Consider the following 230,686-nt stretch of genomic DNA (forward strand, 5'->3'; position numbering starts at 1 on the left):
AAACTCCAGAATCTAATGTAGGATCACCTGTATCAGCAATTGCCATTTTAAATCTATATGTATTGCCCGGTAGTAACCCAGACAGTACTCCTGTTAATTGTTGTGTTATACCATTATATTCTGTAAATATTGTAAAAGGTCCAGGATTAGTATTACAGGCAGCAGCCGATGTGTCATGCCCATTATTAATATAAAAAGCAGAGTTTGTCAAATCTTCTGTAGTGGCATCGTCATTACATCCTACGAATCCTGCATTTATCGTATTTACCGCAACAGGACTTGTAGTTCCCGGCACTAAAGCTATATTCTGAGTACCAGTTATTCCGGGACCAGAAACAAAAAATCCAAAAATATCATTGAATACACTTCCCACATAATCTGGATATTCATCAGATCCAAATTGATACACTACTTTTAAATCTGTAAATCCAGGTTCTAAAACTACATCAAATGAAAAGACAACCACGTCATGTACCGCAGTTGCATCTATTGCAGTAATATCCGGATCGCTATAAACACCACCAGGAGCAAGTGGTAGCGCATCAATACTAGCTTGCACTCCAGAATTACTAGGCCATGCCGCATTACCATTACTCCCGAATGCCTGAGTAGCACTACCTGTAGACATTAAGACTCCTCCATCTAAAGAAAGGTTAGCTCCTGCTGTACCATTAGAAAATGTTGCTAATTGTGAAGATCTATCTCCATTTTCAAGAGTAGCATTAGATAATCCTACTCCATCACCGTCTAATACACTTAACATAGCCGCATCGGTAGGGTTACCTGCAAAGGTTGCCTGAGAATAGGAAAAATTACTTATAATCAAAAAAAGACCTAATACTAGTACGGTTCTTTTTTGATTCATCTGTTTGGTCTGAAAAAAAGTAAAAATTTTCATAGGCTATTTATGATAAATTGGTTGTGTTATTGTTTTGGAACGATTCAAAGTAATTGGTATAGTTATTTTTAGAAATATCGAACATATTTATATCTATCAATATCATATAATTTTGACGAAATAAAGATGCAGTTACCAAGGGTAATATGTAGCATATGGATAAAAAGGAATTTGTTCCTTTTTTATACTCTAATAACCGGGTAAAACTCATCATACTTTTCTGTTTGGGGTATTTGATAATGAAATAAAAAACTATAAAAATTCAACTATTATATCTAGCGAAAGTTAACATATATTTTTGTTAAAACAATAAAAAATAACGTCAAAAAGATTTATTTTACCGATGAAACGCTATTTTCTTTCGATAAATGGTCACCCCCTCTACTAACAAAATATTTTGATTTTTTTGATATTTTCATATAAACACCTCTCTTTATGGAAGTTAGATTTCAACAAAAGCCTATGAGCATATTTATTGCTAAAACTGGTAGTAATTTCCTCAATTTTTCTCTGTGTGTTATGATAGTTTTTATGCTCTATAAGTACCGAAGAAATTTCTAAAAAAGAATATGCTATAAACGAATATGTTCCCAGTAAAATGGTAATTATTCCTGTTAAAAATAATGCTCTGTAATTTGGTGAGTTATCAACTTGCTTTTGAATGTAGTTCGTATAGATATTCTGAATAAAAGAAGATATATCTTTTGATATAAAAAAAAGGAACCTCATAATGGTGGTTTAGTTTAAAATTATCGTTATTCAAATCCTTACAATTACTGGCTCGCCAAAAGTTTTATAATTGCTGGATTGTTTTTTATATGTATTTACTTTTGTTTATTCGTTATCTATTTTGATATTTTTTAGTGTGAAACGCTATTTACTTACTCATTAAAAATTTATGTGTATTTAATTTGGAAAGAAAAACAATAGAATGTGATTATACAATTTTAACAATAGTGTCATTAAGCGTTAAAAAAGAAAATGCATCAATAAGATTATACAAGGAAATATATTTATCAAATGTAATTTTTTTATATACGCAACAATAATTTAAAAAATGATGACTTATACCATGTTTTTCTCAACATCATAAATTTATATATAAATCCTTAATTATAAATACATTAAAAACTCAAAATAAATATGGTTTTACCATATCTACAATCATATAATTGGTGATTGCGTAAGAAAAAGATTAGGTATGTAAGAAACTATAGTAGATGTCATTTCATTTACTCTTTGTATCTACTGAAACAAAATATTTCTATACAGTAAATTATAATGGTAAATAGATAGTACGATGCAATTTGATATGCAATGTAATTTTGGTTAAAAGAAGCGAGGTGTTAGCATTCTATTGTATTTTTTGAAAAGTTCGAATCTGAGAAAGACCTCATAACTGCCATCATTAAATTGACTCTGACCTAACTCGGTGGTTTCTCGATCATAAGCAAAACCAATCATTAATGCATCTGAGATCTGAAACCCTATAGTACCACTTAATGCAGCACTCCATCGATAAGCGGCTCCCAGTGTTAAACGATCATACAATAAAAAATTAGCCGAAATATCTACCTGTAATGGAGCGCCAAACACTAATTTACTCAAAACTGCTGGCTTAAACTTAACATCATCACTCAAATCAAAAACATGACCTGCTATTAAATAATAATTAATACGCTCCTCTGCCAAAAAACTAACAGCATCACTACTACTTGTCGTAGTACTCTCATCAAAATGATCTGTCTCTAATAAATTAGGAGCACTTAAACCTACATAAAACTTATTGGTATGATAATAAACTCCAACTCCAACATTAGGACTAAACTTATTGTCTATATTACTCTCAAACAATGCATCATTAGTATTGAATTGTGATAGTTTTTGAAAATCAACATTCAGTAAATGACCACCGGCTTTTATACCTAAACTTAACTTTCCAGTCTCTGAAGTAGGAATCGTATACGAAAAATCAATATCGAAATACGTCTCATCGGTAGGACCAATCTGATCATTAACTATAGATAGACCCAAACCAACACGCTCATTCCCCCCAATAGGAGTGTTAAAGGTAAGTGTCTGGGTTCGGGGTGCTCCATCTAAACCAACCCATTGACTACGATGAAGACCCATAATACTTAGTACTCCTCGACTACCTGCATAGGCAGGGTTTACACTTATAGTGTTATACATATACTGAGTGTACTGAGCATCTTGTTGTGCATAACTGGCAAAAAACGTAATGCTCAAAAACGCTGTCACAACTATTATCTTTATTTTTTTCATCCGCTTTAGTAGAACTATTTTAATTTACCCCCACGAGTAGGTATATTAATACTCGTGGAATCTAAATTTTGATTGATTATCTGTTAATATATAAATATCCAGCTCTAGACTTTTGGACTCCACTAGCATTTTCATATTCCAGGACATAATAATATGTTCCAACAGGTAATTCTTCTTTTCCATTTATAGTTTGTCTTCCACTAGAAATTCCTTTGAAAAACCTCACACCTGGTTGCTCATACCCATCCTGTTCAAACACCTTAACGCCCCAACGATTATATATTTGTAACGTGTTTTTAGGAAAATCACTTAGTCCCATGATCCTAAACTCATCATTAACACCATCTCCATTTGGAGACATTCCTGTATATATAATGATCTCTTCTTCTTCAATTACAAATACAGTCTCGTCTTCAAAATCACCATCATTATCTAAATCAATATTGGTATCATTTAATGGGTCATCAGATATATCAGATACATCCAAACCATCTGGATTCTGTCCAGTCACAGTAGCCTGATTAGACACACTACCAGAACGTATATCTTCTTCTGTTAGAATATAAGTTGCCGTAAAACTATCCGTATCTGTTTCTCCTGCAGCTAAATCAATCGGGCCGCCTACTACTTCAACCCCTGGCAATGGGTCATTAAGAATAATATTAGTAATATCTACATTACCTCTGTTTTCTATAGTAAAGGTATATCGTATTTCATCTCCTGCATTAGGTAGATCATCTCCATTTGCATCTACATATGAGGCCGTCTTAGTTAATGCCAGATTAGAAATATCATTTGCAACTGCTACCGTAATAACTACTATAGCATCATCACATACCACAGGGGTAGTAACGCTACACAAGGTATAATTTATAGTATATTCTCCTGGTGTTGTATTTGGCAATACTGTTATTATTCCTGTTATAGGATCCAAGCTAACACCATCTCCAGAATCAGAATCTGTAACTGCCGTTATAACAACATTTGTTCCTAATGTAGCTGGATTACAATCTAACAGATCGTTAGCATCTACAACATTAACAGAACTACCTCCTATACTTCCATTAATAACTACAATATCATTATTAGCAATTGTTACGGTCGGTACAGTTATATCAAAAGTACAAGTGTCACTATTTCCAGAAACGTCACTAAATGTATAAGTCACTGTAGTTGTTCCTACCGGAAATGCATCACCAGGGTTATGTGTACTACTAACAATTAATGGATCTGTACAATTATCGGTCGCAGTAGGTGGTGCCCAGCTAACAACAGCATTACACGTATTAGCAATTGCTGTCTGAACTATATCTGATGGGCAACTGGTAACTACCGGATCTATATTATCTATTACAGTTACAGTTTGTGTACAGGTAGCCGTATTTCCAGAACTATCCGTTACTGTCCAGGTTATGGTCGTATCTCCTAATGGGAAGGTCGCCGGTGCATCACTAACTGTACTAACAACCGAACAATTATCTGAAGTCGTTGGGGTAACAAGAGCAACTCCTGTCGCTACACAACTTGCCGCATCTACATTGACACTCACATCTGCTGGGCACACTATCGTTGGATTGATATTATCGGTTACCGTTACCGTTTGAGTACAGGTAGCTGTATTACCAGAACCATCGGTTACTGTCCAGGTCACTGTCGTATTTCCTAATGGGAAAACTCCCGGTGCATCGTTGGTTACACTGGCTACTGTACAGTTATCTGAAGTGGTAGGTGTACCTAAAGAAACACTACTTGCAGTACATAGACCTGCGTCTACATTAACGCTCACCACATCTGCAGGACATACTATTGTAGGATCGGTAGTATCATCAACAATAACAGTTTGTGTCTGTTGAACTACATTACCATTACCGTCATCATAAGTCCAGGTCACCGTAAAGGTTCCTTGTGTTGTATATGTTAAAGGATCTGTAGTTGTTCCATTTATTGTTACAACTCCTCCACATCCATCTGTAGCTGTTGGGATAGTAGTTATTGTTGCGCTACACTCCCCTACTACATCAGGTAATGGATTAATATCAGGAACCGGAATTCCTGTGTCTTGTACTATTACCGTTTGTGTTTGTTGGCTTGTATTGCCATTTCCATCATCATAAGTCCAGGTCACCGTATATGTTCCAATTACTGTATAATTTGTAGGGTCAGTAGTGGTTGCGGTTATTATTCCTCCACAATTATCTGTCGCTGTTGGAGCTATTGTTGTGGCGCTACACTCACCTATTACATCAGGTAATGGAATAACATTAGCTACCGGAGCTTCATTATCTGTTACCGTTACGGTCTGTGTACACGTTGTTGTATTACCAGAACTATCCGTTACTGTCCAGATGACTGTCGTATCTCCTAATGGGAAAACTCCCGGTGCATCATTAGTTACACTAGCTACAGCACAATTATCTGTAGTAGTAGGTGTACCTAAAGCAACACTACTCGCTGTACATAAACCTGCATCTACATTAACATTTACCGTGGCTGGACAACTGATTGTTGGATCAATATTGTCGGTTACTGTTACGGTTTGGGTACAGGTCGCCGTATTTCCAGAACTATCCGTGACTGTCCAGGTCACTGTGGTATCTCCTATCGGGAAAACTCCCGGTGCATCATTAGTTACACTAGCTACTGCACAATTATCTGAAGTAGTCGGTGTACCTAAAGCAACACTACTCGCAGTACATAAACCAGCGTCTACATTAACGTTTACGGTGGCTGGACATGCAATTACCGGATCAATATTATCAGTTACCGTTACGGTCTGTGTACAGGTCGCTGTATTACCAGAACTATCCGTTACTGTCCAGGTTACTGTGGTATCTCCTAATGGGAAAACTCCTGGTGCATCATTAGTCGCACTAGCTACTGCACAATTATCTGAAGTAGTAGGTGTACCTAAAGCAACACTACTTGCGGTACATAAACCTGCATCTACATTAACATTTACCGTGGCTGGACAACTGATCGTTGGATCAATATTGTCGGTTACTGTTACGGTTTGTGTACAGGTCGCTGTGTTTCCAGAACTATCCGTTACTGTCCAGGTCACTGTCGTATCTCCTATCGGGAAAACTCCCGGTGCATCGTTGGTTGTACTAGCTACTGCACAATTATCTGAAGTAGTCGGTGTACCTAAAGCAACACCACTCGCTGTACATAATCCAGCATCTACATTGACATTTACCGTTGCTGGACAACTGATTGTTGGGTCAATGTTATCGGTTACTGTTACCGTTTGTGTACAGGTCGCTGTATTTCCAGAACTATCCGTTACTGTCCAGGTCACTGTGGTATCTCCTATCGGGAAAACTCCCGGTGCGTCATTGGTTACACTAGCTACTGCACAATTATCTGAAGAGGTAGGTGTACCTAAAGCAACACTACTCGCTGTACATAAACCTGCATCTACATTAACGTTTACGGTGGCTGGACATGCAATTACCGGATCGATATTATCGGTTACCGTTACGGTCTGTGTACAGGTAGCTGTATTTCCTGAACTGTCCGTGACTGTCCAGGTCACTGTGGTATCTCCTAGTGGGAAAACTCCCGGTGCATCATTGGTTACACTAGCTACTGCACAATTATCTGAAGAGGTCGGTGTACCTAAAGCAACACTACTCGCAGTACATAAGCCTGCATCTACATTGACATTTACTGTCGCTGGACATGCAATTACCGGATCGATATTATCGGTTACCGTTACGGTCTGTGTACAGGTAGCTGTATTTCCAGAACTGTCGGTGACTGTCCAGGTGACTGTCGTATCTCCTATCGGGAAAACTCCCGGTGCATCGTTAGTTACACTGGCTATCGTGCAATTATCTGAAGTAGTAGGTGTACCTAAAGCAACACCACTCGCGGTACATAATCCAGCATCTACATTAACGTTTACGGTGGCTGGACAACTGATTGTTGGATCGATATTATCTGTTACCGTTACGGTCTGTGTACACGTTGTTGTATTACCAGAACTATCCGTTACTGTCCAGGTCACTGTGGTATCTCCTATCGGGAAAACTCCCGGTGCGTCATTGGTTACACTAGCTACTGCACAATTATCTGAAGAGGTAGGTGTACCTAAAGCAACACTACTCGCAGTACATAGACCAGCATCTACATTGACATTTACTGTCGCTGGACAACTGATTGTTGGATCGATATTATCGGTTACCGTTACGGTCTGTGTACAGGTAGCTGTATTTCCTGAACTGTCCGTGACTGTCCAGGTCACTGTGGTATCTCCTAGTGGGAAAACTCCCGGTGCATCATTGGTTACACTAGCTACTGCACAATTATCTGAAGAGGTCGGTGTACCTAAAGCAACACTACTCGCAGTACATAAGCCTGCATCTACATTGACATTTACTGTCGCTGGACATGCAATTACCGGATCGATATTATCGGTTACCGTTACGGTCTGTGTACAGGTAGCTGTATTTCCAGAACTGTCGGTGACTGTCCAGGTGACTGTCGTATCTCCTATCGGGAAAACTCCCGGTGCATCGTTAGTTACACTGGCTATCGTGCAATTATCTGAAGTAGTAGGTGTACCTAAAGCAACACCACTCGCGGTACATAATCCAGCATCAACATTGACATTTACTGTGGCTGGACAACTGATTGTTGGATCAATATTGTCTATTACCGTTACGGTTTGCATACAGGTCGCTGTATTTCCAGAACTATCCGTTACTGTCCAGGTCACTGTTGTATCTCCTACCGGAAAAGTGCCCGGAGAATCATTAGTAGTACTTACTACTGTACAATTATCAGAAATTGTTGGGGTAACTAAAGTAACTCCTGTTGCGATACAGCTTCCAGGGTTTACATTTACACTTACATCTGCTGCACATATTATCGTTGGATCAATATTATCTATTACCGTTACTATTTGAGTACAGGTCGCTGTGTTTCCAGAACTATCCGTGACTGTCCAGGTGACTGTCGTATCTCCTAGTGGGAAAACTCCCGGTGCATCGTTGGTTGTACTGGCTACTGCACAATTATCTGAAGTAGTAGGTGTACCTAAAGCAACACTACTCGCTGTACATAAACCTGCATCTACATTGACATTTACTGTCGCTGGACAACTGATTGTTGGATCAATGTTATCGGTTACTGTTACCGTTTGTGTACAGGTCGCTGTATTTCCAGAACTATCTGTTACTGTCCAGGTCACTGTGGTATCTCCTAATGGGAAGGTTGCTGGTGCATCGTTGGTTGTACTGGCTACTGCACAATTATCTGAAGTAGTAGGTGTACCTAAAGCAACACTGCTCGCTGTACATAATCCAGCATCTACATTGACATTTACTGTGGCTGGACAACTGATTGTTGGATCGATATTATCGGTTACTGTTACCGTTTGTGTACAGGTAGCTGTATTTCCAGAACTATCCGTGACTGTCCAGGTCACTGTTGTATCTCCTATCGGGAAAACTCCCGGTGCATCGTTGGTTGTACTGGCTACTGCGCAATTATCTGAAGTAGTAGGTGTACCTAAAGCAACACTGCTCGCTGTACATAAACCTGCATCTACATTAACGCTTACCGTTGCTGGACAACTGATTGTTGGATCGATATTATCGGTTACTGTTACCGTTTGTGTACAGGTAGCTGTATTTCCTGAACTATCCGTTACTGTCCAGGTGACTGTGGTATCTCCTATCGGGAAAACTCCCGGTGCATCGTTGGTTGTACTGGCTACTGCGCAATTATCTGAAGTAGTCGGTGTACCTAAAGCAACACTGCTCGCAGTACATAAACCTGCATCTACATTGACATTTACCGTTGCTGGACAACTGATCGTTGGATCAATGTTATCGGTTACCGTTACCGTTTGTGTACAGGTAGCTGTATTTCCAGAACTATCCGTTACTGTCCAGGTTACTGTGGTATCTCCTAGTGGGAAAACTCCCGGTGCATCATTAGTCGCACTAGCTACTGCACAATTATCTGAAGTAGTCGGTGTACCTAAAGCAACACTACTCGCAGTACATAAGCCAGCGTCTACATTAACGTTTACCGTTGCTGGACAACTGATTGTTGGATCGATATTATCGGTTACCGTTACGGTCTGTGTACAGGTCGCTGTATTACCAGAACTGTCCGTTACGGTCCAGGTGACTGTTGTATCTCCTATCGGGAAAACTCCCGGTGCATCGTTGGTTGTACTGGCTACTGCACAATTATCTGAAGTAGTAGGTGTACCTAAAGCAACACTACTCGCAGTACATAAGCCTGCATCTACATTGACATTTACTGTCGCTGGGCAACTGATTGTTGGATCGATATTGTCGGTTACTGTTACCGTTTGTGTACAGGTCGCTGTATTTCCAGAACTATCCGTTACGGTCCAGGTCACTGTGGTATCTCCTAGTGGGAAAACTCCTGGTGCATCGTTGGTTGTACTGGCTACTGTACAATTATCTGAAGTAGTAGGTGTACCCAAAGCAACACTACTTGCAGTACATAATCCAGCATCTACATTGACATTTACCGTTGCTGGACAACTGATTGTTGGATCGATATTGTCGGTTACTGTTACGGTTTGAGTACAGGTCGCTGTGTTTCCAGAACTATCCGTTACTGTCCAGGTGACTGTCGTATCTCCTATCGGGAAAACTCCCGGTGCATCATTGGTTGTACTGGCTACTGCACAATTATCTGAAGTAGTAGGTGTACCTAAAGCAACACTACTCGCTGTACATAAGCCAGCATCTACATTGACATTTACTGTGGATGGACAACTGATTGTTGGATCAATGTTATCGGTTACGGTTACCGTTTGGTTACAAATGGCTGTATTACCTGAACTATCTGTTACCGTCCAGGTGACTGTTGTATCCCCTATCGGGAAAACTCCCGGTGCATCGTTAGTTACACTGGCTACTGCACAATTATCTGAAGTAGTAGGTGTACCTAAAGCAACACTACTCGCTGTACATAAACCTGCATCTACATTTACATTTACTGTGGATGGACAACTGATTGTTGGATCAATGTTATCGGTTACGGTTACCGTTTGTGTACAGGTCGCTGTATTTCCAGAACTATCCGTTACTGTCCAGGTCACTGTGGTATCTCCTAGTGGGAAAACTCCCGGTGCATCATTAGTTGTACTAGCTACTGCACAATTATCTGAAGTAGTAGGTGTACCTAAAGCAACACTGCTCGCAGTACATAAGCCTGCATCTACATTGACATTTACCGTGGCTGGGCAACTGATCGTTGGATCAATGTTATCGGTTACTGTTACCGTTTGTGTACAAGTTGCTGTGTTTCCAGAACTATCCGTGACTGTCCAGGTGACTGTCGTATCTCCTAGTGGGAAAACTCCTGGTGCATCATTGGTTGTACTAGCTACTGCACAATTATCTGAAGTAGTCGGTGTACCCAAAGCAACACTGCTCGCAGTACATAAACCTGCATCTACATTGACATTTACCGTTGCTGGACAACTGATCGTTGGATCAATGTTATCGGTTACCGTTACGGTTTGTGTACAGGTCGCTGTATTTCCAGAACTATCCGTTACTGTCCAGGTTACTATGGTATCTCCTAGTGGGAAAACTCCCGGTGCATCGTTGGTTGTACTAGCTACTGCACAATTATCTGAAGTAGTAGGTGTACCTAAAGCAACACTGCTCGCAGTACATAAGCCAGCATCTACATTTACATTTACCGTTGCTGGGCAACTGATTGTTGGATCGATATTGTCGGTTACTGTTACCGTTTGTGTACAGGTAGCTGTATTTCCAGAACTGTCGGTGACTGTCCAGGTGACTGTTGTATCTCCTATCGGGAAAACTCCTGGTGCATCATTGGTTGTACTGGCTACAGCACAATTATCTCCTGTAGTTGGCGTACCTAAAGCAACACTACTCGCAGTACATAAGCCTGCATCTACATTGACATTTACTGTGGCAGGACAACTGATTGTTGGATCAATATTGTCGGTTACGGTTACGGTTTGTGTACAGGTAGCTGTATTCCCAGAACTGTCCGTTACTGTCCAGGTGACTGTCGTATCTCCTATCGGGAAAACTCCTGGTGCATCATTGGTTGTACTGGCTACTGCACAATTATCTCCTGTAGTTGGGGTTCCTAAAGTAACACCACTCGCAGTACATAAGCCTGCATCTACATTGACATTTACCGTGGCTGGACAACTGATCGTTGGATCAATATTGTCGGTTACCGTTACCGTTTGAGTACAGGTAGCTGTGTTTCCAGAACTATCCGTGACTGTCCAGGTGACTGTTGTATCTCCTAATGGGAAAACTCCCGGTGCATCATTGGTTGTACTGGCTACTGCACAATTATCTCCTGTAGTTGGGGTTCCTAAAGTAACACCACTCGCAGTACATAAGCCTGCATCTACATTGACATTTACCGTGGCTGGACAACTGATCGTTGGATCAATATTGTCGGTTACCGTTACCGTTTGAGTACAGGTAGCTGTGTTTCCAGAACTATCCGTGACTGTCCAGGTGACTGTTGTATCTCCTAATGGGAAAACTCCCGGTGCATCATTGGTTGTACTCGCTACTGCACAATTATCTCCTGTAGTCGGAGTGCCTAAAGTAACACTACTCGCAGTACATAGACCGGCATCAACATTTACGTTTACGGTTGCTGGACAACTGATTGTTGGATCAATGTTATCGGTTACTGTTACCGTTTGTGTACAGGTAGCTGTATTTCCAGAACTATCCGTGACTGTCCAGGTCACTGTGGTATCTCCTAGTGGGAAAACTCCTGGTGCATCATTGGTTGTACTGGCTACTGCACAATTATCTGAAGTAGTAGGTGTACCCAAAGCAACACTGCTCGCTGTACATAATCCAGCATCTACATTGACATTTACTGTCGCTGGGCAACTGATTGTTGGATCGATATTATCGGTTACCGTTACGGTCTGTGTACAGGTTGCTGTATTACCAGAACTATCCGTTACTGTCCAGGTGACTGTCGTATCTCCTAGTGGGAAAACTCCTGGTGCATCATTGGTTGTACTGGCTACTGCACAATTATCTCCTGTAGTTGGGGTTCCTAAAGTAACACCACTCGCAGTACATAAGCCAGCATCTACATTGACATTTACTGTGGCTGGACAACTGATCGTTGGATCAATATTATCCGTTACCGTTACCGTTTGAGTACAGGTAGCTGTGTTTCCAGAACTATCCGTGACTGTCCAGGTGACTGTTGTATCTCCTAATGGGAAAACTCCCGGTGCATCATTGGTTGTACTCGCTACTGCACAATTATCTCCTGTAGTCGGAGTGCCTAAAGTAACACTACTCGCAGTACATAGACCGGCATCAACATTTACGTTTACGGTTGCTGGACAACTGATTGTTGGATCAATGTTATCGGTTACTGTTACCGTTTGTGTACAGGTAGCTGTATTTCCAGAACTATCCGTTACTGTCCAGGTCACTGTGGTATCTCCTAGTGGGAAAACTCCCGGTGCATCGTTAGTTACACTGGCTACTGCACAATTATCTGAAGTAGTAGGTGTACCTAAAGCAACACTGCTCGCAGTACATAAACCAGCGTCTACATTAACGTTTACGGTGGCTGGACAACTGATTGTTGGATCGATATTATCGGTTACCGTTACGGTCTGTGTACAGGTCGCTGTATTTCCAGAACTATCCGTGACTGTCCAGGTCACTGTGGTATCTCCTATCGGGAAAACTCCCGGTGCATCATTGGTTGTACTGGCTACTGCACAATTATCTGAAGTAGTAGGTGTACCTAAAGCAACACTGCTCGCTGTACATAAACCAGCATCAACATTTACGTTTACGGTTGCTGGACAACTGATTGTTGGATCGATATTGTCTGTTACTGTTACCGTTTGTGTACAGGTAGCTGTATTTCCAGAACTATCCGTTACGGTCCAGGTGACTGTCGTATCTCCTAGTGGGAAAACTCCCGGTGCATCGTTGGTTGTACTGGCTACTGCACAATTATCTGAAGTAGTAGGTGTACCCAAAGCAACACTGCTCGCTGTACATAATCCAGCATCTACATTGACATTTACTGTCGCTGGGCAACTGATTGTTGGATCGATATTATCGGTTACCGTTACGGTCTGTGTACAGGTTGCTGTATTACCAGAACTATCCGTGACTGTCCAGGTCACTGTGGTATCTCCTAGTGGGAAAACTCCTGGTGCATCATTAGTCGCACTAGCTACTGCACAATTATCTGAAGTAGTAGGTGTACCCAAAGCAACACTACTCGCAGTACATAAACCAGCGTCTACATTAACGTTTACGGTGGCTGGACAACTGATCGTTGGATCAATGTTATCGGTTACCGTTACGGTTTGAGTACAGGTCGCTGTATTTCCAGAACTATCCGTTACTGTCCAGGTGACTGTCGTATCTCCTATCGGGAAAACTCCCGGTGCATCATTAGTCGCACTAGCTACAGCACAATTATCTGAAGTAGTAGGTGTACCCAAAGCAACACTACTCGCAGTACATAAGCCAGCATCTACATTGACATTTACCGTTGCTGGACAACTGATCGTTGGATCAATGTTATCGGTTACTGTTACCGTTTGTGTACAGGTCGCTGTATTTCCAGAACTATCCGTTACTGTCCAGGTGACTGTGGTATCTCCTAGTGGGAAAACTCCCGGTGCATCATTGGTTGTACTGGCTACTGCACAATTATCTGAAGTAGTCGGTGTACCCAAAGCAACACTGCTCGCAGTACATAAGCCTGCATCTACATTGACATTTACCGTGGCTGGACAACTGATCGTTGGATCAATATTGTCGGTTACGGTTACGGTTTGTGTACAGGTAGCTGTATTCCCAGAACTGTCCGTTACTGTCCAGGTGACTGTCGTATCTCCTATCGGGAAAACTCCTGGTGCATCATTGGTTGTACTGGCTACTGCACAATTATCTCCTGTAGTTGGGGTTCCTAAAGTAACACCACTCGCAGTACATAAGCCTGCATCTACATTGACATTTACGGTTGCTGGACAACTGATCGTTGGATCAATGTTATCGCTTACTGTTACCGTTTGTGTACAGGTAGCTGTATTACCAGAACTGTCCGTTACGGTCCAGGTCACTGTCGTATCTCCTATCGGGAAAACTCCCGGTGCATCATTAGTCACACTGGCTACTGCACAGTTATCCCCTGTAGTTGGAGTGCCTAAAGCAACACTACTCGCTGTACATAATCCTGCATCTACATTGACATTTACCGTGGCTGGACAACTGATTGTTGGGTCAATATTGTCGGTTACTGTTACCGTTTGTGTACAGGTCGCTGTATTACCAGAACTATCCGTTACTGTCCAGGTCACTGTCGTATCTCCTATCGGGAAAACTCCCGGTGCATCATTGGTTGTACTAGCTACTGCACAATTATCTGAAGTAGTAGGTGTACCCAAAGCAACACTGCTCGCAGTACATAAGCCTGCATCTACATTGACATTTACTGTCGCTGGGCAACTGATCGTTGGATCAATATTATCCGTTACCGTTACCGTTTGAGTACAGGTCGCTGTATTACCAGAACTGTCCGTTACAGTCCAGGTGACTGTCGTATCTCCTAATGGGAAAACTCCCGGTGCATCATTGGTTGTACTGGCAACTGCACAATTATCTGAAGTAGTAGGTGTACCTAAAGCAACACTACTTGCAGTACATAAACCTGCATCTACATTGATATTTACTGTCGCTGGGCAACTGATCGTTGGATCAATATTATCCGTTACCGTTACCGTTTGAGTACAGGTAGCTGTGTTTCCAGAACTATCCGTTACTGTCCAGGTTACTGTTGTATCTCCTATCGGGAAAACTCCTGGTGCATCATTGGTTGTACTGGCTACAGCACAATTATCTCCTGTAGTTGGCGTACCTAAAGCAACACTACTCGCAGTACATAAGCCTGCATCTACATTGACATTTACTGTGGCAGGACAACTGATTGTTGGATCAATATTGTCGGTTACGGTTACGGTTTGTGTACAGGTAGCTGTATTACCAGAACTGTCCGTTACTGTCCAGGTGACTGTCGTATCTCCTATCGGGAAAACTCCTGGTGCATCATTGGTTGTACTGGCTACTGCACAATTATCTCCTGTAGTTGGGGTTCCTAAAGTAACACCACTCGCAGTACATAAGCCTGCATCTACATTGACATTTACGGTTGCTGGACAACTGATCGTTGGATCAATATTATCCGTTACCGTTACCGTTTGAGTACAGGTAGCTGTGTTTCCAGAACTATCCGTGACTGTCCAGGTGACTGTGGTATCTCCTATCGGGAAAACTCCCGGTGCATCATTGGTTGTACTGGCTACTGCACAATTATCTGAAGTAGTAGGTGTACCTAAAGCAACACTGCTCGCAGTACATAAACCAGCATCAACATTTACGTTTACGGTTGCTGGACAACTGATCGTTGGATCAATGTTATCGGTTACGGTTACCGTTTGGTTACAAATGGCTGTATTACCTGAACTATCTGTTACCGTCCAGGTGACTGTTGTATCTCCTATCGGGAAAACTCCCGGTGCATCGTTAGTTACACTAGTTACTGCACAATTATCTGAAGTAGTTGGTGTACCTAAAGTAACACCACTGGCTGTACATAGACCAGCATCTACATTGACATTTACTGTGGCAGGACATGCAATTATCGGATCTATATTATCTGTTACTGTTACGGTTTGTGTACAGGTAGCTGTGTTTCCAGAACTATCTGTTACTGTCCAGGTTACTGTTGTATCTCCTAATGGGAAAGCTCCTGGTGCATCGTTGGTTGTACTGGCTACAGCACAATTATCTGAAGTAGTTGGCGTACCTAAAGTAACACCACTCGCAGTACATAGACCGGCATCAACATTAACATTTACGGTTGCTGGACAACTGATTGTTGGATCAATATTGTCGGTTACCGTTACCGTTTGTGTACAGGTAGCTGTGTTTCCTGAACTATCCGTGACTGTCCAGGTGACTGTAGTATCTCCTATCGGGAAAACTCCCGGTGCATCATTGGTTGTACTCGCTACTGCACAATTATCTCCTGTAGTCGGAGTGCCTAAAGTAACACTACTCGCAGTACATAGACCGGCATCAACATTGACATTTACTGTGGCAGGACAACTGATTGTTGGATTAGTAGTATCTTCAACAGTAAGAGTTACAGTAATTGAAGTTTCAGGAGTACATACATATGTTGAACTTGAAACAACAACTCGATATTGATTACCATTATGTGCAACAAGTGCATTGGTAATTGTTAGTGTAGCAGTAGTTGTAGTACTATGAATTCCTGTATCTGTTAAATCATCCCAGGTACTACCATTAAACAATTGCCACTGATACGTATCTGCATTAGATGTCGCAACAGTGAAGGTAGTGTTTCCGCCTGGACATATGGCCGAATCTGATGGTTGTGTAGTAATTGATGGGGCAACTCCCGCTGTGGTTACATTAGCATTAGTACCTGTATATCCATCGGTTCCCGAGGTGACTACTCCATTTCCATCTACTGTAAGACCAGCTCCAAAAGTACCGTTACCCAAATATCCGTTATTATCACCATCGGTAAATCCGGCTTCAATAACATCATTACACCCATCGGCATCACTATCTAATTCTAAAAAATTATAATTATTATCTGTATCACTATCAGCAACTGTATAGTTTATGGTTCCACTGCTTTCACTTCCAGGTGCCTGAACCGCATCTGGTACTCCATCTGAACTTAAAGCGCCAGATACAACACCGTTTACATGTGCTTGATTATGACCCGCTTCTACAGCATCATAGATCCCATCATTATCACTATCTAAATCCAGACGATCCACAATGTTATCACCATCAGTATCTCTGTCGAAACATAATACAAAAGAATTTGCCTTAAAAGCTAACCAGGAATCAAAAAGATTATCTCCATTATCTGCTACTCCGATTTTGATCGTATTATTTCCTGCATTTAACACTGCAGAAAAAGTTATTGTATGTGTAAAACCATCTGCTTCAATATTTATGGCTGTAGGAACCGTTTCATTATCTGTATATGATCCGCTATCTACTGTATTATTTACCGTATCGATACTTAGTTGTGCTCCAGAAGGTGTTAATGCTAAATTAGTTCCGTTTATAAATATTTTAGGAGCATCGTTTAATCCTGTATTTACATAATCATTATATTCTTCCGAAGCAAAAACAAACTGACCCGAGATCACTGTTTCTGCTGGGATATTAACTACTATTTCAAGACTGGCAACATCAAATTCTGTACTACCTCCACCAAAATCGGCATCTTTTCCTCCTCCAGCGGCACCTGTACCATTAATTCCATCACCTAATGCATTAGGGGTTGAGAATTGATTAGATAAATTATCATCTAATTCAAGAACGTTACCCGAAGAAAAAATAATTCCCCGATCAAATCCAAGGAATGCATTTAAAGCTCCTCCACTACTTGTTATTTGATCACCATCATTGAATGTTCCTATTTGTGTTACAGCTCCACTACCTTCATTAACAGTAGCAGATACCAAAGTAAGATCAGAATCAGGGGCAAATAATAAATTTGCCAGAGTAGTGGCATTGTTTTCTGCAGTAATCTCAAAAGTAGTATTGGCATCATCCAGCAATTCTACTCCAAATGACCCTCCACCCAAATCACATTCATCTCTATCCAGGATTCCATCATTATCATCATCTAAATCTATAGAATCCATTATACCGTCTCCATCTGAGTTTACGGTTAAAAGCGCAGGTCCGGCGGGATCGATAATTTGTCCATCTGAAACGGTATCATCACCAAATACTCCATCTGTAAGATTATAAGAAGCCGTAGCTATTGTTCTTGCTCCTATAGTTGTTGTATTCAATGTAGTTGTAAAATCCTGATAAATATCTGATGCTCCTCCAGGAGTATTTGGTCCATATTTTCGGTATGTAAATCCTGCTAAAGAATTAGTGATATGCCAATAGTAAGTAACTGTTACATCGTCTCCCGGAGTTATACAGTCTAAAGTAAAATCTACCAATCCATAGGGATAATGATATGTTGCATCATTGGCCGCCAATTCTGATTCTAATACGGTACTGATACTAGAGATCTGAAAACAAATCCCTGTGGTTTCTATTGTTACATATCCTGTACCATCTGCTATGGGTATAGTAGCTACATTTCCTTGTGAAGAATCTGGTATTCCATCCCCGTTTCCATCGCCTCCATTAGGCCCTGCATCTTCTACTGTTCCTGTAACTCCATCACCATCCTCACAACCTGTAGTTATTGCATTATTTGTTACAGCAGCTACTGCTCCTGTGGTATATGCTGCTGCGACGACTAGACCATCATGATTCACAGTATTTGCAGTCACGGTAAGTGGTTCTGTAGCCGTATTCCATGGGTTATAGACTCCTCCATTTGCGCCATCTGCATTCCAGTTATTATATGCTTCATTGGCATCACTACAACCATCTGCATCACTATCAAGAGATTCAAAATCAAAGTCTCCAGCTGCATCTGTGTTTGCTATTGTATAATTAAGTATTCCAGACTCTGCAACCGTTTCTATAGTATCAAAAAGCCCATTATTTCCTGATCCCGTATCTGCTCCATTGATTCTTCCGTTACTGGTAGCAAACCCATGACCGGCTTCTATGGCATCATAGATACCATCATTATCACTATCTAAATCATAAAAATCAGGGACTCCATCTCCATCTGTATCAAAAGCAGTTTCGACGGCTCCATCTACATTTCCTGTTCCTCCATCGGCATCATCATCATCAAGATAAGCAAAGATATTATCTGTATCTCCATCTGCATATGGATCAGACGGAGCTTCATTCAAATTAGGAATTCCGTCATTATCTACATCCAGATCCCAGGGATCTAAAACAAGATCTCCATCAAGATCAAAAGCAGAAGATGCTGTAGGGCAGGCAAATCCATCATTACTGGTGGTAGCTATTGTATTGTTTAAAAGGGTTACAGAAGGTGTTGCAGTGGTATAATCATTAACCAGGTACATCCCTCCAAGATTATAAGATACATATAAGCGATCTTCTGCATCAGTAAATGCAGCTCCAAAATTAGTTGCTGTAGGAGTGCCCAGACCTGAAACTTCTGTTTTAACTAATGTAGTAAGATCCCAACTAATTAATAGGTCTGTATTACTTACACCATATAATTTGTCGTTGATAAAAACTACATCATTGGTATTTTTATTTGTTCCTCCTGTAAAGTTAACTGTAACTACTGCAGGTGAGCCACCGACTGGTAAGGTCGATAGATTTTCGATTCTGTCGTAATGCCCATTTCTATTAATCCATAGGTTATCACTGGCATCAACATCTCCAGATATACCACCACCACTCATGTTAGTTAGTGCTCCCAAATCCTGAAAAGCCCCATCCGCTCCTATACGAAGTAAGTGATTATGGATAGGACTCGAGCCTCCCCCTTTACCAATAGCATACACATAATCATCAATTCTATTATATCCTGTTGCGTTGTATAATTGACTCACTGCAATGGGATCAGAATATTCTCCTGTTATGGCATCGTAACTTTTTAACTCTCCAGAGATAATTTGAAAAAAGTTTTGAGGGCAACTAAATGGAGTTAGCGAGCATGCTGCTGACACTACTCCACCATTAATATAATCTGCATTAGGAGTGGTATATCCATCTACTGCACTAGTCACTACTCCGTCTTCATTAACGGTTACGACAAGAGGTCCCAAAATACCATCACTACTTTCATCTGTAAAACCAGCTTCTCGAACATCACTACACGTATCTCCATCACTATTTGTAGATTGAAAATTAGGATTTCCTGCCGCATCTGTATCTGCTATTGTATAATTAATTATACCAGAATCTACTATAGTTTCCAGACCGTCGAAAAGCCCATTTGTACCTGCTCCTGTATCCTGACCGGTTATTCTTCCATTGGTATGTGGCAAACCATGTCCTGCTTCAACCACATCATAAATCCCGTCATTATCACTATCAAGATCAAAAAAATCGGGAACTCCATCTCCATCGGTATCAAAAGCAGTTTCGATAGCCCCATCTACATTACCTGTTGCTCCATCGGCATCATCATCATCTAAATATGCAAAAATCAAGTCTCCATCTCCATCGGCAAAAGGATCAGATGGAGATTCGTCTGTATTTGTTAGACCATCCCCATCTACGTCTAAATCTAAAGGATCTAAAATATCATCACCATCCTGATCTATCGGTGAAGGTGCCGAGGGGCATGAAAACCCATCATTACTGGTTGTAGCAGCTGTAGAGTTTAAAAATGATGATGTTGGTGTTCCTGTTGTATAATCATTGATTAAATACAACCCTCCATCATTATACGATACGTACAAGCGATCTTCATTATCTGTAAATGCAGCTCCAAAACCAAGAGTTGTGGTTGGAGTACTTAAACCTCCTACTACCGTTTTGATCGATGTATCGAGATCCCATATAATAAGTTCTGCACTTTTATTAACTCCATATAATTTTCTATTGATATGCACAACATCATTAACATCACCCGCTGGTCCTGTAAAATTAACGGTTACTACTGCGGGAGATCCTCCTACAGGAAGGGTTGACAGGTTTTCGATTCTATCATAATGGTCTCCCCTATTAATCCATAAATTATCACTATCATCAACATCTCCAGATATACCACCAGACCCCTTATTGGTCAAGGCCCCAAGATCCGCTATGGATCCATCTGCATCAATACGAATTAAATGATCATTTATGGTACCGGCTTTTCCTATAGCATATACAAAATCATCAACCGGATTATATCCTGTAGCATTATAGAGGTCATTCGTGCTAATTGGTGCCGAATATTCGCCTGTAACTGCATTATAGCTTTTTAATTCGCCACTAATGACCTGATAAAATGTAGAAGGACAGCTAAACTGTCCATACCCCAAAGAACCAATAAGCATAAAGGTTATACCACATGCTATAGAGAAATTGTTCTTCTTTTTATTTTTTCTTACTATACAAAAACGTAACAATCTATTTATCAAGATGAATATGAGTTGTATTAGAAACAAGAATCGTGTATTGATTTTCATAAGCTATTTATGATAAAATTGTTTTATTATTATTCTGAAGGGACTCATACGAATCCATAGCTACTATGTTTTTAGAAATACATAGCAGCGTAATACCGCCAACTAATGTGTAGTCTTGCTGAATTGATCTTAAATATTTCTGAAAAGAAGTATGAGTAGTACTTACCACACTATTTTTTGAGTCATGGATGGTATTATATGTTTTACTTTTATATAAATATGGATATACATGAGTATGTATACTATCTTTAAAAGCGGTACTATTTTCTATAGGTAGCTCGGTGCGATTATTACTTTTTAATAAAAGGACAGAGGAAGACTCTAAAAATGAATATGCAATAAAAGAGTATAATACTAATAGAAGCGTAATTACTCCCATCAAAATTATGATGTTATAGTTAGATAGCGTATCTATTTTTCGAACATAATTCGTGTAGATACCAGAAAAACTATCTTTTATATAAGAAGACCTTTGTACATCTTTTGATGCAAAAAAATGAAACCTCATAATGGTTAATTTAGTATTAAATTGATCGTTATTCAGATCCCTGGGATTGCTGGCTCGCCAAAAGGTTTACAATTCCGGGATTGTTATTTTTCTATGCTATATTCTCATTATTATTTATGTACATTATCAAACAAAAATTATCTTTTCCTTCTACATTAAACACCAAAGCATTGTTTGGTAACAGATTCTGAAAATCACATGTTTTGTATTTTCAAAATGGTATTATATCTTTTGCATATGAAAAAATCAGATGAGGAAAACATCATCACACATTTTACGAAGGAAATAAAAGTAGTGCAGTCCATAAGCAATTTATTATATCGATTAAAGTTCACTAACTATAATATCTACGGGCAAATAAATACTATACTATATCACAGCAATATTGCCGTAATTTTCTATGCTAAATAGCTATAAAAAAATAACACATTTGGGACATCAAGGGGTAAGAAATAAAATGTCTAGTGTAATTTTTTCTATAAGCAATATCTATTTTAAGTAATGTGTTTACGTTATGCTTTTATTAACATTATAAATGTATACATAAAACTTTGATTATGAGTATCTTAAAACACCAAAATAATTACGGTTTTACCATAAAAACAGGTTGAAATCATCAATTTTCGGGATAAAAGACATGAATTTGAGAGAATCCTACGAATACGTAATACAATTTCTAAAAAAGTAACCCGCACCTATTTAAGGTCATTTGGTTAAGAAATTAAGTAGTACTAGTATCAAATTAAGTCTATCAGAATGTAAACACGATTTGCGTTCTATTTTGATTTTGACAAGGTTCAATATTGCAACGATTTTCTTTATATCAAAAAAACAAAAGAGGTTACCATTTTGATAACCTCTTTTTAATTTGCATTCGTACCTTACTGAACATCTGATCTAATACCATTTGCACTTTAAACCTACTGGAATAAAATGTTCTTTTTTCATCTCAGTTTCAGAATAAAAATAAACCGTAGTCCTGCTATGCTTGATTTTTCTTCTTTACTGAAACAAAAAAATCTTAATTTTCTTTGCCAGTAAATTCAAAATACAAATGATATACTATAATTTACATTACATCTTGATCAATCGTTTTTGAATTATAGTATCACCAACACTTATTTTTATAAAATACTGTCCCGTAGATAAATCTTGAGTAGGCACTTTAATTCTTTCTTGATTTGTATATGATTTCAAGAAAATTGACTGTCCTAAATTATTAAGTATCTCGACTTCTGTATTTTGATCACTATTTTCTTTTGAAGTGATATATATCTGGTTTCCAAATGGATTTGGATATATCGAAAACATATCATCTTTAGATATCGTTTCTTCTGTTACTGCTTCTTGCTCTTCGGCTTGTGCCTCTGGTTGCACTTCTGCTTCTGTAGGTACATCATTAACAATTGGTGCGCTGGTCATAGAAGCAGTTGGAGTACTACAACCATTAATCACTACATCATCAATATACACCCAATCTGAATTACCAGATGCATCTGCTCTAAATCGAAGTTGAGTTGTTGCCGTAAAAGGCCCCGGGATTACTACCTGATCATTATAACGTTGATCATTTACAAATTCATCAGATTGATTCCATTCTTCTACAGTAGTAAAGTTTGCTCCACCATCTGTTGATATCTGAAGCCAGAAATCTTCATTACTATTATCCATACTTCTACAGTAATACGAGAAATTAATCGTTAACTCTTCATAACTTGTCATATCAAAATTAGAAGTCGTCATCACCGATGTAGATGTGTTATCTCGTAATCGTATACAATAGGTTCCCGAATTTGCATACGCTGCATCGCTAGAACTTCTTCTTGCATCAGATCCACCACCGGACCATACGCCCCACCCGGATTCGAAATCTTCTGAGTTAATAACCGCATATGTACATTGTGATGGGTTAGGATCTGGGAGACATCCAGATGTGATCACCTGTGCCGCAGAGAGTGCAAAATCATACACAACAACTGCATCCATTTTCCCGGTATAAAAATTATCTACAGTTTCTCCAAAACTATCTTTTTTCTGTACACCACCAATTCCTCCTGATCCTATATGTGTAGGAACAGAACCTGGCGCTGCACTACTTGAAGCAGCAGAAACACCATCAATATATAAACTATGACTGGTACTTCCGCCATTATACACTACAGCAACATGGTGCCAATCTCCATCATTTGGAAAAGCTACACTATGACTATCAGAAACCGTAGCGCTATTTCTTACTATAGACTCCAGGTTTGAACCGTTTAATCTCAATACAACTCCGCTAACTCCTCCTCCTTCTTCAAAAAGATTCTGGATACCAGACAGTGCAGTTGGTTTTATCCACATGGCAACACTTCTTTGCGACATCGATGCAATCAAAAACGGACCAGGGTTCTCACTGTACTGTATTTTTGTAGCTCCATCAAATACAGCAGATCGATCTCCTTCTTTAAAATCTACAGCATCGTAAGTTAACGTTCCTATAGTCGAAAGAGGATCATTATTATTTGCAGAAGCATCATTTGCATCTACCCCAACATCAAAATTCCAAAGTGCTAAATATGTATCTGGTTCAACACAACTCACAACTGGTGGGTTGATCTGGATAATTTCTGGTAACGGAACCGTAAGTCCACTACTTCTATAGGTAGGCAAAGGAGCAGATATATTAATCAGATAGTTACGAAGATCGGTACTTAGATCATTTGCGATAGTTAAGGTTGCATTATCAGGGCTTCCTGATAATAAGTTAGTCGCTTCGCCAATATCGGTTATAAGATTATACATTTCATAAGAAGCTGTTTCAAAATTATGAATCAACTTGTAGTCTCCTTTTCGTATAATAGATACAGGTCTTTGATCACGTTTAGAATCAATTAGGTATCCAGGAAAATGCCAGTAGATTGCATCTCTATTTAGGTTAGGATTCGTACCGGTTAACATAGACCATTGGCTTACACCATCGATATCATATCCTGTTGGTAATGTTCCTCCTGCGGCTTCTACAAGTGTTGGATACAGGTCAAAAGCAACAATAGGCGTATTATTAATTGTACCTGTATTTGCCAATAAACCTTCTGACCATGCTATAGTAATTGATCGTACTCCGCCTTCATAATGCTCGCCTTTCATTCCTCGTAAAGGACCATTATCTTCTGTTCCGATAGCACCACCATTATCAGAAATAAAATATACCAATGTATTTTCTGATAACATATGACCAGGATTTCTTGGATCTGCCGTTGTTTTTAGGTAATCGATAAGTCTGCTAATGGTTTGATCCATTCCTTCGGCGATTGCTGCCTGGCTTACATTAGTATGCCCCATCTGGCTGGGGTTTGTATTATTTTTAGCCACGTACTTGGCATATAAATCTGGCCTTGCATTTGCCTGCCCCCAAGGGCCATGTATTGCATAATTACTAAAATGCATAAAAAACGGAGATGTATTATTTGCATTCATAAAATCGATTGCGGCATCCGCCATCGCATCTGTTACATGTTTTGCTGTTCCTTCTAGAGAGTTATCTCCTGCTAGTGCCATAGATTCACTTAGTGTATATGGATCGGCATATGGATCTAGCTCTGGGCCTATCCTGCTATGAAAAGTCCAAACACCCCCAGATTGCGAAGCAAAATAGCTTCCCGGAGCACCATCAGAACCGCCTCCATAGTTAAAATCAAACCCTTGATCGGTAGGTCCATTGCTCATGCTTCCTCCCGAGTGATATTTTCCAAAATGAGCTGTTGTATATCCACTTGCTTTTATGGTCTCGGCTATTGTAATCGCACTGGCAGGAATTTCATCTTCTCCGTTAGATAATCCCTGGCTAGGGCCTACTAATAAGGTAGAACTTCCTCCTCTATTTAAACCATTTACCGCAAATACGTTATTATCGGGTCTTGATGCATATTGCCCGCTTAAAATTGCTGCCCTGGTTGGTGCACAATTTGCCCCGTTTACATAGGCCTGCGGAAATGCAATACCTTGAGTCGCCAACGTTTCTAAAGTTGGTGTCTCATAAAAATCACTGGGGTTATTAATGTTAGTTGCCCCCGTACTCACTTGTGACCACCCCATATCATCGGCTATAATAACTACGATATTTGGAGATTGAGAATAAATCGAACTACTAACGCCAATACAGAGTAGCAGTACTAAGAATTTGGTTGTTGTTTTCATAGATTAATGGTTTAAAATTTACAATCGTAATGATTGGATAGATTAGTTATTTATGTATTCGTTTTTTAATTGAAATCTTTATGACTTCTTACTATCTTGTTGTTAAACTGATCTTTGGGAGGATTCTATATTTAGAAAGGAAAATCATGATCAGGTCTGGGAAACCACCAACTCAAAAAATAAGAATTCTGAGTTCTTTTTTAGAAAACATCATGAGATGTATTGCTTCTAAATTGTAATTAGTATTTCTATTCCAGACACTGCTTTTGTTGGCTCGCCAAAGTTTTACAGTTGCAGTGTTGTTTTATATTTTGTTGTTTAACACTATATAATAATAACAAACTGGTTCATATGCTAATACTGCATATACACTCTTATATTCCTTAAGAGGTGCTATAATTGGTCATATCCATTGTTTTTAGATCTGAAAAAGAATCAGATCCTATACACATGGTATAGATGTTATATACGAGGTAAAAAGATGACTTAAAAAGCATTTGCATCACCCTTACTAAGAAAAAAGTAAATGTAGTCATAAGTAGAATAATTTAATTAATATCTAAAAATTAGCTCATTAACTTAACCATGCGATTGGGTACATGATTAGTAGTATTTACATTATGACAATGGTAATTTGATGATATCGTATACTTAAAAAAGACGTATCTAATAGTTGGGGTAGGCACTACTGTCTTTAATAACTAAACTATTTTACATCCAGGTTTCTGTTAAGTTTTTTTTAACATTATAAATGTATGTATAAAACTTTGATTAAGAGCAATTTAAACCCTCAAAATAATTGTGGTAAAACCGTATATCATATATTTATATGCCTGAATACAAGTAAAATCCAAAAAAATAAAAGAGGTAGATATTTATAAATAGTTATTTTTATTTAATGTGGATTCCGGATCAAGTCCGGAATGACAGAGTGAATTTGTACGAAACGTAATGAGATGCCAGCCAAACACGAATAATCCTTAATAATCAAAAAAGGTCTCGATAGCTTTGTATCGAAAACAAGCATTTCAATGCTAAAAACCTATTCTCGATACAAATTTTACTCATTCTAATCGTAAAATTCACTCGAATTGACAGTTTTTATACCCCCTGAAATATTAATCGACCGGACCCTGAAAAATACCTTATAAAAAAAAGGCTTAATTCTAAGTAAAAACAAAGAATTAAGCCTTTTCTATATCGTATTTGTTCTTTATATAAATCCTCTTTTTCTAGCTTCTTCTAATAACATTTGATCATCTGCTTTGGCAATAGAAAACATTTCTTTGATCTGGTTCTTTCTTTTCTCGATTGCACTTAATGATAAGCTTACATAATTAGGTAAATTCTTGGTCTTAACACCACGAGATAAATGATATAAGATCTTTAGGTTTTTCTCATCTAAAGAAAATTTATTTGTCATCATTTTTCTAAAATGATCATTTACTGTAGCGCTATAATACGCTTTACCTTTTAAGATATTATTAAATGCTAATAATAATTCGCTAGAAGTAAGATCACTCTTGATTAAGAATCCTGCCGGATTAATATTCTTAAGGATATTATGTATTCTATGATCTTCTCTATGCATGGTTAAGATAATGATCTTTGATTTTGGCAACAGCTCTTTTGCATGCTTTGCCAAATCCTCACCAGAGGTAATCGATCCATCTGAAGAAGGAGGTAATTTAATATCAACAAAAAGCATATCATAAGGAACCGTCTCTGAAGATTTTACGATACTGGCATATGCATCATCACAATTAGAGGCGATGTCAATCTTAATTTGATATTCTTTTTGATTTTCTCCTAATAAGGTATTCTTATACCCTTCGATAATCATAGGATGATCATCAATCATAAGAACTTTTAGCTTTTTCTTCATCTTAAAATTTGTTGTTTTTTAGGTTTTAAAATTTTCACCCCTTGCTATTTAAACTTAATAATACGTAAAATAGTATGAGCATAGATTATTTAGTACACTTCTTCAACTATGGCTTCTATGGGTACGCGTACCGATACTGTAGTACCAGAGCCTTCGTTGCTTAGAAATTGAACTTCTCCATTCATCTGACTAACTCTTGATGTAATGTTTTTTAAACCAATTCCTTTTTTAACCTTATTTGCTTTAAATCCTATTCCATCATCTAAAATAGTAAGATTTATGGTACTATCCACATATTCGAAATTAATTTTTATATGATCTGCATGAGCATGTTTAAAGATATTCTGCATAGACTCTTGTAAAATCCTAAAAAAGTTTACCTTTTTCTGGTCGTCTATACCCTCCCAATCGATATCCTCGTCATTATTAAACTCAAACTCTATATTATGTACTTCGCACAGGTCCTTGATCAGGTTTTCTACGGCATCGATATAGGCCACATCAGACGGTAAAGTCTCTGCACCAAGATCATGAGAGATTAATCGTATTTCTTTTTCTATGGCTTTAAGCTCGTCTATATATTTATTTCTGGTTTCTGTAAAACCATCGTTGGCACGCTGGTTGATCCCATCGAGACTTAGTCGTACCCCAAACAACCTACCCAGTACCCCATCGTGCAACTCCTCGGACATACGTTGCTGCTCTAGCTGTCTACCTTCTTCTAGTTTGATTTGTTGATTAAGTAGTAATCGATAAATCTCTTCGTTAGATTCTTGCTGGGTTTGCGCAAATAGCAGTTCTTTATTGCTCTGTTGCTGTCTAAAGATAATATACCCCAATAAAAATAAGGCGGTTAGCCCTAATATGGCAATGATTAAGATTTGATTTTCTCTACTAATCTGCTGGTTTTCTTCTACAATCTCATCGGTTTCAAATTGAATACGGGCAAATTTATCTCTAAACAAACGTTCTTCTTTTATCAAACTATCGTTAAGCTTTATATATGTATTTGCGTAATTTAACCCTTCTTTACTATCCGAAACTTCTGACAGTACCTTATATGCTTTAAGCAACTCTTCATTATTTTGTAATTCCAAAGATATATTTCTAGACTGATCGGCATACATTTTGGCAATACTATCCTCAGCAATTGATTGATAATATTCTGCCAGATGTAAGGTATTGGTAGCAATACCAAATTTATCATCAATACTATCTCTAATTTTTAATGACTTGTAGAAAAGATCGGGAATATCTTCTGCATCCTTAGATAAAAATTTAACATATCCTAAATTATCAAGTAATAGAGAATGTCGTTTAGGATTTTTATTTAAAAATTCTATGTAAGACAACCCCTTATGATAATATTCTTTTGCCTTATCATATTTTTGTTGAGATTTATATACCGTACCTATATTATTAAAGGATAATACTGTTTGTAGTACCTCTTTATTTGTTCCTTTAGCATATTCAATTGCTTTTAAATGGTATTCTACTGACTCCTGATATCGTTCCAAATATTTTGCTAGTATCCCTAAATTGGTATAACATAAAGGTAGGTATTGGAAATTTTCAGATAACTCAAACTTTTTAATAGCCTTAATAGTTGTAGCTTCACTCTCATTATAATCTTTAGTTCGTTGTTGTATTCTAGCGATATCAATTAATGCTTTTCCATGATCAAACGCATAATCTTTAGATTTATATTTTTGATGATCTAACGAAGAATAAATTTTATCTGCTTCGTGAAAATTCTTGAAAGCAACATCCAATTTAGAACTTCTATAATAAAGCCCTACAAAAAAATAGGATCTAGCCAAATTTAAAGAATCTCCTATCAAAACAGATAATTTTAAAGCTTTTTCATTCATCTCCTTATAACTATCATAATCTTTAAGATTATAATATTGAATCGAAATTTCTTGAATCTTTTTTATTTTAAATGAGTTATCCTCTAGAGTAGAATAAATGGTATATGCTTTTTCTAAATTCTGTTTACGTTCTTCAATAGGCATTTTCTTGTCCTTTGCCTTTTTTATATAACTATCTACAAGATCAGATTTCAATTTATTACTTTCGACAGTTTTATCAGGTTGGTTACAGCTAACACACAAGATTAAACAGCAAAGAGAAATCGATTTTAGAAAAAATCGTAACATTCTATGAATCATTTTATTTCAATTTAACAAAATCTAATAAAGAAAAAAAGTAAAAAAACAAAAAACAAGCCTTAATTAAGATTAAGACTTGTTTTATCATAATATTTATTTTAGTATATCATTCATTACCAGGAGATGTCTCATCTGCTCCATCTTCACCAAAAGTATCAACTTCTTCAAAGCCAACTTCATCATTTAGAGTATCTGTTTCACATGACATAAACATTGTAGTTAGGAATAATATAGCGAATATAGTTTTTATAGTTTTCATAATGTTAGTTTTTGGTTATCAGATATATATTATAATATTTCTTTATTTTTTATCCTTGTAATTCTGGACTTGTTTCATCCGCTCCATCTTCTCCAATTGTTTCAACATCTTCAATTCCAACTTCATCATTTACGGCATCAGCTTCACAAGCGATAAACATAGTACTTAAGAATAGTATAGCGAATATAGTTTTTACAGTTTTCATAATGTTAGTTTTTTTAGTTTAAATTTACTTTTCAAAAGACATATAGTCTTTAACGGGGTATGTTTGTTTTTATTTAATTTGGGTTGTCGTTGCGCATACGACGTTTATTTTTTAGAGTACTCTTTTTATATACATTTTTAATGATGTGTATCTCTAATTGTACACTACAAATGTAGCTCGATATCCCCCTCGCGCCTAATATATTAAGGTGTGTTTAGTAACTGGTGCCCTATGAGATGTACATGAACCGATTATACGGGTAAATGAACCTATTTTTAATTTCACACTTTTTTGTAGGAAACGCAGTACTAACAGTTTTGTAATACAAATACTGGCTTTATCGCATAAAAAAACCGATAAATCCTACAATTTATCGGTTGAGATATATACGAATCCAATCTATTTTATGAACTCATCTTGAGTAGTGGTTTTAAGCCGAAAAGTTTGGCTTTTGTGCCGTAATGAAGTTATTATTTTTTCAGCATAGCCTTAGCTACGTTGAAAAAAAATAGCAAAATTAGAGTGCAAAATGTGAATTTTGTAGGCAAAAGCATTACTCAAGATGAGTTCTATATATAGATCAAACTTTTCTTTGCTAAGGAATCTTTAATTTCTTCTACATTGTTTTTATACGACTTAGAGAAGGGGATTAAATCATCTGTATTTTTGATGGCGCATTTTGCTTTTCCGAAATGTATTCTCGATACATAATCGGTATTAATAATATAACTGTTATGTATACGCACAAAATGATCTGGCAACAGGTTCTGAAAATGTTTTAAGGTCTTAAAAGCTTCTACCTTAGTACCATTACTCATTATAAAATCTGTGGTATTATTATCTGCTTTTAGGTATAATATCTCATCTACATCTACAAATCGATAGTCTCCATAAGACTTAAAACATAGGGTATTATCACCACTCTGGCCAAAGTCTTTTTCGAACCTCATTAAGGTTCTGTTTATCTGCCCTTTGCTAAAGGGTTTAAGGATATAATCCATAATTCTGTTACGTATGCCTTCTATAGCATAATCTGATGTTTTGGTGATTACAATAAACTCTGGTAACCGCGACATATACTTAGAAAGCTCGGTCATTAAAGAATACTTTGTTGTTACGGTATCTATTCCTGGCACTTCTGGCTCTAAAAAAACAAGTCTGGGTCTTCTCTCTAAAATTAAATCCAATGCATCCTGCTCGTCTTTTGCTATTCCTGTACAGATATAATCTGGCTGCTCTTCTAGAGAGATTTGGATAGAATCTGCAATTTTCTGATCATTATCAATGATTACATAAGGATATTTCATAGGGTATGAGTTAAAAAATTTGTGTTGGTTAATATATGCTGAATTATTCTACTTACAAGATAGGGTATTTACACTTTTTTTGTATACGGTAAAACCGTAATAAAATTACGGAAGCCCTTTGGTGTCAAGGGGTTACATAATGTTCTTTATCGATATATAAACGCTTTTTATCGGATAAAATTGTAAATAAACTAAATGAAGGAATTTAACAATACACTTATGGATTTGTTAAAAAAAGCCAAAAACTACGTTTAGTAGTCAAAAAATTGCGATAAAACACCTTCGATTTGTGCTTTTTTTAAGAATACATCATCTAAATCTGTCTATTATTAACTTCTGCTTATGATTTTAACACAAGGTTTTGGGATATAAAAAGGCATTAATTAGAGTGTAGCACTAAAGCTCGGCAATCGAATTAACGTATTATTTTAATCCTTTTGATTTTAAGCATAAAATTAGCAGCTTTGATTGGTCCTTCTGTTCATTTTAGTTCACAAGGTTTTTATTTGATAATATTGAGTTCATGAATCTACGATTTCTTTGCTTGCCCGGCAGCAAACAGAACCAAAAGAAAAGGCAACCAACCACATCATCTCGCCCACAACTTACGCTATGTCGTAAGGTATTTTTCAGTTACACTGAAAACCAGATTAGTTTTGCTAAAATCTTTCCAAGGTTTTATAGATGTTGCAAACCCAAAACAAATCTTATACTAGTGAAAAAGTTTTCAAAGCCCTGCTTTGGAACGTAAATACATTTCTCAGATAAATTTTTATTTAGGATTTCGAATTGATAGCTTTTCTTATATTAGATTTACATTACAATAAAATCATATATCAAATAAATCTATGCAAAATATAGTCGTACTTACGGGAGCAGGAATTAGCGCAGAAAGCGGGATCAATACGTTTAGAGATGCCAATGGTTTATGGGAAGGACATGATGTTATGGAGGTAGCTTCTCCGCAAGGGTGGAGAAACAATCCAGAATTGGTTCTCGATTTTTATAATAAAAGACGTAGCCAACTACATACAGTAACTCCTAACAAAGCGCATCTTGATCTGGTAGCTTTGGAAAAGAAATTTAACGTTTCTATCATTACTCAAAATGTAGATGACCTGCATGAAAGAGCAGGAAGTAATAATGTGATACATCTGCATGGCGAATTACTAAAAGTGCGAAGTCAGTTCGATGAGCAATTGGTACTCGACTGGAAACACGACCTGGTTCTCGGGGATCATTGCGAGCATAATTCGCAACTACGACCTCATATCGTATGGTTTGGCGAAGCAGTACCTATGATGGATCGAGCTATAAATATTACAGAACGGGCAGATATTCTTATGATTATTGGTACCTCTATGCAGGTATACCCTGCTGCCGGACTACTACAATATGCCAAGTATAAAACTCCTGTTTATTTTATCGATCCCAATCCGGCAATTTCCCCTACAGAGCATCTTACCATACTAGCAGAGAAAGCTACTACGGGAGTGACTAAAGTGGTGAATGAGTTGTTAGGGTGATCATTAATTAAGGTATTATATATGGAAACAAGCAGACCTCACAGGTTTTAAAAACCTGTGAGGTCTTGTTTTGTAGGTCTGAGTCCTTCGACAAACTCATGACAGGCCTATCGAAGACCAATAAAGCCGCTGTTTTTAATGCACTTCGACAGGCTTAGTGTGACATAGAGATAGTATTTCCTCCTAATTTAGGACACTGAGAATTCGGGTTAAATACTATCTACAACGGTAGAATCTGATACTTTTACAGGCAACGAATCTGTTACTTTTTTCTGTGGATCTTCTTCACCTTTGGTTATTGCTTTACTGGTTTCTTTTGCCCAATTGATTAGTTTTTCTGCATCATTAGCTGGTAATTTACCATGCATCCAGGTATAGGATTCTAAAGGCATTTCTTTCTTCTCTATCATTTCTATAAACTCTTCTAGCTTATGATCCTTTTGCTTATCGGTGTACGACTCCCAGTCAGAGACATTAAAATGCTCTTTTCCTTCTTTTATATGATAGGCCATCCAATGCGAAATGGGACTAACCTCCATATACCAGGGGTATCGTGTAACATTACTATGACAATCATAACATTGATTCTGCAAAATTGTTTTAACCTCTGCAGGAACCATGGTAGCTGCTTCGAACGTAGCAATACTATCGTAGCTTGCCTCGTTTTTAGTCGGTCGTAAAAACTGTGATATCAAAAAAATCAATACGAGTAGAAAAAGAATTCTTTTTATCATTTTAGTATACTTTAAGAAGACACTTACCAAAAACAAGTTCTCCATATGGATTCAACGTCAATAAGATGATAATTGTCTGTTATAGAAGACATAACGGTTTTAACAAGTAATTATTATTAATTCGGGTTTACTGAAGATTAATCACCCTCATCACCCCAGGCTAGATTAGGGTTTCAATTTTAGAGTATTTAACTTACAGAATGCTGATCGCATTTGGAATCCATATTTTTATGTATTGAACTCATTTAAACTTTTTCGATTTGCTAAAAAATTAAATAGGTTCGTTTATTTTTGAAGTTGAAAAACCTGTACTTTTATCCTGAAGACATACCCTTATTTATGACATCGCTTGAAGACGTATTAAGTACCGTAGATCATTCTCGTGAAAAAAGGAAGCTTTTTGCTAATATGATCCTTGAGAATCCAGAACTGCTTCCTGATTTGCTAAATATCTGTGCCCGGGTAGATGATGAAATCTCGTGCAAAGCTTCCTGGGGTCTCGAATTTTTATGCAAACACGATCTTACTGCTATTCTCCCTTATCTTGATACGGTTATTAGTATTGTACCTAATGTATATCAACATCCTGCTGTACGACCTATGGCAAAAATATTCGAATATCTAAGTATTGCCTATTACCAAAAAAAGAACCCTAAAGTAAGAGCTGCCTTAACTACCACACATCGCGAAAAAATAACAGAACTATGCTTCGACTGGATCATTACAGATCAAAAAGTAGCTCCAAAAGCATATTCTATGACATCTTTATATCTGCTGGGCACAGAATTCGATTGGGTACACCCCGAACTTAAAATTACACTAGAGAATAATTACAATACCGGCAGTGCAGCTTATAAAGCACGTTCTCGAATGGTATTGAAAAAAATTGGGTAGTGGTTGATAGTTGATAGTTGATAGTTGATAGTTGATAGTTGATAGTTGAAAAATATTTAAAGATTTGAAAAAAACCAATACCTAATACTCAATACTCAATACTCAATACCCAATACCCAATACCTAATACCTAATACCTAATACCTAATATCTGAAACTTTTAAAATTCGTTGCCTGTACTTCGCAATTCGCAATTAATTAAATTATCTTTGCAGCTTCAAAAAAAGAAAATTATGTCATTATTCCCTTTGCAAGCAATCTCACCTATAGATGGGCGTTACGCATCAAAGACCAAATCTCTTAGTGCATTTTTTAGTGAAGAAGCCTTAATCAAATATCGTGTACTCGTAGAAATTGAATATTTTATCGCTTTATGCGAGCTACCACTACCACAATTACAAGGTATTGATACTTCGTTATTTGATAAGCTAAGAGAAATCTATACTAATTTTTCTAGCGAGGATGCCTCGGCAATAAAAGACATAGAAAAAGTAACGAATCATGATGTAAAAGCTGTAGAGTATTTTATCAAAGAGAAATTTGATGCTCTTGGGTTACAAGAATATAAAGAGTTTATTCATTTTGGATTAACCTCTCAGGATATTAATAATACTGCGGTACCGTTAAGTATTAAAGAAGCTATTAGTAGTGTTTATATCCCAGAGTACAATGCATTACTAACAAAGCTAAAATCTTTGGTAGAAGAATGGTCTGCCGTACCTATGCTTGCACGTACTCATGGACAACCTGCCTCTCCTACCCGATTAGGAAAAGAGTTTCAGGTATATGTTACCAGAATCGAAGCACAGTTTGATTTACTAAAGGATATACCAAGTGCTGCAAAATTTGGTGGTGCTACAGGAAATTACAACGCACATAAAGTAGCTTACCCCAATATCGACTGGAAAGCTTTTGGGACTCATTTTGTACAAGAAAAACTGGGGCTTCATCATTCTTTTCCCACTACTCAGATTGAGCACTATGATCATATGGCTGCACTGTTTGATGGTTTAAAACGTATTAATACGATTATACTGGACCTGGATCGTGATGTATGGACTTATGTATCTATGGATTATTTTAAGCAAAAAATAAAAAAAGGAGAAGTTGGTTCTTCGGCTATGCCGCATAAAGTAAATCCTATTGATTTTGAAAATAGTGAAGGTAACCTGGGCATTGCAAATGCCATATTCGAACACCTTGCTGCAAAACTACCTGTAAGTCGATTACAACGTGACCTTACCGATAGTACAGTACTTAGAAATGTTGGTGTACCCTTTGGGCATACGCTAATTGCTTTTCAGGCTACACTGAAAGGGCTAAATAAGCTTTTATTGAATGAAGGTAAATTCGCAGAAGATCTTGAGAATAACTGGGCTGTTGTTGCAGAAGCTATACAAACCATACTAAGGCGAGAAGGATATCCTAATCCTTATGAAGCTTTAAAAGGTCTTACTCGTACTAACGAAAAGATAAATCAAAATTCTATTGCTGATTTTATTGAAACCCTCGATGTTTCTGAATCTATAAAATCAGAGTTAAAACAAATTACTCCTTCTAACTATACAGGGATATAAACAATAGATTTTAAACCATAAAAAAAGAGGCTGTTAAAAAACAGCCTCTTTTTTTTATATCATTACTACTGATTAATCATCAATATCTATAGTTTGCGCTATTTCTTTAAAGGCATTAAGGTTGATTTTACCTTTTTCTACAGATTTCATAAGCATAGCCATTTTTTCGGGTCTCATATTATCTCCCAATACACGTACTAATGCTAATCCTTTTTCATTATTCTTGGCAAAAACGATAACCTCATCGATATCATCTTCTTCTCCTTGATATTTAAGTACTGCTTTGGTTCCGTCTGATCCAAATCGCATTAAGGTTTCATACTTATCTGTATCTAATATCTTTTTTATCGCTGCACTCTCTTCTTCATATTTACCTTGATTACTCTCGGTAAGTTGCAAAGCCAAAAAGTTAACTTTTTTGATACTTTCTAAAGCTTCTCTCTCATCTTTATTAAGTTCTACCGTTTCTTTATCCAAAAGGCTAGTCGGTACATCGACTGCTATAAAATCAGCATCACCATGATGATCTACAAAATACTTTTGTAGTGAGGGTTCGCTACTACAACTCATCATTAGTGATATACTTACAATGCCTAAAATTTTATACACATTTTTCATTTCTCTTATTTTTTTTCACCTGCCTAAGCTGGTGGGTTGGTTGATTATTTTTGATTGATGTTTTTAGACCAGATTTCTTCTAACCATGAGGTTAGAAGAAATCTGGATCTTTTTTATCCTAATACTTGATTAGTTTCCTTTCTTTTTCACGTGCTTTAATTCTTCTCCACCAGGTACATTAAGGTGATCTGCAATCTTAGAGACTTGTTTTAAATCAATATCTCCTGTTATCGTAAGTACTACAGTATTGGGTCCATCTCCATCTTCTTTTACGCCATCAAGAAACATAAACAATTCACTTACATGATCATCGTCTTTTCCTGGTTTAGAATAAAATTTTACATTTTTCCCATCACTTTTTACTCTCATTAATTCATCAAGAGAAGAGCTTTTAAGGTAGTTACTTACATCTGCTCTCATCTTTTGTCCTACTGCTGCATTTTCTGTAGCAAAGACCTTGATGTTTTTGATGTTTTCTACAAGATTCATATACTCTTGTACTTCGGTATCATTACTTTCTAATTTTATTTGGCTTAGTAGCTTAAACATTTTACTGGTTACTACTACAGAAGATACTCCTTTCATATCTTCATATTTATCAAAATTACTTTGTGCGTTAGACACATATGGTAATATTGCAAAGGCTAAAATAATTGCTAACTTTTTCATAATATTTAAAATTTAATCCCCTTACTACACCCTGTTTTACCAACAGTATTTTTCAGGTAGTCGTTTGTTTTTATTTTGTTAATTTTTCGGTAGTGCTTTCAAACTCGTTCAGGTACACTAATTCCTGTTTGCCCTCATTCATTAATTGCGAAACCATATTGAGGATTTTTTTGGTTTCCTGTAAAGCTATTTCTGGATCTTCATAAGTTCCGAGAGTTTCGTCTGGGTTTGGTGGTGTATTTGTTAAAAATATCCCTGCGATCAAAGCTATTGATGCTGCAATACCCATCCAGGCGTATCTGGATTTTCTACTACTGGTATTTAATTTTAGATCCTTGGTAGCCGTTATGGTACTCTCTTGAGAAAAATATTGAAATAGATTTTTGTATCTCTCTAAATGCGACGGCACAGTTTCTCTGGTAAAGTAAACCTTTAATTCTTTTTCTTCAGAAATGGTCGTTTCTCCTTCGAAATACTTCTCTAGTAATTTTTCTATGTTAGACAACTCCATAATTGTGTTTTTTTAATAATTCTTCTCTAATTTTTTTTCTTCCTCTTGATAATGCAACTCTAACTGCCGTTTCATTAAGTCCTAGCATATCAGCTATTTCTGCATTATTATATTGTTCTATATCTCTAAGCTGGATAATCATTCGTTGTTGTTCTGGCAGACCATCCATAATCTTACCTACCCAATCTAAACTATCTCTAGCTTCTACTTGTCGTTGTAATGAAGGTCTCTCGTCCTTATAATTACTATGTACAATTTTTAGGTTCCCTGTTTCTTTAGCCTTAAGCTTATCATAACAATAATTCTTAGTCATTGTCATCGCAAAAGCTTCTACATTTTTATACTCAGCCATTTTACTTTTATTCTTCCATAGCTTCAGTAATACTTCTTGTGTAGCATCTTCTGCTTCTTCATTACTTACAAGCAAACGTTTAGCTAACCTAAAAAGCTTATCTTTAAATCCGTTTGTAAGCGTTATAAATGCTCCTTCTTTCATTTTGGTTGGTGGTTTTCATAAAACTTTGTCAGCTTTATATTAGGGAGACGACTATCTAAGTAATTTGTTACAATCTTTTTTAAAATTATAATAAAGTAGTTACATTTATCACCTTATAATAAGAAGTATAGGTCATTATGAAATAAGTATAACTTTCATTTTTATTCTTCACGGAATGATTATTGATGGATTTCATTAAGACAAATAAAAACAATAAATATAAAATAGATGAAGTACATAAAGTATTTTGCACTATTGTTTTTCGTTGGCAACCTGCTTACTGCATGTTTTGATGATAACGATGATGTACCCCGTATTTCTGGAGCTACAGAAATAAATGATTTTATATGGAAAGGATTAAACCTTTATTACTTATATAAAGCAGATGTCCCGGATTTGGCAAATAATCGTTTTCCATCGAATCAGGAATACACACAGTTTTTAGAAGGATTTTCTACTCCCGAAGCAATTTTCGCGGAATTAAAATCTAAGCAAACTGTATTAGTAAACGGAGAACAGGTAGAAGTTGACCAGTTTAGTTGGATTGTAGATGACTATGTTGCTTTAGAGCAAGCTTTTGATGGGATTACAAAGAATAATGGTATGGAATATGGCCTTGTACGTTATCCAAACGACCAATCTCTTGTGTTTGGATATGTACGTTATGTGTTACCAGGAACAGATGCTGAAGCCAAAGGAATAAAGAGAGGAGATATCTTTAATACGGTTAATGGCACCCAGATGAATGACCAAAACTTTAGACAATTACTATCCCCCGATAGTTATACTATAGGACTGGCTACTTTTGATGGTACTAATGTTACTGCTACAGGAACTTCTGTTTCTCTTACCAAAGTTCAATATACCGAGAATCCTGTTTTTATATCAAAGACAATTGATGTAGGTGGTAGCCCTGTGGGATATCTTATGTATAATTCTTTTACTGGCGATTTTGATCCCCAGCTTAATGCAGCTTTTGCAAAATTTGTATCCGATAATGTAAGTGATTTAATATTAGATCTAAGATATAACGGCGGTGGATCTGTTACCACTGCAATTGATTTATCGAGTATGATTACAGGGCAGTTTAATGGTCAGATTTTTTCGACAGAAGAATGGAACTCTGATCGACAGGCACAATTTGGGAGTACCAACCTTTTTGATAATCAAATTAGAACAGGCGAAGCTATTAACAGTCTTAATTTGAGCAGAGTTTATGTTTTAACAACCAGAAGCTCTGCTTCGGCTAGTGAACTGGTAATTAACGGGCTTGATCCGCATATAAATGTGATTCAGGTAGGAACTACTACAAGAGGAAAATTTCAAGCCTCAATAACATTGTATGATTCTAATAATTTTGGAAGAGACGGAGCTAATGCAGGACATACATATGCTATGCAACCTTTAGTTCTTAAATCTAGTAATTCTGTTGGTTTTACCGATTATCACGGCGGTTTTTCTCCAGAAATAGAAATCGAAGAAGATTATTCTAATCTTAATGTCTTAGGTGACGAAAACGAGCCTCTTTTTAAAGCTGCAATAGATAATATTTTAGGTACAAAAAGTGCTAAAAATTATAATTTGCTACAACTAGAAAGCGTAGGAAGTAGTAAAATGTTTTCTCCCACTTATCAACGAATGTATAAATAAAAATACTTAACGAAAAATTTAAAAACAAAAATGCGTACAGTACAATTTAAAATATTATTTCTTTCCTTATTTATTGTTTTTTCTTGCTCTAATGATGATGATAACCCGCAAGATCAAGGAACACCCCCTGAAGTATTAACCAATTCTGATCAAAATATCGATGAATTTATATGGAAAGGCATGAATACTGCTTATTTGTATAAAGCCAACGTAAGTGACCTGGCAAATGACAGGTTTAATACAAATCAAGATTTTTTTCAATTTTTAAGTAAATTCAACTCTCCAGAAACATTGTTTGATGGATTAAAATCTACCAATCCAGAAGATCGATTCAGTTTTATTGTTGATGACTATATTGCCTTAGAACAAGCTTTTAATGGTGTTTCTAAAAGCAATGGAATCGACTTTGGCTTAAGCTTGGTTTCTCAAGATTCTGATGATGTTATAGGTTTTATACGTTATATATTACCAGGAACGGATGCAGAGGCTAAAGGACTAAAACGTGGAGATCTTTTTAATGCAGTTAACGGTGTTAAATTAACTAGAAATACTGATTTTAATACCGTTTTTGGTCAAGATTCGTATAGCATCAGTTTAATTAATATTAATAATGGAAATATTGTCGAAACAGGTCAAAATGTTTCATTAACTAAGGTTCAATATACCGAAAACCCAATTTTTATTGCTAAAACTATAGAATATCAAGGTCAAAAGATTGGCTATTTAATGTATAATAGTTTTGTTGGTAGTTTTGATGCAAAACTAAATGAAGCTTTTGGGACATTTAAAGCCGATGGAATTAATGATTTAATTCTGGATTTAAGATACAATGGTGGTGGATCGGTAAGAACTGCAATAGATATGTCGAGTATGATCACAGGGCAATTTAACGGAGAAATCTTTTCAAAAGAAATATGGAATGATGAATTGCAAAATCAGTTTTCTTCTGGTGCTGAAGGAGAAGAAGCATTAATCAACAGATTTGGAAATACAATTCGTACAGGTGAACAAATTAATTCTTTAGGAGCTACCAAATTATATGTTCTTACTACCAACAGGACTGCTTCTGCCAGTGAGTTAGTTATTAACGGGTTAGAACCTTATATCGATGTAGTCCAAATTGGAGAATTAACTACAGGAAAATTTCAAGCTTCTGTTACACTTTATGACTCTCAAGGTTTTGGAAGAGAAGGCGCCAATTCAACTCATACATACGCTATACAGCCTTTAGTATTAAAATCTGCTAATAAAAATGGAGTGACTGATTTTATAAATGGATTGACACCTGATCTTATGTTTAAAGAAAATATATCAAGTATGGGTGTTCTAGGAGAAATTGATGAACCTTTCTTAAAAACAGCTTTGGATTTTATAGTTAGTGGTGCGACTTTAACTGCAACAAGTAAAAATGGATTTACAAATGATATAATTGATTGGGAGGCTAAAGCTTTATTGCCAAATTACCAAAGAATGTATAAAGACAATTTTACTTTTTCTCCCATAAATAGATAAATATGTACCATATAATGCTAAACCATCTCTAAAAAAATAAAAACTCCTAAACTATTCGTTTAGGAGTTTTTTGATTAGACCCGGGAGATAATTTTAAAATTCTAGAGTAATTCCAATTCTGGCATTTCTACCTTTGGTACTAAATCCTAAAATCTCCTGATAATCTTCATTGGTAATATTATGCATCGCTGCATAAACATTTAGATTTTTTAGTAATCGATGACTAATGTAAAAATCTAAAATCCCATAACCATCAAGAGAAACTTGTGTTGGGGCAAAAGTAACCGGGTCTGTATTAGCAAAATCATTATCTATACGCTTAGTATTGTATTGATAGTTTAACGAAGTATATGTCTTTTCTCCTAGTTGGTAACCTATACTGGCATTAATCATATGTTTAGGAATTCTAATATTATCATCTAATTTATCAATATTAGTATATGTATAATTCCCTTTTACTGATAGTTTATCTTCTAACATCAATGTAGACACCTCTACTTCTACTCCATCTACCTTAATATCGTCTGGCGAATTAAAGTTCACAAAAGTAGTTGGATTAAAGGTGATGAAATTTTCTGATTTACGATTAAAATATACTACACTCACTGTAGCTTTCTTCTTATGAGATAATTCAACTCCCCCTTCTATAGTTGTACTCTCTTCTGGTTTAAGATCTGGATTTCCGGTAAGAAATGCTGTATCATACAATTGAAATAACGACGGTGTAATATATGCTGTACTATACGATGCTAATCCTTTGATATAATTATCTCCAAATGTATGAGTATATGATGGGTTTATATTGTAGACAACATGATTATCATAGGTGCTATGAATATTATATCTCGCTCCCACATTTAGATTAAAACCAAAATCTGAAGCGTATACTACATTAATATATGGATCTATTATATCAAACTCTGCATCGGTATCACTAATTGTTTCTTCTAGATTTGTTGTGCCAAAAGGAATATTTAGTAGGCTAAATTTACTATACGAACCATTAGCTCCAATAACTGTATGTAGCGTATTGTTAAAGGTATATTTATTATATGCATCAAAAGTATGTACATTACCTTCGTATTTTGAAGGAAAGCTAGACCTGGTAAGATCTCTTTCTAAAGAAGCAAAACTGTTTGTAAATGTAAAACTCCCCTTAGGATATTTAATTTCCCAAAAAGACCCTGCTCTTAATTGTTGGCTTTCAAACCGGTTGTCTCCATCGATTCCTGCAGCAGCATCGAAATCATTTTTATATTGATCCAAATTTCCAAAAAAATGAAACCTGAAGTTATCATTCCATCGGTATCCTAACTTGGCATATACATTAAATTTAGAAAACGCATCACTTTCTGCTCCTTCGACCTCTGCTGCCGATAATCCATCACTAAACTGGTTTCCTATACTTGCCAAATAGCTTACCTTTCCTAAGGTTCCGTTAATCGAAGCCAAGTTTACAAATTCATTAATATCATAATCCTGATCTTCCTGAGATTGATTAGTCCCTATACTGGATTGAAAACTAGCAGCGATTTTTTTCTTACTCTCAGATTTTGTAATAATATTAATTACTGCAGCCGCAGCTCCCGAGCCATATAGCGTACTCGATGCTCCTTTAAGAATTTCAATTTCCTGTACCTGATTCACCGATAATAATCGTAAATCAAAATCTCCAGAAGAAGTAGAAGGATCGCTAACGGTTACTCCATCAATTCTAATCACTACCTGGCGGTTACGCCCTCCTCGTACATAAACCCCAAGATCTTGTCCTGCCACACTGCTATTACCATTAATAAATAAGCCAGTTGCTCTTGTAAGTACCGTAGCTACCGATTGTCCCTGGCTACGTTCTAGTTCTGCAGCGGTAATTTTAGTAATTACTTTACCACTTTGTTCTCGTTTTAAACTAAACTTAGAGTCAGAAATAACCACCTCGTCTAGCTCGTTAACCACTTCATCTATTTGGATCTCCTGTCCAAATACAAAAGAAGATCCCAACATTAAAAATGCGGTTCCAAAAAATACTTTTTTGTTCATTACTTAAACACTTAATTTTTACAATTACCGGAAAAAAGTATGTAGTTTACCCATACCCAAACCTTTGTCCCGAAAGTTTGATTACATCGAATAAAGGCAGGTCTCCTGGCTCGCGTCTTGTTGTTTACCTTCCCGATCGCCATAACGAGCAGTGGTTATAAAGAATTAACAACAAGCATCCATTTTAATGTGGACACAGCATACAGTTGCGGGAACAGCTCAGGGATATTGATTTACGATGCTAGATGTTAGAAATACGATTAAAAATTAAAAATCGCTATTCATTTATCTATCTTCATTTTTTATTGTACCTGATTCCCTTTTAATCCTCAACTCCCTTGATTAAGGAGTATCAGAACCAAAATTCTGCGCGAATGTATTATATTTTACCGAATTTCGGATTACTTTAACAAATAAATAATGTATTCAATTACCTTTGCTTTCTCTAAAACCAATTCAATGTTATATTACATTACAGGAGGAGAACGTTCTGGTAAAAGTGGATATGCACAACGTTTGGCATTACAATTATCTGATACTCCTTATTATCTAGCCACTTCACGCGTTTGGGATGATGATCATCGCAAACGTATAGATAGGCATATTGCAGATCGTGACGAACGTTGGACTTCTATAGAAGAAGAAAAAGAAATTTCTAAAGTTGTAAAAAAGGATAGCATCGTTGTAATCGATTGTGTAACTTTGTGGCTTACCAACTACTATATGGATACAAAAAATGATGTCCAGCTCTCTCTGTCGCAAGCAAAAGCAGAATTTGCTAAACTATTAGATATAAATGCGACTATAATTATCATTTCTAATGAAATCGGAATGGGAGTTCATGCTACTACTGAAGTGGGCAGAAAATTTACAGAACTACAGGGTTGGATGAATCAACATATAGCCAGTCATGCCGATAAAGCAATATTAATGATTTCTGGTATTCCTGTAGAAATCAAAGAATCTAATTAACCAAAATACGCATGGAATTTACTATAAAACCTATCTTTAATAATAGCCTTGAAGCTACTCTTCAAAACAAAATTAATACTAAAACAAAACCTGTCGGAGCATTAGGAGTACTTGAAACAGTCGCCTTACAAATAGGTATGATTCAAAACACAGATCAACCGAGTTTAAACCAATCCACAATTCTCGTTTTTGCGGGTGATCACGGTATTGCCCAAAAAAGAGAAGTCAACCTTTACCCTCAGGAAGTGACTGCACAAATGGTTTATAACTTTATAAATGAAGGAGCGGCTATAAATGTTTTTTGTAAACAACACCAAATTGCGCTTAAAATAGTAGATGCCGGGGTTAATCATGATTTTGAAAATACTTCTGGCATTATTCATGCAAAAATTGATTATGGTACTCAAAATTATCAGGAAAAACCTGCTATGACGATAACGCAATGTACAGAAGCTATACAAAAAGGTGCCGATTTGGTTACAGATACATTTAATAATGGTTGCAATACTATAGGTTTTGGCGAAATGGGAATCGGAAACACCTCTGCTGCTTCATTATTAATGTCATATTTCACAGAGATTCCGATAGCAGAATGTGTGGGTTCTGGTACAGGACTGGATACTTCGGCTATCAAAATCAAACAAAAAATTTTATCTGAAGTATACCAAAAACATACCCCTTCTTCTCCTCTTGATGCCTTAACAATTTTTGGAGGATTCGAAATTGCCATGATCACAGGTGCAATTTTAAAAGCAGCAGAACTCAAAATGACTGTTATCATCGATGGGTTTATCGTTACTTCTGCTGTATTGGTTGCACATGCTATGCATCAAAACGTATTAGATTATTGCATATTTGCACATACATCTGAAGAGCAAGGACATCAAAAAATGTATGAGTTCTTAGATAAAAAACCATTGATCAACCTTGGTATGCGCTTAGGGGAAGGAACAGGAGTTGCTGTTGCATATCCTATTATAGAATCTGCAGTTGCTTTTCTTAATACTATGGCTAGTTTTGAAAGTGCTGGAGTTTCTGGTAATAACTAACTGTTCTAAAATACCCAAATTAAAAATATGAAAACATATGAAAAGAGGTGTGTTATCTGTTATTATTGCATGCATAGGTTTTTATTTCATGTATAAAATTAATCTATCGGGACATCATGTATTTTTAGAAATAAAAGAGAATACAGAAATTGCTCCTACAACACAAGTTCTTAGTAAACTATATAAAATCACTACTCTATGCATAGGGTTATTAAGTCTATATTTAGGGGTTATTTCTGCTCTCAAAAAAAATAAAATAGGAGTTTTAGGTATCGTATTTTCAATAGTTCTCATTATTTTGGCATGTATACCATTTTCTAAATATCTACAGAAGAATTCTGCTATTAACACCGATTTCCATGCTAAAAAAGTTGCCGTCCTTACAAAAATGATAAAAGAAACATACTATTTATGAAAAAGGAAATTCACATCTTTTTTACTGCATTGATGTTTTTTACCCGTATTCCTTGCCCAAAATGGGTAAATCATGATCCCGAATATTTACATCTTAGCTCCAAGTACTTTCCTCTAGTGGGGATCATTGTCGGAAGTATTGGTGCTATTGTTTTTTATGGAGCTTCTTTTATTTTTTCGGTAGAAATTTCAGTAATTCTATCTATGTTTTCTACCATTTATGCTACAGGTGCATTTCATGAAGATGGATTTGCAGATGTATGCGACGGATTTGGTGGTGGGTGGACCAAAGATAAGATCCTTTTGATCATGAAAGATTCTCGTTTAGGTACATATGGTACTATTGGGTTATTGTTAATGCTAAGCATAAAATTTGCAGCATTAAGAGAAGTAGAAATGTATTACATCCCATTTTTATTAATTTCTGGACATGCCCTAAGTCGTTTTATAGCCACCACCTTAATCTTTACGCATCCTTATGTAAGAGATACAGAAAACAGTAAGGCAAAACCAGCAGCAAAAAGCATGAGTATACATTCATTATTAGTAAGTGGTATATTTGGTATTGCTCCTTTATTTTTCTTCAAAAATCCCATGATATTTCTTACCTTAATCCCCATGTACCTGTCAAAAATGTTCTTAGCAGCCAAATTCAAAAAATGGATTGGCGGTCAAACAGGAGATTGTGCAGGTGCCGTACAACAACTGAGCGAAATTGTTTTTTATCTTACTAGCATAGCACTATGGAAATATATCTGGTAAGACATACCACCCCAAATATCGAAAAAGGAATTTGCTACGGACAAAGCGATATAGGAATTACAAATACCTTTACTGCCGAAGTAGAAAAAATACATCAATCTATTCCTGTTCATGAAATTACAACTATATATAGTAGTCCATTACAGCGGTGTAAACTATTAGCCCAAACATTCAAAAAAGAAATCATCTACGATCATCGACTTAAAGAATTAAATTTTGGAGATTGGGAGTTACAGCCCTGGGATGCTATACATAGTTCTGAAATAGATCCCTGGATGAACGATTTTGTAAATGTGCAAGTCCCAAATGGAGAGTCATATATCAAACTACAAGAACGTATTTTGGATTTTTATACCTCTCTGGATCATATTTCTGAAGAAAAAATTGCAATAATAACGCATGCTGGGCCTATGAGAGCATTGCTTGCCAAGCTACAACAAATAGAGCTTAAAGACTCTTTTAGTATCAAGATTGCATACGGAGAAGTATTTAGTATCTAATCTTATAAAATTTTAGTAGAAAAAATAATGTGCTCTTAATTTAATATGCTGTAACAGATTTTCTATTACAGCATACGGGTTTAAAATCATTTCGGGATTAAACTTATTCTGATTTACTATTTTTACAAAAAAATGATGCTCATGCGTACTATATTTATCATTTCTTTACTATTCTTATTAAGTGCTTCTTGTAAGAAAACACCAAAAGATACAACTCCACTCACTGTGATGTATCTGGCTCCTCAAAATATTGAACACGCCTCGGGATTTACTATTAAAAACCAGGAAAATTATAAAGAAATTAAGGTTTCAACACCCTGGCCAGATGCAAAAGAAGAGCTTACCTATATTTTACACCCAAAAGGAACAGAAAAACCATTTAAATCTCCAAATGCAATATTTATTGAAGTACCTGTAGAAAGAGTCGTTGTGACTTCTACTACAGATATTCCGATGTTGGAGTATATGAATCTTGAAGAGAAGTTAGTAGGATTTCCCCATACAGATTATATCTCTTCTGAGAAAACACGAGCTTTGATTAACAATGGTGCGATTAAAGAACTTGGTGAGGAATGGAATCTAAATACAGAAGTTGTTCTTGAGCTTTCCCCCGAATTAGTTGTTGGGTTTTCTTCTTCTGGAGATACAAAAGCTTATGACCTAATACAAAAAACCGGAATTCCTGTGGTAATTAATGGTTCCTGGTTAGAAGAACACCCCCTAGGTAGGGCAGAATGGATAAAATTTATGGCAGCTTTCTTTGGTAAAGAAAAAATGGCAGAAGATATCTTTCAAAATATAAAAAAAGAATACAACCAAGCAACTACTTTAGCCAAAAACACAACTTCTTCTCCAACAGTATTATCGGGTAATATGTTTAAGGATGTATGGCATGTTCCCGGCGGAAACAGCTTTGTCGCCAAATTTTTAAAAGATGCAAATACTACATATTTATGGGAAGACGTAAAAAAAAGTGGAAGCGTGGCATTAAGTTTTGAAAGCGTACTTGAAAAGGCCCAAAAGGCAGAACTATGGATAGGATCAGGAAACTCTAAATCACTCGATGAGCTAAAAGCAAAGAATCATCGGTATACTTTATTCGATGCCTTTAAAAATAAAGCCGTATATTCTTCAACTTTAAAGATGGGTTCTAAAGGAGGATTAATATATTATGAATTAGGACCTATGCGGCCCGACTTAATTTTAAAAGATATCATTAAAATTGCTCATCCAGAATTATTAATCGATTATGAACCCTTTTTTTTTGAAAAACTAAATTAATTGACCCCAACCAAATCATATAAACGTGTTTTTATAAGTATTATCATACTTCTGTTCATTTGCTTTATAACTAACATAAGCTTAGGCTCAGTATTTATTCCATGGTTAGATACGCTAAGCAGCCTGGTAGGCGGAACAGTAGAAAAAGAAGCCTGGAGGCATATCATTGTTGATTATCGATTACCAAAAGCAATTACTGCCATAATTGTAGGCAGTGGGCTTGGGATTTCTGGATTATTAATGCAAACCTTATTTAGAAATCCATTAGCAGGCCCCTTTGTACTCGGCATAAGCTCTGGAGCAAGTCTGGGAGTAGCACTACTCATATTAGGAAGTGCATTTACCGGAGTCGCTGTTTCTACTTTTTTAATTTCAAAATGGGGATTAGTTATTGCAGCCAGCTTGGGTAGTATATTAGTATTGTTTGCCGTAATGCTTGTTTCAATTAAAGTAAGAGATACAATGGCAATACTTATTATCGGACTTATGTTTGGAAGTATTACAGCTGCTATAGTGAGTGTACTGGCCTACTTTGCTCCTGCCGATCAATTACAACGATATATTTTCTGGGGATTTGGAAGTTTAGGCAATCTATCCTGGCATGATGTACTTATATTTTCTGGTATATCATTATTAGGAATGTTATTATCCATCCTTGCCATAAAACCTCTAAACACGCTACTCCTGGGAGAAAACTATGCTCGTAGCCTTGGGCTAAATATCAAGACAAGTCGTTTTCTGATTATTGTTGCTACAGGGTTATTAGCCGGTAGCGTTACCGTTTTTGCCGGACCGATTGCCTTTATTGGTCTAGCTGTCCCTCATCTTACAAGACAACTATTTCATACCTCAGATCATAAAACATTAATTCCTGCTGTAATATTATTAGGCAGTATCATTATGCTGGTATGTGATAGTATTGCACAGTTACCATCTAGCGAATATACACTTCCTATTAATGCTATTACTTCATTAATTGGTGCTCCTGTAGTCATCTGGTTATTAGTTCGAAAACGAAAAATGTTGTTTTAGACCTCTCCTTATATTTATCCTACAGCAATACCACTAAAATATTTATTGCAGTATTGGTATTTCAATAGTAATAATAGTCCCTCTTTTAAGACGAGAATCGACATGCATTACACCCGATAATTTTTGTATTCGACTTTCTATATTTGTTAAACCAATACCTAAAGATGTAACAGAGGTATCAAACCCTTTACCATTGTCTTCAAAAATAACATGAATAAGGTTATCTATAAGATCGATTTGAATTTCAACTTTACGGGCATTAGCATGTTTTATGGTATTTGTAATAAGTTCCTGAAAAACAGAGAATAGTTCATTATGAAATGAATGATCTATTTCATTAATTTTATTTTCTGAATAGGTTGAAATATGAATACTTAATTTACTGGCATTTCCAATATTCTGCATGTACTCTTTTAGCAACAGTATAAAGTTATTATGTCTAAATTTTTTAGGAATAAGGTCATGAGAAAGTGTCCTAACTTGCTTATAGGTATCATCAATCTGTTGATAGATGGCGTCCATTTTCTTTAAGTTTTCTTTGGCCAAACCAAACTGAAGCTTTATTGCTGCCAGATTTCCTCCTATCCTGTCATGAAGCTCTTGAGCAATACGGTTTCTTTCTTTATCCTGAATACTAATCGAGGTTTTAATTAATTTTAACTCCTGGTCTCTTATTAAGGCTTCTATCTTTTGTTCTCCTATTTCTTTTTCTTTTTTATGCAATAAGCTCTGACTTTTTAACTTTTGATAATATAGAAAAAGTAAACCCGCCAGAGGTATCAAAATTACAACAAATGCATATGTAAGAGTTTGTTTCTGAAACTGTTGTCTTTCTATTTCTAAAACTTTAAGTTCTTGATTCTTTTTTAAAATTGTTATTTCCTTTTCTTTCTTTAATGTCTCATATTCTATTTCCAGTTTAGCTACTTCCTTATCTTTTTGTAGTTTTTTTATAGAATCTTGTATTTGAATCTTTTTCTCTGTATTCTCTAAAGCTTCTTTATAGTTTTTTTCTTCTAGAGCTATATTTTTCAAGCTTTGGTATACATATAATTGTTGCTTAAGATATCCTGATTCTTTGGATATTTTCAATACCTCATTATATCCTTTCTTAGCATTTTTAAAATCCTTCTTCTCTCGATAAATTTCGCATATATTAAGTATATTATTCAGGATAATTAAAGGATAATTATATTCTCTTGCAATAGGTAACGATTTATTAAAATAAATAAAAGCTTTATCATCTTCATACATATTTAAATACACTACGCCAATATTCAATAAAACAACCGCTATATTTCTATTATCACCTGTTGTCTCATGACGCTTCAGTGCTTTTTTATGATAAAATAATGCTTTTTCATAGTTTCCTAACTCCATATAGCACAAAGCAACACCTTCACAATAGTCCGGGTTTTCTTTATCTACAACAGTAGATGTTAAAAGTTCTAAAGATTTTGTGTAATCCCCGTTAAGTTTATAATTCATTGCCAAACTTATAACCAACTTGTCCTTAGTGTCAGAATCTTTAGTTTTCTGAACAATATCAATACCTTTTAAAGCCCATTTTTTACTTTCCTCGATCAGATTTTTATCTTTGGAAGCATGCGAAAGAAGTAAGTGAAGCCTAGATGAAAAATCTAGAGATACAGAATCTTGTTTATTTCCTATTAATCCAATAGCTTTTTTAGAGTAAACCAATGATGAGTCAGTAGCATATTTATAATAATGATAGGTCGATAAAACAAAATATGCCAAAATCGTATTATGTTCACTTTTAGTTCTTTTTAATACATCATGACTTATCCTAAAAGCTTTTTCCCGATCCTGATTTTCTGCCTTCATAAAACTTCTAGCATGTTCAAGCAGCATACTATCCTTTTTGGCAATCTTTATATCACCTTCTTCATTTGTCTGGGCTTTTGCAATACTGCATATAATCAACAAAATAAATACGAGTGTAGGTTTTGAAAATATTGTCATATGGTATAGTAACTATTTTTATGGAACTTTAACTATTTTCTTGTCAAAAAGATCAATAGCATCTTTAAAAATAAGGAATTAACTTTTATTGCCATATCTATTTCTATAGGAAGAGAATTTTAGTACTCTAAAAAATGATGTTATTTACAATTACAAACAAGAATATATATCCTATTCTTCTGTCTAAATATATTTGCACAGATATTATGTTCTACTAGTAGTTTACTCGAATCCATATACTCTGGTTTCGAACAATTAAAAATCAAGTATTAATTTAAAGTCCTATCTTTAAAGTAAAAGTATACAGTAATGAAATCATCTGAATATCTAGAAGGAATACAAAAACAGTTTTCCTATTATAAATCTCTGGGAGAAAAAACAATAGATCAGATTCCTGAAGAGAAGCTTTTTTGGCAATATAACAGCGAGAGTAATAGTATAGCAATTATTGTAAAACATCTTTGGGGTAATATGAAATCCAGATGGACAGATTTTTTAACTACCGATGGGGAAAAAGAATGGAGGCAACGTGATGCAGAATTTGAAAATGATATTGCATCTAAGGAAGATCTTCTAACCAAATGGAACGATGGATGGCAATGCCTTTTTGAAGCATTAGAAAGTATTGATCAAGATAATTTTAACCAGCCTATCTATATTCGTAATATTGAGCATAGCATTACCGAGGCAATCAATAGACAATTGGCACATTATTCATATCATATAGGACAAATCGTATGTATAGGAAAAATGATTGTCGGTAAAGAATGGCACAGTTTATCTATCCCGAAAGGAAAATCTACAGCTTATAACCAAAAACGCTTCGCTACACCCAAGCATAAAGCACATTATACAGATAAGCTTATGAAAGATGGTACCAATTAATTGTCCTGAGTTCATAAAATAGTCAATAACTCTCTTTGGTTTGTTAATAACTATGGTTTTCTCAATACCAAATCCCAAATAGATTACGATTATATTTGCGTAAAACTGTACGTAATTAGTCACACATATATATATGAAATTAAGTCATGCCAACTACATTGATTCTTACATACCTCACCGTAGATAAGTTAAAGTGATTATTGGCAAATTTCATACTGATCTGTATCAGCATAAATCTGACAACTAAAATATAATAAAGAAAAAACAGATGAAATTTATAGTATCCAGTTCTTACTTACTTAAGCAACTACAGGTATTAGGAGGGGTAATTAGTAATAGCAATACGTTACCAATTTTAGACAACTTTTTGTTCGAATTAGACAATAATGCACTAACTGTTTCTGCCTCTGATTTAGAGACCACTATGTCTGCAAAATTAGAAGTAGAATCTTCTGATCAGGGAACTATTGCAGTACCAGCTAAATTATTGCTAGAGACGCTTAAAACTTTTCCCGAGCAACCTTTAACTTTTGTCGCCGCAGATAATAATACAATAGAGATAAGTTCTAATCATGGTAAGTATGCTCTGGCCTATGCCAACGGTGAAGAATTTCCTAAAGCAGTAGAATTAGAAGATCCTAGTGCTACCAATTTACTAGGAGATATCTTAGCCACTGCAGTAAGTAAAACCATTTTTGCAACGGGTAATGATGATTTAAGACCAGTAATGAGTGGTGTGTTTTTTCAATTCTCTACAGAAGGCTTAACTTTTGTTGCTACCGACGCTCATAAACTGGTTAAGTATACTCGAGAAGACATTAAAGCCTCTCAAGCCGCAGAGTTTATTATGCCTAAAAAACCGTTGAACTTACTCAAAGGAATTTTGGCAGGTAGTGATAGTGAAGTATTAATCGAATACAATGAATCTAATGCCAAATTCTCTTTTGATGAAACACAATTAATATGTAGATTAATTGATGGAAAGTATCCTAATTATGAAGCGGTAATACCAAAAGAGAACCCTAATAAATTAACGATAGCTCGCACACAATTTTTAAATTCTGTACGTAGAGTTTCTATTTTCTCTAATAAAACAACTCATCAGATTAGATTAAAGATTGCAGGAGCAGAATTAAATATATCTGCAGAAGATATCGATTACTCTAACAAAGCAGAAGAACGTTTAACATGTGATTATCAAGGTGATGATATGCAGATCGGTTTTAACTCTCGCTTTTTAAGTGAAATGCTAAATAACCTTAACGCAGATGAAGTACAACTAGAAATGTCATTACCTAATAGAGCAGGAATCCTTACTCCAATCGATGGATTAGACGAAGGAGAACATGTAACCATGCTAGTAATGCCAGTAATGTTGAATAACTAAGGTCATAAATAATTATTTGTATCTAAAATTCCAACCATATTGATGTGGTTGGAATTTTGTTTTTAAAGAATAGTAAACAATTGTAACCTTCTTAATTAAAAATAATGAAATCTTCTATTCTGGAAACGACATTTAAGCTTCCTTTTGAAGCAGTGTACAACGCTATTAAGAAAAATATTTTATCAAATGGTTTTTTACTTCTTCATGAAATAAATACTCAGGAAATTGTTGCGAAACATGATTTAAAGATTCGCCCCTTAAAACAATTATTGTTTTTTCATCCTAGATACATCGAGACAATTCTAAATGAGGATGCTCTAGCAATTAATGAAATTCCTATTAAAATAGTCGTTTATGAAAAAGAAAACGGAAATATTAGCGTTAGTTTTCCTAACCCCAAAATTAACCTGGGTGATTATAATTGTGATGAAGAAATGGCTTCAGAACTTCTAGAAAAAACAAATACTATATTAGATATCTAAACAAAATATCATCCTAATTTACATAATAGGTTGTATTAATTATCTTTGATCTATAATTAAACCATCAATCTTCGCTTGTATTAAACCATATACAAAACGATTAATTACAGGTTAAAAACATGAAACAAATTTTAAGCATACTACTTATAATTATAACTGCTTTGAGTTGCAAAAATTCAAATTCGATAGAAAACCATAAAATGAGATTTTTGGTAGATCAAATTCCGGATACTATTCCTATAGCATTTAAACAAGATTTGATTCCTAACGATAAAATAATACATAGAGGTGTCTTTTCGTCAAATTTTGAAGAATATTATTATACCATTTCTGATAAAAACTTCGAACAATTTACTATTTATAGCATTCAAAAAATAAATGGAAAATGGTCTATCCCCAAAAAAGCATTTTTTAACAGTGATTATAATGATCACGGAATGAGTTTTTCTTCTGATGGAAAATCGCTTTATTTTAGTTCTACCAGGCCTGTTAATATCGAGGGAGTTACATCTACATGGCATATCTGGAAATCAGAAAAGAAAGATAATGTATGGAGTACTCCAGAATATGTAGATATCCCAAACCTGAGAGATAAGTTAGTATCTCACCCTTCTGTTACCAACTCGGGAACGCTTTATTTTCATGTAAGCAATACAGATTATAGTGAAATGGACATCTATTCATCTAAACCTGTAAATGGTAAATTTCAAAATGCTCAAAAACTTATAGTTCCTCAATATGCAAAAGTTAGAAAATGCACTCCTTATATTTCTCCTAAAGAAGATTATATCATCTTTGCCTCTATTGGAAATCAGCTAGATTTAATTATAAGTTTTATGGATAAGAATGGTAAATGGACACACACAAAGAAACTACCAGAAAAAATTAATAACCTTGGACAAGGAAACCCTTACATAACGCCAGATCATAAATTTCTATTTTTTGCAACTGGTGATCATATAGAGAAAAATTGGTCTGTAAAGTGGGTAAATATTGCATCCGAATTGAAGAAAAACCAAAACTAATATCTGTTTCTATTACAAAAAGTCATTTAAAAAATCCTTGGTATTTCATATCTTACTCATGTACATATTTTTTGTATTTCAATATTCATAAAAAATGATTTTCGAAAAAGAGATTCTTAAAAAAATAGACTTTATTACAGAAAACGAACTTCGGGAAGAGATCCTTAAACATTGTGAAATCTTATCTTTTAAAAAAGGAGATGTAATTGTTAGAGAGGGACAATATGTTAAGATATTACCGATTGTAATCTCTGGTCTTATCCGAGTATTTCAGACAAAAGAAGATAGAGAAATCTTGCTTTATTATGTCGAGCCCAGCCAAACCTGTATGATGTCATTATCGGCATGTTTTTTTAATAATCAAAGTCCCTCGCAGGCTATAGCAATGGCTCAAACCGATATTCTTGCTATACCATCAAGGTTTATTACCCAATGGCAAAAGCAATATAATTCATGGAACAATTTTGTGATTAAAACGTTTAGAAAAAGATACGATGAGCTTCTGGATACTTTTGAGAGTGTCGCCTTTGATCATATTGACAAAAGAGCTATTGCGTATTTAACACGTAGAAAATCACAACAGGAAAGCTCTAGAATTAAAATTTCTCATCAACAATTAGCTAATGAGCTGGGTACAACAAGAGTAGTTATTTCCCGCATACTAAAACAATTTGAATTAGATGGAAAATTAATTTTGCATAGAGCCGAGATAGAATTGTTATAATTTTTTTGACACTGTGTATCTTTTGATACCGTTTTATCCCTTATTACTTACTGACCTTTGAAGTATTCATTTATAAAAAATAAAATATGAGTGCTACAAGTTTTTTAATAGAAATGGAACAAGAGTTTGTTTCAACAAAAAACCTTCTGGATATACTTCCCGAAGATCGATTACATTATAAACCTCATGAAAAAGCAATGCCACTTGGTCAACTTGCTTTTCATGTCGCAACTATTCCTGGTAGAAATTTGAGGTTTGCCCAGGATGGTCAGGTAGAAACAGAAGTTATCGTCGAACATCCTATTCCTGCCAATAAAACAGAAATTCTAAATGCTTTTGAAGAGAGTATGACCTCTGTACGGGCATTACTTAAAGAAGAAAACACCTCTTGGTTAAAAAACGATTGGAAACTTCTAAAATCACAAAACCCAATAGCAGAAATGCCTACCTATGTTTTTATAAGAACTTTTGTTCTTAATCACTGGTATCACCATAGAGGAGAATTAACCACATATCTAAGGATACTAAACAAAAAATTACCTTCGATTTATGGCCCAACAGCAGATGTAAATCCATTTGCTTAGCTCTGAAATTAAAATGAATCTGGGAGATGTCGATATCGCCTCATCTCCCATTTTTAAGCAAATACGCATTAATAAAGATGAAACGTATTATAAACATCCACTTACTCATCAAAATACCTCGAAAAATCAGATTCTGCTGCAATATATCCAAAAGAGTTTCGTGATTTACCTTTCAGGATTTCTTGTAAATGTACTTTTGCCTTCTCTTTGTTCCCATTATAAAAAAACCAATTGGCAATCCCATACCGAGTTGCATCATCCTGAGGTGCATCTTTTCCCGTTTGTAATGAATCAATCGGAATTATCTTTTTATAGAATCTACATAGATGATAATAACTGGTATTCTCAATAATGGTCATATCATTTGTTATCAAATCTAATAACTCTTTTGCTCTGTCTTCGTTTCCTATTCTTCTCTGGATCATATATAACCAGTTTGTACTCGAGACTGTATTATCATCATTAGATTTTAAATTTCTACAATTAAGGTAAGCATGATACGCTTTTTTCATATCATTCTTTAAGTAATATGCTAATCCCAGGTGGTACCATATGTTTCCGTGCAGGCTGCTTACGGGGATATTCATGGCATTAGGTAATCCATCGGGTTCAATAGTATTTTCCTTTCCTTTTATTAGTGTTGTTGCAAACTCTAAATCATGTATTGCTTTATCAAATTCTCTTATAGAAATATAACGATGCCCTCTATGCCTGTATAATCGAGCTTCATTAGGATGCTTTTTAATTCCATTAGAGTAAATTTCTATAGCTTCTTTATACTTCCCTAAATATGCAGTTCTTCTTCCATACCAAATGATATTATCAATATTAGTTGAATCTGCAAGAAAATCCTGTTTTGCTTTCTCATATTGATTGTTCATCTTTTGCGAAAGTGTTGTAACAGGATCTTTTTTATCTACTGCCTCTACAGCAGGCTTTTCTTCTTTTTTTATAACTTCGGGTGTTTTTTCATTTTTACAAGAAAAACACAACACCAATACAAATGAAGAAACCAGGATTAACTTATGAGTATGCATAGCCTAAATGATTTAATTTGAATCGAATATAAGAAAACTTGTTAAGGTTATTTAAAATAAAAATAGCTATTCTAATCTTTTATATACATTTACAATTATCGGTAACATCTAATTCTTCTACGCATATGATTATAACTCGATGTATTATTACAACTACTCTGCTTTTTCTTACCTTCTCCTCTACTGCGCAATCGCTACATGACAGTGAATTGGATAGACTTTCACTCACCTATGCCAGAGATTCTTTTAATGAATTGATAGAGCTTTTGAGTTTACCCAATGATGCTCACTATCCAAAGGATATAGCAAAAAATATAGAGTGGTGTGAAAAAGCATTTAAAGACCGTGGATTTACATCCAAACGCCTTATAACAGAGAAAATTCCTTTACTACTCGCCAGTAGACAACATAAGGATGCAAAAAAAACGGTGTTAGTCTACCTTCAAATAGATGGGCAACCTGTTGATACGACCAAATGGTTTCAGGAAAACCCATATAAAGCTGTACTAAAAGAACAAGATAATGCTGGAAAATGGAATACCATCCCATTACATAAATTAACTGGTAAGATTAATCCCGATTGGAGAATTTTTGCCAGATCAACATCTGATGCCAAAGGCCCTGTTGTTATGTTTCTAAAAGCGATGGATATTATTAATAAATTTAAGCATGAGCCTAATTATAACATTAAAGTCATTATGGATTTTGAGGAAGAAATTAGCTCTCCCAGATTACCCAAAGCCGTATTAGATTATAAAGAAGAATTGGCCTCGGATATGCTTGTTATTTTTGATGGTCCAAGGCATATTTCTAATCAACCCACATTAGTATATGGAGCAAGAGGAATAACAACATTATCTCTCGAGGTTTTTGGCCCCAAAGCACCACAACATAGTGGTCATTATGGTAATTATGTTCCCAATCCGGCATTACGTCTTGCTCAACTATTAGGTTCGATGATGCAAGAAGACGGAAGAGTCGCAATACCTGGTTGGTATGATGGAATCGAAATATCTGAGGAAACAAAAAAAATCCTAAACCAGGTACCTGATGATGAGAAAATAATTAGAAAAAAGCTTGGAATAGCTTCAATAGATAACATTGCAAATACATATCAAGAATCTATACAATACCCTTCTTTAGGGATTCTTGGACTACAATCGGGTTGGGTAGGTAATAAAACAAGGACAATAATCCCCTCTAGTGCTATCGCCGAAATGAATATCAGACTTGTTAAAGAAACCAATGCACAGCATATGGTTGATATGGTAAGACAACATATTTTGGATCAGGGATATCATATTGTAGATAGCACCCCTACTGAAGATGAGCGGATGAAATATTCAAAAATTATTCGTTTTAATTATCAAATTGCCTATGATGCTTTTAGAACCGATTTTGATACTGAAATAGGGAAATGGTTAAGAAAGGCAATGACAAGAGCTTTTGGCAAACCTCCCATACAAATTCGTACCGGCGGAGGCTCTATTCCCATTTCACCATTTGTAAATACTTTAAATATTCCCGCTGTCATTGTTCCTACTGTAAACAAGGATAACAACCAACATAGCCCTAATGAAAATATTAGGCTTGGCAATTATATTGAAGGTATTAAAACAATTACAGCAATATTAACACAAAAACTGTAACACTACATTAACCAAATACTTGTATATGATTAGTATTCCTGCCATAGATAATTATTCCTTATCAGGAAAGATATACCCATGTGAGGGGATCATCGATAAAAACAAAGTATTGATTATTAATTCTGCCACAGCTGTAGATAAAAAATTATATCATCACTATGCTGCATACATGGCAAAAAATGGATATCAGGTAATTACCTATGATTATAGAGGAATTGCAGGTTCCAGACCTAAAAAACTTAGTGGTTTTAAAGCTTCTTTTACAGATTGGGGGCAAAAAGATTTTTCTGGAGTAATCGATTATGCAAAAAAAAAGTTTCCAAATCACAAAATAGTAACCCTTGGTCATAGCATTGGAGGAACAATTATTGGGATGACCGAAAAGAGTAATCAAATTAGTGGAATTATCAATATTGGAGCACAGACAGCATATTATAAAGATTGGTCTAAGAACCAGAGAACCAAAATCTATGTTTTATGGCATATTGTCTTTCCTATGATTACAAATCTATTTGGCTATTTCCCCGGAAAAAAATTGGGACTACTAGAAGACGTTCCTAAAGGTGTAATCGAACAATGGAACAACCGAAGACGACATGCCGATATGAAAAAACAAATGGAAGCTATTGGTATTACTTTTTATTATGATACCTGCGCATCAAAACTTCTTACGCTAGGCGTAGAAGATGATCCTATCGGGACAAGACCTGCCATTACCAGAATACATGATCTGTTTGAAAAATCTGAGAAAGAAATTAAAATGATACAACTACATGAAATTCCGGTAGATAAAATAGGGCATTTTGGTTTTTTTAGCAGAAAATTTAAACATACGCTCTGGGCAAAAACTTTAATCTGGTTTGATGCTATATAATTCATTTCATTACAAGTGATCTTTCATATTAACCACACTTTTAGCGACTTCTACTTTAGTATTACTTATAAAAAAGTAAATAACTATGACAAATCGCATTTTTTATAACTTAAAAAGTCAATACATTTAAAACTATTGCTAATTACTGAATCCTATCAACACCTATCATATACTAATTTATGATGATGTAAAAGGTTTCATATATACTTATTATAATCATAATATGCAATAGTATGGGAGAGCACAATGTTCATAGTAATGTAGATCAAAAAAAACGAGCCAAATATATAGGGCATCTACTCGATGATATAAAAGCTTTAGAAATGATGCTGGAGCAAGATTTGATCGAGAAAGATATAGTTCGAATTGGTGCAGAACAAGAATTTTGTTTGGTAAACAGTAACTGGAGGCCTGCAGAAAATGCAGAAGAGATTCTAAAAGTGATTAATGATCCTCACTTCACTACAGAATTAGCAAAATATAATTTAGAGATTAATCTGGATCCTACAGAACTTAAAGAAGATTGTTTTTCTAAAATAGAGAACGAATTAAATCAACTTATCTTTAAAGCTAAAGCAGTCGCCAGTCAATTAGACACCAAAATATTGCTTACCGGTATTTTACCAACAATAAGGAAGCGTCATCTCGAACTGGAGTATATGACTCCCAACCCCAGATATTCGGCTTTAAATGATATTTTGAAAACACAAAGAGGAACAGATTTTGAACTTCATATAAGAGGTATAGATGAATTAAATATTCATCATAAATCTGTACTTTTTGAAGCTTGCAATACTAGTTTTCAGATGCATCTTCAAATACCTCCGCAAGATTTTGTTTCCAGTTACAATTGGGCTCAGGCTATATCTGCTCCTGTACTGGGAATATGTACCAACTCGCCTCTATTGTTTGGAAGAGAATTATGGAGCGAAACCCGAATTGCATTATTTCGTCAGAGTATGGATATCAGAAGTTCTTCTTACGCCTTAAAAGATAGAAGAGCCCGGGTGAGTTTTAGTAATCAGTGGGCATCGGGGTCTGTAGCAGAAATTTTCAAAAATGATGTTGCACAACATAAGGTGGTTTTGTCTCGTGATATAGTAGCCAATTCTGTTTCAGAACTTAAAAAAGGAAGCATTCCAAAATTGCAAGCTCTTTCCTTACACAATGGTACTGTGTATAGATGGAATCGTCCTTGTTATGGTGTTGGTGGTGGAAAAGCTCATGTTAGAATCGAAAATCGTTATATCCCTTCTGGCCCTACTACCCTGGATGAAATCGCAAACTTTGCTTTTTGGGCCGGATTAATGATAGGGCGTCCTTCAAAATATGATAACATGCCCGATCACATGGATTTCAGAGATGCAAAAGGAAATTTCGTAAAAGCTGCACGAACAGGAAAAGATACGATCATAAACTGGATGGGATCTTCTATTTCTATTCAAAATCTAATACTAAAAGAATTGTTACCCATAGCTCACCAGGGTTTAAAAATAGCTGAGATTAATACTGATGACAGGGAACGATTTTTACGAATTATAGAAAATCGTGCCAAAGGTATTACTGCTGCAGAATGGAATATTAAAAACTATCGCTTTCTTCAAAAAAACATGAAAAAAGATGATGCACTAAGGGCGCTTACTAAAACTCTATACCAGAATCAAGAAAGTGGATATCCAGTTCATGAATGGCCCGTACTTAATACAAAAACATTACCCAAAATGCATAAAACCCCATCATTAGTGGGGCATATTATGTCTACAAAGCTATTTACAGTAGACGCGTATGATTTGGCTAATCTGGCGATACGTATTATGAAATGGAAGAATATTCATCATGTTCCTGTAGAAAGTAAACCAGGTAAACTATGTGGGTTGTTGACCTGGAACCATGTAAAAGATAATCAAAATGAAGATAATAATAATTGTGTTGTAGCAGACATTATGGTTAAAGAAGTAATAACCATTCAGCCCAAAACAACAATATCAAAAGCGATACAGATAATGAAAAAACATGAGATTGGTTGTCTTCCTGTAGTACAAAAAAAAGACCTTGTAGGAATTATTACAATAAATGATGTAATGGTATTTGACGATGGTAAAAGTTTATAGTAAGGCTCTGGATCAGTCGATAGAGATCGAACGTATAATAAGTTGTATCAAAGGTTCGAAACCGGGGCCTACTCTCATTTTTATTGGGGGTATTCATGGTAATGAACCCGCCGGAATATTTGCCCTTTATGATGTATTTAATCATATAAAAAACAGTCAAATCCCCGTAAAAGGAACTATGTATGCCATAAGCGGTAATCTCCCGGCATTAGCCAAAGGTAAACGGTATGAGAAAGAAGATTTAAATCGAGTTTGGAAACACGATAGAATTAATAATTTATCCAAAGACATTAAAGATACAAATGTCAATCTTGACATAGAGCAGCAGTACGAAATTTATCACATCATCAAAGATATTCTTGATAAAGAAAGTGGGCCATTTTATTTTATGGACCTTCATACTACTTCGAGTAAAACAATGCCTTTTTTAACCGTTAATGATAGCTTGTTAAATAGAAAATATACAATGCAATATCCTACCCCTATGATACTAGGTATAGAAGAATATCTAGATGGTCCCTTATTAAGTTATATCAATGAATTAGGCTATGTATCTTTTGGTTTTGAAGGAGGACAGCATGATGATCCTGAAGCCATTAAAAATCATATTTCTTTTATCTACCTTACTATGGTTTTTGCCGGGAGTGTTACAAAAAAAGATGTTGAGTATGATTATCATTATAACTTTCTACTTAAAGGATCAGAAGCTCCAACAGAAATCTATGAAATCTATTGGCGCTACCAAATCAAAGAGAACGAAGTCTTCAAAATGAAGCCTGGATTTGTCAATTTTCAACAGATACAGAAAGGAGAACAACTTGCTCATAGTAATGGAAAAATAATAACAGCTTCAAAAAACGGAAGGATATTTATGCCTCTATATCAACATCAAGGTAATGATGGTTTTTTTACCATCCATAGTGTGCATCCGATATTTTTAAGACTTTCTACCATCCTTCGCAAAGTACATTTTGATAATATAATTACTATTCTTCCCGGTGTTCATTGGGTTTCAAATAAAAAAAATGAACTTACGGTTAATCTTAAGATTGCTCGCTTCTTCACAAAACAGTTTTTTCACCTTTTGGGATATCGAAGTAAACAAGTAGACAAAACACACTTAAGTCTAAAAAATAGAGAGAGTGCTTCAAAAGAGAGAGAATATCGCTATACTTCATGGAGTAAAAGCAAAAACTGGTTGATAAACACTCTTAACCAATAGTAATTGAAAAGGTAAACAAGGCCATAGATAAAAATCTTTTACTTCCAAAGTAAGCTTCCAGATAATAAAAAAAGAGGGCAAACGATAATGTTTACCCTCTTTATATCTACTATGAAAATATGCAGACACCAGTAGGAAGGCAATTACCAGGTATACAAAAACTTAATCCCGGAACGCGACAATCTTGTCCTGTAGAGCAACACCACCCTTGTCTTGTACTTGATCCTGTAATACCTTGTTGTTGTTCTTTACTAAGTTTTGTAACTCCTGTTACATTAAGAATTTTTTTCATCGTGTAAATATTTTTAAATTAATACAGACCTAAATTAATGTAAATCAACAACATACACCCATTAAGATCAAGCAAATAAACTAAGGTTTTCGGCGTATTTGAGCGATTTATAGTCTATTTGCAGTCTATTCAAAAACCGTATAAATATAGTGCTGTGAACATTAGAGTTTAGAACCTAAAAAAATCGAGAAAATTGGTATTTGTTATGTTTAAGTAGTATAAAGACAAAAGTAATTGAGTAAAACTCCTAAGCAATGCTAATCAAATTTAAGTCGAATACCCTTTTCTTTTACTATCATGAAATTAATATATTAAGATAAAAAAATATCAAAAAATTAAACATTTTAACTTTACTTTTGAATCGCAATTTTACAAACAAAACAATAATGAACATCACTCTAGAACAAGCAGAAAAAATCATTACCGCTGCAAAAGAAAAAGCAATAGCTATACATACACAAATGAATATCGCAATAGTAGATTCTGGCGCAAACCTTATTGCCTTTGCTCGTATGGATCAGGCCTGGATAGGTTCTATTGATATTTCAATTAAAAAAGCCAGAACGGCTTGTCTTTTTGGTAAAAACACTGGTGTTATCGGGGAACTTTCACAACCTGGGGGGCCTTTATATAATATAGAACATTCTAATGGTGGGCTAATTACTTTTCCGGGGGGTATTCCTATTAAAAACAATTTGGGAGCTATAATAGGAGCTATTGGAGTAAGTGGCAGCAGTGTAGAAAACGATCATGCTGTAGCCGAAGCTGGTTCTACAGCACTAGGCATATATGCTTAAGGGCAAATCGATTGCAAGGCATTAAATAACCAGATTTTACGTACAGAAATACATGAAGAGATTATTAAGTTATCTATGGCCATTCACCAAAGAGGTTTCCTCACAAATTAATGGAACACTAGAACTCACATGGATGAATGGTAAAAAAGTACTGGATAGCCAGAATGCAAATTACTCCTACGGATCGCTACAAAAATTACTTAGTTACGGACTTTCACTACTAGATATTTCTGCAAATAGCGAAATTCTTTTACTAGGACTTGGTGGGGGGAGTATAATAGAACCTCTTAGAAATACATTTGATCATCAAGGAAAAATTACCGCTGTAGAAATTGATGAAGTTGTTATCGAAATTGCTAAAAATGAATTTAATATAACCAATAATCACAATCTCGAAATCATTTGCGAAGATGCTTTTTTCTATGTTGAGCGTTGTGCATCACAATTTGAAATTATAATCATCGATATTTTTATCGATAATCAAGTTCCCAAGCAGTTTTATGAAAATCAATTCTGGAAAAACCTTATTCCCTTATTAAAACCTGAAGGACAAATCGTGTTTAATGCTGGAATTAATTTGAAGGAAAACATCAAAATCGAATCTCTTAAATCCATAGTTAAACCCGATATCGAATTTTCGCAACACAATCAAGTTCAAGGAACCAATACATTATTAATCGGGAAGAAAAAATCAAGAGATAAAGGTTAAAAACTACAATATACTTTTTACGAATTCGATACATTCTTAATCTGAAATGGTGTAGATCTTAGAAATATTCTGTTTTCCTACTCTTAAAATACGATAGTAATATTTTCCCAGAAAACAGGGTACTCTCGTATAGCACTTATGTATTACATTTATAACAAATTATATGCTATATAAAACAAATGCTGTGAAGACAAATGCACATCTCTTATTAACTATTTTGATTTGTTGCCTATCATGTAACACTAATAAAGGCACAAAAGAGAGTAATAGTCAACCAAAAATGACCAAACCGATGGTTACAACTCATAGTCAGGATGACAAAATTAATACTATAAAAGCAACAGTTTTATCGGTTGAAGAGACTTTGATCATGCCCGATGATTACCTCACGACAGTTTTGACCGTTAAAACAAACACTAATGATACCTTGGCATTTATAGATATGGATGGTTTTGAAAAATTAGTTAATAAAGAAGTTACCATTATCTATCGGTTAAAATCAAATCAGAAAAAATTAATAGTTTGTTTTGATTGCATGTCATATTCCAAACCAATTAAGTTAGCCAATATCACATCAATTGTACCCAAGATCGAATTTAAACTATTAAAGTTAAAAGAATATCAGGAAGATGAATATATCACTACTGCCTCATCGTTTATCATGCTTACTAAAGATGATAAAATTGAACGTTTTTATACCAATATATTTGATCTAATTGAAGATAGTACAAAGATGAAAAGTGCATTTTTTAATTATGGCATTGTAACAGAATATACTCCCGAACTACTCAATCGTGATGAATTACGATTATTGTTAGAATAGATACTTCCTCTTCTAAAACATATTATCATTTTTTTAACACCTTCTAAAAAACCCTTTAGAATCAATAGCTAACACGCTAATTCTACTAATTAATTAGTTGAACTACTAATAAATTAGTTGCAAAACTAAAAGATTAGTAGTAGGTTTGCTTTATAAAATTGATACTATGCAAAAATTAGCCAAAAGAGAAGAACAGATTATGCAAAGTCTGTGGAAATTGGAAAAAGCATTTATAAAAGAGATCATAGAAGAACTTTCTGATCCTAAACCACATTATAATACTACTGCTACGATTGTAAAAATTTTAGAAGAAAAAGGGTTTATCAGTCATGTGGCCTACGGAAACAGTTTTCAGTATTATCCTCTAGTATCAAAAGATGAGTATCAAAAAGAAGTATTAGGTGAGGTAGTGCACAATTATTTTGACAATTCTCCTTTGGCTTTGGTTAAATTCTTTGCTAAGGAAGAAAAGATAAATACCGACGAATTAGAAGAAATAATTCAACTGATAAAAAACAAGAAATAATGGACTATATCATACATAGCTCGGCATTAATAGGATTATCTTATATTATTTATAGATTTTTTCTTTCCAAAGAGACCTTTTACCATTTAAACAGGTGGGTATTGATATCATTAGTTATACTTTCATTTACTTTACCTTTTATTACGGTTCCTGAAAATTTATCATTTAGAAGTGCTCTATTTCAAGAAGTAGAAGTACAACCTTCAAATTCTGTTGTCGCAGATTATAAAATACCAGAAACAGCCACAAAAATTGAAAATATATCAACCACCGATACTTCTGACATCAATACTACTTCGGTTAGTAAATCTTTAGATTGGGGATCAATTCTGCTATACATTTATCTGTTAGGTATATTAGTATTTGGTATTCATTTTTTCATCCAATTAGGAGTTCTATTATATCGAATTTCTAAATATCCAACCATAGAAGTTGATGATTATAAAATTGTAGAAACCGATAAAAAACATGCCCCCTACTCGTTCTGGAATAGAATATTTATGAATCCCAGTCAATATAATCCTGATACGTATTTACAAATCTTAAAACACGAACAAGTACATATCAAAGGTAGACATAGTGTCGATATGTTATTAGTTGAGTTATTGGTGATGATGCAGTGGTTTAATCCTTTTGCCTGGTTATATCGCAGAGCCATCGATAACAATCTAGAATATCTAACCGACAATAACATGCTTAATATAGGTGAAGACAGAGAAATCTATCAAATGAATCTCTTAAAAGTCTCCACCCCAAATATGCCAACAGGTTTGGCGACAAGTTACAATCAATCATTTCTCAAAAAACGAATACTCATGATGAATTCCAAAAAATCAACATCAAAATCAGGGTGGAAATACCTAATCATTATTCCTCTACTCGCCATCACCGTGTTTTCTTTTAATCCGGTAAAGCCAAATGAAATACTAGTAAATTATGATAAGGAATCTATGGATCCGACTGTAGATTTTAGAAAAGAATCTATATCATCTAGTGCTCAGAACAACTTTACCAAAGGAGTATGGGATGCTGAAGTTGGAGGAGGTAAATTATGCATTATGTACCGAAGTGCTGAGCCTCTTAAACGAAATTTCTGGTCTATGACAAGATGTTATGACCCAATCTATTTTAAAGATTTCCCTACTGGAGATCGACAACAATTTAAAATTACCAAAGATGCAGGAACTATAACTTATGTGGGTCGGTTTAACAACAAAATAGGTGATGGAAGATATGAATTCACTCCTAATGAATCATTTATTAAATCACTCAAAGCTTATGGTTTACATGTAGATAACAAAGATTTGGTACATTGTTTCCTTACTGGTTTTGACAACAATTACCTTAGTTATTTAAAACGTGAAAATCTAAAAATAGATCAAGATGATTTTGAAGATATTATTCATAAATCACTTCCGCTTGATAAACTAAAAATGTATAGAAAAGAACTTGCACGATTAGGCTATGAGAATTATACAATGGAAGAAGTGAGTAAGCTTAATTTGTTCGATGTTGATGTTGCCTATATTTCATTCATCAATACATTAAATGATAATAAAACATCTTTAAAAAAGATTACAAAAGCTAAAATCCATAATGTATCTTCTGAATTTGTTACATCATATCGAAATAATGGTTATGGCAACCTGTCTCTTGATGATTACATGAAATTAAAGATTCACGATGTGACTCCAGATTTTATTGAGTCCTTTAAAAAGGCCGGGCATACTAATATCACTGTTCGAGAAGCTAAAAACCTTAAAATTCATAACGTTACTCCGGTTTACATAAATAATTTTAAGAAAGCTGGATATCCCAATATTACTTTACAGGAGGCAAAGAAACTCAAAATTCATGGGGTAACTCCAGAACTTATAAAGGCTTATAAAAAAGCTGGGCAAAAAAATATTTCGTTACAAGAAGCTATAAAATTAAAGATTCATGATATCACACCGGGCCAGGTAAAAACAGCTAAAGGTTTTTCTTCTTCTAAAAGCAAAAGAGATCAAAATACCTTATCGAGTTCTACCAATAGTCGTGGTGCCTCACAAGATGATCAACAAACACCAAATGATTTTATTAGACAATTTAAACAACTTGGTTATGACAATGTACCTATTGATGATATCATCAAATTAAAAATACACAATGTAACGCCAGAATTTATCAAAATGTTCAATAAGGCCGGTTACAATAGCATTTCTTTGGATGATGTAGTTGCTTTAAAAATTCATAATGTGACACCTGATTTTATTGATTCGTTTAAAAAATCTGGATATAAAAACATCTCATTAGACGAGGCAAAATCATTAAAAATACACAACGTATCTCCTAATACTGCTTCAGAATATTTAAAAATAGGGTATTCTAATCTTTCTATAAGCAAGTTAATATCTCTAAAGATTCATAATGTATCTCCAGAGTATATTAAGGAGTTTAAAAAGACGCAATTCGGCGACCTTCCACTAGATGATATCATGTCATTTAAAATTCATAGGGTTACTCCAGAATTTGTACAATCTTTTAAAGATATAGGGTTCAAAAATATAACAGCTGATCAAGCAAAGAGCCTTAAAATTCATAATGTTACACCAGAGTTTATAAAATCCTTAAAAGAACAGGACAAAGATATTTCGCTAGAACAAGCCATCAGAATCAAAATTCATTTTTAAATATTTAAAGTAAGCTAGCCAAAATTCAATCAATCAAAAAACGGGAATGGTTATTAATTCCATTCCCTTTTACCAATAATCTGATAATCACTCTGTAGCGTTAAATCATTTTAAGAGTTTTCAATTATTATTAAAGCAATACAAATAAAAATGGATAGGATTTACTGGGTAGTACTGATAAGCTTCTTGAGCATGTATATGGTTACAGGAAGAGCGCAGGAGTCCATAGTTTATCAACCTGAACAAATGCAGGCCGACTTAGAAAAATTTAAAACGGCACTCATCAAAATTCACCCTGGAACTTATACGCATCAAAACCACGAAGAGTTTAATCAAATGATGAACGATTTGATGTTGCAAACTTCAAAACCAATGGAAGCCAAGATATTTTATAAAATTGTTCTTCGATTGATCGCGAATATACATGATGGACACACACAAGCATATACATTCGGCAAACTCGGAAGTATTATCAATAGTCAAAAAAGACTCCCCTTTCAAGTATATATTAAGGATGAACGTATTTTTATAATGAAAAACCTTAGTTCTCTAGAAATTCCCGAAGGGTCTGAAATCCTATCTATTGATAATAACTTGAGTAATGAGATTATTATTGACATTTTAGCGCATTATTCTTCTGATGGTGAAAGTCAAAGTGGTATGCAACATTGGTTAGGAGGACCATACAGATCGTTTTATAGACTCTATCCCGAGATATTTGGGGAACAACCTACGTACAACCTTGTGTATAGAGACTATAAAACCAAGAAAATCATAAAAACAAAAATTGAGGCAATTCCAAAAGAGGTTTATGAAACTAGAGAATCTAAGAAATATCTGCCCGAAACAGTGCATGAAAAAGCATTTAACTTTGAGATAAATAAGGAAGAAAGTTATGCTTATCTGAAAATAAGCCGATTTATAAAAGATGGTTTTGATGAACCCGAGAACACTTATCCTGATTTTTACAAACAATGTTTCAAAAAAATTTCTGATAAAAATATTAAGAACTTAATAATCGATTTAAGAAATAATGGAGGTGGAAAAGCTAGTAATGCAGCTTACTTGCTTCAATATTTTATTGACCAACCCATCACTCCGGCAAAAGAGATAGTGACTTTGGTAGATGATAAGTACTTTTTGGAAATAACTGGCAACTCATCTAATTTGGATGAATCTTTTGGATTAAAACGAAAAAAAGATGGCACTTTCAAGGTAACAAAACATGAATCACTACGTGATTTGATGAATTATGATCCAATTGAAGAGTATCGTTATAATGGAAGGCTGATTGTTCTTATCAATGGCGGTACCACTTCAGCTGCTGGTATTGCTGCAGGTTTACTAAAGGAATATACAAATGCAGACTTCGTTGGAACAGAAACCTATGGATATGCAGGTATTAGCAACGGTGTGCGTCAAATTTCTATCAAAGGTAATCATACCGAAACAGCAATCTATTTACCTTTACTACATGCAAAGTATACTATAGATGAACATATCCAGAAAAGAAGCGTAGTCCCAGATTATAATGTATCAAACGCTATACAAGATATTCTAGAGGATAATGATGCTGTTCTGGAATTTGCATTGAAAAAACTATTGCCGTCAACGTATAAAAATTATTAAAACGGTTTTTAGTTACTTCTTTCTTAACATCTAAAATTGAATCTTTAAATACATACAATACACTAATCAAAATTCAATCAATCAAAAAACGGGAATGGCTCTATGATCATTACCCATGCTAAAACATTTGACAAAGGATGAACTTATTTGAAGATAAAACTAAGCCAAAAAAATATACTGTCTGGCAGCAAAGTATATAAACAATTGCTGATTTTTCATCTAAATTAATTACCTGTTTACTAAGGCTCATTTCCTGTAGAAAATTTGCACCTCCTACTAATTTTAAAAATTTTTATACTAACCGTTAACAACAATTAATAAAAACAGATTATGAAAAAATATTTATTATTATTCCTTCTTTCTTTTTCTATTTGCTCATTTGGACAGCCTAAAGAAAGCCAAGCAATAGACAACCTCTTTTCGGAATGGAATAAACCTGATGTTCCAGGGGGTGCCATAGGAATTATTAAAAATGGTAAGCTGATTTATTCAAATGGATATGGAATTGGTGACTTAGAACACAACATAGAAATAACCCCTTCATCTGTTTTTTATATTGGTTCTATTTCTAAGCAGTTTGTAACATTCAGTATTTTACTTCTCGAAGAACAAGGGAAATTAAACTTAGATGATAGAATTCAAAAATACCTTCCTGATTTTCCAGAATACGATACTCCTTTGACTATTCGACATTTTATACATCATACGAGTGGTGTTAGAGATTATTTTACCCTTATGTATTTAAAAGGCAAAAACTATCTTGACGATACAAATGTAGATGAGATCTATGGACTTATAAAAAAACAGGAAGAGTTAAATTTTTTGTCAGGAGAAAAACATTTATACAGCAATTCTTGCTATTTCATGTTAGCGATGATTGTAGAAAAAGTAGCTGGTCAATCCCTAAAAATATTTGCACATGAGAATATTTTCCAGCCCCTAGGAATGAAAAATACACTTTTTTACGATGATAATACTGACCTGATTAAAAATCGTGTTTTCAGTTATAATAAAAAAAATAATGGAGAGGGATTTAATAATTTAATTATGAGATTTGACCTTGTTGGTTCTGGTGGAGTATATTCAAACATAGAAGACTTGTTTTTATGGGATCAGAATTTTTATAATAATAAACTTGGAAAAGGAGGACAAGAAATTATTGAAAGAATGCATGAAGAAGGACTTTTAAATAATGGAAAAAGTAGTGGATATGCTTTTGCATTGAATAACGGAATTTATAAGGGATTAAAAACTGTGGGTCATGGCGGGGCTCTTGCTGGTTATCAAGCACAATTAATACGATTTCCTAAACAGAAGTTTTCTGTAATTATATTAGCCAACAGAGATGACGCAAGCCCAACGCGTAAATCCTTTCAAATCACTGATATGTTTCTTAAAGAAAATTTCATAAGTGATGAAGTTGAAAACCAAGGTAAAAAAGTCAATAATAAGCAAGGATTTGTTCATTTAAAAACTAGCGATCTTGAAAAGTTCTCTGGACATTATTGGAACGATGAAGGTTCGTATACTAGAAAGCTTTATGTAAACAATGACACTCTAAGATATTATAGGTCTGAAACCAATGAAAGTGACTTAATCCCTATCAGTAAGCATGAGTTCAAAATGATTAATGTTGGATCTGATGTACTGGTGAAATTTGACAAAAATGAACAAGGAAATTACACTATGTTTTTTAGTGTAAATGGAGGAAAGCCGATAATTTCAAAAGAGTATCACCCCAAAAATTATACTAACGAGGAATTAATTGATTTTGTAGGTACTTATTATAGCAAAGAATTAGATATTAATTACACATTAAAAATAAAAAATAAATTGTTAGTGCTTTATATAAATGAAATCGAAATTTCACCTCTCCATTCGATTATGGTGAACCTTTTCTCTAATGAAGAATATGGAGTTTTTCATTTTAAGACAGACGGTTATGGTAAAGTTTCAGGCTTTAGATTGAACACCGGAAGAGTAACAAATTTGAAATTTCAAAAGAAATAATATGCGGTAACATTGGTAATCGTTGCACAAGTCTATAATTTGTTATAAAAACAACTCGTTTTAAGCCTCTAGTAAGAGGCTTTTTTTATTTCTTTTCGTATTACGATAAGATTTTTATATTGAAGCAAAAGAGGTCATGAAAACCAAATTCTATAGCTTTAAAAGCTATTACAGATGCTGCTCCACCATTAACAAGAGTGTAAATATAACCGTATCTGAATACTAAAAGATTAATTTATACATTATTCAGGCAGGTTATATTTACACACTCTATATGATAATTATCATAGAACCATCTTAATTGAAGTTATGAAGGTATTTAAATAATAAATACCCTATAGGTTAGATGGTTAATTCCCATAAGCCCATGTGATAGCCGTTCTATCATCTCTCGACCATCCAGGTGTTGAACTAAATCTCCAATTACATGTATATATTGAACTTTTCATGACAGAACCACAATTATTACTTTGATGATAAGCTACACCATTAGTACCAGGTATATGACCTCCATAAGTCTGATCAGAATGGTGATAACCAAGATTATGTCCTAATTCATGTATTAACAAAGCCATTGTAGATTCATCACCTGGGTGGGGTTTAGCTGTATTGACTCTCATCCAAGCGCCAACATTCCCTCTGCCATCAGGTAACAGAGCTCTTGCCCATGCCCCTTCATTGGAGTTATACCAAGACCCTACCAAAATATCTGCACTCGATCTATTATAAGTTCTACTTATATTAATATTACGACTAGAAACACTCCAATGCCAAGCAGCCCAGGAGAGTGCGTACTCTAAATTTCTTGGATAGTTATTTTCAACATAATATCTAACATCTCTAGAGTTACTATAGTATACTCCAACTCCACCAAAAAACCATCTGTTTTTTTCCTGAACGCTTCCTTCTTTAGGTGGATTTGCATCTTTATTACTTTTTAATGCAAAAGGAATCATCATGTCACCATGCATGAAAGCTTCATCCTTAAAATTTGGTTTAAGATCCTCTTTAGAAAACCCTTTTTCAATCAAATAGTCCAAAGTTGCTGTAGCTTCTTTAGACAATGGTCGTTCTTGATTCAAATCTTCCTGATCTAAACCATCATTTTGACAACTAATACATAACAAAATAGTGGTCAAAAAAATACTGAGTTTGAATTTGTGTGTTAACATAATTATATAGTTTAAAATTACCACTGAAAATTATACAATTATTTAACTTTAAAATTGCATTATATTACCCTATAGCAATACAAAACTTGCAAATATTTCATTTTTTATGTTAAAAATATTAATTTACAGAAACACTAATCAATACTCACTAAACAACAAAATAAAGAATACCCTGTACTTTTTATACTCTAGGTAAATCTCCCTCCCCTTTAAGCGGTAGATTAGAACTTCCCATTAAATAGGTGTCAATATGATATGCAGCTTGTCTACCTTCTGCAATTGCCCAAACAATTAAAGATTGTCCTCTACGAGTATCACCTGCGGCAAAAACTCCTTTTACATTGGTCGCATAATTTTGCTCACTCGCTTTAATATTAGTTCTTGCATCCATATCAATTCCTAATTGCTCTGCAATGGTAGGCTCTGACCCCGTAAACCCTAAAGCCAGCAACACTAATTCACATTTCCATTCTTTCTCTGTACCCAGAATTTCTTTTAGTGTAAAACGACCATTTTCTTTTACCCATTCTACTTCGGTGGTGATTAAGCCCTTTAGATTTCCGTTTTTATCCCCCAAAAACTCTTTGGTAGAGATACTCCAATTACGAGCTACTCCTTCTTGATGAGATGAGCTTGTACGCAAACGCATTGGCCAGAATGGCCAGGGTTGATGCGCAGGGCGTTCTATGGTTCCTTTGCCCATAATCTCAAAATTAGTTACAGAAGTTGCTCCCTGACGCACAGAAGTACCAATACAATCTGATCCTGTATCTCCTCCTCCAATTACGATCACATCTTTTTCTGTAGCCAGAATTTCTTCTCCCAAATCTTCTACTCCATCTACTCTTCTATTATTCTGAGGTAAAAAATCCATTGCTTGCACTACCCCATTAAGGTTACTCCCTTTAACTGGTAAATCGCGACGAACTGTAGCTCCTGTACACAATACTACAGCATCAAAATCGGCTTTTAACTCATCTGCTTTGATCTCTTTTCCGATATGTGTATTTGTTTTAAAAACAATACCTTCTTTTTCTAAAATAGCGACACGACGATCAATCACATATTTTTCCATCTTAAAATCAGGAATACCATAGCGCAATAGCCCACCTACTTTTTCATCTCTTTCAAAAACGGTCACCAAATGCCCTACACGGTTTAATTGTTGTGCAGTTGCTAATCCAGCGGGACCAGATCCAATCACAGCTACAGTCTTGCCTGTTCTTTCATTTGGAGGATTAGGTTTGATCCAATCATTTTTAAAAGCTTGTTCTACGATATTTTTTTCTATATTCTCTATAGCTACCGGGTTTTCATTTATACCTAACACACAAGCTTCTTCGCATGGTGCAGGACATAACCTTCCTGTAAACTCGGGGAAATTATTGGTTGAATGCAGAATTTCTGCTGCTTTTTTCCATCTACCACGATACACAGCATCATTAAAGTCAGGAATTAGATTACCCAACGGGCATCCGCTATGACAAAATGGTATCCCACAATCCATACAACGTGCTCCTTGATTTTTGAGTTTTCTCTCAGGCATTTCGACGGTAAATTCTTTATACCCTTTGATACGATCTTTTACCGGTTCGCATTGTTCTATCTCTCTTTCAAATTCTAAAAATCCAGTTATCTTTCCCATGTTCAATATCGTTTTATACTTGTGCTAGTTTTTCTTCTTTTAATCGCTGTAATGCTTGTTTGTATTCTTCAGGGAAGATTTTGATAAACTTTGGTAATTCACTCCCCCAATTTTCCAAAATTCTTTGCGCCAAAGGACTTAAGGTAGTATTGTAATGATTCTCGATTAGTGTTTTTAACTCTTCAATATCTTTTTTCTCTACCACTGGATCCAGGTTTAGCGCCTCTTTATTGCAATGTGTTTCAAATGTCTTTTTCTCATCATAGATATACGCTATTCCGCCAGACATCCCAGCCCCAAAATTTCTACCTACTTCTCCAAGAATTACTGCAATCCCCCCGGTCATATACTCACATCCATGATCGCCAATACCTTCAACTACAGCTTTTGCTCCAGAGTTACGCACACAAAATCGTTCTCCTGCTTTACCATTGATATACACTTCTCCCGCTGTTGCCCCATATAGAGTTACATTACCTGTAATCACATTATTTTCGGGAATTATAGTAGCTTCTTCGGGTACTTTAATAATGAGTTTTGCTCCCGAAAGTCCTTTTCCGAGATAATCATTAGTATTTCCATTAACCACCATAGTCAATCCTTTGGTTGCAAACGCTCCAAAGCTTTGTCCAGCTGCTCCTTTAAAGTTTAATTTCAAGGTATTATCAGGTAATCCTTGTGCGCCATATATTTTTGATATTTCATTACTTAAGATAGCGCCTACTGCTCGATCGGTATTACAAATATCAAAATCTAAAGCTGTTTTTTCTTTACGGAAGAGTGCTGGGTGTGCTTGTTCTATGATTTCAAAATCTATAGATTTCTCCAAACCATGATCCTGACTTTCGGTATTATAGATATCTACTCCAGAAGGTGTTTCTACTTGATGAAGAATTGGTGTAAGATCTACGCCGGCAGCTTTATAATGATCAATCGCTTTTTTATGATTCAACTTACTCACTTGCCCTATCATTTCGTTGATAGTACGAAACCCTAGTTGTGCCATAATCTCTCGTAACTCCTGAGCTACGAAATACATATAGTTTACGACATGTTCTGGTTTTCCTTTAAATTTTTTACGTAGTTCTGGGTTTTGTGTAGCAATACCAACGGGACAGGTATTTAAGTGACATACACGCATCATTACACATCCTGATGCTACCAAAGGTGCTGTTGCAAAACCAAATTCTTCTGCTCCCAAAAGGCATGCTATCGCAACATCCCGACCAGTTTTTAACTGTCCGTCACACTCTAGCACAATACGACTACGCAGGTTATTACCCACCAATGTTTGCTGTGCTTCTGCAATACCGAGTTCCCATGGGAGTCCTGCATGTTTTAACGATGTTAATGGTGATGCTCCGGTACCTCCATCAAATCCAGAAACTAGTACCACATCTGCTTTTGCTTTGGCTACTCCTGCTGCGATAGTACCTACACCAACCTCGGACACCAATTTCACGTTTATTCTGGCATTTCTATTTGCAGATTTCAGATCATAAATTAACTGCGATAAATCTTCAATAGAATAAATATCATGATGTGGTGGTGGTGAAATTAATCCTACATAAGGTGTAGAATTACGGGTTTTAGCTATTTCGGGATTTACTTTTGGTCCAGGTAATTGCCCTCCTTCTCCCGGTTTGGCCCCCTGAGCCATTTTAATTTGAATCTCGGCAGCATTCGTTAAATAGTTTGATGATACTCCAAACCGGCCAGAAGCTACTTGCTTAATTGCACTGTTTTTCCAATCACCATTTACATCTTTATAGAAGCGAAGTGGATTTTCTCCTCCTTCTCCAGAGTTACTTTTCCCTCCGATACGATTCATTGCTACAGCAAGGTTTTCATGCGCCTCTTTACTTATAGACCCATACGACATGGCTCCCGTTTTAAAACGTTTTACGATCTCTGTCCAAGGTTCTACCTCATCTATTGAAATTGGATCATAATTAGAAAACTCCAGCATTCCTCTAATGGTCATCAGTGCTTTTGATTGTTCGTTGATTAATTTGGCATATTCTGCATATGTTTCAGAATCATTATCTCGAACTGATTTTTGTAGTTTCGCTACTGATAAAGGATTAAACTGATGTTTTTCTCCATTACGCCTCCATCGGTACTGCCCTCCTATCTCTAAGCTTAAATTGGCAGCTACTTCTTGCCCTACATAGGCTTTTTTATGGCGTTTAGAGATTTCTTTTTCGATTTCATATAACCCTATTCCTTCTATACGTGTGGCGGTATTTGGGAAGTATTGATCAACGACTTTGGTATTAATACCTATGCATTCGAACAGTTGAGAACTTCTATAAGAGTTTAGGGTAGAAATCCCAATTTTATTCATCACTTTCAACACTCCCTTACCTACTGCTTTATTATAATTAAATATAGCGTCTTCAAAAGTGAGTCCCGAAATGTTATCTTCTTTAATTTCTTCTCCTATAATCTCATTTACCATATATGGATTAATGGCACTAGCCCCATACCCAAACAACAAAGCAAAGTGGTGTACTTCTCTTGGTTCTGCAGATTCAATAATAGTGCTGACTTTGGATCGTTTTCCTAGTTTTTGTAGTCCACTATTAACATAGGAGCATGCTAATAACGCAGGAATTGGCGCTCTGTGTTTAGTCACATTTCTATCAGAAAGTATAATAATATTCGTTCCTTCGTCTATAGCTTCTGATACATTTTTGAGCAGTATCGCTAATGCATCTTCAAGACCATTTAATCCTCTATTAATGTTATACAACATCGACACCGAAGTAGATTTAAAACCTTTACCTCTGTAGGTTTTGATCTTATCCAGATCTTCTTTTGATATTACGGGGTTTTGGATTTTTAGTTTATTACAATGCTTCTCATTAATATCAAATATATTATGATCAGACCCAAGAGTTAAACTGATATCGGTAATCAATTCTTCGCGAATACCATCTAATGGTGGATTTGTCACCTGTGCGAATAATTGTTTAAAATAGTTGTAGATCAATTGCGGGCGTTCAGAAAGTATTGCAATTGGTGTATCAGATCCCATAGAACCAATGGGTTCTTTACCTAATTGCCCCATAGGAGAAATAATAGTGTCTATATCTTCTTGAGTATATCCAAATATTTCTTTTCGTTTGGCAACAGTTTCTTCACCTAAAAACAAAGGGCAATCATTATAAGGTATATCTTTTAAATGTACCAGGTTATCATCCAACCATTCTCGATAGGGATGCTTTGCTGCGATTTCTTCTTTAATTTCTTCATCATTTACAATTCTACCTTCATCCATATTAACCAAGAACATTTTTCCTGGTTCCAGTCTACCGTGATATTCGATATTATTTGGTTTAATATCCACTACTCCCGTTTCTGAAGACATGATTACATAACCGTCTTTGGTTACACTATAACGAGAGGGTCTTAATCCATTTCTATCTAACACCGCTCCTATATAATTACCATCTGTAAAAGGAATTGAAGCAGGGCCATCCCATGGTTCCATAGAACAAGAGTTATATTCATAAAATGCTTTCTTAGCCTCAGACATTTCAGGATTTTTCTCCCAGGCTTCTGGCACCATCATCATCATGACCTCTGGCAATGATCTCCCTGTCATTAATAACAACTCTACAACCATATCCATAGAAGCCGAATCTGATTTACCTTTTAATACCACTGGAAGTATTTTTTTGATATCCTCCCCAAACCAATCGCTCTCTAATAACTCTTCTCTAGATCGCATTCTGGTTACATTCCCTCTTAGGGTATTAATCTCGCCATTATGACACATATATCGAAAAGGTTGTGCAAGATCCCAGGTTGGGAATGTATTGGTCGAGAAGCGTTGATGTACCAAAGCCAATCGGGTTACTACTTTTGGATTCAATAAATCTTTATAGTACAACTTAATATCTTCTGGCATCAATAAGCCTTTAAATATTAAAGTTTTTGTCGATAAACTAGGTAAATAGAAAAACTTGCTTTCTGATAATTTAGATTCATATATAGTATGCTCTGTTACTTTCCGTGCTATAAATAGTTTTAGATTAAAGTCAAAATAACTTTGATTTTCATTTTCTTTACCAATAAATATTTGTTTTATAAATGGCTCTGTCGTCGCTGCAATCTCACCAATATGAATATGATCCACAGGAACATCTCTCCAACCCAATAAAGTAAGCCCTTGATCAATAATATTTTGTTCGAAGGTATCTATGCAAAACTGTCTTTGATTTTCTTTCTTAGGTAAGAAAACATTACTTACTGCATATTCTCCGGCAGCTGGTAATTTGAAATCACAATGCTCGGTAAAAAAATCATGTGGTATATCAATTAGAATCCCCGCTCCATCTCCTGTCTTTCCATCTGCACTTACAGCGCCTCGATGCTCTAGTTTTTCAAGAATCTCTAATGCTTTATGAATAATGTCGTTTGATTTCTTCCCTTCTAAGCTACAAATGAATCCTGCACCACATGCGTCATGCTCAAATTCTGGTAGATACATTCCTTGTTTCTTCATCATATTTTCTGATCTAAAAGTGTTTCAAGCAGATGAAATTAACAAATCATTAAGTATAGAGAAAGAAAAAAACTGCTTTCGCAATCACTTTTCTGAGCTACATAAAAAAAGACCTTCCAGAATAAAATAATCACAAAATAAGAGCTTCTAATTATGAATTTGACAATGCGTTTTTTGACAAAAAACTTAAATAAATCAAGAATTAGAAACAAATCACAGACAACTGATTATCAACTAATTTTAACGAAAACGTTTTCGATATTATTTCGAATATTTCAAGTATTAAATTATTATTTTTTTACTTAAAAAATATTTAACCCTAATTTTAATAGGGTTAAAAAACACAAAACAATAAAAATACACAAAACAACCCTATTTATTCAGTAGTATATATTAAAAAAATATATTTTTGAATGTAATTTAATATTAATTTTAACTTTTATTCTTTATGAAGAAAATAGAAGCAATTATCAGGAGATCAAAATACCGGGTTGTAAAAGAGGCCTTACACAATAAAGGTGTTATGTTTTTCTCGTATTGGGATGTAACCGGAGTTGGGCATGAACAAAAAGGAAGTGTCTATAGAGGAATTTCTTATAGTACTACAGATATTCAAAGAAGGTATTTATCTATTGTTGTAAATGATGATTTTGAAGAAGTTGCAATCTCTGCAATTCTCGAGGCTGCGAAAACCGGAGAAGTTGGTGACGGAAAAATCTTTGTTTCAGATATCAAAGAAGCGTATAGAATTCGTACTTCAGAAAAAGGTGCTGAAACATTAAACTGATATTTCTCACTACTCGCAAAAATTAACCAATCAAAAACTAAAAACAATTTTAATAGTAATTAAACTATGGAACTTTTAACCACAAATAATGTATGGATGATGGTGTGCACAGCACTTGTATTTTTCATGCACTTAGGATTCTCTTTTTTAGAAATAGGATTAACTCGTCAAAAAAACACAATTAACATATTATTCAAAAATGTATTTATCATCTGTATAGGTTTATTATTATACTACATCGGTGGTTTCAATCTTATGTATCCGGGATTCGAGGATGGGGACATCGGTTTTTTAAAATTTGGAGGGTTTGGCATCACTGCTCCCGAGAATGGAATGACTCCAGAATATGCCAGTGGAGGGTATACCTGGTGGACAGATTTTTTATTTCAGGGAATGTTTGCCGCTACCGCCGCTACTATAGTTTCTGGTGCGGTAGCAGAGCGTATTAAGTTAGGAGCATTTATGATATTTACTATACTATATGTAGGTTTAGTATACCCTATAGTAGGTTCCTGGCAATGGGGAAGCGGGTTTTTATCTACTTTTAAAATTGGTGAAACTGAAGGGTTTTATGACTTTGCTGGCTCTACACTTGTACACTCTGTTGGTGGATGGGCTGCTATGGTAGCGATTACCTTATTAGGTGCAAGAATAGGCAAATACAGTTCTGAAGGAAAACCACAAGCTATCCCCGGGCACAATATACCTATAGCCGCAGCTGGCGTACTTATTCTTTGGTTAGGATGGTTTGGTTTTAATGGTGGATCTGTACTCTCTGCAGACCCTGCTAGTACCTCATTGGTATTAGTAACTACCTGTCTTGCAGCAGCAGCAGGTGGCGTTGGGGCATTTGTACTTTCTACCGTCTTATATAAAAATTATGATCTTACTATGTTCCTAAATGGTATTCTAGGGGGATTGGTAGGGATAACAGCCGGGGCTGATCTCATGTCCCCAAACGAAGCTGTAATTATTGGTTTGTGTGCAGGTATAATCATTGTACTTGGCGTAGCACTGGTAGATACATTTAAACTAGACGACCCTGTAGGAGCAATAGCCGTTCATTTAATCTGTGGCATCTGGGGGACTATAGCTGTAGGTATTTTTGGGGCAAAAGCTGGATTTGATCAGTTCCTGGTTCAGGGGCTTGGCGTCCTTATTGTAGGGGCTTTTTGTTCAACAACCGCTTTTATAATCATATTCATACTTAAAAAAACTATAGGAATCCGAGTTTCGGAAAAAGAAGAAATTGACGGATTAGACAATCACGAACATGGCATGGATGCCTATCCTGATTTTAGAATTAACCAACATTAAAAAACAATAAAGATCCAAACTGTTTTTTTATTAATGAGCTTTCTTATAGTATTTAGGAAGCTCATTTTTTTTTAATCTTTCTTTAAAGAAAAGGACAAGATCTTTTGAAACAAATCACTTCGTTTATATGGCTTAGTAATAATCCCATTCATCCCTGATTGATGAATCTTTGTAATCACCCTTTCTAAATCAACGGCTGTTAATGCCATAATAGTAACATCTTTATTAAACTCTCTTATTTTTTGAGTCGTTTCAAATCCATCCTGTTCTGGCATATGAATATCCATAAAAATCACATCGTAGTCATTTTTTTGTGTTAATAGTGTAGCATCAAAACCATTATCGACTGTTGTACATATCGCTCCTGCACTTTCTAAAGTTTTTTTTGTAATCATTAGATTAATCGTATTATCATCTACGACCAACATGTTATAACCATCTAGTACGTTAGCATAATCTTTATCATTTACCATTGGTATCTTTGTATTCTTTAGGTTTCGTTCCATTTCAATCTCAAAAGAAAACGAAGTCCCCTTACCTTCTTCAGATTCTACAACTATAGAAGATTTATACAAATCTTCTATAAACCTTTTTACGATATACAACCCTAACCCAGAGCCTCCTTTGTGTTTATCTATATGATGTATCCCCTTAAATCCGTCAAACACATCTGATATCAATTCTTTTTTAATTCCAATCCCATCATCTTTTACTGTAAAACGAAGTCTAGTCATATTTTCGAAACTTGCAATTTGTACAAGTTCTATCCAGATATTTCCGTCTGTAGTAAATTTAATGGCATTAGAAATAAGGTTGATAAAAATCTGAGAAAGCTTTAAACGGTCATCCAGAACATTTGTTTCTACATCATCTGCTATATTGACATGTAATTTTGTATTACTCTTACGTAATTGATATGAAAACGAATTACAAATATTCATTAGCATTTCATCTAAGGAAAAAGCATCTTTATTTAACCTCACATTTCCCAGGCGAAATTTAGAATATTCTAAAGCATTATTTACCAATCCTGATAAATGATTATTCGAAAATTTTAATGTACTTAAAAATTCTTTCCTTTGTTTTTGATTCTTTGTATTTTCTATGATTTCTACCAATCCTTGTATCGTATAAATGGGCGTTCTTAATTCATGGCTCATTATAGAAAAAAATTGATTGCGTTCTTCATCAACAGTTAATAACTCGGCATTTTTACCTTTCAACTCTTCATTAATTCTATGCTTATGATTGTTAGACCTGTATACATAGACACTAAAAATAATTGCTAACAACAACAAAAACCCTGTCAAAAAACTGATCTGAAAATAACTTTTTTGAATCTGAATATTTTTCTCATTGATAACAGAAAGTTGTTCGATATCTTTTTTATTCTTGGCTATTTCATAAATAAAAATATCAGCGTTAGAAGCACGTCTTTTCAGTTTTTTAATATAAGATTCCTGATATTTATTTGATAACGCCTGGTAATAAGATACCGAGTCCATGTTTTTATCATACTCATAAAAATAGCGTGCTTTGTATTGTTGTATCAACCTTAAATACTCATCCCGTTCTCTTTGTACAAAAAAGAGAGAATCTCTTTCTGTTTCATTTAGCAACCGATACGATTTCTGATAATCTACACCCTTTTCCATTAATGCCATTGCGAAATATATCTTTAGCTCGTTTCTTACAACATCATTAATGACATGTATACTTTCCTTTGACATCTTTGTAAAATCATAATCATCAAGATCGGATAGTACCTTTCTGGAAATGGAAATCACCTGCTTAAAGTTACTTCTATTCATTTCGCTTATGATATAATCAAGGTGATGGAAAAATATAATACCATTGTCACTCTCCTCATTATAATCAAGATACTTCTGATATAGACTATCTAACTCTTTATACCTATTTGTTTCTCTAAACAATCTTAATATAAATACTTTGATCTTTGATTCATAAGAATTACCTGGTATCCTTTTTGAAATTTCCTTAGCTTTAAATATGTAATTTGCTGCTGCATTCGGTTTTCCCGAAGTCATAAAAATCAGTCCGTAGTTATAATTATAGGACAACAAAAACTCATCATCAGGTTCTGATTTCTTATGATTAAAAATTGTATCTAAAAAAATTCTGGCCTCGACAATGCTATCATTCCTTATCAAACGATAAATAGTATTGTCAATTTCTAAAGTTGATTTTTCAATCTTTTCTTTTTTTTGAGCAACACTACAAATACTCCAAAAAATTAACAGAATAACTACATTTATTTTAAAAATTTTCACACACATACCCCATATTATCAAAAAAACCACTACAACAATATAAAACAATATCTTCTTATTTCTATATTATTTTACGGTTTTCCAGTACAAAAACAACATTTTTTTTATCATTCACCCTCAAGAGTTTACGCTATTCTGTTACTTTTAAGGGTATTACCATTGCTGAAGAGTAAAAAAAATCATAAAAAAAAGCCTGAATAAATATTCAGGCAATCTATTGATACAATTACTAAGTACGGTATTCTAATTACTTCATATTAGCAATTATTTAATGATTTGCATAGATAATGGATATGAAGGTTCTTCTCCATTATTTGCTTTTATAGCATTAATGATAGGAAATATAAAACATAATAGTGCAATAAGAGCTAACCCTAATAATCCCAGTCCAAATAATAATATTAAAGGAACACATACGATTGCATAAATAAACATACTTATCTGAAAATTCATAATTGATTTTCCATGCTCATCCATAGCCGAAACTCTTTCTCTCTGGGTTAACCATAATATTAAGGGTACTATAAATCCTCCAAATCCTGTGATAAGGTCTAATAATTGTGATAAATGGGTAATAACTAGTAATGATCTGTCCTGTTTCATGATTTATACGTTTTTGGTTGATGATTGATGAAATTGCTAAAAATATTAGCATTTTGTACTTATATGACGATAAAAATAGCAATTTGTTACAGTATATGTACAAAATATGTATTGTACCTATTACTAAAATAAAGAGGTTTTCATGAAGAAAAACCTAGATATTAGCAGTTTAAAATCTTGTGTCTATATTTTTTTCTTTTAAAATAGCGTAATTTATTACTATTTTAGAAAACTTTTAATTCACCTAAAATTTTATCTCAATGCGATTATTTATATTGATATTCATAATATCTTTCTTCCAATCTTATGGTCAACTTATTATTGAAGAAGTTGCTCCACCAAAGGAAAAGGGAAAAGAAATTAAAAGCATTACAATTAATCTTATAGCATCAAAAAAAATACCCACAGATATTAATCAATATCAAATAATAAGAGTTAGTGGGTATGAGCATTTAAGTGATGTTGATTTTAAACTTCTTCTACATGATTCTCTTGAGAGCTTAACTATTTTGGGGTTTGGAGTTAAAGCTACAACGAACTCTCTTCCTCCTGCTATAGGTCAAGCTACTAACCTTAAACGGTTAAAAATCAGAGGTAGAAAATTTAAAAAAATACCTAAAGAAATTGAAAATCTTAAAAAGCTAGAATCGTTACATATCGATAGTTCTCGTTTCCTTGAAACTCTACCTAAAGAAATTTGTCAATTAAAAAGTTTAAAATCTTTGTATGTAGGTTCTTTTGCTTTAAAAAGTATTCCTGAGGAAATCGGAAATTTATCAAATCTGGAATCACTTATACTAGATCCTGTTTCGCTAACAAATGATTTAATAGCCTTACCAGAAAGTATCAAGAACTTAAAAAAACTTAAAAAACTCAAAGTTTACTCTGGTGAATTGAATTCGATTCCTGAAGGATTATCTGAATTAACAGCTCTTGTTGATTTAAATTTATATGGTAAATTCAGTAAGCTTCCCACTAATTTATCTAATTTGACAAACCTTAAAACCCTCCGTATTCGCAGTCCACAATTGATAGGTGTATTTCCCGGAATAGATAAACTCAAAAAGCTAAAAAAACTTGATTTTTCCTTATCGGGTATGAAAAATAACCAATTGGACATTTCTGGTATGTCGAACTTGTCATCTATACTTATTTATCTTTACACAGATGAATCCATTAGTTTTAAAGCTAATACATCTGAAAAACTTACTAAACTATTTATCTCTGGCAATAAGTTAAAATCTATAGAAGGTTTAGATAACTTGGCAAATATCACTCATTTATCTATAGAGTACACTAGCATAAAAGATGTTCCTGCTTCAATATTTAAACTTAAAAACCTGAAATATCTCAGGATTTCCAACTCTCAAATTAAAGTATTTCCTAAAAATCTGGAGAACAATAAAGAGTTAAAAGAAATTGACCTTAATACTAACAAAATTTCTGGTAAAATCCCTTTGACTCTTTTAAAATTACCAAATTTAAAAACAGTTATAATTAATCGTGGAAATGAAGAAATATCTAATCTGAAAGAAATAAAGGAAAAGGCAAAGTTTAAGATTTATTAAAAAATTATGTAGAAACTTAAGTTCAATAAGTTTTATAACCATCATAGCCAGTTCTATTTTTTTCACAATAATTTGCTTAAATATAGCATTAACAATGTATATGATTGAAAAAATGGAAATTTGTTACAATAACACATTAACACCATATATTTTAACTAAAAAAACACCTCGACACAAAGCCGAGGTGTTTACTAATTACTAAATTTAATGTCTTCTATGTAAGATGTTAATTCACGATTAGTTTCTTGGTAGCAGATTCCCCGGTACTACTATCAAATTTAATTAGATAAATCCCTCTACCCAATGATAGGTTTCGGGCCGAAATTGTATTGATACCTGGTTGTATACTTATTCGAGCTTTTTTACTCCCCAGAATCGTATAAATGGTTGCAGTTACATTTCCTTTTATATATTGACTTAAATGTAATGAAAAAACATCTTTTGCAGGGTTTGGCCTGATACTTAATCCTGCAAGATCACCTTCATTCTCATCTCCAAGAATTGGTGAAACTGATTCTAACTGAGCTATTAAACTTTCTGAAGTTGCTGATCGCCCACAAGAACCTTCGTATATTTTCACATTACTAAAAATAGAGGTATTACCACTACCTGCATCATTATCATTTATAAAAACCAGTCTATCCATACTACCAGTATAGAAATTCCCTACCGGAATGACATACTTTTTTGTACCGCTAGAATAATCATCAAAGTTAGTTACTCCATAATTTTGAGTACCATGAACTTTAAAATACCTGGTAGAGGTTAGTGTATTATCATTTTCAAAACCAACTCCGTGAATTTCTCCTTCAGAAGTACTGCTAAAATCAAATTCTATTACTGTATTAGCAGTTACTGTATAATTCATGGCAATATATTTCCATGTATTATTTTGTAAAGAAAGTGCAGCTCCCCCGTTTTGGATTGAGGAATTACCTGCAGTATCCTGATTAGAGAATGCTGTGATTGTAAAATCATTAAAATCTAAAGCTGTACACACAGGAGGTGTTACCGTACCATTAGATATATTTAGAGCATCGATAGTAATATCTCCTTGCCAACTGCTTCCTGTCACAACATTTAACCTTAACTGCACACTTGCATTACCGGCATATGTAGAGAGGTCTATATCGGCCGCATTCCAATCTGTTCCCTGTGCTCCTGTTTTGGTAAACACACTTGACCAGCTTCCTGTATTATTTGTTCTGGCTTCTACAGTTAATGTTCCCACTGCACTACCTATCATATGGTATTGAAAACTTAGTTTAGGAGTTGTAAGGCTTGTAAAATTTAAACAAGGTGAATTTAAGATCGCTCTTTTAGAAGGGAATCCTGTTCCGTTTCCAGATGCTTCTACATATATATATGAACTACCATCTACAGCGCTACTTGGTCCGGTACCACTAGAAGGGGTACCATTAGAATTTACGGTCCAGTCTAAATCATCTCCACCGACTTGTTTCCAAGCTCCTATATTACCTTCAAAACTTTCACTATAAGGGAAAGAAGTAATATCACCTGTACATTCATCGGTTGGTGGATTTCCATCAAGTCCCATAGCATCCCAAAAATCGGGTATGGTTGCTCTTTCTCCAAAGTTAGAGCCTCCAGACCCCGAGCATCCACCATAGGCATGAACCCCAACTGCATTTCCTGTTGCAGCATCTATTATCGGACTTCCAGAATTTCCTCCTGTCGTATCTGTTCTATACCTCACAAACGTATTATCAACAGATGATAAAGGTCCTGTATGCGTTTGCTGAGTTTGATTATCAATACCAGTATCTGTACCAAATCCTGTTATGGTTATATTATTTCCAGGAGCACTTTGCACTACATTAAATGATTTACCCTGTGCCTGTATAGGTGTTTGACCTGTTTGCGAATTAGCACTTGCAGTAAATACAGCCCAATCAGTCTCGGGTCTCCCCCTTACAAAGTTAGTTACAAAATTACCTATTGGGTACTGATCTTCTGGTCCAGGATGTACAATGGTACGATCCGGATTAGATTTAGGTACATTAAATTCTATAAGTTCCGCTCTGGTTCCTACGCAATGCCCGGCAGTAACTAATTTACCATTAGTAATAATCCAACCCGTACAACCGATAGGTACTATTCGTCCGATCGCATTATCGGTAGAATCAACTCTATCATCAGTCGAGCCACATTGGGATTTTGATCCCGGATCATTTTCACCAACCCCTACTTCATGAATAGTAAAACCAATAGCCGCTTCTCCTGGTGCTACGGTTAGCTTTAGTGTTATTTTATCGCCATTAAAATAAGCTGTGCTATTCTTCCACTCTTTAATGGTCTTTGATGTTAATGTTTGGGTAGCTCCGTCTAATGCAGATGTAATGGTTAGTGTACTCTTATTTCCAAGGTTTACATCTTTAAGAAATAAACGCAACCATATAGCTCCTTTTTCTGATATGGTTTCTGTAACAATTTGTGAACTATTTTTACTTTGATTGCCATCAGGTTTTATCTCCATATTATACTTTGTATAATGTCGTGGCAGCTCATCCTGTGCAAAATTGATATAGGGTATCAACATAAAAATGATGCATAGCAGCATACATATTCGATGTATAGGATACCTGTAAATGTGAATTGAGTTTGTGTTGTTTGAGTTCATAAGAATAAGATTAAAAAAATTATTAGATTAGACATTAAATTTAGTTAGTACAAAAACTCTTGCAGCACCTTTAATTGCTACAAAATTGTATTCCACTAACTGGTCATCCAATTTTTAATTAATCAAAAACCAGCGGTTTTTTCCTATTCTTTTTTTCCGAAGGAAATAAGTTGGTTAATACTGAAGTATTTCTTCTTCTTCCTGCTACAAGATAGAAAAGAAAATCAACTCCTCAAAAAAGTTTGGCAATCAAAATTTAAAATACATGTATTAATACCTATTTTTGCTTTTTATAGATAAAATATATGATCGCACAAGATACCATAGTAGCATTAGCAACCCCCTCAGGAGCGGGGGCTATAGCGGTCATTCGCGTCTCTGGAAAAGAAGCTATTACGATCTGTTCCCCTTTATTTAGATCTGTGAGCGGAAAAGAGTTAAGTGCTCAAAAAAGTCATACTATACACCTGGGACATATTGTTGATGAACATAGAATGCTTGATGAAGTTTTGATCTCTATTTTTAAAGGCTCTAATTCGTATACCGGAGAACCCACTATAGAGATTTCTTGTCACGGCTCTGTATATATCCAACAAGAAATTATTCAATTATTACTACGGAAAGGATGTAGAATGGCTAATGCCGGAGAGTTTACACTACGTGCATTTATTAATGGAAAACTAGATCTTTCTCAAGCCGAAGCTGTAGCTGATCTTATTGCGTCTGATTCTGAGGCTTCTCATCAAATCGCAATGCAACAAATGCGAGGTGGTTTTTCTAATGAGATTCAAAAACTGAGAGATGAACTCCTTAATTTTGCTTCCTTAATAGAATTAGAGTTAGATTTTGCCGAAGAAGATGTAGAATTTGCAGATCGCACGCAGTTTAAAGATCTAATTGCCAGAATTACAAACGTATTAAAACGTCTTATTGATTCTTTTGCAGTGGGTAATGTTATCAAAAACGGGATTCCTGTAGCTATTGTCGGGGAGCCTAATGTTGGAAAATCTACGTTGCTTAATGCATTACTAAACGAAGAAAGAGCTATCGTGTCTGATATTGCAGGAACGACTCGTGATACTATAGAAGATGAAATTAATATTGGTGGAATCGGTTTTAGATTTATAGACACTGCCGGGATACGAGAAACCAAAGATGTAGTAGAAAGTATCGGTATCCAAAAGACATTTGAAAAAATTGAACAAGCACAGGTAGTTATTTATTTAGTTGATAGTTCTCTACTAACTGTTGATCGCATTCAAGAATTAAAAACAGAAATAGGAAAGATAAAAAACAAGTACCCGCAAAAACCACTAATTATTGTTGCTAATAAAGTAGACAAACTTGATGATGGCCAAATTTCAACTCTGACATCCGAAATTGAAAATATCCATCTGCTTTCTGCAAAACAAAATACTGGTGTTGAAACATTGCAAGCTAAACTTCTTGAGTTTGTAAACACTGGTGCTTTACGCAATAATGAGACTATTGTTACCAACTCTCGTCACTATGATGCTTTATTAAAAGCTTTAGAAGAAATACAAAAAGTACAATATGGATTAGATACCGGGCTTTCTGGAGATCTAATGGCTATAGATATTCGTCAGGCATTATATCATTTTGGAGAAATTACAGGAGAAATTACCAGTGATGATTTACTCGGAAATATCTTTGCTAATTTCTGTATCGGTAAATAGATTTTCTTTTGTCAGACTTTTATAAAATAAAGTAGAAATGGAATTCTTCCCGTTTGAACCTTCAGAAGCATTATAACTAAGTTGGGAAGGACTTTGCTTACTACAGATAATTAGCAAAAGGTAAAAAACAACAGTAAAATACAATTTTTGTAGCTTGATAATTTTATCTTTAAGGGTAGCTTTTGAAAAATATGATAGTCAAATTATTAATAGCAATCATAAGTGGTATTGGACTTGGAATAAGTTTGTTCTTTGGAATTTATTTACTTAGACTTAAAAAAGTCCAGAGCACAATATTAGGAATATTACTTATTGTGCTAACTTTAAGGATTACCAAATCTGTTTTTTACAATTATATAGAGCTTCCTGTTTTTATTAAGAATCTAGGCTTGGCAGCCAATTTAGCAGTAGGCCCTTTACTATATATCTACGGACGTTCACTCTTCATAAAAACAAAGATTCAATTGAAGTCAATACTATTTCATTTTATCCCTAGTTCTATTTATGTAATTTTTTGCAATAGTATCCCTAATGAAATTAATAGTATTTTTTGGAAATTGAGTTATAGTTTCATCTTAGTACATTCATTTTCTTATGTAATAGCAAGTTTGTTTATCTCTCAGAAACGACAAATTACGGTTAACAAAAAAGTGAGAGAATGGTATATTCTATTGGTTTTAGCTCTTTGTCTAGTATGGATAGTTTATGCTTTAATATTTATTAAGTTAATTCCTATCTATTCTGCTGGTGTAGTTGCATTCTCAATTCTAATGTTTATCATCCTGTTTTTAGCTTTTGACAGAAAAGGAATATTTAATAATAACTATAAAGAAAAATATCTTAATTCTAATATTACTGAAGAAGATGGTAAATTGCAGCTAAACCGGATAAGAAAATTAATAGAGGAAGAACATCTTTATTTAGATCCTAATTTAAAATTAGCATCTTTATCTTCCAGACTTAATTTATCTCCTAGAGATATTTCTATGGTAATAAATAAACACGCCAACAAGAATTTTTCAAGTTTTATCAATGAATATAGAATAAAAAAGGCAAAGGAGCTCTTAAGTACCAGTCATCCGGATCCAAAAATTTTAGCTATTGCTTTAGATTCAGGTTTCAACAGCCTTTCATCTTTTAATGTAGCATTCAAGTCATTTACAAAATCTACACCATCTGAATATCGATTAAAAAGTATTACCCGAATAGTTTCCTAATATTTAATATTAAATCTCTATTGGATTCATGAATTCGATAGACAGTATGCCTAATTTTTAGTTGATTTAGAAAAAACTTTAAAATTATGAATACAATAAATAGAAGACAATGGTTAAAAAACTCTTTGGTAACATCTGCAGGTTTAAGCCTATTTCCTTTAAATGCTTTTTCTGAAAATAATGGAGATTATTATAGAAAAGATCACAATAATAACAAAAGTGATATAAGAAGATTATTATACAATGAAAATCATCTTGGTCCGAGCAAAAGTGTAGAAAATACAATTAAGCAAGTTATATTTCGTAGTAATCGATACTCAACTTTTTATGAATATGATGCAAAAGCCTTAAAACAATTGATAGCAAAGCAAGAGGGCTTGAAGCCCGAGAATGTGCTACTGGGACATGGATCTTTTGAACCTTTAATCTGGGCAGCAACTCATTTTGGAAGTAAAGGGGAACAAATAATTGTTCCCAGCCCAACATTTGATGTAATTGGACTTTTTGCCAGAAAGATTGGAGCAAAAGTCACACCAGTTGAAGTAGATTCTGATTTTAAAATGAATTTGACAGAAATGGAATCCAGAATTAGTTCTAAAACCAGTCTTTTAACTCTCTGCAATCCTAATAACCCAACAGGGACTATCATAGAAACCGAAAGATTAAAATCGTTTTGCAGGCTTGTATCTGATAAGACTACCGTACTTGTTGATGAAGCATATATTCATTTTATGAATTCCTGGCGAAACAAATCAATGGCACCTCTCATTGCAGAAGGAAAAAATGTTCTTGTTACTCGTACTTTCTCTAAGATTTACGGTTTAGCGGGGTTACGAATTGGTTTTATGTTAGGGCCAGAATCGCTTATAGCAGAAATGGAAAAAAAATTCACTTTAGGGTTTCCTGGCAATATGCCTAATTCACTTAGCGTTGCATCTGCGATTACTTCGCTAAAAGATGATGTATTCCTGGAAACATCAAAGAATAACAATATCAAAATACGAAACACATTTTACAATGAGCTTGAAAAACTTGGCTTCAATTACATTCGCAGTGAAGCTAACTTCGTATATTTTGATGTAAAAAACTTTAAAGCCTACAAAGAGCTTATGTTGAAAAATAAAATTTTACTTGCCGGGGGTTGGCCAACGAAATCGAATTGGGCACGAGTAACTATGGGCTCTGAGGATGACATAAGTTTCTTATTTGATAAAATGAAAGGAAAGAAATGGTTATAGCCATTTCTTTCCTTTCTGATTTTGATTTTTTAGATAGTATCCAATATATCTGTTCTCCATATTTCTAATAATTCTAACCCAAATAACATCACATTATAAGCACGAAAATGTTTTGGGGACTCATAAAGTTAAATAGGTGTCGTATCATTCCTTTTCGATGAGAATATCTTAAATAAGTACCATGTATCTGATTAAAGGAAATCACGATGATTTATATTACTATTTTAGCTACTAATGACGTGGATTTGATCCTCCTTTTTTAATGAGCTACCTATTTACTAATCGTAAAATAGAATGTAGTGCCCTTTCCTATTTCGCTTTCTAACCAAATTTCTCCTTTTAACACTTTAACAACCTTTTTTACTATTGATAATCCGATACCAGTAGATTTATGGTTTTTGTGTAGGGATTGAAAGGTTTTAAAAATTTTACTAAAATACTTTTTATCAATACCAATTCCGTTATCGGCTATGGTAAATTGATGTTTATTTCCTAAGTCCGTATGATTAATTATTATAGTACCTGCTTTTTTATCGTTATACTTTATGGCATTAGTAATTAAATTTTGAAATACTTGTTTAATTTTTGTCTGGTCGGTATAAAGTGTTTCAGGCATCTTTCCTATTTTTATTGTCATATTCGAAGGAATGCTTATTACTTTAAGAATATTACTTAATAGTCTATCCATATTGATCATGCTTTTACTAACTACATTTTCTTCGATACTTGAGTATTTTAGCACATCATTTATAAGTTTTTCCATATGTTCTAACGACAATTCTATTTGTTGTATGTTTAGCAATGTCGTTTTATCCAATTTGTCAATATTATCTTCCTTTACCCACTCGATAAGAGTTGATATGTTTCTTAAAGGAGATTTTAAGTCATGCGAAACGATATGCGCATATTCTTCTAAATTTTTATTTTTACTTTTTAATTGATGGTTAAGTTGTTTATGTATTTTCTCGTTCTCAATTCTTTTCTCGAGTCTTACTGCATTATTTAATTGTTTTGCGATTACTCTAGAGATATTCATTAGCGTTAGCAAGTTGTCGTAGGTGTAATAGTTTTTCTCTTTATGCTCAGAATCAATAATGCCAATTACCTGCCCATTAAGCACAACAGGCACGGTTATTTCTGAGTAGTTAAACTCTATGTCTTGCATGTATCTTTCATCTTTAGAAGTATCATGAATCAGTTCTGGAATTCCTGTCTTAGCAACCGTTCCTACAATACCTGTTCCGATTGGGATGACGAGTTTATTGATGATTTTTTTATCATTTACTTTATCCCCAAAAGCTGCTAGTTGCTCCATTGATTTACCATCCTCTCTAATGAGGTACATCACACAATCTTCGCTTTTGAGATAGTTAACAATATTTACAACAACTTGCCACGCAATATCATAATAGTTAGTTTTACCTAAAATTGATTTTACTATACTGTTTATCACATAATCCTGCTCTATTTCACTTTCAGAATAGAGTTTATAACATAACGATTTCTTCCTTAGTATTTTATGTGTCTGTACTCGAATTTGCTCCTCATCAATGATTTCATCTTTAGCTTTTTTTATCATTCTAACCAGGGGTTTTAGGTTTTTAGTTGTTTCACAAAGTAATTGTTGATTGTGTAATCAACAGTTCATTAATTATTTCAAATTAATTTACTTTTTTGAACTTGGTTATTACTTTCGATAAAATCGATGTATGTGTAGTCGAATGGTAATTTAATATCGACTATTTAAAAAACGAAGTAGAGTTCAGTCATCGTTTCATAAATAGAAATACAGGATGTGGAAGGAGTTCGAAAAGGATTTTTCTAAAACTGAAAATAAAAGGAATACAAAATACTTTTTCTGGATTGATGCAGAGTTCGATAAAAGGCAAAAAAAATCGATACTTTAATTGCTTAAAGTATCGATTCTCTTTTAGATTAGTATGATCATTCTATCTATTTTACTGAAGTGCGTTGTATATATTAATCGGCAAAAAAAGATGTCTTTGCTCATTATTTTCACCATTAGATGCAGCAAATAAATCTCTAAAATATTTTACTGCACCAACAGAGTAGTTTATTTTTTCTATCCACTTATAGAAATCTTCTTCTTTTTGATCGGTGTTAACATATTCAAATACTGTCCCTTTTAGTTTCTCTAAACCATTATCTGTAAAGACAGGACGAGAAGGCAGTTTTTTAAATTCGCCTTCTTTAACACCGAGTAAGTTTTCGATCCATTGCAAATCTGTTTGATATTGCTTAATCAATTTATTCTCTAAAGAGTGATATAATTCATCTTCAAATACAATCCTAAGCGTACTTCTTTTACCGATCATATCCCCAGTCTTAAAAGTAAGACTATTATTAATCCCTAAATGAAATTGTCCATCATTGTTACTTTCTTCTAAAACTATCGTAAAAGGAATACCATTAAGACTTCTTACCTCAAACTCCTGATCACTAATAGGTTGAATAGAAACAAGCTCATTTTGTGCATTCACTTGCATAAAAAAGCAAGAAACCACTAGCATAAATAATATTTTCTTTACATTTTGAAGGTTTACTCTGTAGATCATAGCAATTTATTTTAGGTGTTCAAATTTATAATTTCATAAGCTGTTTTCAAAACTCTAACAATATTGATTTGTTATTATTTTAAAAATTGGCTTAATAGGGCTGCTATTTTTAACATTACATATATCATGCCACAGAATTTAAAGTGCTTTTCATAAAGAAATATAACTTCTGCATTTCCTTTTTACCTGCTTGTCTTCCCAAACGCCCCGCAAAGTAGAGTACAAACCAGGTGATAAGAAGGAAAAACATAGTGAGTATAGAAAATAAATACGATTTATCCAGGCGTATGTTAACATACATCCAGACCAGAGCACCTATAAATAATGTTACCACTACAAAATGTAGAAACATAAAAAGTGTCCATACTGTAGGATTGGGGCCAAAAAGTCCTTTAAGTTTTGGTTGATTATCATCAACTTCATAAATTTCGAGATGAAGTTGTGGTGACCAGAAGTGTTGTTCTTCTTTAGGAATACGAATAAAAACATGATGGTCTACCCGGCTTACTTTAAAATCCTGACAAGTCTTACCTGCTTTTTCAAAAGCTTCAAGTGCTTTTTCTGATGGCATATCTAAATCCTGAAAAAACCGGGGACGTAAAACAATATCATTTGAGACTTCCATAAATGCATTTAAGCACCAATGTTACTATATTTTTTAATTCTTATTACTGATTTTTATCAGTTTTAGAAAACTCAATATGAATCTATTAGCACTATAATATAAAATCCAAATCGTATGATTATAATATCATCGTTTAGGAGATTCCTTTCATAGTGAGTAATGTGGTTACCCAAACAATAACAGAAGAGAAAAATATACCCACACTATTTGCGATAAAAGCTTTTCGTTTTTTAACCTTAAATAAATATGTAGCAATACTTCCTGCATACACACCTGTACCAGGAATTGGGATCATAACAAATAAAAGAAGTCCCCAAAATTCATGTTTTTGAATTTTAGTACCTGATCCTAATTTTGCTCTTCGTGCTACATATATCGCAGCTTTTTTATAAAACGTCCATCGAAGTAAATATGTATTCATCTTTTCCAAAAAAAACATCATCATGGGAAACACCAATACATTAGATAAAAAACATAAAACAAATACCAAGTAGATATTTAATCCACTTAGCATACCATAAGGAATCCCAACCTTAGCTTCACCAAAAGGGGAAATACTCCACAAAACAGCTATAATAATATCCTTAATCACAAACAATTTTTCTTACAGCCTGCAAAGGTAACGTTCTAAATGGTTTGTACCATAATTTTAAATCTTAAAAAAGGTCTAAATTAGCTTTATAGCTCTAATTTTAACAATAAAGCTCTTTTTATGGCCTTAACAGCTTGGGTTCCAGCCATAAATATCCTACACACAATAGAAACAGAAGATAAAAACCTAAAAGAGGTATCGGTCGTATCGTATGATTCTGGATTGTTTCACTCTTCAATGATTTTTTATAATGCCTCTTATTTTCTTCAATTGTTTTATATACCATCTGAGATTTCCAATGAGAGGTATCTGCTACAAAGTACTCAAATACTTTTGTTGTATCCTGCTCTATAAATTGAGTATTCCATCCAAAATCTCTTGGATAAGCAACCCCTTTCCAAAGGTTTTTTATATCAATATCACTACGCATCGAAACACTATATTTTTTATTGGTTTTGACTATTGGCTTTGATATTGATGTTCTTACCTCAAATGTAAAAGGGTGATCTTTATACGCAATTATCGATGTTGTCTCCCATTCTATCTGTGGAGTTTCTTTACGACTTAAACTAGTAATGAGTTTAGACCATATTTGTTGATAAGCAGTGGTATGGCCATCTAATACTAGTTCATATGTATTTTCTAGCACTGTGGTTCCAACTCTACCATTTCCAATGCGTTTGTATCCAGATATGATTTTGGTATTAGGTTTAGTATGAATATGCTGCAAAAGAAATTCGTCTTTAAAAACAAAAGCATGTTTAGAAAGTTTAGCTTTTGTCTCACTATCCAATCGGGTTTCTGTATTTTTTTCTGACACAAAATTAAAAGCCCCTAAGCCATTTGAAGCTCTGAAAAAATTAGAGTCTGGCTGGATAAAAATACCCAGGCCATTTTCTTTTACCGAATTCTCTAAAGCAATACGTGATGCTCTTCCCAGGTTTTTTAATGAATTAGCATCAATAATAACAAGATCAAAAGATTCTAAATTCTTTTTAGAGAAAGCTCCCATAGGTACTCTTTCCATATTAAAATACTCGAACTTATATCTTCCTTTGGTGATCTGACTCCTTACCAGTACTTGATGTCCCATTTCTGCCAGATAGTTTTTAAGGTACTTGGTTTCAAAAGTGGGAAAACCATTTACCACTACTATTTTTAACGGGGTAGAATCCTCTACAATTAAAGGGATAGGGTCTGTAGATAAAGTTTCCCCTAAAGTATCTTTTTCGACTAGTGAAAAGAGATAGTTTCCTTTTACATTAAGATTGGTTGTGAATTCAAATTTTTGCTGTTCTCCAACAAGTAAAGAAACAGAGTCTAAACCTGCTCCTCCCGGTCCTTCTAATATAAGTCTATTTCCTTTTTGTGGATTAGCATATAATCCTGTAAATACCTGTCGTTTACCAACCGTATTTTTATAATCATATTTAAATCTAATTACCCCAGAGGGAGTGTTTCTTCCCAGGTAGGTAACGTTATAATTATCTAATTGCCAGAGGTCATAAGGTTGCACACCATACCCAAGTACAAAAACAGAATCCGGAGCGTCTATACCTTCAAAAATAGGATGATTAGCTTTATACTGATGTTTTTTTAGTTTTTTATGAATTCTCGTCAGGCTATCTAATTGTTCTTTATCATAGCCTTCGGTAAGCAAAACCAATTTAGTAGTTATAGTATTGGTAGTAGAAATTGCAGGTTTTAATGCTATGATAACAAGCGAGGTAATTGCCAAAAAGGCTATTGTTATTTTTACCCAAAATCTACGTTTCCCAAACTCAGGCCATTCTTTCCATATAAAAACAAACCATAGTATTATCCCGCCAATACCAATTTGCCATATCCAGTTCTCATTCAAAAAAGTTACTTGATCAATCATGAATTTGAAGCTCTTTTAATAGTAATTCATTAATCTCACCTGTTAATATTTTCTTTTTAAATGGATTGGGTTGCAACTCGGGAAGCGCATAAAACAAACCTCTCTGTACTTCGATTAAAATTGAAGGTGATATGATCCTATCTTCGGTAATCTGTTTTAACTGTTGTAAAGTTTTTAAATATTTCCCCGGGTTTTCAATAGCTTTGGTGGCCAGTTCATTTCCTGCCTGTTTAAAAAGGAGCCTATCTTCATCGGTAAGTACCGTTTTATTAGATATCAATTGCTCAAGCCTTAAAACAGTTTTATATATAGACGGATATAGTTCTGGGAGTTGTAGTTCTTCTTTTTTTCTGAAATTAGACACTTCGTCAATTTTACCCGTAAGTCTTTTATTCTCTTTAATCGGTGGAGGATCAAAACCAATACGGTGTACATAGACTCGGGCACTATTTTTAATTTCCTGAATCAATTTAAGTGCTTTATATTGATATGGTAAGGATTTTTCTGGAGTATACAATCGTAAATATAACTCGGCATCCCACATTTCATTTAAAGCCTGTCGTAATTTACTTTTTAAAGATTGCGTAAAAAGCGTTGACTCTTCGGGATCATCATGATTATGCAAGTACTCATGCAAAGGGTCATTTGCTTTTTCGTCATCCTCTTCTTCTTTGTGAGGTACCAGATTATGTTCATTTTCATGATCATGGTCATGAGTATACGCTGCTAATGGATCTTTTTCTTTTTCATGATCTTCATCGTTATGTTCATCTTCCTCCTCAGGAATTGCCGTATTTTCCTCTGTTGCCGACCCAAATTCTGATTCGTCTCCCATAAATTCACCATACTTAAGGCGTAGTACTTTTTGATCGAACCCTAATTCATTACTTTTAAATTTGAAGTCTTTTTCTGATAATTTTGGTTTATCCTTAATCAATTTTTCTGTATCAATAATCAACTGGCGTTGGCTTCTAAAATAATCTGGCATTAAGTCTACTCCCATTGTTCCCTCTACGGCAAATTTATCAGAAATTGTATCTTTTATAACAGCAAAAAAGGTTTCACTCCTAGAAGTATTAGGTCTGGGTTGCTTAAGATCCAGTGCTTCAATATAAAAATAAAGTTCATCTCCCGGTTCCATATTCATTTGATCCAGATTTATATTTTTTGATAAGCTTAGGTTTTTGTATCCTCTACCTACTTTATTATCAAAACTTAATTTTTCCTCTCTAAACTTAACAGATTCACCAGATCCTTTACTAACCGTTGCTATGATATATACTTCAGCAATACCAAAATCATCGGTAACAGAAGTTGTGAACGCTATTCTTTTGTTTTCATCATAAGAAAAGGAGGTAAATTGTTTTAAATCCGTAATTTTTATATCCGGCCTTTTATCTTTTATACCTTCAATCGAATATAATTCAGAAGTGTATGAAGTGCCCTGCATATCTGTAAATTTGAAATTGTAGAATCCCGATGTATTTAAAATTGAAGTTCTTACATATCCATTATCAGTCAATTTCATAGGATAGCTATTTCCCATACTTTCCATAGATACATTTTTAATTTCAGTATCAAATGTTATTTGCCACGATAATCGCGATCCTTCTACCGCTTTTATTTCCATTTTTGAAGTTTCCATAGAAGGTTTTCTTGTATAAGCAGGGTATTGTATGGTTAACAATTGACTTTCTAGTTTAGGTTGTTGGGTAGTCGTTGTAGAATCTATGGGTTTAAAAATTATGGTATCTGGATCTACTTTCTTATGCTGTGACCATTGTAAATGATCAAGAACATGATATCTATATCCAATAAAGCCAACCAGTGTACATAAACCCATTATTACGCAGGCTCTGAATAAATGATGAGGCGGTTTTATCGTTTTTAATTTTTCTACAAGTTCTTTTGTTATCCTATATTGTTGCAATTTTGCCAAATCCGATAATTGTTCTTTTGGTAGTAGCAAAAGACCTGTGCTATACTCTGCAACATCGAGGTGTTGATCAATATAACTACTCACCATTTTTAAACCAGGTTTCCAGGGTTTCACAAAAATTACAATCAATAAAGCAACCGATATCAAAGTAGCAATTGAAAAAATCAGGTTAAAGAACAAAAAATACATTAGAATAGCGGGGCCTAGTGCATAGAGCAAAACCTCTATCCAAAGCATGAGTTGCCAACGCTTTTTAAACCGAGTTAATATTTTATCTCCAGACGCTATCATTGTTTTCTATATTTTGCTATGATACGCTCTGTGATGAGGAATAGTATACATAAAAACCATAACCACTTAGACAATTCTAAAGTAGTAGAATTGTCTTTATTTTTCTTAACATCTGTAGCTACTATCGGAAGTAGTTCTCCGACATGTATAACTCGTTTATCATACGATTTAATTTTTTCTTCTAGACCTTCATTACGATTAAGTATAGCCAGTAGATGCTCTGCAAAATATTCATTTACGACACGTTCTGTATTAAGAGGTTTTGTAAGATAGAAGGTTTCTTTTGAAGATCCTTTTTCTATAATATTATGAGATAAATCATCTGGTTTATACAGGAGTAGTGTTGAAGAAGTTTGCGGAGTTTCATCTTTACTTAACCATATTACTGTATTAAAAGCATCAAGGTGTATCGTATCTATATTCTGTACGGCACGAACATTAATAGGCGTGTTAAGGTGTTTTGATATTGCGCGATAGGCAGCTTCAACATATGTCTTTTCTGCGGATAAACTATCGTCATAAAATACTAATATGCGAACAGATGGCTCGGTAATAAGAGGATGTTGCTCTTGATTTCCGTTTACCAAAAAAACGATACTATCCTTCTCTTTATTAAATTCGATTCGATTACTACTCGTAGCAACAAGTCCTTTCTCAAAAGATACATGTTGAGCATCACTTAATACAGAAAGTAACTGTATTGCATCTTCTTTTTTAGTAGCACTAAGAATATTCTTAGTTGGTTTTTCGGGATCTAGAATTACCCATGATATATTTTTATGAAGCTGTGGTCTCTTCCCTTTTATACCCGATACAAATGCATTCGTTACAACAACAATACTATCGGTTTCTAATGTTTCCATTTCTCTGGCCAATTGCCAATACCCTGGAGTTACGGTAGGGATTTCATATGTTGGATCGTTTTGATATTCTGGAAAACCAGGTTGTAAAAGTCGTATTGGTGCTTCGGTTTCTATAGTATCCAGAATTGTATTTACCTCTTCATATTCGAGTAGAGAAGGTTCTATAATATAAGTAATAGGTACGGTAGTAACTTTTCTTTTTATCTGTGGCTCTGCTATGATCATAACAAGTGTACTAATCAATAACAATCGTAAAAGTAATAACCACAATTCATTGATTTGAACACTACTCGTTTGTTTTGAATCAGACTCATCAAGTAGCTGAATACTTCCTATCTTAATTGTTTTCCCTTCTTTTTTACTCCACAGATGTATTGCAATAGGAACAATACCTCCTAATAAAGCCCATAAATATGTGGGGGTGAGAAAAAACATACTAAATTAATCTATTTCGTTTCTTCAGAAATACCTGTAAAGCCTCTCCGATATTCTCATTTAGTTTAAACAAATGATAACCAATATCATTAGCCAGCAGCGTATTTTTTGTGTTTTTCATCATTTCTTCTAATGCAGTGAGGTATTGCTTTTTTGCTGTCTTAGCATCTATCTTACGCCTTGCTCCTGTTTCCAAATCTTCGAATGTAATGGTACCTTTGTAGTCAAATTCCAGTTCGTTTTTACCCATCAAATGAAATACTACAACTTCATTTTTAGGTGTTTTCAACCGTTTAACGAAAGAAGTTAGCTCTTCTCTGTGTTCATACAAATCGGTAATAAAGAAAATCAATTCTTTATGGTTACGATCATGAAGGTTTTTTGACGCTCCAGGGTCCTCTGGCCATTTTCCTTCATTCTTAATATTAATCAATTCTAATAACAGACGATTATAGTGTTTTTTCTGAATTTTGGGATATACGCTATGTAATTGGTGATCATTAAGTGCAAAAAGACCCACAGCATCTCCTTGATTTTGGGATAAGTATGCCAATGAAGCGACCAGCACTCTGGTGTAATCCATTTTAGACAAATCTTCTTCCTTATGAAGCATAGACATACTGGCATCGACAATAAATTTTACCGCAATATTACTTTTTATCTCTGATTGCTTAATATAGTATCTACCTGATCTGGCGAGCATTTTCCAATCCAGTAGTCTTAAATCATCACCCGGTTCATAATTACGAAATTGACTAAACTCCATCCCCGGGCCTACACTTCTGCTGTGATTATGTCCAGACAAATATCCATCAACTATTACACGTGCAATGAGTTCTAATCCAGATACATTTTTTATAAGCTCTGGTTTTAATAATTGATGATAGTCCTGTTTCATACCAATTTAACTTTAAAATATCGCATATCAGCTCTTTATCGGAATAGCGTTTAACAGTTGATGAGTAACATCATCAGACGTTATACCTTCGGATTCTGCTCTAAAATTTACAATAACTCTATGTCGCAATACCGGTATAGCGACATGTTGTATATCTTCTAATGTAACCGATAAGCGTCCTTTCATCAAAGCACGAGCTTTGGCTGTTAATATCATTGCCTGGCCTGCTCTTGGGCCTGCTCCCCAATTTACCCACTCTTTTACATATGTGTTTGTAGTAGTTTCTGGCCTTGTCGCTCGTATTAGCTTACTTACAAATGTGATAAGATCATCACTTATAGGCACTTCTCTAACCAGGTTCTGCAGTCTTAATATATCGTCACCGGTAATCACTTTATGAAGTGTTTCTTTTTTGGTACCTGTTGTATTTTTTAAAATGGTAGTCTCTTCTAATTCGCTAGGGTATCCAATTTTTATATACAACAGAAAACGATCTTGTTGTGCTTCTGGCAACATAAACGTACCCGATTGCTCAATAGGGTTTTGAGTAGCGAGAATAAAAAATGGTTTATCCAGGGTATAAGTTTTACCAGAATATGTTACTTCAAACTCCTGCATAGCTTCTAGCAGTGCTGCCTGAGTCTTTGGTGGTGTTCGGTTAATCTCATCTGCCAATATAATATTAGCAAAGATGGGTCCTTTATTAAATTTAAAAAACTTCTTTCCGGTGCTATAATCTTCTTCAAGTATTTCGGTACCAATAATATCTGAAGGCATTAGATCGGGAGTAAATTGTATTCTTTTAAACTTTAAATCAATGGCTTGCGCTAATGTTCGTATCATTAACGTTTTTGCCAACCCGGGAACTCCTTCTAATAATGCGTGTCCACCTGCCAGAAAAGTAATCAGTAATTGTTCTACGGTTTCCTCCTGCCCAGTAATTACTTTGCCAATTTCTTTCTTTAACTTGGTAAGTTTCTCGGTAAGTACATTCACCTCTTGTTCAATACTTGCTAAATTTTTATCCATACATCTTCTTTTATGATGTTAAAGCATACATCACTATATTTACTCCAAAGCGAGTATTATCTATTTTATACCATCGCTTATTTCTAAAATCATAATCCCATTCGCAACCATAATCTTTGTTGCTGAATAAAACCCCTATCCTACCATTAATTTCAATAGCTTTTAGGTAATCATGTACAATATCATCTCCCCATCCGTTAAGTTCTTGTGAGGTCGTGGGTGGGCCATCTTCAAATTCGAAGAAAACGTTATATATCTCATGAGTATTAGGGATTTTTTTTAACTGCTGAGGGCCAAAGATATCCTCCATTTGTCGTTCAAATGATTTTGAAAACAAACCATCTATATCATGATTACAATCATCTGCAAAGACAAAGCCTCCGTTTCTGACATATTTCTCAAAATTCTCTCTTTCTTTCTTTGTAAATTGCACTAGTTTATGCCCTGATATATAGCAAAATGGACTTTTAAATATTTCATCGCTACTAAGGGATATAATTCTTTCTTGCGTATCTACTTTTAGGGTAGTATACTCTACTAGAGAATTTAAAAGGTTTGAAGGCATTCTTTGATCTACATCCCAATCTCCCGACTCATATTGCAATCTTGTAAAGAAAAACTTGTTACTCAATGCAGTTATTATTTTAGCTTTCAAAAACATATTACCCCATAACATCGTTACGATTAATGGTTAAAACAGTATCGAAAGAAAAAACTGGCCATAATGAAGCTAATCAAAATGACCAGTTTATATTATGAATTATATTTACACCGCATCAGACAAGCTGGTAAAGGTGAAATCTCTTACCTTCATATAAGGTACCAAATTACCATTTATCCTAACTTGTTTTCCGAGTGTTTCAAGATTATTAAGCATAATAATCGGACTCTCATTAAATCTAAAGTTCTTTACTGGATGTTTTATCTTTCCATTTTCGATATAGAACGTTCCATCCCGGGTAAGACCTGTATATAAGAGAGTTTGAGGATCTACATTTCTGATATACCATAATCTGGTAACCAAAATTCCTTTTTTGGTTCCTTTAATAAGGTCTTCTAAAGAGGCATCTCCTCCTTGCATAATGAAATTAGATGGAAAAGGTACTGGATCAACTCCTTTCTTCTCTGCCCAATAACGGCTATATGCTAAATTTTTTACTACTCCATTCTCTATCCAGCTCATCTTCTTTAAAGCCTGTCCAGATCCATTCCATGTACTTGTAGGTGCATCTGGATTTAAAGGATCAGACCAAATGTTTACACGTTCATCTACAATCTTTTCTCCTAGTTTAGTTCCTCCACCTTCTTTAGACATAAAACTTCGCCCTTCATCTGCAGTTCGTGCGCTAAGAGCACGACCAATATTTTGTAGTAACCCAACTGACGCTGCAGGTTCAAGAATTACAGTATATTTACCCGGTTCAATAGCTTTGGCTTCTCTTGATGTCACTGCCTTATCTATCGCTATATTAGAAGCTTTTGCTGCATCAAACTTACTGATATCATTAAAATCACGAGATACCCATCCTGATCCGGTACCATCATTAGTTCTCATCGTAACCGTGAAATTAGAACCTGTAGATTGATTGTAAGCAAAAAGACCATTAGAATTCATCATTGCACTAAACCCATAAGAATCGTTAAAAAACCCCGCAGCAGTAACATCTTTTGCTACAGCTGGCTCAATACTACTACTTGCTACAGTAGCACGATACTCTGGTGAGATATTGGCCGATGCTTTGTTATAGGTTATTGATTTATCATAAGTTTGAGGCCCTAAAGGCCCCATAAACTCAGGGTTTTCTGGCGAAAGTTTTGCTAACTCCTCTGCTCTTTTGACTACTTTCTTTAGGGATTCATCATCAAACTCATCAATGGTAGCCGTACCCGATTTTTTTCCGAAATTAGATTGTACTACCAGGTTTTGATTAGATCGATGACCTGCAGTAGAAACCGTATTACGCGCATAGCGGATATTTCCGCTTTCGCTTCCACTCATATTTATTTCACAAGCATCAGCAGTAGAAAAGCTCAGTGCTTTTTCCATAATTTGCTTTGCTTCTTCTTTTGTATATATTGCCATGATATTTTTATTATTTGTTGGAAAAAGATGTTTTAAATAGTTCTACCTGTATTGATCACATTTACATTATTAAACCTGGTAGTAGAACTTCCGTGTGATACAGCACTTATCTGAGAAGGCTGTCCTTTACCATCAAAGAACGATCCGAATAACCTATAGTCATCTTTGTCGCATATTTTGGCACAAGAATTCCAAAACTCCTGTGTATTAGATTGATAAGCAACATCATCTAACATACCCACAATCGCTCCGTTTTTAATTTCGTAGAAAGCAGTACCGCCAAACTGGAAATTATATCGTTGCTGGTCGATAGAGTACGAACCTCTACCAGCAATATAAATTCCTTTTTCTACATCTTTTATCATGTCATTAACATTATATTTTTCTTTACCTGGTTCTAACGAAACATTAGGCATACGTTGAAATTGTACATCGTTCCAACTCTGAGAATAGCAACAACCATGTGATTCGTTCTGATCTATCATATGCACCTGATCTCTGATTGCCTGATAATTGGTTAATACACCATTACGTACAAGATCCCATTGTTTTGTCTTTACTCCTTCGTCGTCATATCCAACAGCTCCTAGAGATCCTACTTGTGTTTTATCTGCTACCAGGTTAACGATATCACTACCATACTTGAAGTTTTTGGTTTTCCATTTATCAAGAGTAGCAAAACTTGTTCCTGCATAGTTGGCTTCATATCCCAGTACACGATCCAACTCGAGCGGGTGCCCTACCGATTCGTGAATAGTTAATCCCAGGTGATTTGGTTCTAATACCAAATCATACTTACCTGCTTCTACCGATTTGGCACTAAGTCTTTCTTTGGCTTGCTTGGCTGCCATAATAGCGTCTTCTACCATATCGTAGCTTCCTCTATATAATTTCATTCCTGCTGGCCCATCTAATTTTTCTGAATCCAAACCGTCCATATATTCATATCCCATTCCCATAGGAGCACTCATTGCCTGGCGTGATTTAAACTTATTATTAGCACGATCAATAGCCGTAACCGTAAATGTTGGCCATATACGGTGAACATCCTGATCTATATATGACCCATCGGTAGATGCAAAATATTTTTGCTCATTTACCATAAAAAGACCAGAATTCACAAAATTAGCTCCATTTTTCATTGCAGCTGCATTAGCGCTAAGCAATAGATCTACTTTTTCTGAAATAGGTACTTTTTTGAAATCCTTTTTAATAGGTGTCTTCCAGGTAACTTCTCCATAAGATTTTACTGGAGCCAGTTTCACAGGTACTTTCTGAATTTTTGAATTTGCTTTTGCAATTGCAACCGCTTGTTCTGTTGCTTTTTTAATCCCTTTTTCTGTTACGTTATTGGTAGAAGCAAATCCCCAGGTTCCATTGGTAATAACTCGTATACCAATTCCAAAAGATTCTGTATTTACCACATTCTGAACCTTGTCCTCTCTGGTAAATACATATTGATTTAGATATCTTCCTATTCTTGCATCGGCATAAGATGCTCCCAAAGTTTTGGCAGTATTTAATGCTATGTCTGCAAGGCTTTTCTTGATTGCGACATCCATCCCAGGATTTAGCAAAGCTTCTGCAGAAATATTATTTCCCATAAGCATGGATGGCATCATTAATGCGCCAGATCCTAATCCAGCGTATTTAACAAAATCTCTTCGTTTCATATAAACCTCCTTTTTTGATTGAATGAATATTTATTTATGGTGTTTTAGTTTTTAATGTATGCTAAATCTAGAAACATAACGCTATAGTATATATCATTTTTTGTGAGGAAATATGATGATTATTATCTAAAAAAAACTTAAAAAACATACGGGTTTTTTCATTCTTTTAAGATCCCCAAAGTTAAAATCATATCATACCAAAAAGAAGCTAATTACGTCTACTTTTTATTTTTAGTACAGCACTAAAAGTAGAAAATTTATGTCAAATAACAATAGTACCCAAAAATGTTAAAAAAAGAGTAAGAATTTTCGTATACAAAAGAATACAAGTTTACAAAAAAAACACATAACTCACTGTAAAACAAATGTTTATAAAATAAAAGGTAATCTAATATACAATCAGAAAATTATCAATAAAATACCTGAATCACTAGATTTGAGTGTATTTAAAATTTTGTTAAACTTTTATATTTTTAACGCAACTGTTATCAAAATCATAAAATATCTTTAGCAAAATTGCTCTTTTACAACGTAAAACAGTATCTATCAACATATATAGGAAGTTATAATCTCATCCTACCTTATAGAGCAAAAAATGATCTTTGCATATGTAACCTTTGTTACTGATAAATATTTTTTGGCGCATTACTTTTATCCAAAATTCAACAACATGTTTGGTAGAGGTTCAAAATTATACAGCATATTGTTTTTAAAATGTCCACGTTGTCATGACGGAGCATTTTTAGAAGCCAACCCATATCACCTAAAACGTTTCAATAAAGTAAGAAAAAGATGTCCCTCATGTCGATTAAAATATAGTATAGAGCCCAGTTTTTATTATGGTTCAATATATGTTTCATATGCAGTTGGTATCGCGATAAGTGCTGCTGTTTTTACCTTAATACAACTGCTTGGGTTAGATTTGACCCCAATACACATCTTTATTAGTATTGTTGTTACCTTAATACTTTTAATGCCATACATTGGAGCGATTTCAAAATTGATTTGGGCCAATTTCTTCTTTACCTACGATGCATCTATTCCCAAAGCTAAACAAGATTCTAAATGATTCAGGAACTAAAAAACAGTTACGGGCGCCAGTTTGAAAATGCTTTGATAAACGACATACTACAAGTCGGAACTTTTAGAGAAGTTCCTGCTGGATATAAGTTGATTGAAATTGGAGATTATATCAAAGGAATGCCATTACTAGTATCGGGAGCAATAAAAGTATTTAGAGAAGATAAAGAAGGAGACGAATTGTTATTATATTATTTAGAACAAGGAGACACCTGTTCGATGACAATGACTTGTTGTATTGGCCAAACTCGAAGTGAAATTAGAGCAATAGCAGAAGTAGATACAAAACTTATCATGATTCCTATTCGAAAAATGGAAGAATGGACGGCCAAGTACAAATCCTGGAGGAATTTTGTGTTTGAAAGCTATCATAACCGATTAAATGAACTTCTTATTACTTTAGATAGTATAGCTTTTGATAGAATGGATGAACGCCTGGTGAATTACCTGAAGGAAAAAGCTCGAGTTAATAACGAATATATTATTCGTAATACACATCAGGAAATTGCACAAGAGTTACATAGTTCTAGAGTAGTGATATCTCGCTTATTAAAAAAACTCGAACAAATAGATAAAATAGAATTACATAGGAATTATATCAAAATTCTTGATTTATAAAAGCTCTGTAACCAATGTTACTGATTATAGATTTATGTTCTACTATTTTTAGTTATAAATTCACATATACATGTTAAAGCGATATTTTCCTGTTTTTCAATGGCTTCCTGATTATAAAAAAAAGTTTTTATCGGGAGACATTGCAGCAGGCTTAACTGTAGGGATAATGTTAATTCCGCAAGGAATGGCATACGCCATGATTGCAGGTCTTCCTCCTGTATTTGGGCTATATGCCGCATTGATTCCACAAGTGGTGTATGCTATTATGGGTACCTCGCGACAATTGGCAGTAGGCCCCGTAGCCATGGATTCTCTTCTTGTAGCATCGGGATTGGGAGCACTATCACTTTCGGGTATTGAAGAATATGTAACGATGGCAATCTTTCTCTCTCTTTTCATGGGAAGTATTCAGTTTATTTTGGGGATATTAAAGATGGGATTTTTGGTAAACTTCTTATCCAAGCCAGTTATAAGTGGTTTTACGTCTGCTGCTGCAATTATCATTGGACTTAGCCAATTAAAACATGTATTAGGAGCAGAAATCGAGCGTAGTAATCAAGTCCATATCTTGTTACACAATGCATTCAAAACCATAGATCAAACTAATTTTTTAACTCTGGGTATTGGTATTCTTGCCATTGTAGTTATCAAAATCATAAAAAAAATAAATCCAAAAATTCCTGCAGCGTTAATTGTAGTTATTCTTGGAATCGTTGGGGTTTATACTTCTGGTATAGATGATCTGGGGGTGAAAATTGTAGGTGCGATACCAAAGGGGTTACCCGAATTTGAGATACCCATTGTTGAGTATTCCAGAATTTCGGAGCTTGTGCCCATTGCTCTTACTTTGGCCCTTATTGCTTTTATGGAAGCTATTTCTGTAGCCAAAGCTGTAGAAGAAAAACATACAGAGTATGAGGTTGATCCTAATCAGGAATTAATAGCTTTGGGAGCGTCTAATATTATCGGTTCCTTATTTCAATCTTATCCAACAACAGGTGGCTTCTCCAGAACAGCAGTTAATGATCAGGCTGGTGCAAAAACAGGTATAGCTCCAATCATAAGTGCAGTCGTAGTTGGATTAACCTTATTATTCCTTACTCCTCTTTTTTATTTTTTGCCCAACGCGATTCTGGCAGCTATAATTATGGTAGCGGTATTTGGATTGATCGATATAAAATATCCTGTGGTACTTTTTAAAAACAGAAAAGATGAATTTGGTCTTCTCCTTCTCACCTTTTTGATTACTCTTATTATTGGTATTAAAGAAGGAATATTATCAGGAGTACTGTTTTCTTTATTGATATTAGTGTATAGAACTTCAAAGCCTCACATTGCAGTTTTGGGGAAAATAAAAGGAACCAATTACTTCAAAAACATTACTCGTTTTAGTAATGATATTGAAATACAACCATATATTTTGATTATTCGTTTTGATGCTCAACTGTACTTCGGAAATAAAGATTATTTCAAAAAAGAACTCTATAAACAGGTTGATTTAAAAGGAAAAGAGCTTAATACCATTATCCTTAATGCAGAAGCCATAAATTATATCGACAGTAGTGCTGCACATGTACTCAAACAACTTGTCAAAGAGCTCAAAAATAAAGGTATTCAGTTTATTATTGCCGGAGCCATAGGACCAACGAGGGATATTATATTTAGCAGTGGTCTTATCGATACTATAGGTACAGAAAATCTTTTTGTAAAAGTTTATGAAGCATATGATCACTGTAATAATGCAAGTAAAAAAACAGCCATACAAGAAAAGATTTCTCTTCAAACTAAAAAAACACCTTCTGTAACATAAGTAACTGTAGAAGAATAACATCCATACTATCTTTATACTATTAAACCTTTTAAAAGTAAATACTTATGAAAATAGAACAGATTTATACGGGCTGTTTGGCCCACGCTGCTTACTATATAGAGAATAATGGAGAAGCTGCAGTTTTTGATCCTCTTAGAGAAGTACACCCCTATATCGATCGTGCAAAAGAGGATAACGCAACAATAAAATATGTATTCGAAACCCATTTTCATGCAGATTTTGTGAGTGGGCATCTTGACTTAAGTAAAAAAACAGGAGCAGAAATTGTTTTTGGTCCCAGTGCAAAACCTGGATATCATGCTACCATTGCAGAAGATGGGCAGATTTTTGAAATTGGAGAGTATAAGATAAAAGTAATTCATACTCCGGGTCATACTATGGAGAGTACCACATACTTGCTTATCGATGATCAAGGAAAAGAGCATGGGATTATTACCGGAGATACATTATTTATAGGTGATGTAGGACGGCCTGACCTAGCTCAGCATGTTGTATCTGAGTTAACTGAAGAAAAATTGGCTGGTCATTTATATGATTCTCTTCGCAATAAAATCATGCCTCTAAGTGATGACTTGATAGTGTATCCTAATCATGGGGCCGGTTCTGCCTGTGGTAAAATGATGAGCACAGAAACTATTGATACTCTCGGACATCAGAAAAAAGTGAATTATGCTTTACGCGAAGACATGACAAAAGAAGAATTTATTGATGCTTTACTTACCGGATTAACTGCTCCTCCTGGGTATTTCCCTCAAAATGTTTTAATGAATATCAAAGGGTATGATAGCCTTGATGAAGTAATGGATCGAGCAATACGACCTTTACTTCCTGATGCTTTCGAAGTAGTGGCCACCGAAACAGATGCATTAATGCTTGATACCAGAAATGCAGAAGATTTTACTAAAGGGTTCATTCCTAATAGTATTAATATAGGTCTGGAAGGAAGTTTTGCCCAATGGGTGGGAGAAATGATTCCCGATGTGAAACAAAAAACACTACTTATTACCTATCCAGGAAAGGAAAAGGAAGCAATCACCAGATTATCAAGAGTAGGATATGATAATACCATAGGGTACCTTACTAATGGTTTTGATTCATGGAAAGATGCTAAAAAAGAGTTCGAAATTTCAAAGAGAATCACTGCCAATGAATTTGAAAAATCCTATACTAAAGAAAAGCCTTTGGTTTTTGATATTCGTAAAAAAAGTGAGTACGATTCAGAACACATTATTGATGCGATAAATATTCCCTTAAACGAAATTAATAAGCATTTGGCAAAGTTTCCCAAAGACAAACCCTTTGTACTATACTGTGCGGGAGGATACAGAAGCATGATAGCTTCCTCTATTTTAAAACAAAGAGGTTGGAATCAATTCGTTGATGTAATCGGTGGATTTGCAGAAATTGCAAAAACTGATGTTCCAAAATCAGAATATATCTGCCCGACTACAATGCTTTAATGTATAGAAGTTAGAAGTAAAACATCTGAATTTAAAATAAACAGATTCGGATGTTTACTTTTTAATGTATTGTTCTAATTTAAGTTACTATCCATATAAAACAAAAGTTATTATAAAATGACTACTTTAATATACTCCAGCTATGATGTCAATTCTTAAGACTCTTTTCAAAACACAAAATCGACAAACGGATGCCATCACCAAAATTGACGCCCTTGATTTCAAAAAAGTTATCTCAGGGAAAAAGGATCTACAATTAGTAGACGTAAGAACATCGTATGAATATAACATCAAACATATTAATGGTGCTATCAATATTGACTTTTTTAAACAAACAACATTCAAATCTTCGTTCAATGAATTTGATAAAGATGAGTCTTTATATGTATACTGCCGAAGTGGAAATCGAAGTAAGAAAGCAGCAATACTATTAGCCAAAACAGGGTTTAAAAATATTATAGACCTAAAAGGTGGGTATATCGCTTGGGAAAAATGCAAAAACTAACACACCAAAACGTTGATTTAATAGCATAAAACCATCGATTTTTTTGTTTGTGTAACCAAAGTTACCATAATAATAAATTATTGAAAGTACTTTTAATATCCTAATACAAAGAAGACATAAATGAAATCACATTATCAAATTGTCATTATAGGAGGCGGTACTGCAGGAATTATGACCGCTGCTCGTTTACTCAAAAAAGATAGTCGATTAGATATTGCAATTATAGAACCCGCAGATACACATTACTATCAACCCGCCTGGACTTTGGTAGGTGCAGGGGCGTATTCATATAAAAAAACTGCAAAGTCTATGGTATCTGTAATGCCTAAGAAGGTAAACTGGATTAAGGATTTTGCTTCTTCTTTTGATCCAGAAAATAATGCTGTATCTACACAATCCAATGGAAATATAACATATGATTATTTGGTAGTTGCTCCTGGATTAGTAATGGAACCATCGATGATAGAAGGGCTTCAGGAGGCATTAGACAAAGGTGTTGTTTGTAGTAATTATACGAATCCTAAACACACCTGGGAAGTTCTTAAAAATTTTAAAGGAGGGAATGCTATTTTTACTCAACCAACAACTCCTATTAAATGTGGAGGTGCTCCTCAAAAAATTGCTTACCTGGCAGCAGATTATTTTAGAAAAAAGAGGCTTGCACATACATCAAATGTAATTTTTGCGACTCCTGGTTCTGTTATTTTTGGAGTAAAACCAATTCGTGAGACCTTAATGAAAGTTATAGGTAGATATGGTATTCATTTTAAACCTTTCTATGCTCCTCATAAAATAGATGCTGAAAATAAGTTTATCTATTTCAGACATGTAGCTCCAGAAGAAAACAAATGTGTTATTAATGAAGATACTACAATTGGAGAAGTTTCTACAGATGATAATATCATTAAACTTCCGTTTGATATGTTACATATTGCTCCTCCACAAGCTGCACCAAAATTTGTAAGAACCTCTTCTTTGGTTAATGATGCTGGATGGCTTGATGTAGATCATCATTCTCTACAACATAATACATATCCTAACATATTTGGATTAGGAGATGTGGCTGCACTTCCTACGGCAAAAACTGGTGCCGCCATACGAAAACAAGCACCAGTTGTAGTGGATAATATTTTAAAACTAATTAAACACCAAGAAGCCAATAATAAAACATATAACGGGTACTCTTCTTGTCCTTTGGTTACAGGATATGGAAAAATGACATTAGCAGAGTTTGATTACGATAGTAATTTTACTCCTGATCCCAAATTAAAACGAATGCTGGTCTTTAATAGTGCTAAAGAACACTTGAGGTTATATATATTCAAAAAAGTCATGTTACCCTATCTCTATTGGAATAAGATGATGAAAGGAAAAGATGTATAAGCTGTATCAACTAGTTCTTTTTACGGTGCAACTGGTTGATATATTTTCCTACAACGATAGCAGTAACAATCACCAAATAAAATTGCCCGATTAACCCAATAAGTATAGCTGCTTTTTTAGATAAACTCGTTACCGGAACTATATCCCCATAACCAATAGTTAACATCGTGATATAACTGTAATACATTAGTTCTTCTGTGATCATCTCTGGATTGGCACTACTAATCATCAACCCTTTAAACGAACCATGATCTGCCATTTCTATACTTATGCAAATAAAAAAACCAATAAGTCCTAATGAAACATAACCGCTTATCAGACCTAAGATCACATTTTTATTGACAAATTCGGCTTTCCAAACTTGTTTTATAATTTCAAAGGTAACCACCACATAAAACAAAAAATAAGTGATCATTCTTATAAAATTGAAAAACTTCTCACTCCTGTTTTCCAATAGGCTCGAACCAAAAACAACACCAGAAACAAGCAATAACACAACAAAAAACCACATCAGGTTTTTCTTTGTCGACAGTAACAAAATACCAGCCAAAAGGTTAATCAAAAACAAAATAGGAGATACAATATTCTCGAATAAAACAGATGGAACTATTAATGATCCAAAAAGAATTGTAACCTGACTAAAAAAGAAAATCTCAAAACGATATGGGTATAACTTTTCTATCATACTTTATTTAAGAAGTTCTTCATTAAAAGTATACTCTTTATACTCTATCTTATACAACACACTATAAAACGCAGGAATAAATAACAATGTGATTATTGTACCAAATAGCAATCCTATCATAATGGTAACTGCCATAGGTTCCCACATCTCTCCTCCTCCCAGGTATAGTGGTATCAACCCTAATACTGTTGTAAATGTTGCTAGCAAAATTGGTCTAAAACGTTGTAAACATGCTGCTATGATGGCATCTTGTGGCTTTCGGCGAAGTTCATTTTCTTCAATCTCTATCCTATCAATCAATACGATTGCATTATTGATTACTATTCCGGCCAATGATATTACACCCAGGAATGCCATAAATCCAAAAGGAACACCAAATATCAATAACCCTATCACCATACCGATCACTCCTAAAGGAATTGTTGTAACAATCATTGTCATTTTTCTAAAAGAATTGAACTGTATAATTAGCAGCATTACAATAATGAATGCAGATAGTGGTAAATAATTGGCTACAGCTCCCATATTCTCTGCACTATTCTCGGCATCACCACCTAGTTTATATGTATATTCCTCTCCCCACTTTGATTGTTCCTCAGCAAGCCAGGGTTTCATAATTTTAGTAATCTCAGAAGCATTTCCATCTTCTGTTAATTCACTAGATACGTTAATAGTACGGGTGAGATCTAATCTCTTGATTTTAGAATATTGCCATTGCGGAATAATATTAGCTACCTGTAATAAAGGAACACTTTTTCCCGAGTTTTGTCCGTATATATTTAATGTTTCTAAAGAAGCCAGTGATTGCTGTTTTCCTTGATTACTGGTCATTATTATAGGAATAGACTTATCATTCTCTCTAAACTCTCCTGCCCGAAAACCATCTAAAACGGTTTGTAATGATACAGCCACATCCTGATTTGTAATTCCTGCTGCTTGTGCCTTATTTTGATCGATATCAATTACAAACTTCTTGCCCTTTGGGCCCCAATCATCTTTGATATTTTTGGTTCCCGTAATGCTAAACAGTTTGATTTTTATCTCTTCTGATATACTAGCCAGTTTATCCGGATTATCACCAGATACTTTTATTTCAATTGGAGTGCCTCCTCCTCCTGATCCTAAGAATCCTACTTTAATATCGGCATTAGGAAAGGTATCGAAACAAAATGCATCAATTTGTTTTACCATATCAGAATTCACTAAAAAAGATGAGGTATTCACCAGGATATGAGCATAATTCGAGTTAGGTTCATCTGCATTATATCCAAGATCATAGGATGATGGGCCTTCGCCAATATAGGATGACCAATCAACGATCCCCTCTGGCCTTTCTGAAGTTACTTTTAATGCTTTGGTTATATAATTCTCGATGGCCAATACTGTTGCTGTAGTGCTTTCGATTTTAGTTCCTTGAGGTAAATTGATATCAATCGTAATCATATTACGATCACTATCGGGGAAAAATACGAATGCTAGTTTTGTAAACCCATAAATCGATAAAAAGAATAAAGCTACTATACCAATTAAAACGGATTTTTTCCAGGATAATGCTAATAAAATAAGGTCTTTATATTTAGCTTTTAAACTATTGATCATTCTGTCTAAAAATCCAGCTTTTCCATCCTCTCTCTTTTTGATTTTAAGAAAGAATACACAAAACAAAGTGATGATACTTAATGAGATTATCCATGAGGATAATAATGCAATGGTGATAACTACGAAAATAGGTCCCATAATATCCCCCATTACAGATTCTGCCATAAAGAAAGCAAGAAATGCAGCCGACGTTGTTAATGTAGAAATTAGTAGTGGCATAAATAGTTCTGCACAAGAATCAATAGCAGCTTTTTTTACATCGATACCATCTTCCATTTTTACCATAATGGATTCTGCAACCACAATAGCATTATCGACCATCATACCTAATGCCATAATTAAGGCTGCCAGGGTAATTTGGTTAAGTCCTACATCGATAAGCCCCATGACCATTAAAGTGGTAATGGTTACAATAGGAATCAAACTGGCAATCACCATCCCAGTACGGAACCCTAAAAAGATTAACATCACTGCCAATACTATTGCAATAGATTGTAATAGGTTCCCGAGAAAATCATTGATTTTAAGATCAATATACTGATCTATTGATGCCAACCTGGCTACTTCTAATCCTACAGGAAGTTTTTCTTGCCATTTGGACAACAGTACATCTATTTCTTCTCCTAGTTTGATGATATTTCTTCCTTCTTTTAAAGATATATGAAGAGAAACTGCATCTTTACCATTAATACGTACTTTTTGTTTTGGAGGATTGATATATCCTTTTTCTATAGTCGTGATATCTCCTAAAGTAACCACCTGACCATTTTGACCAATAGGAATCAGCATATTTCGGATATCTGCAATAGCATTAAAATTACCTGTGGGTTCTAATATAATACGCTCTTCTTCGATATTAACTTCTCCTCCAGAATTTAAAATATTAGTGCTACTTATAATCCCTTGTAAACTGCTAGAAGTTAGTCCATATGCTTTAAGTTTTGCATTGTCAAATTTGACAAAAACACGTTCTTCCTGGGCTCCATTAATTTCTACTTTTGCAGCATCTTCGAGTTTGATCAAATCATCACGAAGATCGTCTGCTTTTTCTTTCATCGCCGCATACGAATATCCATCACTGGTAATCCCAACCGCAATCCCAAATACCTCTCCTATTCCATCATCATTGAGTTGTGGAATGACATTATTAGGCAATCCCTGAATAGCGTCTAATTTTCGGCGTAATCTATCCCAAACAGGTTGTAACTCTTCTGGGGTGACTTCCATTTTTAGTTCTACATTCACTACAGATAATCCTGTACGAGAAGTACTTGTCACCTTTTTTAGTTCTGGTAATTCCTGAGCTATTTTTTCAACTTTATCAGTGACCAGCTCTTCTACACGTTCTGGACTCGCTCCTGGAAATGAGGAAACAATAGAGGCTACTCGTATGGTATAGGGAGGCATACTATCCCGAGAAAGAGAAGCATAAAATACCATCCCCATAATCATCACTACTGCAAGAATACTTAACGCAACCCGGTTTTTCTCTATAGAAAATTTAGCAAAATTCATAGTTGATTCTTTTGATATCGATTATTGTAATTTTACCTTTTGACCATCCAACAAGGTTTGTAGTCCTGCTGTAGCTATTTTTTGCCCTTCAGTAAGTCCGCTTTTAATTTTAAAACCACCAGTTGTAAGTTCCCCTATTTCTATACGATGTTTCTTTGCAATTCCTGTGGTTCCATCTTCAGATTCGATAAGGAATACAAAATTACCGTCGCCATCTTCACCTACAGATTTTACAGGAATAACAAGTGCTGTATCATTTTTGGTTTGAGTATCTACAAAATTAAAAGTCACATTTGCTGTCATCCCGGGTTTAATATCTTCTGTTGCATCAGCAATATCAATTTTCACAGGATATGTTGCAGAGCCCTCATTTACAATAGGTGAAATTTCGATAATAGTGCCTTTAAATTTTTTTCCTGTTAAAGCAGAGAAAGAAATCTCTGGATTCATTCCTAATTGTACTTTATTAATTACATTTTCGGGTAACCCAACTTCTATATTGGTTTGATCTCCTGCATTTAATATCGCAATCACCTGTCCTGCACTTACATTTTCATTAAGTTGACTATTCTTTGCGGCAATAATACCTGCTTTAGGAGCTTTGATATATCCGTAACTAATCTGTGATTGCTGTATACTTTTATTACGTTTTGCAGACTCATATTGATCCAATGCGTTTTGATATGAATTTTTTGCTGCTTCATAATCACTCAAAGAATTGCTTCCTTTTTCATACAAAGACTTGATACGGTCTAAACTAGATTTTGCGGTATTCATTGCAGACTTCGCACTGTTTAGTGCAGAGATCGATTGTTCATACGCCAGATTAGCCTGTACATTGTCTAGTTTCGCAATAAGATCTCCTTTATTTACCTTCTGCCCAACTTTGATATTTAGTGCCGTAATTATCCCATTACTCCTAAAACTTAATTCAATCTCATCACCTGCTTTGGCAATACCACTAAAAGTTCTGATTTTCTGGGCATCAGAACTACCTACAACTTGAAATTGTACAGGGCGCAGTATTTCTTTTTTTACTACTTCTTTATCTTTGCAGGCATTTAACATCAAAGATGTAAGTACTGCTAGTATTATGTATTTAGTGAGTTTCATTCTTGATGGTGTATTAGTCTGTTATCGTTTTATAATTAGTCCCTACTTAATATAAATTCATTTACTCTTCGAATAAAATCCTGATTACTCGCCTCTGTATTCATTAAAAAGAAATAACCAATAGCTCTTTCTAACTGCATAGAAGTTAATAAATAATTGTAATTAGCGGTTGCACTAGCTAATTGTGTTTGTAAGTAATTGGTTTGTGCGTCAATCAATTGAATAAGGGGTACAGCTCCTTCTGCATATGCATTTTGTGTGAGATCCAGGCTCTCTCTTGCAGCTTCTTCTGAAACCTTGGATATTTCGATATTGGCAATTTGATTGATCATATCTAATAAAATATCATTTACGTTTTTTTCAATAGTAAGCTCCACATTTCCTTTTTGTATCAGTAACTGATCTTCCTGAATCCTTGCAGTTTGCCTATTGATATTTCGTTGGTTTTGTTTAAAAATAGGTAGTGATACATTTACCCCTACGTTGTATGTACCGTCAGGTACAGTAGGGATTCCTGCAGGTACTGTAGATCCTTTACCTGATTCTGAAATAGCGAGGCTATATTTACCTTGCAATGCCACTGTAGGAATAAATCGTCCTGTATTGTTTAATCTATAGTTTCTTTGGGTGGCTTCAACATTATAATTGATGTTTTTTAATTCGGGAGCGTTCTTCTTTGCTTCTTCAACCAAAAAGTCAATCAATGCTGGCCTCAGTTTTGGATCATCAAGAATCTCTAAAAAGTCTTCATATTTATAATTCTTAAATAGCCCCTGCGATATTTCTGCATCATCAATATCAATTTCTGTTGAAATGGAATTATTCATTAATTGGTTTATGGTATTAAACGCCTGTTGCATTTGATTACCTGCATCAATCAAACTCTGAGTGTTTTGTGCTAACTGACTTTTAAAACGTAATACATCTGATTTTCCTGACTCACCTGCCGTAAAGTTTTGATCTGCCAGTTCCAGGTTCTTTTTGGTGACTTGCAGGTTTTGATTCTGAATCTGTAAATTAGTTTTCAGAATTAAAGCATTAAAATATGCTACCGCAGCATTAAGAATTGCATCTAATTCGGCCGCATTATAGGTTTCTTGCTGTGCTTTTTGCAAATTCTCCTGAATCGTAATATTCGCCCCTGCACTTTCAGAATAAATCACTTGCTCCAGAGCTATATTTCCGGAGGTTGAAAATTCTGGGTTCGAACCATTAGAAATTTCTGCTACTTTAGGATCGAGATATACACCGGTAGCATTGGCAGTTATATTTGGCAAATAACTGCTTTTTGCCGTTTTTACATCCTGCGTGCTTAACTCAATATTTTTTCGTTCTGCATCAAGTGAAAGATTCTTCTCTACCACTCCTTTCATGATATCAAGAATCGAATAGGAAATATCTGATGTTACTCCTTTTTCTTCTCCTATAAAATCTGCTTTTCCTATAAGACTATAACGCAACGGGAATCCAATTTGTTTTGCGGTATTTGTATTTATCGAAAGTTTATTTTTGTACTCTACATACATCGGTAACTTAGATGGGTTTGTACCATTTATTATTGCTTCTACATTAAGAGCAATACGTCTAAAAAACTGATCTATATTGGTTTCGGGCTGATTAGAAGCCAAAATTCCTTTCTCAACATCTTCTTGGTTATAGGCAGAGAAAGATGGTAGTTTTTTTGAATTAACTGTAGTAATTAATTTAGAGAACTCATTATCACTTAAATAAAATCCTGCAGCTATATATACAGCATCTACACCATCTAAATCTGCTTCTATACTTCCTTTATCTTTAAGTGGAATTAATGAGTAAGAAGATTCCTTTTTAGAAAAAAAATCATCAAACAATGCTTTAACAGGTAATATATTTGTAATTACCTCATCGATTACAATACCCACTTTTTTATAGTCATATAGTGATTGAAAGACATCCAGATCTTTGGTATAAGAAAAAGGAGTAATGAGATAGGTAATATTATCGATCTCAGAAGTTTGCTGTCCTTCTGGTAAGTCATAGAAATCACCATTTACAGATCCAAAAACAATGGTAGGTTTTGGGTAGTTTTTTTCTTGATATAGCACAATAGTATTAACAACTCCAAAAGCCAGAATAATATCGGTATCGGTATCCAGGAGTGTTTGATAGTTTGTTTTTGCAGTGGCAACATTAAATCCATTTTCTAACACCTCTTTAAAAACAACAGTTGCATCACGTCCTACTACTGATTTAATTTCACTCTGTAGTTTTACTAATAAAGGTTGGGTTTCTTCTGATGACTTATCGGCAAGAATACCAATAGTTACTGTTTTCGAGATTTGCGAATACCCCAATAGGTTTATGAAAACAAGTAGAAATACTAACTTTAGTTTTTTCACACGTTTAAATTTTAGTAATTATTTGATAATAAATTAATTATAAAACTGAGAACCTGTGTAACCACTACGTTCTCTCATTAAAAATTTTAAACATATCATGAAAATATTTTTAAATTTTTTAATGTTCGTTTCATATACATAAGATGATGTGTAATTATAATTGACATAAGCTCATATTTACAAGCTTAGTGTATTCTTATTTCCAGCCTTTTCTGTTATATACGCTAGTGATGATTTTTCCATAGTTTTCTTTATGTATTTGGTATTGCTCCTTGGTCAGGATTTCTTTAACCTCATCATTTAACTGGATTACCATAGCATCAAATTTTGTTTTTTTCTCTGCTTCGGTATATCCTTTATCCTTATTTCCTATACGCCCCATTTTATTAGAATAATACAGGATAATACCATAATAGTCATTGCTTAAATCTTCTGAAAGCTTCATTTTATCTACTTGTTCTTTAAAAAAGAATTGCAGATTGTCTTTTTCACCAGAGGTAAATAGTTCTGTTTTATTTTTTTCTCCTGCTTGCTCTTTCTCTTTTTGTGTTTGTGCAGATACAGATATAAACATTAATAAAAGTATTGCAGTGATGGTAATTCTCATGATTTGTATTTTATTGGTTAATGTTATATTCTCTGAAAAAAGATTTTCAGGTTTATAAATTTAGGTTTTTTTAAGAACTATTCTAATGAATACGGCAATGTTTTGATTTTGGGGTTCGATAGCGCTAAAGCAGGTGTTTCTATTATAATTTCGTTTCTTATTTATAAATTTTGATTTAAAAGAATCTCTGGTTTTATAACTATGAGTTTACCCATTTCTTAAACTCTGTGGCTTTGGCTTTACTTACAACTATACGTTCTTTTGATACTGGGTTTATATTTATAATCAATTTTCCGTTGAAATAATGCTTAATATTAGAGATTGCATTTTTTTGAATTATAAATTGACGATTAACTCTATTAAAATTTTCAGGGTTTAATTCCTCTTCTATATCCTCAAGTTTCTTGTCTATAATATACATCTTATTTTCGGTAGTGACTGCTTTAACTACTCCTGTATCAATATAAAAATAGGCTATCCCTTCGGTATTAACGGGTATTAATTCATCTCTTTGATGCACCAAATATGTAGTTTTATATGATTTTGTTTTTGCCTGGAGTAATTGTAACATTCCACTCATTTGAGCATTCATAGCATCATTTTCTCCGGATTTAGTTTTAAACTTTTTCAACGCTTCTGCTAATTCTTCCTCATCTATAGGTTTAAGCAAATAGTCTATACTATTTACTTTAAATGCTTTGATAGCATATTGATCATAAGCTGTTGTAAAAATGATGGGGATTTTTATATCTATTTCATCAAAAATTTCAAAAGAAATTCCGTCTGCCAAGTGAATATCCATAAAAACTAATTCTGCCTGATTAGGGTCAGAAAAATAGTCAATTACAGATTTTACAGAGTCTAAAACTTTTAAAATCTCAATATCAGGATTAATAGAGTTGAGCAAAAAAGTAAGGTGCTCACTTGCTGCTATTTCGTCTTCTACTAGTACTACTTTCATATGGTTTAGCTTAAAGGTAGTGTTACACTAAATGTATTATTAGCATTACTAATACTAATGTGTTGTTTTTTCAGTAAAAAATATCGCTTATCTAAATTCATTAGTCCGTTACCGGTACTATCTACAAAAGAGGTTCTTGGTCTTATTATATTTTCGACACAAATCGCTTCTTCTTTACAAAAAACCCTGATTTCCAAAGGATTATCCTCTGAAATCTCATTGTGTTTTACTGCATTCTCTACTAATAATTGTAATGCTAATGGAGGCACCTCTTGTTGCAAATACATATCATCTATAGCAATATCAATTATAAATCGATCTCTATACCTGGCTTTTATTAAATGAATATAACTATTCAAAAATTTCAACTCTTCTTTTAAGGAAACTAAATCCTTATCCCCACTTTGCAAAATATATCTGTACATAAAAGATAGCTTGTTTACAAAGGTTGTGGCCTCTTTATTATCCCGAATAATTGAGTTTAAAGAATTTAAAGAGTTAAAAAGAAAATGAGGGTTGATTTGATTTTTTAATGCTGTTAATTCCTTTTGAAGATTTTGTTGTTTTAGTCTTTCATTTTCTAAAAGATCTTCTTGATGAAGGATCTGATATCTAAGAATTCTAGCGATAAAAAGAGTTATTAATAAAACAACAAAATAAATAAAATAGATCAACCCTTTCTCGGGTTCAGATAATGATTCTCTTACGAATAAAGGGTATACAATAAAAAATAATTGAACAACTCCTAAAAAAACAACTGCGTTAAGAACTATTGTTATACTACTTCTTAATAGGATAGAATACTCTGCATACTTATTTTTCCAATTGGCATTTAATTGAAGTATTAAAAACGAAAGTATGAAAATAAAAAGTACACGTATAATGATGTCTTTTATAGATACCTCGGCAAAAGATTCTATTAATTTATCTGTTAACTCAAATAATGACAACGTCCTTGGTAGGTTAACAAGTACAGAGACAAGCAGTGCTATCTTTAAAATTACAGTGTGTTTAACTTTTTTTAAGCCCAAGATGAATAGTAAAGTTCCTAATTTTTGATTTTTAAATTTACGGAAAATTAAGCTGAAAGGATATTCTAATTTCTGAAACATAATATTTAGTTCTCAATAGTTAAAGAAGAAGCCTCTGTATGGGAATTAGAGGCTTCTTCGAACGAAGTGAAGGTCTGGGGGTGATTAACTACTATACAGATCAAAACCCTGAGGTATATATGCCTTCACTTCTATATCATAGATAATCACTTCTTCCTCTCCTACATCGTGTATATCGATGGGTTCTATTAGCTTTTCTTTGGTTGTCCCAAACACATCTTCAAAACTCATCACCGGTTCTAGCTCTTTTTTTATCAATTCGTCGATTTCTTTGTTTAATTCCTCTTCAAGGATAGTTTCTGTTTTAATTTCTTTACTAAAAGATATATAGCTTTCTACTTTTTCTTTTCCAGAGGTTAATATCATTAATCCTCCTATAAGCATGGCTATTGTTATTATGTTGGATACTTTCATTTCTATTGTTTTTAATTATTACTTATTGAATAAGCTCTTTTACTATTTTTTTAGAAAAATCCTCAGATGTGGTACTCAAGGTTTCTGGGTTATCTAAAACGGTGGTAATCACAGAAAGTAATTGTTTTTCTTCGGGTAGAGAAAGGTCATACACCACTGTTTCTAGTATGTACTTTTTTCCTAAAGAGGTCACTGTTGTAATTGGATCTGATTGTATATATACAGTACCATAATATCTATAGAACCCTCCGTAATATCCTCGTCTATAAAATGTTGGGTAAGTATTTAATTGATATGTAGTACCCGTTGTAATGGTTTCTGTGTATTCCTGGCAATCTCTTAATACGGTCATTATTACCACATCTATTCCACTTTTCTTTAACTTTTCTTTTATTTCTTTTACTTGATCTTTACTCATTTCTTTTGTAGATATAGACTCAGGAAAAACCACAAAGCTTTCTACAGATTGATACCCTTTATGATTGAGAGTCGATACCATATCTTTTTCAAATCTGGTTCTTACAACTTCATTATCTGTTTTACTAACTACCATAATTTTTTTTTCTTTGATACCTGATGTTTTTACATCTTTCCATGAGTCTGTAACTTTCACAGCAGAACAACTAAACAAGAGTGTCATTCCCATCGTGATCCCTAATATTTTATTTATTATTTTCATGATTTATAAATTTTATGTTTCTATTTTATTAAATGAATAAAAAGGTGCTTTCATCATTCTCATAGCTGGAGATAAAATCTTTATGATTTTTATACCCTTCATTTTGTAAAATGCTATTCCAAATCTTTTTTGAAATGTTTCCTAAAATTGATTGTATTGTTTTCATCTTTTATATTTTATTATTCTATTATTAATCTTTTTCTGGTTTGTTTAATTTCTAATTGCCATACCTGCAGCAGTACCATATTCTTCTAGTGTATTATACATACTCTTTACCCATACTTTATATCTCTTGGCAAGTACAATCAAAAAATGAATGGTTCTATTCCTATTTGTTATTGTGTTTGCTGTATATCCACTTCTATGATTGTATACTACTCTTAGATTTGTTGTCTCCATGATTATCTTTTTTATTTTGTTTATAATTAGAGTTTTTCTTTATTTTCTTATACAAATGTACCTCGGGATCAGAGCAGAATTATTGACTTTTTAGGTGAAGCATCCAAAATCGAAAGTGAAATAACCCAATAGTACAGTGAGGTGTTTTTAAGTTGAAGACAAGGTTATTGCGTTTCTTTTTACCATATGATTTTAATATATCTATCCAATAAAAAAGATCCTTAACAGCTAGTTAAGGATCTTACACATAAGGAATACATTTTTTTACTTTTCTTCAGTTTTAAAATCATTTTCATTAGTGATCGATGATATCTGAACACCTATATCGGGTTCTGTATACATATTATCATTTGTATCATTTACTATTGCTTCATACGCACCAGTTGTTACTTCAAAATGAGTATATGTTTCTAAATCATCTTTTATACTTGTTCTTAAAAAAAAGCTTATTAAAATACCGGTTATAATGTATGCGCTTATTATTCTCATATTTTCTAAGTTTTAGATTATCAATTCGGGTTATACGATCAAAACTAATGCGTATTTCAAGTCTTTACCTGCTGTTTATAAGTGAAGTAACTATAATCAACAATGAAGCCTCTATATTCCTATTTGAAGTATTTATGAAAATAGAGAACTCCTCAAAATCTATGATCTCTATTTGTGATCAAAAACTACTTTTTTAACCTAAATCATGGTTAAGAGGTCATCGAATGATAACTAGGAACGTAAGTTCGATGTAAGTCTGGAGGGCTATAAAAACCGTCAAATCGAGTGATTTTTCGAAATGCAATGAAGAAAAATTGTATCGAGCTTAGATTTTTGTTGGAAAACAGCTTGTTCTCGATACTTTTTCTTGTCTTAGCAAGCCAAGAAAATACTCGAACTGACGGGCATTTTACTACTTCGAACTCAGGTCAGAATTAAAAATTACAGATACTACATCGGTATATAATACATGTCATACAAAACACCCTTTGTTGATTTCAACAAAGGGTGTTTTTAATAAAAAACTATACCTAAACCTCTTACCTCAACCGTCTTTTCTTACTAAGATCATATTCGTTACGTTCGTTTCTATCGTCATAACGCTCTCTTCTATCCTCTCGTCTTTCACGATTATCTTCTGCTAGTTCTCTTTTTGTTGCCATAATATCTTCATTAAGAGATTGTACAAATTCTTGGATCAGTTTTTTATTCGCAATTGATTTCTCTATCATTTCGGGATCAAATGAAAAGTTAAATGTTTTTAGTTTTTTCAGTAATGATGCCTGATATTCTGCCCGTGCAATTTGTGCCTTAAAATCTCGGATATCATCCCTCCTATCTCTTTTATCATCTCGTTTATTGGCTTGATCCCTCGCCAAATCTTTTTGATCATCACGTCGATCATATCTACCTCTGTTGCTGTCATCTCTATCTTTTCTAATCTCTCTTCTATCTGATCTAATTTCTGCCGAGCTTTGAGCAATCTCTATTCTTGCTTGTTTTGCTTTGGCCTCACTCTGCTTTACCTCCCTTATCATATCGGTAATAACATCTTGTTTCAGCATATTAGTTTTTGATAGATCATGGATATCAAACGCTTTTTTAAATGCTACTATTTTTAGCTGTAAAGCTTTCAATTCTTTAATATCTCTTTCCAGGTTTCTTTTTCCTTCAGCAATCTGTCTTGTATTTTGGATAGCTTCTTTTGCGTTCTGCGCATTCACACTACTACTTACAAGTAATAGGACTAGTATTAGATTGTTAATCGTTTTCATCGGTTTTATAAGATTTAAAGTTGTATTTATTTATTTTCTTTATGTACATGAACCACCTCATAAGCTGTATTACCATCAAAGGTGGATACTCTTTTGTATAAAATATTATTGTAGTCATAGAATATTTTACCATCGATTACTACTTCTTCTGCATCTTTATGAATAGTTGTCAAAAGTGTTCCTACAGGAGGCTGGGTTACTTCATATTTTTGTTCTTCAGAAGAAGACTCATTAGTATCTACATAATATACTCCGGAGTGATAGTAATATATCGATGGTCCTACCATCACTTGTGTATAACCTGTAGGTAAAACAGTTATTCTAAACCCAACCGGAGGCAATACTGTTACATATGCATCATTATACACTGTATAGTAGATACCAGCATAATAGAAATATGGCAAACCACGATATACTACACGAACATGGTGTCTGGGTAATGTTCTGATAACTCTATGGTGTCTTGGATACCTGTAATGTGGACTCCTGTGAATGGGTTGTGTTCTGTATCGATCTCCTCTGTAATGATTCGTTCCTACAGATCGTTTGGTATTATAATTACGATGCGTATTAGTCCCTCTGTTCCTTTGACCTTCATTTCTTTGTGCCTGAATCGTATCTGTACCGAGAAATGAAACAAGGATCAAAATAATTCCTGTAATTCTGTATATAGTTTTCATATGATTTGTTTTTATAGTTAATCTCTTGGATTTCTTTGTACAAATGTATCTGCAATCCATACGGTTTTATACCGATTATATATTGAAACGGGTAAATTTGAAGGTGAAACGAACTAATCCTGAAGTGAACTTTATAGTACTAAAAATTATACCTAATCTTTTTGTATTTTCGTGACACTATCAAAATAGTATATGAATGAATCCTAAATGGCTAAACACAGTCTCTACATTTACATTAGGATGGATTATTTCTTCACTTATTTGGGAGATCATAAGAGGATTTAGTATTAAATCGCATCTTAGACTATTAGATATTGAGTTTCCTATATTAACTATATTACCAATACTATTATTTATCTCGTTGTTTGCTGGTGTTACCTTTGGTAGTGTACAATATATTAATGAGCATTCTTTTAGAAAAAAAATGTCTTTTCGTGGGATACTTTTTAGAACCTTGATTAGTCATATTTTAATAATGCTGGTTATCTATTTACTGGTCTATATATCTTTAAGAATAACAGGATTTGATCCTAATCTATTATTTATTGATTTTTTAAAAAATCCACTTATCATTATTAATCTATTTTATTCGATATTAACCAATAGTATTATTGTAATTACTATACAAATCAATACAATATTAGGGAACGGAAATTTACTAAAATTAGTTACGGGTAAATTCCATAAACCACGAGAGGAATTTAGAGTTTTTATGTTTCTGGATCTAAAATCATCTACCTCTATTGCCGAAAAATTAGGTCATATAAAATACAGTAGATTTATACAGGATTGCTTTTTTGATCTATCGGTTATCGAAAAATATAAAGCCGAAGTATACCAATACGTAGGTGATGAGGTAGTCTTGACCTGGAAAATAAAAAAGAATCATTCTATTGATCACTGCCTGGATGCTTTCTTCGCATTTACCAATCAATTAAAAATAAGATCTGATTATTATCAATCTACCTATAATTGCGTTCCTTTTTTTAAAGCAGGAATGGATCTAGGTATGGTAACTGTGGTCGAGGTGGGTACATTAAAAAGAGAAATAGCATATCATGGGGATACGCTAAATACTGCTGCCAGAATCCAGGAACAATGCAAAGTCTTTGATAAAGCAATTTTAATTTCTGGTGCTATTCATGAATATGTACATCAAATACCGAAGTACAAATATGAAAAGATGAAAGAAACCACATTAAGAGGCAAAGAGAATTCGACTTCTATTTTTAGTGTATCAAAAAAAGGAAAAACAAATAAAATTAAACTATAACTGATGTTCTCTTTTTAGAGTATGCTACCCTGTCATTAATCATTTATGCTGCTGTTTTTTTGCAAATATCTTTGAAGCAGATTTACAGCTTTGGTTGCTATCTCAGCCTCTTCATTTTTGTTATATTTACTTATAAAACAATATTATGAAACCTATAACCATCATTACACTCTTCTTTACCATCATAAGCACTGCACAAGATCTTTCTAAGCTCTATGAAACAGTAAACCCGGCAGTAGTTGTAATTTTTACTCAAGAAGCAAAATTAGAATCAATCGGTAGTATCACCAAAACTGTTACTTCAGAGGGATTAGGTTCTGGCTTTATGATTTCAGAAACCGATATCATTACTGCTGCACATGTGGTTGATGCTGCAGAACAATTGAGAGTTAGATTTCTGGATGGTCAAATCATAGCTGCAAAAGTGATTTCTACATTCAAATCGGCAGATGTCGCTTTAATCAAATTAGATACTCCCAAAAGAAATGCTGTTACCGTAACTTTTGGAGATTCTGATCAAGTAAAAATAGGAGAACAGGTGTTTATTGTAGGGGCTCCTTTTGGATACGGCCATTCTCTATCTTCTGGTTATGTAAGCGGAATTATAAAAAATAAATTAGGTACCAATCCATTTACCAGTTCAGAATTTATTCAAACCGATGCGGCTATTAATACTGGTAATTCTGGTGGCCCTATGTTTAATATGAAAGGTGAGGTTATCGGTGTTGTAAGTCAGATACTAACCAAATCTGGTGGTTTTGAAGGTATTGGATTTGCGGCAACTGCCAATATTACCAAAAACCTAATGATGAATAATAAAACTCCCTGGTTGGGATTAGATGCATATCCTTTAACAGGAAAAACAAAACGATTACTAAATGTCCCTCAAAATAGTGGGTTACTAGTACAACGGGTTGTGTTTGGGTCTATACTATACAAAATGGGTTTACAGGGTGGTGATACAGAAGTTAGTATAGATGGTCAAAAATTAATTATTGGGGGAGATATTATTTTAGCATTTGATACTATAGAATTTGATCTTACCGATGAGGCTTTGGTTAGGCTTGGAGAGTTTGCCAAAAATCTAGCACCCGACAGCTCTTTTACGTTAAAAGTATTACGAAACGGAAAGATTATAGAATTAAAAAGGTAATTGCAGTGTTCTATTTATTATCTACCCATAGTAGCATAAGTTCACTCAAGAAATCTATCTAGTTAGATTATTTGATTGTTGCATCATAAAACGAATAAACAATAATGAAGTTAAATTACTATTCATTATTTTTAACCTAAAGGTGCATTATTAATTTTACTTAAGTCTTCTAACACATCAAAGATATGATCTGTTATTTCGGTGATACCAATTCTATTAAGTCTTTTAATATGCATTTCTCTATACTTCATTAGATACTCTTTATTTTTGAATAAATAAGTAGAGCCAAAATGTGGTGTTCCTTCTTCATGAGTCCATATTTTCCAAATAACACCTTCTTCTTCAGCAATACTTTTTGCTAAACTTGCATTACCTTCCATAAACTCCTGTGTTACAGGGCCATCATATTTTAAATGGAGATCCCAAATCTTTAGTATACTCATTGTTCCTATATTTTAATTATTATTTTATTGATTATGCTTCAACTTTATATAGCTTAGTATAGATAGTAAAGCAAAAAATACTGGATCAGACCAACCAAAACCGTAGAAAATACCAGTATAAATTGCATAAAGTGTTATAATTACTCCCAATATATTTGTCCATAATAAACTCGTTAAGATTTTTCTGGCATACACACTTTTTTCTTCTACATCTCTAAATAAAAGGCTAATAATTGCAATTCCTCCCAGAAAAATAGTAGTGTGTTGTGATAAAAAAACTGAGTATTTATCGTTCAATTCAAGTCCGTAATTTGGCCACAATAGGTTCGGAATAAAGAATAACCCCAGTCCAAAGATGGTATAAACTACGCCGTGAATGATTAAAAATGTTTTAGTACTCATATGGTATTTTTTTGTTTTACACTACAAAATTAAAGTATATAGTTTACTTTTGATACTTATTTACAAAAAGATACTAATTTCCTTTAGGAAACTATTAAATTATTTGACAATGAAAATACAGCAGGAAGAACCATTATCAAAAGAATGTATACAACAATTAAGAGCTATTAAAGACACTATGGAATTACTGTCTGGCAAATGGAAAATACAAATAATGGGTACATTACTTCGAGGCGGAACCATGCGATTTATGGAGTTAAAAAGGACCTTAAATGGAATAGCTCCAAAAAAATTATCAAATGATTTACAAGAACTCGAATTAAATAAGCTAATCACCCGAACAGTAAAAGATACTAAACCAATTACTGTTGAATACTCCTTAACAGAACACGGGAAAACGTTAGATAATTTAATAGTCGAAATTATAGACTGGGGGCTTAATCACAGAAAAGAGATTATCAAAAAATAGAATATTTAGTAGTCACAATATGTACTATTGTATTAATTCATTTTGGTTCACTATATTTTATTTAAATTTAATCTAAATAAACTTGCTTACTTAATTTCTAACATTTAGATTTGTCTTCTATTTATAATTAGTCTAAATTAACGTGAAATGAAAATGAATGTTCAAGTGATAGCTTTAATGACAGGTGCTATCCTAAGTATTGTAAGTTGTAGTAGTGATGATGATGCTCCAGCTAACGAAACTGTATCAAAATCTGCTGTAATAAAAAACTATGCTGATATCGTATATCAATCTTATAAAGATTCATACGACAAAGCTTTAGAAATGCAAACCGCTATTAATGCTTTTGCAGATAACCCCACAGAGAATGGATTTCAGGCTGCCAAAAACGCTTGGCTTGCAGCTAGAGAACCTTATGGTCAAACTGAAGCCTATCGAGAGTCAAACGGGCCAATAGATGAAGGAAAAACTGAAGGCCAACTTAACGCATGGCCTCTTGATGAAAATTACATAGACTATGTTCGTGATAATTCTGGAGGTGTTACCTCAGAAGGGCTTATCAACAATCCTTCTATAACAATAGATGAAACTGCACTAATTGGTTTAAATGAAGGAGCCGGTGGTAATGGTGTGCTTGATAAAAATATCAGTACCGGTTATCATGCTATAGAATTTTTACTTTGGGGTCAGGATTTTGCAGATCCATCTAACGGGTTACCTGGACAAAGAGCCTATACCGATTATGTAACCGGTAGTTCTGGTACGAATCAAAATCAAGACCGAAGAGGTACTTACCTTAAAGTAGTGACAAGTATTTTGGTTAAAGATCTTAAATCTCTTGTTGATACATGGGTAGAAGGCGGTGCATATAGAAATACGTTCCTGGCATTACCAGAAGATGAAGCCTTAAAAAATATGATGGCTGGTATCTTTTTTATGACAGGAGAAGAATTATCTACAGAAAGAATGGCTGTTGCTGTAGAACAAAATCAAGAAGATGAACACTCTTGCTTTTCTGATAATACACATAGAGATATCTATACCAATGCCAAAGGCGTAAACAATGTGCTTTTTGGAGAATATGGTACCATTAGCGGTCCATCACTATATGATCTGGTTAAACAAGCTGATTCCGGTCAGGCAGAAAAACTTAAAGTTGCTGCAACGTTATCAATATCAAGAATAAATACAATTCTTAGCAATATTAGTGACACCAAAAAGTTTGATCAACTTATAGAAGAAGAGACATTAACTTCTGGTGGTATTGTTATCCAAGCTGTTCTTGCATTAAGAGATCAGGCTAAAGAAATAAGTGCTTCGGTATCAAAATTAAACATTACATTATAAGAGCCACTCAATATTAATGCTATTGTTTTGAAAAGTGGAAAAGTCCCTCATGCATATGCATGGGGCTTTTCTTGTTAAAAAAACCACACCACCACTTTTATGAAAAAAAAGTTTTTATATTATATCCTTTTCAATTTTTCTTTACTATCAATTTTTGGATGTAGTGATGATGAATACACAGACCCTACTCCGACCAACCGAGCTGTTTATGAGGAAGGAGAAGAACTCTTGGCTGGTAGACTTACTATTAACTCACAAACCAGTAATGCTTTCGGAAGAGCAATCCCTGGCCTGTCTGACGAAGAACAAATCGCTTTTGGTATAGGCAATTCTTTATTTAATCAAGCATGGGTATCTTCTCCTGCATCTACTACAGCTAGAGATGGCCTAGGCCCCACATTTAATAGCAGAGCATGTACCAGTTGCCACAGTAAAGATGGTCGAGGGCTCCCAATTACAGATAATTTTTTAGGTTCAAATGGTTTTTTAATGCGAATAAGCATGCCAGGAACAGATGAAAATGGAGGCCCCAATCCTGTTACCAACTATGGAACTCAAATACAGGACAAAGCCAATAGTGGTATTTTGCATGAGGCAAAAATAAGAGCAACCTATGAAATTATAGAAGGGTCATATCCAGATGGAGAAACATATACGCTTCAAAAACCTATATATGAAATCTATGATGAGCAGTTTGGATCACTACAAGGTGTATTAACCTCTCCAAGAGTAGGTACTCAAACTATTGGAATGGGATTAATTGATGCTTTATCAGAGACTTCTATTTTGGCACATGCCGATGAAAATGATACCAACAACGACGGAATCTCTGGTAAACCTAACTATGTATGGGATGTAAAAGAAAATCAATTAAGACTTGGGAAATATGGTTGGAAAGCAAATCAGCCTTCTTTAGAACAACAAGTTTTTAGTGCATTTCATGGGGATATGGGGCTTACAACTTCCTTTCTACCAGAAAATAACTGTCCAACTCCCCAGATAGATTGTATAGATGCAGCTAATGGTGGAGAGCCAGAAGTAACAGATTTACAATTAGAAAGAGTTCTATTTTACCAAAGAACTTTAGGGGTTCCGATACGTAGAAATTTTGAAGATGAAAATGTATTAAAAGGTAAAGTGCTTTTTAATAATTTGCAATGTATATCGTGTCATCAAACCAAATACACAGCAGGTAATTCGCCATCTACGCCTTTAATCGAAGGTGTTGTATTCAATCCATATTCAGATTTTTTATTACATGACATGGGAGAAGCTTTGGCTGATAATAGATCGGACTTTAAAGCAAACGGAAGAGAATGGAGAACACAACCTCTTTGGGGTATAGGTCTAATCGAGACTATAAACAACCATACTTTTTTTCTTCATGATGGTCGTGCAAGAAATATTGAAGAGGCCATTTTATGGCATGGTGGAGAAGCTGAAAATAGTCTTAATGAATTTAAAAAATTACCTAAGTCACAAAGGCAAGAACTTATTGCATTTATAAACTCACTATAACAATGAAAATATATCTAAAAATAGCTAACACTATCACTATTATTCTTTCAGTTTTTGTTATCCTCTCTTGCAGTAGTGATGATAAGAACACGAATGGGAATCCTACTGGTAAATTTAATACTTCACAAATGTTATCCGATATCACTTCGGGTAGTATTCTGCCTTCTATATCATCATTTAAGGATAAAGTAATAGAACTAGAAGAAAGTGTATCTAATTTTGCTTCAGATCAATCTGAAGAAAAACTACTAATTGCACAAAACAAATGGAAAGAAGCTGCAAGATCTTATGCAAATATATATGTCTTTAATATCGGAAGACCCAAAGAACTATTCATGCACGAATTGTTATTTAACTGGCCTACGTTTACGGAAGCTATAGACAATTCGATCGCGCAAAATACCGAAATAATTGCAGAATCAATTAGTACCAGAGCCAAAGGACTTACAGGGATTGAATATTTGCTATTTGCAAACACAGGTACATCTAATGCCGATATAGTATCTCTCTTCTCCTCTACCCCAAGAAGAACCGAATACTTAACAAATATCACAACAAATCTTAAAGAAAAAGCGATTTTACTTTCAGAGGTATGGAATGAAAATGGGGAAAATTATTCGAACACTTTTATAACAAATACAGAAACCGGATTAAATGGTTCATTAAATATGATATTTAATGGCATGTTTAATGTTGCTGAAACTATTAAAAAAGCAAAATTAGGAAAACCAGCAGGCCTTGAAAACACATCAAGTACTAACCCACAGATTCTACAAGCTTTTAGAAGTGAAATCTCTCTTGACTTGATAGAGAACAATATCAAAACCATCGAAAATGTATATTTTACCTCTTCTGGATTAGGAATTTCTGACAATGTAGAATTTATTACCAAAAATTCGACTATTAATGATCGTATTAAAACTCAGTTTAATCTAATTTATACTGCCATAAACAAAATCACAATCCCTTTACATCTTGCTATAGATCAACAAAAACAAGCTGTAGAAGAAGTTTATACCGAAATCAAAACTCTAGTTGTATTATTAAATAACGATGTAGGAAGCACATTATCTATTATCATTACTCCTACAGATAATGATGGGGATTAACTCTCGTACCGAATATATATAAATAGGCAGGCCCTATTCTACGTATAGAATAAGGCCTGCCAAACTCAACCCACTAACTAAACTAATATATTACTAAAGCTTACTGCATTAGTTTCTTAGACAGTTCTTGTAACTGCTCAGATTTTTTCTGCATGTAATCATTTAGTTTTTTAACATCTTCCCCAGAAAGATTCCCCATTACTTCCTGAGCTTGTTGTCCTAATTTTTGTCCTTTTTCTCCAAGAGAAGCAAAAGCTGTCATATCCTTACTTTCTACAATCTTCTTATACTCTTCGATATAAGCTTCATAAGAATTCACATACTCCTGAACTTTATCATCGTTAAAATTAGGCACTCCGTTAGCAGATTGCGAAGAAGTTTTCTCTTCTGTTTTTTCTTCAACTTTTTCTACTTCGTCTTTAGAAACCGATGAATCCGATTTAGTTTCGTTTTTACATGATACCGCTAGTATCGCTATTACTAATGAAAGATTTAAGATTACTTTTTTCATGATTTATTTATGTGTTAATTATTTATGATTTTTATTCGTATTGACATCACAAATTTGATGCATTTGGAAGGGCTGCCAAACACCCTTTTCAGTGAAAAAAGAACACCCTGAAAACAGGGTATTCAAATAGTAGTCATATCTAATTTCTGAAATAGTAAGAAACAGAACTTTTAATCTCTTCTTTTATATTAGCTGTATATATTATACATTTATCATCTTACAACGTAAACCCCTCAATAAATTAAGATCTATGACGATACAAGATATGATCAACTGGTTTGCAAATAATCCAAATCTAATACTTGGGTATTTTGCTGTTATTATCGCTATATCTTTACTAGGGCTAATATTTGTAAATCAAAGAAATTTTCGATCTCCGATAAATTATTTTTATGGAATCTTAGTTTATGCAGTAACTATTCCTGGGTTGTTGGCTTTAATTATTGTTTTGTACAGTTTTTTCTTCTTAAAGATTAACCTGCTTCAAGTCAATATATTGGCCTATTTTGTTCCTGTTATTTCTATGTTTGTTACCTTATTTATTATTAATAAAACGGTACCTATGTCTAGAATTCCGGGTTTTGAAAAACTTTCAGGATTATTTATCATCGTTGCTATAACTTTTATCATTACTTATATATTGCAACGCATGTTTTTTGGAGTTTTTTTTGTTGGCAGATTTCAATATTTATTGGTATTCTTTCTTGCATTACTTCTGATTCTAAGAATCGCCTGGAAAAGAATTACAAAATAAAGAATCTTAAAGTTTCACCCGTAAGTAAACTTCTAAGTATTTGATTAGATACTGCCAGATGCTAAAACAAGTTTAGTAAAAGATTTGATGTAGATTAGTAGGTTACTACGAATTAAGCATAGTTGCCTTTATTTGCTTAACAATTTCGATATGATCTAGTCCAAAATCTTTCCAGGCAAGATTCAATTCTTTCATATCAAAATGTTTAACAATGGTACCATAATCAGCACGTTTTCCATCTACGGTAGGATAGCCAATTACATAAATACTATCTGCCAGTTCTACTGCTAATTCTATATCATGTGTAGAATAAATAATCGTATTAAATTCGTGTGTAGACGTAATTAGATTAAACGCATTTTTAACATCTTCAATATTTCCTACATCAAGACCCGAAAAAGGTTCGTCCAGAACCATATAATGACCAGAACATAGTATCTGTTCGATTATTGCTGTACGCTGTCTCTGCCCCCCAGATAACTCACAAGGATACTGGTCTTTTACTTTTTCTAAACCCCAATCCGACAGGTAACTCATTATTTTGGCATGCTTTTCTTCTTTAGAAATATCCTTTTTACGAAGCGCAAACAGTAATGCCTGATACACGGTTTTATTTCTAAACAAGGTGTATTTTTGATCTACAAAACCAATATCTCCTTCATGTACTTCTTTGGCATCATTTTCTGAATCTGTTTCTGTATCGGCAATCAGTATTTTTCCTGTAGTTGGTTTGATCAAGCCTGTCATTGCTCTAAACAATGTAGATTTACCTCTACCAGAACGCCCTACAAAAGCAATAACCTGACCTGTAATATTGTTTTCCCGAATAACATCTTTTTCTACAAAATTAACATCCTTTATTACAGTTTTATCACCATAGGCGACACTTAAGTTTTCTACATACAATAATGTATTATGCGTACTATAGTTCATTCTACTTATATTTTGGAGTATCTAAAAAAGGCTTTTCTCAAGTAATCTAAAACAAAATCTATCGACAGGCCTACTAATAATATTACTATTTGTAATGCTATAATTCTACCGTGATTCATAAATTTATCAGAGTTTTTGATTAAAAATCCTAAACCACCAGCTGCTACAAGGATTGATTCTACGGTTACCAACATCATCCAAACGATAGCCAGGTTTTGCCTGATTACCTCTATAACATGATCTATTCTTCCTTTTACAACAACTTCCCATAGTACTTCCCACCGATTACATTGTAAAGAACGCGCATGATCAAATTCTTCTTGTGGTATCGAGCTAATCATACTTAATAATGATGTGGTAAGATATGTAGTCATAAATACCACCAATACCCATACCTGCATGGTTCTGGCATCACTAATAAGGATCGCCAGGTAAAAAGATATACCCGTAAGTGGAAGATAACGTAGCTTACTTAATGTTTTTGCTATTGGTGTTACTACAGGAATTGTAGACAAATAGGTAACGATTAAAGAAATAATAACTGCTATAAGTATTGCTTTTATACAAAGTAATAGCGAGCTACCAATATGTACCACCAGTCCTTCATTATAAAGCTCTGTAAATCCTGTTAGTACTTGCTGTGGAGAAGGGAATAAATGTCTCTCTCCCATACTAGAAACAAACCAGAAAATCAACACTAATGCTACCCATATACCTATAATAAGTAATCGGCTATTTTTGCTAACCTTTTCGAACGGTTTAAATAAATACTTCATAATACACTGGTTAATAAAAAAGAAAGCCGTCTATATGTAAAATCAATATTTTACAAACATAAGACGGCTCTTATTAATTGGATGCCATAGTTATTTCAATAATGTAATAACTACTCGTCTGTTTTTGGCTCTACCGCTATTGGTAGTGTTTGTTTCAATTGGTTCATCTTCACCTTTTCCGATTACAGATTGGAAACGGGATTGAGGGATTCCTTTACTTCTTAAAAAGTTAACTACAGATTGTGCACGTCTTTGTGATAAATCATAATTAGATTCTGCAGAACCTGTATCATCGGTATGTCCTTCTAATCTAAGTTTCGTATCCTCTGCCTGAATAAGAAGATTATAAATGGTTTCTAAAGTATTTGCAGATGATCCCGAAATATTTGCACTTCCGGTATCAAAATTAATATTCCATTCTCCAGAAGCTAAAACTTCTTCGGCTTCTTTGGTATAATCTGGTTTGTAAGCAGAACCTGCATCAATATCATTAATATTTTTAATAAAATAAAGATTAACTGCTTCATCATAAGGCACAATCCTTTTTACAGATTCATTAAACCCAAATGGATTAAGTTCATTTAGATAAGAAGATACCTGATTGTAAACTGCCTTATATCGATTGGTTCCATCTGTAATACCATAATATTGCATTACATCTGCATAGTTAAATACTCGTGATCCTCCCATGTTATAATCGATACCATTTTTACTTCCTTTTTGGCCTTTAAACATATCATACCAATACTTTGGAGTTTCTAAATCATATGTTTTGGCAACTGCTTCAGATGCTCTAACTCTCCATTCGTCATATTGCTTCATTTGATTAGAAGCTGTTAACGCTGATTTTAAAATATTACTAACGATTTCGGGATGTTTTACCGACCATTCTTTTACAGCAATAACTGTAGTTGCCATTTGGTTGTTAAATTCTCGTGTAGATATAATATCTGTGAAACCGTTTAACTCATCAAAAACCATTTTATCTCCTGGTGTCCAGGTAGCACATCCATCAACTTTTTTATTAATTGTCTTCCCTGTTAGCTTTCCGTTTCTCACTTCTTTAAGAGGAACTGTCCACCCTGCTTTTTGAGATTTAATAAGTTCTTCTGCAGACTTAATATAGTCATCATCTTGTGAAGGATAAAAATTCACAGCATCAGGATCATAAGTAGTAACATCAGGATTTACTTTTAAACCATTAGCAAAGGCATAGTTTAGAGCAGTTACCCAATCTCCATCACCTAATACTGCAGATATCAAAGCTCCTTTCATACTTTTTGGATCAACTTTCCAGCTTGGTGGTCCAATAAGTTTATCTTCACCATAACTAAGTCCTACGGCACCAACTACCTGCACATGGTATTTATCTTTCCCAAATTTATCGTCTAAAGCCTGTTGCATGGTACTGATATAAAAAGGAGCACCATCTCCCATCATCATAATTGCAAATGCACTTTTATCTGCGTCTGGGAACTCTTCTCCTCTATCAAATTCTTCAATGAATTTCATTTGCATATTTCTCAATTCAGAAAGCCAATCCTGACGGATTATCTCTAAATTCACTCCGTTCTTCTCCATCAAAGAACCTTTGGTTGTTTTTGGTCCTCCGTTAGAAACGATAATACCAGATTGTGCATTCCAGGCATAGGCTGCCATTCTAACAAGAGGTTTATCCTTTACACTTTTTGAAAGGCTATTAGAAGGTAATTCTAGTTTTTCTGATGTAGTAACATTATCTACTTCATCTTTATTTATATTTAACTCATCTAATTGTTTTGCTTCTCCCACTCTTAAACCCGGAGCAAAATAATACACTGCACCTAAGATAGCTCCAAGTAAAATAATTACAATGATAAGCTCGGATAATGTAGTGAGTTTTTTTGTTCTTAAAATCTTACCCATTTTTTAATTTTTATTATAGTTTTTATTTCGGTTAGTTAGTCAAACATATTCCCAAAACCACCACTTGCTTCTTTATCTTCAGCGGTAAGTTTGTAGTTAGGGTTCTTATATTTTTCAGAATCAGGAATATAGTCTTTCCCTGTTTTAATATTATCTGCCAAAGTATCTAATTGCGAGTATAGCTCATCACTATCCATATCATACTTAGAAGTTAGCATATCGATATCTGTTAGATTTTCCTGAGTCTTTGCTATATCCATCGCAATAGTTTCTGTGATCACATCCAGTGCATATTCTAACTCCCAATCTTTGGTAAATAACATCGCTGATTTTGCTCCATCTGTTGCAGCTTTTGCAGATTTTGCAAATTGATATTCCTTTTCCAGCATTTTGATAGTTACTTCAAAATCAGAAATCTTAATATCTATTGCTGTACCGGCAAGCGTTAGTTTTCTATCCAGTTTACCCATTACATTAGCTCTACTACCATATTTTTGGATAAAACTTTTACTTTGTTTTAATTGATGAGCAACTTGCTGTGATTGTGATAATTTTTTTGCTAAAGCACTATGCAGCTCTACATATTCATCGGTATCTTTACCTGCACTACCTTTTTCAGACACTATCGCTTGCATTTTATTTCTGATCTTCTCTGCCTGTTTTTGTAATGTTACTACATGATCCTGAAATTCTTTAGATTCTTTTTCTGCTTTAGAAGCTTCAAGCTCCATATTACTTTTCAATGCTCTTATCTTAGCCTTAGAATCTTTAAAGACTTTTCTATTCATAAGCATTTTTTGTTTTTGCTCCTGCAATTCTCCGAAAGGGTCATGTTTTATCAAGGACTTATGAATTCCTCTTGTAACTCTACGTAAGAATTTTAATATCACTGGTAACATCATGATAAAAAATATCACGAATACGGCTACTCCTGCAAGTGCAATTACCTGTCCCAAAGCTGTAAATAAAGGAGGTAATACATACACCCATGCAGCATACCCTAAACCAGCAAACAATGCTATTTTAAGAAAAGCATTTAGTCCCTTTTCTCCATTTCTCCAATTATTAGGGTTTAAAGAAATTTCCCCTTTTTCATCATCAAAATGTTTTAAAATAGGTAAGTCTAATAAGTGGCTTTTTGATTCTTGATCCATTAATGTATTGCTTATATATTATTTTTAATGCCCTCTACAACTGCTGATATTGTTTCCAAAATTTTTGATCTTGCTTTATCGTTAGCAACAATTTTTTGGTCTATCTCTGATACTTCAGAAATCATATCTGCATCAACCGATTGAAGTAAGTCTTTTTTCACGCTGATTTGATTCTGAATCTCGATTAATTTTTTTTCTAAATCAGAAATTTCAGTATTAAGGGTGTCTTTTCTATTTTTTTGAGTACTCAAAATCTTAGATTTCTTAGAACTTCCTTGATTCTGGTATTGCTTATGTACTTTCTCGATTTCTTTAATGTAAAAATCAGCTTGTGTAAGAAGTGAATTTTTAGATACATTCGAATCTACTCCCTGAGCCATTGTAAAAGCCATCTTATATACAGATGGATCATTAGATCCAACTGCTTTGATCGCTTTAAAAAACTCATAAAAATCATATCCTGGCTTATTAAGAGACTCAAAGCCAGATTCGTACATTTCTATAATTGTAGTAAGCACACTATCACTTACCAAAGTTGCCTTTGGAGGGTGTACTGGAAATTTAGAAACCGATTTCCCTGATTCTGGAAAAGAATTAGAACTAGGTGGTGCTGAAGTTGTTTCTATTGGTTTTTCTCCTTCTGAAGTTTCGTCGTTAATAAAAAGACCTTTCCAGTTAAATTTTTCTTTAGCCATTTAAAATATTTTTGATGAGCTCATTATTGCTAAAATACTGATCCAGGAGGTAAATTTATATAAATTCTTATAAATATTATTGTTTTTTTAACCTTACCAAGCCATGAATTAAAAGCATTTAACAAAACAAATGATCTTGTATGATTTCCTTATTGATTAATAGACTTCATTATATTAGTGTAATAAGAACACAATTTGTTACAACTCATATACGATACTCTTAAAATTCTAAAATACGTCTTTTTACATTATTATTACAATAAAAAGGATTACAAATGTCTCAATCTATTTCTAAAAATGTGCTTTAAACAATACGATATTTACTTCTAAACAGGTTTAAAACATCAAAGCCAAACAACCGATTTTAAAATATTAAACAGGATACGAAAGCCCTAAAACCGAATTTGATATAGATCAAATGATATGTTATAATTTAGATTGACATTTGTAAAAAATGACGAAACGAATTCATTATATCTATTTAAAATTCAAACATTTATACTTAAAAAACTCTATACCTCATCATTCTTTAGCTTTTCACTGTAAACAGTGAAAAACTAGTATTGAATTCTCTTTATTTTTATCATATGATGAGCAAAATCGCCTTTTGATGATCTATTAAAAAAGCAATAAAAGTGTGCCTATGAAACAGAAATTTATCCATAAAAACAAAGTATGGTTTATAGAATCTAAAGGAAAATCTTTTACTACAGAATATGGTGATTATGATTATAATTTAAGAACATCTACAAAAAAGTTTGATTCAGAAGAAAAATGTGAAAAAGAAAAGGAAAAAATAATTCGCTCTAAGTTAAAGAGTAGGTATGAAGAGCTCTCAATTGATATAGAAGGAGTAGAATTAAGTTTACTAGCTGCAATTCATGAGATAAAATTGGGACGTACTCATTCTTTAGAAATTACTTCTAGAGATAAACCCAACCCAATAGTGTTACAAGAAGTCTGTCGATTATCAACTTTAGAAGAATTAAAGATTTCTTCTGATCAATCTATGCCTGATCAGATGGAAACTCTTACTGCACTAAAAAAATTAGAGCTTAGTGAAAACATAGTTGCTTCTATTCCTGATAGTATAGCAAAGTTAAAACAATTAGAATCTCTGCATTTATATGGAGACTATGAATTAACAGAACTTTCTGATGCTATTTTTGATATAGAAAACTTAAAAGAATTACGAATTTCTAATTTGAAGAAGTTACAAACCTTATCTACTAATATTGGTCAACTTCAAAAATTAGAGGTATTTGAAATAAAGGATTGTAAAAGTGGTTTTCAGGAAGAATCTGGTCTTGTAGTTCCTAAGGAAATAGGAAACTTAGCAAACCTTAAAGGACTTACCATTGAAGAATGTAACCTAGATGAAATCCCTCAGGAAGTAGGAAATTTAACTCATCTTGAATCTCTAAACCTGAACAATAACAGGCTTAAAAGTTTATCCAAGTCTATTAAAGAATTAAAAAAACTTACCAAACTCGAACTTTATCAGAACAAGTTAGAATGTATTCCTACTGGAGTCTATGAATTAAGTAGTCTTATATATTTAGAAATCGGTTATAATTTTCTAGAAAAAATAGAAGTTGATTTTCTAAAATTAACAGCTCTCAAAAAATTCAAGTTTAGCGTATTTACCGATACACAAAAAAACATAAAAAACATCCCTGAAAACATCTTAGATTCTGGATTAGAATCAATTAAAGATTTTCTAAAGAATGAATGAAAACAAAATTGAACTAGTTGCTCAAAGAAAAAAACAATGGGTTAACGTACTTCATGATTTTCGTAAAAAAATGTACAATGACTGTGATAGAGCAAATTTTGAAAACATCTTAAAGTATATTTTTGGAGAATCTGATGAGTTACCACAAATAACAAAATCAAAAATATCTATTTTTGATCGTTTACCCATCTTATTTAATCCAATACAAGAATGGAGTTTTATTGATCAACGTCTTCTTGCATTTATATGTAATAGTACTTTTTTTTATATAAAAGATACTTATGCTGAAGGGTATTACAAGGTTTTTTTCGAAGAATGGTTTCTACCTCAACTAAAAACAGAAAAAAAAGAAGAAGACCTCTTTGGTTTAACTCTAAAAGTTTTGGATCTTTTTAATATAGATACGTGGACTTCTCTTTCTGCATATTTAAATGCAACAGAACAAGCATCCTTCTTAAGAGAAGATAAAACTGTTAATTCTGTAGGAAAAGTAATACTCGAACTCATCAAAGAAGATGAGACAAGAACAATACGATTATTAGAAAACCAAAATTACATAGAACCATTATTGTCATTATTAGGTACTGCAGAGCAAAATTTACTCGATGCACTTTTAGAAAAGCTTCCTCTATACTATACAGGAAAAGAAGCTCAAAAACAGATTCGCTTTAGTTGGTTAGAAGAATTGTATAAAATCAATCTAAAAAAATTCGAATCCTTCGTAGTAGAAAAAATGGAAGGTTCTGATTGTATCTGTTCTGTGATGCAATGTTATAGAATTTTATTTACCAATGCCAGAAAAAAATACAGGAAACCAACTGTGGCGCACATAAAAAAAGTGCTACCCTATATTTCAGAACACAATAATTCAAGTCAAAATAGTTGTACTTCTAATTGGCCTTCTACTACGGGATTATTTCGGGATGACATCCCTAAATTTATTGGTTGGGTATGCAAGCATTTTCGAAAAGAAACAAAAACCGAATTGTTCTCATTTGTAAAAGACACAAAACAGCTAAATCTTGAGGTTGTTCAGCATATTGTTGATTGTTACAAACAAGATGCTGTAGAAATTGCAGTAGAAGCCCTAAAAATGAATATCAAGGATAATACTACTATTGCAAATTACAGGCAGTCTTTTGCATTGCTCGAGGGGTTAGACTTCTCTGCATATTATGATCTGGTATGGGAGGTCGCATGTTCTACATATCAGGATTTGGCAGATATAGCTACTTCCTTATTATCTAGATATCCAACTAATGATATTTTTTACAAAGCAAAAGAACTAACCTTGTCAGAAAAAAAAGAGGAAAGAAAAGCCGGAGTTTTTGTCTTAAGTAAAATAAGATGTGAAGAAGCGATCGCTTCGTTACAACCTATAATCGAAAAAGAGATTTTAGAGGATGTACGTAATATTGCTGTATGTTCATTTTATAATCACAAGAATCAGAGTAAAATATCTATTGAAGATATAAAAAAACGTATTCACCTAGCATTGCAAAGAGGGAAACTAGATAATCCTATCCCAAAATGGGCCGGGACTTTACCCGAATTACAATGGCAGGATGGCACTATACTATCAAAAACAGAAATATACTATCTGTTTTACAGACAAATCAGCTCTAAAAAAATTGATGTAGATATAGAAGCAGAACCCATGTATGCGCTACTCGATAAGAAAAAAGGGGCTGACTTTGCTTATACTTTGTTTCAAAATATGGTAGAAAACACAAGTATGAAAGTGGCTGCAAAACCTGGTTTTGCTATTTTAGGAAAATTGGGAGATCACCGATTGGTCGTGCCTCTGCAAAATATTGCTATACATGATAAAAATGTAAACGCCTGTATTATTCTGGGAGTTATAGGAACACGAAGAGCTGCATTAGCATTAGATCAAATTATTCAGCACTTTTATGTGAAGCATTCCAATGTTCGCTGTGCAGCAGAAGAAGCGTTTGAATCTATAGCAGAGCAATTGGGATTGACCTATTTCGAATTGAAAGACAGTATGATTCCTGATTTCAATTTTATAAATCAGAAAAAAGTATTAAGTAACGGATATGTAATATGTATAGGCCCACAGCTTAAGTTTAGTTTTAAAAATAAACAAGGAAAGCAGGTGAAATCAATCACCAAAACATCTGAAGATATCAAAACAACGTTGAAAAACTTAAATGCTATACGTAAACATACCATACACCATTTTAAACATAGCTTAGAGAATTACCTGGTTATACAGAAGTTTTGGAAAACAAAAGATTGGAAAAAATTATTTCTCAATCACCCCATTGCTTTTGCCTGTGGCCAAACTCTGATTTGGCAACAAAACGATGAAGACACCTTCATCATAACTGCAAGTGGTAAATTAAAAAACTATAAACAAGAATCAGTAGATATAAATCATGATGATCAAATACGACTGGCACACCCTCTTTTCCTGAATTCTAAAATAAAAATGAAATGGAAGAAATATTTAGAAAATCAACAAATAATTCCAGTTATTCAACAATTAGATAGAAATATAATCCAACTTCCCAGGAAGTTATATAGGGTAACATTATCTACAAATTTTAAAGGTAGAACCTTAACTGCAGGAAAGTTTAAAACCAGAGCACAAAAAAGAGGCTGGAGAAGAGGAAGTATTGGAGATGGCGGAAGTATATTATCTTATAAAAAAGCTTTTAAGGAGGGGAGAATAGAAGTTTTTGTAGAAACTGATAATTTGCAAATCCAAGGGATGTTTGATAAAGAGGTGGTTTTAGGAAAATGTTTTTTCACTCCCCTGGGGTTTGTTCAAACTGATTGTTTATGGTTTTCAGAACCTCGAAATGAAGCAGACCACCGCCTTATCGCATTACAGGATGTCCCCAAAATTATTTATTCTGAAGCAATGAATGATCTCGAAAAAATCATGAATGACGACTCGTGAAGAAAAATCAAAACAAAAAGAAGAGTTTTAAAACTTAGAGAATAATAAGATGAACACTTTTATTCTTCTTCAAAAAGAATAATTTCTTTTACTGTTTTTAATATTTCTGGGATGTCCTCTTCGGTTAACGTCATCAATATTTCTTCAGTAATCGGAGTTATCGAAACAATCCTATTAGCCTGGCGTTCAATAATTTTTTCAAACAGATTTCGTATTGTTCTTGCATTCCCAAAACCTCTGTGTCTCTTTTCATATATTCTATCCAGAATTTCCATTAATTTTTCTTCTGCATCTTCGGTAAGAATAAAGTCAGCTTTTTTTGCAAAAAGTTTGAAAATGCTTAACAGTGCTTCTGCAGTAAAATGATCAAACTCAAAATATCGGTTAAATCGAGATTGAAGCCCTGGATTAGCTTGTATAAATTCTTGCATTTCGTCTGGGTATCCTGCTACAACAATAACTAAATCATCCCGTTGATCTTCCATCCGTTTTAGCAGAACTTCTATCGCTTCGTTTCCAAAGTCATTAAATCCTCCAGAAGTAAGTGAATATGCCTCATCAATAAACAAAACACCCCCAACCGCTGATTTTATAATCTCATCTGCTTTGATTGCCGTTTGCCCTACGTAGCCTGCCACCATACCTGCTCTATCTGTTTCTACCAAATGTCCTTTCTCCAGATAACCAAGATGCTTATACATTCTTCCTAGCATACGCGCAATTGTAGTCTTACCAGTACCAGGAGGCCCCATAAAAACTGCATGCAATGAATTAGAAGAAGTCTTCAGCCCTTTTTCTTTTCTTATCTTTTGAACCTTTAGAAAATTAGTAAGATCATCAATATTCTTTTTGATATCATTGAGACCTATAAGTTCATTAAGTTCCTGAAGTACAATCTCGAGTGTATCATTTTCTGGCACTTCATTATACCGGGCTTCTTTTACAACTATTTTTGGATGATTTGTTTTATGTGATACTCGTTTTAAAAAATCTCGTTCTTTCTCTGTAATTATTCCATCTGCATTAACGACCAGTGACGCTATTCTACTTAGAAATGAACCTATACCCAGTGAATGGTTATTTTTGAATTTTGCCAAAATAACAGATAAGGCAAATTCGGTTTTAACCTCATCAATAGGTTCAAAAAAGGAAGTATTTCTGATTGTAGCTACATTTTTACTAAACTGAGATGATACAGGAAGTTCATTTAGCTTTTTTAAATCATAAGTCTTACTTAAATCCTTTCCTTGTAATTTTTCATAAAAATACACCAGAATAAATTTCACTTTTGCTGATACTTTAGCAGCATCAGCATGTATATCTTCAAAATCATCAAATACCTTAACAATATCATGTAAAAGTATATGTTCTGCTTTATAATCTACACTCTGAAAACTATCGTCTACAATAGAAGTGATTGTATTTCGAAATTCATTATTTGTATTTAAATTTTGGCAAATTGCCAATGCTTTATTTCCTTCTTTTTTAAGGATGTCAAGATATGCTGAAGAAATTTCCAATACCCCCGGGTTTTTTTAAATAAATGTATACTATTGTTTGAATCTTTTCACCAAAGATAATGAACTCATTTAATAACTAATGTGTAATATATGCCCGGTAATTTATACCATAAAAAACAAAGCCGCTTATTTCGATGAAACAAACAGCTCTGTTCAAACCTAATTATGTTTTTTTTTGTTATTCTATAACTAATTTTCTCACCTGGCTCGCAGATGAAGTTTCTAATAGCACAAAATAGATTCCTGATGGTAATATCGACATATCATAGTCGAATGTATAGGTATCATTGCCTTCTCCAGATTTCGAATCGATAAGGGTATTATTAATCATATTAAAAATCTTAACACTGATAGGTTGTGATTTTTGTAAATCTACTTCTACTTTAAACCTTCCGTCTGTAGTAGGGTTTGGATATACCAGGTAATCAATAAAACTCTGGATATCTGGATTTTCTTCTCCTTCACCATCGTTTTCAATTTCTTTTTCTACAACAATAACTGTTTTTGTAGTCATAGCAGTACACAACCCGCGGTAAGTTTGCAATGTAATCTCATACTCTCCCGGAGTCTCAAAAATCGCTTCTGCATAATTATCATCTTCATAAGTTACAACAGCTTCTTCTGGGAATATCCAATCTACATTATCTGGTATGGGATCACTGTTATCTACAATAACAAATTTCTCTCCAACAAATACCTGAGTAGAGGCAAAAAAGTTAGCCGTGATATCTTCTGTAGAACTATCTATAAAAATACTATCAGATCCTACACATCCTTTAGAATCGGTAACAACAACCTGGTAAATACTTGACTCACTTACTTCAATAACAGCATCTGTACTGCTATATTCATTTTCTGAAGTCCATAGATACGTTGCGTCAGGATCCGTTATTGTTGCATCTAATACAATGCTCTGGTCTTTACATAATGTAACATCTTCTCCTATATCAACTAATAATGCTGCAGGGTTATCCAGAACATATTCTCTTGTGATCTGACATCCTTTAGCATCTGTAATACGAACAGAATATGTACCAGCACAGATATTGGTTAGATTCTTTCCTGTCTGGCCATTGCTCCACTGGTAATTATATGGAGCGGTTCCTCCTAATGTTTCTAAAATAATAGTACCATCGCACCCTTCATAACATGTAGGAATCGTTTGCGAATGATTTACATCTAATGCTTCTGGGGCAATCGTAATAGTCTGGTTTGTAACGTAACATCCTCGTTTATCTGTAACCTCGACACTATATGTACCTCCTACAACATTTTCTATTCTATCGCCAGTATTTCCTGTATTCCACAAATAGTTATATGGCCCCGTTCCTCCATCTACCTGAGCTATAATTACCCAATCCTCTCCATCTCCACAATTTTTAAAATCTACATCTAGCTCTAATCCTAATTCTTTGGGTTCTGTTAGTGAAAAATCTGCACTAGTTACTTTGACTCCCATGGCATCGGTAACAATAACATAGTAGTTTCCTTCTGTAATGCCCTCTAGTAAAAAACTATCTGAACCAACAACACTATTTTCATCAGCATCAAACCATTGATAGGTATATTGTTTTGCTCCGCTAAATGGTGTACCTCCTTCTGCTCTGGCATTTAAACTACCTGTAGCATCTCCATTACATAAAATCACATTTACCTGTTTTACTTCTACTTTTAAGATCGGGGGATCGTATACATCAACATCTGGGATATACAAACTACATCCATTAGCATCGATAACCGTTAAAGAGTACTTTTCTGACCCGATGTTACTAAGTACATTTGTTGTAGAGCTTTGTAATACATTACCAGAATCTCTCCATTCGTAGCGATAAGAAGGGGTTCCTCCTGCTATATTTACTGTTATACTTCCATCTCTTGCTCCACTTGATGAAGGATTCACTCTAATAATATCTCCATTAACAAATAATCCCGGAGGTTGATTAATTTCAATTGTTTTTGTTATTATACAGTTATTGGCATCGGTAACCGTTATTTTATAATTACCTGCCTGTAATGAAGATAAATCTTCGCTATTCTCTCCTGTGCTCCATCTATATGAATATGGTTGTACCCCACCTTTAACAGTTATATCTATGCTTCCATTAGCATCTCCTCTACACAACAAATGAGTTACATTTTGATCTATCTCAAGAACTTCGGGCTCCCCTACAGTATAAGTATCATCATGTGTATTTCCATTGGCATCGGTTACAATAACTGTATAGGTTCCAGCACCAACGACTGTGGTTTGTGGTGTTGTAAAAAGAATATCTGTCGGATCTTTTTGCTCATACCATTGATATGTATAGTCTCCTATACCTCCTTGCGTAGTTGTAGATAAAGGTACTACTGTATCTTCTCCATAACATTGAACTCCTTCACCTTCTGATAATGGTATAATAGCAACTATCAATTGGTTAGGTTCTGTGATTTCCCGGGTTATTGATACACTACAGGCATTAGCATCGGTAACCACTAATTCGTATCTTCCAATCTGAAGCCCATTAATATCCTGGCTCGAAGCTGTGTATAAAGGGTCATCCAGGTTTTTCCATGCATAACTATACGGAGTTGTTCCTCCTTTTACCTCTAAGGATATGCTTCCATCTCCTGCTTTAAAACCTGTTAAATTAACAGTCACAACATCATAAATTTCTAATGCAGCATCGGGCTGTTCGATAGTAATAGCTTCACTAAGGGATGTTGTACATAAATTGTCGTCTATAACGACTACTTCATAAGTACCTGCTGGCATGTTTTGCAAGTCTTCTGTAGTAGCTTCAAAATCCGGATCCTCAACTTTTGTCCATCTATAAGTATAGGGCAGGTAAGCTCCTGTTCCCGGATCTTTTGGACCTCCTTCTACCGTGATATCAATAGCTCCTGTTGTATCCCCATAACAAAGAATTTTTGTAGAGGCACTACTAAGTTTAACGACAAGATCTTCTGGTTGAGTAAGATCGATAGTAGCCTCGGCAGTAGCTCCCTGAGAATCATTGGTTACTACTTTATATTTTCCTGCTTTTAACCTCTCTAACCGATCAAGTGTAAGATCTGTATTGATAGAAACATCTCCACTACTTTCTATTTTATACCATCGATATTCAAAATCTTCGGAAGTTGATTCTATAGGGTATCCTCCCTCTACGGTAGCTACAAGTTCTCCCAAAGCATCATCATGGCATAGGATAGGGTTTTCTATCTTTATCTCTACAAACATAGGAAGAGGTTGCTTTACTTCAAAGGTTTTTTCGACCACACAACTATTCGTGTCTTGTACCAAAATTGTATATATACCATATGATAAATTATCTATATCCCTCGTTGTTTTGATAAAGCTTGCATCTCCTAGTTTACTCCAGCTATACGTATATGTTCCTACTCCTCCTATAACATCTTCCAAGGTAACACTACCATTGGTACCGTCTACTGTAGTAGCATGCACTATAGTCTTTTTTGTAATGATAATCTCATCGGGTGAGGTTAGTTTAACGGTTTGAGGAGTTGAAATTTCACAACCATTAGCATCTTTTAACCAAATAGTATATGATATTGCTTCTAATCCTTCTAAGGTTAGATTGGTCAAATCATCCTCTGAGATATACGTCTTTTTATCATCTATAGAAAAATAATAAGGACGAGTACCTCCCTGAGGTTTGGTAATGATTTTTCCATCCTTACCCGAAAAACACGAAACATTCTCTGTTTTATCTATAGTCAAAATTAACTCTTTTGGTTCTTCAAAATCTTTAGAAGTATCTACAAAAGTATACCCGTCCTCTACCTTAACACTATACTTACCTGCTTCTATACCTGAAAGCGTATTAGACTCTTCTCCTGCTATTGGTTTACCATCCTTATACCATTGATAGGTATAACTTAAAGATCCTCCCTTAACATCTGCTTTCAATGTTCCTACGCCATTATAACATGGTATAGGAACTGTTTCTTCTATGGTAACGATAAGTTCTCCCGGTTCTTCAACTGGTATAACTGCTGATTTTACTTCACAACCATTATCATCTTTTGCAATAGCCACATAATCACCTGCTTTCAAACCTGAAATAGATGTGCCTGTATTAGAAACAGGAGTTCCGTCTTTCTCCCATGTTATAGTGTAATTTGGCTTCCCTCCTGTTACATTAATCTCTATGGCTCCTTTGTTATCATTAAAAACCTTATTATGAACCACTTTAACAGTCTCAATATCGATCTTAGTGGGCTGATCTATAAGTTGTCTTCCTGATATATCTGAATCACAATCAGTTGCATTACGATCCCTTACTCTAAAACGATATCCCGGCATTGTATTGGCATCTAATGCAAACACATTACTGTCTTGCCACACTGAAGTTGTTGCTCCCGTCCATACTGCGTATTGATAGGATCCAGAACCTCCACCTGTAGCTGTAATGGTTACTTTGGCTTTCTCACCATTACATAATATAGGTTGAATATTAATATCGGTAATAGTAATTGGTAAAGGAACATTATCAAATTTAATTCCTGTTTGCTCTGCCCTACCAGATCGGTTATCGGTAATCACCACATCATAATTACCCTGACTTCCTTTAATAGAAGCACCTGTTCCATAAGCATTACCATTTTTTTTCCATGAAATGGTGTAAGGTGGATACCCTCCTATCAAACCAATCACTTCTAGTATTCCATCGGTTGCATCAGAACAACTGGGATCTTGTTTTTGTATATCAAATTGTATCGGTAAGGGATCTTTTATTTCTGTAAACGCATATCGTTGCGTACACCCATTAGCGTCTTTATATTCGATCTCATGCGTCCCTTTTGGTAAACTCATTATATCAAAACCTTTGGCACCAGCTCTTTGTGTCTTTGTATTGGTAGATGACCCATTAATAAAAATAGTAGCATCATAATACGCACCACTACCATCTGTTTTGGGCGTACCTCCCCATACTTTTTTTACACGAATACTTGCATCTGTGTCTCCAGGTTTTCCAGGAGGGGTAATATCACCTTCTTCATGCTGGATTTGTGTAGCCTTATTTATTGTGATATCAGTCTTAGAAACTGCACAATTACCATTTTTACTTACCCACACGGTATAGGTAGCAGGAGGTAAATTCTCAATAGTAACACCAGATCCTGTAAAACCCGTCCAGTTTGTTCCATCTAAAGAATATTGATTAGCACTACCTGAAGTTATATTTATGTCTATTTTACCTTTATCACCATAACATTTTTGATGAGTTGGAGATGCTGTAAAATTAATTGCTGGAGGGGCTTTTAATTCAAAAGTCTTATCGGCTCCACTATTACAATTTTCGATTAATTCTCCATCAAGGGTCCCACCGGTAACTCGCAGAGTATAATCACCTGCTTCCAAATCTGTCGGTGTCCAGGTATATTGTTTACCCGAAAAGTCTTTACTCCCAATAGTTTTATTTTTATCGGGAATACCGTCTAATCGTAAAACAAAATCCATTGTTTCATTCGCTTTCAATGCCCGATCAAAAGTAATCGTAAAACCGCCATCTTTACTACTAGGGCACGAAGGGTGTTTTTCTTGTATTGAAACTACCTTTGGTAAATCTGGCAAATACACAATGGTAAGTTGATTAGAAATACTTCCATCTCCACAATCTGGATTAATTCTTACCCTCATATTTTTTCTTACCACTTGATTACGATCCGCTGCATTGGGGTACAGATCACTTAGAGCTAAGGCAATATTAGGTTGCCCAATTTTACTGGTATTTCGTATAGGTCGCCATCCATAATCTACCTCTTCGGTTAACGGACCAGTAGCCATATAGTCATCTAATCTTTGCTGAGCCTGATTTCTTCTTCTAAGTTCAGGTCTACACCATTTTACATGACCTTCTGCAGCTATACAACTATTTAATTCTTGTTCCGCTTCTTCTAATTCTCCCTGTAGCTGGACAAGAGTACGATGAGGTACAGTCCTTTTACCCACAATATCAAAAAACTCCCACTTATAAATACTATTTCCTATATCAAAACCAGTGGTAGCCTGAATATCTACAGCACTACTCTTGCATATATTATAGTGGGCTGTAACATCTTTACCGTCTTTATAGGACAAACTTATTTTGGGGCTTATTGATATTGTAACAAAACCAGGAAAATCTGGATGATAAATAGTTCCGCGTACAGGTGTTATATTGTCGTATTTTTTATTTTGGCAATATCCCTGAATATTAACTACTTTTTGTTGCAATTTACCGGCTATTTTACAACGACTAACACTATTCTTTTTTTTATTTTTCTTAGTATCGAACTGTATTGCAACAATTTTATTACTTGCTGTAAACTCCTTCTTATACTCATAACTTTTTCTAAAAAAATTGTTATAATCAAAAGGAATTACTTCTCGATTTCCATTAGCATATATTAAAGTTACCTTTTGCATCCCTGGAGAACCACAATTCTTTCCTGCCAAGCCAATATACCCATTAATATTCATCACAAAATCTTGTGCATGTATCATAGGTACAGAAATCAAAAGTGCTAAAACTAGTACTATCCTTTTCATATCTTTTCTTTAATATTCTACTTCAATTTTTTTAATTGGGGATTTAGCCCTCGAATCGAATACTGCCTGTAATAAATAGGTGTATTTTGTATTTACGGTGAGTTGGTGATCTGTAAATTTGGTTTCTGTATTCGAAAATATCTTATATCGTGTAGGCTGTTTTCCTTCTTCTGCTTTGTATAATAAAAACTCTTTAACTCCTTTTGCAGTATATCTCCAGTTTATCCCTATTTGTCTTTCTTCACGGTTTACAACTGCAGTAAACCTATCTATTTCTGGTTTGGATTTGTTATCCGGTAAGCTAATCGTTAAAGGTGTTACCGGTTCTGACTCTAATCCAGATTCATCCACAGTTACCAGGGTATATAGATAGGTTAACGCAGGTATTGCAGTAGCATCTTGATACCGATTCTCGGGGATATCCGTTTCTGATACCAACTGCCAGGGGGATTCTTTGCCTTTTTCTTTACGATACACCAGGGTTTTTGAAGCATCAACACTACTACTGGTTATCCAATGTAATTCTACTACTCCATTATCTGCACTAAATGATTTAAAAACTGGTTTTGTAGGTGGTATGATATCGGGTTTTTTAAGCACCACTACTTCAGAAAACCCCGAAGGGTTATATCGTTTATCAAACGCCTGAACTTTATAGTAGATTTTATTGTTCAGGGTTTTTATATTTACCGTATCTACAATAGTATTTTGGGGTATGGTACGAAAGGTGATCTGGGTAAACTCTTCATTCTCAAGATTTGCTCTAAACACACGATATCCCAAAAAATCGGGTTCGGTATTGGCATTCCATTGTAATTGTACTATTCCTGTAGAGTCAATAACTCCCGTAAGTCCAAAGGGAGTTACTGGTGGGGTATCATCCACGGGTTGCACCATCTGCGGAAACGAAGCTCTTTTTGTACCGTCTACCCCAACGGCTGTTATTGTAAAGTAATTAATTACACTTAAATTTTTGAACTCCAGACTTCTTGTCGTCTTAGCAATATCAGGAACCACTATCTGGTAGTTATCTTTGATAGCATCTGATCTGTTTAATTCGAAATGACTAAGGGTTTCTAATCCTTCTTCGGGGAATTCCCAGGTGATTATTGCCGTGGCATTATCAGATTGTAACTTTGCCTCTTGTATTGCCGGGTTGTATTCTAAAGCTTTTTTACCAACTCCTACAACAGTCTTAGAAGGAGGGCTTATTTGTCCAAAGGGCGATATCCCTTTTATCCTATACCGATATTCCTTATTATTTTGTGGTAAACTATCAATATAAAACATACGATCTGTAGTCTTTTCCTCTTTTTCACCCATATTAATTATGGGTACATCACTTACAGGTGTATATGTAGTACCATTATCTTCTGATCGTTCTATAATATAATTATTATAATAATCTGCGAGTGATGTAGAATTCCAGCTTAGTAGTACACTTTTATCCTTAAATATCCCAACAAGATCTCTTGGTTGTGGTAATTCGATATAATCGGATAGTCCAAGGTATACTCCACCATGTGCTACACTCATTTTTTCTTTGGGGATAGCTGTCTTAATATTATAAAGATATCGCTCATCGGGTTTTACATCGGTATCTACATAGGCCAATCCAGAATACTTTGCTACTTCAAAGTTTTGATCTGCTGCGTACAGTGCAAAAGAGAAGCGTTGCTCCATAGCTTCAGACAGGTTCACAATACTCATCATATCATTCCCTCCTTCTTCCAGTTCTGCATCAAAGTCATCGCCATAGATAGCCTGTGCAGCAATAGCTGCATAATCATTCTGGCTGGCAAATTCTTCCCATGCTGCTAATGGTTTAGGAAGTATCGGTGTTGTTGTGATTTTTTTTATTTCTGGTTCTCTAAGAATCTCTCCTGCTCTCACAATAGTTTTACGTTCTATAGTAAATCCGTATTTGTTAGCATATTTCCATGCTGTAGGAGTGGTAACCGCCCATCGTAACATAATAGCTTCTTTGGTCACCCTACTTATCACCTGTACCGACGGAGGTTCATCTCCAATAGGTTTTTGACTCCATATTGGGGACGATAACAGCAATACTATCCCAAGGAATACCTTTTGAATCGTTTTGGTTTTACTTATCTCCATACTTGTATGATATTATATCACTACCTCTATGTATTTGCCCGGGTAATACATATTGCAATTTGGTTTTATAAGTCTCTTTTTTCATTATCGGAAATGGTCCTACTACCAGATCTCTATATTGTTGCATAGTTTCCCAAGGAAGACTCGAATTTGTTAATTGATATCCTAAGTCTACATAGTCCCGATAATAGTACAGAGTTAAGTCATAACGATATGGATTATAGGTTCTAATTCTGTCATTAAGATCATTCTCCAGATATGTCAAATACCATGATTGTGGCTCCACACCTTCTACAGGAGGAACACCTACTTTGGTGACATCTCTTTTTACCGTAATGCTATTCCCTATTGGATAATTTTCATAAAGCAAAGGTTTAATCTCTTTTTTATAGTATGTATCATTATGAGCAGCTATTGCCTTAATTAGAGAAGTACCTCCTGAATACTGATTCCCAGATAGTTCTACCATATCAAAAGGCTCAATTGGGTCTATTTTTGATACGAGAACCATCCCATAAGGTTTTGTAATAAGGTCATACAAATCCTTATCTGTATTCATTGCTTTCATCTTTTTCTTAAAAGTGGTATACTCGCTTGTTCTAAAATCATAGGTCAATAACTCTCGTTCTTCTCCCTGGGTAACCACTCCTTCGGCTTTTCGAGTTCTTATCTCAACATCATTTCCAGATTCATCATCCCCTAATTCTGTTTTTGTATAGGATTCGGTTATGTTACCCGAGTCATCCTTTTTTGGAGGAATCAATTTAATCTCTACATTGTATGATGTCTGAGTACTTATCGTTTCCGGAATAGCATAGGTGAGTTGTTTTTCGCCTCCATTATATGCGAAATTTTCAACCAAATCTTCTCCAGAATCAGTACTCATCGTCATATTTTTATTCCAGCTAGGTACCGGATCAAATAGATATGATTGTCCTCGTTTTAGATTGATATATCCAATGTTGTATTCTTTGGCAAAGAAGTTCTTTTGTCCTAGTACGGGATACATATATTCGATATTGTGTAATGGAATTGTTTTTGGTGCTTCTCCTGTAGTAAAATTCACTTCTTTGGCCTCTGTAGATACACTTCCATTTTCTTTGATGATCTGCCATTGTCCATTTTTATATTCTTCAAAATGTAACTGTACAAATGCTTTGAGTTGGGTATTTGGTGGTAATATTTCATGAGAATAGAATACGGCCATATCATTATTATTACCCCATTTTATTTCTCCCTGAAGTAATTGCCCTTCTTTACTTACTTCAAATTTATCCATAAGAATACGGTACTTTTGATCTCCAGAATCATCCGGGATTTCAAATACTTTATTGATTGGCATATTAAATACGACTTGCGGTGCAGCAAAGACATCTACATCTACCGAGCTCTCTTCTGGGGTCATATCCCCTATAACGGCCATACCATCAAGTACACCTCCTTGTTCAATTTCACATTTATCTCCAAGCTCTATTTTAAATCTAAAACTTCCTTTAACCAGGCCTCCCAGAATACGATAACGACCTGCTAAATATCCTTTAAACCATGCCGGATTTGGGAATCGGGATTGCATTAGTATAGCTCCTCCTCCATTAAAAATGGATACTTTCTTTTTAAATCCAAATACTTTGATTTTTAATCCTACTTTTCCTTGCATATAAGCATAGGATTGCCCGTTAGCATACCAGCCATTCATTCCTATTTGTTCTGAAGAACCTTTACAATGTGCTTCTCCATAGTCCTTAAGCATAAGATCGAATCCTATTCCCGCATCAAATCGCGCATAGAAAATCAAAAACCTAAGATCTCCTGTACTTACACTTACACTGGACCCAAATGCTAACCCTTTACCTGCCTTGAGAGAGTTAAGGTCTCGTGTATAATCTAATTTTGATGCATCTACTCCTAAAAGGTTGGCGACAATATCGGGTGGTGGCGGGCTACCTGGGATATTATCTCCCGACATGAAGTAGCTTTTTGTTTTCATTTTAACAAACCCCAGATTTAATGCTACTCCTATAGGATCATTAGGGGTTCCTATCAAAATATGCCACTCGTTTGGATCTACGTAAAAATCCATCCATCCTGCTCGTCCATTGTTTCCAACACCTTCAAGGATTCCGAAAAGGTTCACATATACCTCTGACGTAGAATGAAAAACATCATTCACAAAATCATAACCAATAAATACATCTGCTGTAATTGCTCCATCAGGAGTAAATGGTGGTTCTCCATCATATCCTACATTACTGGCAATATCACTTAATTGATCATTAATTGCGTCATAAAAATCAGATGGTAACGAAGCAATAAGCCTACCATGGCCTTTCATATATATTTCCTGTAATCCTCCTGACCGTAAAAACGCCATCCCGAACTCTACTGTTGCATTAAAAAGATCTGGTGATCCTGCTGTGATAATCCCTACCGATGCTTTCATTCCAAAACCATTCTCATTATAGGGTTCATAAATTACTCCTGAGCTAGATGCTCCTATCTGAGTGTATTGTGCATCTTTCTGCTTTGTAGTCCCAGCCATCTTCATGCGGTTATAGAAACCTCCTCCAAACGCATTAATCTCAAACCCGGGAAAAATAGGAATCCCTTGCGGTAAAGTCACACTGGCATCTGCGTACCAATATCTAAAACTATCGGTTTTTCCAAACAAAGCTTTGGCCTCTACCTCTAGTTTCATTCCTGTAGTAAACTTGGCTCCTACTGCCCCGGCAAAACCAGTACCATAAGTTGGGTCATCTTCAAAAATAAAGATGGCTCCTTTTAGCTCCATTCCTGCCACAGACATTTGCAAGAAAATTCGTTCGAGGTCTATGCCATCATATTTCCAGCGATCTCTCCCTTCACTTTGATCTAAGAGCGCATTAATTTTTAGTTTGGCTCCTCCACCATTAGCTCCGTCTCCTTCTGAGGTAAGATTGATATTAAAATCAAAAACAAGCGCTGCTTTATTATCAGAAGGGGTTTCTAATCCTATTTCATTAACCGTTAAAGGGAAATTAGCAATTTTCATTTCTCCTTTATACCCAAAATAACCAACCGAAAATTTTGGAGATTCGGTTTGTATGACCATTTCCTTAAATACAATTCCCTTAAAATCGACAGTCTTATCTTTTTTAGTATCTGTCGATGTGCTTTCTTCTTTTTTTAACCCAGATGCAATATTTATAGACCCGTTTAAGCTTGCTTTAGGCCTAAACTTATCATCTTTAACCTTTAGTTCTATATACGATTCTGGTGTTAAGGTTACTTCGGCATTCCATACATCAAAATTAATATCTTCGGTATTAGATACACTAAGGGTATATTCATCGGGTTGGATTATTGCGGTATAATTTACCTTATCGACTTCGGATACAGGTAATATGATCTGTCCCTCAAATTCTCCTCCTTTTAACTTATTTACTTCAATATCCAGTAAAAAGTGATCTAACGAAAATGCCCATCCCGAAGCTGATCCTTCGTCTAATGTAAGAATATTATCTCCTGTAAATTTACCGGTTACTCCCTGGCCATCGATAATCAGGTTATGTGCTCCAAAAGCAACTCTTTCATCATTATTTTGTTTCTCGAATGCTTTGGGTAAAACAACTTCTAAATCTTGTACGTATACTCCTCTCCACAAATTGGGGTTCTCGCCATAATATGTATTTAGATATCCTGATGGCATCGACTCGTCATTACGTAAATCACTAAAATCCAGTACTGCATTTTTTAGTTTAAAAGTAGTCTCTTCTGCTGCTCCTGTGATCCCAAATTCGGGTAATGATATGTTGACTACCATATCATTCCAATCTTCTGCTACTATTTTAAAATCACTATCAACATAGCCTGTTTTCTTTTTACCGTTTTTATCTACCGGAAATAATAATCCATCGGTGAATTTGATATTGGCATCTATCCCCAATTCCTTAAAACCAGAACAGTCGATTACTGCATAGGTGCCTGGGTTTTCAAAACTCCCTTTTAAAGTAAGTAAGATGGCGCCACTATTAAGATTCATCGTATATTGTGAAATTAGGTGTAGCCTGGCATCTCCATCTATCCCACCATCATGAGATAGTTTGATATTAGATGCCCCTAAAATCAATACATCTTTTTTCTTTTTTGTCGTCGTGGTTGTTCCTTCTGCTGTGGTTGTTGATGTAGTTGTGGTTTCTGGTAATTCTACCCTAAGAAAAACGGTAAGTTCTGTATGCTTAGGTTTAAAAACAGCTTTGGCGATCCCAACGGTATAGGTTACATTACTAATAGTAACCGGTTTAATAGCAACAGGTAGTTCTTTTAATTTATCATTGGTAAGCTCTTCAATATAATTCTTTGTATTGTCAATGGTTTCAAATACACCATTAGCTATCTCAAGCCAATTCTTGTCTTGTTCGGCATTAGGCCCATTAAACTGAAACCCCTCTGTGACTCCAAATCCAGATGTTTTCTCCTCTATTATAGGAGTGTCGAACTTCTCGAGTGACTTAAAATCTCGAAAAGTCTTAGCTTGTTTTACAGGTACAATTTTGGTATGGGTAACTGTGGTATTGTTATGCAAACTATCCTTAACCGGTTCTGCTTTTTCGCTTTTAGTATCTTCTGTTTTTTTCTCTGTAGCATATAACATGTCATTTGCCAACAAACTTGTTGTAGATAAACAAAGACATAATACTAATGCGAATCGTAGTACTTTATTCATAGGCTCTGGGGCAAAATTATCTTTTAAAAAAAATGTATGTTTACAGGTTTTTTGATTTCTAACCCGTTGTTAAAAACATAGTTTTTTTTATAAGTTGATTAACATTATGCAAGTTTATTAATAAGCCAAATGGGAAATATCACGGTTTTCAGGGGTTTTACGTTTTTACCTTACTTTTTTTACAAAAAACAACAATTAAACACCTGATTATCAGTATGAAAAATACTCCAGCTTTTAAAAAATGGTAGAACTTAGAAGTAGTATTTCTTTATTAAAGCAAAAAAGCTCTTATGTAGAGCTTTTTTGTTGAGATTGATTCTACAAGGTCTGGAGACTTTGCGAAATATAGAGTGATCAAATATTAATTTTTATACTCAAATCGAAGGAATAATTTCTCTTATTTTATATGACTCATAATCATTTCTAATTTGTTCAGCTAAATCTTTCAATTGCTCAAAATTGAAATTTTCTTCAGTACTATTTAATTGAAAACTTTTAGATACATCTACATAACTAGAATAGAACACAACTGAGATTATTTTTTTACCATCCACTTCATAGAGAACAAAATCCCAGTTATTTTTAAATAATTGTTTCATTAATCTTAATTTAAATCTATAACAATATAATCAATATTTTCAATCATCCCTTCTGTCTTTATAATACCTTCTAAATCTCCTTCTGGTAATTTTCCTCCAGGAATCCATTGTGGGTTTGTTCCAGATTCATTTCCTGTAGGCATTTCGACTTTATACTTAGGCGTTAATTTAAAATCAATTCTTATTACCTCACCTCCTTCTAATTGGCTTTCAGGTATTCCTAATTTTTTAGATCTTTCGGATAATGGTAACTTTAATATTTTATCTATTTCAGATTTTGTTGATACATATTCGGTCTTACCTTTATCAGGCTTCCCTACTCCATATTTCTCATAATCTTTCTTTAAAACAATCCTTGAAGCAATTCCTTCTCTTGTAAATTTTGCAATATGTGCATCAATATATTTCTGAATTAAATATTCAGAAGGATTCGGTCTATTCCTTTTCCCCATATCAATGACTTTTTGCTTGTTCCATCCTGGTTTCCATGCTTTAGCTAACTCTCCACCAATATCATTAACCTTCTTAAAACCAACCTCTTTTCCTTTTCTTAAGATGACATCTTCTTTATATTTGCCGGCAACTTCTGCTCCATCTGCCTCATCCAGGAATTTTTTCTTGATTAGGTTTCCTTCGGTATCTATACGTGCTATTTCTGTATTTTCACTATCTACTATTTTTACTTCTCCCTTCTTAATACCAGAAAACTTAATTGGTAACTCTAATTTAGAATCAAATATCTTATTTGCTTCTTCGAGCCCATCTATTAATTTTTGTTTATTAGCAGTAGATCCTTCTACCATCAATTTTTTAAACCCTAGAAATGAATCCTGATCATCATAAGTAAAACGATCATGGGTTTTAGCAAGAATCTCTAGGTTTTTACCATCATTTGCAAAACGAATATTTCTAAAAGGCTCTAATATTTCCCATGATTTCTCAAGGCTTGCCTTTTTATCAGGTGATGCATTGTCATACAGTTGTTTAATATTTTGATGTTTATTCTCTGGTAAATCAGACAAAACAATTTTAAGCTTAGGAATTCTAATACCTTCTGTAACTTCAAGTCCCTCAATTAATCTCTTCCTTTCTTCTGGTTTATCCTTAAGAAATTTTGGATCACTTTTTACTTTATTTAGTAAATCTCCTGCTCCCTTCTTTAACTCTGTCTCTTGAGGCTTTGTAAGTTTATTATTAAGTTGTTTCCCCAGATCCTTTACTTTTATTCCTTTTTGAATAATACCCAGATAAAACTGTACAGCCTTACAAGTTTCATCTGTCTTACAAGTTTCTGAATACTTTAATAAAGTCTCAACAGTAGATAACCCCAACTTTACATTTTCAAAACTATTAAGTATTGTAGCAAATAAATTACGGTCTTCATAAATTTCCCAAAGTTCTTCTAAGTTAGCGTTATTACCTATTCTTCCTGCTATTTCCCTTAGTCCTTTAAGAGTTTTTTCTCTATCTGCTCCATCTGGTATTAAATCAGGGTTATCCTTTATTTCTTTATGTAGTTTACCTGCAGTCTTCTTTAATTTAGCGCTTCTTTTCACCAAATCACCATATCCAATTCCTAATCCCAATACATCACCAAAAATCCCTAACATATCGCAATATGTCTTTTCTTTTTTCGTCTGAGGTTGTTTTGGTGAGTCGCAAGGTTTAGAGTATTTAACTAATAAATTTGCTGTAGACACCAATACATCTAATCCTTTTAAGCCTTCAAAAAAGCTACTTATCTTACCAACGTTTTTAAGATGTTTTAGTTTAGTTAAATTACCTACTCCGCTACCAGTCAACACGACATCTATTACAAGTTCTGCTTTTTCCAGGTTTTTTCTCAGGTTATCTCTCTTTACATTTCCTGCAAAAATTATTGCTGGTATTTTTTTTGTAACCTTCGAATTATCTCCATTCTCAAAGATTACCATAACTGGCTGATAATATCTATATTTTAATGCTCCCTGCCGATTTCCCATATCAGCAGGAATAATTAAATGTTCCTTATTAAATACAGCAGAATCATAAGTTACATTTGGAAACCATGATTTCCCATCGTAATGAATTAAATGAGAGGTTCTAGGTGTTGAATAATCTGCAACATAATCAATATATGCATATGCACTTTCGTCTTCATATTTACTATTATTCCATAACTTATATAAGACATTAAGCAGTCTAGAGAAATTATTTTCATTTCCGGCCCATAACCAAGCAGCATTTACATCTTGTGTTTGTTTAAAAAGCTTTTCTAGCAATACATAATCATCAAGTAAAAACTGTAAGATTTCGTTATTAAAAGATCTTCTATCTGTGGATGGGGGTGTTTCAAGTAAATCAAGTATCAGGTCTTCATAATATTCTGTTAACCAATCTTCATTTGCTTCTAATGTACTTACAATCTTAGAGATAATTCTATACCTTGTCTCAGCAGAAAAATATTGTATACCACAATTAGCTATACTTTTTAATTGCTCAAAATGCTCTTTTGTTAATTTACTGTTTTGTAATATTTCCTTTACAATTTTATTTGTTTCATCTCTTATCTGAGACTTATCTTTAGGAAACAGATATTCTCGTAGTCTATCTAATTCTCTAGAATCTGCTCCCGTACTGGTCCTTAGTATGTATATCTCAACATTTTTATACAACAAACTATAACGCCAAGGCCCATTTTTCTTACGACTCTCTGGGTTTTTACCTATTTCTACAGCTTCATATACAGCTTTTCCTTCAAAACTTCCTTTATCAATTTTGATCTTTATATCAGATCCTTTCCATTTTGTACTGAAAGTTCCTGTTTTTCCAAAAACCGAGGTATCAAAAGAAATAACACCATTTGGATCGGTAGTGTTTATATGTGCGCATCTTATGATTTGAAATATCTTATCTACAAACTCTGTATTTGTATATTGTCCTTCATCATCATTCTGAAACCAATACAATTTAAATCCTGGAGCAAAGATGTTTTTCCAGTCCATATGGTTAAAGGCTGTACCTCCTTTATAATCCATCATAAAATGGGTAGTTGCTTCTGTAGTACCATATTCCTCGAACGGGTGTTCGAGCCCAAATACCCCGTGCCCCAGCTCGTGAGCTATAGTTCTGGCATCATCTGTAGAACCTTGAAATATATACCCAAACTGACTTTTGAGCGGCATAAACCCTTCTATCTCTCTGTTTTCATTAGAGTTGACTCCTTTAAAGTCGGTAACAAAGACATAGTATGCATCTTGCTTGTACTCACTAGTGGTTTTAAAATAAGCATTGATCGCCGCTTCTTCTGCACTGTAGTGAGATAACAACCCACTATCTCCTGCATTAAGCACACCATACGGCTCTTCTTTATCCCAGATACTTTCTGGTACCTGAAATCGTTGTCCTACGGTGATATTAAAATTAACACCAACCTTACTATAGATCTTTTTAATTTCTGCTTCAACCCGGTTTACCTTAGCTTTATTTACAGGAATCAGTACGATATTAACATCGGTAAATGCTTTGCTACCCAAATGCACTACATTAAGAACTCCTGCAATCGTACTTTTTTCACCTTTTCCTTTTTTTACAGTTGCCAGTACTTTGGTTATTGCATAATCATAAGATTTTTTAAGAGTTAATGTCGCTACATTTTTATCCCAGCTAGCCGGAATTTCTACACCACTTTTTGTTTTAAATACAATATCTTCGTTAGCAATCGAATCATCGCTAAAATCTGCTACGGCTTTAACAAAATCATTTCCGCTTATATTAGATATTGCTTTAAATGCCGGAGTATACGTTCCTCCTCCCACTACAGGAATAGAGGGATAAAATTCTTCTTTGCCTAATTTGTCTTTGGCACTGTCTGGTAATGCATCAAAATTATAATAACCCGATTCTATAAATGTAATCAAGACTCCTGTTTCTGAGATCTGCATAATCTCATTATCTTCTATTCCTTCTGTATTAGTAGCTGTGGCAGGCCCATCTTCTGCCATTACACCATCTAGTGCCCTCACCGTACCGTTTTCTTCTACCCTCCAGACTTTATCATCACTACCCGAAATCTGTAAATCTCTCCCTCCGGGTACGAGAGCTTCCTCACCATTGGTTCCTGTAATAACTACCGCTCCATGCTCATTGATTGTGATACTTTCTATAACAAATCCAACCTCTACCTGGCTAGTTTCTCCCTCATCACCGGTAATAATTTCTACTACATCTGTATTGATATCTACGGTCATGGTTTCACTTTCTCCATACACCGGATCATATAAGGTTACGATCTCTCCCGCTGCCAATTGATTCTCTGTATTGATCAGAATGTTATTAAATTTTACTCCATAGTGGGTTGACCTCAAATATGGTATCCCTACATAACCTCTTCCGGTAATACGACCATCAGCCTGATTATCAATTTCTACTATTCGAACAATAAAATCTCCCGCGGTAATTCTGTCTCCAATCTTTAGACCTGGATGTCCTTCTTGATTAGCTATAGCAATAGGGTCTGGTGTAATCCCGCAATCATAATTTGCAGTTTCATCTTGTGTTGTATCGGTAGTGACCTCCTGCACATCAGAATATTCTCCATACTGATATTTACATTTCGCCTTTACTTTATATTCGTATGTGGTACCAGGTTTAAGATCCCATATAGTTGTCCAACCACTATTGGTACGTTTGGTAAACCAATATGCATTAGGTCTATTGGCTTCTCGGTATGCAATAGTATATTCGCTATATTCTGAAGGATCTTCACCCCAAAAAACATTGATTTTTGAAATCCCTTTGGGCGTTGCAGATACATTATCCAATGTTCTACATGGTGACGTTTTAGAGAACCAAAAAATCTCGCTATTTCCTTCATTCTTAAATAGACCAACCTCTTCAATACCTTGTAATGCTTTTGCTTTTACGCGCCATGCATATCGCTTCTCTGGTAACAACTGCGGTTGTGCAGGACCATATACAAATGAGGTAGATTGGGTTGTAGTTTCAAAAACAGGAACCTGAGATAAAAATGCAGTTTGTGGATCTACCTGGTCATCCCAAATCTCTACAATACTAAGTTCATACTTTACATTACTTACATTAATATGTCTTGGGGTCCACTGAAAAACAATATTCTCTACATCTGTGGGTTCTATATTGGCCCCTTTAAAAGGCAGATTTAGTAATGGAGGTTCATTATTGTATATAAAAGCATTTGCACATGTCTTTGATGATAAACGGTTACCTGTAGAAAAGTCAAAAACTTCAAAACAAAATTGATAACTACCTTCGGGAATAGTGCTACCATAGATATTCGAATTGATACCCTTTATATTTTGAAATTCGAAATAAGGGGCTAATACTGTAGTGGTGAGTACCAAAGGAACTCCCCCATCAATAAATAATGAGGAAGCACCTATAACAACATCTCTGCTTTCGAAAGCAATACCATTACCTTCAAAATATACTTTTAATCGAATTTGCTCATTAGAAATAGTGATATCGCTAAGTAGCAATTGCACCCGCAACGGACTATTGATTGTAGCCTGATCTGCATAATTATAAAAATTTACGGGAGCTGGCGGATTAATTTGCGGAACAACAGTAATAGGAAATCGTTGTGCCATCATTTGACCAAAACCATACAATATAATAAACAGGGTAAGTATCAGTTTTTTCATAGGTTAGTTCTTTTCTATATATTTTAAATCAAACTTATCCGGGTCGGTATAATTCAGAGATTTTTTCAGATAAAAATCAATGATCTGGGTGATCATATATAATTTTATTTTCTGATCATCTTCCTCTTTATCTACCATACGGAATATATTATCTTTTTCCTGCTCCATTACTTCTTTTAGGAACGCATCAGGATGCTCTACTTTTTCTATAGTATTGTAACTCTTTATGATAGGTAATGTCCATCGATGTCCTATCAATCGAGCCAGAGCGGTTTCAGAATTTTGTTGCAATTCTTTGTATCTATTCTTTAATTCTGGTGAAGATTTCTGGCGTTGTTCTTCTGTTCTTTTGTGCATACTATGGTTATCCACTGCAATTTTTGCCCTTACAAAAGCTTTTTCAAATGCATAATCAAGACGTAACATATCCTTTCTTAATTCTGTAAGGATTTCAAAAACCAATTGATTATACCCTGCAAGAAAGTCTTCGTATTTGTATAATTCTTTTAGGAAATTAATTGCTTCTGGCTTATACTCTTTTGCCTTTCTTACATCGGCTACTACCAATCGTAACACCGTAAGTTCTTCTTTCTTATATTCGGGGATATGGTTAAAATGAGGATCATTTTGAACATTCTCTAAAAGGATGTCTATCTCATCCATAGTACCATGATACAAAGAATCTCTGTATCTGAAATCAAGTATCTCCTGCCCTCTGGATTTTCTGCGCCTTTTTAGCTTACCGGCTTTTTGTTTTCTTTTTCTCTTAGGTAATTTTATTTGAGGATTAAACTTGCCAAAAGTATAATTATAACCAAAGGTTACTGTAAAATCTCTGCCCGATGTTGCGGCATTTCTAAACTGAGTTAAGATGTTAAGGTTAAAATTATGCCTCTTTAGGTATGTATAATTCCCCCCCATTCTTATATTGATAACCTCTCCTTGCTTTTCTCCGTTGCTATTACTTTGATTATAACTTGCCGAAGCTGTCGTTCTTAGTTTTTTGTCAAAGTATTTTTTGGTTGCAGATAATGTAGGGCCATAAGTAAGGCTATTATCCACACCTATAGTATTATAACTAACATTAACAGCAGCAGAAATATTTAAATCAGTATTAGGGTATCCCAGGGTATATGATGCATTTCCGTTATAGAAATTAGAATCTCCATTTTCTACAGTTTGACCACCTTGCTTGTTTGTAGCATTTTGAAAAGACAATCCAACGTTAATATTTCGTTTTTGGTCTTCGGTGTCCTTTAAAAGATAATTTACATTAAGATTTGCATTTTGTGAAATTTGCTGAAAATCTAATGTATCCAGATTATCGTTTTGGGAGACTTCGTTGATATAATCAAACTGATTCTTAATATTAGTATAGGATTGAAAATTAGAATACCCTCCTGTTATATTTAGTTTTTCTGAAGCAGTGTACCCAATAGTAACGGCACTTACTACTCTCTGTAATTGTGTATTCTTTGTATTATCAAGATCATCTCTTTGAAGGCCTGCGTTAAAAGCGATATTAATCTTATTTTCGAATAAATTCTGGGTAGCATTAAGCGTAATATTTTCGAGATCATTATTAAAAAAATAAGCTCCCAATGTTTTATATTCGGGATCTATATATTCATATCCAATACCTACTGTACCATGTCCTACAGGGTAAGAGAAATTAGCATTATATGCCTTATAATGCTGGGTAGTAATATTATTATCTATTAATGCAGATAACACAAATGGGGTTCCTTCTTCTCCTTTTGCATTTATATCTTCGGTTATTGCGGATGAAGCCACTTCTGCACGAATCTCTCCCTTACCAAAAAGCTTTACTTTTCCTTCTATACTTACAACTACATTATCTTTGGGTTTTAACTCATATTCTACTGGCACAGGCTTCTCAATAGAATTTTTATCATCAGAAGCTTTGAAAAAGATTGCTCCAATAGAAAATTTTTCAAAATCATAGGACGCTTTTACTCCATACCCCATCCTTTTATATGCAGGCTGGGATTGTGGATCATCGGGATTATATTCTGATTCTTTAAGCAATCGTCCATACATTGCACTAATCTTAAAAGGTCCTTCTGGAGTAAGGTCTACCCCCAACCCTGTAAATTGATGTCCGCTTAAAGTATATGGTGAAAATGTCATACTTACATCCCCAATATGTGTAGTCACCCACTTATATGATGGGTGTATACTTAATCTATTAAAAGAAAAAGGGTTACTGCTCTGAAACTTTTGATTAGAATATGAAAATGAGAAAGGAATATTGTACACCTCGCTAATATTTAAATTAACGTTACCCGTAAGGAAATATGTAAATGGTTCCCTACTAGATTGTCCATCATAAAAGATTGCATTTGCTGCCACGCCTCCAGTTAATTTAAATAATTTTGCTTTTCCTATTTGACCTAAATCCTGGCCAAATGCAATAGTTGAGAAGCAAAATAAAAAAGCAAAACAGAGTATTTTTGGGACCAAATAACAATATTTTCCTAATAAAAAACCTACGACATTATCCTTTTTCAATGGGGTATCCAAAAAGCTAAAATACTTTTAGTAAAACTTCTTAAAACTATTCATATCTATAGTACACCACCAATTAACCAACTTATAATTATGCAATTACACATAACATTTCACTTGATTAGACATATTGCTCAATTCTGTAAACATATATCTCATTAACAAGTCATTATTTTAAATGATGGTTTACCATACTATTTATATGGTTCAAAAATACTTTGGAATGTTTAAGGAAAACTCACGGTTTTCAGGGGTTTTCATATTTAGGCATAATCCCCCTACTACTTGAATATAAAAAAGGAGGTGTCTTTATTTTTAAAATGGAATAGTGAAATAGAAAGTACTTCCACTTTTTTCTTTAGATGTAAGCCAGATTTTACCCCCATGGGCTTCTACAATTTTTTTGCAATGCGCCAAACCAATACCTGTACCTTCATACTTATCTCTGGAATGTAACCTTTGAAAAATTGCAAATATTCGTTCCTGGTGCTCTTTTGGTATCCCAATACCATTATCTTTTACAGAGAATTCCCAGAAACCTTTTGATGCGTCTTCTGAGTCATTTTTTTGGACACATGCAATATCTATCTCAGGAATAGTATCTGGAGGACTAAATTTAATACCATTACTAATGAGGTTTTGAAACAATAATCGAAGTTCTATTTCTGAGCCGTTAACTACAGGTAGATTCTTTACCCTAATTTTTGTTTCTGTTTTTTCGAGAACAACCTTTAAATCCTTTTTTAATTCTTGTATAAGGGTATTACAATCAACAGTATCGTACTCTTTACTTCTTCCTAATCGAGAATATTCTAATAATGCGTCAATCAATTTTTTCATTCGAACACTGGCGTCCTGAATAAAAGTCATACTTTCTTTTCCGGCTTCATCAAAATTTTCTCCATAATCTTCTGCCAATAACCCAATAAAACTCGATATTGTATTTAAAGGCTCCTGAAGATCATGACTTGCTATGTATGCAAATTGTTCTAATTCTTTATTTTTTGCCTCTAGCTCTACAGATTGCTTGTATATTTCCTGGTTTTTATGCTTCAGCTCTTGATTATATTTTTTCTTAGCCCGATAATTCCTATACACAAAAAAGCTAATGGTAAGAGTAAGGAGTACCAGAGCAATAAGTAATATGTTTACTTTTTTATGAGTATAAAGTTCTGAAGCTTGTTGGTTTAATACGTTCTCCTGTTCTTTGATCTTTTCTTTCTGCTCTTCCAGAAACTCATTTTGCTCACTAATTTCCCGGTTGCTTTGTATAATTTTTTCTTCCTGACTTTTTATAAAAGCAACTTGTTCCTGGATATTTTTTTCGAGCTCTCTTTCGATTACAACCTTTTCTTTATATTTTTTTTGTTGTATTTCACTCTCAGAATAAAGGCTTTCTATCTTTTTATTTCTTCTATTAATCTCTCCTTCTTTACTATCAATTTTTTCTAATTGATCTGTTATTTTTTCTTCCTGAAATTGTATTTGTTTTTCTTTGTCTTTTAATATCGCCTCTTGCTTATCTTTATCCTCTTGTACCTTGTTTAAGGTTTTTTCTGTTTTTCGGTATAAACGTTTCCATTTTTCTGAAGAAGTGATAGCGTGTTTTTCTAATGTAGGAGCAATGGTAAACCTTTCTTTTTCTATTCGGCTTTCATTAATCTCATATTCAAAAGAATCTCCTACATTAACCATATTAATCATAGAAGCATTGAAGTTATAATCCTCTCCAACAAGCATTATGTTTTTTCCTGAAATCTTACTAAGGATATAATGCATATCATAGTTATACTTATGATTTACATATAGTAACTGAATATCTTTTACATTCTTAACAAATTGAAATCGAACAATCTCTACTGGTTTACCATGGATCTTACGTCTTAGAGACATTGCCTTTAAATCTAGTATTGTTCGATCAGGCCCAAGTACTCCTATTTTAAAATTTGGTTGTTCTTCTATAGTTGGCCAACCTATTTGTTGTGCAAAGTTAAAAACAAATATAGCTCGCTGTAATCTTTTTACTTCTTCATTACTTGTTTCCTGGGCCTTTATTTTTGCAGAAAAACTCGTGGTAAGAATGCATAAAAGTATAGCTATTACATTAGTATATGCTGTCGATATATATTGACGCTTATACATCATAATTTAAGTAATAGTCTTACATAATAATTCGATCCGTTAACACCAAACTGTTGCACTCTCCTACTATACATAAAATTTCCTTCTTCTGTATTAGCAGCATGTTTATGTTTATCTGGATAAACATTAAAAACATTATTCCCTCCAAGGGTACATTTTATATAATCGCTAACTTGATATGATATAGCCATATCTGTTACAAGTTTAGGAGAGAAAACCTGATCTCTGGATTCTACATTTCCTGTAAAATCATTTACTACCCAATTTAGAGAATTCCCATCATTTGGATGAATAAATTTTACCTTACCAAAAAGTGTATTTACTACCTGAAATCCAAACCGTTCAAAGTCATAAGAAAGCAGTGAATTTATTTTATAACTAGGTTGTGCAAATTCTACTCTGGCAATTTCCTCTCTATTAAACAATACTTCTTCTTGCCCTACTAATGTTTGCGAAACGTTAATTGGTCCTTTTACTTTGGTCTTTGTAAAATTACCTCCAAGAGAAGCATTAAATTCTCCTGTACCGAGAGTTGTTTTAAAAAACAGTGATAAATCGGCGCCAGATGTTCTAGAGTCTATTGCATTTGTAAAAAATTGAGCGGCACCAACATTAAAAGGCTCCAGTATTTCCTCATATCCTTCTGCAAATCTTCCCGAAAGAACAATTCTATCCTGTATATTGATTAAGTAATAATCGAAACTAAACGTAATATTATCGTTTAGTTTTCCGCTGAAACCAGTATTAAAATGGCTTGATAATTCAGGTTTTAAGTTGCCGATATCAAAAGCTTCTGTAGCAACAGCACTTTCATTATTAAAGGTACCAACCTGTACACTTTCTCCATTAATAAACTGCGTACTTATATTCTGAAAAAATACCTGATGAAGAGAAGGTGCTCTAAACCCTGTAGAAAACCCTGCTCTAATACTAATTTCATCCCTAACCCTATATCTACCTGATAGTTTCCAGATCGCCTGACCTCCAAAATCATTATATGCTTCATATCTGGCGGCTCCTCTAATTAAAAGTTTGTCTGTTATATTTGCTTCGATATCCAGATATCCAGAACTATTTGTCCTAAAACGATTTAATGCATTTTCTGGTTGAAAACCAGGAAAAACCTGCGCTCCAACAATTCTGGGTAATTCTACTCCAGAAGTATCGGTATAGGTACTTCCTCCATCAACATAAGAAGCTTCTTCTCCCGCAACGATTTCATAATTCTCTACTCGAAGTTCTGCTCCAAAGGCTACATTTACACCACTTAGCCAATCAAATGTTCTTGAGATATCAAGGTTTGTCGTATTTTGCTTATAGATAAACCCTCCTGCATGAAATGTTCTGGGTGATGTTACTCCCAAAGAAGCATTATTAGAATTATTTACAGTATAATCTAATCTATTAACTCCAATAGAATGGCTAAAATCTACATTCCATTCGTTTTTAATTCCTCGTATTCCTCCTGTAATTGCATCATCCTGAATATCGGTAAGGATTTCTGGAGAAAAACCATTTGGAAACAACTCTAAGACTACCCTGTTTTCATCTTTAGGAAAACGATAGAATCCTTTTGAAGTCCCTTCTCTATAATTTCTCCCTCCATGCATATAAAATGTTGCATAATCAGACATTATTATTTCTCCATTAAATGATAATGCAAGATTTTGGGTTTCTGCACTTCCGATCTCCATTACTCGTCTACCAGAATATCCTGTCTGTGCAAAAAAATTGTTTTCCTCAATTAGTGCTTGATCGGTTGTAATGTCATTAGAATATACTGTACCCGTATAGTCTCCAGATCTATTAATAGACTCTCTATCTCTATATTCTGCTGTAACGTTTATATACCCTTCTTTTCCTATTTTCAATCCAAAATTTGCAGAAGAATATACATTAAGCCCATCTCCTTCGGTGTTTATTGCTACCCTATTATCGAGTTGAATAATTTCTGTTTGCTTTTTTAAGATAATATTAATTACTCCCGCAATAGCATCAGAACCATATTGAGAGGTGGCCCCATCTCGTAATATTTCAATGCGTTCTATAGACGCTATAGGTATCGCATTAAAATCGGTACCTACCGATCCTCTACCCACAGTACCATTAACATTTAATAAAGAACTATTATGCCTGCGTTTCCCATTAACCAACACAAGTACCTGATCTGGCCCTAATCCTCTAAGTGTGGCTGGATCTATATGATCTGTACCATCTGCTATTGTTTGATGTGTAGAATGAAAAGAAGGAATCAGATAATGAAGAATGTGACTCAATTCTACCTGGGACGAATTCGTTAATTGTTGCGGTGAAATAATATCTACAGCAGCAGTATTTTTTAAGATTGATTTTGGTTTAGCCCTTGATCCTAAAGAAACGGGTTGATCGATCGAGAATCCCGTTTCTAAGATAAAATCTACCTTTGCAGTATCTCCAACCTTAACCAGTATTGTTTTAGAAACCGAAGTGTACATCACAAATTCTGAAGTAACTATATACTCTCCCTCATCAACATCAAAGCTATAATTACCATTAACATCTGTTGTAGTATTTTTATCTGTACCTTCTATTACTATTCTTGCTCCTGGTAGATTACCAAATTGATCAGAGACATTACCTAATATTACTGCTCTTGATTGAGAAAATGCCCCAGAAACAAAACAAAGAAATAGTACACCAGTAAGGTATAACCTATACTGAACTAACACAACAGGAGGTTTTTTTTTAGTGCGTGTCTTAATATGTTTTTTTATTTAGATTTTAAATAGATTGCTTTGTGCGCATCCAAAACTATCATAAGTTCATTCAAAATACAAATATATATGGGGGCAATATCTGAAGTTATAGTATCTTTTTATGTGATTCTAAGCAAGAATCTAACTCTGACGATTTAAAATATTTTGTCACAATCTTGCAAACATTCTCTTTAGTTAACATTTTTTGTGCATATTCTTTTATTTCTAGAATACACTCTGCTTTTTCTTGATCTTCTTTACTTAACTCTGTTCCCAACATAAGTATTATAATAGATCCCTTATACTTATCATCTAATTTCTGGTATTCGGCAATAAACTCCCAACCATCCATGACAGGCATATTAATATCCAAAAAAATAATTTCGGGAACAATTTCGGATTGAATATGATCTAGTGCTTGTTTTCCATTTTCTGCAATAAAAACCTCTTCTACGCATTGTACTTTTTCAATAATTGTTTTATTAAAAAAGTTAGTTGCTTTACTATCATCAATGAGAAGAAAACGTTTTAATTTTTTCATCATCAAAAATGGTTTTTTAGCACATCATCCAATAAATCCATAGATAATGGTTTATTGATAAAATCATCGACCGAATGATTTTTGGCAGATGCTCTTACATCATCTGGGTTAGAAGAAGTTGATAATAAAATCACTTTAATATCTGCTGTTACTTTTTGATCCAGTTTAGAAAACTCGGTCAAAAACTCCCACCCATTCATTGCAGGCATATTGATATCCAAAAAAATAAGGTCAGGTTTTGTTGCTGTATTATTCTCTACAGCATTAAGATAATCTAGAGCCGCCATACCACTTTGCACAGTATTAACCTGATAAAAGTCTTCGTGTTTGGTAACAACTCTTTCGTTAAAGAAATTCGTGGCCTTGTCATCATCTATTAACAAGACACAATTCACCAATGTATTCATTTAATTTCCCAATTACGCTCAAAGGAAATAAACTTATTTGATATGACCATAACAAAACTAAATTTTATGAAATAGTTTTCGTTTAACAACACAAATTTAACGGTAAAATGTATTTTCTAAAATTACTTTTCTGAAATAAAGGAATTTATGGTTTAAAAAAAACAAATACCAAATGCATTAAAGTATATGATTTTAACAAAAAAAGTACAGCCTCTTATTTTAAGAAATAAGAGGCTGTATTTAAGCTTATCTGTATTTTTTATTCTACGATAAGCTTTTCAAGCTGTTTTTTCCCTTCCGATTCAACCTGAATCAAATAAAATCCTGGTTTCAGTTTATGTGAATTGAATTCGAAAACATATTCTGTATTTCCTGCTTTTACATCTTCAAGTATTTTTCTTTTATCTATCAAATCAAAGATTTGTATTAGCACAGGCAATGGTTTTGTAGAAGAAACATTTACATTAAATCTACCGTTTGATGATGGATTAGGATAAACTGAGGCTTCAAATAACTTTGATTCTTTATCCAATGGCATACTTAATGACTCTTGATTATCTCTTAAAACAACATTCTCATTCGATTTATCAGCATCTATGCTTTGAGCAACAGTTATAGTCGCATAACCGCTATTGATTCTTTGTTCGTAGATTTCATTTTTTGTAAATTCTTTGTAAAAAGAGGGAGAACTTACACTTACAAATTTTTCACTTCTTCTACTTCTACATCTAAAAACTTTTCTTGTTCTAGAAACAGATTTAAACTCTACACTCACTAAACGCTTACTTTCATTGTATATCTGAGAAAAGGAATAATTTCTATTTATGAATCGTATTCCTTGTGAATTATTAAACAAGAAATCTTCTGAACCATCATCAAATATGGCTTTAATCGATTGTAAACCATCTAATGACCCACAAGAAGATGGACCCGAACCAATATACCCACTTATGGTCAATTGGTAGTTTTGTGCAAATGTGGTAAATGTGATGGATAACATCACTAATAATAATATTTTTTTCATGGTTTTAGGTTTTAAAAGTTATACTAAACTCTTTAGAAGTTTTAAAAATACTCTGAAATTTTCACGAATACTTCACTGTTTTCAGGGGTTTTCATATCTAAATAAAAAACATAACAACCTGATTACAAATAGAATATCTTGTTGTTTCCTAAAATGAAATGATAATCTAAATCTCTCGGTACTAAAAGCAGAGGAGTTCTACCCTATTTTAAAACCAGTAGAGTCGTATATGATTTAAAAAATCTTAATTATCATATCAGATATCAGTTTTGACATACTTTTAATAAAGACTATTAAAAATAGATGTAAATTTGAAACACATTCGGTTGATGGTTTTAGATGTCGAACTTACCTGATTATAAATAAACTTTTAATTGAATTGATTTTTCCCAGTGAATATGAAATCAGAAACTCTTTATAAACTTCAATTAGATTAATGGATTCATTAACCCAAATCGTACTAGGAGCTGCTGTAGGAGAAGCTGCTCTGGGTAGAAAAGTAGGTAATAAAGCTATGCTTTGGGGCGCCATTGCAGGAACTATTCCTGATCTGGACGTACTATCCAAACTTTTTGTTGATCCTGTTACAGCAAATGAGTTGCATCGTGGGTTTTCGCACTCCATACTCTTTAGTATACTCGCCGCTCCGTTATTTGGTTGGATGATCTCTAAAATCCATCGCAATAATGAAGCAGACTGGAAAGATTGGTCAAGGCTTATGTTTCTGGGCCTTTTTACACATCCTATTCTAGACGCATTTACCACATGGGGAACTCAGCTATTCTGGCCTTTTGATTATAAAGTTTCTTTTAAAAATATTTTTGTTGTAGATCCTTTGTATACCATACCATTTTTGATGTTTGTGATCCTGGCAATGTTCTATAAGCGTACACATCCTAAAAGAAGAAAGTTCAATACCCTTGGATTATACATTAGTAGTATTTATATGTTTATAACATTGGGACTAAAATGGTATACGTATGGGGTGTTTCAGACCAATCTCGAAAACCAACATATTCGATATAAAGAGATTCAAACAAAACCAACTCCTCTCAATAGTATTTTATGGACTGCTAATGTAGAAACCGAAGATTCTTTTTTAATAGCATATTATTCTCTATTAGAAAAAGAAGATATTATTACTTTTTCAGAATTTCCTAAAAACCATCATCTATTGGGTAAAATGAAAGATGATCCTCTTATTCCCAGGTTAATTAAACTATCAGAAGGTTGGTATACTATCGAAAAAACGAATGACAAATTATTTTTTAATGACCTCAGGTTTGGGCAAATGGGAGTGGGTGAAGAAGCAAATAGATTTGTATTTAGCTATGAACTATTTTATGATGATAATGGTACTCTAACTGCTAAAGAAAGAGAGAGAAATATGGATGATGCTTCTCCTCTGCTTAAAAAGTTATTTAGCAGAGTATTAGGAAATAAATCATAAAAGGCCCCTATAAAAACATCTACAATCCTATTGTATATCCTTCGATAAACCAGATGAGGACACATATGATTATTACATTCTCGTAAAGGATAGATATTATAGTTTTTCTTTTTTCAAAATTTCTATATGACGCATTAATCGCTTTACATCTAACGGTATAGTCCCATTATATACTCCTCTAATATATCCTTGTGTATCGACAAGTATAAAATTTTCTGTATGTATAAAATTATTCTCGTCCTGGGTCTTTATAAAATCTTCATCTGCAAAATATCCTTCGCGAGCAATCGTATAGATCTCGTCTTTGTCCCCCGTTACCAGGTTCCATTTTCTATGATCTATATTATGCTTTATTGCATACTCTTTTAAAACAGGAACCGAATCATGCCACGGCATTACTGTATGTGACAATAATTTAATAGCATTATCATCTTTATACGTTTCCTGAATTAAATTCATGTTTTTGGTCAGCTTGGGACAAATTCCAGGACAGATCGTAAAGAAAAAATCAGCAACATATATTTTACCCTTATAGGTATCATTAGTAATCGTATCCCCATTTTGGTTGATAAATGAAAAAGAAGATATTTTATGTTTTCCTTCAAGGTCAGATGCGGTAAGCCACTGTGGTGTAAAATCAGAAGCAATAAAATAAGGTAACTTATCTACCGTGGGTTTCACAGTAGCTTTATCTTCTTGTTTTTTACATGAACATACAAGAATTGTACTTATAAATAATGATAAAAATAATCTCATTTTTTTAATAAATTTTTGTAGAGTCCTTCTTTATAGTGTAGCATTTTTTTAATCCAATAAGACCAAATCGTTCCCCTTTAATCACTTCATAGTTTGCTCTAATGTTACCATCGGATCTAAACAATTGTTGTTTGCCTTTCTCTTTTCCGTGGTTAAACCGAAAAGATTTTAAAATCTGTCCGTTAGCATACCATTCCATTACACTACCATGATATTTTCCTTCTTTATTAAAATGATACACGAATTTATGATGATTATCGGGCCACCATCCTTGATGAGTACCCACTTTTATTCCTTTTTTATAAAAACGTTTTGTTCTAAGCTCTCCATTTTCATAAAAAGACTGTTCTTCTCCTTCTTTTCTTCCATCAACATAAATTACTTTTGATTTTATCTGATCATTTTTATAATAATCTATCAACATTCCCGAAAACAGTTTGGTTTTATAAAACAACTCACCATTATCAAGATGTAAATTAGTATTGGTTGTCATAACAATACGATCAGTATCTTCAGAAATACAGCTTACCAGGATTGCTAGTATTATGATAAAACTCAATACCTTTTTCATTTGTTCTTTTTTTATTATTTTTTAGTTGTCAGATGGAATTCGCCATTGAACATCTCGATTGGTATCAACTTTAATTGTTATGGCTCATTTCACACCATCAAATTTTAGTAATTGCTGAAATTTCTTAATACTAGTCTTATCTCCTAATTTGTAATATTTCCGGGAGTACCAAAAAAACCATTTCCGTTAATATATGGATCTTCAGATGTAATATGATAATGGTAAATCCCATCAGGGAAATCAGTAGTAGCACTCGTATGACCATGATATTCATCTAGATCTGTATTGATAATTTCCTCACCATGTTCAATGGGACCATACACAGGAAAACCATCGGCCAATAGGCCAAGAAACGTATCCTCTCCAAACGTATTGGTAAGATATTCTGGTTCCTGATGATAATGATACCCTCCTTGCTGTTGAGGATGCCCAAGATATTGATCAAATGAATTAATCTCTGAAGTTAAAGGTTGGTTATTAGGCCCTGCATATTGATTGTAAAAAACCACTCCGTTAATTGCAATACCCATGGCACCTAATGCTGTTGCTTCTTTTGTAGTAGCTTCTGCCGGACGTATCGGGACGGTGATCGTAATATTTTGTTCTGCAATTCTATTAGGGTTTAGAGCAAAGTTTGTATTACTACCTGTATAAGGTTCGTATAACTCTGTTTCCCATTCGGTATCCAGGTAATACGGAGATTTGTGATCAGGGAGGTTATTTGTTGTAAAAATCACGTTATCTCCACTAATCTCATACGATAATCCTGCCGCATTAAATTTGGTTAATATCGAACTTATGTCATAATCTGTAGAGGTTACGATCTCGCCATCACCATCATTATCTACTGTTGTATCATCATCGTTAGAGCACGCAATACATGCGAATATAAAAAGTAAAAAGAGAGTAAAAAAAATTGAAATTGATTGGGGCTTTTTCATAAATATGTAGTTTTAGTTCATCGTATTTCTCCTTTAGACTTTTATAATTACAAATGGTTTAATCATAACCCATCGCCCGTTTTAAAATTAATATTATAAAAAAGCGTCAATTCGAGTGATTTTCATAGTGAAACGAAGAAAAATTGTACTTCGGTAAGCTCAGTAGGGTTATTGAGAATAGCTTTTTTGATCCCAAACTCTATTCTCGATACACTTCTTCCTATGGGCGAAGCACTCGAATTGACGAATTTGGAATTCAAAAATATCAAAATGCACAACGAGTTAATCATAACATATTGAATACATAAAGATAAGTTCATATTAAATTGAATTGTTATGGAAATCCATAAAAGCTGAAGGAATAAACTTCTAATTATTATCTGGTTCTTTTTAATATCTATTTTTATATTGCAAGTCAAATATTCACATTTATGAGTAGTACATATAAAGTTAGTGTAAATACTATTTTTGATTTTGAATTTACCGAAGAAGACATTTCAAAAATAGATATAGTAAGTAATTCTAAATCAACCCATCACATTCTTAAAAACAACAAATCTTTTCATACAGAAATTGTACAATCAGATTTCAATACTAAAAAATATACTGTAAAGGTTAATAACAACAGTTACCAGGTAGACATCACCAACGAATTAGATGCCCAGATCGCAGCAATGGGATTCTCTATTGGGTCTTCTAAACAGGTAAATGCGATTAAAGCTCCTATGCCTGGGCTTCTTCTGGATATTCAGGTTGAAATAGGTCAGGAAGTAAAAGAAGATGATCCTTTACTTATTTTGGAAGCCATGAAAATGGAAAATATTATTCTATCTCCCAGAGACGGAGTTATCAAATCTATTTCTGCCTCTACAGGGGATGCAGTAGATAAAGGACAATTATTAATCGAATTCGCTTAGCCTGTCACAGGCATTAAACAGAACCATGTGTTCAAATATAGTTTAATATGAAAAAAATACTAGTAGCAAACAGAGGTGAGATTGCCATTAGAGTGATGACGACAGCTCGTAAAATGGGAATCAAAACCGTAGCAATCTACTCTACCGTAGACAGAAACGCTCCACATGTAAAATTTGCAGATGAAGCTGTCTGTATTGGTGAAGCACCTTCTAACCAATCTTACTTATTAGGATCCAAAATCATTGAAGTTGCAAAGCAATTACATGTAGATGCGATACATCCCGGATATGGATTCCTTAGTGAAAATGCAGAATTTGCGGAAGAAGTAGAAAAAAATAATATCATTTTTATAGGTCCAAAATCAAAAGCCATTAAGGTGATGGGAAGCAAATTAGCAGCCAAAGATGCTGTTAAGGCTTATGATATCCCTATGGTTCCTGGTATAGACGAAGCTATTACCGATATTACCAAAGCAAAAGCTATCGCTTCAGAAATAGGTTTTCCTATTTTAATTAAAGCCTCTGCAGGTGGTGGTGGAAAAGGGATGCGAGTGGTAGAAGAAGAAAAAGATCTCGAATCACAAATGAATCGTGCCATTAGCGAAGCTACCTCGGCATTTGGAGATGGCTCTGTATTTATCGAAAAATATGTTGCCTCACCACGACATATCGAAATACAAGTAATGGCAGATAGCCATGGCAACGTAGTGCACTTATTCGAAAGAGAATGTAGCGTACAACGACGACATCAAAAAGTAGTAGAAGAAGCTCCTTCTGCTGTACTTTCTCAAGAATTACGATCCGAAATGGGAGAAGCGGCTGTTAAAGTAGCCAAAGCCTGTGACTACCTTGGTGCCGGGACTGTAGAATTTCTTTTAGATGAAAATCACAATTTCTACTTCCTCGAAATGAATACCAGACTACAAGTAGAACACCCTGTTACCGAACTTATTACAGGAACAGACCTTGTAGCATTACAAATAAAAGTAGCTCGAGGCGAAAAACTACCCATACAACAAGAAGATCTAAAAATAAAAGGACACGCTCTGGAGTTACGAGTATATGCAGAAGACCCGCTTAATGATTTCTTACCCAGCGTAGGAAACTTAGAAACCTATCAATTACCTGTTGGAAAAGGGATTCGCGTCGATAATGGTTTTGAAGAAGGAATGGATATTCCTATCTACTACGATCCCATGCTCTCGAAGCTAATTACTTATGGAAAAACTCGTGAAGAAGCGATACAATTAATGATAAAAGCAATTGACAATTATACTATTAAAGGAGTACAAACTACATTACCGTTTGGTAAATTCGTGTTTGAGCATGATGCCTTTAAATCTGGTAATTTCGACACACATTTTGTAAAGAAATATTTTATCCCCGAAACCATACAATCGGCAATGGAAGAAGAAGCTAAAATTGCTGCCTTAATTGCTATGAAACAATACATCGAAGATCAAAAAACGTTACGCATACCAACACTCTAATATTATGGATTCAAAAATAAAAACATTACAAGATAAAATTGCTCAGGCAAAATTAGGTGGTGGTGAGCAACGTATTGAAAAACAACATCAAAAGAAAAAATTAACTGCCCGTGAGCGTGTAGAATATTTGCTTGATGAAGGCTCTTTTGAAGAAATTGGTATTCTGGTGACACATCGTACTACCGATTTTGGGATGGATAAAGAAATCTATTATGGCGATGGTGTAGTTACGGGATACGGAACCGTAAACGGACGATTAATCTATATTTTTGCACAAGACTTTACCGTTTTTGGTGGTGCTTTATCCGAAACCCATGCCGAGAAAATCTGTAAAGTTATGGATATGGCTGTAAAAATGGGAGCACCAATTATAGGGCTTAATGATTCTGGCGGTGCCCGAATCCAGGAAGGAGTTCGCTCTCTGGGTGGGTATGCCGATATTTTTTATAAAAACGTACAAGCCTCTGGAGTAATCCCCCAGATCTCTGCTATAATGGGCCCTTGTGCCGGCGGTGCTGTATATTCTCCTGCAATGACAGATTTTACCATGATGGTAGAAGATACCAGCTATATGTTTGTTACCGGACCTAATGTAGTAAAAACAGTAACCAACGAAGAAGTTACTTCTGAAGAATTAGGAGGCGCCAGTACCCATTCTACAAAATCAGGAGTAGCACATATCACTTCTTCTAATGATATAGAATGCCTCGAAGATGTAAAAAAGCTACTAAGTTACCTACCACAAAGTAATAAAGAGCAGCCTAAAAAATTAGAATATACCTTAACCAACGAAGTAAGAGACAACCTCTCTTCTATTGTACCTGATAATCCCAACAAACCTTATGACATGCACGAGGTAATTAGCGGGATTATTGATACAGACTCCTTCTATGAAATTCATAAAGACTATGCAGAGAATATCATTGTAGGTTTTGCCCGTCTGGGCGGAAGAAGTATTGGGATTGTAGCCAATCAACCTCAATTTCTGGCTGGAGTTTTGGATGTAAATAGTTCTAAAAAAGCTGCGCGATTTACACGTTTCTGTGATTGCTTTAATATCCCTTTGTTAGTACTAGTAGATGTTCCTGGGTTCTTACCGGGAACTGATCAGGAATGGAATGGTATTATTGTACACGGAGCCAAATTGTTATATGCCTTAAGTGAGGCTACCGTACCTAAAGTAACGGTAATTACCCGTAAAGCCTATGGTGGTGCATATGATGTGATGAATTCTAAGCATATTGGTGCTGATCTTAACTATGCCTGGCCTTCTGCAGAAATTGCAGTAATGGGTGCCAAAGGTGCCAGTGAGATTATTTTTAGAAAAGAGATCAAAGCAGCAGATGATCCGGCAGCCAAACTTGCCGAAAAAGAAGCTGAGTATGCCGAGAAATTCGCTAATCCATACCGAGCTGCACAACGTGGTTTTGTAGATGAAGTTATCTTACCTAAAAATACCCGAAGAAAACTCATAAAAGGATTTAGCATGCTCGAAAATAAAATTGTCGAGCGCCCTGATCGAAAACATGGGAATATTCCTTTGTAGATACATATACAAACCCTTCACAAGTTCAAGAACTTTTGAAGGGTTTATTTTCTCTAGTATATTTCGAATATGCAGCAATATCGTCCTTATTACCCTGCCCGAAGTCAGAAAAAATAAAATTATAAAGCATTCCTTCCTTATATAGATTTTTACACTTTTCTATACTAAAAACTACACATTACCTGCTCTAATTTTAATAGAAACCTTCACAATTATCAAGCTTTTTTTCACTGAAAACAGGGTTTTTTTTAAGTATTAATTCATGTAATTTTACACTTTGTCCCTTTATTTTTTGTAAACAAATCTGTAGAAGAAAAAGTTAGCTTCTACTGATTTAGTGACGTATCCCAACATTAAATGAAAAGTCAAATGAAAAAAATACTATTATTCTTACTACTTATTATCTCTATTTCTTTAACAGGTCAAACCACCTACTACGTAGCTGTAAACGGAAATGATTCTAGCGGCAATGGTTCTAACGATACTCCCTGGGCAACCATCCAACATGCTCTTAATACTGTTACAGATGGTAGTACAATTTTGGTAAAACCCGGTACATACAATGGGCGAGTTAGAGTTCGAGGAAGTTTTACTACTGGTGTTTTGGTAAAATCACAAGTGTCTTATATGGCAAAATTACGCAATAATACTACCGTTATTACCGCCTATAAAAGCCCTAGTGGTTGCCACGGTATTACTTTTGATGGTTTTGATATAGCACATGATGCTCCCGGTGCTGCGCCTTTAGTTATTCATATTGATGGAGATGGGAATGGCGATGTACATGATATTACATTTCAGAATTGTGTTATACATGATAGTTACAATAATGATCTTGTAAAAGTAAATGCCGCCTCATACAATATCACTTTCCAGGGGAATTTATTTTTTAATCAATCCGGATCTGATGAGCATATCGATGGTAACAGTGTAGAAAACTTAATTATACAGGATAATATTTTCTTAAACGATTTTTCGAGTAGTGGCCGTACTAATAACAATGATACCAGTAGTTTTATTGTTATCAAAGATAGTGGCGGTAGTAATGATATCTATACCGGTTCAAGAAATGTTAAGATTCGTAGAAATGTATTTCTAAATTGGGAAGGAACAGTAGCTACAAACTTTGTTCTTATAGGAGAAGACAGTGAGCCTCACTATCAAGCCTTTGATGTTATGATAGAAAATAATCTAATGCTGGGAAATAGTAGTAATCCTATGCGGGCACCTTTTGGTATTAAAGGCTGTAGAGATATTACTTTCAGAAATAATACAGTAACAGGAGATTTACCTGCTAATGCATTTGCATTTAGATTTAACAGAGAACCTACCAACCCTATTATCAACACTATTAATATTTATAATAATATATGGTCTGATCCTACCGGGACTATGAATGATTTTTCAGATTGCCCTATATCTCATACCGATACTTATACCCTAGACACTAACTTATATTGGAATAATGGTACTCCTATACCCCAAGATAGCAGTGATAAAATTAACAGTGCAGATGATGCAAACGGGATAACTGCTAATCCACTGTTAGGAAATCAAAACAATCTAATCATTCCTCATTATGATTCTTCTTTAAACCAATTTAAAGATGGTTCGGTTACGATTAGAGAAGCATTCGAACGCCTTGTAAACACATATGGAACACCCGAAACCAATAGTCCTGCTATTAATATAGCAAGGGCAGATCAGCTTCCTTCAGATGATATCTTAGGCAGGCTACGGGTAAATGCCGATATCGGTGCAGTAGCACCAGGTGCTGTAGAAAATAATGAATTAGCACTAATTCGACCAGATAATGGTTCAGAAAATATTTCCATTACTCCTACTTTAGAATGGTCAGGCTCCGCAAGTTCTTATACTTTAGAAATAACCGATTGTAGCCCCATAGATCCCCCTCCCCCTCCAAGTCCTACAATCGGTTTGGGTCTGGATCAATTTAATCTTATCGAGGGTCCGAAAACGATTACACAGATTCCTGATGATCTATCCGGATTAACTTACAACAGTACTACTACTACAATTTTTGCTGTGATCAACGATCCTCCCCGACTGTATGAATTGAACTTAGATGGTGATGTTATAAGAGCTATTCCTCTACAAGGTTTTAATGATACAGAAGGTTTGGTATGGGTTAATGGTACCGATTTTTTTGTTATTGAAGAAAAAAGAGGGCGAGCGGTTAAAATTACTGTAGAAAACACAACAATAACCATTTCTTATCCAACAGATTATATTCAACTTCCCGGTAATTGGGGAGCAAATAATGGACTGGAAGGAGTGTCCTATAACCCAAATACAAATGAACTAATATTGGTGAAAGAAAAAAGTCCGTTAACTATATATTCTTTAGAAGTACCCGCAGATCTATCAACTCCTCCTACGGTTACCAATCCATTCGATATTGCTACAAATAATTTTGGATTTAGAGATTTGTCTGGTTTACATCATTTGGGAAGTAACACCATACAGCAAGAAACTCATTTTCTTGTATTGAGTCATGAATCCAGAGCATTAGTAGAAACCGATATGACCGGAAAAGAATATAGTCGTTTAGATTTGGGTACTAATGGCGCAAATGGCACCTTACCCAATAGAATTCTCCAGGCAGAAGGCGTAACGGTAGATAATCAGGGGACTATCTATATCGTAAGTGAACCCAATACATTTTATAAGTTTTCTAAGTCAGCATCTGCAAATGCTACCAAAATGGCCCCTATATTTACAGCCTCTAATATATCTGAAGAATCATTTGTTGTACCAGAAAACACCCTAAATATAAATACAGAATACTGCTGGAGAATAAAAGACAATGATACAGGAGATTGGACTTCTTATTTTTCGTTTACTACAGGAGATAATGAAAATCCGCCTCCGCCACCATTGCCTGTAGAAACTACCAATACTATCCAGGTTTTTCCTAATCCAGCAGACACCTTCCTTAGTGTTTTATTTGATTTTGATGAGCTTCCAGAAAATATACAAGTTTTCATGTATGATATTTCGGGAAAAGAAATAATGAGACAATCCTCTGCAAGTATTGTAGATAATGCGTTGAATATTAATGTTAGTCGATTCTCTAAAGGTTGTTATTTCATAAAAATCAAATACCCTAAAGAGGATATCGTTAAAAGTTTTATCAAGAGGTAATTTAAGTAGATACTTTAAACCTGAGTTCGGTCTAGATTTAGTTTTAAAAAGTCGTCAAATTGAGTGATTTTTCATAGTGACCTCTCGACTACGCTCGAGATGACAGGAGAAAAATTGTACTTCGACAGGGCCTTGTCCTGAGTTTATCGAAGGGCTCAGGGTGACGGGCATACTCATAATTATTAATTAAAAACTTAATGTCAGTCTGAGCCTGTCGAAGACCCATTACTTTTATCAATGTTATTTCCAAACTGGGTATAATTTTTAGAATATTCAACCAATTTATCCCAATTCTCTTCAATTAAAGCTATTTTCTTTCTTCTACTCCATCCTTTTACTTGCTTTTCTATCTGTATGGCTTCATTTGGGTTAGTGCATATTTCAAACCATTTTAAAACAACTGGCCGTTTATCATAGGTATAACTATCTGGCTTATTACCTGCATTATGCTCATTTATTCTTCGTTCTAAATCATTCGTCATACCGGTATAAAAAGAACCATCACTACATTCGACTATATATGTATAATAGTATTTCATTATTAAAATTTATTTTCTCTATGTTCAATCCCCTTCGACAGGCTCATGGTGACAGGCGTTTACGTAGCTATATTATAAATATCAAGCTGAGCCCTTCGGCATGCTCAGTGTAGGTCTGTCAAAGCACATTATACTCAGGATAACAACTTCAATATATACCCCTTAGTATATTAATAACAAAGAAACTAAAAATGTTACCATTTAGATTCCCCCGAGTTATACTTAAATAAATGATTTGTTAATAAATAATTAGTAGTAAGGTAGACCTCACAGGTTTTAAAAACCTGTGAGGTCTTATGTAATATAGTGTTCTTATTTTCAAAAGGCTATTTAATTCGTATGCTGTAGTACTCGATTACTCTTTATCAAAAAACAATCTTTATTTTGAATATCAAATTATAGATTTTACCTTGGTCAACAGAATTAACTTTTTAAAATAGAATAGTTGCCCTACTATGAGTAATCGACAAACCACCAAATATGCAATCTACACCGTAGCTGTATTATCTGCTGCATTAATCAATGAGTATATCTTAAAATATGTAAAGAAACATATCGATCAACAGGGGTATCTTTTGGTAGTAATAGATATGCTGGTTATCGTTTTAATTTTTGCACCTGCTTTTGCGCTGGTGACCAATTATGCAAAGAAGATTTCTAAGGCGTATCTTAAGACTTCTAAAAAATTGTCGAGTAGAAATAATGGGATCCTGCTAGGGTTTATAGTCGCTATACTTATTTTGTTTATCCTTTATGCAAATCTTAGGCACAATATCAATGTAATCAATGACCTAAAAGCTTTGATTTCGTAATAATTATCTATTTTTTTTATCATTAATAAGTAAACTATAACATTTATTGTCTTGTTATGCTTTGGTTAATACTGTATTTTAGTACATACATTAATCAATATAAATTATGTACTCATGAAAAATTCTTTAGAAGCATTTAAAAAATTCAAAGTTTTATCCCGAGAAGAGCTAATATTAATAGGTGGAGGCAGAAGAGATCAATGTACTGCAGAGCAGGTCAATAATTGCACTTTTGTGCAATATTATCCAGAAGGTTCTGTAATGATGGATTGTGGAGTATCTGAAGACTCTAATGGGGACGAAGAATGGATTTCGTGTGAAGCACATATAGCATAACTCTTAGCTATATACTATTTATAATGAAATAATCTAAAGTCTTCTTCGTATTGTTTTAGTTATTTCAACCCGAATTTCTTTCCAAAACACTAAATTACTCTGCATTTTTGATGTGGAGTTTTTTGGTATGCCATCTTACTATCCCTATTACATCATCTTTCTCTCTTATTAATTCTAAAGCATACAATATCCCTAATCATAAAAAAAACAACCCCCAGTGGTTAACAACTCCTCTGGGGGTCTAGGCTGAAGCGAAAAAATCAAACTAACTCAACTTACACTCAATTAAATATACTTCAGCTTTTCTTCTATATCATTAAGATATGCCTTTTTATTAACATTTTCAATTTTTTATTCAAGAACTACAAACTAATCCTATAGAGTAGCTTGTGTTCTAACATAATTCACATGATTTTAGAAAGCGCTGTTCCCTCAAACTTCCTCTAATTTCTTTTTTATCTTGTTAAGACATAAATTATTAATACTACCACTATGGCTATGTTTTGTATTCTTTTCGGGTGTATAACATCCCTTCTCAATATCTAATCCAATTTTCATATAGGCATCCCTAAAAGACATGCCCTGCATTACCAATTCATTTAATGTATCTACACTAAACAGGTAATCATACTTATCATCATCCAAAATATTTTTGTTCACCTTTATATTCTTAAGTGCATACATAGTCATCTCAAGAGATGCTTTTAAATCCTGAATAGCGGGTACAACTCCTTCTTTAAGCAATTGTAAATCCCTGTGGTAACCACTAGGTAAATTATTGATTAGCAAATTTAATTCGTAAGGCAGTGCTTGAATTTTATTACATTTCCCTCTTATTAACTCAAAGACGTCCGGATTTTTCTTATGTGGCATAATACTGGATCCTGTAGTAAATTCTGATGGAATACTCATAAAATCAAAATTCTGACTCATATACAAACACACATCCATGGCCAGTTTAGATAAAGTGGCGGCTACACTACTCATCGCAAAAGCAGTAGATTTTTCTGATTTCCCTCTGCTCATCTGTGCAGCAACTACATTATACTTAAGGGTTTCGAAACCTAATTCTCTTGTGGTAAACTCTCTATCAATCGGAAATGAGCTACCATACCCTGCGGCGCTTCCCAATGGGTTTTGATCTACAACTTTTAAAGCAGCATTTACAAAATACAGATCATCAATAAAGCTTTCTGCATAGGCAGAAAACCAAAGTCCAAATGAGGATGGCATCGCTATCTGCATATGGGTATACCCAGGAAGTAACACATCTTTATATGTTTCTGCAAGGGTAAGTAAATTCTGAGATAATTCGTTAACCAGAGATTTAATTTGAAGTAATTCATCCTTCATATATAGATGCATCGCCACCAACACCTGATCATTACGTGATCTGGCGGTATGTATTCGCTTACCCGCATCTCCTATTCGTTGAGTTAATTCAAACTCAATTTTTGAATGTATATCCTCGAACTGGTCTTCTATCACAAAAGTTCCTTTTTCTATTTCCCGCCCCAATATATTCAATTCTTTTTCAATTTCAGAAATTTCTTTGTCAGAAAGTAAATTAATCTTATGCAGCATCTTAGCATGAACCAGTGTTGCCTGCACATCATACCTGGCAATTACCATATCCAATTGCCTGTCATTACCTACGGTAAACCTATCTATTTTTTGATCTGTTGGTAATCCTTTATCCCAAAGTTTCATTAATTATTCTTTTGTTGAAGTGATTTTAACTACTTCATTATTTATACTATACCTTCTAAAATTTTGATATACAGTTCAATTCCTTCTTTTAGCTCATCTACATAAATAAATTCATTTGCAGAATGCGACCTGGTCGAATCTCCCGGTCCGAGTTTTAATGAAGGGCAACTCAATACCGATTGATCCGATAAGGTTGGAGATCCATACGTACTTCTTCCTAGTGCAATTCCCGATTTTACAATAGGATGATCTACAGCAATTGACGAAGATCCTAAATCCAAAGATCTGGGCGCAACCTCAACATATTTGGGCATGTGTTGTTTTACAATATCCAGAACCTCTTTATTTGTATAACTATCATTCACTCGTATATCTACCACCAGATCACAACTTGCCGGTACCACATTGTGTTGTTTCCCAGCATTGATCTGTGTCACTGTAGCTTTTACTTTGCCCAGATTTTCTGATATTTTTTTAAATTCATATGTTTTAAACCACTCTATCACCTGCAAAGCATTATAAATTGCGTTATCTTCATTAGGGTGAGCAGCATGACTAGCTGTTCCTTTTACCGATATATCTAATACCAATAAGCCTTTTTCTGCAACGGCCAATTGCATTAGTGTTGGTTCTCCTACAATGCCAAATGCTACATTCTTAAGATATTTTAATACACTTTTTAATCCTAAAGGACCACTACTCTCTTCTTCTGCAGAAGCAACAATCACAAAATTGTAGTGTAATCCTTCTCTATTGTAGAAATAAGTAAATGTAGCTAGTAAGGCAACCAGGCAACCGCCCGCGTCATTACTTCCCAGGCCAAACAGTTTCCCTTCTTCTACAAAAGCTTTAAAAGGATCATTCGTATAGTTTCCATTTGGTTTTACCGTATCATGATGGGAGTTTAATAAAATAGTAGGTTTAGATTCGTCAAAATACGTATTGTATGCCCATATATTATTATTCTCCCTCTCAAAAGGAATATCATTTTGAATGAACCAATTCTCGATCAATTGCGCTGTTTTTTCCTCTTCTGATGAAAACGATGGCGTTTCTATTAAATGATGTAAAAGCTCAATCGCTTCACGTGTTAGTTTTTCCATTATTAGTTATAGACTTAAAGTCGTATGTTTAGTTGTATTATCCTTTATAAAATCTGCATTAGCAATATGTACTGTGCTTACTTTTTTTTGTAAGGCGTCAAAGCAATTCTGAAGCTTTGGAAGCATTCCTTCTGTGATCACTTCTGCTTCTCTTAATGCTGTATACCTCTCTAAATCAATATGTTCGATTACAGAATCTTTATCTTCTATATTTTCAAGAACACCTTTTAATTCGAAACAATAAAATAACGACACCTCGTAATCAGCACTCATTTCTGAAGCTATTTCTGAAGCTATTGTATCTGCATTCGTATTAAACAATTGCCCTTGACCATCGTGGGTAACGGCGCAAAAAACCGGTGTAATTCCCTGATTTAAAAATGCTTTTATGGTATTGCCATTTACGTTAACAACATCACCAACATATCCATAATCAACAAATTGCACAGGTCTTTTCTTTGCCATAATTACATTGGCATCTGTCCCAGTTAATCCCAGAGCATTACAATGGTGATGCTGTAAACCTGCAACAATGGTTTTATTTAATAACCCTGCATACGTCATTACAACGATATCCAGGTTCTCTGCAGAAGTAATTCTTCGACCATCGATCATCTCGGTCTTTATACCTAACTGAGCTGCAAGTCGAGTAGCAGATTTTCCTCCGCCGTGAACCAAAATCTTTGGGCCTTCTACTTTAGAAAAATCTTCTAAGAAAGAAGTCAATGCTTCTGGATCTTCTATTATATTTCCGCCAATCTTGGCGACCAATAATCTCTTTTTCAAATGTTCTCTCATCACATTAAGATTTTTCAAGTATTTTCTTTAAAACCAATTGTGCAGCATATGTTCTATTATTTGCCTGTTCGATAACAATAGAATTTTTACTATCCAGTACTGCATCATCTACAACTACATTTCTTCGTACAGGTAGGCAATGCATAAATTTTGCATCATTGGTTAGTTTCATTTTTGTATTTGTAATTTTCCAGGAAGGATCATTATCTATGACTTTACCGTATTCTTGATAGGCACTCCAATTTTTGACATACACAAAATCGGCATCTTTTAATGCATTTTCCTGGTTGTAATCAATGGGCACCTGTTTAGTAATCTGACTGGCTAACTCAAATCCCACAGGATGGGTAATTACAAAATCTGCGTCCATACGCTGCATCATCTCTACAAAAGAATTAGCAACTGCCTGTGGTAAGGCTTTTGGATGCGGTGCCCATGATAATACAACCTTTGGCTTGTCTGTTTTTTTATATTCGGAAATTGTTATAGCATCTGTTAACGCTTGTAATGGATGTCTGGTCGCGCTTTCCATATTGATAACTGGTATTGAAGCATAGTTCATAAACCCATGAAGTACTTTCTCGCTGTAGTCATCATCTCTATCTTCTAACTTTGCAAAAGCTCGTACTCCCAATACATCACAATATTGAGAAACTACCTGGGCAGCTTCTTTTACATGTTCAGAATTCCCCTGATCCATTATGGTTCCGTCTCCATACTCGAGCGACCAGCCTTCTCCTGTAAAATTCATAACCATAACATTCATTCCCAGATTTAAGGCTGCTTTCTGGGTGCTCAAACGAGTACGAAGACTTGGATTAAAAAATAACAATCCTATCGTTTTATCTTTACCCAAAGCCATATTAGATAAAGGGGTTTTCTTTATTGCAATTGCTTCCTCTACCCAAACGGGTAAAGAGTCTATATCCTGTATTGAAAAGTAGTTGTTCATTCTTATCTCTTAAATCATTGGTTTTTCTACCAATACACTTTGTAATGCGTTTATAAATTGATCTATCTGCTTTTTCCCAATGGTTAACGGAGGAAGAATTCGCAATAGCTTTTTATTCATTGCTCCTCCTGTAAAAATATGCTCCTCATAGATGAGTCTTTTTCTAAGTTCGCTAACCTCGAAATCAAACTCTAATCCTAACATTAGTCCTTTTCCTTTTACCTTTTGTACTCCGGGAATTTGATGTGCTTTAGATTCAAAATATGCTCCTGTTAATCTTGCATTATCAATAAGGTTTTCGGTTTCAATTACTTCAAGAACCGATAATGCTGCAATACAAGCCAGGTGATTACCTCCAAAAGTGGTTCCCAGCATCCCATAATTAGGTTTTATATGTGGGGCAATTAATATCCCTCCTATGGGAAAACCGTTACCCATACCTTTTGCTATAGAAATGATATCTGGTGTTATCTCATGATATTGATGTGCAAAAAAATTACCGCTCCTGCCGTAACCCGATTGCACTTCATCAACTATTAAAACAACTCCGAGCTCATGACATAAGGTTTCTAAGGTTGTAAAAAAAGAAGTAGTTCCTTCATCTAGCCCTCCTACTCCTTGTATAGGTTCTATAATCACAGCACACACGTCACCTTTTTCTAATTCAGTTCTTACGAGCTCAATTTGGTTTAACGGCAAAAAAGTGACGTTTTGCTGAGTATTTAATGGTGCATTGATTTTAGCATTATCTGTAGCAGCTACTGCGGCAGATGTTCGCCCGTGAAAACCATTATGAAATGCTACCACCCTTGATTTCCCTGTATAAAAAGAAGCTAGTTTTAATGCATTTTCATTGGCTTCGGCTCCAGAGTTACATAAAAACAATTGATAGTCGTCATATCCCGATAATGCTCCCAGTTTTTTTGCTAATTTCGTTTGTAAGTTATTTTGAACAGCATTAGAATAAAAGCCTATTTTCTCTACCTGTTCTTTTATGTTTTGTACATAGTGAGGATGAGAATGACCTATTGAAATCACTGCATGCCCTCCGTACATATCCAAATATTCTGTTCCATTTTTATCCACAACGGTAGCATTGTAAGCTTTTACAGGCTCTACATCATATAAAGGATACACGTCAAATAATTTCATAATATTAATTGTTGGTTGTTTTTTCTATCTAAAAATTAACTTCAGGTTGTTTTGACAATAACTACTTATATTGGTTCTCGATACATTATGTTATGGCATGGCACTCGAACAAACATCGGTTTCGGAATTCATACTTTGTACTTTTACACTTTTCATTATTTAGTATTCATTATTCTTTACCAGTACATACGCATCAACTAACAACCAAAAACGATCAACTACTTAATTGTGTTTATTTTTTCATAAGAAGCCATCACTCCTTTTATTACCGATGAGCTTAATCCTTGGTGTTCCATCTCATTTAGCCCTTCTATGGTACACCCCTGGGGTGTTGTCACCTTATCGATTTCACGTTCGGGATGAGTTCCATTCTCTGCTACCAATGTTGCAGCTCCTATCGCGGTTTGCACCGCAATGATTTGGGCTTCATGCGGGTGAAATCCCATTTGAATCCCTCCTTGTATCATTGCTCTTAAAAATCTAAGAAAAAATGCTATTCCGCTAGCTCCTAAAACCGTAGCGGCCTGCATTAGACGTTCTTCTATAATTAGCGTTTTACCGATGGTGTCAAACATCTTTTGTACTGTAGTTAATTCTTCTTTTACATCTTCATTAGCTGCAATACAAGTCATTGATAGTTTTTTGGCAGCTCCTGTATTTGGCATTACCCGTACTACTTTATTATTAGGAACTACCTCATTGATTTCGGCAATTGATGTACCTGTTACTGTAGAAATCAATATTTGATCTGTTGTTACTGTATTTTTTATTTCCTGTAAAACAGCATCCAACTGTCTTGGTTGTACACAAAGAATTACCCATTTTGCATTTTTTATAGATGCTACTATATTTTGTGAGGTAGATACTCCTAGTTTTTCTTCAACTTCTTTTAGATTATATTTTGATTTATCTACTACTGTAATATCAGTAGCTTCAAACAAATCACTATTGACCAATCCAGAAATTATTGATTTCCCTAAGTTTCCTCCTCCTATAATTGTTATTGTGTTCATATTATTTTTTTATACGTTTATTTCAATATGAAATTCTGTTACTAAAACGCACTTGCTTTTAATTCTAATCCTGTTTTCTCTTTTAATCCCAACATTAAATTCATATTATGAATCGCTTGTCCAGATGCTCCTTTGATTAAGTTATCGATTACAGATGTGATGAGTAACATTCCATTTTTCTTACTAATGTGTAGTATACATTTATTCGTGTTTACTACTTGTTTTAAATGAATTTCTTCATCAGAAATCACGGTAAACTCAGCCTTTTTATAGTAGGATGCATATAGTTCTTTCGCCTCTTCTTCGCTACCTTCATATTTTGTGTACATAGTGGCATAAATTCCTTTACTAAAATTCCCCCTATTAGGAACAAAGAAAACCGGGGCTTCAAAATCATGTTGCTCTTGTTTAAGGCTTTGCTTAATCTCTCCCAGGTGCTGATGTGAGAATACTTTATAACTAGAAAAATTATTATCTCTCCAACTAAAATGAGTGGTTCCTCCTGGCATTACACCAGCTCCTGTACTTCCTGTTGTAGCATTAATATGTACTGCATCCTTAAGTTTCCCTGCAAAAGCTAATGGTAATAATCCTAACTGAATGGCAGTAGCAAAACATCCCGGGTTTGCAATATTTTTTGCTGATCTGATCTTTTCTTTTTCTAACTCTGGCAAACCATATACAAAATCTCTTCCCAGAAATTCCTGATCATCGTTTAATCTAAAATCATTTCCCAAATCAATTACTTTGGTCATTTTTGAAAACGTATTGGTTTCTAAAAACAATCTTGATCTGCCATGCCCCAGGCACAAAAACAATACATCGACATTTGGGTTTATAGTATCTGTGAACTTAAGATCTATTTCTCCTATCAAATCTGGATGTTGTTTATGAATTGGTACACCAGCATTTGTTGTGCTGTACACAAAATCCAGATGTACTTCTGGGTGATGTACTAATAACCTTAAGAGCTCTCCTGCTGTATATCCAGATCCTCCTATTATTCCTACTTGTATCATGATTCACTTGGGTTTACATTATGATATATCTTATTGGCATTACCGTAGATTTTTATAAAGCCTTTAGCATCATCAGATGTCCAGGAATTATTCATCTCTCCGTATTGCCCGAAGTCTGATTTCATCATATCAAAATCTGATTCAATTCCTTCTAAGGTAAAATGATAAGGTTTCAATTTTACTTTTACCTCTCCTGTTACTGATTTTTGAGAGTCTTCCATAAATACTTCAATATTTCTCATTACCGGATCCAAGTAATTTCCTTCATGTAACAACATACCATACCAGTTGGCTAATTGTTCTTTCCAATATTGTTGCCACTTGGTTAAAACGTGTTTTTCTAAAAGGTGGTGAGCTTTAATGATTACCATTGGTGCCGCTGCTTCAAACCCTACTCTCCCTTTAATACCAATAATTGTATCTCCGACATGAGTATCTCTCCCAATAGCAAAAGCACTGGCAAGTTCTTCCAGTTTCTGAATGGTATTCACCGGGGTATCCTTAATTCCATCTAATCCTACGAGTTCTCCTTTTTCGAAGTTTAATGTGATAACTTCTTCCTTTTCTTTTTGAAGTTGACTGGGGTATGCCGTATCTGGTAATGCACGATGCGAAGAAAGGGTTTCTTTTCCTCCTACACTGGTTCCCCAAATACCTTTATTGATTGAGTACTGTGCCTTTTCCCAGCTGTAGTACACCTCGTGCTTTTCTAGATATTCTACTTCGGCCTGACGAGACAGTTTTAAATCTCTAATCGGAGTAATAATTTCGATCTCTGGAGCTAATGTTTGAAAAATCACATCAAATCTTATCTGATCGTTTCCTGCTCCTGTGCTTCCGTGTGCAATATACTTTGCTCCTATTTTTTTGGCATATTTAATCACCTCTATGGCCTGAAAAATTCGTTCTGCACTTACAGAAAGTGGATATGTATTATTTTTTAATACATTACCATAAATCAGGTATTTAATCGCTTTATCATAAAACTCGTTTAGAATGGTTTTATTTATATGAGATGAGCTGCCCAACTCATAGGCTCTTTTTTCTGTCTCCTTTAGTTCTTTTTCAGAAAAACCACCTGTGTTTACCAAAATGGTATGTACATCCAGATTTTTTTCATGAATAAGATATTTTACACAATACGAGGTATCCAGTCCTCCGCTATATGCTAATACTACTTTTTCCATAACAACAATTGTTTATTGCTTGCAAGCATCGTTTGTTTAATATTTTTTAATCGTTTTAGTACTTTTTTATCGTACCACTTTTCTTTCTTCTTAACTTCTTTTAAAGGGTTGTATAACATACCGGTACACAAGCACATTTTATGCTCTTTAGAAGTTAGAATATCATAATTTGTACACGTTTTACACCCTGCCCAAAACTTGGGGTCATCTGTTAGTTCAGAGAATGTAACAGGTTTATATCCCAAATCAGAATTGATTTTCATTACAGCTAACCCGGTTGTGATACCGAACACTTTGGCCATTGGGTATTTTTTCAAAGAATAATTAAATGTAAATTCTTTGATTTTTTTTGCCAGACCTTGATTTCTAAAATTGGGATGTACTATTAAACCAGAATGTGCTACATATTTTTCATGTCCCCAGATTTCGATATAACAAAACCCTGCAAATTGATTGCCCGATATGGCAATAACTGCATTCCTGTTTTGCATCTTTGTTTGTATATATTCTGGAGTACGCTTAGCTATACCGGTTCCTCTTACTTTGGCAGAATCGGATATTACTTCGCATATTTCCTTTGCATGACGAAAATGATTTTCGTTAGCAATTATTATTTTTACTTTTTCCATAAACGAATCCCGCTTATTAAAGAAGCGTTATATCATTTACATTTTGAATTCGCTATATCGAATTCAAAATGTAAATGATATAACTATTAAAATTAGTGTTGATTTTTCTGAATCCAGGTTGGTATGCGAATCATATCCCGTTATTTGCGTGATAAGAATTCTTACTAAATACTTTAAATAGGTTATGTACACAACTATTTAAAAATTCGGTTTTTCTAAAATGGATTCGATGTCTCTAGGGGAAGTAGGACGCACCTACTTCAAAAGAATATTAGACCCCCAAGGGGCGACGAAAGCGGCGTGTGGGAATAAATGTATTACCAAAATTGTTCAAATATTGAACTTTACTCTCTGTAGATATGTAATTTACCGTTTTCATAATAGTAACTCTAAATCGTCGGCCGTGGCCCCTTTCGTTAACTAGATGGTACAATATTACGTAAAAAATTAATACGGGAAACAAATAAATCGTAAAACTGATTAACTTTTATCGTTTTAATAAAATCATGAACCTTTATCTATCAAATTGATATTCTATACCTTAAGTTTCTAATAAAAAAATAGAAAAGAGTTTTAATATAAAGAACTTAAGGTATATCATATCAAAAACTGAAACAAATCAGGTTTATCATTAAGGTAATCTCCAAAGAAATTAAGGGCCTTCATCCTGGAGACCAAAGGTTCTAAATCTTTCTTGTCTTTTAGTTCAATTCCAACCACTGCGGGGCCATTTTCTCTACTAGATTTTTTCGAATATTCGAAATGTGTGATATCATCATTTGGGCCCAGCACTTCTCCTACAAATTGTTTTAATGCACCCGCTCGTTGTGGAAAACGAACAATGAAATAGTGTTTTAAATCTGCATATAACAAAGCTCTTTCTTTAATCTCTGCAGTACGGGTAATATCATTATTACTACCACTTACAATACACACTACATTTTTGCCTTTGATCTTATCTTTATAAAACTCTAGAGCTGCCAAGGTTAATGCTCCTGCAGGTTCGACTACAATAGCATCTCTATTGTATAAATCTAAAATGGTCTGGCATACCAATCCTTCGGGGACTGTATACATATCAGAGAGGTATTCTTTACAAATATCAAAGTTAAGATCTCCTACTTTCTGAACTGCTGCACCATCGATAAATTTGTCAATATTAAAAATCTCTGTATTCTTATTATTTTGGATAGATGATAACATAGAAGGTGCTCCTTCTGGTTCGACACCAATAATTTTTGTTTTTGGCGATAAGGCTTTCATTGCTCCACATAATCCCGAGGCCAAACCACCGCCACCAATAGCTACAAAAATGTAATCAATAGGTACATCGGTCTGCTTAAAAATCTCAAGCCCTATTGTTCCTTGCCCTTCTATAGTTTTTGGATCCTCAAAAGGATGCACAAAGATTTTTCCTTCAGAAGTACAGGTTTCCATCGCTGCTTTATACGAATCATCAAATGTATCGCCTTCGAGAACAATTTTTACATGATCACCACCAAACATTTGCGTCTGTGCTACCTTTTGTTTTGGGGTTACCGAAGGCATATAAACCGTACCTTCTATTCCCAAATGATGGCAGGCAAATGCCACTCCTTGCGCATGATTACCTGCACTGGCACAAACAACTCCCTTTTCTAGTTCTTCTTTGGTAAGTGAACTTATTTTATTAAAAGCACCTCTTATCTTATACGAACGAACACGTTGAAGATCTTCTCGTTTCAATAAAATATTAGCGTCGTATCTGCGAGAATACCGAATACTATTCATAAGAGGAGTAACCATAGCCACTTCTTTTATCGTTGAAGCTGCCTTTTGGATATCCTCTAATTCAGGGAAATAGGTTGTGGTGGTTATGGTACTCATAATTTAAGTTTACGCTGGTCTTTTATATTATCCTGTTTAATTTTGAAATAGCACTAATAAATAGTTTCTTTTACACCTATTTTTCGTTAAAAAATATAACCGTAGCTATGGCTATGCTAATATTTTTTGTCTTGAATACGTGCAAAATAAATTCAATTTCTACACGCACGATTTCAAAGTTAAACTGGGGTATTCTTGCCGGCTCAGATCCATCAAAGGTTACACAATACACATCTCAAAACTCTAACAGACCTGGCCTGACAAAATTAAATGTATTATACTATAGGCTTCATTGCTGTCATCGATGCTCTTAGTCGAGAGCCAACAACTTCTATAGGGTGATTTCTTATAATTGCATTTACTTCTATTAGCTTAGCATTATCTACTCCATTCTCTTTTCCTTCATCGTATGCTTTTCCGATAACATCGGTATCTATTTTTTTCATAAAATCTGCTAGTAAAGGCTTACAAGCATGATCAAATAAATAACAACCGTATTCTGCAGTATCAGAGATCACACGATTCATTTCAAACAATTTCTTACGTGCAATCGTATTGGCAATAAGCGGAGTTTCGTGTAATGACTCGTAATATGCAGACTCTTCAATAATTCCAGAATCTGTCATTGCTTCAAAAGCCAGTTCAACTCCTGCTCTTACCATAGCTACCATTAATACACCATTATCATAGAATTCTTGTTCAGAAATTTCAATATCTCCTGCAGGAGTTTTCTCGAATGCCGTCTCTCCTGTTGCTGCTCTCCACGATAATAGATTTTTATCATCATTAGCCCAGTCTTCCATCATCGTTTTAGAAAAATGCCCTTGCATGATATCATCCATATGTTTTCTAAACAACGGACGCATGATACTCTTTAATTCTTCAGAAAGCTCAAATGCCTTAATCTTTGATAAATTTGATAATCGATCCATCATATTTGTGATTCCTCCATACTTCATCCCTTCGGTAATGGTTTCCCAACCGTATTGGATTAATTTAGAAGCGTATCCTGCATCGATTCCTTTTTCTAACATTTTGTCAAAACATAAAATAGATCCGGTTTGCAGTAACCCACATAGAATGGTCTGCTCTCCCATAAGATCTGATTTTACTTCGGCTACAAAAGAAGATTCTAGCACTCCTGCTCTATGACCACCTGTTCCTGCTGCATAGGCTTTTGCCTGATCTAAACCATGCCCTTGGGGGTCATTTTCTGGATGTACCGCTATTAATGTAGGTACTCCAAATCCTCTTTTATACTCTTCTCTTACTTCTGATCCCGGACATTTTGGTGCTACCATAATCACAGTAAGATCATCTCTCACTTCCATACCTTCTTCTACAATATTAAATCCGTGTGAGTATGATAAAGTAGCTCCTTTTTTCATTAGTGGCATTACTGTAGTTACCACTTGAGTATGTTGTTTATCTGGTGTCAAATTAATAACCACATCTGCATTAGGAATCAATTCTTCATAGGTCCCTACATCGAATCCATTGTCAGATGCATTTTTGAAAGATTGTCTTTTTTCTTTGATCGCAGCTTCACGAAGCGCATACGAAATATCCAAACCAGAGTCTCTCATGTTTAACCCTTGATTAAGTCCCTGAGCTCCACACCCTACGATAACCATTTTTTTCCCTTTTAATGCGTCTACACCTGCCGAAAACTCTTCAGCATCCATAAATCTACATTTTCCTAGTTGTGTTAGTTGATCTCTTAATGATAGCGTATTAAAGTAATTTGCCATTTCTTTCTTAATTTGTTGTGATTTCCGTTAGGAAATTTGATTTAATTTTATTTTTAGTTGTTTCGATTTTTATGGTGTATCCCTGAGTCAAATTCAGGGTCGGGCTATTCGCTATATCTTTTTGATTGTCATCCTAAGTTATTAAGGAGACAACCAAAAAGGATGTCACTACTATCCCTTACACAGCTTCCATTCCAAAATTTTCTAATATTTTAGAAATATGCAGCTTCTCTTTTGTTATTGAAATTCTTCCAGAACGCACAAATTGCATTAAACCATAAGGTTCTAATTGATCATACAAAGCTTCAACATCTCTGCGTCGTCCTGTCTTTTCTAATACAAAAAACTCTGGAGTTACGGTAACAATATTAGCATTACTGTCCTTGATTACATTCTGGATTTTACGTTCCTCGAATAACAGTTTTGAAGCAATCTTAAACAAAGCCGTTTCCTGATAAATAGTCTCATCATCTTTATGATAAAAAGCTTTAATCACTTCTATTTGTTTTTCAATCTGCCCAATAATCTTTTTTACCTGTTCTTCAGTTATGTTCACCACGATTGTAAAACGAAATACATCCTTAATCTCTGATACAGAAGCTGTAAAACTTTCAAGATTGATATGACGTCTTAAAAATATTGCTGAAATCCTGTTCAACAACCCTATATTATTTTCAGTATATACTGATATGGTATAATTTTCTTTTTTCATTACTAGTATATTGTATCATTGCATAGATTCCAGCCAAAGCCTATACAGAGTGTAGACGAAGTGCCAGAATAACAAAATTCTATTATTCTAATCTTATATCCGAAACTGATGCTCCTGTAGGAATCATCGGAAACACATTATTTTCTTTTTCGACACATACTTCTAAAAAATATGCTTCTTTACTTGCTATCATCTCTGCGATTGCTTCTTGTAAATTCTCTCTTTTGGTAACTCTGGTAGATTTGATATGATACCCTTCTGCTATTTTTATAAAATCTGGATTTACCATCTCTGTAGACGCATATCGTTTATCAAAAAATAGTTGTTGCCATTGGCGTACCATTCCCAGGAAATCATTGTTTAGCACTACGATCTTTACTGGTACTTTGGTTTGGAAAATTGTACCCAACTCCTGTATTGTCATCTGGTATCCACCGTCTCCTATAATCGCTACTACTTCTCTATCCGGGACTCCCATTTTTGCACCGATCGCTGCAGGTAATGCAAATCCCATTGTACCTAAACCTCCAGAAGTAATATTGCTCTTAGACTTATTAAACTCGGCATATCTACAAGCCATCATTTGGTGCTGTCCTACATCAGATACAATGACTGCATCTCCTTTGGTTTCTTCATTAATTCTTCTAAGCACTTCGCCCATAGACAGGCCTTCATTACTAGGGTACAATTCTTCTTTGATTACTTTATCATATTCTATTGCATCATAATCTCTAAACTCCTGTACCCATGAATCATGAGAATTTGATTGCACCATCGAAAGTATCTGCGCTAATGTATTTTTCACATTACCCATTACTGCAACATCTACTTTTACATTTTTATTTATCTCTGCCGGATCAATCTCAAAATGTATGATTTTGGCCTGCTTGGCATAGGTTTCTAAATTACCAGTAACTCTATCATCAAAACGCATTCCGATTGCCAGTAATAAATCACATTCGTTGGTTAGCTTATTTGGCCCGTAGTTACCATGCATACCAACCATTCCTACATTTAATAGGTGTGATGTTGGTAGTGCAGAAAGTCCCAAAATAGTCCATGCAGATGGGATTCCTGATTTCTCTATAAAGTTTTTCAACTCTTCTTCTGCTTCTCCAAGGATTACTCCCTGACCAAAGACAATCATCGGTTTTTTTGCTTTGTTTATCAGTTTTGCTGCCTGTTCCAAACTTTTTAGATCTGTTTCGGGTACAGGTTTATAACTACGTACACCTTTACATTTCTCATACGCAAAGTCTAATTCGCCAAACTGTGCATCTTTTGTAATATCTATTAATACAGGGCCTGGTCGACCAGAGCGCGCAATATAAAAAGCTTTAGCTAATACAGCAGGAATATCTTCGGCCTTGGTAACCTGATGGTTCCATTTGGTGATTGGTGTAGAGATTCCTATAATATCAGTTTCCTGAAACGCATCAGATCCTAGCAAGTGTGATCCAACCTGACCTGTAATACATACCATAGGTGTAGAGTCTATTTGTGCATCTGCGATTCCCGTTACAAAATTAGTAGCTCCCGGTCCAGAAGTAGCAATAGCAACTCCAACTTTACCACTCGTTCTTGCATATCCTTGTGCCGCATGAGTTGCTCCTTGCTCATGCCTTGTTAATACATGATGCAATTGATCTCTATATTTGTATAGTTCATCATAGACCGGCATTATAGCTCCGCCAGGGTATCCATAAATTAAATCTACTCCTTCTGCCAACAAGCATCGAATTACCGCCTCTGCACCTGTCATACGCTTTGTTGATATTTTGGTTTCTTTTTTTAACGTTTGCGTTTGTGTTTCCATACACTCTTATTTTAGAGGCTAGACTTTTAGAAACTAGAGTCTAGACTTTTTTTAGATTCTGATCTTCATCAGAATGATAATTTATCTTTTAATCAGCATCAAATGCTGTACTTTTTTAGATTTTAGCCTTTACTAGAATGGCACTTCACTTCGAATCAATGCTTTGCATTGGAGTACTTTTAGAATTCATCGGTTACACACCCCTGTGATGCAGAGGATACTGTATGTGCGTATTTGTACAGCACTCCTTTCTCGAACTTTAATGCAGGTTGAACCCAGGAAGCTTTTCTTTTTTCGATCTCAGCTTCACTAATCGCTACAGTAATCGAATTGGTCTCTGCATCAATAGTAATAACATCTCCATCTTTTACTAAAGCAATCAAACCTCCTTCTTGTGCTTCAGGTGTGATATGTCCAACAACAAATCCATGTGTTCCTCCAGAAAATCTTCCATCTGTAATTAAGGCTACGTCTTTACCCAAACCGGCTCCCATAATAGCAGCTGTAGGCTTCAACATTTCTGGCATTCCTGGTCCTCCTTTTGGTCCTTCATATCTTATGACGACTACATCTCCTTTTTCTACTTTTCCATCTCTAATACCATCATTAGCATCATACTCTCCATCAAAAACTTTGGCTTTTCCTTGAAAACGCAATCCTTCTTTACCTGTGATTTTTGCAACACATCCATCTTCAGACAGGTTACCAAACATGATTCTAAGGTGTCCTGTTGGTTTAATTGGATTCTCTATAGGCTTGATAACATCCTGTCCTTCTGCAAGATCAGGAACGTCCAATAAGTTTTCTGCAATTGTTTTTCCGGTAACGGTCAAACAATCTCCGTGTAACAATCCTTTCTTTAAAAGGTATTTTAATACCGCAGGAATTCCTCCAACTTCATGCACATCTTCCATTAGGTATTTTCCACTTGGTTTAAGGTCTGCCAAAAACGGTGTTTCGTCACTAATTCTCTGAAAATCTGCTAATGTGAACTCTACATCTGCAGCCCTGGCAATTGCCAAAAAGTGCAATACGGCATTCGTAGACCCCCCCAGTACAGTAACTAATCGTATTGCATTTTCGAGTGATTTTTTGGTTACTATATCTTTAGGTTTGATATCCTTTTCTAATAATGTTCGCATAGCGCGACCTGCCTGGATACTTTCTTCCTCTTTATTTTTACTTATTGCAGGATTCGAAGAATTATAGGGTAATGACATTCCTAACGCTTCGATTGCAGAGGCCATCGTATTTGCAGTATACATCCCTCCACAAGCTCCTGCACCCGGACATGCTTTCTCTATAACACTTTTGTACTCTGTTTGTGTTATTGTACCGGCTACTTTTTCTCCCCAGGCTTCGAAAGCAGAAACTACATCTAATTTTTTACCTTCGTGACATCCAGATGCTATGGTTCCTCCATAAACTAAAATCGAAGGGCGGTCTAATCGAAGCATTGCCATTAATGCCCCTGGCATATTTTTATCGCAACCAACAACAGTTACCATACCATCATAAGACATTGCCTGTACTACAGTTTCCATCGAATCTGCGATTACATCACGAGATGGTAATGAAAAACGCATTCCTGGTGTTCCCATAGAAATCCCATCGCTTACTCCAATAGTATTAAATATAAGCCCGACGACATCTTCTTCTACTGTTCCTTGTTTTACCAATTTAGCAAGATCATTAAGATGCATGTTACATGGATTCCCTTCATAACCTGTACTGGCGATTCCGACTAATGGTTTATTAAAATCCTCATCGGTTAAACCAATTGCGTGAAGCATTGCCTGTGCCGCAGGTTGCGTGTCATCTTGAGTGACTTGTTTACTATACTTATTGATGCTCATTTCTTTTTGAATATCAGTTTTTACGAATTATTTAAAATTTTAACTTTTACCCTATGATGTATGCATTAGATTGAATAAACCACAGTATAAAATTATTTTGTTGCAACTAAACACGTGTACATTATTCAATATCCTTACAATATCCAATAGTCTTTTTACACATGTTAATAATTGATTTACAGTATTTTATGTTTTTATAATTTACAATCACTATTTGATCATTTTATTTAAATATTCTTTATGTATCAAAAAAAACTCCCTTCATTTTCTGAAGGGAGCCTGTATTTATTTGTATACAATAATGTCCCTTCATCATGGTGAAATAATCACGATAATGACAATGACATTACTAATTATATTGCTAAATATTCTCATTTCTATTTTTCAGAATTAATTTTAGATTCTAATCTTACTACCTTTTATACAAAAAAAAATCCCTTTACTCGAGTAAAGGGATTTTAATATCATATATATAGTATTAATACATCCCTTATCGAGGTGAAATAATCACCTCAATGATAATGACTGTATTAATATTTATGTTTCTTGTATTCATTTATGTGTTCAAATATAGGAAAATATTTTTTTGAAATACAAATACTAAATTAGTTTTTTAAATAAACTCGTCTTGACTTTTTTTGATTCAACCGAAAAAAGCCTCTATTCTCTAAGCGTTTTCAGGAAAAACCAAAAAAATATTTTTGTGAAGATTTAGTTTAAAAAAAGACCTTCCATTAAAATGAAAGGTCCTATTTTTTTAAAAGCCTGAATTCTTGTTATTTAGAATCCAATTTTATATTAAAACTTAACAAGCCTTAAGGTTTCTATATGTTTATTGGCTTGTATTTTTACAAAATAATTCCCAGAGGATTTTATTTGATCTCCTAACAGTATGGTACCCGGGTTTTTACTATACTTTTTATGGATCAATTCTTTTCCTAATAAGTTATATACGGTTATTGTAAATGTATCACTTTCTAATCTTGATACATCTATGGTAACAGTTTCTTCAAATGGATTAGGGTATATACTAACCTTATTTTCTGAAGTTCTCTCTTTTTGTCTAGTCGGTCTTTTTGTAAGTAAACCTTGACCAGCTGTAGTATTATATGCATAATCCTTGATTGTATATGACAATCCATCACTGGCTACAGTAGCATAAAACCATCCATAGTGTGTGTTCCCTCCTATTTTAAAGGTAAACCCTATATAACCAGATTTACTTCTCCAATCTGTATATGAAGATGAACTTACCACAAAACTATTAGAATTGGCTACAAAATTACTGGCTACACCAATCTCGATTCCTTCTCCGATAAATGTGGCATTACTAGTTGTTCCTTCACAAACCACATTTTTTCCATAGCTCACTAATCGAAGTGAATTATTAGTGAACCATGCTCCAAAATCATTATCATCACCAACTTCTATTCTAAAGAAATTCCAGGTACTTGAAGAGCTTGTTGTTTCGTCACTCATATCTACATAAACCACAGTTCCATTAGTAGCACAAGGACTGCAAGATCCTCCGCAATCAACTCCGGTTTCATTACCATTCTGAATTCCATCATTACAGGTTGGTGTAGTTGTACCTCCAATTCTTATGGTATAATCCTCTACTTCACCCAAATAAGTATCAGTACCACAAGGTGTTATTTTTGCTTCAGAACCATATCCAACTCGAACTCTCATTCGCAACGAAGTATTAGAAATTGCTCCAGAAGGAGGAGTTATATTAGCCGAATAAGGACCCGCACCATATCTGGAATACACTAACTCTCCTGCATCAGTAAAATCTCCATTATTATTCCAGTCAATCCATACGCCTACCGCATTATATGTCCAGGTATTATTATTCATGGTTATCGTTAATGCCGTTGCTTGCCCGTTAGTAAGGTTTGTAGACTGATTGGTAAAATCATTATATGCAGCATTTGTGGAACTATTATTTATAGATCCTAAGCTAACATTGGTAATGTGTAAGGTAGCATTTTGAGTAGTCGAAGCTGCACAGTAGTTTACATTTGTATTACAAGGGTTACAATCAGGCCCACCACAATCAACTCCGGTTTCATTACCATTCTGAATGCCATCATTACATGTTGGGTCTACTGTACAAGGGTCACAATCAGGCCCACCACAATCTACACCAGTTTCATTACCATTTTGAATACCATCATTACAGGTTGGATTCGAACTTCCTCCTTTAATAAACACAAAATAATCTTCTACTTCATCACCATTAGTTCTTGCTGTTCCACAAGGCTCAGGGGCAGTATGTATTTTATAACGTACTCTTAATCTGGTCGCGCCGCTTTTTGCAGTATTCGGAACTACAACTGTTTTTGTTATACCTCCGGCACCATTGGTTGCCAGTAAAACTTCTTCACCTGCATCTTCAAAATCTCCATCTTTATTCCAATCAATCCAAGCTCCAAAATAATTAGGGTCCCAAAAATCGATTCCCGGATTAACGGTTAAAGTATAAGACCCTCCTTTAACAAGATTGGTTCCCAGATTCGTAAAATCAGAATACGAACTATTTTCACTTTTATTAATGATATCCCCAAAGATCACTTCGTCTATATAGTTATTACCCTGATAACCCGCAGCACAATAATTTGTAGGCATAGGATCAGGATTTCCATCTGTTATACTAAAATTAGCATTGGTAACATCGAAAAAGATATGATTGGTACCTCTTACCATAATTCTATTTACACCTCCTTCATTGTCAGGTATAGTAATTTGTTGAGAACCATCATTAGGTACTGCCGAAGCTAATGTTATTGGGTATGTATTTCCACCATTTGTAGATAACAAAATATCAACAGTTGCTGCATTTACCCCATTTCCTGTAGTTCCTGCTACATTCCAGGTTACCGTTTGTGTAGAACCTACGGGCGCATCAAATCTAGTGTTTTGAGAAGTAACCACAAAAGGACCAGCAGTTCCACTTACCGTAATAACAGCATCCTTAGAATCTGTATTACCTCCTCCCGGATGATTATCCCTTACTGTGAATCTAAAATTCATAGTTCTAGCAACAGAAGGTGTTACCTCCCATTCAGAAGAAGCATTTCCAGCTTTTATGGTAGAAAGGTTAGGCATATAACGATTTGGAGAGGATGAAGGTGGTTTATAACGGAATAAAGGGCCGCTAGTTGACGTAGCACGAGGAGGCATCGGAGCTATTTCTTTATCCATTTGGTTCCAGGTATATGTTAGTTGGCTGGAGGCAGTATTAGGATCAGTAGCTGATCCTTCTAATATAAATGGAGTAGATCTTGGAATCGTATAATTACCTCCTATACTAGCTACTGGCGCACTATTACCTATTGATCTTAAGGTAGCACAACTTTCAATGCTTACAATATGATTCCACATTTCATCTATTTGTTTCGCATGAAAAAAAACATATTGCGTATTTTCTGTATTAGGAGCACAACCTGTATATGCCATGATAGTATTACCCCCTCCTGGTTCAACAGCACCTTCGTCAAGACGATTACCCCCACAGGAGTTGTTAAACGAATGGTTAGCACCGAATTGATGGCCTATTTCATGAACGAATGTGCGATAGAAATAATCTGCGACAGATGTGAAAGGATGTGCGCCAGTAGCTCCCTGGGCTTTTTTACTATCATCACACACAGCTCTTAAAGCTCCACGTCCAGTCCCATCTGAATCTAAAACATGACCAATATCATAGTTAGCGTTACCAATTGCGGCATCAAGAACACCTTGACCTTCATTTACCGATATTGAAGTATTACCATGGGTAATACCATCAGTTGCTCCATCAAGAAAAATGGAATTCTCAATATTAGATACTAATTCAAACGTAGTTCCTAGATCTCTTTCATAAACCGCATTCACTCTGGTCATCAGTGCATTCAACTCGGCAAGTACTGCCGCTTTCCTTTGTTGAGTTGAACCATTTGTAACGCCTGCCTTATCAGTATAAATTTTAGACAATTCTCCTGTTACTGCTATAGCCATTCGATAGACTCTAACACGACCATCATTAGCATCTTTTCTTGCTTTGTTTAATTTTGCCGCTTGCTTTGTACTTTTTTCTGAAAAAGTTTCGGCTGCATTATCAATTATCTGACAGTTAATTGGTTCTGATCCATCCGTTTTTGAAGTAACCATATACGTTTTACTAGTACTAGCAGAAGGTTTGATATTGGTTATTGTAGCATCAGGTCTCATAATCATAGCTCTAAAGTTATTATGCCCCAAACTAAAATGTACTACTTCGTTTTCTCCGTTAACAGATGTACCAACATATGATTTAATATCTGGGAACTTTTTGGCTAAATCCGGATGCAAAACATTGGTTTCCTTTATACGGTATTCTTTAAATCTTCCGTCTTCGGTAGGAAGTATGATAATGACATTTGATTTTCCAAATGAATTAAATCTTTTTGGACAATGAGATAAAGCTTCTTTAAATTTCTCAACACTAAGATCGTACGTGTTTTGGTGTGAAGTTTCTGTATTCTTCTTAGAAGAAGAAATGTTTTCGTTTTCAATAGGGCTACTATTTTTTTTCCAAAAATTATTGGTTTGCGAAAATCCAAATTGGAAAACAAATAAGCCTACAAATAAGACAAGTTGATTTTTCATGATTTAATTTTTTAATAGTTAATGAAGTTGTTGATAAATGGGAATCAACACCTTTTGCAGAAGCAAGCAATGAATTGGAAAACTCACTGTAGCTTTTAGCAACAATACTTTCATTGAATAGCACGCATACTGCCATTCTTTACTAATGATTTTTGTGAATTCATAACCTAAGCTTAATGGTGATTAAAAAAATTGAAGAATTTAAACAACCTCTCTTGATTTGATTTCAAAGGGGATTGTATTAGATTAAAACCACTCGTTATGTTCTACACTTTACTGCCAAGGTCGAAAATAAACAGTCTATTTCAGTTAAGAATTATTCGACTATAACTCTTACCGAATCTGTTCGTTTTCCTAGCTTAACTGTTACCAAATACAGTCCCGCACTTAATTGATTTGCATTAAACTGAACTGTTTTGGTTTGCTTCTTTTAGTGTACTAAACTCTGTTGCTTTGCCAGGGTTTTGTTTTTTTTAGTAAGGCTTGTTTTTGAAGTATTTTTTCAAATTCTTTAGCTTTTTCAAAAGCCTCTGGGTTCTGTTTGTAGTATTCTTGCTGAGTTTCCTCGAATGAGCAACTCTTTTCTTTTTGGTGTTGACCCATAATCGGCCAAATTATCAACCCCATTAGAATCGATAAAAACGTGTTTGTTGTTTTCATTAGATAGTTAAGTTTTGTGTTAGTTCACAAAATTAACGCTATTCTAACCCTCTGAAATATACTATACTAGCAACACTTAATACTATCTTACCAAGAATAGCTTATATTTCAATATTTTAACATTTAAATTCAATAAACAATCAACAAAAACAACAAATTGATGAGTATTTTAAACAATAAATGTTAATTAATTAAATAATTCACACCAATTATTGAACAAAACTCAGCAAGGCAGATTATTTTCTTATAAAAACCTAATCTCGATACAATTTTTTTTCATTATCATTTCAAAAAATCACTCGATTTGACGGCTTTTGATTTTTAAACCTTTACATTGAAATCAGGTCTACACTGGGATTGGTTCAACCAACTATTTTGAATGCGCTTTACAAGCTTTTCAAAACAAAGATGCCCTCTTCACCACAAATGGATCCCAGTCTACACTGGGATTGGTTCAACCAACCATTTTGAATGCGCTTTACAAGCTTTTCAAAACAAAGATGCCCTCTTCACCACAAATGGATCCCAGTCTACACTGGGATTGGTTCAACCAACTATTTTGAATGCGCTTTACAAGCTTTTCAAAACAAAGATACCCTCTTCACCACAAATAGATCCCAGTCTACACTGGGATTGGTTCAACCAACTATTTTGAATGCACTTTACAAGCTTTTCAAAACAAAGATACCCTCTTCACCACAAATAGATCCCAGTCTACACTGGGATTGGTTCAACCAACTATTTTGAATGCGCTTTACAAGCTTTTCAAAACAAAGATACCCTCTTCACCACAAATGGATCCCAGTCTACACTGGGATTGGTTCAACCAACTATTTTGAATGCGCTTTGCAAGCTTTTCAAAACAAAGATACCCTCTTCACCACAAATAGATCCCAGTCTACACTGGGATTGGTTCAACCAACTATTTTGAATGCGCTTTGCAAGCTTTTCAAAATAGGGTTTCACTCAATCTTAAAAAGTTTATTTTTCATGCAATAGATCACGAGGCCTACCCTGGTTTTTACTTCTAACTTCTTAAAAACCGTTTCTCTATAATTCTCTATAGTCTTAGGACTCAACCCCATTTCTCCGGCGATACTCCTGTAGGTAAGTTCTGAACATGCATATTTTAAAAATACTCGTTCCTTATCGGTTAATTTCTCCTGTAGGTTTTTACTGCCTCCTGCTTCTTCAGAATTACGTAGTGCGGTTTCTATCTTACCCGAATAATAAAATCCTTGCTCTATCACCATTTTCATAGCAAATTCAAAATTTTCGGGATGTATATCTTTTAGCAAGTATCCTTTGGCTCCCGCTCTAAGCATTCTAATAATGGTTTCTTCGTCATCTTCCATCGTTAGTGCCAGTACTTTTTGATCCGGTCGATTTTCTTTAAGCCATTGCATCGTTTGCACACCATCCATCACAGGCATTTTTACATCCAAAAGAATAAGGTCTGGTGTCTTTCTTTTATGTAAGTAATATTGCGTAAGCTCTTTTCCGTTTTTTAGAATGGCCAACACCTCATATTCCTCAAGTTTAGATATTAAACTCTCCAGTGATTGTGCAAATAAAAGATGATCATCGACAATAACTATAGTCTTCTTCTTCATCTGTTTTTTTTTATTGAAGTAATTTAAGCTTTTTTCAATTCGCTATAAAAATGCTTAAATCACTTCATTATTTATTAATTATCAGATCAAATTCGCCATTATACGTTTTGGATGGTATCAATATTAGTTAAGAATGGCTCCTTTTATCTGTATTGTTTTTTTTATTTATAGTATTTAATTACCTATTTTTTCAAACATTTAAATCTTATAAGTATCTACATTGAAGCATCGCTTCGTATTTAAGAACTCATCTTGAGTAATGTTTTTGCCTACAAAATTCACATTTTCTACCCTAATTTTGCTATTTTTTTCAACGTAGCTAAGGCTATGCAGAAAAAAATTAACTTCATTATCGCACAAAAGCCAAACTTTTCGGCTTAAAACCACTACTCAAGATGAGTTCTAATACAAATGTATTAAATCAATCGTTAAGTTGTATAGGATATGACAAGGTAAGTACAACTCCTTTTCCTGGTGAAGATGTATAATCCAGTTTTGCGTTTACGAGAGATGCACGGCTTTTCATATTTAACAAACCAGAATTTGCCTGGACAGATTTTGGATCAAACCCAACACCATCATCCTGCACTCTAATATTGAGTGCCTCTGGAGTATATTCTAAAACTACTTCGAGGTTTGAAGCTTCTGCATGTTTTATGGTATTAGAGAAAAATTCCTGAATGATACGATATAGGATAATCTCATCTTTGGGGTTTATATATACTTCTTCTCCTTTTACAGTAAGTGAAGGCTTTAAAAAATTAAGTTTCTCAAAACGTTTGAGCTCTACAGTAATAGATTTTTCTAGCCCTACATTTTGAATCACTTCGTGATTTAAGGTCTTAGACAAAGTACGTATTTCTTGCAGGCTGTCACCCACTAATTTTCTAACATCTTGTAGTGATTCTGATGCTTTATCATCTATGGTAGCTCCCATAATATTAATTTGCATCACGGCAGTCGATAATAGTTGCCCAATATTATCATGCAGCTCCCAACTCACATTTTTAAGCGCTTGCTCCTGTATCTCTATACGGGATTTAAAAATCTCATCCTCAAAGCGTTGTTCTGCCCTAAATTTATCAAGAAGTAGTTTATTTTTTCGACGCTGAAATGCCACGAAGAATATGATACCAAATACTACAAAAAATAGAATAATAATGGTAAAATATATAATTAATAAGATCTGTTCTTTCGCGAGCATACTATAAATCCAATAGTGTAGCAAGTATACATAAAAATATTTGCTACAGTAAGAATTATTCTATAAATATTAACAAATTCAGGGTCTCTAGAACTACTATAATATGATCCATAAATAAAAATTGGAGTAATCGTCAAATGAAATATTAAAGCACCTACTGAAATATAAGAAACTATTGATTTGTAAAAAGTAAGTATTTCATCACTTTTAAATATCTCATAAAAATATATTATAGCGCTTAAAAAAATTAATATAGAACCTGCTATATAATTTGATGATGATATTTTAAAATAAAACTCATCTGAGAATAATAAATTTAACGAACTACCTAAAACATAAATAATTGATAAGAAACTTAAATAAGCTGTAAATTTTTGATCTTTAAGGTTACTTCGAAAATAAAGAATATAGAAAGTAAAACTAACAATATGAAATGTATTGTAAATTGGGTAATTGCTTTTTTCTAAAAACGTTCCTTTTAAAAACGAAAAGCTTTCAAAATTATTAACACAAACCGTTATCCAACCAAATATTACTTCAATAAAAACTGTCAACCAAAGAAAATAAACAAAATATCGGGTTGATAATTTAACCCGATATTTTGTTATATATATAAGCCCTGCAACAGCAGCCATTAATTCCACTGTATTTATTATAGCTAAAAACATTATTAATAAATGTTGGGAGGATTACCAGCTCCACCAGAATTATAAGGCTCAATATCATAATTATTAGGTGCACTATCACCACCTTTTCCTAATTCACCAGCAGGTGCTCCTGTTGGTGCTAAAAAGATAGTTGAATATCCCTTTTTACTTTTACATTTAGATTCAGGATATGCACCAAAGTACATTCGAATCCCTGGGTTATCAATCCCTTGTTTTTTAGATTTCTTTTTTACGTATTTAAGATATTCCTGTAATTCTTCGACACTCCAATAAAATTCTCTGGTATCTTCGAATCCAATACACTTATCAATTTCTGGTGTTCTTGTACAGCACCACACATGCTGAAGCTCTTTAGCTTCTTCCTTGGTAATGCATTTCGCAGGTCTTTTTTTTCCTTTTTTCCCTTTTTTTGGTAGTTCTTTTCCCATAACGTTATATAATTTTAGATTAAATTAGGTTAGACTTACGCTAATATATCCAAAAAACATGCAGCAAAGCAAATACATGCTACCTTAAAATCAAAAACCACACACACCATAAACAGCATCAAACTCCTGTTTCTCAACACCATAAAGCACTTAAAAAAAATCTGAAAAATATTACAAGGGGTATTTACCCCTATTGCTAAAAGGGTGTTTTCCCCCTATTCACCTCGATTAATCTGAAATGCGTTAGTTTGAGTGAAATTCTGTTAAGAATTTTGTATCGACCTTTCGATAAACTCAAGATGGTAAGCATTTCAATACTAAAAACCTATTCTCGATAGTCCTGCTGAGCTTGTCGAAGTACAATTTTACTCATTCTAATCGTAAAATTCACTCGAATTGACGGTTTTTATACCCCTTGAAATATTAATCGAAACTCAGATTATTACTATTACTAGCCCGCGCACAGGGTTGAGTTCTCCCTACAGCGATGGAGCCTTATCTTGTTACGAGGAAAAGTATCCTTATGCTGATGATCGACAAAAAGAGTGCGAGAAAAGATATCTTTATACCGATGATCGACAAAAAGAGTGCAGGGAAGTCTTTTCTTACTGCAAAGGGAAGGTATTCATATACTATACCTTATAAAAGATAGACTTTTACATGAAATATTCCTTCAACAGATAATCGTGAAGTTGTGGATTCCAGCCTACGCCGGAATGACAAGCTCTTAGACTCAGACTTACACTATAAAACCAAACAACATTGCCGACTTAAGGTAACATACGTTTTATAACTGTCTGGCATTTTTCCTTTTTCTCTGATACCAGAGTACACCTATACAAAGTAATATCAACACTCCTAAGCCCATAACCCAATACAACATCGTATTGTCTTTAAAAGGAATTGGAGACGAGTCCCCAACCAAATAGAACCCACCCCAATAAAAGGGATCTGTTCGATTAATATGTGCTGTATTGAGGTATTGTAATTTGGCTTGTTGCAATGCTCTGGCTTTATGCATTCCTGCTTTAAGATTGGTGTAAAAATATTTCATCAATTCGGGAGTAGTTTGATCCGATATTTCCCAACTACTCAACAATAAACTTTTGGTTCCTGCATACTGAAAAGCATTACCCAGGCTCATAATACCTTCTCCCTGAGCTATTTTTCCCGATCCGGTATTGCAGGCACTAAGCACAGTGAGTTCTGCAGGGATATTCATAGCAAACAGTTCATGGCTATACAGATAACTATCTTCTATAGTATCTTTCCCTTTGGTGAATAAGAGTTTAGAATTTTCGGGATGCTCGTTGTCTACATCACCGTGCAATGCCAAATGCAGGATGTTATATTGACCAGCATTTTTCTTAAAATTAGCTTCTATTGCTTGTGACCCGAAATAGTATTGCCCATCGATAATATCTGAAATTGCTTTGATCTCTTTACGGGTTCCCGGTAAATCATAATTAGTAGCTCTTAGCGCAGCAAGGCTCATTGTATTTGTATCTATAATCTCACCATCAGAAAAAGAAAATGCAAGGCATTCTTGTCGTTTTTTGGATTGAAAATCACTTTTAAAAGGAGCAAACAGTAAATTCGCAGAACTGGCATAACTTATAGCATATTCTTTGAGAAGATATGATAGTGCTTTAGGGTCGTATGATAAATCATTTTGAGTGAGCAACAAATCAAAATTAAGATGCCATAACGAACCATCAGGAACAATAATAAGTTGATCACCTTTGATTTTATCTTTAACAGGAGCAATTAATTGACTGTACAATGTATAAGAAATCGTCTTAAATACTATCGTATTTTTAGCAACAACAGCAGCTCTTAGCGCTTCAATATTCTTGTTGAGTTCTAGTGTATGTAGTGTGGTTACTTTTATCTCTTTTTTAGAAATCGTAAACGCATAGGTACTGCTATCTGACACAAAAAACTCCAACAATGTAGTATTCTCATTTAATTTTTCCTGGATTTCGGTAACAGATATGATTTCGTTTGGATGTTTTAACTGGTAATATTTAGGATAGTTTTTTTCTATAATTTGAGTAAGAGAATCTTGTTTTCTATCAAGATCAAATAGTTTGTTTTCATAAGTTGTAATTTTAGCAGTATCCACAATCTGTTTAGATCGTTCTTGTATCCTCTCTGAAATACAAAGAGAACGTTCTGATTTTAGATGTTGCTCCAGATCGAGGATAGTTTTTGGCAAACCAGCAAAGCTCTTTGCATTAGAGTCTGCTAATAATTCTTTTAAGGTATTGGCTTTACTTCTTTCAGCATAATAAAAAGCTTGTTGCAGTGATTCTTGCTTTTGATCAATTTGATGAAGTAACAATTGTGCTTGTATAGCTGCTGCATATATTTTTTGAGTTTGTTTAGCAAAAGTAAGTTTATCCTGATAGGTATGTAATGATTCTCGTATACCATACATTAAATTATCTGCTTTTTGATAAGCAACTATACTTTCCTTAAGATCTCCTGAATTATTATCAACAGTATATCGCTCTTGCAATATCCTGGCTTTACCATAAAAAGTACCCAATAAGACATTTAAATCCATATAATCTCCTGGATTTAAATCTTCTGCATCATTATTTTTCTTATCAGGATTGGTGTTAGCTATAATAGCTTTTTCATAATACTGTATCGCTTTTTTATAGTGTTTAGTTTGATGGTATAGCTCTGCGATCTGGTTATAGGATTTTGCGGTTCTGGGATGATGATTACCATCGGTACGAAGCCTAATTATTATACTTTTTTGCAAATACTCTAGAGCTTTTTCATACTGCTTTTGCTCTGTATAGAGATTTGCAATCTTATCAAGAACATCACTGATATAGTAACGACTTTCTCCAAATAGCCGTTTTTGAACTTTTAACGTTTTTTGATAAAACCGTAATGCTGTTGTATAGTCTTTCTTTAAAACATAAAGATCTCCCATGTCAAGATAAGTATACGAGGTATCGGAATGATATTCTCCTTGTGTATTGAGTCTTATAGCTAAGGCCTTTTGATAGTAATCCATAGTTAATCCATATTCTTCTTTAGCTTTATAAACGTTTGCTATATTATTATACGTACGCGCCACAGCACTATGATTTCGTCCCAATGTACTTAGATAATTTGTAACAGTTTTTTTATAAAACAATAAAGCCTTATCATACTCCTCTTTAAATTGAAAAACAATACCAATATTATTATAACTGGTTCCTATAAAAGAATGTCTTTTTGGATACACTTTTAAATCAATATTTAAAACCGCATCAAAATAATACATAGATTGATCATATCTCCCTTTTTTAAAAAAAATAAGACCTATTTCATTATACACTTTTGATATTTTTGCATGATTTTTTCCGATTTTTTTGATTAGAATTTTTAACGACTTATTGAAATATAGTAAAGCTATATCATGCCTTCCCTTGTTTCGATATACAACTCCTATACTTGTATAACAAAGTGCAACATTAGGATGATGTTCTCCAAAAACATCTGTCACAATAGCTAATGCTTTTTTCTGATTCTCTAAAGCATCATCATATTGATCTAATCGCTCAAGAATATTTCCTATATGATTGTAACAAAAAGCTGCTTCTGGGCTATTCTCCCCAAAAATAAGAGTTCTTATTACTAAAGCGCTTTGGTAGCTCTCTAACGCTAAATTGAATTTTCCCAGATGATAATACGTCGTCCCAATATCTATATAACTATCGGCTATTTTTTGGTGTTTTTTACCAAAAGTGTTTATTCTAATCGTTAAGGCTTTTTTGTATTGTTCCATTGCCTTATCATATTGTGCTAATACATGATGAATGGTTCCTATATTATGATAACAATCGGCCACACGATGATCTTTATCCCCAAAAGCATCCCTCTGAATAGTCAAAGCTTTTTGGTAATACTCCATCGCCTCTTCGTATTGATCTTGTTGCTTAAGAATATGCCCAATATCATTATAGGAATACGCTACCTGAGGATGATCATCACCAAACATCTTTAATCGTATAGCCATTGCTTTTTTAGCATATACCATCGCCTGATCAAAATTGTAATTGGCCTTGTGAGCTTTTGAAATTTTACCACTACAATCGGCTACTCTTTGTTGAGTGTTTGATTGCTTATATATTGTTAATGCTTTCTCGAAATATACCAATGCACTATCTTGTTTTCTATCGGTCAACCACTCTTCTCCTTTCGAGTAGTACCGAGCAGCAATGATGGTATCTTGTGTAGATTGTGCATGAATGGTACCACAGGAAATCAAACAAAGAATAAGAAAAACGATTTTGATAGGAAATAGGAATTTAAAAAAGCGCATAAGAATACTCATGTTCAAGCAATTACAAAACAGAATTAGATCTAAGAAAATTCACATCAGCTAAAGTGATTTTCGATAGACTCAACAGAACTATCAAAAAACCTAATTTCGATACAATTTTTCTCCGTGTCACTATGAAAAATCACTCAATTTGACGGTTTTTTGAAATTAAACTCTTACATCAAATTCAGATTACAAAGATCGCAAAAATGTTGCTTATGATAAACATCGGTCCTAACATTAAATCAACGAGTGTTAATACTTATTCTTTGGTAGCTAATAGTTAAATTGTAGATTATGGTTATTTGTCATCCAAGTCCTTCGGCTTAGCTAGGATAAACTAAAAGATATTCGGGCAGTCACATTGAGCTTGTCGAAATGCAATAGGACTTATTACCGCAATTGGATCTCGATACATTTTTTCTCCATTACATTTCGAAAAAACACTCGATCAGACAATATCTTATTAATTAAGCTTACATCAAATACCTATGTTAAATGAAAAATTATCGGGAGCTTCATACTGACTTTATTTTGTATTACCTTAAAACTCAATTAACTTAAAACTGCATTTTTCTTTCATTCGTTTTTGTGCAATGTGGTTGATTGCAGTTTCGGTTAGTTGTAAAACTCTTGGGTATCCTCCTGTAGTTTGACAATCTCTCATTAATACAATCAAACTTCCTGATGGAGTTAATTGTATTGTACCGGGTAAAACAGGTGATGTAATAATCGAAGATAATATATTTGGTATCTTCTCTTCTAACTGAATTGCCATTCGGTTTATGGTATTAGAAATTGTAAAAACAGATTCTAATACTTTAGATTTTTGGGCATCATTTAGCATATCAAATTCAGGTCCTTTATACACTTCTAATTCATTTGAATTTCCTAAAAACAAAGGCGGAGAAATTGTAGAAAAATGATCCCTATAATCACTACTACTTTGATATGGAATTTTGTCATTTTTATCCAATCGAAACCGAGGTGTAATTGACTTATAAAAAGATCTACTGCATAACACTTCTTCTGAAAAGAATCCGCCCTTAATTCCTACATATCCATAGATCCCTTTCTTACAAAAATTTACTTTAAGAATATCATTTTTTAAGACTCTAATCTCACGATACATTTCTATTTTTTTATCATTCAAAAATGCATCTGTTTCACCGCCCGTTAAAACAATAGTTGTCTCTTCATGAAATTTTAAAACAGGAGGTTGGATTGTCCACTCGATACATGCAGAATTTTTAGGATTACCCAATATTAAATTTGCAAATCCAAATGACACCTGATCCATTGCTCCACTTTTTGGAACTCCGTATTTTGAAAAACCAAAACGCCCTTCGTCCTGTATTGTTGTAGAAAGTCCCGGCTTAACTATTTCGACATCCGCAATCATAAACTAATAGATTCTGGCATATAAGTATTATTTAAAACAGAAGTACTTATATCGTTATACTCATTTTCTTCTATCGATATAAACTGAATTTTATCTCCCGATGATATAAAGCAACAATTTTCTGTTTTAGGGTTGAAAAAATCCAGAGGACACATCCCAATTACATGCCATCCTCCAGGACTGTTTATAGGATATATTCCTGTCTGACTTCCACCAATTGCCACAGCACCTTTTTTGACATGTAAAGAAGGTGTCATTTTTCTAGCATTATGCAATTGATCATCAAGACCACCCAAATACAAAAAGCCTGGTAAAAAACCAATAAAATATGCAGTATACAATGGAGTAGTATGCAACCTAATTATTTCTTCTACCGTAAGCGATTTACTTTCTGCAAATGCTTTTAAATCCTGAGCAAGAGAAGTAGTGTAGCAAACAGGGATTTTCCACAGTCTACTTTCAGACCTTGTCTCACCAAATCCTTTAGAATACAATGATTTTAGTGTCAAAACTTCACTATAGAAATCTTCTATAGTAGATATATAATAAATTAATAACGAGTTATATGCAGAAATCACCTCAACAATTAGTTTATCATAAGAAGAAAGTATATATTTTTTAAAAGAAAGTAGGTTTTGAAGGATATTTTCGTCAATTTCAGAAGGCCATTCTATTAAAATTGCTCTTTCAGAATATCTTTTGTATTGTAATTCATATTTCATAAGCTTCCAATTACAGTAAATTTAAAATCGAAAACTCCTTATACAAATACTTCAAAATCTGAACAGATTTTGGATTGTCTCCATGCACACAAATCGTATCAAAAAAAATCGGGACTTCTACTCTATTTTTAGTTTTCACTTTCCCTTCGGTAACCATTCTTTTTACATGATCAAAAACTTCTTTTGGTTCTGTAAGCAAAGCTTCTTTTTCTTTTCTTGAAACCAATGTCAAATCATCATTATAATTTCTATCTGCAAAAGCTTCGTATTTGACCTCAAAATCTTCACGGGAAAGATACGATAATTTAGCATTTTTCAAAGTAACTATAGGTAAACTTCTATCGATATTTTTTACAGCTTCAATAATTGCTAAAGCCACTACTTCATTTTTTACTGCTTCATTATAAAGTGCTCCATGTGGTTTTACATGGTGTAGTTTCCCTCCTGCTTTTTCGGTTAAGGATTTTACCAATTGTATTTGTTTGGTTATTGTTTTCACCAAATCATCATATGGCATTTCAACTTTGGTTCTTCCAAAATTTTCGCGATCGGGGTATGATGGATGTGCACCAATTTTTACATTATGCTGTATTGCCAACTCGACTGTCTTTTGAATTACTTCTGCATCTCCTGCATGGCTTCCACATGCAATATTACACCAAGAGATATATTGCATAATTTCGGCATCAAAACCTGCTTCTTCCCCCACATCTGCATTAAGAATAATTTTCTTCATATTCCTACATTTATTAGTGATAATTCCTACATGCTTTCAATTACTTTCCAAATTCCTCTAAATCCTAAAAAGCAAGTAATGATCAAAATGAAAAATCCAATCAGGTTTTGTTTCCATGAATTGGTATATTTTCCTAATATTTTTTGTTGGTTCATTACCCATAAAAGGAAGATTGCAATTACAGGCAAAAGGAGTCCATTTGCGATCTGTGCAAATCGAATGATTACTATTGATTTTATCCCTAATGAAGAAAACAAAACTCCCAAAAAAAGGATAAACATCCATACTGCTCTAAAGGATTTACTTTTGAGTCCTTTTTGCCAACCCATACATCCTTTTACCACATAAGCTGCTGCAAGAGGTGCTGTAATTGCAGAAGTAATTCCAGCTGCAAATAACCCGATAGATAATACATATTTTGCCATCGAACCAAAAACCGGTTCTAACCCTTTTGCTAAATCGGCTGCATTATTCACTTCTGCTTCTTGTATAGCTGCTCCTGCAATAATAATTGCCATTGATACGAATCCCCCCAATACAATTGCTACAATAGTATCCTTTTTTGCTTCTGGCAGGTCATCGGTAGATTTCCATTTTTCACTAACAATAGAGGCATGTAAAAAGAGGTTATAAGGTACTACTGTTGTTCCTATCAATCCTACAATGGTAAGCACATTATCACTAGAAAAATTAGGAACAAACCCTTTAAAGATCATAGAAATATCTGGTTTGGTAACTATTGCGGTTACTATAAAAGCTACACTCATTAATAAAACCAGTACGATTAAACTTCGTTCTAAAACCTTATAATTACCTATGTACAATAATATAAAGGCAATCACACCGATCACAATACTTAAATAATTCTCTGAAATCCCGATTGAAGATTCTAAGATTGTAGACAGCCCGAGTACTCCTCCACTAATATTACCAGCTTCGTAAGCTGCATTTCCTATAAAAATTGCTGACAAGATTAATGTAATAAGAGCTCCTCTTACAATCTTGTTATCAAATTGAGATTTTAGCACTTCGCTTAATCCCTTTTGGGTGACTACACCTAATCTTGCTGCCATTTCCTGTAAAACAACACAAGCTACAATAGATAACACCAATGCCCATAGTAATGAAAACCCAAACTGTACTCCTGCTAATGTACATACAGTTACGGTACCTGGACCAATAAAAGCTGCAGTCACCCATGTTCCCGGGCCGATATTAAAAAATTTCTTCATTTATTTTGTATTAACATCTAGTGTATAAATAGCAAACGATCCCAGCCAATGCCCTCCTTCATAACTATCTCCAACCAGATTAGGCAAAGAATAGTTTACATGTGTATTTGCTACCGAAAAAAGATGTGCATACTCATTATACTGTTTAGCAAGCCCGTATAACACCCAGGCTCTACTAAAATTAAGTCCATCTAAATGAACCAATTTACCATCGGTACGATCAGATACCTCTCCCACTTCGATCGTAAAGTTTTTGGCTTTAAGTTGAGGCATAAAATCAGAGATCCAACGATCAAATTCTTCTTTATTTAACACTCTTCTCATTACATCAATTTCTTCAAAACAAGGAGATAGAAAATCATAACCACTGGGTTCCCAACCGATGGGGCAACCTTGATCATTAGCATAGAACTCTCTTGCTCTGGTTTCTATACTATTTTTTAGTTTTTGATCTCCCAGGGTATTTGCATAATCCAAAGCAAAGGATAATCCAAATGCAGTATTGGTATGCTCTCCTACTCGAATTGGATATTTAAGTTTTGGAAGGAAATCGATATATCGTTGCACAATAAGTGCGGTTAATGGCTGAAGGTTTTCTTCTAATTCTCTTGCCAGTGGATCATCCCAGGTATGTAGTTCTTCGGCCAGTTTAAGTAACCAGGCCCAACCGTAGGTTCTCTCGTATGATTTGTTATGCTTTCCTTCAAAATATTTGATTTCTTCCTCAATATTCTTCTTAGACATATTTTGAAGTAATTTGGTTTTTGCTTCTTCCTTTTTTTCCAGATCGGGAAATGTTTTCAACAACTTTACCAACGACCAATGCCCATGTACTGAAGAATGCCAATCAAAACAACCATAAAAGGTAGGATGTAATACATGAGGTTCTCCGATATTTTCTTTTCCTCCTAACGTTTGCCCCAGTTTATTAGGGTACTCTATCTGCAAGCAAGCTAATGGCAATTCTACCAATGTATTGGCCTGTTTTAATGTGAGTTGTAAGGGTTCTTCTATTGGATTCTCTTGTAGTGGTTGTTCTTCGGTTTTTACATCCTCGGATGGTTGTTTTGATGTATCATTGTTTGTATTACATCCTAAAACAACAAGTAATGAAATCAGAAAAAGTATTCGGTACATAATCAATATTTATAAGTTTAAAATATCTACTTTCTTAAAAATATCAATTTCCGGAATCATGCGTACGCGATTGTTGATAAGAACGGGAAATAGTTTATAAATTCTCTAAACCATTCATCAAAGATCATCAATAAAGTACTTTTTGTCCTTTTGGCATAAAAAAAGGGATATGATTACATCATATCCCTTTTTTTATCATTTCTAATTTGGTTTTACATCTTCACATCGCTAAGTTTTACTTCTTTTCCTTCTTTATCCAACATCAACACTTCATCAAACCCAGCATTTTTAAATTGCTCAAATTGCGTAGCTGCATCCCCTATTAACAGATATGCCATTTTAGTTTCATCAAGATATTTATTTGCCAATGCCTTATGTTGTTCTAAGGTCATTTCTTCTATTATTTTCTCTTCTTTGGCTATATAATCTGATGCAAAATCATACCTTCCCATCTCTTGTAACATTCCTAATAATGCTCCTTGAGTTTCAAATCTACGAGCATTAGATTTTATTAAGGCATTTTTGGTAAACGCTAAATCTTCTTCAGAAATACCATTTTTATACTTTTCTATTTCATCTTTAAAAATCTTTACAGATTCAAAAGTAGTATTGGTACGAACACTTGAAGAAGCCGTAAAAGTTCCTGGTATCTTACTCCCATTAAATCTGGACCGTGCACCATAGGTATATCCTTTTTCTTCTCTCAAGATTAGATTTACATTTCCCGAGAATGACCCTCCCAGTTTATAATTCATAACCGTAGCCGGAAAATAATCCTCATCTGTACGTGCCATAGAAAGGTACCCTATATTAATTACAGATTGTTTTGCATTAGGAATATCTACAAAATACAACGATGATTTATCTCTAGTATTCACTACTTCATACTCTGGAATAGTCACTTCTTTGCTGGCCCACTTATTTTCTAAGTTTTTAAGAGCAGCAAGTGCTTTATCCTGATTTAGATCTCCTACAATTTGAAACTTACTTACTGAAGGAGAGAAATTATTGGTATAAAACTGTTTTAAGTCATCTATAGTAATCGCTTCTACAGAAGCTACAGTACCACTGGTAGGATAAGCAAACATATGTTTTTCTCCGTAAAGAAGTTTATTATATACATTTCTTGCCACCGTATTAGGGTCTGCAGCAGATCTTTTAATTCCATTAATTGTTTTGGTTTTTATTCTTGCAAACTCTTCTTCATCCCACCTTGGCTCTAACAATATTTCGCCTATCAAATCCATTGTTTTATCAAGATTACGCACCAGAGTATTACCTCTTATGATAATTGCTTCTCTGGTTGTATACATTCTGATAGAGGCTCCTAATAATTCTATTTCTTCTTCTAATTGCTCTGGAGTCTTGGTAACGGTACCTTCCATCATGATATCTGTCATTAGATTTGCTACTCCAACTTTATCAAATGAATCTAGCAAATGTCCTCCAGAAATTATAAGACTAAAATTAACCAATGGAAGTTCGTTTTGCTCTATACCATATACTTTCATTCCATTAGATAATGAAGTACTCCAGGATTGAGGAATGTTCAGTTTTGGAGATTCTCCTTCTTTTGGAGCTACAGAACGATCAAAAGCCGAAGGTGTTTTTTGGATTTCTTCTTTTGTTTCTACGACTGCTTCTTCTACGTTTTCTTTTATTTCTTCTTCGACAACTGCAGCTTTTTCTGAATCATTTGCTGCCAGGTCCAGTTTTCCCTTCGGAACAAAACTAGTAATCACATAAGGCTTATCCTTAATATATGTATTGTATACTCTAATTACATCTTCTTTTGTAACTGCCTTAATATTTTCAATATCTTGAGTAATAAATCCCGGGTCACCGGCAAATACATTGTATTGTGCTAATTGAAATGATTTTCCCAGCACACTACTAATTCCATTATAAAATTGCGTCTCAAGCCCTGCTTTAATACGTTCGATATCTGTTTCAGTAATTCCTTCTTCTTCAAATTTCTTAAACGCTTCAAAGACTCCTACTTCGATATCGGCCAGACTTTTGCCATCATTAGCCGTAATATTTACTCTGAATTTACCTGCTATTTCCATAGATCTATTCCATGCATTAGTATCCGAGGTTAATTCTTTTTCTTTTACCAAAACTTTATATAAGGGTGCTTTTTTTCCATCGGATAACAATTGTCCTAAGAAGTCTAATGCATAGGCATCTTTAGTATATTGTTCTACTGTTGGCCAAACCATATTTAATTGCGCAGTAGTTGCAAAGTTATCTTCGTGAGAGAATCTTTTGGTTTCTGATAAAGTAACATTCTGCACTTTTAATTTTTCTACAGGTTGACGTTTTTTAATTTCGCCAAAATACTTCTCGATCATTGCCTTAGTCTGTTCTGTTTCAAAATCTC

General features: G+C 34.3%; 158 protein-coding genes, 1 pseudogene and 1 riboswitch (2 of these 160 cut by a window edge). Of the genes and pseudogenes, 57 read left to right on the plus strand and 102 right to left on the minus strand.

What is annotated here, in order from left to right; genetic code table 11:
- From NNH57_RS06355 to NNH57_RS06395, 9 genes are all read right to left on the minus strand, one after another.
- A protein-coding gene (locus NNH57_RS06355) for a DUF7507 domain-containing protein (RefSeq protein WP_254504134.1) crosses the window boundary here: on the minus strand, positions 1–865 show its 5' end (the start). Its footprint begins 10,376 nt before the window's first position; only the first 865 of its 11,241 coding nucleotides appear in the window; it begins with the start codon at positions 863–865; the stop codon falls past the left edge of the window.
- A 1,362-nt stretch (positions 866–2,227) separates the two neighbouring features.
- Positions 2,228–3,184: a PorP/SprF family type IX secretion system membrane protein gene (locus NNH57_RS06360; protein WP_254504136.1), complete on the minus strand. Its 957-nt coding sequence runs from the start codon at positions 3,182–3,184 to the stop codon at positions 2,228–2,230.
- A 76-nt stretch (positions 3,185–3,260) separates the two neighbouring features.
- Positions 3,261–21,311 (minus strand): HYR domain-containing protein, encoded by an 18,051-nt coding sequence (locus NNH57_RS06365; RefSeq protein ID WP_254504138.1) that lies wholly within the window; start codon positions 21,309–21,311, stop codon positions 3,261–3,263.
- A gap of 7 nt (positions 21,312–21,318) precedes the next feature.
- Positions 21,319–21,819, minus strand: a complete 501-nt coding sequence (locus NNH57_RS06370) for a hypothetical protein (RefSeq protein ID WP_074409131.1) — start codon at positions 21,817–21,819, stop codon at positions 21,319–21,321.
- A 1,074-nt stretch (positions 21,820–22,893) separates the two neighbouring features.
- Positions 22,894–25,998, minus strand: a complete 3,105-nt coding sequence (locus tag NNH57_RS06375) for a sulfatase-like hydrolase/transferase (protein WP_108809469.1) — start codon at positions 25,996–25,998, stop codon at positions 22,894–22,896.
- Positions 25,999–27,211: 1,213 nt separating this feature from the next.
- Positions 27,212–27,883 carry a response regulator gene (locus NNH57_RS06380; RefSeq protein WP_025664289.1) on the minus strand — a complete coding sequence of 224 codons (672 nt, stop codon included), beginning with the start codon at positions 27,881–27,883 and terminating at the stop codon, positions 27,212–27,214.
- A gap of 89 nt (positions 27,884–27,972) precedes the next feature.
- Positions 27,973–29,949 (minus strand): tetratricopeptide repeat-containing sensor histidine kinase, encoded by a 1,977-nt coding sequence (locus NNH57_RS06385; RefSeq protein WP_159099347.1) that lies wholly within the window; start codon positions 29,947–29,949, stop codon positions 27,973–27,975.
- A gap of 413 nt (positions 29,950–30,362) precedes the next feature.
- Complete coding sequence (locus NNH57_RS06390; RefSeq protein WP_159099346.1) at positions 30,363–30,518, minus strand: hypothetical protein; 156 nt, start codon at positions 30,516–30,518, stop codon at positions 30,363–30,365.
- 569 nt (positions 30,519–31,087) lie between these two features.
- Complete coding sequence (locus tag NNH57_RS06395) at positions 31,088–31,825, minus strand: LytR/AlgR family response regulator transcription factor (protein ID WP_025664287.1); 738 nt, start codon at positions 31,823–31,825, stop codon at positions 31,088–31,090.
- 848 nt (positions 31,826–32,673) lie between these two features.
- Between NNH57_RS06395 and NNH57_RS06400 the strand changes: the two genes are divergently transcribed.
- Entirely contained in the window at positions 32,674–33,351 is a 678-nt protein-coding gene (locus tag NNH57_RS06400) for an SIR2 family NAD-dependent protein deacylase (RefSeq protein WP_074409135.1), read from the plus strand.
- Between the two features lie 209 nt (positions 33,352–33,560).
- Here NNH57_RS06400 and NNH57_RS06405 read toward each other — a convergent pair whose 3' ends face one another.
- Positions 33,561–34,085 carry a heme-binding domain-containing protein gene (locus NNH57_RS06405; RefSeq protein WP_108809467.1) on the minus strand — a complete coding sequence of 175 codons (525 nt, stop codon included), beginning with the start codon at positions 34,083–34,085 and terminating at the stop codon, positions 33,561–33,563.
- A 339-nt stretch (positions 34,086–34,424) separates the two neighbouring features.
- Here NNH57_RS06405 and NNH57_RS06410 point away from each other — a divergent pair, with 339 nt between their 5' ends.
- Together NNH57_RS06410 and purB are read left to right on the plus strand one after the other, a co-directional pair.
- On the plus strand, positions 34,425–34,979 hold the full coding sequence (locus NNH57_RS06410) for an adenylosuccinate lyase (protein ID WP_108809466.1): 555 nt from the start codon (positions 34,425–34,427) through the stop codon (positions 34,977–34,979).
- Positions 34,980–35,212: 233 nt separating this feature from the next.
- A complete protein-coding gene (gene purB, locus NNH57_RS06415; protein ID WP_108809465.1) occupies positions 35,213–36,556 on the plus strand; it encodes an adenylosuccinate lyase in 1,344 nt (447 codons plus the stop codon).
- A gap of 72 nt (positions 36,557–36,628) precedes the next feature.
- Here the strand turns inward: purB and NNH57_RS06420 are convergent, their stop codons facing one another.
- The 4 genes from NNH57_RS06420 to NNH57_RS06435 form a co-directional block, all read right to left on the minus strand.
- Complete coding sequence (locus NNH57_RS06420) at positions 36,629–37,174, minus strand: DUF4252 domain-containing protein (RefSeq protein ID WP_074409139.1); 546 nt, start codon at positions 37,172–37,174, stop codon at positions 36,629–36,631.
- Between the two features lie 129 nt (positions 37,175–37,303).
- Entirely contained in the window at positions 37,304–37,843 is a 540-nt protein-coding gene (locus NNH57_RS06425) for a DUF4252 domain-containing protein (protein WP_074409140.1), read from the minus strand.
- A gap of 70 nt (positions 37,844–37,913) precedes the next feature.
- Positions 37,914–38,354: a hypothetical protein gene (locus NNH57_RS06430; protein WP_074409141.1), complete on the minus strand. Its 441-nt coding sequence runs from the start codon at positions 38,352–38,354 to the stop codon at positions 37,914–37,916.
- Entirely contained in the window at positions 38,341–38,850 is a 510-nt protein-coding gene (locus NNH57_RS06435; protein ID WP_074409142.1) for an RNA polymerase sigma factor, read from the minus strand. The genes NNH57_RS06430 and NNH57_RS06435 overlap by 14 nt, the downstream gene beginning before the upstream one ends.
- Before the next feature lie 228 nt (positions 38,851–39,078).
- Between NNH57_RS06435 and NNH57_RS06440 the strand changes: the two genes are divergently transcribed.
- Together NNH57_RS06440 and NNH57_RS06445 are read left to right on the plus strand one after the other, a co-directional pair.
- Positions 39,079–40,500 (plus strand): S41 family peptidase, encoded by a 1,422-nt coding sequence (locus NNH57_RS06440; protein WP_108809464.1) that lies wholly within the window; start codon positions 39,079–39,081, stop codon positions 40,498–40,500.
- Between the two features lie 30 nt (positions 40,501–40,530).
- Positions 40,531–42,012, plus strand: coding sequence for a S41 family peptidase (locus tag NNH57_RS06445; protein WP_108809463.1), 1,482 nt, complete (start codon positions 40,531–40,533; stop codon positions 42,010–42,012).
- 93 nt (positions 42,013–42,105) lie between these two features.
- Here the strand turns inward: NNH57_RS06445 and NNH57_RS06450 are convergent, their stop codons facing one another.
- A complete protein-coding gene (locus NNH57_RS06450; RefSeq protein ID WP_108809462.1) occupies positions 42,106–44,049 on the minus strand; it encodes a TonB-dependent receptor plug domain-containing protein in 1,944 nt (647 codons plus the stop codon).
- Positions 44,050–44,127: 78 nt separating this feature from the next.
- Positions 44,128–44,427, minus strand: a riboswitch (cobalamin riboswitch).
- Between the two features lie 81 nt (positions 44,428–44,508).
- Here NNH57_RS06450 and NNH57_RS06455 point away from each other — a divergent pair.
- The 7 genes from NNH57_RS06455 to NNH57_RS06485 all read left to right on the plus strand — a co-directional run bounded on the left by NNH57_RS06455 (position 44,509) and on the right by NNH57_RS06485 (position 50,059).
- On the plus strand, positions 44,509–45,021 hold the full coding sequence (locus tag NNH57_RS06455; RefSeq protein WP_074409421.1) for a bifunctional adenosylcobinamide kinase/adenosylcobinamide-phosphate guanylyltransferase: 513 nt from the start codon (positions 44,509–44,511) through the stop codon (positions 45,019–45,021).
- An 11-nt stretch (positions 45,022–45,032) separates the two neighbouring features.
- The gene (gene cobT, locus NNH57_RS06460; RefSeq protein ID WP_108809461.1) at positions 45,033–46,070 is read left to right on the plus strand and encodes a nicotinate-nucleotide--dimethylbenzimidazole phosphoribosyltransferase; all 1,038 of its coding nucleotides are present in this window, start codon (positions 45,033–45,035) and stop codon (positions 46,068–46,070) included.
- A gap of 37 nt (positions 46,071–46,107) precedes the next feature.
- Complete coding sequence (locus NNH57_RS06465) at positions 46,108–46,485, plus strand: hypothetical protein (protein ID WP_132065755.1); 378 nt, start codon at positions 46,108–46,110, stop codon at positions 46,483–46,485.
- Positions 46,482–47,246, plus strand: a complete 765-nt coding sequence (locus NNH57_RS06470) for an adenosylcobinamide-GDP ribazoletransferase (RefSeq protein WP_074409148.1) — start codon at positions 46,482–46,484, stop codon at positions 47,244–47,246. Before NNH57_RS06465 ends, NNH57_RS06470 begins: the two co-directional genes overlap by 4 nt.
- Positions 47,228–47,746 (plus strand): alpha-ribazole phosphatase, encoded by a 519-nt coding sequence (cobC, locus tag NNH57_RS06475; RefSeq protein ID WP_074409149.1) that lies wholly within the window; start codon positions 47,228–47,230, stop codon positions 47,744–47,746. The genes NNH57_RS06470 and cobC overlap by 19 nt, the downstream gene beginning before the upstream one ends.
- 141 nt (positions 47,747–47,887) lie before the next feature.
- Complete coding sequence (locus NNH57_RS06480) at positions 47,888–49,027, plus strand: ABC transporter substrate-binding protein (protein ID WP_074409150.1); 1,140 nt, start codon at positions 47,888–47,890, stop codon at positions 49,025–49,027.
- The gene (locus tag NNH57_RS06485; RefSeq protein ID WP_108809460.1) at positions 49,028–50,059 is read left to right on the plus strand and encodes a FecCD family ABC transporter permease; all 1,032 of its coding nucleotides are present in this window, start codon (positions 49,028–49,030) and stop codon (positions 50,057–50,059) included.
- Between the two features lie 42 nt (positions 50,060–50,101).
- On the opposite strand, the gene NNH57_RS06490 is transcribed toward NNH57_RS06485, so the two are convergent.
- Positions 50,102–52,042: a tetratricopeptide repeat-containing sensor histidine kinase gene (locus NNH57_RS06490; protein WP_074409152.1), complete on the minus strand. Its 1,941-nt coding sequence runs from the start codon at positions 52,040–52,042 to the stop codon at positions 50,102–50,104.
- 309 nt (positions 52,043–52,351) lie between these two features.
- On the opposite strand from NNH57_RS06490, the gene NNH57_RS06495 reads away from it, so the two are divergent.
- From NNH57_RS06495 to NNH57_RS06520, 6 genes are all read left to right on the plus strand, one after another.
- Positions 52,352–52,927 (plus strand): DUF1572 family protein, encoded by a 576-nt coding sequence (locus tag NNH57_RS06495; protein WP_108809459.1) that lies wholly within the window; start codon positions 52,352–52,354, stop codon positions 52,925–52,927.
- A 268-nt stretch (positions 52,928–53,195) separates the two neighbouring features.
- Positions 53,196–54,314 (plus strand): DNA polymerase III subunit beta, encoded by a 1,119-nt coding sequence (dnaN, locus tag NNH57_RS06500; protein WP_074409154.1) that lies wholly within the window; start codon positions 53,196–53,198, stop codon positions 54,312–54,314.
- Between the two features lie 104 nt (positions 54,315–54,418).
- Positions 54,419–54,796: a DUF302 domain-containing protein gene (locus NNH57_RS06505; protein ID WP_074409155.1), complete on the plus strand. Its 378-nt coding sequence runs from the start codon at positions 54,419–54,421 to the stop codon at positions 54,794–54,796.
- Positions 54,797–54,915: 119 nt separating this feature from the next.
- Complete coding sequence (locus NNH57_RS06510) at positions 54,916–55,821, plus strand: PD40 domain-containing protein (RefSeq protein WP_108809458.1); 906 nt, start codon at positions 54,916–54,918, stop codon at positions 55,819–55,821.
- 94 nt (positions 55,822–55,915) lie between these two features.
- The gene (locus tag NNH57_RS06515; RefSeq protein ID WP_108809457.1) at positions 55,916–56,545 is read left to right on the plus strand and encodes a Crp/Fnr family transcriptional regulator; all 630 of its coding nucleotides are present in this window, start codon (positions 55,916–55,918) and stop codon (positions 56,543–56,545) included.
- An 86-nt stretch (positions 56,546–56,631) separates the two neighbouring features.
- On the plus strand, positions 56,632–57,129 hold the full coding sequence (locus NNH57_RS06520) for a DinB family protein (RefSeq protein WP_108809456.1): 498 nt from the start codon (positions 56,632–56,634) through the stop codon (positions 57,127–57,129).
- A gap of 101 nt (positions 57,130–57,230) precedes the next feature.
- On the opposite strand, the gene NNH57_RS06525 is transcribed toward NNH57_RS06520, so the two are convergent.
- Positions 57,231–58,166 carry a tol-pal system YbgF family protein gene (locus NNH57_RS06525; RefSeq protein ID WP_108809455.1) on the minus strand — a complete coding sequence of 312 codons (936 nt, stop codon included), beginning with the start codon at positions 58,164–58,166 and terminating at the stop codon, positions 57,231–57,233.
- Positions 58,167–58,291: 125 nt separating this feature from the next.
- Between NNH57_RS06525 and NNH57_RS06530 the strand changes: the two genes are divergently transcribed.
- The 4 genes from NNH57_RS06530 (at position 58,292) to NNH57_RS06545 (ending at position 64,022) form a co-directional block, all read left to right on the plus strand.
- A complete protein-coding gene (locus tag NNH57_RS06530; protein WP_074409160.1) occupies positions 58,292–59,815 on the plus strand; it encodes a M20/M25/M40 family metallo-hydrolase in 1,524 nt (507 codons plus the stop codon).
- 25 nt (positions 59,816–59,840) lie between these two features.
- Positions 59,841–60,689 (plus strand): alpha/beta hydrolase family protein, encoded by an 849-nt coding sequence (locus NNH57_RS06535; protein WP_074409161.1) that lies wholly within the window; start codon positions 59,841–59,843, stop codon positions 60,687–60,689.
- Between the two features lie 233 nt (positions 60,690–60,922).
- A complete protein-coding gene (locus tag NNH57_RS06540; RefSeq protein ID WP_074409162.1) occupies positions 60,923–62,800 on the plus strand; it encodes a CBS domain-containing protein in 1,878 nt (625 codons plus the stop codon).
- A complete protein-coding gene (locus NNH57_RS06545; RefSeq protein ID WP_074409163.1) occupies positions 62,784–64,022 on the plus strand; it encodes a M14 family metallopeptidase in 1,239 nt (412 codons plus the stop codon). Before NNH57_RS06540 ends, NNH57_RS06545 begins: the two co-directional genes overlap by 17 nt.
- A gap of 109 nt (positions 64,023–64,131) precedes the next feature.
- On the opposite strand, the gene NNH57_RS06550 is transcribed toward NNH57_RS06545, so the two are convergent.
- Entirely contained in the window at positions 64,132–64,314 is a 183-nt protein-coding gene (locus NNH57_RS06550; RefSeq protein WP_108809454.1) for a hypothetical protein, read from the minus strand.
- A gap of 386 nt (positions 64,315–64,700) precedes the next feature.
- Here NNH57_RS06550 and NNH57_RS06555 point away from each other — a divergent pair, with 386 nt between their 5' ends.
- From NNH57_RS06555 to NNH57_RS06585, 7 genes are all read left to right on the plus strand, one after another.
- Positions 64,701–65,111 (plus strand): GlcG/HbpS family heme-binding protein, encoded by a 411-nt coding sequence (locus NNH57_RS06555; RefSeq protein WP_074409165.1) that lies wholly within the window; start codon positions 64,701–64,703, stop codon positions 65,109–65,111.
- A 52-nt stretch (positions 65,112–65,163) separates the two neighbouring features.
- Positions 65,164–65,820 carry a fused MFS/spermidine synthase gene (locus NNH57_RS06560; RefSeq protein ID WP_108809453.1) on the plus strand — a complete coding sequence of 219 codons (657 nt, stop codon included), beginning with the start codon at positions 65,164–65,166 and terminating at the stop codon, positions 65,818–65,820.
- Positions 65,821–66,004: 184 nt separating this feature from the next.
- Positions 66,005–66,643 carry a hypothetical protein gene (locus NNH57_RS06565; RefSeq protein WP_132065753.1) on the plus strand — a complete coding sequence of 213 codons (639 nt, stop codon included), beginning with the start codon at positions 66,005–66,007 and terminating at the stop codon, positions 66,641–66,643.
- A 166-nt stretch (positions 66,644–66,809) separates the two neighbouring features.
- A complete protein-coding gene (locus tag NNH57_RS06570) occupies positions 66,810–67,169 on the plus strand; it encodes a BlaI/MecI/CopY family transcriptional regulator (protein ID WP_025664254.1) in 360 nt (119 codons plus the stop codon).
- Positions 67,169–69,841: a M56 family metallopeptidase gene (locus NNH57_RS06575; RefSeq protein WP_108809451.1), complete on the plus strand. Its 2,673-nt coding sequence runs from the start codon at positions 67,169–67,171 to the stop codon at positions 69,839–69,841. Before NNH57_RS06570 ends, NNH57_RS06575 begins: the two co-directional genes overlap by 1 nt.
- A gap of 150 nt (positions 69,842–69,991) precedes the next feature.
- On the plus strand, positions 69,992–71,470 hold the full coding sequence (locus NNH57_RS06580) for a S41 family peptidase (RefSeq protein WP_108809450.1): 1,479 nt from the start codon (positions 69,992–69,994) through the stop codon (positions 71,468–71,470).
- 330 nt (positions 71,471–71,800) lie between these two features.
- Positions 71,801–73,480 (plus strand): serine hydrolase domain-containing protein, encoded by a 1,680-nt coding sequence (locus NNH57_RS06585; protein ID WP_108809449.1) that lies wholly within the window; start codon positions 71,801–71,803, stop codon positions 73,478–73,480.
- A gap of 350 nt (positions 73,481–73,830) precedes the next feature.
- On the opposite strand, the gene NNH57_RS06590 is transcribed toward NNH57_RS06585, so the two are convergent.
- The 3 genes from NNH57_RS06590 to gltB all read right to left on the minus strand — a co-directional run bounded on the left by NNH57_RS06590 (position 73,831) and on the right by gltB (position 80,813).
- The gene (locus tag NNH57_RS06590) at positions 73,831–74,652 is read right to left on the minus strand and encodes a zinc metalloprotease (RefSeq protein ID WP_074409170.1); all 822 of its coding nucleotides are present in this window, start codon (positions 74,650–74,652) and stop codon (positions 73,831–73,833) included.
- 181 nt (positions 74,653–74,833) lie between these two features.
- Entirely contained in the window at positions 74,834–76,297 is a 1,464-nt protein-coding gene (locus NNH57_RS06595; protein WP_074409171.1) for a glutamate synthase subunit beta, read from the minus strand.
- Between the two features lie 13 nt (positions 76,298–76,310).
- Positions 76,311–80,813, minus strand: a complete 4,503-nt coding sequence (gene gltB / locus NNH57_RS06600) for a glutamate synthase large subunit (protein ID WP_234423457.1) — start codon at positions 80,811–80,813, stop codon at positions 76,311–76,313.
- 445 nt (positions 80,814–81,258) lie between these two features.
- On the opposite strand from gltB, the gene NNH57_RS06605 reads away from it, so the two are divergent.
- Positions 81,259–81,597 carry a P-II family nitrogen regulator gene (locus NNH57_RS06605; RefSeq protein ID WP_034247151.1) on the plus strand — a complete coding sequence of 113 codons (339 nt, stop codon included), beginning with the start codon at positions 81,259–81,261 and terminating at the stop codon, positions 81,595–81,597.
- 66 nt (positions 81,598–81,663) lie between these two features.
- Complete coding sequence (locus tag NNH57_RS06610) at positions 81,664–82,914, plus strand: ammonium transporter (protein WP_074409173.1); 1,251 nt, start codon at positions 81,664–81,666, stop codon at positions 82,912–82,914.
- Between the two features lie 71 nt (positions 82,915–82,985).
- On the opposite strand, the gene NNH57_RS06615 is transcribed toward NNH57_RS06610, so the two are convergent.
- Together NNH57_RS06615 and NNH57_RS06620 are read right to left on the minus strand one after the other, a co-directional pair.
- On the minus strand, positions 82,986–85,205 hold the full coding sequence (locus NNH57_RS06615; protein ID WP_159099345.1) for an ATP-binding protein: 2,220 nt from the start codon (positions 85,203–85,205) through the stop codon (positions 82,986–82,988).
- Between the two features lie 264 nt (positions 85,206–85,469).
- The gene (locus NNH57_RS06620; RefSeq protein WP_108809446.1) at positions 85,470–85,808 is read right to left on the minus strand and encodes a DUF4870 domain-containing protein; all 339 of its coding nucleotides are present in this window, start codon (positions 85,806–85,808) and stop codon (positions 85,470–85,472) included.
- Positions 85,809–86,068: 260 nt separating this feature from the next.
- Here NNH57_RS06620 and NNH57_RS06625 point away from each other — a divergent pair, with 260 nt between their 5' ends.
- Entirely contained in the window at positions 86,069–87,376 is a 1,308-nt protein-coding gene (locus NNH57_RS06625) for a leucine-rich repeat domain-containing protein (protein WP_108809445.1), read from the plus strand.
- Positions 87,377–87,602: 226 nt separating this feature from the next.
- Here the strand turns inward: NNH57_RS06625 and NNH57_RS06630 are convergent, their stop codons facing one another.
- A complete protein-coding gene (locus NNH57_RS06630; protein ID WP_159099344.1) occupies positions 87,603–89,873 on the minus strand; it encodes a trypsin-like peptidase domain-containing protein in 2,271 nt (756 codons plus the stop codon).
- A 449-nt stretch (positions 89,874–90,322) separates the two neighbouring features.
- On the opposite strand from NNH57_RS06630, the gene mnmE reads away from it, so the two are divergent.
- From mnmE to NNH57_RS06645, 3 genes are all read left to right on the plus strand, one after another.
- Entirely contained in the window at positions 90,323–91,714 is a 1,392-nt protein-coding gene (mnmE, locus tag NNH57_RS06635; RefSeq protein ID WP_108809443.1) for a tRNA uridine-5-carboxymethylaminomethyl(34) synthesis GTPase MnmE, read from the plus strand.
- Between the two features lie 191 nt (positions 91,715–91,905).
- A complete protein-coding gene (locus tag NNH57_RS06640) occupies positions 91,906–92,931 on the plus strand; it encodes a helix-turn-helix domain-containing protein (protein ID WP_108809442.1) in 1,026 nt (341 codons plus the stop codon).
- Between the two features lie 86 nt (positions 92,932–93,017).
- The gene (locus NNH57_RS06645; protein ID WP_108809441.1) at positions 93,018–94,169 is read left to right on the plus strand and encodes a pyridoxal phosphate-dependent aminotransferase; all 1,152 of its coding nucleotides are present in this window, start codon (positions 93,018–93,020) and stop codon (positions 94,167–94,169) included.
- A 271-nt stretch (positions 94,170–94,440) separates the two neighbouring features.
- Here the strand turns inward: NNH57_RS06645 and NNH57_RS06650 are convergent, their stop codons facing one another.
- The 12 genes from NNH57_RS06650 to NNH57_RS06705 form a co-directional block, all read right to left on the minus strand.
- Complete coding sequence (locus NNH57_RS06650; protein WP_074409180.1) at positions 94,441–95,748, minus strand: sensor histidine kinase; 1,308 nt, start codon at positions 95,746–95,748, stop codon at positions 94,441–94,443.
- 379 nt (positions 95,749–96,127) lie between these two features.
- Positions 96,128–96,745 carry a hypothetical protein gene (locus tag NNH57_RS06655; protein ID WP_108809440.1) on the minus strand — a complete coding sequence of 206 codons (618 nt, stop codon included), beginning with the start codon at positions 96,743–96,745 and terminating at the stop codon, positions 96,128–96,130.
- Positions 96,746–96,869: 124 nt separating this feature from the next.
- Positions 96,870–97,370: a GTP-binding protein gene (locus tag NNH57_RS06660; protein ID WP_108809439.1), complete on the minus strand. Its 501-nt coding sequence runs from the start codon at positions 97,368–97,370 to the stop codon at positions 96,870–96,872.
- Between the two features lie 133 nt (positions 97,371–97,503).
- The gene (locus tag NNH57_RS06665) at positions 97,504–97,962 is read right to left on the minus strand and encodes a COG2426 family protein (RefSeq protein WP_074409183.1); all 459 of its coding nucleotides are present in this window, start codon (positions 97,960–97,962) and stop codon (positions 97,504–97,506) included.
- Between the two features lie 118 nt (positions 97,963–98,080).
- Positions 98,081–99,844 carry a hypothetical protein gene (locus NNH57_RS06670; protein ID WP_108809438.1) on the minus strand — a complete coding sequence of 588 codons (1,764 nt, stop codon included), beginning with the start codon at positions 99,842–99,844 and terminating at the stop codon, positions 98,081–98,083.
- Positions 99,837–102,074: a tryptophan-rich sensory protein gene (locus NNH57_RS06675; protein WP_108809437.1), complete on the minus strand. Its 2,238-nt coding sequence runs from the start codon at positions 102,072–102,074 to the stop codon at positions 99,837–99,839. Before NNH57_RS06675 ends, NNH57_RS06670 begins: the two co-directional genes overlap by 8 nt.
- Positions 102,071–103,372 (minus strand): BatA domain-containing protein, encoded by a 1,302-nt coding sequence (locus NNH57_RS06680; RefSeq protein WP_108809436.1) that lies wholly within the window; start codon positions 103,370–103,372, stop codon positions 102,071–102,073. Before NNH57_RS06680 ends, NNH57_RS06675 begins: the two co-directional genes overlap by 4 nt.
- A 1-nt stretch (position 103,373) precedes the next feature.
- On the minus strand, positions 103,374–104,270 hold the full coding sequence (locus NNH57_RS06685; RefSeq protein ID WP_108809435.1) for a DUF58 domain-containing protein: 897 nt from the start codon (positions 104,268–104,270) through the stop codon (positions 103,374–103,376).
- A 27-nt stretch (positions 104,271–104,297) separates the two neighbouring features.
- Entirely contained in the window at positions 104,298–105,299 is a 1,002-nt protein-coding gene (locus tag NNH57_RS06690; RefSeq protein WP_108809434.1) for an AAA family ATPase, read from the minus strand.
- A 10-nt stretch (positions 105,300–105,309) separates the two neighbouring features.
- A complete protein-coding gene (locus NNH57_RS06695) occupies positions 105,310–105,930 on the minus strand; it encodes a DUF4159 domain-containing protein (RefSeq protein ID WP_074409423.1) in 621 nt (206 codons plus the stop codon).
- Positions 105,931–106,065: 135 nt separating this feature from the next.
- Positions 106,066–107,382, minus strand: coding sequence for a TldD/PmbA family protein (locus tag NNH57_RS06700; RefSeq protein WP_074409189.1), 1,317 nt, complete (start codon positions 107,380–107,382; stop codon positions 106,066–106,068).
- A gap of 32 nt (positions 107,383–107,414) precedes the next feature.
- On the minus strand, positions 107,415–109,055 hold the full coding sequence (locus NNH57_RS06705; protein WP_025664227.1) for a TldD/PmbA family protein: 1,641 nt from the start codon (positions 109,053–109,055) through the stop codon (positions 107,415–107,417).
- Between the two features lie 595 nt (positions 109,056–109,650).
- On the opposite strand from NNH57_RS06705, the gene NNH57_RS06710 reads away from it, so the two are divergent.
- From NNH57_RS06710 to NNH57_RS06735, 6 genes are all read left to right on the plus strand, one after another.
- Positions 109,651–110,124 carry a DUF983 domain-containing protein gene (locus NNH57_RS06710; RefSeq protein WP_234423456.1) on the plus strand — a complete coding sequence of 158 codons (474 nt, stop codon included), beginning with the start codon at positions 109,651–109,653 and terminating at the stop codon, positions 110,122–110,124.
- Complete coding sequence (locus NNH57_RS06715; RefSeq protein ID WP_074409190.1) at positions 110,121–110,753, plus strand: Crp/Fnr family transcriptional regulator; 633 nt, start codon at positions 110,121–110,123, stop codon at positions 110,751–110,753. The genes NNH57_RS06710 and NNH57_RS06715 overlap by 4 nt, the downstream gene beginning before the upstream one ends.
- Before the next feature lie 70 nt (positions 110,754–110,823).
- Positions 110,824–112,563, plus strand: coding sequence for a SulP family inorganic anion transporter (locus tag NNH57_RS06720; protein WP_074409191.1), 1,740 nt, complete (start codon positions 110,824–110,826; stop codon positions 112,561–112,563).
- A 65-nt stretch (positions 112,564–112,628) separates the two neighbouring features.
- On the plus strand, positions 112,629–114,044 hold the full coding sequence (locus NNH57_RS06725; protein WP_108809432.1) for an MBL fold metallo-hydrolase: 1,416 nt from the start codon (positions 112,629–112,631) through the stop codon (positions 114,042–114,044).
- A gap of 142 nt (positions 114,045–114,186) precedes the next feature.
- Positions 114,187–114,549 (plus strand): rhodanese-like domain-containing protein, encoded by a 363-nt coding sequence (locus tag NNH57_RS06730; RefSeq protein ID WP_234423455.1) that lies wholly within the window; start codon positions 114,187–114,189, stop codon positions 114,547–114,549.
- A gap of 120 nt (positions 114,550–114,669) precedes the next feature.
- Complete coding sequence (locus NNH57_RS06735; RefSeq protein WP_108809431.1) at positions 114,670–115,932, plus strand: NAD(P)/FAD-dependent oxidoreductase; 1,263 nt, start codon at positions 114,670–114,672, stop codon at positions 115,930–115,932.
- 10 nt (positions 115,933–115,942) lie between these two features.
- On the opposite strand, the gene NNH57_RS06740 is transcribed toward NNH57_RS06735, so the two are convergent.
- From NNH57_RS06740 to NNH57_RS06805, 14 genes are all read right to left on the minus strand, one after another.
- Positions 115,943–116,617 carry a potassium channel family protein gene (locus NNH57_RS06740; protein ID WP_108809430.1) on the minus strand — a complete coding sequence of 225 codons (675 nt, stop codon included), beginning with the start codon at positions 116,615–116,617 and terminating at the stop codon, positions 115,943–115,945.
- 3 nt (positions 116,618–116,620) lie between these two features.
- Positions 116,621–119,731, minus strand: coding sequence for an efflux RND transporter permease subunit (locus NNH57_RS06745; protein ID WP_108809429.1), 3,111 nt, complete (start codon positions 119,729–119,731; stop codon positions 116,621–116,623).
- 21 nt (positions 119,732–119,752) lie between these two features.
- Positions 119,753–120,844 carry an efflux RND transporter periplasmic adaptor subunit gene (locus tag NNH57_RS06750; protein WP_074409197.1) on the minus strand — a complete coding sequence of 364 codons (1,092 nt, stop codon included), beginning with the start codon at positions 120,842–120,844 and terminating at the stop codon, positions 119,753–119,755.
- Positions 120,845–120,879: 35 nt separating this feature from the next.
- On the minus strand, positions 120,880–123,222 hold the full coding sequence (locus tag NNH57_RS06755; protein WP_132065751.1) for a TolC family protein: 2,343 nt from the start codon (positions 123,220–123,222) through the stop codon (positions 120,880–120,882).
- Positions 123,223–123,418: 196 nt separating this feature from the next.
- The gene (locus NNH57_RS06760) at positions 123,419–123,829 is read right to left on the minus strand and encodes a hypothetical protein (protein ID WP_074409199.1); all 411 of its coding nucleotides are present in this window, start codon (positions 123,827–123,829) and stop codon (positions 123,419–123,421) included.
- A 199-nt stretch (positions 123,830–124,028) separates the two neighbouring features.
- Positions 124,029–124,790, minus strand: a complete 762-nt coding sequence (locus NNH57_RS06765) for a LytR/AlgR family response regulator transcription factor (protein ID WP_074409200.1) — start codon at positions 124,788–124,790, stop codon at positions 124,029–124,031.
- 5 nt (positions 124,791–124,795) lie between these two features.
- Positions 124,796–125,902 carry a sensor histidine kinase gene (locus tag NNH57_RS06770; protein ID WP_074409201.1) on the minus strand — a complete coding sequence of 369 codons (1,107 nt, stop codon included), beginning with the start codon at positions 125,900–125,902 and terminating at the stop codon, positions 124,796–124,798.
- 84 nt (positions 125,903–125,986) lie between these two features.
- The gene (locus NNH57_RS06775; RefSeq protein ID WP_108809427.1) at positions 125,987–126,316 is read right to left on the minus strand and encodes a hypothetical protein; all 330 of its coding nucleotides are present in this window, start codon (positions 126,314–126,316) and stop codon (positions 125,987–125,989) included.
- Between the two features lie 22 nt (positions 126,317–126,338).
- A complete protein-coding gene (locus NNH57_RS06780) occupies positions 126,339–126,995 on the minus strand; it encodes a hypothetical protein (protein ID WP_074409203.1) in 657 nt (218 codons plus the stop codon).
- Between the two features lie 28 nt (positions 126,996–127,023).
- The gene (locus NNH57_RS06785) at positions 127,024–127,161 is read right to left on the minus strand and encodes a hypothetical protein (RefSeq protein ID WP_159025438.1); all 138 of its coding nucleotides are present in this window, start codon (positions 127,159–127,161) and stop codon (positions 127,024–127,026) included.
- A gap of 44 nt (positions 127,162–127,205) precedes the next feature.
- On the minus strand, positions 127,206–127,394 hold the full coding sequence (locus tag NNH57_RS06790) for a hypothetical protein (RefSeq protein WP_106791086.1): 189 nt from the start codon (positions 127,392–127,394) through the stop codon (positions 127,206–127,208).
- Positions 127,395–127,658: 264 nt separating this feature from the next.
- Positions 127,659–127,883: a hypothetical protein gene (locus tag NNH57_RS06795; RefSeq protein ID WP_108809426.1), complete on the minus strand. Its 225-nt coding sequence runs from the start codon at positions 127,881–127,883 to the stop codon at positions 127,659–127,661.
- A gap of 539 nt (positions 127,884–128,422) precedes the next feature.
- Positions 128,423–129,157 carry a hypothetical protein gene (locus NNH57_RS06800; protein ID WP_074409206.1) on the minus strand — a complete coding sequence of 245 codons (735 nt, stop codon included), beginning with the start codon at positions 129,155–129,157 and terminating at the stop codon, positions 128,423–128,425.
- A 26-nt stretch (positions 129,158–129,183) separates the two neighbouring features.
- Positions 129,184–129,837, minus strand: coding sequence for a DUF6515 family protein (locus NNH57_RS06805; RefSeq protein WP_074409207.1), 654 nt, complete (start codon positions 129,835–129,837; stop codon positions 129,184–129,186).
- Positions 129,838–130,033: 196 nt separating this feature from the next.
- Between NNH57_RS06805 and NNH57_RS06810 the strand changes: the two genes are divergently transcribed.
- Both NNH57_RS06810 and NNH57_RS06815 read left to right on the plus strand, forming a co-directional pair.
- The gene (locus tag NNH57_RS06810; protein ID WP_074409208.1) at positions 130,034–131,110 is read left to right on the plus strand and encodes an adenylate/guanylate cyclase domain-containing protein; all 1,077 of its coding nucleotides are present in this window, start codon (positions 130,034–130,036) and stop codon (positions 131,108–131,110) included.
- A gap of 145 nt (positions 131,111–131,255) precedes the next feature.
- On the plus strand, positions 131,256–132,263 hold the full coding sequence (locus NNH57_RS06815; protein ID WP_074409209.1) for a S1C family serine protease: 1,008 nt from the start codon (positions 131,256–131,258) through the stop codon (positions 132,261–132,263).
- A 131-nt stretch (positions 132,264–132,394) separates the two neighbouring features.
- Here NNH57_RS06815 and NNH57_RS06820 read toward each other — a convergent pair whose 3' ends face one another.
- Positions 132,395–132,706 carry a monooxygenase gene (locus NNH57_RS06820; RefSeq protein ID WP_108809424.1) on the minus strand — a complete coding sequence of 104 codons (312 nt, stop codon included), beginning with the start codon at positions 132,704–132,706 and terminating at the stop codon, positions 132,395–132,397.
- 24 nt (positions 132,707–132,730) lie between these two features.
- The gene (locus NNH57_RS06825) at positions 132,731–133,108 is read right to left on the minus strand and encodes a hypothetical protein (RefSeq protein WP_108809423.1); all 378 of its coding nucleotides are present in this window, start codon (positions 133,106–133,108) and stop codon (positions 132,731–132,733) included.
- Positions 133,109–133,217: 109 nt separating this feature from the next.
- Between NNH57_RS06825 and NNH57_RS06830 the strand changes: the two genes are divergently transcribed.
- The 4 genes from NNH57_RS06830 (at position 133,218) to NNH57_RS06845 (ending at position 137,551) form a co-directional block, all read left to right on the plus strand.
- Positions 133,218–133,577, plus strand: coding sequence for a winged helix-turn-helix transcriptional regulator (locus tag NNH57_RS06830; RefSeq protein ID WP_035095304.1), 360 nt, complete (start codon positions 133,218–133,220; stop codon positions 133,575–133,577).
- Positions 133,578–133,724: 147 nt separating this feature from the next.
- Positions 133,725–134,924, plus strand: a complete 1,200-nt coding sequence (locus NNH57_RS06835; protein ID WP_108809422.1) for an imelysin family protein — start codon at positions 133,725–133,727, stop codon at positions 134,922–134,924.
- Between the two features lie 99 nt (positions 134,925–135,023).
- Positions 135,024–136,442 (plus strand): di-heme oxidoreductase family protein, encoded by a 1,419-nt coding sequence (locus NNH57_RS06840; protein WP_074409212.1) that lies wholly within the window; start codon positions 135,024–135,026, stop codon positions 136,440–136,442.
- 2 nt (positions 136,443–136,444) lie between these two features.
- On the plus strand, positions 136,445–137,551 hold the full coding sequence (locus NNH57_RS06845; RefSeq protein WP_108809421.1) for an imelysin family protein: 1,107 nt from the start codon (positions 136,445–136,447) through the stop codon (positions 137,549–137,551).
- 100 nt (positions 137,552–137,651) lie between these two features.
- On the opposite strand, the gene NNH57_RS06850 is transcribed toward NNH57_RS06845, so the two are convergent.
- Positions 137,652–138,062, minus strand: a complete 411-nt coding sequence (locus tag NNH57_RS06850) for a hypothetical protein (protein WP_074409214.1) — start codon at positions 138,060–138,062, stop codon at positions 137,652–137,654.
- A gap of 250 nt (positions 138,063–138,312) precedes the next feature.
- On the opposite strand from NNH57_RS06850, the gene NNH57_RS06855 reads away from it, so the two are divergent.
- Entirely contained in the window at positions 138,313–138,816 is a 504-nt protein-coding gene (locus tag NNH57_RS06855) for a hypothetical protein (protein WP_074409215.1), read from the plus strand.
- 105 nt (positions 138,817–138,921) lie between these two features.
- Here the strand turns inward: NNH57_RS06855 and NNH57_RS06860 are convergent, their stop codons facing one another.
- The 5 genes from NNH57_RS06860 to NNH57_RS06880 all read right to left on the minus strand — a co-directional run bounded on the left by NNH57_RS06860 (position 138,922) and on the right by NNH57_RS06880 (position 144,279).
- The gene (locus NNH57_RS06860) at positions 138,922–139,749 is read right to left on the minus strand and encodes an ATP-binding cassette domain-containing protein (protein ID WP_074409216.1); all 828 of its coding nucleotides are present in this window, start codon (positions 139,747–139,749) and stop codon (positions 138,922–138,924) included.
- Positions 139,750–139,754: 5 nt separating this feature from the next.
- Positions 139,755–140,525 (minus strand): ABC transporter permease, encoded by a 771-nt coding sequence (locus NNH57_RS06865; RefSeq protein ID WP_025664190.1) that lies wholly within the window; start codon positions 140,523–140,525, stop codon positions 139,755–139,757.
- Positions 140,526–140,615: 90 nt separating this feature from the next.
- Positions 140,616–142,430, minus strand: coding sequence for an OmpA family protein (locus tag NNH57_RS06870; RefSeq protein ID WP_074409217.1), 1,815 nt, complete (start codon positions 142,428–142,430; stop codon positions 140,616–140,618).
- A gap of 35 nt (positions 142,431–142,465) precedes the next feature.
- Positions 142,466–143,584, minus strand: coding sequence for a TMEM70/TMEM186/TMEM223 family protein (locus NNH57_RS06875; RefSeq protein ID WP_024771352.1), 1,119 nt, complete (start codon positions 143,582–143,584; stop codon positions 142,466–142,468).
- Positions 143,585–143,595: 11 nt separating this feature from the next.
- A complete protein-coding gene (locus tag NNH57_RS06880; RefSeq protein WP_074409218.1) occupies positions 143,596–144,279 on the minus strand; it encodes a hypothetical protein in 684 nt (227 codons plus the stop codon).
- Between the two features lie 643 nt (positions 144,280–144,922).
- On the opposite strand from NNH57_RS06880, the gene NNH57_RS06885 reads away from it, so the two are divergent.
- Entirely contained in the window at positions 144,923–146,014 is a 1,092-nt protein-coding gene (locus NNH57_RS06885) for a leucine-rich repeat domain-containing protein (RefSeq protein WP_108809420.1), read from the plus strand.
- Positions 146,007–148,943 carry a DUF4132 domain-containing protein gene (locus NNH57_RS06890; protein WP_108809419.1) on the plus strand — a complete coding sequence of 979 codons (2,937 nt, stop codon included), beginning with the start codon at positions 146,007–146,009 and terminating at the stop codon, positions 148,941–148,943. The genes NNH57_RS06885 and NNH57_RS06890 overlap by 8 nt, the downstream gene beginning before the upstream one ends.
- Before the next feature lie 59 nt (positions 148,944–149,002).
- On the opposite strand, the gene NNH57_RS06895 is transcribed toward NNH57_RS06890, so the two are convergent.
- From NNH57_RS06895 to NNH57_RS06950, 12 genes are all read right to left on the minus strand, one after another.
- Positions 149,003–150,463 carry an AAA family ATPase gene (locus NNH57_RS06895; RefSeq protein WP_108809418.1) on the minus strand — a complete coding sequence of 487 codons (1,461 nt, stop codon included), beginning with the start codon at positions 150,461–150,463 and terminating at the stop codon, positions 149,003–149,005.
- 178 nt (positions 150,464–150,641) lie between these two features.
- Positions 150,642–156,998, minus strand: coding sequence for a T9SS type A sorting domain-containing protein (locus NNH57_RS06900; protein ID WP_108809417.1), 6,357 nt, complete (start codon positions 156,996–156,998; stop codon positions 150,642–150,644).
- 9 nt (positions 156,999–157,007) lie between these two features.
- Positions 157,008–159,116 carry a fibronectin type III domain-containing protein gene (locus tag NNH57_RS06905; RefSeq protein WP_108809416.1) on the minus strand — a complete coding sequence of 703 codons (2,109 nt, stop codon included), beginning with the start codon at positions 159,114–159,116 and terminating at the stop codon, positions 157,008–157,010.
- Entirely contained in the window at positions 159,103–163,818 is a 4,716-nt protein-coding gene (locus NNH57_RS06910) for a hypothetical protein (RefSeq protein ID WP_132065748.1), read from the minus strand. Before NNH57_RS06910 ends, NNH57_RS06905 begins: the two co-directional genes overlap by 14 nt.
- Before the next feature lie 374 nt (positions 163,819–164,192).
- On the minus strand, positions 164,193–164,417 hold the full coding sequence (locus NNH57_RS06915; RefSeq protein WP_108809414.1) for a hypothetical protein: 225 nt from the start codon (positions 164,415–164,417) through the stop codon (positions 164,193–164,195).
- A 5-nt stretch (positions 164,418–164,422) separates the two neighbouring features.
- A complete protein-coding gene (locus NNH57_RS06920; protein ID WP_108809413.1) occupies positions 164,423–170,077 on the minus strand; it encodes a fibronectin type III domain-containing protein in 5,655 nt (1,884 codons plus the stop codon).
- 3 nt (positions 170,078–170,080) lie between these two features.
- Positions 170,081–172,621, minus strand: a complete 2,541-nt coding sequence (locus NNH57_RS06925; protein ID WP_108809412.1) for a porin family protein — start codon at positions 172,619–172,621, stop codon at positions 170,081–170,083.
- Between the two features lie 300 nt (positions 172,622–172,921).
- Entirely contained in the window at positions 172,922–174,751 is a 1,830-nt protein-coding gene (locus tag NNH57_RS06930; protein ID WP_108809411.1) for a YfiR/HmsC family protein, read from the minus strand.
- Complete coding sequence (locus tag NNH57_RS06935) at positions 174,748–177,456, minus strand: TonB-dependent receptor (RefSeq protein WP_074409226.1); 2,709 nt, start codon at positions 177,454–177,456, stop codon at positions 174,748–174,750. Before NNH57_RS06935 ends, NNH57_RS06930 begins: the two co-directional genes overlap by 4 nt.
- A 133-nt stretch (positions 177,457–177,589) precedes the next feature.
- A complete protein-coding gene (locus NNH57_RS06940; RefSeq protein ID WP_074409227.1) occupies positions 177,590–178,027 on the minus strand; it encodes a response regulator in 438 nt (145 codons plus the stop codon).
- Positions 178,027–178,431: a response regulator gene (locus NNH57_RS06945; protein ID WP_025664175.1), complete on the minus strand. Its 405-nt coding sequence runs from the start codon at positions 178,429–178,431 to the stop codon at positions 178,027–178,029. Before NNH57_RS06945 ends, NNH57_RS06940 begins: the two co-directional genes overlap by 1 nt.
- Before the next feature lie 259 nt (positions 178,432–178,690).
- Positions 178,691–179,455: a T9SS type A sorting domain-containing protein gene (locus NNH57_RS06950; RefSeq protein ID WP_074409228.1), complete on the minus strand. Its 765-nt coding sequence runs from the start codon at positions 179,453–179,455 to the stop codon at positions 178,691–178,693.
- A gap of 436 nt (positions 179,456–179,891) precedes the next feature.
- On the opposite strand from NNH57_RS06950, the gene NNH57_RS06955 reads away from it, so the two are divergent.
- Positions 179,892–180,905 carry a metal-dependent hydrolase gene (locus NNH57_RS06955; RefSeq protein WP_074409229.1) on the plus strand — a complete coding sequence of 338 codons (1,014 nt, stop codon included), beginning with the start codon at positions 179,892–179,894 and terminating at the stop codon, positions 180,903–180,905.
- Positions 180,906–181,001: 96 nt separating this feature from the next.
- Here the strand turns inward: NNH57_RS06955 and NNH57_RS06960 are convergent, their stop codons facing one another.
- From NNH57_RS06960 to NNH57_RS06970, 3 genes are all read right to left on the minus strand, one after another.
- Positions 181,002–181,661: an SCO family protein gene (locus NNH57_RS06960; protein ID WP_108809410.1), complete on the minus strand. Its 660-nt coding sequence runs from the start codon at positions 181,659–181,661 to the stop codon at positions 181,002–181,004.
- A gap of 4 nt (positions 181,662–181,665) precedes the next feature.
- Entirely contained in the window at positions 181,666–182,232 is a 567-nt protein-coding gene (locus tag NNH57_RS06965; protein ID WP_074409231.1) for a toxin-antitoxin system YwqK family antitoxin, read from the minus strand.
- Between the two features lie 143 nt (positions 182,233–182,375).
- Positions 182,376–183,173, minus strand: a complete 798-nt coding sequence (locus NNH57_RS06970; protein WP_074409232.1) for a YHYH protein — start codon at positions 183,171–183,173, stop codon at positions 182,376–182,378.
- Positions 183,174–183,604: 431 nt separating this feature from the next.
- On the opposite strand from NNH57_RS06970, the gene NNH57_RS06975 reads away from it, so the two are divergent.
- The 4 genes from NNH57_RS06975 to NNH57_RS06990 all read left to right on the plus strand — a co-directional run bounded on the left by NNH57_RS06975 (position 183,605) and on the right by NNH57_RS06990 (position 190,291).
- On the plus strand, positions 183,605–184,090 hold the full coding sequence (locus NNH57_RS06975) for an acyl-CoA carboxylase biotin carboxyl carrier protein subunit (RefSeq protein ID WP_074409233.1): 486 nt from the start codon (positions 183,605–183,607) through the stop codon (positions 184,088–184,090).
- Between the two features lie 47 nt (positions 184,091–184,137).
- Positions 184,138–185,580 carry an acetyl-CoA carboxylase biotin carboxylase subunit gene (gene accC / locus NNH57_RS06980; RefSeq protein WP_108809409.1) on the plus strand — a complete coding sequence of 481 codons (1,443 nt, stop codon included), beginning with the start codon at positions 184,138–184,140 and terminating at the stop codon, positions 185,578–185,580.
- Positions 185,581–185,584: 4 nt separating this feature from the next.
- A complete protein-coding gene (locus NNH57_RS06985) occupies positions 185,585–187,126 on the plus strand; it encodes an acyl-CoA carboxylase subunit beta (protein ID WP_108809408.1) in 1,542 nt (513 codons plus the stop codon).
- 369 nt (positions 187,127–187,495) lie between these two features.
- Complete coding sequence (locus tag NNH57_RS06990) at positions 187,496–190,291, plus strand: SdiA-regulated domain-containing protein (protein ID WP_159099343.1); 2,796 nt, start codon at positions 187,496–187,498, stop codon at positions 190,289–190,291.
- 200 nt (positions 190,292–190,491) lie between these two features.
- Here NNH57_RS06990 and NNH57_RS06995 read toward each other — a convergent pair whose 3' ends face one another.
- A complete protein-coding gene (locus NNH57_RS06995) occupies positions 190,492–190,830 on the minus strand; it encodes a GIY-YIG nuclease family protein (RefSeq protein ID WP_108809406.1) in 339 nt (112 codons plus the stop codon).
- A gap of 455 nt (positions 190,831–191,285) precedes the next feature.
- On the opposite strand from NNH57_RS06995, the gene NNH57_RS07000 reads away from it, so the two are divergent.
- Entirely contained in the window at positions 191,286–191,642 is a 357-nt protein-coding gene (locus NNH57_RS07000) for a hypothetical protein (protein ID WP_074409239.1), read from the plus strand.
- A 114-nt stretch (positions 191,643–191,756) separates the two neighbouring features.
- Complete coding sequence (locus tag NNH57_RS07005) at positions 191,757–191,978, plus strand: hypothetical protein (RefSeq protein WP_106791119.1); 222 nt, start codon at positions 191,757–191,759, stop codon at positions 191,976–191,978.
- A 432-nt stretch (positions 191,979–192,410) separates the two neighbouring features.
- On the opposite strand, the gene argH is transcribed toward NNH57_RS07005, so the two are convergent.
- From argH to NNH57_RS07140, 28 genes and pseudogenes are all read right to left on the minus strand, one after another.
- Positions 192,411–193,688: an argininosuccinate lyase gene (argH, locus tag NNH57_RS07010; protein WP_108809405.1), complete on the minus strand. Its 1,278-nt coding sequence runs from the start codon at positions 193,686–193,688 to the stop codon at positions 192,411–192,413.
- 41 nt (positions 193,689–193,729) lie between these two features.
- Complete coding sequence (locus tag NNH57_RS07015) at positions 193,730–194,791, minus strand: M20 family metallo-hydrolase (RefSeq protein WP_108809404.1); 1,062 nt, start codon at positions 194,789–194,791, stop codon at positions 193,730–193,732.
- 6 nt (positions 194,792–194,797) lie between these two features.
- Positions 194,798–195,589, minus strand: coding sequence for an acetylglutamate kinase (argB, locus tag NNH57_RS07020; RefSeq protein WP_074409243.1), 792 nt, complete (start codon positions 195,587–195,589; stop codon positions 194,798–194,800).
- 4 nt (positions 195,590–195,593) lie between these two features.
- A complete protein-coding gene (locus NNH57_RS07025) occupies positions 195,594–196,541 on the minus strand; it encodes an N-acetylornithine carbamoyltransferase (RefSeq protein ID WP_108809403.1) in 948 nt (315 codons plus the stop codon).
- Between the two features lie 9 nt (positions 196,542–196,550).
- Positions 196,551–197,693, minus strand: coding sequence for an aspartate aminotransferase family protein (locus NNH57_RS07030; RefSeq protein WP_108809402.1), 1,143 nt, complete (start codon positions 197,691–197,693; stop codon positions 196,551–196,553).
- 218 nt (positions 197,694–197,911) lie between these two features.
- Positions 197,912–198,706 (minus strand): pyrroline-5-carboxylate reductase, encoded by a 795-nt coding sequence (gene proC / locus NNH57_RS07035; protein ID WP_074409246.1) that lies wholly within the window; start codon positions 198,704–198,706, stop codon positions 197,912–197,914.
- 41 nt (positions 198,707–198,747) lie between these two features.
- The gene (argC, locus tag NNH57_RS07040; protein ID WP_074409247.1) at positions 198,748–199,725 is read right to left on the minus strand and encodes an N-acetyl-gamma-glutamyl-phosphate reductase; all 978 of its coding nucleotides are present in this window, start codon (positions 199,723–199,725) and stop codon (positions 198,748–198,750) included.
- On the minus strand, positions 199,722–200,912 hold the full coding sequence (locus NNH57_RS07045) for an argininosuccinate synthase (RefSeq protein WP_074409248.1): 1,191 nt from the start codon (positions 200,910–200,912) through the stop codon (positions 199,722–199,724). The genes argC and NNH57_RS07045 overlap by 4 nt, the downstream gene beginning before the upstream one ends.
- On the minus strand, positions 200,900–201,541 hold the full coding sequence (locus NNH57_RS07050) for a GNAT family N-acetyltransferase (RefSeq protein ID WP_108809401.1): 642 nt from the start codon (positions 201,539–201,541) through the stop codon (positions 200,900–200,902). Before NNH57_RS07050 ends, NNH57_RS07045 begins: the two co-directional genes overlap by 13 nt.
- Before the next feature lie 597 nt (positions 201,542–202,138).
- On the minus strand, positions 202,139–203,407 hold the full coding sequence (gene ilvA / locus NNH57_RS07055; RefSeq protein WP_108809400.1) for a threonine ammonia-lyase IlvA: 1,269 nt from the start codon (positions 203,405–203,407) through the stop codon (positions 202,139–202,141).
- Positions 203,408–203,682: 275 nt separating this feature from the next.
- Entirely contained in the window at positions 203,683–205,158 is a 1,476-nt protein-coding gene (gene ilvC / locus NNH57_RS07060; RefSeq protein ID WP_108809399.1) for a ketol-acid reductoisomerase, read from the minus strand.
- A 178-nt stretch (positions 205,159–205,336) separates the two neighbouring features.
- Entirely contained in the window at positions 205,337–205,870 is a 534-nt protein-coding gene (gene ilvN, locus NNH57_RS07065) for an acetolactate synthase small subunit (protein ID WP_074409252.1), read from the minus strand.
- A gap of 82 nt (positions 205,871–205,952) precedes the next feature.
- A complete protein-coding gene (gene ilvB / locus NNH57_RS07070) occupies positions 205,953–207,686 on the minus strand; it encodes a biosynthetic-type acetolactate synthase large subunit (protein ID WP_108809398.1) in 1,734 nt (577 codons plus the stop codon).
- 179 nt (positions 207,687–207,865) lie between these two features.
- Positions 207,866–209,542: a dihydroxy-acid dehydratase gene (gene ilvD / locus NNH57_RS07075; RefSeq protein WP_074409254.1), complete on the minus strand. Its 1,677-nt coding sequence runs from the start codon at positions 209,540–209,542 to the stop codon at positions 207,866–207,868.
- 798 nt (positions 209,543–210,340) lie between these two features.
- Positions 210,341–214,174, minus strand: coding sequence for a zinc-dependent metalloprotease (locus NNH57_RS07080; RefSeq protein ID WP_108809397.1), 3,834 nt, complete (start codon positions 214,172–214,174; stop codon positions 210,341–210,343).
- Positions 214,175–214,490: 316 nt separating this feature from the next.
- Positions 214,491–214,589: pseudogene (locus tag NNH57_RS26540) on the minus strand (hypothetical protein); the annotation flags it as partial.
- A 23-nt stretch (positions 214,590–214,612) separates the two neighbouring features.
- Complete coding sequence (locus NNH57_RS07085) at positions 214,613–214,834, minus strand: hypothetical protein (RefSeq protein WP_074409256.1); 222 nt, start codon at positions 214,832–214,834, stop codon at positions 214,613–214,615.
- A 962-nt stretch (positions 214,835–215,796) separates the two neighbouring features.
- Positions 215,797–216,447 (minus strand): response regulator transcription factor, encoded by a 651-nt coding sequence (locus NNH57_RS07090; protein ID WP_074409257.1) that lies wholly within the window; start codon positions 216,445–216,447, stop codon positions 215,797–215,799.
- A gap of 421 nt (positions 216,448–216,868) precedes the next feature.
- Positions 216,869–217,651 carry a sensor histidine kinase gene (locus tag NNH57_RS07095; protein WP_074409258.1) on the minus strand — a complete coding sequence of 261 codons (783 nt, stop codon included), beginning with the start codon at positions 217,649–217,651 and terminating at the stop codon, positions 216,869–216,871.
- Positions 217,624–218,319 carry a hypothetical protein gene (locus NNH57_RS07100; RefSeq protein WP_132065746.1) on the minus strand — a complete coding sequence of 232 codons (696 nt, stop codon included), beginning with the start codon at positions 218,317–218,319 and terminating at the stop codon, positions 217,624–217,626. The genes NNH57_RS07095 and NNH57_RS07100 overlap by 28 nt, the downstream gene beginning before the upstream one ends.
- 2 nt (positions 218,320–218,321) lie before the next feature.
- On the minus strand, positions 218,322–218,747 hold the full coding sequence (locus NNH57_RS07105) for a hypothetical protein (protein ID WP_074409260.1): 426 nt from the start codon (positions 218,745–218,747) through the stop codon (positions 218,322–218,324).
- 787 nt (positions 218,748–219,534) lie between these two features.
- Positions 219,535–223,086, minus strand: coding sequence for a tetratricopeptide repeat protein (locus NNH57_RS07110; protein ID WP_108809395.1), 3,552 nt, complete (start codon positions 223,084–223,086; stop codon positions 219,535–219,537).
- Positions 223,087–223,618: 532 nt separating this feature from the next.
- Complete coding sequence (locus tag NNH57_RS07115) at positions 223,619–224,476, minus strand: 5-oxoprolinase subunit C family protein (RefSeq protein ID WP_108809394.1); 858 nt, start codon at positions 224,474–224,476, stop codon at positions 223,619–223,621.
- The gene (gene pxpB / locus NNH57_RS07120) at positions 224,473–225,198 is read right to left on the minus strand and encodes a 5-oxoprolinase subunit PxpB (protein ID WP_108809393.1); all 726 of its coding nucleotides are present in this window, start codon (positions 225,196–225,198) and stop codon (positions 224,473–224,475) included. The genes NNH57_RS07115 and pxpB overlap by 4 nt, the downstream gene beginning before the upstream one ends.
- 10 nt (positions 225,199–225,208) lie before the next feature.
- Positions 225,209–225,934 carry a 5-oxoprolinase subunit PxpA gene (gene pxpA / locus NNH57_RS07125; protein WP_108809392.1) on the minus strand — a complete coding sequence of 242 codons (726 nt, stop codon included), beginning with the start codon at positions 225,932–225,934 and terminating at the stop codon, positions 225,209–225,211.
- 26 nt (positions 225,935–225,960) lie between these two features.
- Positions 225,961–227,166: an Nramp family divalent metal transporter gene (locus NNH57_RS07130; protein WP_074409265.1), complete on the minus strand. Its 1,206-nt coding sequence runs from the start codon at positions 227,164–227,166 to the stop codon at positions 225,961–225,963.
- Positions 227,167–228,303: a DUF2891 domain-containing protein gene (locus tag NNH57_RS07135; protein ID WP_108809391.1), complete on the minus strand. Its 1,137-nt coding sequence runs from the start codon at positions 228,301–228,303 to the stop codon at positions 227,167–227,169.
- Between the two features lie 212 nt (positions 228,304–228,515).
- Positions 228,516–230,686, minus strand: partial view of a M16 family metallopeptidase gene (locus NNH57_RS07140; RefSeq protein WP_108809390.1) — the 3' portion only. The gene runs 703 nt beyond the window's last position; only the last 2,171 of its 2,874 coding nucleotides appear in the window; the start codon falls outside the window, past its right edge; the stop codon is at positions 228,516–228,518.

Origin of the sequence: Aquimarina spinulae, from assembly GCF_943373825.1 — a bacterium.
Classification (GTDB): domain Bacteria; phylum Bacteroidota; class Bacteroidia; order Flavobacteriales; family Flavobacteriaceae; genus Aquimarina; species Aquimarina spinulae.

Excerpts from the sequence above, each read along its gene's own strand:
- NNH57_RS06950 (WP_074409228.1), bottom strand. The coding sequence starts at position 179,455 with ATGAAAAAAATATTATTATTAGTGATGTTATCCATCACATTTACCACA.
- NNH57_RS06875 (WP_024771352.1), bottom strand. The coding sequence starts at position 143,584 with ATGGATCAAGAATCAAAAAGCCACTTATTAGACTTACCTATTTTAAAA.
- NNH57_RS06870 (WP_074409217.1), bottom strand. The coding sequence starts at position 142,430 with ATGGGTAAGATTTTAAGAACAAAAAAACTCACTACATTATCCGAGCTT.
- NNH57_RS06625 (WP_108809445.1), top strand. The coding sequence starts at position 86,069 with ATGCGATTATTTATATTGATATTCATAATATCTTTCTTCCAATCTTAT.
- cobT (WP_108809461.1), top strand. The coding sequence starts at position 45,033 with ATGGAATTTACTATAAAACCTATCTTTAATAATAGCCTTGAAGCTACT.
- NNH57_RS06505 (WP_074409155.1), top strand. The coding sequence starts at position 54,419 with ATGAAATCTTCTATTCTGGAAACGACATTTAAGCTTCCTTTTGAAGCA.
- NNH57_RS06630 (WP_159099344.1), bottom strand. The coding sequence starts at position 89,873 with ATGGAGATAAAACCTGATGGCAATCAAAGTAAAAATAGTTCACAAATT.
- NNH57_RS07080 (WP_108809397.1), bottom strand. The coding sequence starts at position 214,174 with ATGAAAAATCAACTTGTCTTATTTGTAGGCTTATTTGTTTTCCAATTT.
- NNH57_RS06465 (WP_132065755.1), top strand. The coding sequence starts at position 46,108 with ATGAAAAGAGGTGTGTTATCTGTTATTATTGCATGCATAGGTTTTTAT.
- cobC (WP_074409149.1), top strand. The coding sequence starts at position 47,228 with ATGGAAATATATCTGGTAAGACATACCACCCCAAATATCGAAAAAGGA.
- NNH57_RS06735 (WP_108809431.1), top strand. The coding sequence starts at position 114,670 with ATGAAATCACATTATCAAATTGTCATTATAGGAGGCGGTACTGCAGGA.
- NNH57_RS06840 (WP_074409212.1), top strand. The coding sequence starts at position 135,024 with ATGAAAAAAAAGTTTTTATATTATATCCTTTTCAATTTTTCTTTACTA.
- NNH57_RS06525 (WP_108809455.1), bottom strand. The coding sequence starts at position 58,166 with ATGCATACTCATAAGTTAATCCTGGTTTCTTCATTTGTATTGGTGTTG.
- purB (WP_108809465.1), top strand. The coding sequence starts at position 35,213 with ATGTCATTATTCCCTTTGCAAGCAATCTCACCTATAGATGGGCGTTAC.
- NNH57_RS06810 (WP_074409208.1), top strand. The coding sequence starts at position 130,034 with ATGAATCCTAAATGGCTAAACACAGTCTCTACATTTACATTAGGATGG.
- NNH57_RS06400 (WP_074409135.1), top strand. The coding sequence starts at position 32,674 with ATGCAAAATATAGTCGTACTTACGGGAGCAGGAATTAGCGCAGAAAGC.
- NNH57_RS07105 (WP_074409260.1), bottom strand. The coding sequence starts at position 218,747 with ATGGGAAAAGAACTACCAAAAAAAGGGAAAAAAGGAAAAAAAAGACCT.
- NNH57_RS06795 (WP_108809426.1), bottom strand. The coding sequence starts at position 127,883 with ATGAGAATAATAAGCGCATACATTATAACCGGTATTTTAATAAGCTTT.
- NNH57_RS07115 (WP_108809394.1), bottom strand. The coding sequence starts at position 224,476 with ATGATTGCGGATGTCGAAATAGTTAAGCCGGGACTTTCTACAACAATA.
- NNH57_RS06940 (WP_074409227.1), bottom strand. The coding sequence starts at position 178,027 with ATGATGAAAAAATTAAAACGTTTTCTTCTCATTGATGATAGTAAAGCA.
- NNH57_RS06815 (WP_074409209.1), top strand. The coding sequence starts at position 131,256 with ATGAAACCTATAACCATCATTACACTCTTCTTTACCATCATAAGCACT.
- NNH57_RS06660 (WP_108809439.1), bottom strand. The coding sequence starts at position 97,370 with ATGGAAGTCTCAAATGATATTGTTTTACGTCCCCGGTTTTTTCAGGAT.
- NNH57_RS06515 (WP_108809457.1), top strand. The coding sequence starts at position 55,916 with ATGATTTTCGAAAAAGAGATTCTTAAAAAAATAGACTTTATTACAGAA.
- NNH57_RS06430 (WP_074409141.1), bottom strand. The coding sequence starts at position 38,354 with ATGGAGTTGTCTAACATAGAAAAATTACTAGAGAAGTATTTCGAAGGA.
- NNH57_RS07050 (WP_108809401.1), bottom strand. The coding sequence starts at position 201,541 with ATGGAAAAAGTAAAAATAATAATTGCTAACGAAAATCATTTTCGTCAT.
- NNH57_RS06715 (WP_074409190.1), top strand. The coding sequence starts at position 110,121 with ATGATTCAGGAACTAAAAAACAGTTACGGGCGCCAGTTTGAAAATGCT.
- dnaN (WP_074409154.1), top strand. The coding sequence starts at position 53,196 with ATGAAATTTATAGTATCCAGTTCTTACTTACTTAAGCAACTACAGGTA.
- NNH57_RS07130 (WP_074409265.1), bottom strand. The coding sequence starts at position 227,166 with ATGAAGAAATTTTTTAATATCGGCCCGGGAACATGGGTGACTGCAGCT.
- NNH57_RS06855 (WP_074409215.1), top strand. The coding sequence starts at position 138,313 with ATGACGATACAAGATATGATCAACTGGTTTGCAAATAATCCAAATCTA.
- NNH57_RS06420 (WP_074409139.1), bottom strand. The coding sequence starts at position 37,174 with ATGAAAAATGTGTATAAAATTTTAGGCATTGTAAGTATATCACTAATG.
- pxpA (WP_108809392.1), bottom strand. The coding sequence starts at position 225,934 with ATGAAGAAAATTATTCTTAATGCAGATGTGGGGGAAGAAGCAGGTTTT.
- NNH57_RS07025 (WP_108809403.1), bottom strand. The coding sequence starts at position 196,541 with ATGAACAACTACTTTTCAATACAGGATATAGACTCTTTACCCGTTTGG.
- NNH57_RS06560 (WP_108809453.1), top strand. The coding sequence starts at position 65,164 with ATGAAGAGATTATTAAGTTATCTATGGCCATTCACCAAAGAGGTTTCC.
- NNH57_RS06845 (WP_108809421.1), top strand. The coding sequence starts at position 136,445 with ATGAAAATATATCTAAAAATAGCTAACACTATCACTATTATTCTTTCA.
- NNH57_RS06730 (WP_234423455.1), top strand. The coding sequence starts at position 114,187 with ATGATGTCAATTCTTAAGACTCTTTTCAAAACACAAAATCGACAAACG.
- NNH57_RS06930 (WP_108809411.1), bottom strand. The coding sequence starts at position 174,751 with ATGATGTATAAGCGTCAATATATATCGACAGCATATACTAATGTAATA.
- NNH57_RS06670 (WP_108809438.1), bottom strand. The coding sequence starts at position 99,844 with ATGATTGATCAAGTAACTTTTTTGAATGAGAACTGGATATGGCAAATT.
- NNH57_RS06990 (WP_159099343.1), top strand. The coding sequence starts at position 187,496 with ATGAAAAAAATACTATTATTCTTACTACTTATTATCTCTATTTCTTTA.
- NNH57_RS06825 (WP_108809423.1), bottom strand. The coding sequence starts at position 133,108 with ATGAGTACTAAAACATTTTTAATCATTCACGGCGTAGTTTATACCATC.
- ilvN (WP_074409252.1), bottom strand. The coding sequence starts at position 205,870 with ATGAAAAAAGAAAATTATACCATATCAGTATATACTGAAAATAATATA.
- NNH57_RS06830 (WP_035095304.1), top strand. The coding sequence starts at position 133,218 with ATGAAAATACAGCAGGAAGAACCATTATCAAAAGAATGTATACAACAA.
- NNH57_RS06995 (WP_108809406.1), bottom strand. The coding sequence starts at position 190,830 with ATGAAATACTATTATACATATATAGTCGAATGTAGTGATGGTTCTTTT.
- ilvA (WP_108809400.1), bottom strand. The coding sequence starts at position 203,407 with ATGAGTACCATAACCACCACAACCTATTTCCCTGAATTAGAGGATATC.
- argH (WP_108809405.1), bottom strand. The coding sequence starts at position 193,688 with ATGAAACTTTGGGATAAAGGATTACCAACAGATCAAAAAATAGATAGG.
- NNH57_RS06920 (WP_108809413.1), bottom strand. The coding sequence starts at position 170,077 with ATGAAAAAACTGATACTTACCCTGTTTATTATATTGTATGGTTTTGGT.
- NNH57_RS06860 (WP_074409216.1), bottom strand. The coding sequence starts at position 139,749 with ATGAACTATAGTACGCATAATACATTATTGTATGTAGAAAACTTAAGT.
- NNH57_RS06955 (WP_074409229.1), top strand. The coding sequence starts at position 179,892 with ATGGATTCATTAACCCAAATCGTACTAGGAGCTGCTGTAGGAGAAGCT.
- NNH57_RS07015 (WP_108809404.1), bottom strand. The coding sequence starts at position 194,791 with ATGGAAAAACTAACACGTGAAGCGATTGAGCTTTTACATCATTTAATA.
- NNH57_RS06545 (WP_074409163.1), top strand. The coding sequence starts at position 62,784 with ATGGTAAAAGTTTATAGTAAGGCTCTGGATCAGTCGATAGAGATCGAA.
- NNH57_RS06680 (WP_108809436.1), bottom strand. The coding sequence starts at position 103,372 with ATGTTTTTTCTCACCCCCACATATTTATGGGCTTTATTAGGAGGTATT.
- NNH57_RS06575 (WP_108809451.1), top strand. The coding sequence starts at position 67,169 with ATGGACTATATCATACATAGCTCGGCATTAATAGGATTATCTTATATT.
- NNH57_RS06800 (WP_074409206.1), bottom strand. The coding sequence starts at position 129,157 with ATGAAAACGATTAACAATCTAATACTAGTCCTATTACTTGTAAGTAGT.
- NNH57_RS06985 (WP_108809408.1), top strand. The coding sequence starts at position 185,585 with ATGGATTCAAAAATAAAAACATTACAAGATAAAATTGCTCAGGCAAAA.
- NNH57_RS06685 (WP_108809435.1), bottom strand. The coding sequence starts at position 104,270 with ATGAAACAGGACTATCATCAATTATTAAAACCAGAGCTTATAAAAAAT.
- NNH57_RS06700 (WP_074409189.1), bottom strand. The coding sequence starts at position 107,382 with ATGGCAATATATACAAAAGAAGAAGCAAAGCAAATTATGGAAAAAGCA.
- NNH57_RS06370 (WP_074409131.1), bottom strand. The coding sequence starts at position 21,819 with ATGAGGTTTCATTTTTTTGCATCAAAAGATGTACAAAGGTCTTCTTAT.
- pxpB (WP_108809393.1), bottom strand. The coding sequence starts at position 225,198 with ATGAAATATGAATTACAATACAAAAGATATTCTGAAAGAGCAATTTTA.
- NNH57_RS06640 (WP_108809442.1), top strand. The coding sequence starts at position 91,906 with ATGATAGTCAAATTATTAATAGCAATCATAAGTGGTATTGGACTTGGA.
- NNH57_RS06740 (WP_108809430.1), bottom strand. The coding sequence starts at position 116,617 with ATGATAGAAAAGTTATACCCATATCGTTTTGAGATTTTCTTTTTTAGT.
- NNH57_RS06365 (WP_254504138.1), bottom strand. The coding sequence starts at position 21,311 with ATGAAAATCAATACACGATTCTTGTTTCTAATACAACTCATATTCATC.
- NNH57_RS06535 (WP_074409161.1), top strand. The coding sequence starts at position 59,841 with ATGATTAGTATTCCTGCCATAGATAATTATTCCTTATCAGGAAAGATA.
- ilvB (WP_108809398.1), bottom strand. The coding sequence starts at position 207,686 with ATGGAAACACAAACGCAAACGTTAAAAAAAGAAACCAAAATATCAACA.
- NNH57_RS06570 (WP_025664254.1), top strand. The coding sequence starts at position 66,810 with ATGCAAAAATTAGCCAAAAGAGAAGAACAGATTATGCAAAGTCTGTGG.
- NNH57_RS06945 (WP_025664175.1), bottom strand. The coding sequence starts at position 178,431 with ATGAATACATTGGTGAATTGTGTCTTGTTAATAGATGATGACAAGGCC.
- NNH57_RS06905 (WP_108809416.1), bottom strand. The coding sequence starts at position 159,116 with ATGGAGATAAGTAAAACCAAAACGATTCAAAAGGTATTCCTTGGGATA.
- NNH57_RS06880 (WP_074409218.1), bottom strand. The coding sequence starts at position 144,279 with ATGGCTAAAGAAAAATTTAACTGGAAAGGTCTTTTTATTAACGACGAA.
- NNH57_RS06900 (WP_108809417.1), bottom strand. The coding sequence starts at position 156,998 with ATGAAAAGGATAGTACTAGTTTTAGCACTTTTGATTTCTGTACCTATG.
- NNH57_RS06395 (WP_025664287.1), bottom strand. The coding sequence starts at position 31,825 with ATGAAATATCCTTATGTAATCATTGATAATGATCAGAAAATTGCAGAT.
- NNH57_RS06380 (WP_025664289.1), bottom strand. The coding sequence starts at position 27,883 with ATGAAGAAAAAGCTAAAAGTTCTTATGATTGATGATCATCCTATGATT.
- NNH57_RS06610 (WP_074409173.1), top strand. The coding sequence starts at position 81,664 with ATGGAACTTTTAACCACAAATAATGTATGGATGATGGTGTGCACAGCA.
- ilvC (WP_108809399.1), bottom strand. The coding sequence starts at position 205,158 with ATGGCAAATTACTTTAATACGCTATCATTAAGAGATCAACTAACACAA.
- NNH57_RS06435 (WP_074409142.1), bottom strand. The coding sequence starts at position 38,850 with ATGAAAGAAGGAGCATTTATAACGCTTACAAACGGATTTAAAGATAAG.
- proC (WP_074409246.1), bottom strand. The coding sequence starts at position 198,706 with ATGAACACAATAACAATTATAGGAGGAGGAAACTTAGGGAAATCAATA.
- NNH57_RS06725 (WP_108809432.1), top strand. The coding sequence starts at position 112,629 with ATGAAAATAGAACAGATTTATACGGGCTGTTTGGCCCACGCTGCTTAC.
- NNH57_RS06440 (WP_108809464.1), top strand. The coding sequence starts at position 39,079 with ATGAAGTACATAAAGTATTTTGCACTATTGTTTTTCGTTGGCAACCTG.
- NNH57_RS07005 (WP_106791119.1), top strand. The coding sequence starts at position 191,757 with ATGAAAAATTCTTTAGAAGCATTTAAAAAATTCAAAGTTTTATCCCGA.
- NNH57_RS06470 (WP_074409148.1), top strand. The coding sequence starts at position 46,482 with ATGAAAAAGGAAATTCACATCTTTTTTACTGCATTGATGTTTTTTACC.
- NNH57_RS06775 (WP_108809427.1), bottom strand. The coding sequence starts at position 126,316 with ATGAAAGTATCCAACATAATAACAATAGCCATGCTTATAGGAGGATTA.
- NNH57_RS06605 (WP_034247151.1), top strand. The coding sequence starts at position 81,259 with ATGAAGAAAATAGAAGCAATTATCAGGAGATCAAAATACCGGGTTGTA.
- NNH57_RS06890 (WP_108809419.1), top strand. The coding sequence starts at position 146,007 with ATGAATGAAAACAAAATTGAACTAGTTGCTCAAAGAAAAAAACAATGG.
- NNH57_RS06770 (WP_074409201.1), bottom strand. The coding sequence starts at position 125,902 with ATGTTTCAGAAATTAGAATATCCTTTCAGCTTAATTTTCCGTAAATTT.
- NNH57_RS06675 (WP_108809437.1), bottom strand. The coding sequence starts at position 102,074 with ATGATAGCGTCTGGAGATAAAATATTAACTCGGTTTAAAAAGCGTTGG.
- NNH57_RS06790 (WP_106791086.1), bottom strand. The coding sequence starts at position 127,394 with ATGGAGACAACAAATCTAAGAGTAGTATACAATCATAGAAGTGGATAT.
- NNH57_RS06820 (WP_108809424.1), bottom strand. The coding sequence starts at position 132,706 with ATGAGTATACTAAAGATTTGGGATCTCCATTTAAAATATGATGGCCCT.
- NNH57_RS07000 (WP_074409239.1), top strand. The coding sequence starts at position 191,286 with ATGAGTAATCGACAAACCACCAAATATGCAATCTACACCGTAGCTGTA.
- NNH57_RS06910 (WP_132065748.1), bottom strand. The coding sequence starts at position 163,818 with ATGAATAAAGTACTACGATTCGCATTAGTATTATGTCTTTGTTTATCT.
- NNH57_RS07085 (WP_074409256.1), bottom strand. The coding sequence starts at position 214,834 with ATGAAAACAACAAACACGTTTTTATCGATTCTAATGGGGTTGATAATT.
- NNH57_RS06780 (WP_074409203.1), bottom strand. The coding sequence starts at position 126,995 with ATGAAAATAATAAATAAAATATTAGGGATCACGATGGGAATGACACTC.
- NNH57_RS06585 (WP_108809449.1), top strand. The coding sequence starts at position 71,801 with ATGAAAAAATATTTATTATTATTCCTTCTTTCTTTTTCTATTTGCTCA.
- NNH57_RS06645 (WP_108809441.1), top strand. The coding sequence starts at position 93,018 with ATGAATACAATAAATAGAAGACAATGGTTAAAAAACTCTTTGGTAACA.
- NNH57_RS06550 (WP_108809454.1), bottom strand. The coding sequence starts at position 64,314 with ATGAAAAAAATTCTTAATGTAACAGGAGTTACAAAACTTAGTAAAGAA.
- NNH57_RS06965 (WP_074409231.1), bottom strand. The coding sequence starts at position 182,232 with ATGAAAAAGGTATTGAGTTTTATCATAATACTAGCAATCCTGGTAAGC.
- NNH57_RS06495 (WP_108809459.1), top strand. The coding sequence starts at position 52,352 with ATGAAATCATCTGAATATCTAGAAGGAATACAAAAACAGTTTTCCTAT.
- mnmE (WP_108809443.1), top strand. The coding sequence starts at position 90,323 with ATGATCGCACAAGATACCATAGTAGCATTAGCAACCCCCTCAGGAGCG.
- NNH57_RS06425 (WP_074409140.1), bottom strand. The coding sequence starts at position 37,843 with ATGAAAAAGTTAGCAATTATTTTAGCCTTTGCAATATTACCATATGTG.
- NNH57_RS06580 (WP_108809450.1), top strand. The coding sequence starts at position 69,992 with ATGGATAGGATTTACTGGGTAGTACTGATAAGCTTCTTGAGCATGTAT.
- NNH57_RS06975 (WP_074409233.1), top strand. The coding sequence starts at position 183,605 with ATGAGTAGTACATATAAAGTTAGTGTAAATACTATTTTTGATTTTGAA.
- NNH57_RS06620 (WP_108809446.1), bottom strand. The coding sequence starts at position 85,808 with ATGAAACAGGACAGATCATTACTAGTTATTACCCATTTATCACAATTA.
- NNH57_RS06590 (WP_074409170.1), bottom strand. The coding sequence starts at position 74,652 with ATGTTAACACACAAATTCAAACTCAGTATTTTTTTGACCACTATTTTG.
- NNH57_RS06410 (WP_108809466.1), top strand. The coding sequence starts at position 34,425 with ATGACATCGCTTGAAGACGTATTAAGTACCGTAGATCATTCTCGTGAA.
- NNH57_RS06835 (WP_108809422.1), top strand. The coding sequence starts at position 133,725 with ATGAAAATGAATGTTCAAGTGATAGCTTTAATGACAGGTGCTATCCTA.
- NNH57_RS06555 (WP_074409165.1), top strand. The coding sequence starts at position 64,701 with ATGAACATCACTCTAGAACAAGCAGAAAAAATCATTACCGCTGCAAAA.
- NNH57_RS06405 (WP_108809467.1), bottom strand. The coding sequence starts at position 34,085 with ATGATAAAAAGAATTCTTTTTCTACTCGTATTGATTTTTTTGATATCA.
- ilvD (WP_074409254.1), bottom strand. The coding sequence starts at position 209,542 with ATGAGCATCAATAAGTATAGTAAACAAGTCACTCAAGATGACACGCAA.
- NNH57_RS06970 (WP_074409232.1), bottom strand. The coding sequence starts at position 183,173 with ATGAAAAAGCCCCAATCAATTTCAATTTTTTTTACTCTCTTTTTACTT.
- NNH57_RS06445 (WP_108809463.1), top strand. The coding sequence starts at position 40,531 with ATGCGTACAGTACAATTTAAAATATTATTTCTTTCCTTATTTATTGTT.
- NNH57_RS06805 (WP_074409207.1), bottom strand. The coding sequence starts at position 129,837 with ATGAAAACTATATACAGAATTACAGGAATTATTTTGATCCTTGTTTCA.
- NNH57_RS06745 (WP_108809429.1), bottom strand. The coding sequence starts at position 119,731 with ATGAATTTTGCTAAATTTTCTATAGAGAAAAACCGGGTTGCGTTAAGT.
- NNH57_RS06915 (WP_108809414.1), bottom strand. The coding sequence starts at position 164,417 with ATGAAACAATTATTTAAAAATAACTGGGATTTTGTTCTCTATGAAGTG.
- NNH57_RS06530 (WP_074409160.1), top strand. The coding sequence starts at position 58,292 with ATGATTATAACTCGATGTATTATTACAACTACTCTGCTTTTTCTTACC.
- NNH57_RS06480 (WP_074409150.1), top strand. The coding sequence starts at position 47,888 with ATGCGTACTATATTTATCATTTCTTTACTATTCTTATTAAGTGCTTCT.
- NNH57_RS06760 (WP_074409199.1), bottom strand. The coding sequence starts at position 123,829 with ATGAGAATTACCATCACTGCAATACTTTTATTAATGTTTATATCTGTA.
- NNH57_RS06690 (WP_108809434.1), bottom strand. The coding sequence starts at position 105,299 with ATGGATAAAAATTTAGCAAGTATTGAACAAGAGGTGAATGTACTTACC.
- NNH57_RS07095 (WP_074409258.1), bottom strand. The coding sequence starts at position 217,651 with ATGCTCGCGAAAGAACAGATCTTATTAATTATATATTTTACCATTATT.
- NNH57_RS06520 (WP_108809456.1), top strand. The coding sequence starts at position 56,632 with ATGAGTGCTACAAGTTTTTTAATAGAAATGGAACAAGAGTTTGTTTCA.
- NNH57_RS07110 (WP_108809395.1), bottom strand. The coding sequence starts at position 223,086 with ATGAGTATTCTTATGCGCTTTTTTAAATTCCTATTTCCTATCAAAATC.
- NNH57_RS06960 (WP_108809410.1), bottom strand. The coding sequence starts at position 181,661 with ATGAGATTATTTTTATCATTATTTATAAGTACAATTCTTGTATGTTCA.
- NNH57_RS06885 (WP_108809420.1), top strand. The coding sequence starts at position 144,923 with ATGAAACAGAAATTTATCCATAAAAACAAAGTATGGTTTATAGAATCT.
- NNH57_RS06785 (WP_159025438.1), bottom strand. The coding sequence starts at position 127,161 with ATGAAAACAATACAATCAATTTTAGGAAACATTTCAAAAAAGATTTGG.
- NNH57_RS06710 (WP_234423456.1), top strand. The coding sequence starts at position 109,651 with ATGATCTTTGCATATGTAACCTTTGTTACTGATAAATATTTTTTGGCG.
- NNH57_RS06595 (WP_074409171.1), bottom strand. The coding sequence starts at position 76,297 with ATGGGAAAGATAACTGGATTTTTAGAATTTGAAAGAGAGATAGAACAA.
- NNH57_RS06865 (WP_025664190.1), bottom strand. The coding sequence starts at position 140,525 with ATGAAGTATTTATTTAAACCGTTCGAAAAGGTTAGCAAAAATAGCCGA.
- NNH57_RS07045 (WP_074409248.1), bottom strand. The coding sequence starts at position 200,912 with ATGGAAAAAGTAGTATTAGCATATAGCGGAGGACTGGATACCTCGTAT.
- NNH57_RS06450 (WP_108809462.1), bottom strand. The coding sequence starts at position 44,049 with ATGAACAAAAAAGTATTTTTTGGAACCGCATTTTTAATGTTGGGATCT.
- NNH57_RS06750 (WP_074409197.1), bottom strand. The coding sequence starts at position 120,844 with ATGAAACTCACTAAATACATAATACTAGCAGTACTTACATCTTTGATG.
- NNH57_RS07135 (WP_108809391.1), bottom strand. The coding sequence starts at position 228,303 with ATGTACCGAATACTTTTTCTGATTTCATTACTTGTTGTTTTAGGATGT.
- NNH57_RS06765 (WP_074409200.1), bottom strand. The coding sequence starts at position 124,790 with ATGAAAGTAGTACTAGTAGAAGACGAAATAGCAGCAAGTGAGCACCTT.
- NNH57_RS07100 (WP_132065746.1), bottom strand. The coding sequence starts at position 218,319 with ATGTTTTTAGCTATAATAAATACAGTGGAATTAATGGCTGCTGTTGCA.
- NNH57_RS06390 (WP_159099346.1), bottom strand. The coding sequence starts at position 30,518 with ATGAAAACTGTAAAAACTATATTCGCTATACTATTCTTAAGTACTATG.
- NNH57_RS06360 (WP_254504136.1), bottom strand. The coding sequence starts at position 3,184 with ATGAAAAAAATAAAGATAATAGTTGTGACAGCGTTTTTGAGCATTACG.
- NNH57_RS07030 (WP_108809402.1), bottom strand. The coding sequence starts at position 197,693 with ATGAAATTATTTGACGTGTATCCTTTATATGATGTAGAGCCTGTAAAA.
- NNH57_RS06490 (WP_074409152.1), bottom strand. The coding sequence starts at position 52,042 with ATGACAATATTTTCAAAACCTACACTCGTATTTATTTTGTTGATTATA.
- NNH57_RS06650 (WP_074409180.1), bottom strand. The coding sequence starts at position 95,748 with ATGATAAAAAAAGCTAAAGATGAAATCATTGATGAGGAGCAAATTCGA.
- NNH57_RS07090 (WP_074409257.1), bottom strand. The coding sequence starts at position 216,447 with ATGAAGAAGAAGACTATAGTTATTGTCGATGATCATCTTTTATTTGCA.
- NNH57_RS06850 (WP_074409214.1), bottom strand. The coding sequence starts at position 138,062 with ATGAAAAAAGTAATCTTAAATCTTTCATTAGTAATAGCGATACTAGCG.
- NNH57_RS06455 (WP_074409421.1), top strand. The coding sequence starts at position 44,509 with ATGTTATATTACATTACAGGAGGAGAACGTTCTGGTAAAAGTGGATAT.
- gltB (WP_234423457.1), bottom strand. The coding sequence starts at position 80,813 with ATGATGAAGAAACAAGGAATGTATCTACCAGAATTTGAGCATGACGCA.
- argC (WP_074409247.1), bottom strand. The coding sequence starts at position 199,725 with ATGATACAAGTAGGAATAATAGGAGGATCTGGATATACAGCAGGAGAG.
- NNH57_RS06375 (WP_108809469.1), bottom strand. The coding sequence starts at position 25,998 with ATGAAAACAACAACCAAATTCTTAGTACTGCTACTCTGTATTGGCGTT.
- NNH57_RS06540 (WP_074409162.1), top strand. The coding sequence starts at position 60,923 with ATGGGAGAGCACAATGTTCATAGTAATGTAGATCAAAAAAAACGAGCC.
- NNH57_RS06655 (WP_108809440.1), bottom strand. The coding sequence starts at position 96,745 with ATGATCTACAGAGTAAACCTTCAAAATGTAAAGAAAATATTATTTATG.
- NNH57_RS06705 (WP_025664227.1), bottom strand. The coding sequence starts at position 109,055 with ATGAAACGAAGAGATTTTGTTAAATACGCTGGATTAGGATCTGGCGCA.
- accC (WP_108809409.1), top strand. The coding sequence starts at position 184,138 with ATGAAAAAAATACTAGTAGCAAACAGAGGTGAGATTGCCATTAGAGTG.
- argB (WP_074409243.1), bottom strand. The coding sequence starts at position 195,589 with ATGAGAGAACATTTGAAAAAGAGATTATTGGTCGCCAAGATTGGCGGA.
- NNH57_RS06720 (WP_074409191.1), top strand. The coding sequence starts at position 110,824 with ATGTTAAAGCGATATTTTCCTGTTTTTCAATGGCTTCCTGATTATAAA.
- NNH57_RS06510 (WP_108809458.1), top strand. The coding sequence starts at position 54,916 with ATGAAACAAATTTTAAGCATACTACTTATAATTATAACTGCTTTGAGT.